This window comes from Methylobacterium aquaticum, assembly GCF_016804325.1.
GTDB classification, from domain to species: domain Bacteria; phylum Pseudomonadota; class Alphaproteobacteria; order Rhizobiales; family Beijerinckiaceae; genus Methylobacterium; species Methylobacterium aquaticum_C.
Genome location: NZ_CP043627.1, coordinates 1795273 through 2024975, shown reverse-complemented (window position 1 = coordinate 2024975; position 229703 = coordinate 1795273). Strand labels below are relative to the sequence as shown.

At 70.6% G+C, this 229703-nt stretch carries 196 protein-coding genes and 9 pseudogenes (2 of these 205 only partly in view); 85 read left to right on the top strand and 120 right to left on the bottom strand.

The window, feature by feature from the left end; translation table 11 throughout:
* Together F1D61_RS08980 and F1D61_RS08975 are read left to right on the top strand one after the other, a co-directional pair.
* Positions 1–26: the 3' end of an SDR family NAD(P)-dependent oxidoreductase gene (locus F1D61_RS08980; RefSeq protein WP_203157563.1), read on the top strand. It extends 757 nt beyond the left edge of the window; 26 of the gene's 783 nt are visible here — the last part of the coding sequence; its start codon lies beyond the left edge, outside the window; the stop codon is at positions 24–26.
* Between the two features lie 23 nt (positions 27–49).
* The gene (locus F1D61_RS08975) at positions 50–838 is read left to right on the top strand and encodes an SDR family NAD(P)-dependent oxidoreductase (protein ID WP_203157562.1); all 789 of its coding nucleotides are present in this window, start codon (positions 50–52) and stop codon (positions 836–838) included.
* 10 nt (positions 839–848) lie between these two features.
* Here the strand turns inward: F1D61_RS08975 and F1D61_RS08970 are convergent, their stop codons facing one another.
* Complete coding sequence (locus tag F1D61_RS08970) at positions 849–1646, bottom strand: transporter substrate-binding domain-containing protein (protein WP_246775946.1); 798 nt, start codon at positions 1644–1646, stop codon at positions 849–851.
* A gap of 169 nt (positions 1647–1815) precedes the next feature.
* Between F1D61_RS08970 and F1D61_RS08965 the strand changes: the two genes are divergently transcribed.
* Positions 1816–3660: a glycosyltransferase gene (locus F1D61_RS08965; RefSeq protein WP_246775795.1), complete on the top strand. Its 1845-nt coding sequence runs from the start codon at positions 1816–1818 to the stop codon at positions 3658–3660.
* A 3-nt stretch (positions 3661–3663) separates the two neighbouring features.
* Here F1D61_RS08965 and F1D61_RS34010 read toward each other — a convergent pair whose 3' ends face one another.
* Positions 3664–4260 (bottom strand): SCO family protein, encoded by a 597-nt coding sequence (locus tag F1D61_RS34010; protein WP_246775794.1) that lies wholly within the window; start codon positions 4258–4260, stop codon positions 3664–3666.
* A gap of 511 nt (positions 4261–4771) precedes the next feature.
* Between F1D61_RS34010 and serA the strand changes: the two genes are divergently transcribed.
* Positions 4772–6019, top strand: a complete 1248-nt coding sequence (gene serA / locus F1D61_RS08960) for a phosphoglycerate dehydrogenase (protein WP_203157560.1) — start codon at positions 4772–4774, stop codon at positions 6017–6019.
* Between the two features lie 117 nt (positions 6020–6136).
* Here serA and F1D61_RS08955 read toward each other — a convergent pair whose 3' ends face one another.
* Entirely contained in the window at positions 6137–6550 is a 414-nt protein-coding gene (locus F1D61_RS08955) for a hypothetical protein (RefSeq protein WP_203157559.1), read from the bottom strand.
* A 97-nt stretch (positions 6551–6647) separates the two neighbouring features.
* Positions 6648–7538, bottom strand: a complete 891-nt coding sequence (locus F1D61_RS08950) for a hypothetical protein (protein WP_203157558.1) — start codon at positions 7536–7538, stop codon at positions 6648–6650.
* 429 nt (positions 7539–7967) lie between these two features.
* Between F1D61_RS08950 and F1D61_RS08945 the strand changes: the two genes are divergently transcribed.
* Both F1D61_RS08945 and amaB read left to right on the top strand, forming a co-directional pair.
* The gene (locus tag F1D61_RS08945; RefSeq protein ID WP_048429215.1) at positions 7968–9002 is read left to right on the top strand and encodes an aspartate-semialdehyde dehydrogenase; all 1035 of its coding nucleotides are present in this window, start codon (positions 7968–7970) and stop codon (positions 9000–9002) included.
* Between the two features lie 110 nt (positions 9003–9112).
* A complete protein-coding gene (gene amaB, locus F1D61_RS08940; protein WP_203157557.1) occupies positions 9113–10642 on the top strand; it encodes an L-piperidine-6-carboxylate dehydrogenase in 1530 nt (509 codons plus the stop codon).
* Between the two features lie 169 nt (positions 10643–10811).
* On the opposite strand, the gene F1D61_RS08935 is transcribed toward amaB, so the two are convergent.
* Positions 10812–11981 carry a M20 aminoacylase family protein gene (locus F1D61_RS08935; protein WP_203157556.1) on the bottom strand — a complete coding sequence of 390 codons (1170 nt, stop codon included), beginning with the start codon at positions 11979–11981 and terminating at the stop codon, positions 10812–10814.
* A 292-nt stretch (positions 11982–12273) separates the two neighbouring features.
* Between F1D61_RS08935 and F1D61_RS08930 the strand changes: the two genes are divergently transcribed.
* The 5 genes from F1D61_RS08930 (at position 12274) to F1D61_RS08910 (ending at position 18097) form a co-directional block, all read left to right on the top strand.
* The gene (locus F1D61_RS08930; protein ID WP_203157555.1) at positions 12274–13884 is read left to right on the top strand and encodes an ABC transporter substrate-binding protein; all 1611 of its coding nucleotides are present in this window, start codon (positions 12274–12276) and stop codon (positions 13882–13884) included.
* A gap of 239 nt (positions 13885–14123) precedes the next feature.
* Positions 14124–15104, top strand: a complete 981-nt coding sequence (locus F1D61_RS08925) for an ABC transporter permease (RefSeq protein WP_203157554.1) — start codon at positions 14124–14126, stop codon at positions 15102–15104.
* Between the two features lie 16 nt (positions 15105–15120).
* Entirely contained in the window at positions 15121–16065 is a 945-nt protein-coding gene (locus F1D61_RS08920) for an ABC transporter permease (RefSeq protein WP_203157553.1), read from the top strand.
* A gap of 5 nt (positions 16066–16070) precedes the next feature.
* Positions 16071–17054, top strand: a complete 984-nt coding sequence (locus F1D61_RS08915) for an ABC transporter ATP-binding protein (protein ID WP_203157552.1) — start codon at positions 16071–16073, stop codon at positions 17052–17054.
* Positions 17051–18097: an ABC transporter ATP-binding protein gene (locus tag F1D61_RS08910; protein WP_203157551.1), complete on the top strand. Its 1047-nt coding sequence runs from the start codon at positions 17051–17053 to the stop codon at positions 18095–18097. The genes F1D61_RS08915 and F1D61_RS08910 overlap by 4 nt, the downstream gene beginning before the upstream one ends.
* A 189-nt stretch (positions 18098–18286) precedes the next feature.
* Here the strand turns inward: F1D61_RS08910 and F1D61_RS08905 are convergent, their stop codons facing one another.
* The 5 genes from F1D61_RS08905 to F1D61_RS08885 form a co-directional block, all read right to left on the bottom strand.
* Positions 18287–19204: a HEPN domain-containing protein gene (locus F1D61_RS08905; protein ID WP_203157550.1), complete on the bottom strand. Its 918-nt coding sequence runs from the start codon at positions 19202–19204 to the stop codon at positions 18287–18289.
* The gene (locus F1D61_RS08900; RefSeq protein WP_203157549.1) at positions 19197–20252 is read right to left on the bottom strand and encodes a DUF262 domain-containing protein; all 1056 of its coding nucleotides are present in this window, start codon (positions 20250–20252) and stop codon (positions 19197–19199) included. Before F1D61_RS08900 ends, F1D61_RS08905 begins: the two co-directional genes overlap by 8 nt.
* 306 nt (positions 20253–20558) lie before the next feature.
* A complete protein-coding gene (locus tag F1D61_RS08895) occupies positions 20559–21464 on the bottom strand; it encodes a carbohydrate ABC transporter permease (RefSeq protein WP_246775793.1) in 906 nt (301 codons plus the stop codon).
* Positions 21461–22330 carry a carbohydrate ABC transporter permease gene (locus F1D61_RS08890; protein ID WP_203157548.1) on the bottom strand — a complete coding sequence of 290 codons (870 nt, stop codon included), beginning with the start codon at positions 22328–22330 and terminating at the stop codon, positions 21461–21463. Before F1D61_RS08890 ends, F1D61_RS08895 begins: the two co-directional genes overlap by 4 nt.
* A 318-nt stretch (positions 22331–22648) precedes the next feature.
* Complete coding sequence (locus F1D61_RS08885) at positions 22649–24028, bottom strand: ABC transporter substrate-binding protein (protein ID WP_203157547.1); 1380 nt, start codon at positions 24026–24028, stop codon at positions 22649–22651.
* A 317-nt stretch (positions 24029–24345) separates the two neighbouring features.
* Here F1D61_RS08885 and F1D61_RS08880 point away from each other — a divergent pair, with 317 nt between their 5' ends.
* Positions 24346–25434 (top strand): mandelate racemase/muconate lactonizing enzyme family protein, encoded by a 1089-nt coding sequence (locus F1D61_RS08880; protein WP_203157546.1) that lies wholly within the window; start codon positions 24346–24348, stop codon positions 25432–25434.
* A 7-nt stretch (positions 25435–25441) separates the two neighbouring features.
* Here F1D61_RS08880 and F1D61_RS08875 read toward each other — a convergent pair whose 3' ends face one another.
* Complete coding sequence (locus F1D61_RS08875; protein ID WP_246775792.1) at positions 25442–26710, bottom strand: GGDEF domain-containing protein; 1269 nt, start codon at positions 26708–26710, stop codon at positions 25442–25444.
* Positions 26711–26954: 244 nt separating this feature from the next.
* Positions 26955–29379: pseudogene (locus tag F1D61_RS08870) on the bottom strand (heavy metal translocating P-type ATPase).
* 136 nt (positions 29380–29515) lie between these two features.
* Between F1D61_RS08870 and F1D61_RS08865 the strand changes: the two are divergent.
* The gene (locus tag F1D61_RS08865; RefSeq protein WP_203157544.1) at positions 29516–30154 is read left to right on the top strand and encodes a DUF1007 family protein; all 639 of its coding nucleotides are present in this window, start codon (positions 29516–29518) and stop codon (positions 30152–30154) included.
* Between the two features lie 99 nt (positions 30155–30253).
* Here the strand turns inward: F1D61_RS08865 and F1D61_RS08860 are convergent, their stop codons facing one another.
* The 11 genes from F1D61_RS08860 to F1D61_RS08810 all read right to left on the bottom strand — a co-directional run bounded on the left by F1D61_RS08860 (position 30254) and on the right by F1D61_RS08810 (position 42816).
* On the bottom strand, positions 30254–31489 hold the full coding sequence (locus F1D61_RS08860) for an ATP-binding protein (protein WP_203157543.1): 1236 nt from the start codon (positions 31487–31489) through the stop codon (positions 30254–30256).
* A 96-nt stretch (positions 31490–31585) separates the two neighbouring features.
* Positions 31586–32728, bottom strand: a complete 1143-nt coding sequence (locus tag F1D61_RS08855) for a lysylphosphatidylglycerol synthase domain-containing protein (protein ID WP_203157542.1) — start codon at positions 32726–32728, stop codon at positions 31586–31588.
* Positions 32729–32897: 169 nt separating this feature from the next.
* A complete protein-coding gene (locus F1D61_RS08850) occupies positions 32898–33521 on the bottom strand; it encodes a uracil-DNA glycosylase (protein ID WP_203157541.1) in 624 nt (207 codons plus the stop codon).
* Positions 33518–34267: a PIG-L deacetylase family protein gene (locus F1D61_RS08845; protein WP_203157540.1), complete on the bottom strand. Its 750-nt coding sequence runs from the start codon at positions 34265–34267 to the stop codon at positions 33518–33520. The genes F1D61_RS08850 and F1D61_RS08845 overlap by 4 nt, the downstream gene beginning before the upstream one ends.
* Before the next feature lie 265 nt (positions 34268–34532).
* Complete coding sequence (locus tag F1D61_RS08840) at positions 34533–35768, bottom strand: glycosyltransferase family 4 protein (RefSeq protein ID WP_203157539.1); 1236 nt, start codon at positions 35766–35768, stop codon at positions 34533–34535.
* A complete protein-coding gene (locus F1D61_RS08835; RefSeq protein WP_203157538.1) occupies positions 35765–36589 on the bottom strand; it encodes a sugar phosphate isomerase/epimerase family protein in 825 nt (274 codons plus the stop codon). Before F1D61_RS08835 ends, F1D61_RS08840 begins: the two co-directional genes overlap by 4 nt.
* Positions 36586–38142, bottom strand: a complete 1557-nt coding sequence (locus F1D61_RS08830; protein ID WP_246775791.1) for a YcaO-like family protein — start codon at positions 38140–38142, stop codon at positions 36586–36588. Before F1D61_RS08830 ends, F1D61_RS08835 begins: the two co-directional genes overlap by 4 nt.
* Before the next feature lie 238 nt (positions 38143–38380).
* Entirely contained in the window at positions 38381–39415 is a 1035-nt protein-coding gene (locus F1D61_RS08825; protein WP_203157537.1) for a Gfo/Idh/MocA family protein, read from the bottom strand.
* Complete coding sequence (locus F1D61_RS08820; protein WP_203157536.1) at positions 39415–40587, bottom strand: class I SAM-dependent methyltransferase; 1173 nt, start codon at positions 40585–40587, stop codon at positions 39415–39417. Before F1D61_RS08820 ends, F1D61_RS08825 begins: the two co-directional genes overlap by 1 nt.
* A gap of 109 nt (positions 40588–40696) precedes the next feature.
* The gene (locus tag F1D61_RS08815) at positions 40697–41623 is read right to left on the bottom strand and encodes a hypothetical protein (protein WP_203157535.1); all 927 of its coding nucleotides are present in this window, start codon (positions 41621–41623) and stop codon (positions 40697–40699) included.
* Positions 41624–41625: 2 nt separating this feature from the next.
* On the bottom strand, positions 41626–42816 hold the full coding sequence (locus F1D61_RS08810) for an inositol-3-phosphate synthase (protein ID WP_203157534.1): 1191 nt from the start codon (positions 42814–42816) through the stop codon (positions 41626–41628).
* 344 nt (positions 42817–43160) lie between these two features.
* Between F1D61_RS08810 and F1D61_RS35035 the strand changes: the two genes are divergently transcribed.
* Positions 43161–44459, top strand: a complete 1299-nt coding sequence (locus F1D61_RS35035; RefSeq protein WP_348649437.1) for a transglycosylase SLT domain-containing protein — start codon at positions 43161–43163, stop codon at positions 44457–44459.
* Positions 44460–44612: 153 nt separating this feature from the next.
* Here F1D61_RS35035 and F1D61_RS08800 read toward each other — a convergent pair.
* Together F1D61_RS08800 and F1D61_RS08795 are read right to left on the bottom strand one after the other, a co-directional pair.
* Positions 44613–46142 (bottom strand): annotated as a pseudogene (locus tag F1D61_RS08800) (DHA2 family efflux MFS transporter permease subunit); the annotation flags it as partial.
* A gap of 70 nt (positions 46143–46212) precedes the next feature.
* Positions 46213–47495 (bottom strand): annotated as a pseudogene (locus F1D61_RS08795) (HlyD family secretion protein).
* Here F1D61_RS08795 and F1D61_RS08790 point away from each other — a divergent pair.
* Both F1D61_RS08790 and F1D61_RS08785 read left to right on the top strand, forming a co-directional pair.
* The gene (locus F1D61_RS08790) at positions 47487–47624 is read left to right on the top strand and encodes a hypothetical protein (protein ID WP_203157533.1); all 138 of its coding nucleotides are present in this window, start codon (positions 47487–47489) and stop codon (positions 47622–47624) included. The pseudogene F1D61_RS08795 and the gene F1D61_RS08790 sit on opposite strands and share 9 nt — an antisense overlap.
* 203 nt (positions 47625–47827) lie before the next feature.
* Positions 47828–48448: an HdeD family acid-resistance protein gene (locus F1D61_RS08785; RefSeq protein ID WP_203157532.1), complete on the top strand. Its 621-nt coding sequence runs from the start codon at positions 47828–47830 to the stop codon at positions 48446–48448.
* Positions 48449–48698: 250 nt separating this feature from the next.
* Here the strand turns inward: F1D61_RS08785 and F1D61_RS08780 are convergent.
* The 6 genes and pseudogenes from F1D61_RS08780 to argE all read right to left on the bottom strand — a co-directional run bounded on the left by F1D61_RS08780 (position 48699) and on the right by argE (position 56668).
* Positions 48699–50209, bottom strand: a pseudogene (locus F1D61_RS08780) (fumarate hydratase).
* Positions 50210–50448: 239 nt separating this feature from the next.
* Positions 50449–51603 (bottom strand): CaiB/BaiF CoA transferase family protein, encoded by a 1155-nt coding sequence (locus tag F1D61_RS08775; RefSeq protein WP_203157531.1) that lies wholly within the window; start codon positions 51601–51603, stop codon positions 50449–50451.
* Between the two features lie 5 nt (positions 51604–51608).
* The gene (locus F1D61_RS08770; protein ID WP_203157530.1) at positions 51609–53045 is read right to left on the bottom strand and encodes an aldehyde dehydrogenase family protein; all 1437 of its coding nucleotides are present in this window, start codon (positions 53043–53045) and stop codon (positions 51609–51611) included.
* A 137-nt stretch (positions 53046–53182) separates the two neighbouring features.
* Positions 53183–55009 carry a hypothetical protein gene (locus F1D61_RS08765; protein WP_203157529.1) on the bottom strand — a complete coding sequence of 609 codons (1827 nt, stop codon included), beginning with the start codon at positions 55007–55009 and terminating at the stop codon, positions 53183–53185.
* 136 nt (positions 55010–55145) lie between these two features.
* Positions 55146–55448 carry a hypothetical protein gene (locus F1D61_RS08760; RefSeq protein WP_203157528.1) on the bottom strand — a complete coding sequence of 101 codons (303 nt, stop codon included), beginning with the start codon at positions 55446–55448 and terminating at the stop codon, positions 55146–55148.
* Positions 55449–55522: 74 nt separating this feature from the next.
* Positions 55523–56668 carry an acetylornithine deacetylase gene (argE, locus tag F1D61_RS08755; RefSeq protein ID WP_203157527.1) on the bottom strand — a complete coding sequence of 382 codons (1146 nt, stop codon included), beginning with the start codon at positions 56666–56668 and terminating at the stop codon, positions 55523–55525.
* A 304-nt stretch (positions 56669–56972) separates the two neighbouring features.
* On the opposite strand from argE, the gene F1D61_RS08750 reads away from it, so the two are divergent.
* From F1D61_RS08750 to F1D61_RS08740, 3 genes are all read left to right on the top strand, one after another.
* Complete coding sequence (locus F1D61_RS08750) at positions 56973–58352, top strand: aspartate aminotransferase family protein (RefSeq protein ID WP_203157526.1); 1380 nt, start codon at positions 56973–56975, stop codon at positions 58350–58352.
* 14 nt (positions 58353–58366) lie between these two features.
* Entirely contained in the window at positions 58367–59452 is a 1086-nt protein-coding gene (locus F1D61_RS08745) for a tartrate dehydrogenase (RefSeq protein ID WP_203157525.1), read from the top strand.
* Positions 59453–59596: 144 nt separating this feature from the next.
* Entirely contained in the window at positions 59597–59872 is a 276-nt protein-coding gene (locus F1D61_RS08740) for a type II toxin-antitoxin system ParD family antitoxin (RefSeq protein ID WP_203157524.1), read from the top strand.
* Positions 59873–60258: 386 nt separating this feature from the next.
* Here the strand turns inward: F1D61_RS08740 and F1D61_RS08735 are convergent, their stop codons facing one another.
* The gene (locus F1D61_RS08735) at positions 60259–62739 is read right to left on the bottom strand and encodes a PAS domain S-box protein (RefSeq protein ID WP_203157523.1); all 2481 of its coding nucleotides are present in this window, start codon (positions 62737–62739) and stop codon (positions 60259–60261) included.
* Between the two features lie 206 nt (positions 62740–62945).
* On the opposite strand from F1D61_RS08735, the gene F1D61_RS08730 reads away from it, so the two are divergent.
* Positions 62946–63425 carry a MarR family winged helix-turn-helix transcriptional regulator gene (locus tag F1D61_RS08730; protein WP_246775790.1) on the top strand — a complete coding sequence of 160 codons (480 nt, stop codon included), beginning with the start codon at positions 62946–62948 and terminating at the stop codon, positions 63423–63425.
* Between the two features lie 335 nt (positions 63426–63760).
* Here the strand turns inward: F1D61_RS08730 and F1D61_RS08725 are convergent, their stop codons facing one another.
* Entirely contained in the window at positions 63761–64690 is a 930-nt protein-coding gene (locus F1D61_RS08725) for a LysR family transcriptional regulator (RefSeq protein WP_203157522.1), read from the bottom strand.
* Here F1D61_RS08725 and F1D61_RS08720 point away from each other — a divergent pair.
* Genes F1D61_RS08720 through F1D61_RS08710 form a run of 3 tightly spaced genes read left to right on the top strand, consistent with a single transcriptional unit; the run spans position 64689 to position 68688 of the window.
* Positions 64689–65708 carry an NAD(P)-dependent oxidoreductase gene (locus tag F1D61_RS08720; protein ID WP_281437050.1) on the top strand — a complete coding sequence of 340 codons (1020 nt, stop codon included), beginning with the start codon at positions 64689–64691 and terminating at the stop codon, positions 65706–65708. The two genes, F1D61_RS08725 and F1D61_RS08720, sit on opposite strands and share 2 nt — an antisense overlap.
* Before the next feature lie 17 nt (positions 65709–65725).
* Positions 65726–67255, top strand: a complete 1530-nt coding sequence (locus F1D61_RS08715; RefSeq protein ID WP_203157520.1) for an aldehyde dehydrogenase family protein — start codon at positions 65726–65728, stop codon at positions 67253–67255.
* A 59-nt stretch (positions 67256–67314) separates the two neighbouring features.
* The gene (locus F1D61_RS08710) at positions 67315–68688 is read left to right on the top strand and encodes a DUF3100 domain-containing protein (RefSeq protein ID WP_203157519.1); all 1374 of its coding nucleotides are present in this window, start codon (positions 67315–67317) and stop codon (positions 68686–68688) included.
* Positions 68689–68979: 291 nt separating this feature from the next.
* On the opposite strand, the gene F1D61_RS08705 is transcribed toward F1D61_RS08710, so the two are convergent.
* The 3 genes from F1D61_RS08705 to F1D61_RS08695 all read right to left on the bottom strand — a co-directional run bounded on the left by F1D61_RS08705 (position 68980) and on the right by F1D61_RS08695 (position 73805).
* On the bottom strand, positions 68980–69624 hold the full coding sequence (locus tag F1D61_RS08705; RefSeq protein ID WP_203157518.1) for a L,D-transpeptidase: 645 nt from the start codon (positions 69622–69624) through the stop codon (positions 68980–68982).
* Positions 69625–69729: 105 nt separating this feature from the next.
* Positions 69730–72117, bottom strand: coding sequence for a putative bifunctional diguanylate cyclase/phosphodiesterase (locus F1D61_RS08700; protein WP_203157517.1), 2388 nt, complete (start codon positions 72115–72117; stop codon positions 69730–69732).
* Between the two features lie 137 nt (positions 72118–72254).
* On the bottom strand, positions 72255–73805 hold the full coding sequence (locus F1D61_RS08695) for an acetolactate synthase large subunit (RefSeq protein ID WP_203157516.1): 1551 nt from the start codon (positions 73803–73805) through the stop codon (positions 72255–72257).
* 305 nt (positions 73806–74110) lie between these two features.
* On the opposite strand from F1D61_RS08695, the gene F1D61_RS08690 reads away from it, so the two are divergent.
* The 3 genes from F1D61_RS08690 to F1D61_RS08680 all read left to right on the top strand — a co-directional run bounded on the left by F1D61_RS08690 (position 74111) and on the right by F1D61_RS08680 (position 77776).
* On the top strand, positions 74111–75172 hold the full coding sequence (locus tag F1D61_RS08690; protein WP_203157515.1) for a zinc-binding metallopeptidase family protein: 1062 nt from the start codon (positions 74111–74113) through the stop codon (positions 75170–75172).
* A 125-nt stretch (positions 75173–75297) separates the two neighbouring features.
* Positions 75298–76296 (top strand): fumarylacetoacetate hydrolase family protein, encoded by a 999-nt coding sequence (locus F1D61_RS08685; RefSeq protein ID WP_203157514.1) that lies wholly within the window; start codon positions 75298–75300, stop codon positions 76294–76296.
* 226 nt (positions 76297–76522) lie between these two features.
* Entirely contained in the window at positions 76523–77776 is a 1254-nt protein-coding gene (locus tag F1D61_RS08680; protein ID WP_203157513.1) for a pilus assembly protein TadG-related protein, read from the top strand.
* A 275-nt stretch (positions 77777–78051) separates the two neighbouring features.
* Here F1D61_RS08680 and F1D61_RS08675 read toward each other — a convergent pair whose 3' ends face one another.
* Positions 78052–79386, bottom strand: coding sequence for a PLP-dependent aminotransferase family protein (locus F1D61_RS08675; RefSeq protein ID WP_203157512.1), 1335 nt, complete (start codon positions 79384–79386; stop codon positions 78052–78054).
* Positions 79387–79490: 104 nt separating this feature from the next.
* On the opposite strand from F1D61_RS08675, the gene F1D61_RS08670 reads away from it, so the two are divergent.
* Both F1D61_RS08670 and F1D61_RS08665 read left to right on the top strand, forming a co-directional pair.
* Positions 79491–79691, top strand: coding sequence for a DUF1127 domain-containing protein (locus F1D61_RS08670; RefSeq protein WP_203157511.1), 201 nt, complete (start codon positions 79491–79493; stop codon positions 79689–79691).
* A 94-nt stretch (positions 79692–79785) separates the two neighbouring features.
* On the top strand, positions 79786–80229 hold the full coding sequence (locus tag F1D61_RS08665; protein ID WP_203157510.1) for a VOC family protein: 444 nt from the start codon (positions 79786–79788) through the stop codon (positions 80227–80229).
* 99 nt (positions 80230–80328) lie between these two features.
* Here F1D61_RS08665 and F1D61_RS08660 read toward each other — a convergent pair whose 3' ends face one another.
* Positions 80329–81108 (bottom strand): FCD domain-containing protein, encoded by a 780-nt coding sequence (locus tag F1D61_RS08660; RefSeq protein WP_203157509.1) that lies wholly within the window; start codon positions 81106–81108, stop codon positions 80329–80331.
* 258 nt (positions 81109–81366) lie between these two features.
* Here F1D61_RS08660 and F1D61_RS08655 point away from each other — a divergent pair, with 258 nt between their 5' ends.
* Positions 81367–83034 carry an L-lactate permease gene (locus F1D61_RS08655; protein ID WP_203157508.1) on the top strand — a complete coding sequence of 556 codons (1668 nt, stop codon included), beginning with the start codon at positions 81367–81369 and terminating at the stop codon, positions 83032–83034.
* 87 nt (positions 83035–83121) lie between these two features.
* Positions 83122–84267 carry an alpha-hydroxy acid oxidase gene (locus F1D61_RS08650; protein ID WP_203157507.1) on the top strand — a complete coding sequence of 382 codons (1146 nt, stop codon included), beginning with the start codon at positions 83122–83124 and terminating at the stop codon, positions 84265–84267.
* A gap of 320 nt (positions 84268–84587) precedes the next feature.
* Here the strand turns inward: F1D61_RS08650 and F1D61_RS08645 are convergent, their stop codons facing one another.
* The 4 genes from F1D61_RS08645 to F1D61_RS08630 all read right to left on the bottom strand — a co-directional run bounded on the left by F1D61_RS08645 (position 84588) and on the right by F1D61_RS08630 (position 89189).
* A complete protein-coding gene (locus F1D61_RS08645; RefSeq protein WP_203157506.1) occupies positions 84588–85349 on the bottom strand; it encodes an SDR family NAD(P)-dependent oxidoreductase in 762 nt (253 codons plus the stop codon).
* 64 nt (positions 85350–85413) lie between these two features.
* Positions 85414–85860: a Crp/Fnr family transcriptional regulator gene (locus F1D61_RS08640; RefSeq protein ID WP_203157505.1), complete on the bottom strand. Its 447-nt coding sequence runs from the start codon at positions 85858–85860 to the stop codon at positions 85414–85416.
* Entirely contained in the window at positions 85857–88862 is a 3006-nt protein-coding gene (locus F1D61_RS08635; protein ID WP_203157504.1) for an ABC transporter ATP-binding protein/permease, read from the bottom strand. Before F1D61_RS08635 ends, F1D61_RS08640 begins: the two co-directional genes overlap by 4 nt.
* Positions 88863–88970: 108 nt before the next feature.
* The gene (locus tag F1D61_RS08630; protein WP_203159402.1) at positions 88971–89189 is read right to left on the bottom strand and encodes a hypothetical protein; all 219 of its coding nucleotides are present in this window, start codon (positions 89187–89189) and stop codon (positions 88971–88973) included.
* Between the two features lie 305 nt (positions 89190–89494).
* On the opposite strand from F1D61_RS08630, the gene F1D61_RS08625 reads away from it, so the two are divergent.
* Positions 89495–89689, top strand: a complete 195-nt coding sequence (locus F1D61_RS08625; RefSeq protein ID WP_048429096.1) for a general stress protein — start codon at positions 89495–89497, stop codon at positions 89687–89689.
* A 255-nt stretch (positions 89690–89944) separates the two neighbouring features.
* Here F1D61_RS08625 and F1D61_RS08620 read toward each other — a convergent pair whose 3' ends face one another.
* From F1D61_RS08620 to F1D61_RS08605, 3 genes are all read right to left on the bottom strand, one after another.
* Positions 89945–90151 carry a hypothetical protein gene (locus tag F1D61_RS08620; RefSeq protein ID WP_203157503.1) on the bottom strand — a complete coding sequence of 69 codons (207 nt, stop codon included), beginning with the start codon at positions 90149–90151 and terminating at the stop codon, positions 89945–89947.
* Positions 90152–90188: 37 nt separating this feature from the next.
* Positions 90189–90707, bottom strand: coding sequence for a hypothetical protein (locus tag F1D61_RS08615; protein ID WP_246775789.1), 519 nt, complete (start codon positions 90705–90707; stop codon positions 90189–90191).
* Positions 90708–91389: 682 nt separating this feature from the next.
* The gene (locus F1D61_RS08605; protein ID WP_203157500.1) at positions 91390–92193 is read right to left on the bottom strand and encodes a response regulator; all 804 of its coding nucleotides are present in this window, start codon (positions 92191–92193) and stop codon (positions 91390–91392) included.
* A gap of 190 nt (positions 92194–92383) precedes the next feature.
* Between F1D61_RS08605 and F1D61_RS08600 the strand changes: the two genes are divergently transcribed.
* Positions 92384–92623 (top strand): NepR family anti-sigma factor, encoded by a 240-nt coding sequence (locus tag F1D61_RS08600; protein ID WP_203157499.1) that lies wholly within the window; start codon positions 92384–92386, stop codon positions 92621–92623.
* A gap of 88 nt (positions 92624–92711) precedes the next feature.
* Here the strand turns inward: F1D61_RS08600 and F1D61_RS08595 are convergent, their stop codons facing one another.
* Positions 92712–92888, bottom strand: a complete 177-nt coding sequence (locus F1D61_RS08595) for a DUF1328 domain-containing protein (protein ID WP_048429091.1) — start codon at positions 92886–92888, stop codon at positions 92712–92714.
* 198 nt (positions 92889–93086) lie between these two features.
* On the opposite strand from F1D61_RS08595, the gene F1D61_RS08590 reads away from it, so the two are divergent.
* Positions 93087–93290, top strand: a complete 204-nt coding sequence (locus tag F1D61_RS08590) for a hypothetical protein (protein ID WP_203157498.1) — start codon at positions 93087–93089, stop codon at positions 93288–93290.
* Between the two features lie 151 nt (positions 93291–93441).
* Here F1D61_RS08590 and F1D61_RS08585 read toward each other — a convergent pair whose 3' ends face one another.
* From F1D61_RS08585 to murB, 8 genes and pseudogenes are all read right to left on the bottom strand, one after another.
* Positions 93442–93633, bottom strand: a complete 192-nt coding sequence (locus tag F1D61_RS08585) for a hypothetical protein (RefSeq protein ID WP_246775788.1) — start codon at positions 93631–93633, stop codon at positions 93442–93444.
* 225 nt (positions 93634–93858) lie between these two features.
* A complete protein-coding gene (recN, locus tag F1D61_RS08580; RefSeq protein ID WP_203157496.1) occupies positions 93859–95532 on the bottom strand; it encodes a DNA repair protein RecN in 1674 nt (557 codons plus the stop codon).
* A 111-nt stretch (positions 95533–95643) separates the two neighbouring features.
* Positions 95644–96546 carry an outer membrane protein assembly factor BamD gene (locus tag F1D61_RS08575; RefSeq protein WP_203157495.1) on the bottom strand — a complete coding sequence of 301 codons (903 nt, stop codon included), beginning with the start codon at positions 96544–96546 and terminating at the stop codon, positions 95644–95646.
* A gap of 256 nt (positions 96547–96802) precedes the next feature.
* Positions 96803–97750, bottom strand: coding sequence for a UDP-3-O-acyl-N-acetylglucosamine deacetylase (lpxC, locus tag F1D61_RS08570; RefSeq protein ID WP_203157494.1), 948 nt, complete (start codon positions 97748–97750; stop codon positions 96803–96805).
* A 388-nt stretch (positions 97751–98138) separates the two neighbouring features.
* Positions 98139–99988, bottom strand: a pseudogene (gene ftsZ, locus F1D61_RS08565) (cell division protein FtsZ).
* A 116-nt stretch (positions 99989–100104) separates the two neighbouring features.
* The gene (gene ftsA, locus F1D61_RS08560; protein WP_203157493.1) at positions 100105–101430 is read right to left on the bottom strand and encodes a cell division protein FtsA; all 1326 of its coding nucleotides are present in this window, start codon (positions 101428–101430) and stop codon (positions 100105–100107) included.
* Positions 101431–101515: 85 nt separating this feature from the next.
* Positions 101516–102535, bottom strand: coding sequence for a cell division protein FtsQ/DivIB (locus tag F1D61_RS08555; RefSeq protein WP_203157492.1), 1020 nt, complete (start codon positions 102533–102535; stop codon positions 101516–101518).
* A gap of 502 nt (positions 102536–103037) precedes the next feature.
* Positions 103038–103954, bottom strand: a pseudogene (murB, locus tag F1D61_RS08550) (UDP-N-acetylmuramate dehydrogenase).
* 74 nt (positions 103955–104028) lie between these two features.
* Between murB and F1D61_RS08545 the strand changes: the two are divergent.
* Positions 104029–104283, top strand: a complete 255-nt coding sequence (locus F1D61_RS08545; RefSeq protein ID WP_203157491.1) for a type II toxin-antitoxin system RelE family toxin — start codon at positions 104029–104031, stop codon at positions 104281–104283.
* A gap of 10 nt (positions 104284–104293) precedes the next feature.
* Positions 104294–104677, top strand: coding sequence for a helix-turn-helix transcriptional regulator (locus F1D61_RS08540; protein WP_203157490.1), 384 nt, complete (start codon positions 104294–104296; stop codon positions 104675–104677).
* Between the two features lie 10 nt (positions 104678–104687).
* Here F1D61_RS08540 and murC read toward each other — a convergent pair whose 3' ends face one another.
* From murC to F1D61_RS08505, 7 genes are all read right to left on the bottom strand, one after another.
* A complete protein-coding gene (gene murC / locus F1D61_RS08535) occupies positions 104688–106103 on the bottom strand; it encodes a UDP-N-acetylmuramate--L-alanine ligase (RefSeq protein WP_203157489.1) in 1416 nt (471 codons plus the stop codon).
* A gap of 70 nt (positions 106104–106173) precedes the next feature.
* Positions 106174–107289, bottom strand: coding sequence for a UDP-N-acetylglucosamine--N-acetylmuramyl-(pentapeptide) pyrophosphoryl-undecaprenol N-acetylglucosamine transferase (locus tag F1D61_RS08530; protein WP_203157488.1), 1116 nt, complete (start codon positions 107287–107289; stop codon positions 106174–106176).
* Between the two features lie 166 nt (positions 107290–107455).
* Complete coding sequence (locus F1D61_RS08525; RefSeq protein ID WP_203157487.1) at positions 107456–108595, bottom strand: FtsW/RodA/SpoVE family cell cycle protein; 1140 nt, start codon at positions 108593–108595, stop codon at positions 107456–107458.
* A gap of 128 nt (positions 108596–108723) precedes the next feature.
* Complete coding sequence (locus F1D61_RS08520; RefSeq protein WP_203157486.1) at positions 108724–108966, bottom strand: hypothetical protein; 243 nt, start codon at positions 108964–108966, stop codon at positions 108724–108726.
* A 129-nt stretch (positions 108967–109095) separates the two neighbouring features.
* Positions 109096–109425, bottom strand: coding sequence for a DUF6883 domain-containing protein (locus F1D61_RS08515; RefSeq protein WP_203157485.1), 330 nt, complete (start codon positions 109423–109425; stop codon positions 109096–109098).
* Positions 109426–109432: 7 nt separating this feature from the next.
* The gene (locus tag F1D61_RS08510; protein ID WP_203157484.1) at positions 109433–109684 is read right to left on the bottom strand and encodes a DUF4926 domain-containing protein; all 252 of its coding nucleotides are present in this window, start codon (positions 109682–109684) and stop codon (positions 109433–109435) included.
* A 115-nt stretch (positions 109685–109799) separates the two neighbouring features.
* Positions 109800–110417, bottom strand: coding sequence for a ParB-like protein (locus F1D61_RS08505; RefSeq protein ID WP_203158979.1), 618 nt, complete (start codon positions 110415–110417; stop codon positions 109800–109802).
* 538 nt (positions 110418–110955) lie between these two features.
* Here F1D61_RS08505 and F1D61_RS08500 point away from each other — a divergent pair.
* The 5 genes from F1D61_RS08500 (at position 110956) to F1D61_RS08485 (ending at position 118295) form a co-directional block, all read left to right on the top strand.
* A complete protein-coding gene (locus tag F1D61_RS08500; protein WP_203157483.1) occupies positions 110956–112260 on the top strand; it encodes an efflux RND transporter periplasmic adaptor subunit in 1305 nt (434 codons plus the stop codon).
* Between the two features lie 70 nt (positions 112261–112330).
* Entirely contained in the window at positions 112331–115465 is a 3135-nt protein-coding gene (locus F1D61_RS08495) for an efflux RND transporter permease subunit (RefSeq protein ID WP_203157482.1), read from the top strand.
* A 5-nt stretch (positions 115466–115470) separates the two neighbouring features.
* The gene (locus tag F1D61_RS34005) at positions 115471–116316 is read left to right on the top strand and encodes a TolC family protein (protein WP_246775787.1); all 846 of its coding nucleotides are present in this window, start codon (positions 115471–115473) and stop codon (positions 116314–116316) included.
* Complete coding sequence (locus tag F1D61_RS34000) at positions 116313–117185, top strand: efflux transporter outer membrane subunit (protein WP_246775786.1); 873 nt, start codon at positions 116313–116315, stop codon at positions 117183–117185. Before F1D61_RS34005 ends, F1D61_RS34000 begins: the two co-directional genes overlap by 4 nt.
* Before the next feature lie 102 nt (positions 117186–117287).
* Positions 117288–118295: a DUF808 domain-containing protein gene (locus tag F1D61_RS08485; RefSeq protein WP_203157481.1), complete on the top strand. Its 1008-nt coding sequence runs from the start codon at positions 117288–117290 to the stop codon at positions 118293–118295.
* Between the two features lie 101 nt (positions 118296–118396).
* Here F1D61_RS08485 and F1D61_RS08480 read toward each other — a convergent pair whose 3' ends face one another.
* Together F1D61_RS08480 and F1D61_RS08475 are read right to left on the bottom strand one after the other, a co-directional pair.
* Positions 118397–119932 (bottom strand): DUF1598 domain-containing protein, encoded by a 1536-nt coding sequence (locus tag F1D61_RS08480; RefSeq protein WP_203157480.1) that lies wholly within the window; start codon positions 119930–119932, stop codon positions 118397–118399.
* 27 nt (positions 119933–119959) lie between these two features.
* Positions 119960–120823 carry a hypothetical protein gene (locus tag F1D61_RS08475; RefSeq protein WP_203157479.1) on the bottom strand — a complete coding sequence of 288 codons (864 nt, stop codon included), beginning with the start codon at positions 120821–120823 and terminating at the stop codon, positions 119960–119962.
* Positions 120824–121279: 456 nt separating this feature from the next.
* Here F1D61_RS08475 and pbpC point away from each other — a divergent pair, with 456 nt between their 5' ends.
* From pbpC to F1D61_RS08455, 4 genes are all read left to right on the top strand, one after another.
* Positions 121280–123313, top strand: coding sequence for a penicillin-binding protein 1C (pbpC, locus tag F1D61_RS08470; protein ID WP_246775785.1), 2034 nt, complete (start codon positions 121280–121282; stop codon positions 123311–123313).
* 126 nt (positions 123314–123439) lie between these two features.
* Positions 123440–125488 carry an AI-2E family transporter gene (locus F1D61_RS08465; protein ID WP_203157477.1) on the top strand — a complete coding sequence of 683 codons (2049 nt, stop codon included), beginning with the start codon at positions 123440–123442 and terminating at the stop codon, positions 125486–125488.
* Between the two features lie 92 nt (positions 125489–125580).
* A complete protein-coding gene (gene hisN / locus F1D61_RS08460; protein WP_203157476.1) occupies positions 125581–126372 on the top strand; it encodes a histidinol-phosphatase in 792 nt (263 codons plus the stop codon).
* Positions 126373–126504: 132 nt separating this feature from the next.
* Positions 126505–128019, top strand: a complete 1515-nt coding sequence (locus F1D61_RS08455) for a glycoside hydrolase domain-containing protein (protein WP_203157475.1) — start codon at positions 126505–126507, stop codon at positions 128017–128019.
* 205 nt (positions 128020–128224) lie between these two features.
* On the opposite strand, the gene F1D61_RS08450 is transcribed toward F1D61_RS08455, so the two are convergent.
* On the bottom strand, positions 128225–129208 hold the full coding sequence (locus F1D61_RS08450) for an alpha/beta hydrolase (RefSeq protein WP_203157474.1): 984 nt from the start codon (positions 129206–129208) through the stop codon (positions 128225–128227).
* A 258-nt stretch (positions 129209–129466) separates the two neighbouring features.
* On the opposite strand from F1D61_RS08450, the gene F1D61_RS08445 reads away from it, so the two are divergent.
* Complete coding sequence (locus tag F1D61_RS08445) at positions 129467–129931, top strand: Hsp20 family protein (protein WP_203157473.1); 465 nt, start codon at positions 129467–129469, stop codon at positions 129929–129931.
* 68 nt (positions 129932–129999) lie between these two features.
* Here the strand turns inward: F1D61_RS08445 and F1D61_RS08440 are convergent, their stop codons facing one another.
* Together F1D61_RS08440 and F1D61_RS08435 are read right to left on the bottom strand one after the other, a co-directional pair.
* A complete protein-coding gene (locus tag F1D61_RS08440; RefSeq protein ID WP_246775784.1) occupies positions 130000–130314 on the bottom strand; it encodes a carboxymuconolactone decarboxylase family protein in 315 nt (104 codons plus the stop codon).
* 128 nt (positions 130315–130442) lie between these two features.
* On the bottom strand, positions 130443–130922 hold the full coding sequence (locus F1D61_RS08435; protein WP_203157472.1) for an RNA polymerase subunit sigma-70: 480 nt from the start codon (positions 130920–130922) through the stop codon (positions 130443–130445).
* 213 nt (positions 130923–131135) lie between these two features.
* Between F1D61_RS08435 and F1D61_RS08430 the strand changes: the two genes are divergently transcribed.
* A complete protein-coding gene (locus F1D61_RS08430; protein WP_203157471.1) occupies positions 131136–131435 on the top strand; it encodes an antibiotic biosynthesis monooxygenase family protein in 300 nt (99 codons plus the stop codon).
* A gap of 85 nt (positions 131436–131520) precedes the next feature.
* The gene (hemC, locus tag F1D61_RS08425) at positions 131521–132456 is read left to right on the top strand and encodes a hydroxymethylbilane synthase (RefSeq protein ID WP_203157470.1); all 936 of its coding nucleotides are present in this window, start codon (positions 131521–131523) and stop codon (positions 132454–132456) included.
* 13 nt (positions 132457–132469) lie between these two features.
* On the opposite strand, the gene F1D61_RS08420 is transcribed toward hemC, so the two are convergent.
* The 3 genes from F1D61_RS08420 to F1D61_RS08410 all read right to left on the bottom strand — a co-directional run bounded on the left by F1D61_RS08420 (position 132470) and on the right by F1D61_RS08410 (position 135696).
* Positions 132470–133588 carry a GGDEF domain-containing protein gene (locus F1D61_RS08420; RefSeq protein ID WP_203157469.1) on the bottom strand — a complete coding sequence of 373 codons (1119 nt, stop codon included), beginning with the start codon at positions 133586–133588 and terminating at the stop codon, positions 132470–132472.
* A 136-nt stretch (positions 133589–133724) separates the two neighbouring features.
* On the bottom strand, positions 133725–135017 hold the full coding sequence (gene pncB, locus F1D61_RS08415) for a nicotinate phosphoribosyltransferase (RefSeq protein WP_203157468.1): 1293 nt from the start codon (positions 135015–135017) through the stop codon (positions 133725–133727).
* A gap of 169 nt (positions 135018–135186) precedes the next feature.
* Positions 135187–135696: a pyridoxamine 5'-phosphate oxidase family protein gene (locus tag F1D61_RS08410; RefSeq protein ID WP_203157467.1), complete on the bottom strand. Its 510-nt coding sequence runs from the start codon at positions 135694–135696 to the stop codon at positions 135187–135189.
* 219 nt (positions 135697–135915) lie between these two features.
* On the opposite strand from F1D61_RS08410, the gene F1D61_RS08405 reads away from it, so the two are divergent.
* The 6 genes from F1D61_RS08405 to mobA all read left to right on the top strand — a co-directional run bounded on the left by F1D61_RS08405 (position 135916) and on the right by mobA (position 141097).
* A complete protein-coding gene (locus F1D61_RS08405) occupies positions 135916–136125 on the top strand; it encodes a TOBE domain-containing protein (protein WP_048427261.1) in 210 nt (69 codons plus the stop codon).
* 240 nt (positions 136126–136365) lie between these two features.
* Positions 136366–137388, top strand: a complete 1023-nt coding sequence (locus F1D61_RS08400) for an iron ABC transporter substrate-binding protein (RefSeq protein WP_203157466.1) — start codon at positions 136366–136368, stop codon at positions 137386–137388.
* Positions 137385–138422: a FecCD family ABC transporter permease gene (locus F1D61_RS08395; protein ID WP_203157465.1), complete on the top strand. Its 1038-nt coding sequence runs from the start codon at positions 137385–137387 to the stop codon at positions 138420–138422. Before F1D61_RS08400 ends, F1D61_RS08395 begins: the two co-directional genes overlap by 4 nt.
* A complete protein-coding gene (locus F1D61_RS08390) occupies positions 138419–139192 on the top strand; it encodes an ABC transporter ATP-binding protein (protein ID WP_203157464.1) in 774 nt (257 codons plus the stop codon). Before F1D61_RS08395 ends, F1D61_RS08390 begins: the two co-directional genes overlap by 4 nt.
* Positions 139193–139322: 130 nt before the next feature.
* A complete protein-coding gene (locus tag F1D61_RS08385; RefSeq protein ID WP_203157463.1) occupies positions 139323–140462 on the top strand; it encodes an Mrp/NBP35 family ATP-binding protein in 1140 nt (379 codons plus the stop codon).
* Complete coding sequence (gene mobA / locus F1D61_RS08380; RefSeq protein WP_203157462.1) at positions 140459–141097, top strand: molybdenum cofactor guanylyltransferase MobA; 639 nt, start codon at positions 140459–140461, stop codon at positions 141095–141097. Before F1D61_RS08385 ends, mobA begins: the two co-directional genes overlap by 4 nt.
* Positions 141098–141289: 192 nt before the next feature.
* Here mobA and F1D61_RS08375 read toward each other — a convergent pair whose 3' ends face one another.
* From F1D61_RS08375 to F1D61_RS08355, 5 genes are read right to left on the bottom strand one after another with little or no spacing between them, the layout of a single operon-like run.
* Positions 141290–141745, bottom strand: a complete 456-nt coding sequence (locus tag F1D61_RS08375) for a peptidylprolyl isomerase (protein ID WP_203157461.1) — start codon at positions 141743–141745, stop codon at positions 141290–141292.
* A complete protein-coding gene (locus F1D61_RS08370) occupies positions 141742–142305 on the bottom strand; it encodes a hypothetical protein (RefSeq protein WP_246775783.1) in 564 nt (187 codons plus the stop codon). Before F1D61_RS08370 ends, F1D61_RS08375 begins: the two co-directional genes overlap by 4 nt.
* Positions 142306–142308: 3 nt before the next feature.
* On the bottom strand, positions 142309–142857 hold the full coding sequence (locus tag F1D61_RS08365; RefSeq protein ID WP_203157460.1) for a peptidylprolyl isomerase: 549 nt from the start codon (positions 142855–142857) through the stop codon (positions 142309–142311).
* Positions 142858–142887: 30 nt separating this feature from the next.
* Positions 142888–143391, bottom strand: coding sequence for a pantetheine-phosphate adenylyltransferase (coaD, locus tag F1D61_RS08360; protein ID WP_203157459.1), 504 nt, complete (start codon positions 143389–143391; stop codon positions 142888–142890).
* Positions 143392–143434: 43 nt separating this feature from the next.
* Positions 143435–144217, bottom strand: a complete 783-nt coding sequence (locus tag F1D61_RS08355; protein WP_203157458.1) for a phosphodiester glycosidase family protein — start codon at positions 144215–144217, stop codon at positions 143435–143437.
* A gap of 148 nt (positions 144218–144365) precedes the next feature.
* Between F1D61_RS08355 and F1D61_RS08350 the strand changes: the two genes are divergently transcribed.
* The gene (locus F1D61_RS08350) at positions 144366–144926 is read left to right on the top strand and encodes a hypothetical protein (protein WP_203157457.1); all 561 of its coding nucleotides are present in this window, start codon (positions 144366–144368) and stop codon (positions 144924–144926) included.
* Positions 144927–144992: 66 nt separating this feature from the next.
* On the opposite strand, the gene F1D61_RS08345 is transcribed toward F1D61_RS08350, so the two are convergent.
* The gene (locus F1D61_RS08345) at positions 144993–145397 is read right to left on the bottom strand and encodes a DUF4174 domain-containing protein (RefSeq protein ID WP_203157456.1); all 405 of its coding nucleotides are present in this window, start codon (positions 145395–145397) and stop codon (positions 144993–144995) included.
* A 187-nt stretch (positions 145398–145584) separates the two neighbouring features.
* Between F1D61_RS08345 and F1D61_RS08340 the strand changes: the two genes are divergently transcribed.
* Positions 145585–146598, top strand: a complete 1014-nt coding sequence (locus F1D61_RS08340; RefSeq protein WP_203157455.1) for an NADP-dependent oxidoreductase — start codon at positions 145585–145587, stop codon at positions 146596–146598.
* 4 nt (positions 146599–146602) lie between these two features.
* Here the strand turns inward: F1D61_RS08340 and F1D61_RS08335 are convergent, their stop codons facing one another.
* Positions 146603–147346, bottom strand: coding sequence for an RNA methyltransferase (locus F1D61_RS08335; RefSeq protein ID WP_203157454.1), 744 nt, complete (start codon positions 147344–147346; stop codon positions 146603–146605).
* Positions 147347–147650: 304 nt separating this feature from the next.
* On the opposite strand from F1D61_RS08335, the gene F1D61_RS08330 reads away from it, so the two are divergent.
* The gene (locus F1D61_RS08330) at positions 147651–148865 is read left to right on the top strand and encodes an NADP-dependent isocitrate dehydrogenase (protein WP_203157453.1); all 1215 of its coding nucleotides are present in this window, start codon (positions 147651–147653) and stop codon (positions 148863–148865) included.
* Between the two features lie 100 nt (positions 148866–148965).
* On the opposite strand, the gene F1D61_RS08325 is transcribed toward F1D61_RS08330, so the two are convergent.
* The 5 genes from F1D61_RS08325 to glgX form a co-directional block, all read right to left on the bottom strand.
* Positions 148966–149598, bottom strand: a complete 633-nt coding sequence (locus F1D61_RS08325; RefSeq protein ID WP_203157452.1) for an intradiol ring-cleavage dioxygenase — start codon at positions 149596–149598, stop codon at positions 148966–148968.
* 36 nt (positions 149599–149634) lie between these two features.
* Positions 149635–151251 carry a hybrid sensor histidine kinase/response regulator gene (locus tag F1D61_RS08320; protein WP_203157451.1) on the bottom strand — a complete coding sequence of 539 codons (1617 nt, stop codon included), beginning with the start codon at positions 151249–151251 and terminating at the stop codon, positions 149635–149637.
* A 442-nt stretch (positions 151252–151693) separates the two neighbouring features.
* Entirely contained in the window at positions 151694–153610 is a 1917-nt protein-coding gene (locus F1D61_RS08315; protein ID WP_203157450.1) for an AI-2E family transporter, read from the bottom strand.
* Between the two features lie 356 nt (positions 153611–153966).
* Positions 153967–154344 carry a response regulator gene (locus tag F1D61_RS08310; RefSeq protein ID WP_099898866.1) on the bottom strand — a complete coding sequence of 126 codons (378 nt, stop codon included), beginning with the start codon at positions 154342–154344 and terminating at the stop codon, positions 153967–153969.
* A 160-nt stretch (positions 154345–154504) separates the two neighbouring features.
* Positions 154505–156784 (bottom strand): glycogen debranching protein GlgX, encoded by a 2280-nt coding sequence (glgX, locus tag F1D61_RS08305; RefSeq protein WP_203158976.1) that lies wholly within the window; start codon positions 156782–156784, stop codon positions 154505–154507.
* Between the two features lie 193 nt (positions 156785–156977).
* On the opposite strand from glgX, the gene F1D61_RS08300 reads away from it, so the two are divergent.
* On the top strand, positions 156978–157406 hold the full coding sequence (locus F1D61_RS08300) for a CBS domain-containing protein (RefSeq protein WP_203157449.1): 429 nt from the start codon (positions 156978–156980) through the stop codon (positions 157404–157406).
* Positions 157407–157409: 3 nt separating this feature from the next.
* On the opposite strand, the gene F1D61_RS08295 is transcribed toward F1D61_RS08300, so the two are convergent.
* From F1D61_RS08295 to cobD, 3 genes are all read right to left on the bottom strand, one after another.
* Positions 157410–157688, bottom strand: coding sequence for a hypothetical protein (locus F1D61_RS08295; protein WP_203157448.1), 279 nt, complete (start codon positions 157686–157688; stop codon positions 157410–157412).
* Between the two features lie 100 nt (positions 157689–157788).
* Positions 157789–159084 (bottom strand): capsule biosynthesis protein, encoded by a 1296-nt coding sequence (locus tag F1D61_RS08290; RefSeq protein WP_203157447.1) that lies wholly within the window; start codon positions 159082–159084, stop codon positions 157789–157791.
* A 174-nt stretch (positions 159085–159258) separates the two neighbouring features.
* Positions 159259–160308, bottom strand: coding sequence for a threonine-phosphate decarboxylase CobD (cobD, locus tag F1D61_RS08285; protein ID WP_203157446.1), 1050 nt, complete (start codon positions 160306–160308; stop codon positions 159259–159261).
* Between cobD and cbiB the strand changes: the two genes are divergently transcribed.
* Positions 160307–161302: an adenosylcobinamide-phosphate synthase CbiB gene (cbiB, locus tag F1D61_RS08280; protein ID WP_203157445.1), complete on the top strand. Its 996-nt coding sequence runs from the start codon at positions 160307–160309 to the stop codon at positions 161300–161302. The two genes, cobD and cbiB, sit on opposite strands and share 2 nt — an antisense overlap.
* A 105-nt stretch (positions 161303–161407) precedes the next feature.
* On the opposite strand, the gene moaA is transcribed toward cbiB, so the two are convergent.
* On the bottom strand, positions 161408–162457 hold the full coding sequence (gene moaA, locus F1D61_RS08275; RefSeq protein ID WP_203157444.1) for a GTP 3',8-cyclase MoaA: 1050 nt from the start codon (positions 162455–162457) through the stop codon (positions 161408–161410).
* A gap of 111 nt (positions 162458–162568) precedes the next feature.
* On the opposite strand from moaA, the gene F1D61_RS08270 reads away from it, so the two are divergent.
* Positions 162569–162946: a gamma-butyrobetaine hydroxylase-like domain-containing protein gene (locus F1D61_RS08270; protein ID WP_203157443.1), complete on the top strand. Its 378-nt coding sequence runs from the start codon at positions 162569–162571 to the stop codon at positions 162944–162946.
* A 127-nt stretch (positions 162947–163073) separates the two neighbouring features.
* Here the strand turns inward: F1D61_RS08270 and F1D61_RS08265 are convergent, their stop codons facing one another.
* The 5 genes from F1D61_RS08265 to F1D61_RS08245 all read right to left on the bottom strand — a co-directional run bounded on the left by F1D61_RS08265 (position 163074) and on the right by F1D61_RS08245 (position 168521).
* Positions 163074–164288: an MFS transporter gene (locus tag F1D61_RS08265; RefSeq protein WP_203157442.1), complete on the bottom strand. Its 1215-nt coding sequence runs from the start codon at positions 164286–164288 to the stop codon at positions 163074–163076.
* Between the two features lie 9 nt (positions 164289–164297).
* Complete coding sequence (locus F1D61_RS08260) at positions 164298–165617, bottom strand: tetratricopeptide repeat protein (protein WP_203157441.1); 1320 nt, start codon at positions 165615–165617, stop codon at positions 164298–164300.
* Between the two features lie 483 nt (positions 165618–166100).
* Positions 166101–166733 (bottom strand): L,D-transpeptidase, encoded by a 633-nt coding sequence (locus F1D61_RS08255; RefSeq protein WP_203157440.1) that lies wholly within the window; start codon positions 166731–166733, stop codon positions 166101–166103.
* A gap of 207 nt (positions 166734–166940) precedes the next feature.
* Positions 166941–167585: a bifunctional 4-hydroxy-2-oxoglutarate aldolase/2-dehydro-3-deoxy-phosphogluconate aldolase gene (gene eda / locus F1D61_RS08250; RefSeq protein WP_203157439.1), complete on the bottom strand. Its 645-nt coding sequence runs from the start codon at positions 167583–167585 to the stop codon at positions 166941–166943.
* A 15-nt stretch (positions 167586–167600) separates the two neighbouring features.
* Positions 167601–168521 carry a sugar kinase gene (locus tag F1D61_RS08245; protein ID WP_203157438.1) on the bottom strand — a complete coding sequence of 307 codons (921 nt, stop codon included), beginning with the start codon at positions 168519–168521 and terminating at the stop codon, positions 167601–167603.
* Between the two features lie 387 nt (positions 168522–168908).
* On the opposite strand from F1D61_RS08245, the gene F1D61_RS08240 reads away from it, so the two are divergent.
* The 6 genes and pseudogenes from F1D61_RS08240 to F1D61_RS08215 all read left to right on the top strand — a co-directional run bounded on the left by F1D61_RS08240 (position 168909) and on the right by F1D61_RS08215 (position 173486).
* The gene (locus F1D61_RS08240) at positions 168909–169142 is read left to right on the top strand and encodes a hypothetical protein (RefSeq protein WP_203157437.1); all 234 of its coding nucleotides are present in this window, start codon (positions 168909–168911) and stop codon (positions 169140–169142) included.
* A gap of 126 nt (positions 169143–169268) precedes the next feature.
* On the top strand, positions 169269–169637 hold the full coding sequence (locus F1D61_RS08235) for a hypothetical protein (RefSeq protein WP_246775781.1): 369 nt from the start codon (positions 169269–169271) through the stop codon (positions 169635–169637).
* A gap of 155 nt (positions 169638–169792) precedes the next feature.
* Positions 169793–170260, top strand: a complete 468-nt coding sequence (locus F1D61_RS08230; RefSeq protein WP_203157436.1) for a MarR family winged helix-turn-helix transcriptional regulator — start codon at positions 169793–169795, stop codon at positions 170258–170260.
* A pseudogene (locus F1D61_RS35320) lies at positions 170260–171995 on the top strand (FUSC family protein); the annotation flags it as partial. The gene F1D61_RS08230 and the pseudogene F1D61_RS35320, both read left to right, overlap by 1 nt.
* A gap of 307 nt (positions 171996–172302) precedes the next feature.
* Positions 172303–172506 (top strand): DUF1656 domain-containing protein, encoded by a 204-nt coding sequence (locus F1D61_RS08220; RefSeq protein ID WP_203157435.1) that lies wholly within the window; start codon positions 172303–172305, stop codon positions 172504–172506.
* An 11-nt stretch (positions 172507–172517) separates the two neighbouring features.
* On the top strand, positions 172518–173486 hold the full coding sequence (locus F1D61_RS08215) for an efflux RND transporter periplasmic adaptor subunit (RefSeq protein WP_203157434.1): 969 nt from the start codon (positions 172518–172520) through the stop codon (positions 173484–173486).
* Between the two features lie 114 nt (positions 173487–173600).
* Here the strand turns inward: F1D61_RS08215 and F1D61_RS08210 are convergent, their stop codons facing one another.
* Positions 173601–175328 (bottom strand): methyl-accepting chemotaxis protein, encoded by a 1728-nt coding sequence (locus F1D61_RS08210; RefSeq protein WP_203157433.1) that lies wholly within the window; start codon positions 175326–175328, stop codon positions 173601–173603.
* 175 nt (positions 175329–175503) lie between these two features.
* On the opposite strand from F1D61_RS08210, the gene F1D61_RS08205 reads away from it, so the two are divergent.
* The gene (locus F1D61_RS08205) at positions 175504–176280 is read left to right on the top strand and encodes a transporter substrate-binding domain-containing protein (RefSeq protein WP_203157432.1); all 777 of its coding nucleotides are present in this window, start codon (positions 175504–175506) and stop codon (positions 176278–176280) included.
* A 95-nt stretch (positions 176281–176375) separates the two neighbouring features.
* Positions 176376–177242 (top strand): NAD(P)-dependent oxidoreductase, encoded by an 867-nt coding sequence (locus F1D61_RS08200; RefSeq protein ID WP_203157431.1) that lies wholly within the window; start codon positions 176376–176378, stop codon positions 177240–177242.
* A gap of 211 nt (positions 177243–177453) precedes the next feature.
* On the opposite strand, the gene glpK is transcribed toward F1D61_RS08200, so the two are convergent.
* The 11 genes from glpK to F1D61_RS08145 form a co-directional block, all read right to left on the bottom strand.
* Positions 177454–178947, bottom strand: coding sequence for a glycerol kinase GlpK (gene glpK / locus F1D61_RS08195; protein ID WP_203157430.1), 1494 nt, complete (start codon positions 178945–178947; stop codon positions 177454–177456).
* Between the two features lie 22 nt (positions 178948–178969).
* The gene (locus F1D61_RS08190; RefSeq protein WP_203157429.1) at positions 178970–179404 is read right to left on the bottom strand and encodes a type II toxin-antitoxin system VapC family toxin; all 435 of its coding nucleotides are present in this window, start codon (positions 179402–179404) and stop codon (positions 178970–178972) included.
* Positions 179401–179640 carry a type II toxin-antitoxin system Phd/YefM family antitoxin gene (locus tag F1D61_RS08185; protein ID WP_203157428.1) on the bottom strand — a complete coding sequence of 80 codons (240 nt, stop codon included), beginning with the start codon at positions 179638–179640 and terminating at the stop codon, positions 179401–179403. The genes F1D61_RS08190 and F1D61_RS08185 overlap by 4 nt, the downstream gene beginning before the upstream one ends.
* Positions 179641–179735: 95 nt before the next feature.
* Positions 179736–181481 carry an ABC transporter substrate-binding protein gene (locus F1D61_RS08180; RefSeq protein ID WP_203157427.1) on the bottom strand — a complete coding sequence of 582 codons (1746 nt, stop codon included), beginning with the start codon at positions 181479–181481 and terminating at the stop codon, positions 179736–179738.
* A 76-nt stretch (positions 181482–181557) separates the two neighbouring features.
* Positions 181558–181839, bottom strand: coding sequence for a DUF2160 domain-containing protein (locus tag F1D61_RS08175; protein WP_203157426.1), 282 nt, complete (start codon positions 181837–181839; stop codon positions 181558–181560).
* Between the two features lie 15 nt (positions 181840–181854).
* A complete protein-coding gene (locus F1D61_RS08170; protein ID WP_099906658.1) occupies positions 181855–182652 on the bottom strand; it encodes a carbohydrate ABC transporter permease in 798 nt (265 codons plus the stop codon).
* On the bottom strand, positions 182652–183623 hold the full coding sequence (locus F1D61_RS08165) for a carbohydrate ABC transporter permease (RefSeq protein ID WP_203157425.1): 972 nt from the start codon (positions 183621–183623) through the stop codon (positions 182652–182654). Before F1D61_RS08165 ends, F1D61_RS08170 begins: the two co-directional genes overlap by 1 nt.
* On the bottom strand, positions 183620–184705 hold the full coding sequence (locus F1D61_RS08160; protein WP_203157424.1) for an ABC transporter ATP-binding protein: 1086 nt from the start codon (positions 184703–184705) through the stop codon (positions 183620–183622). Before F1D61_RS08160 ends, F1D61_RS08165 begins: the two co-directional genes overlap by 4 nt.
* 16 nt (positions 184706–184721) lie before the next feature.
* Positions 184722–185807, bottom strand: coding sequence for an ABC transporter ATP-binding protein (locus tag F1D61_RS08155; protein WP_203157423.1), 1086 nt, complete (start codon positions 185805–185807; stop codon positions 184722–184724).
* A 26-nt stretch (positions 185808–185833) separates the two neighbouring features.
* The gene (gene glpD, locus F1D61_RS08150) at positions 185834–187378 is read right to left on the bottom strand and encodes a glycerol-3-phosphate dehydrogenase (protein ID WP_432443226.1); all 1545 of its coding nucleotides are present in this window, start codon (positions 187376–187378) and stop codon (positions 185834–185836) included.
* A 149-nt stretch (positions 187379–187527) separates the two neighbouring features.
* Positions 187528–188325, bottom strand: a complete 798-nt coding sequence (locus F1D61_RS08145) for a DeoR/GlpR family DNA-binding transcription regulator (protein WP_281437049.1) — start codon at positions 188323–188325, stop codon at positions 187528–187530.
* 176 nt (positions 188326–188501) lie between these two features.
* On the opposite strand from F1D61_RS08145, the gene F1D61_RS08140 reads away from it, so the two are divergent.
* Positions 188502–188735 (top strand): type II toxin-antitoxin system ParD family antitoxin, encoded by a 234-nt coding sequence (locus tag F1D61_RS08140; RefSeq protein ID WP_246775779.1) that lies wholly within the window; start codon positions 188502–188504, stop codon positions 188733–188735.
* Between the two features lie 118 nt (positions 188736–188853).
* Here F1D61_RS08140 and F1D61_RS08135 read toward each other — a convergent pair whose 3' ends face one another.
* A complete protein-coding gene (locus F1D61_RS08135) occupies positions 188854–189936 on the bottom strand; it encodes an RHE_PE00001 family protein (protein ID WP_203157420.1) in 1083 nt (360 codons plus the stop codon).
* Between the two features lie 124 nt (positions 189937–190060).
* Here F1D61_RS08135 and F1D61_RS08130 point away from each other — a divergent pair, with 124 nt between their 5' ends.
* From F1D61_RS08130 to F1D61_RS08105, 7 genes are all read left to right on the top strand, one after another.
* Positions 190061–191101: a glycosyltransferase family 2 protein gene (locus tag F1D61_RS08130; RefSeq protein ID WP_246775778.1), complete on the top strand. Its 1041-nt coding sequence runs from the start codon at positions 190061–190063 to the stop codon at positions 191099–191101.
* Positions 191098–191439, top strand: coding sequence for a glycosyltransferase family 2 protein (locus F1D61_RS35015; protein WP_348649435.1), 342 nt, complete (start codon positions 191098–191100; stop codon positions 191437–191439). The genes F1D61_RS08130 and F1D61_RS35015 overlap by 4 nt, the downstream gene beginning before the upstream one ends.
* On the top strand, positions 191337–192047 hold the full coding sequence (locus F1D61_RS35010; RefSeq protein ID WP_432443295.1) for a glycosyltransferase family 2 protein: 711 nt from the start codon (positions 191337–191339) through the stop codon (positions 192045–192047). Before F1D61_RS35015 ends, F1D61_RS35010 begins: the two co-directional genes overlap by 103 nt.
* 200 nt (positions 192048–192247) lie before the next feature.
* Positions 192248–193048, top strand: coding sequence for a glycosyltransferase family 2 protein (locus F1D61_RS08120; protein WP_203157419.1), 801 nt, complete (start codon positions 192248–192250; stop codon positions 193046–193048).
* On the top strand, positions 193048–193734 hold the full coding sequence (locus F1D61_RS08115; RefSeq protein WP_203157418.1) for a VTT domain-containing protein: 687 nt from the start codon (positions 193048–193050) through the stop codon (positions 193732–193734). The genes F1D61_RS08120 and F1D61_RS08115 overlap by 1 nt, the downstream gene beginning before the upstream one ends.
* Complete coding sequence (locus F1D61_RS08110) at positions 193731–195137, top strand: DUF2142 domain-containing protein (RefSeq protein WP_203157417.1); 1407 nt, start codon at positions 193731–193733, stop codon at positions 195135–195137. The genes F1D61_RS08115 and F1D61_RS08110 overlap by 4 nt, the downstream gene beginning before the upstream one ends.
* Positions 195138–195287: 150 nt before the next feature.
* Positions 195288–197045, top strand: coding sequence for an ABC transporter ATP-binding protein (locus tag F1D61_RS08105; RefSeq protein ID WP_203157416.1), 1758 nt, complete (start codon positions 195288–195290; stop codon positions 197043–197045).
* A gap of 238 nt (positions 197046–197283) precedes the next feature.
* Here the strand turns inward: F1D61_RS08105 and F1D61_RS08100 are convergent, their stop codons facing one another.
* Positions 197284–198252, bottom strand: coding sequence for a C45 family autoproteolytic acyltransferase/hydolase (locus F1D61_RS08100; RefSeq protein WP_203157415.1), 969 nt, complete (start codon positions 198250–198252; stop codon positions 197284–197286).
* 352 nt (positions 198253–198604) lie between these two features.
* On the opposite strand from F1D61_RS08100, the gene F1D61_RS33995 reads away from it, so the two are divergent.
* Positions 198605–200644, top strand: a complete 2040-nt coding sequence (locus tag F1D61_RS33995) for a methyl-accepting chemotaxis protein (RefSeq protein ID WP_246775777.1) — start codon at positions 198605–198607, stop codon at positions 200642–200644.
* A gap of 35 nt (positions 200645–200679) precedes the next feature.
* On the opposite strand, the gene F1D61_RS08090 is transcribed toward F1D61_RS33995, so the two are convergent.
* Complete coding sequence (locus F1D61_RS08090; RefSeq protein ID WP_203157414.1) at positions 200680–201300, bottom strand: pyridoxamine 5'-phosphate oxidase family protein; 621 nt, start codon at positions 201298–201300, stop codon at positions 200680–200682.
* A 243-nt stretch (positions 201301–201543) separates the two neighbouring features.
* On the opposite strand from F1D61_RS08090, the gene repA reads away from it, so the two are divergent.
* The 6 genes and pseudogenes from repA to F1D61_RS08060 all read left to right on the top strand — a co-directional run bounded on the left by repA (position 201544) and on the right by F1D61_RS08060 (position 212808).
* Positions 201544–202764, top strand: coding sequence for a plasmid partitioning protein RepA (gene repA, locus F1D61_RS08085; protein ID WP_203157413.1), 1221 nt, complete (start codon positions 201544–201546; stop codon positions 202762–202764).
* Positions 202761–203804, top strand: coding sequence for a plasmid partitioning protein RepB (gene repB, locus F1D61_RS08080; RefSeq protein WP_203157412.1), 1044 nt, complete (start codon positions 202761–202763; stop codon positions 203802–203804). Before repA ends, repB begins: the two co-directional genes overlap by 4 nt.
* Before the next feature lie 198 nt (positions 203805–204002).
* On the top strand, positions 204003–205136 hold the full coding sequence (locus F1D61_RS08075) for a replication protein RepA (protein WP_203158971.1): 1134 nt from the start codon (positions 204003–204005) through the stop codon (positions 205134–205136).
* Positions 205137–207189: 2053 nt separating this feature from the next.
* Positions 207190–207930: an ImuA family protein gene (locus tag F1D61_RS08070; RefSeq protein ID WP_203157411.1), complete on the top strand. Its 741-nt coding sequence runs from the start codon at positions 207190–207192 to the stop codon at positions 207928–207930.
* Positions 207848–209350, top strand: coding sequence for a DUF6504 family protein (locus F1D61_RS08065; RefSeq protein WP_203157410.1), 1503 nt, complete (start codon positions 207848–207850; stop codon positions 209348–209350). Before F1D61_RS08070 ends, F1D61_RS08065 begins: the two co-directional genes overlap by 83 nt.
* A gap of 237 nt (positions 209351–209587) precedes the next feature.
* Positions 209588–212808: pseudogene (locus F1D61_RS08060) on the top strand (error-prone DNA polymerase).
* 48 nt (positions 212809–212856) lie between these two features.
* On the opposite strand, the gene ssuD reads toward F1D61_RS08060, so the two are convergent.
* From ssuD to F1D61_RS08030, 6 genes and pseudogenes are all read right to left on the bottom strand, one after another.
* The gene (gene ssuD, locus F1D61_RS08055; RefSeq protein WP_203157409.1) at positions 212857–214020 is read right to left on the bottom strand and encodes an FMNH2-dependent alkanesulfonate monooxygenase; all 1164 of its coding nucleotides are present in this window, start codon (positions 214018–214020) and stop codon (positions 212857–212859) included.
* A 234-nt stretch (positions 214021–214254) separates the two neighbouring features.
* Entirely contained in the window at positions 214255–215094 is an 840-nt protein-coding gene (locus F1D61_RS08050) for an ATP-binding cassette domain-containing protein (RefSeq protein WP_203157408.1), read from the bottom strand.
* A gap of 31 nt (positions 215095–215125) precedes the next feature.
* The gene (ssuC, locus tag F1D61_RS08045; RefSeq protein ID WP_203157407.1) at positions 215126–215911 is read right to left on the bottom strand and encodes an aliphatic sulfonate ABC transporter permease SsuC; all 786 of its coding nucleotides are present in this window, start codon (positions 215909–215911) and stop codon (positions 215126–215128) included.
* Positions 215912–215917: 6 nt separating this feature from the next.
* Positions 215918–216873: pseudogene (locus tag F1D61_RS08040) on the bottom strand (aliphatic sulfonate ABC transporter substrate-binding protein).
* A complete protein-coding gene (gene msuE / locus F1D61_RS08035) occupies positions 216870–217454 on the bottom strand; it encodes an FMN reductase (protein ID WP_203157406.1) in 585 nt (194 codons plus the stop codon). Before msuE ends, F1D61_RS08040 begins: the two are co-directional and overlap by 4 nt.
* A 335-nt stretch (positions 217455–217789) precedes the next feature.
* Positions 217790–217969, bottom strand: a complete 180-nt coding sequence (locus tag F1D61_RS08030; protein WP_203157405.1) for a hypothetical protein — start codon at positions 217967–217969, stop codon at positions 217790–217792.
* Between the two features lie 29 nt (positions 217970–217998).
* Between F1D61_RS08030 and F1D61_RS08025 the strand changes: the two genes are divergently transcribed.
* Positions 217999–218409, top strand: coding sequence for a TerB family tellurite resistance protein (locus F1D61_RS08025; protein ID WP_246775776.1), 411 nt, complete (start codon positions 217999–218001; stop codon positions 218407–218409).
* A gap of 231 nt (positions 218410–218640) precedes the next feature.
* Entirely contained in the window at positions 218641–219633 is a 993-nt protein-coding gene (locus tag F1D61_RS08020) for a catalase family peroxidase (protein ID WP_203157403.1), read from the top strand.
* On the opposite strand, the gene F1D61_RS08015 is transcribed toward F1D61_RS08020, so the two are convergent.
* The 4 genes from F1D61_RS08015 to F1D61_RS08000 are packed head-to-tail and all read right to left on the bottom strand — an operon-like array spanning position 219600 to position 223359.
* Complete coding sequence (locus F1D61_RS08015; protein WP_203157402.1) at positions 219600–220241, bottom strand: class I SAM-dependent DNA methyltransferase; 642 nt, start codon at positions 220239–220241, stop codon at positions 219600–219602. The genes F1D61_RS08020 and F1D61_RS08015 overlap by 34 nt on opposite strands.
* A gap of 10 nt (positions 220242–220251) precedes the next feature.
* Positions 220252–220989, bottom strand: coding sequence for a PIG-L deacetylase family protein (locus F1D61_RS08010; RefSeq protein WP_203157401.1), 738 nt, complete (start codon positions 220987–220989; stop codon positions 220252–220254).
* A complete protein-coding gene (locus F1D61_RS08005) occupies positions 220989–222125 on the bottom strand; it encodes an acyl-CoA dehydrogenase family protein (RefSeq protein ID WP_203157400.1) in 1137 nt (378 codons plus the stop codon). The genes F1D61_RS08010 and F1D61_RS08005 overlap by 1 nt, the downstream gene beginning before the upstream one ends.
* A complete protein-coding gene (locus tag F1D61_RS08000; protein ID WP_246775775.1) occupies positions 222118–223359 on the bottom strand; it encodes a glycosyltransferase in 1242 nt (413 codons plus the stop codon). The genes F1D61_RS08005 and F1D61_RS08000 overlap by 8 nt, the downstream gene beginning before the upstream one ends.
* Positions 223360–223588: 229 nt before the next feature.
* Here F1D61_RS08000 and F1D61_RS07995 point away from each other — a divergent pair, with 229 nt between their 5' ends.
* A complete protein-coding gene (locus F1D61_RS07995) occupies positions 223589–224230 on the top strand; it encodes an outer membrane protein (protein ID WP_203157398.1) in 642 nt (213 codons plus the stop codon).
* Between the two features lie 126 nt (positions 224231–224356).
* On the opposite strand, the gene F1D61_RS07990 is transcribed toward F1D61_RS07995, so the two are convergent.
* The 5 genes from F1D61_RS07990 to F1D61_RS07970 form a co-directional block, all read right to left on the bottom strand.
* Positions 224357–225124, bottom strand: coding sequence for an ABC transporter ATP-binding protein (locus F1D61_RS07990; protein ID WP_203157397.1), 768 nt, complete (start codon positions 225122–225124; stop codon positions 224357–224359).
* A complete protein-coding gene (locus F1D61_RS07985; RefSeq protein ID WP_203157396.1) occupies positions 225105–226910 on the bottom strand; it encodes a branched-chain amino acid ABC transporter ATP-binding protein/permease in 1806 nt (601 codons plus the stop codon). The genes F1D61_RS07990 and F1D61_RS07985 overlap by 20 nt, the downstream gene beginning before the upstream one ends.
* A 283-nt stretch (positions 226911–227193) precedes the next feature.
* Positions 227194–228054: a branched-chain amino acid ABC transporter permease gene (locus F1D61_RS07980; RefSeq protein WP_203157395.1), complete on the bottom strand. Its 861-nt coding sequence runs from the start codon at positions 228052–228054 to the stop codon at positions 227194–227196.
* A gap of 24 nt (positions 228055–228078) precedes the next feature.
* Positions 228079–229083, bottom strand: coding sequence for an ABC transporter substrate-binding protein (locus F1D61_RS07975; protein ID WP_246775944.1), 1005 nt, complete (start codon positions 229081–229083; stop codon positions 228079–228081).
* A gap of 231 nt (positions 229084–229314) precedes the next feature.
* Positions 229315–229703 carry the end of a mandelate racemase/muconate lactonizing enzyme family protein gene (locus tag F1D61_RS07970; RefSeq protein WP_203157394.1) on the bottom strand. Its footprint extends 700 nt past the window's final position, so the window shows 389 of its 1089 coding nt (coding positions 701–1089); its start codon lies off the right edge, out of view; the stop codon is at positions 229315–229317.

Genomic DNA, 229703 nt, shown 5'->3' with positions numbered 1-229703 from the left:
TCGACGGCGGCTACACGGTAGCCTGAGACGACTTGCGCGTGAGGGCATCATGGCACGATTCACCGACAAGGCCGTCCTCGTCACCGGCGCCGGCAGCGGCATCGGCCGCGCCTCCGCCCTGCTCTTCTCCCGCGAGGGCGCGGCGGTCGCGGTGGTCGACCGCGACGCCGCCGGCGCGGAGGAGACCGCGGCGCTCATCGCGGCGGAGGGCGGCCGGGCCCTGGCGCTGACCGCGGATGCCGGCCGCGAGGCCGACGTGACCGGCGTCCTCGCCGCCGCCGAGCGGGAATTCGGCCGGCTCGACGCGATCCACGCCAATGCGGGCATCGGCGGCGGCACCGTACCGTTCACCGAGCAGAGCGTGGACCTCTGGGAGGAGGTGCTGCGGGTCAACCTGATCGGCGCCTTCCTGGCGATCAAGCACGGCGGCCCGCTGCTCCTGCGCCATGGCGGCGGCGCGATCGTCTGCACCGCTTCGGTGGCGGGGTTGCGCGCCAACGCGGCGGGGGCGGCCTACAGCGCCAGCAAGGCCGGGGTGATCAGCCTCGTCCAGACCGCCGCCGACGCCTTTGCGGGGTCGGGCCTGCGGATCAACGCCGTCTGCCCCGGCCTGATCGAGACCGGCATGACCGCGGGCCTGTTCGCCGCGGCCCGCGCCAGGGGCAAGGAGGACCGCATCGGCCAGCTCAACCCGCAGCGCCGGGCGGGGCTGCCGGAAGAGATCGCGGCAGCGGCCGTGTTCCTGGCGAGCGAGGATGCGTCCTACGTCAATGGCCAGGCGCTCAGCGTGGATGGCGGGTTGTCGAGCACGCATCCGTTCGTGCCGCGGCGGGCCTGACGGCACCCGCTCAGAACGGGCTCACCGGAAAGAACCGCAGGTACAGCTCCGCATACTTCCCCTCGTCCCACAGGCGCTGGAGCGCGTCGTCGAGGGCGCGGGCCAGGACCTCGTCCTCCTTGCGGGTGACGAAGCCGATGCCCTCGCCGAAATAGCGGTTCTCCAGGTAGTCGCCGCCCGAGAAGGCGCAGCACCCCGCCGCCTCGGTGCCGCCGATCCACAGGGCGAGCGCCAGCCCGTCGCCGAACAGGTACTCGATCTCGCCCCGGCGCAGGGCCGCCTCGGCGGTGCCGAGATCGGGATAGGTCTTCGGGGTCGCGTGGAAGAAGGTGCGCAGATACGCCTCGTGCGCGGTGCCCGAGACCACGCCGGTCGGGTGCTCGGACAAGACCTTCGCGTCGGGCGCCGGCAGGCTCTTGTCGCCCCGCACCGCGAAGCGGGCCGGCCAGCGGAAATACGGCCGGGTCGCCTGATGATTGGCCCTGAGCGTCGCGGTGAGCGGGAGCGCCGCGGCCACCACGTCGCCCTGGTTGGCCTGGAGCGCGTCGAGCAGCGTGTCGAAGCGGCGCACCTGCACGGTGCAGGTCAGGCCGAGCTTTTCGCAAGCCGCCCGGGCCAGCTCCACCGCGAAGCCGGTCGGGTTGCCGTCCGGCCCGGCGAAGTGCAGCGGCGGGTACTCGTCGTCGGTGAGGAAGCGGATCGGCCGCGTGGTCTGCGGCGGTTCGGGCCGCTCCAGCCGGGCGCGGGGATTCCAGAAATTCGGGATCGTCACCGGCTCGGCGGCGGCGGCCGGAACCGCCGCGAGCATCAGCGCGGCGGCAAGCAGGCCTTGTATCTGACGCTGCGGCACTCGCGCCACATGCGCAAGGAATTCGCGGGCGGAGAAGCGCGACGCTGTCGCGGAGACGGGAGGGGCCATAGGCTCTCCTACCACGAACCTCCGCCGGTGGGAGCCGGCCTCGTCGAGGGCCTGTGCGATGTTCGTCGAGGTCCGGTCTCCGGAGGGTGCGGCCCTCGTCCTGCCCGGCGAACTCGCCTTCCTGCTCGGCCAGGGCGTCGATCTCGGCCTCGTCCGCGATGCCACCCTCCTGGCGCGCCGGGAGGGCACCGAGCCGGCCGCCGCCCTGCTGCGATCCGGCCTGATGAGCGAGGCGGAATATTACGCCGCCCTCGCCCGGGCGCTCGGCCGGCCGTTCCGCGGTGCCGGCCTCGTCCTGCATCCCGGGGCGCGGTTTCCCGACGACATCCATCTCGGCGCCGCCGTCGGGGCCGCGGGAGAGGTCTTCCTCGCCCCGCCGCCCGGGGCGGTGGCGGCTTTGCTGGCCGCCGGGGCACCGTTCGGCGCCGTCCTCACCACGCCGGCGGCGCTCGCGGGCGCCGTGCTCGCCACCGCCGGGCCCCGCGCCGCGGCCCGGGCCGCCGAGGCGCTGGAGGTGCGGGCCCCCGACTGGGCCTATCGCCCGGGACTGCATCCGGCCCAGGTTCTCGTCCTGGTGCTCGGGGTGGCGGCCGCGCTTCTGCTCCTCGAAGCCTCGCCCTGGCTGCAACTCGCCCTCCTGGTGCTCCTCAACCTCACGGTCCTGGCGGTGATCGTCTTCCGCCTCGCCGCCCCGCTGCTGCGGCCGGCAGCCCTACCGAACGTCCCTCCCCTGCCGGATGCGGACCTGCCGGCCTACACCGTGCTGGTGGCGCTCTACCGCGAGACGAAGGTGGTGCCGCGCCTGGTGCGCGCGCTCGCCCGCCTCGACTACCCGGCCTCCAAGCTCGACCTGAAATTCGTGATCGAGGCCGACGACACGGCCACCGCGGCGGCGCTGGCCGCCCTGCCGCTGCCGGCTCGGTTCGAGGTGGTGACGGCCCCGCCGGGCCTGCCCCGCACCAAGCCGCGGGCCCTCAACGTCGCCCTGCCGCTCGCCCGCGGCGAGCACCTGGTGGTCTACGACGCCGAGGACGTGCCGGATCCGGGACAGCTCAAGGCGGCGGCCGCCCTGTTCCGCGCCGGCTCGGACCGGCTCGCCTGCCTGCAGGGCCGGCTGGTGATCGACAACACCGAGGATTCCTGGCTCACCCGCTGCTTCACCCTCGAATACGCGGCCTTGTTCGACGTGCTGCTGCCGCTGCTGACGGCGGCGCACCTGCCGGTGCCGCTCGGGGGGACGACGACGCATTTCCGCACGCAGGTCTTGCGCGAGCTGCACGGCTGGGACGCCTGGAACGTCACCGAGGATGCCGATCTGGGCCTGCGCCTGTCGCTCGCCGGCTACAGGGTCGGCGACCTGCCGCTCGCGACCCTGGAGGAGGCGCCGGCCCGCGTCCGGCCCTGGCTGCGCCAGCGCACCCGCTGGATGAAGGGCTTCGTCCAGACCACCATCACCCACAGCCGGCACCCCGTCCGGGCCTGGCGCCGCCTCGGGCCGCTCGGACTGCTCTGCGCGGTGGCGATGGTGCCCGGCACGGTCGTCTCGGCCCTGGCCTATCCGTTCGGGATCGGGCTGGCGGCCTGGCACCTCGCCGCCGATCCGCTGGCGACCGGCCCCGGCCTTCTCGCCAGCCTGGTGACGGCAACGGGACTGACCGTGTTCGCCGCCGGCCTCGGTGCGATGTGGCTGCCGGCCCTCGTCGGCGGCCTGCGGCGGGGCTGGTGGAGCCTCGTCCCGTGGGTGCTGGTGATGCCGGTCTATTACGGCCTCGTCAGCGTCGCCGCCTGGCTCGGCCTCGTCGAGTTGCTGCTGGCGCCCCATCGCTGGAACAAGACCGAGCACGGCCTCTCCGCCACCTCGCGCACCGGGGCGATGACCCGGGCGGTGCGGCGGAGACCGTGAGCATCAGAGCTGGCGCGCCACCTCGTCGGCGGCGTCCTTGGCCGGACGCATCAGGTTGAGCGAGCCGACGAAGTGGCCGCGTCCGTCCATGATGTAGACGAGCGCCGTGTGCTCCATCGTGTAGTCGCCCTCCTTCAGCGGCACCTTGCGGCTGTAGGCCCGGTAGGCCTTCACCGTGGCGGCGACCGCCTCGGGCGAGCCGGTGAGCCCGACGATGCGGGGATCGAAGCTAGACAGGTATTCCTTCAGCGCCTTCGGATCGTCGCGCTCGGGATCGACGGTGATGAACAGCGCCTTCACGTCGTTCCCCTTCGGTCCCAGAGCCGCCAGCACGTCGGAGATCTGCTGCAGGGTGGTCGGGCAGATGTCCGGGCAATGGGTGAAGCCGAAGAACACGAGGTGCGGCTTGCCGGAGAAGTCCCGGTCGGTGACCGTGCGGCCGTCCTGGTTCACTAGGGTGAACGGCCCGCCGACCGCGCTGACGCCGGTGGCGACGGGCCGGCCGAGCATCAGGCTGGCGGTAAAGCCCAGCACCGCGAGGCCGAGGACGAAGACGAGGAGCGGGATCGCGGCGCGGCGCATCCGGGGCGTGAGGGGCATCGGCGGTGTCTTCCTGGTTTCCCGTGAGAGGGCAGGGCTGCTCGGGGCAAAACCCTTTGAAGATCGAGCGCGGGATCCCCTCTCCCGAGTGGGAGAGGGGTAGGGGTGAGGGTGGAGACGGTTCCGCGTGAAGCCGAGAGCGTCGAGCTGCGCAGCTCGACGGTTCGAGGTCATTGCGGAACCCGAGCCACCCTCACCCCCGGCCCCTCTCCCACTCGGGAGAGGGGGGACCCGCGCTCTTTCTTTCCCCCGGGGCGGTCCTGAATGAAGGGCAGAGGCCGGTGGAGCACCGCCCGCGTCGTCCTGCAAGGGGGCACGGGGTCGCCCTGCCGGTCGAAAAGGAATGCCCGCGCAGCAGGCGCAGCACTGCCCTGCGCGTGAGCAGGCGCACGGCCTCGCCCGCCATGTTGCGTTGCGTCGCACGCTCTCCTATCGCTCGCCGCGACCGGTTCCCGCGCCCCCAGCGGTCTCCGCCTCCCGTTTCCAAGAAGACCTGCAAGAAGACCCGCCCATGGCCGACAAGCTCTCACTGCCCAAGGACAAGATTCGCGTCCTGCTGCTCGAAGGCATCAACGACAGCGCGGTGGCGCTGCTCGAGGCGTCCGGCTACGTCACCGTCACGCGGCTGGCCAAGGCGCTCGATCCGGCCGACCTGCACCAGGCGCTGAAGGGCGTCCACATCGTCGGCATCCGCTCGCGCACCCAGCTCGACGAGGCCGCCTTCGAGGCCGCCGACCGGCTGATGGCCGTCGGGTGCTTCTCGGTCGGAACCAACCAGGTCGACCTCGAGGCGGCGCGCCGGCGCGGCATCCCGGTCTTCAACGCGCCGTTCTCCAACACCCGCTCGGTGGCCGAGCTGGTCATCGGCGAAATCGTGATGCTGCTGCGCCGCATCGTGCCGCGCTCGGTCTCGGCCCATGTCGGCGGCTGGGACAAGTCGGCCAACGGCTCGTTCGAGGTCCGCGGCAAGACGCTCGGCATCGTCGGCTACGGCAATATCGGCTCGCAGCTCTCGAACCTCGCCGAGGCGATGGGCATGAAGGTGATCTTCCACGATCTCACCGACCGCCTGCGCCACGGCAACACCGAGCCGGTCGAGAGCCTGAACGCGCTCTTAAGCCAGAGCGACGTGGTCTCGCTGCACGTGCCCGAGACCGCCTCGACGAACAACATGATCGGCGAGGCCGAGATCCGGGCGATGAAGCCCGGCTCGTACCTCATCAACAATTCCCGCGGCACGGTGGTCGATCTCGACGCCCTGGCGGCGGCCCTGAAGGACGGCCACCTGCGGGGAGCCGCCGTCGACGTGTTTCCGGTCGAGCCGAAATCGAACCAGGAGCGCTTCAACTCGCCGCTCCAGGGGCTCGAGAACGTCATCCTCACGCCCCATGTCGGCGGCTCGACCGAGGAGGCGCAGGAACGCATCGGCGCCGAGGTGGCCCGCAAGCTCGTCGACTACTCGGATATCGGCTCGACGGTCGGCGCGGTGAACTTCCCGCAGGTGCAGCTGCCGGCCCGGCCGACCGGCCTGCGCTTCATCCACGTGCAGCGCAACCTGCCGGGCATGCTCGGGCGCCTCAACGAGACCTTCGCCCGCAAGCACATCAACATCGCGGCGCAGTTCTACCAGACCGACGGCGAGGTCGGTTACGTGGTGGTCGAGACCGACACGACCGACGTCGATCCGGAGGCCCTGCTCGAGGAGCTGCGCGCCATCGACGGCACGATCCGGGCGCGGCTGCTTTACGAGCGCCGCTGACACCGGCGCCGGGGACGGGAGACGGTCCCCGGCAGCCCATGGAACGATCGACCGGACCATGAACGCAAACGGGCCCCTCTCGGGGCCCGTCGCACGTCCGGTTGATGGTTGGCTGCGTCAGTAGCCGTAGCGCGCCCGCGACAGCGGCGAGGTCGGATCGAGATAGTCGATCGCCGACAGGTCGACGGTGACGGCGCTGCGGCGGGCGCCGATGAACGGGCCGTTGGTGATCGGGTCGGGCAGGATGCCGGCGCCGCCGAACCGCTCGCGGTTGGCGATGTAGGGCGGCGAGTTCAGGTAGGACGCGGTGATGAAGTGCGGGTTGGTGGCCGGGTTGCCGGTCGCGCCCGAATTGGCCTCCACCACGTTGCCGGCATCGAGCCAGCTGCGCGGCCGCACGCGGATCGCGAGGCCCTGCCCGTCCTTGTAGCTGCGGATGACGTAGCTGTCCTGCGCCTGCGAGGAGGCGGTGCCGGCGCCCAGGGCCGCGAGGGAGAGAAGCCCGGTCAGGGCGAGAGTCTGGAAGCGCATGCCGCACCTTTGCTGATCGTCGCCAGGGTAGCGTCGCACTCGTTAAGAAACGACGCCTTTGGAAAAAGAGACGTGCGAACGCGGCCGAGGTTCCCCTTCACGGTGGGCCCGGTCGCGAATGCCGCACTCTCGCCGCATTCCTTCGGACCGCCTTGCGCGGCACCGGCAAGGCCGCGGTGGTGGCCGGCTCCTCCGGCGGACAGGACGCCGTGCGGGGCGCCGCCAGCATCGCGGCGATAGCCGGTGACACTTGAGCCCCCGGCCGCGGGTTCAGGCGCTCGACCGTACAGGCCACGGCCTGCGGCTCGGGCAGTTGCCCGAGGGGAGCACAGAGCCAGCCGTCGAGCCGCAGGGCCGCGTTGAGACGGAACGCCGTGCAGGCGCGCTTCCCCTCCGCATCGGCGAGCGTCGCGTCGACGGTGTCGAGCACCCCGAACCGCGTCGCGAGCTGGCCGCGCTCCCCGGTGCGCGTGACCGCGAGACCGCCGGCCTCCGCGGCCCGGCGGGCGAGCGTCACGAACAGGCTCCCCTCCCCGTCCGCCTCGGCCGTCTCGGTGGCGACGAGGCGCAGGAACGGCGCCTCGTGCACCCCGAAGGTGCCGGCGGTCAGCGTGTCCTCCCGCAATCCCGCCTGGATCCGGGCGCTGCCGGCCGCCTCACCCAGCCGGTAGCGGTCGGCCGCCACCTCGCCCCAGACCGGCGGAGCCACTGCCGGCGCGGCGTAGCGCGGCACGAAGGCCGCCGCCCGGGTCGCCGGCGGATCGAGTTGAGGATCGGCCTGCCGCCGCTCGCTCGCGAGCACGCTGAGCAGCGCGATCACCGAAGCGGCCCCGATCGTCCGCCCGGCGGCGCGCCGGCGCCAGGAGCGCGTCGGAACGGCACGGGGCAAATGCCGCGGCAGCATCGGCTCGACCGGGCCGATGTCCCGCGCAAGAGCGTGGCCCGCCCGTGCCAGGGCGGCATCGTCGAAGTCCGGCCTCTGCCGCACGGGATCGCTCCTTTACGGTTGCGCGTGGTCGCCAACCCAGGATCCCTGTGCATTTTAGCGATTTCGTTGACCGGCCCCGACTTGTCCCCGGCCGAGCGACCGCAGAGTTACCGAAACCCTAACAGGTGACGGCAGGCGGAATCTGTCGCCGTCACGCGATCACGACGCTTGACAGGCCGAGGCGTTCGGGCTGTTGCTTCCCGCGCTCGCGCACCCCATCTCGGGTGTCGCCATTTCCGAGGACTGACCGCGCCATGCGGCCTGTGTCGACCACGACGAAACGCAAAGCCACGACGGCGATTACCGCCGCCGGCTGAAGCCTCGCGTCGTCCTCGGATCCCTCCCCGTCCGTGGCGGACGGAGGCCGGGCTCCTTCGAGCCCGCCTGAGATCGTCCGGGGAGGGTCAAGTCCGAACTGGAGCGATTGAGATGGGTTACAAGGTTGCCGTCGTCGGAGCCACCGGCAATGTGGGCCGCGAGATGCTCGACATCCTGGCCGAGCGCGCCTTCCCGGCCGATACCGTGGTGGCGCTCGCCTCCCGCCGCAGCCTGGGCCAGGAGGTCTCCTTCGGCGACAAAACCCTGAAGGTCCAGGCCCTCGACCAGTACGACTTCTCCGACACCGACATCTGCCTGATGTCGGCCGGCGGCGAGACCTCGAAGGAGTGGTCGCCCCGCATCGGCCAGCAGGGTTGCGTCGTCATCGATAACTCGTCGGCCTTCCGCTACGATTCCGACGTGCCCTTGATCGTGCCGGAGGTGAATGCCGACGCCGTGGTGGGCTTCACCAAGAAGAACATCATCGCCAACCCGAACTGCTCGACCGCGCAGCTCGTCGTGGCCCTCAAGCCCCTGCACGAGGCCGCCACCATCAAGCGCGTCGTCGTCGCGACCTACCAGTCGGTCTCCGGCGCCGGCAAGGAAGGGATGGACGAGCTGTTCAACCAGACCCGCGCGGTGTTCACCGCCGGCGAGGTCAAGATGCAGAAGTTCACCAAGCGCATCGCCTTCAACGTCATCCCGCACATCGACGTCTTCATGGAGGACGGCTCCACCAAGGAAGAGTGGAAGATGGTGGCCGAGACGAAGAAGATGCTCGATCCCAAGATCAAGCTGACGGCGACCTGCGTGCGCGTGCCGGTGTTCATCGGCCACTCCGAGGCGGTGAACGTCGAGTTCGAGCGCCCGCTCTCGGCCGAGGAGGCGACCCAGATCCTGCGCTCGGCGCCCGGCATCCTGGTCGACGACAAGCGCGAGCCCGGCGGCTACATCACCCCCCACGAGGCGGCGGGCGAGGACGCGACCTACATCTCGCGCATCCGCGAGGACATCACGGTCGAGAACGGCCTGTCGTTCTGGTGCGTGTCGGACAACCTGCGCAAGGGCGCGGCCCTGAACACGGTCCAGATCGCCGAGGTGCTGATCAACCGCAAGCTGATCTCCCCGAAGCAGAAGGCCGCGTGACGCGCCGTCCCGCTGCGAATCGGGACGGAATCCCGTAGAGTTGCGAACCCGACCCGGCCCGCCTTCCGCAAGGAGGCGGGCCGTCTTTCGTCGAAAGGGAGAATGCCCGCATGGCCCCCACCATCCTGTCCGTCCGCGACGACACCCTGGCGGTCCTGGAGCGCCTCGGCGTCCCGGCCTCGTCCTTCGCGGAAGAGGGACTCCCGGCCCGCTCGCCGGTCGATGGCGGCGTGGTGGCGACGGTGCGCCAGACCACGTCCGACGAGGCCGAGGCGGTGGTGGCGAATGCGGCGCAGGCCTTCCTCGCCTGGCGCCGGGTGCCCGGCCCGCGCCGCGGCGAGCTGGTGCGGCTGCTGGCGGAGGAGCTGCGTGCGCACAAGGACGATCTCGGCCGCCTCGTGACCCTGGAGGCCGGCAAGATCCTCTCGGAGGGCCTCGGCGAGGTCCAGGAGATGATCGACATCTGCGACTTCGCCGTCGGCCTGTCGCGGCAATTGCACGGGCTGACCATCGCCACCGAGCGGCCGGATCACCGCATGATGGAGGTCTGGCACCCGCTTGGTGTCTGCGGCGTGATCACGGCGTTCAACTTCCCCGTGGCGGTGTGGTCGTGGAACGCCGCCTTGGCGCTGGTCTGCGGCGATCCGGTGATCTGGAAGCCGTCGGAGAAGACCCCGCTCACCGCGCTCGCCGTCCACGCGCTCGCCACGAAGGCGGTGAAGCGCTTCGGTGCGGAAGCGCCCGACGGCCTGCTCGGGCTGCTGGTCGGCGGGCGGGAGCTGGGCGAGCGGCTGGTCGAGGACGAGCGCGTGGCGCTCGTGTCGGCCACCGGCTCGACCGCGATGGGCCGGCAGGTGGCGCCGAAGCTCGCCGCCCGCTTCGCCCGGGCGATCCTGGAACTCGGCGGCAACAACGCCGCCATCGTGGCTCCGTCCGCCGATCTCGACCTCGCCTTGCGCGCCATCGCCTTCGCGGCGATGGGCACCGCCGGCCAGCGCTGCACCACCCTGCGGCGCCTCTTCGTGCACGACTCGGTCTACGATGCCCTCGTGCCGCGCCTGAAGGCGGCCTACGGCTCGGTGCGGATCGGCGATCCGCGCGACCCCGCCACCCTGATCGGCCCGCTGATCGACGTCGCGGCCGCCGACGCCATGGCGCGTGCCCTCGACGAGGCCCGGGCCATCGGCGGCACGGTGCATGGCGGCGAGCGCCTGCGCGATATCCGCGGCGAGGCGGCGGCTTATGTCCGCCCGGCTCTCGTCGAGATGCCCGAGCAGACCGGCCCGATGCGCCGCGAGACCTTCGCGCCGATCCTCTACGTGACCCGCTACACCGCGCTGGAGGAGGCGATCCAGGCCCAGAACGCGGTGGCGGCCGGCCTGTCCTCGTCGATCTTCACGAAGGACCTGTCGGAGGCCGAGATCTTCCTGTCGGCCTCGGGGTCCGATTGCGGCATCGCCAACGTCAATATCGGGCCGTCGGGCGCCGAGATCGGCGGCGCCTTCGGCGGCGAGAAGGAGACGGGCGGCGGCCGCGAGGCGGGCTCGGATTCCTGGAAGGCCTATATGCGGCGGGCCACCAACACCATCAATTACGGCAAGACCCTGCCGCTGGCGCAGGGCGTGACGTTCGAGGTGTAATACCAACGGTCGTTGGAAACGACCTTTGGTTCCGTTCTCGAATTTTCGTCAAGCCTCTGGCTTGGCGTAGACAATTCGAGATGGCTCAATGGCCCGATGCGTCAGCATCTTGGGCCATTGGTAGAAGGGATGACGGCCCGGCGCCGCCGAAGCGCCGGGCCGTTCCGCCTCACGCCGCCGGCATCGCCCGCTCGATCATCCGGGCGAACAGCGACACGCCGTAGGGCGCGGCCTGATCGTTGAAGTCGTAGGCCGGGTGGTGCAGCCCGGCGCCGGGGCCGGTGCCGAGGAAGATGTAGGCGCCCGGCCGGGCGTTCAGCATGTAGGAGAAATCCTCCGCGCCCATCATCGGCTGCACCGCGCGCTCCACCGCGCCCTCGCCCGAGACCTCCGCCGCGACGTCGGCCATGAAGCTCGCCCGCCCCGGATCGTTGGCGGTCACCGGATAGCCGCGGCCGTAATCGGCGGTGGCGGTCGCACCGAAGGCGGCGGCGACGTTCGAGGCCACCTGGGCGATGCGCGCCTCGCACAGGTCGCGGACACTCTCCGAGAGGGTGCGCACCGTGCCGTTGAGGATCGCGAATTCCGGGATCACGTTGAAGGCGTCGCCGGCCTTCACCTGGGTGATCGAGATCACCGCCGACTCGATCGGATCGATCGTGCGCGAGGTGATCGATTGGAGCGCGGTGACGATGTGCGAGGCGACCAGCACCGGATCGATGCAGTTGTGCGGGGCCGCCGCGTGGCCGCCCTTGCCGTTGACCGTGATGGTGATCCGGTCGGCCGCCGCCATGATCGCGCCGGGGCGGATCGCGAAGCTGCCCAGCGGCAAGCCCGGCATGTTGTGCAGGCCGTAGACCTCCTGGATGCCGAAGCGCTCCATCAGGCCGTCCTTCAGCATCACGTCGGCGCCGCCGCCGCCCTCCTCCGCCGGCTGGAAGATCATGACGGCCGTGCCGTCGAAGTTGCGGGTCTCGGCCAGGTACTTGGCGGCGCCGAGCAGCATCGCGGTGTGCCCGTCATGGCCGCAGGCGTGCATCGTGCCAGGCACCGTCGAGCGGTGGGGGACGCCGCTCGTCTCCTCGATCGGCAGGGCGTCCATGTCGGCGCGAAGGCCGATCACCTTGCCCGAGCCGGTATCGCGGCCGCGAATGACGGCGACGACGCCGGTCTTGCCCAATCCCGTCACCACCTCGTCGCAGCCGAAGGCGCGCAGCCGCTCGGCCACGAGACCCGAGGTGCGGTCGAGGGCGAACAGCAGCTCGGGATGCTGGTGGAAGTCGCGGCGCCAGGCCGTGATCTCGTCGGAGAGGGCGGCGACGCGGTTGATGACGGGCATGTGACAATACGCTCGTGTGGGGGCGGAAAACGGACGGGCAGGATGCAACAGGCAGAGTGGCGCGCGGTCAACTCCCTCCGGCCGTTCGCGAACGGCGCGGGCCCGGCGCCCGGCGCATGGCCCCGGCCGGTTGGCCCGGGACTTGTTAGGGCTGCGCGATCGTTCCTGTCCCGTGCACCATCCGGCGAGAAGGGCCGGGACGATGCATCATTTTTCATCATTCTGGCGTCGCGCGCGGCGCCGGAAGGCTCTAGTAAGAGCCTCAGCGTCCCCCCGCGGAGTGTACCCGTCGATGTCGTTCGTGAAGTCCCGTCCGCTGCTGGCCTGCCTGGCCGCCGCCACCGCCCTCATGGCGGTTGCCGGTGCCGCGCCGGCCTCGGCCGCCAACACCTTCCGGTTCGCCTTCCAGGGCGACCTCAAGTCCCTCGACCCGTACACCCTGAAAGAGACGTTCACGATCGCCGCGCACGGCGCGGTCTACGAGTCGCTCGTCACCCGCGACAAGGACCTGAAGCTGGTCCCGGGCCTCGCCGAATCCTGGGAGACGCCGGAGCCGACCCGCTACCGCTTCAAGCTCCGCAAGAACGTCAAGTTCCACGACGGCTCGCCCTTCACCGCCGACGACGTGATCTTCTCTGCCGAGCGCGTGCGGGCGCCGGGCTCCAACTTCCAGACCAACGTTCCGGCGGACGCCACCTTCGTGAAGGTGGACGACCACACCGTCGACATGGTGCTGAAGAACCCCAACCCGATCGCCCTGTACCAGTTCGGCAACTGGTACATCATGTCGAAGACCTGGGCCGAGAAGCACGACGCCCTCAAGCCCACCCCGGTCGCCGCCACGGCCCCGAGCTACGCGGCCCTGCATGAGAACGGCACCGGCCCGTTCGTGATCACCGAGCACCAGCCCGGCGTGCGCACGGTGTTCAAGAAGTTCGACGGCTACTGGGGCAAGGTCGAGTCGAACCTCGACGAGGCGATCTTCACCACCATCAGCAACGACGCCACCCGCGTCGCCGCGCTGATCTCGGGCGAGGTCGACTGGATCGACCCGGTCCCGCTCCAGGACCAGAGCCGGGTCAGCTCCAGCCCCAACGCCGTGGTGGTGAACGCGCCCGAATTGCGCACGATCTATCTCGGCATGGACCAGACCAGCGACGAGCTGCGCGGCTCCAACGTCAAGGGCAAGAACCCGTTCAAGGACGTGCGGGTGCGCGAGGCGTTCTTCCGCGCGATCGACGAGGACGCGATCGTCAAGCGCGTGATGCGCGGGCAGGCCACCCCGGCGGCCCTGCTGATCGCCCCGCCGCTCTTCCCGCTCGCCGGCGAGTTCAAGCGCCCGGCCTACGACCCGAACAAGGCGAAGGCCCTGCTGGCGGAAGCCGGCTATCCCAACGGCTTCGAGGTGCCGCTGGACTGCCCGAACGACCGCTACGTCAACGACGAGGCGATCTGCCAGGCCGTGACCTCGATGCTCGCCCGCGTCGGCGTCAAGGTGAACCTGATCGCCCAGCCCAAGGCGAAGTACTTCGCCAAGATCCTGAAGCCCGCCTTCGACACCTCGTTCTACATGCTGGGGTGGACGCCGTCGTCGATGGACTCGCACAACATCCTGTACGAGATCGCCGGCTGCCGGACCGACAAGTCCTCGCCGCGCGGCACCACCAACCTCGGGAATTACTGCAATCCGAAGGTGGATGCGCTCGCCGACAAGATCGAGCGCGAGACCGACCAGGCGGCCCGCAACCAGATGATCAAGCAGGCCTACGAGATCGTCATGGGCGACTGGGGCTACATCCCGCTCCACCAGCAGGCGCTGGCCTGGGGCGTGTCGAAGAAGGTCAAGCTGGTGCCCCGCGCCGACAACCAGATGATGCTGTACTGGGTGTCGAAGGAGCAATAAGGCGCCTCCCCCACTATTCCGAGTGAAAGGAAAGGCGCGGGTCTCCCCTCTCCCGGGTGGGAGAGGGGCCGGGGGTGAGGGTGACAGGCTTCAGTGTGAACCGCTGAGCGTGGTGCTGGCAGCTCAACGGTCAGAGCCAGACTCAAAACCGTGTCACCCTCACCCCTACCCCTCTCCCACACGGGAGAGGGGATCCCGCGCTTCACGCATCATAATCAGAGAACCCAAGAAACCCCCTCATGCTCGCCTTCATTCTCCGCCGCCTGCTGCAATCCGTCGGGGTGCTGCTGGCGGTCGGGCTGATCGCCTTCGCGATGTTCCGCTTCGCCGGCGATCCGGTGAACCAGCTCGTGGCACCCGATACGCCCTATGCCGAGCGGTTGCAGATCCGCCAGAGCCTCGGCCTCGACGATCCGGTGCTGGTGCAGTTCGCCCGCTATGCCGGCAACGCCGTGCGCGGCCAGTTCGGCAACTCGTACCAGTTCCGCCAGCCGGTCTCGACACTGCTCGCCGAGCGGATGCCCGCGACGCTTGAACTGGCCTTCTGCGCTACCCTGTTCGCGCTCACCGCCGGCATCCTGATGGGGGTCTATTCGGCGCTCCGCCGCGACAGCGTCGGCGCCAAGCTCGTCCAGGCGATCTCGCTCGTCGGCGTCTCGCTGCCGACCTTCCTGATCGGCATCCTGCTGATCTTCCTGTTCTCGGTCACGCTCGGATGGCTGCCCTCCTACGGTCGCGGCGACACGGTGCGGATCGGCTGGTGGACCACCGGCTTCCTGACGACATCGGGCCTGAAGGCCCTGATCCTGCCCTCGATCACGCTGGGCCTGTTCCAGATGACGCTGATCATGCGCCTCGTCCGGGCCGAGATGCTGGAGGTGCTGCGCACCGACTACATCCGCTTCGCGCGCGCCCGCGGCCTCACCACCCGCTCGATCCATTTCGGCCACGCGCTGAAGAACACGCTGGTCCCGGTCATCACCGTGGCCGGCCTCCAGCTCGGCTCGATCATCGCCTTCTCGATCATCACCGAGACGGTGTTCCAGTGGCCCGGCATGGGCCTGCTCTTCGTGCAGGCGGTGCAGAACGTCGACGTGCCGATCATGGCCGCCTACCTGCTGCTGGTCGCCCTCATCTTCGTGACGATCAACCTCGTGGTCGATCTCCTCTACACCATCGTCGATCCGCGCCTGCGCCTCTCGGTGCGACGGGCGACGTGAGGATAGTTTGAAGCCCATGTCCTCCCCCGCCCTCCCCGCCGCGGCGCCGCCGTCGCGCCTCGCGCGCTTCCTCGATTCCGATCTCTTCGCCAGCTTCAAGCGCTCGAAGCTGGCAATGGCGGCGTTCGTCGCCACGGTGCTGTTCGTGGCGCTCGCGCTGCTCGCCCCCATCATCTCGCCGCAGAACCCCTACGACCCGGCGCAGCTCGAGCTGATGAATGCCAGCCTGCCGCCGATCTGGTACGCCGACGGCCAGGCGCCGTTCCTGATCGGCACCGACGACCAGGGCCGCGACGTGCTCTCGGCGGTGTTCTACGGCATGCGCCTGTCGCTCCTCGTCGGCGTGCTCGGCGTGCTGCTGTCGGGCTTCATCGGCATCGGCCTGGGGCTGATCGCCGGCTATGCCGGCGGCTTCGTCGACACGATCATCATGCGCGTCGCCGACGTGCAGCTGACCTTCCCGGCGATCCTGATCGCGCTCATCGTCGACGGCGTCGCCAAGGCGGTGGCCGGCGGCCACATGGAGGCGGATGCGCAGATCGCGCTGATCGTCGTGGCGATCGGCCTGTCGTTCTGGGTGCAGTATGCCCGCACCGTGCGCGGCTCGGTGATGGTCGAGAAGAACAAGGACTACGTCCAGGCCGGCCGGCTCATCGGCCTGTCGGCGCCGGTGATCCTCACCCGCCACATCCTGCCGAACGTCACCGGCCCGGTCTTCGTCATCGCCACCATCAACCTGGCGCTCGCCATCATCACCGAGGCGACGCTCTCCTTCCTCGGCACCGGCCTGCCGGAGACGATGCCGTCGCTCGGCACGCTGATCCGCACCGGCAACCGCTTCCTGTTCTCGGGCGAGTGGTGGATCGTCGCCTTTCCGGGCCTGGCGCTGGCCGGCCTCGTGCTCGCGATCAACCTGCTGGGCGACTGGCTGCGCGACGCCCTGAACCCCAAGCTGCAATGACCGACATGACCCAACCCGTCCTCTCGGTGCGCGACCTGCGGGTCGAGTTCGCCACCCGCCGCGGCGTGCTGACCGCCCTCGACGGCGTCTCCTTCGAGATCAACCGCGGCGAGGTGCTCGGCGTCGTCGGCGAGTCCGGCGCCGGCAAGTCGGTGACCGGCTCGGCGGTGATCGGCCTGATCGACCCGCCCGGCCGCATCGCCGGCGGCGAGATCCGCCTCGCCGGCGAGCGCATCGACAACCTCTCGCCCGACGCGATGCGGAAGGTCCGCGGCAAGCGCATCGGCATGATCTTCCAGGACCCGCTGACCAGCCTCAACCCGCTCTACCGGGTTGGCCGGCAGATCGAGGAGACGATCCGCACCCACACCGACCTCTCGGCCAAGGCCGCCCGCCAGCGGGCGATCGACCTGCTCGCCGAGGTCGGCATTCCGGCGCCGGAGCGGCGCATCGACGGCTTCCCGCACGAATTCTCCGGCGGCATGAGGCAGCGCGTCGTGATCGCGCTCGCGCTCGCCGCCGAGCCGGAGCTGATCATCGCGGATGAGCCGACGACGGCGCTCGACGTCTCGGTCCAGGCCCAGATCATCACGCTGCTGAAGCGCCTCGGGCGCGACCACGGCACCGCCGTGATGCTGATCACCCACGACATGGGGGTGATCGCCGAGGCCGCCGACCGCGTCGCGGTGATGTATGCCGGCCGCGTCGCCGAGATCGGCCCGGTGGCGGCGGTGGTGGGCGATCCGCTCCACCCCTACGCCAAGGGCCTGATGGGGGCGATCCCGTCCCTGTCGCACGAGGCCGACCGCCTGGCCCAGATCCCCGGCGCGATGCCGCGGCTCTCGGCGATCCCGCCCGGCTGCGCCTTCAACCCGCGCTGCCCGAAGGTCTTTGCCCGCTGCACGGTCGACCGGCCCGAGCCCCTGGTCGTCGGCTCCCACCGGGTCGCCTGCCACCTCTACGACGCGACCGGACAGGCCGCCGCATGAAGCCCCACATCGCCTTGAAGCCCGTGATCGCTCCCCAGCCCGACTACGTGCAGGTCCGCGACCTGCGCCGCCTGTTCGACGTCTCGCGCCCCTGGCTCAACCGGGTGATCGAGCGCCAGCCGCGCCAGTACCTCCGCGCCGTCGACCACGTCTCGTTCTCGGTCGCCAAGGGCGAGACCCTGGCGATCGTCGGCGAATCCGGCTCCGGCAAGTCGACGGTCGCCCGCATGGTGGTCGGCCTGATGCCGCCCTCCGACGGCGAGGTCTCGATCGCCGGCATCTCGATGACCGACCCGCGCCAGGCCGCCGAGCGCCGGGCCCTGCGGCGGCGCATCCAGATGATCTTCCAGGACCCCTACGCCTCGATGAACCCGCGCTGGCGGGTCGACCGGATCATCTCCGAGCCGATCCGCGCCTTCGGGATTCTGTCGGGCGAGCGCGAGATCCAGGCCCGCGTCGGCGAGTTGCTGACCCTGGTCGGCCTGCACCCCGACGACGGCAAGCGCTACCCCCACGCCTTCTCGGGCGGCCAGCGCCAGCGCATCGCCATCGCGCGGGCGCTCGCCTCCGAGGCCGAGTTCCTGGTCGCCGACGAGCCGACCTCGGCCCTCGACGTCTCGGTCCAGGCCCAGATCCTGAACCTGATGCGCGACCTCCAGGACCGGCTCGGCCTGACCTACCTGTTCATCAGCCACAACCTCGCCGTGGTGCGCCACATGGCGAACCGCATCGGCGTGATGTATCTCGGCCGCATCGTCGAGATCGGCGGCGGCCGCGAGCTCTTCACCGCCCCGAAGCACCCCTACACGCGCATGCTCCTCGATGCGGTTCCTGATCTTGCGCATGTCGGACGGCAGCGGGTGCCGGTGCAGGGTGAGATCCCGAACCCGATCAACCCGCCGTCAGGGTGTACCTTTCACCCGCGCTGCCCGTTCGCGAATGACCGGTGCAAGGCGGAGGTGCCGGTGTTCCGGGATGGGGTGGCGTGTCATGCGGTGGAGGAAGGGCGGTTGATGCCGGGGGGTCTGACGTTTGTTGCTTGATTACAAGTAATCAATTTGTGCTTTGCAGTGCGCTATTTGTAGTCGATCGCACTGCAAAGCCTATTCCCATGAATTAGCGCGCCATCCTAATTGATCTGTGCAGAATAAATTAAATATAGATTTGTACTATATACATAGCAATTTTTATGTTGATAAAATGTTCCTTATCTGTTAGCCAGCGACAGAATATCAAATCAAAAAAACAGGGCGTAGACTCAAATCTTTGGCAACTAAATGCGTATTTTGTTGACGACTACGAGTCGCTGCCCCTCTTTTTGCATTTTCAAAATCTGGATATATTTTTATTATTCTCGCATTTCCTGTGCCATATTCAGCCCATCGACCGTCTCCACGTTCTACTAAAAATTTGTATTTTGGTCGATTCGTTGAAATATGCTGCATGGCTAGTGCGTGCGTGTGTGATCTGCACAACCACTCAATTGCGTTAGAGATAGAAATATCTGACGATATACCGACAAGCAACGCCGTCTCAATATGAGTGTCCAGATCCAGTGAAGCAATATTCGATCCGATATCATGAGCGCCAGCATTCCTAGCTTTTTTAAAATTTTCGAAATCATTACTTAGCGCCAATCTCGATGCTCCAATTTCACTACAAACAGTCTGAAGTTGAAACCAGCCGTTTTTGACACCAAATAACTTTGGAAGATCTCTAACATCTTCTGATTTAATATTTGATCCATTGGGACTGAAGCCAAATTTGTTATACGAACTTGGATTTGATAATATCCTTGCGATTGATGATATATTCTGTTCAGCATATATTAATTTGTCATTTTTATCTAAAAATTTTAACCGATTGGCGAGTCCTTGCACCGCTTGCACTGTGAAGAAATTTCTAAATTCATCAGGAAAACTGCTATATGGTATAGCCGAACTTGACAAGCTAGCCACAGCTTCTTCCAATCGATCTTCTAAATAAGTTTCAAGTAAAGAGAAGGCGGAAACAACCAATCCGTTGCGCAAAATACGCGCTTTTATGTTGTGATCTGAAGGCGCTATGCCCTGATCAATGAACGAGGCGTCTGATTGCAGCGATCGCATAAGAGCAATCGTTTTATAAAAATTGTCTCTTGCATTACTCACGAGCGATCGCCATCAGCATGTTGTAAACAGCATCGACACGATAACGTATGCGCTGTGGGGTGTTAGTACCCGTCCGAACGGACTCCTCGAATCTATCATCTTGAAATAAATTTCGAGTCACTTCAAGCACACGATCTTGCCTACCTGAAATTATATGCAGCACATTGTTTTCAAGCCTTGCCACTGCCAGCATTTGCGCATCGTACATTCCAGCTAAAAATTGCGATCTCCATCTATCTCCCTCTGGCCGCTTAAACGCGTTTTCTCCCCAAAAAGTCTCGCATCTCGCAAGAGACTTAATAAAAAGATTTTTGTATCGCTGTATGACCTCTTCGTCTTGGTCAGAATATTTTTTCATAAAATCGTCCATCGCCTTAGATAGACGTCCACTGAAAGCTTCGAGATCCGACGATAGCGTCATAAATCGCAATACATATTCCGCGTCTTCCATGTTGCGATATGGGGCAGATTTTGCGTTTTCGATTTTTAATTGTTGTTTTAAAAAATTATATCCGGCTAATTCGTATATTGCGTCATTCAAGACTCCCCTGAAAGCCACGTTTCTAATTTCTTGGTCGTTTAATGACTCACCCCCTCGATTAAGGCGAAGAAATACCTCATATTTTAAATCGGTGTGGGTCTGCCGCAGCAAGGTCACAACCCTCATTGAAGGTCGAAGCATAAGTGAGTTTTGTATTGGTATAGGCAAATTCTCAAATTTAATCCCATTTGCCTCCTGCAATCTCTCTGGGTCTTTAAGTGCAATTCTATTATGGATAAATTCATTAATTGCATGCAATCTTTGCTTTCCATCGATAGCCGTGTAAGTACCATCGAATTCTTCAGATAAATAAATTGGGGGCACCGGCACATTCAAAAGAAATGACTCGATGAGCGCAGTTTGCTTTTCTATCTTCCATCGCTCGCGCCTTTGAAAGGCTGGCTGTAAATTTATACCTCCCGACTCTACCATTTGTGCAAGCGTGCCGAGTGGTACATCAGCTGTCTGAGTTACAAGCTGTGTTTGCGCCTCGTTGAAACGCGTCAACAAATTACTCACTAAGCGCTCCGCATGTCACTTTCAAGCTACAGATTATACGATTCAACAACTTCGCCCTATGTAAGGTAGTTGCTCAGACGTATCAATAGCCGATTTTGCCCGCCGACGCAGACACAGTCCCTGAAACATTACATGGATCATATTTGGCGTCGAGATATTCGGTGATGAGAAAATATTTTTGTCCGCAACAAGAGGCTTAATTTATTAAATTCCTGCGCTTCACTGAATCAAGAATGGCCGCAAACGTATCGTTCGCGGCCGCTTCCACATGTCATATTTCGTTGTCTCTAAGTTTCAGCTCTTCACCGCCCCCGCCGTCAACCCACCCACCATATACCGTTTGAACACATAATAGATCGCGGCAGGCGGCAGGGCGTAGATCAACCCCGTGGTCATCAGCAGCTCCCACGGCGAGTCATCCGCCGCCAGGAAACTCCCCAAGGCCACCGGCAGGGTCACGTCGGTGTCGCGGGAGAGGAGCAGGAAGGCGAACAGGTACTCGTTCCAGGCGAGCAGCAGCGCGTAGACGCCGATCGCGACCAGGGACGGGACCATCAGCGGCAGGTAGACGAAGCGGAAGAGCTGGGGCGGCGAGGCGCCGTCCATGATCGCGGCTTCGTCCAGCTCCACCGGCAGCTTGTCGGAGGCCTGCTTCAGCACCCAGATCGCGTAGGGGCTGGCGATCGTCACCATCGCGAGGATCAGCGCCCACTTGCTGTTGAGCAGCCCGTACGCTCCCATCGTCTTGTACATCGGCACGGCCAGGAACGCGGCCGGGATGAAGTAGGTGAAGAGCGCCATGTTCATCACGGTCCGGCCGCCCTTCACCTTCAGGCGGCTGATCGCGAAGGCCGCCGCGGTGGCGACGAACAGCGTCAGCACGCCGGTCGCGAAGGCGATGACCGCCGAGTTCCAGAATTGCTGCCAGAAGTTCGATAGGAAGTAGTGCTGCTGCCCGAACACGATTCTAAAGTTCTGCAGCGTCGGGTGGGCCGGGAACAAAGCCCCCGACATCGCGTCCTGCTTCGGCGAGATCGCGAACAGGACGAGGTGGTAGATCGGGATCACGGTCCAGAGCAGGACCGGGATGCCGATGAGGAGGAGCTTGGCCTCCGTGCCGGCCGCGCGCAGCCAGTTGGTGCGGGCGGCGGCGCGCTCCTCGGCGGACGGCGTCGCGCGGGCTGTCAGGGTCGTGCTCATTTCGAGAGCCTCTTCATCAGCACGTAGACCAGCGGCAGCACGAAGGGCATCGCGCAGACCACCGCCGCCATCGAGGCGTCGACCTGATCGAGGCGAAGATACCGGATGCCGAGGGTCGCCAGCACGTGGGTGAGGTCGGCGGGACCGCCGCCGGTGAGCAGGTAGACCGAGTTGAAGTCGCCCAGCGTCCAGATCATCGACAGGATGGTGCAGGTCACGTAGAGCGTCCGCATCGACGGCCAGGTGACGTGCAAAAACTTCTGCCACTTGGTGGCACCGTCGACGGAGGCCGCCTCGTAGAGGTCGGCCGAGATGGCGAGCCGCCCGGCGAGCAGGATCAGCGTCCAGAAAGGCAGCGACTTCCAGATATGGACGCCGATGGCGAGCGTGAGCGCGAGGCTCGGGTCGTTGAGCCAGTTCGGGCCGTCATCGCCGGTCAGCCGGAAGATCAGCGAGTTCACGATGCCCCATTCGGGGTTGAGCATGAACCGCACCGACAGGATGGTGGGGATCGACGGCACCGCCCAAGGCAGGATGAACAGCACCGACAGCCAGCGGATCCACTTCCGCTCGTTGGTGAAGAAGCCCGACAGCACGAGCGCGATCGCCATCTTCACGTTGATGCCGACGATCAGGAAGATCAGCGTGTTGACGACGGCGCGGGCGAAGATCGGGTCTTCCGCCAGATGCACGTAGCTCGCGGGGCTGCGCGCCAGCCACAGGCCGTAGCCGATCGGGTAGATGACGAAGAACAGGAAGATCAGCAGGTAGGGCGCGATCAGGATCAGCCCCCAGGCCTGCCACGAGGTCAGGCGGAAGGGCTGGGCCGCGGCGACCGGCGCTGCCTCAGCGACCGTTGCGGACATGGTCGGTCTCCTCGATGAGGCCGGGATGGGGGGTACGCGAAAACCGAGAGCGGGCCCCGAGCGCTAAGCGATCGGACCCCGCTCTGGATGGTGTGGGTGGAGGCACGGGTGCCTCTCCTCTTGTTCCGCGGGTCTAGGCGGGACTGTCCTTCAAAGGATCGAGCGCCCTCCCCTCCCCCTTGTGGGGAGGGGTCAGGGGGTGGGGGTGGTGCCGCGTCAAGCGCGAGGCTTCTCCGGCACCACCCCCACCCCTAGCCCCTCCCCACAAGGGGGAGGGGAAGCGCGCGCCCATCAAAGGGGAGAGCGCTCGGATCGAAGTTACTGCCCGGCGATCTGCTTGATGCGGGTCAGCATCTCGTCGGCGGCCTTCTCGACCGGGACCTTCTCGCTCACCACCCGGTTCATCGCCTTGGCGAACACGTTCTCGTTGTTGACCAGCGTGAACTTGTAGTTCTTCACGTAGTCGAACGGCTCGGTGCCGGACTTGAACTGGTTGTAGACCGCCTTGCGGTGCTTGTCGGCCTGCCAGAACGGGCTCTCGATCGAGGCGGTGGTGACCGGGAACCAGCGGCCGATCGCGCCCTCGACGTAGGGACGGAGGTTGTCCTCCTCCATGATGAACTTCACGAACTCCTTGGCCGCCGCCTTGTTCTTGGCGCCCGAGAAGACCACGCCCTGCTTGACGTCGGCACGGTAGGTCATCGGCTTGCCGTCCGGCCGGTTCGGGAACGGCGCGGTGATGATGGTCTCCTCGTAGGCCTTCTTCGAGGCCTCGCGCTGCTCAGGGGTGTTGTTCGGGTTGACGCTGTCCTCGTACCACTTCGCGGCGATCGAGATGGTGAAGTTGTGCGTCATCACCGTGGTGCGGTTGTGGAAGGCGACGTTGTTGTCGGGATCCTTCCAGGTCGTCGCCGAGGGCGGCACGCAGCCCTTGACGTAGGGGTCGGTGTAGTCCTTCAGCGCCTTGACCACGCCCTCGCGGGTCTTCGGGTCGTCGACGGTCAGCTTGCCGTCGCTGTCGACGAGCTTGGCGTCGTAGGCGTCCATGAAGGCGTAGAAGGACTGGAAGCTGTCGGTCGATTCCACGCCCATCGGCGCGCCGATGCCGTAGGTGCGGGTGCCGGACGCCTTGCGGTAGGCCGGCTGGACCTTGTCGCACCAGAACGCCCAGTAATCCGACCATTTCTGCGGGATGTCGGCCTGCTTGAAGCCGGCCTTCTCCAGCATGTCGCCCCAGATCTCGGTGTGGAGGGTCTGGCGCTTGAGCGGGAAGCCGTAATAGGCCTTCTTGCCGGTCTGGCCGTTCATGAGCAGCACGTGCTCGACGGTCTGGGCTGCGAAGCGCGGCATCATCGGCTGGAGGACGTCGGTCAGGTCCTCGAGCTTGCCCTCATAGGCCCACTTGCCGGCGGCCTGGTTGTTGTAGGTGTCGGAATAGCCGACATCGGGCGGCGAGCCGGAATCCAGCGCCGCCACGGTCTTGGGGATCATGTCCTGGATCGCGTATTGCGACAGCTCGACCTTGATCCCGGTCTTCTGCTCGAACTTCTTGATCGTCGCCCAGAGCGACTCGTCCTCGGACCGGTAGAAGCCCTTGCTGAACCAGACGGTGAGCGTCTTGTTGTCCTGCGCGACGGCCGGCAGCGCTGCCATAACCAGCGCGCCCATCGACAACGCCCCCGCGATCACTCGCTTCATCGATCCGTTCCTCCCATCCGCCCCGTTGGTCGGGCGGCTTATCCCGCATATCAGCACGGGACGGAGCGGGGCGCAATTCGGCGACAGTCAACACAAGGTATAAGCCCGGCGCGATTGTATTGCGCGCCACGGGGTCAAACCCGCGCGACGCCCATGCAGATCGGGACATTCCACTCGCAATAACGGTCCGGCGGCCGTGAACAAGATCTGACAATCCCGTCTTGACGACCCCGCCGCCCGATCCGATACGCTCCCCGCAACACGACATTCATCTGTCGATAAGCGGCCGACGAGCCGCATAGGAAGGGAGGAGCGCCATGCCCCGCATCGTCTCGCTGGAGGCCGGGTATTACCGCGTCGCGCTCCCGGTCCCCCTCAGCGACAGCATGCACGGCGACATGCCGGCCTTCGAGCTCAACACCGTCCGCCTGCGCGACGCCGACGGGGCGGAGGGCACCGGCTACACCTATACCTGCGGCCGCAACGGCGGCGCCATCGACGCGATCCTGCGGCGCGACATCCCCGACCAGATCATCGGCCAGGACGCCGACCGGATCGCGCATCTGTGGCAGCGGATCTGGTGGGGCCAGCATTACGGCGGCCGCGGCGGGCCGGCGGTGCTCGCGCAATCGGCCCTCGACATGGCGCTGTGGGACCTGAAGGCGAAGCGCCTCGGCCAGCCGCTCTGGCTGCTTCTCGGCGGGAACGATCCCAAGGTGCCGTGCTACGCCGGCGGCATCGACCTGCACCTGCCGCTCGACCTTTTGCTGCGGCAGACCGACGACAACCTGAAGAAGGGGTTTCGCGCGATCAAGATGAAGGTCGGGCGCGACAGGCTCTCGCAGGATGTCGAGCGGGTGCGGGCGATGCGCGCGCATCTCGGCGACGGATTCCCCCTGATGGTGGACGCCAACATGCGCTGGAGCGCCGACGAGGCGATCCGCGCGGCGCGAGCCCTGCAACCGTTCGCGCCGTTCTGGCTCGAGGAGCCGGTGATCCCCGACGACGTCGCCGGGCAGGCCCGGGTGGTCCGCGAGGGTGGATTGCCGATCGCCGCGGGCGAGAACCTGCGCTCGCTGTGGGAGTTCAAGCAGCTGATCACGGCCGGCGGCGTCACCTACCCGGAGCCGGACGTGACGAATTGCGGCGGCGTCACGCCGTTCATGAAGATCGCGCACTTGGCCGAGGCCTTCAACCTGCCGGTCACGTCGCACGGCGCGCACGACGTCACCGTGCATCTGCTCGCCGCCTGCCCGAACCGCTCGTACCTGGAGGCGCACGGCTTCGGGCTGGACGCCTACATCGCCGAGCCGCTGGCGATCGAGGACGGCTTCGCAGTGGCGCCGGACCGTCCGGGCCACGGCATCGCCTTCGACTGGAAGGGGCTCGCGGCGATCCGGGCCTGACCGGCGGTCACGCGGGCCGCGCCGCGCCGTCGACGGCGGCGTCCGCCACCCGGAACTGCCCCCGCCCCTGCGCCTTCGCGGCGTAGAGCGCCGTATCCGCCGCCACGAACAGGTCGGCGGAGGACCGGCCATCGGCGCGGGCGATCCCGATCGACGCGCCGACCGTGAAGGTGCGGCCGGTCCAGGTCATCGGCCGGCTCAAGGCGGCGATGAGGCGGGCCGCCACCTCCTCGGCGATGCCGGGTGCCGTGGTGGCGAGCAGGATCGCGAACTCGTCGCCGCCGATCCGGGCGACGACGTCGCCGTCGCGGCACGAGTGGCGCAGCCGCGCCGCCACCTCGACCAGGCAGGCATCGCCCGCGGCATGCCCGAACGTGTCGTTGACCGGCTTGAACCCGTCGAGATCGATCAGCAGCAGGGCGCCGAACGGGGAGCGTCCGGGCGGGTCCCGGTCGAGGGCGGCGAACCGGGCCTCGAAAGTCGCCCGGTTGGCGAGCCCGGTCATGGCATCGAATTCCGCGAGGTAGCGGGTCCGGTCGGCGAGCAGCTTCTCCTCGGTGATGTCCTGCTTCATCCCGAAGATCCGCACCGGGACCGCGCCCTCGCACTCGACCGAGGCGGTGATGCGGATCCAGCGGCGGCGGCCGGCGAGCGTCACGATCTCGGCGTCGAGGGCGAAGCCGCCGCGCTCGGCGATGGCGCGGCTGCGGGCGGCGGTCAGCGCCTCGCGGGATTTGGGCGTGTAGCAGGCGACGATCCGGCTCCTGTCGAGGGGTGCCTCCCGCGGCAGGTCGAACATCGCGTAGACCTGATCGGTCCAGGTCAGGGCCTCGTCCGGCAGGGCGCATTCCCAGACGCCGATCCGCGCGGCGGCCGAGGCGCGATCGAAGATCTTGCGGCTATGGGCGAGCGCCCGCGTCTGATGGGCGAAGGCCTCGCGAAAGTCCGTCGTCGCCCGGGCGAGGCAATCGGCGGCGGCGGCGAAATCGGCCAGGCGGCGGCTTTCCGCGGCCCTCGGCCGGCGCGGCTCGCGATCGACGAGGGCGAGGATGCCCGATCCCGGCTCGATGGTGCAGGTCGCCAGGAACCGGCATTCCGCCGCGCCGGGATGGGTGCGCCAGCGGGCGGCGGCGAGATCGGCGACGAGGCGGATCACGCTCCCCGGCCGGCGGCTCGCCACGGCCCGGCACAGGTCGGCGACGGTGGCGGGCAGGTCGGCGCCGGCCGTCGCCAGGGGCGGCCCCTCATCGGGGCCGAGCAGCAGAACGGCATCCACGGCGAAAGCCCCCCGGACGCGTTCGAGGAACGCCGCCAAAGCCTCCGCCCCGGGAGCCGGGGGCGAACAAAGATCAGTTGCACATCGCAACTTCGTGCTCGCTTGCATTGCAGGCGCAAATCACGTTCCGTCCGTCTGTGATCAGACTAACGACAGGAACTTAAGCCAAGATTGATCGCCGGGTCATTCACCGTTTCCGCCAAGGACAAGGCTCTCTTACGTCGCATCGACGGGAGAGCGTCGCTCACGCCCGCCTGAGCCGCAGGGCATTGCCGACCACGAACACGCTCGACAACGCCATCGCCCCCGCGGCCAGAACCGGCGACAGGGACGGCCCGCCGGCCGCCCGCAACACGCCCGCCGCCACCGGGATCAGCGCCGCGTTGTAGGCGAAGGCCCAGAACAGGTTCTGGCGGATGTTGCGCATCACCGCCCGCGACAGCCGCAGCGCCTCGGCGACGGTGGCGGGATCGCCGGCCATCAGCACCACGTCGGCGCTCTCCACCGCCACGTCGGTGCCGGTGCGAGCGCCAGGCCCGTATCGGCCTCGGCCAAAGCCGGGGCGTCGTTGATGCCGTCGCCCACGAAGGCGACCGGGCCGTATTGCTCGCGCAAGTGCCGGACGGCGTCGCGTTTGCCGGCGGGCAGCACCTCGGCGAGGACCGTCGTGATGCCGAGGCTCCGGGTGACGCCCTCGGCGGCGCCCCTCGCATCGCCGGTGACGAGGGCGACCGCGAGGCCCCGGTCGGCCAGCGCCCGCACGGCCGCCGCGGCGCCGGGCTTGACCGGATCGGCCACCGCCAGGAGCGCCGCCGGCACGCCGTCGAGGGCGAGGTAGAGGGGTGAGCGTCCCTCCCTCGCCAGGCGCTCGGCCTCGGGCGCGAAGCCCGAGAGGTCGAGGCCGGCGAGGTGGCGGGCGGCGCCGATTGCGACCGCGCGGTCCCCGGCCCGGCCGGTGACGCCGTGGCCCGGCACGGCCGCGAACGCGCTCACCGGCGGCAGGTCCAGGCCCTTCTCGGCGGCGGCCGCCACGATGGCGCGGGCGATCGGGTGCTCGGAGCGGGCCTCGAGGGCGGCGGCGGCGGCCAGCACGGCGTCGGCGTCGAAGCCGGGGGCCGGGATCAGGTCGGTGAGGGTCGGGCGGCCCTCGGTCAGGGTGCCGGTCTTGTCGAAGGCGACGACGCGCACCTCCTCCAGGGCCTGCAGGCCGGCACCGCTGCGAAACAGGATGCCGCGCTCCGCCGCCCGGCCGGTGCCGACCATGATCGAGGTCGGGGTGGCGAGCCCCATGGCGCAGGGGCAGGCGATGATCAGCACCGCCACCGCATGGACCAGAGCGAGGCCGAGGGAGGGGGCGGCGCGAGGACGAGCCAGGCCAGGAAGGTGAGGAGGGCGAGAGCCAGCACCGCCGGCACGAACCGGGCGGTGACCCGGTCGGCCAGCGCCTGGATCGGGAGCTTGGCGCCTTGCGCCGCCTCGACCATGCGGACGATCTGGGCGAGCGCCGTGTCGGCGCCGACCCGCTCGACCGCGACCGTGAGCGCCCCGGTGCCGTTGACGGTGCCGCCGGTGACGGGATCGCCCGGCGCCTTCGCCACGGGCACCGGCTCGCCGGTCAGCATGCTCTCGTCGATGCGGGAGGCGCCCTCGACCACCCGGCCATCCGCCGGCAGGCGCTCGCCGGGGCGGACGCGGACCCGGTCGCCGACCGCGAGGTCGGCCACCGGGACCTCGGTCTCGAGGCCGTCCCTCACCGCGAGGGCGGTCTTCGGCGCGAGGCCGACGAGGCGCGCCACCGCCGCTCCCGTGCGGCCGCGGGCCCGCGCCTCCAGGCTGCGCCCGAGCAGGATCAGGGTGACGATGAGGACCGAGGCCTCGAAATAGACGTGGGCCGCGCCGTCCGGGAGCCAGCCCGGCCCCAGGGTCGCGACCAGCGAGAACAGGTAGGCGGCGCCGGCACCGAGCGCCACCAGGGCGTTCATGTCCGGGTGGCCGCGCACCAGACCGGGCAGGCCGCGGGAAAAGAAGCGCCGCCCGGGCCCGGCGAGGACCAGGGTGGCGAACACGGCCTGGATCCCGGCGCTCCAGGCCCCGGGCAGGAGGCCGTGGCCGGCGAGGTGGCCGCCCAGGAGGTGACCACCCATGTCGAGCACCACGACGGGGAGCGACAGGAGGGCGGCGAGGATCAGGTTGCGGGTCAGCGTCTCCGGCTCGCGCGGGGGAGCGTCGGCCTCCGGCTCCGTCGCCACGGGACGGGGCTCGTAGCCGGCCTCCCGTATGGCGGATTCGAGGGCGTCGAGGCTCACGAGCCCGGCGGGGTGGCGCACGCTCACCCGGCCGGTGGCGAGGTTGGCGCTCGCCTCGCGCACGCCGGGCACTGCCTTCAGCACCCGCTCGACCCGGCCGGTGCAGGAGGCGCAGGTCATGCCGTCCACGATCAGTTCGCTCACCGCCTCCGGCACCGCATAGCCGGCATCCTCGACCGCCGCGGCGAGCGCCGTCGGGTCGTTGTCGGGAGTGAGGTCCAGGGTGGCGCGCCCGGTGGCGAGGTTGACGGCGACCGCCTGCACGCCGGGGACCCGCTTCAGCACCCGTTCGACCCGGCCGGTGCAGGACGCGCAGGTCATGCCCTCGACGGGCAGGGTGAGGCGGCGGGCGGGTGCGGTCATGGTGCGGTCTCCCGCCGGGGAATGTGGGGCGCGGGGTCGCTCTCCGGTACGGTAGGGATCGACGTCGTGCCCTGCTTTGCGAACATGGTTTCGCCGCGCTCGCGCTCCAGAGCGCGGGGCGGAGCGGGAGCGGGCGATGATCGGGCGGGTATTGGCGGCTGTGGCGATGGTCTGCGGCGGGGCGGGGGCGGCCTTGGCGCATCCCCATGTCTGGGTGCAGGCCCGGGCCGAACTGGTGCTCGACCAGAAGCGCAACCTGGTGGCGATCCGCGAATCCTGGACCTTCGATCCGGAATATTCCGCCTTCTCGGTGCTGAACCTCGATTCCAAGCGCGACGGCGTGCCGGACCAAAAGAAGCTCGACGAGCTCGCCGTCGAGCGCCTGGGGGCGATGGCCGAGACGGCGTTCTTCACCTCGGGCAAGCTCAACGGGCGCCCGCTCGCCCTCAAGGCCGGCCCCGACCCGAAGGCGAGCTTCTCGCAGGGGCGCCTGACCCTCGATTTCACCCTGGTGCCGCAAGGCCCCGCCGGCCCGGTGCGCAACCTGGTGGTGAGCTTCGACGATCCGGATTTCTACGTCGCCTTCGGGTTGCCGCCGGGTGAGCCGGTCAAGCTGTCGGGCACCACGGATTGCGTGCTGAAGCTCAACCGGCCGAACCGGCAGGCCCAGGAGGGCGAGCAGCTGATCCCCGACGACGAGGCCACCGGCACGCCGGGCGCCGCCGCCGCGGCGGCCTCCGACTATATCGGGCGGCTGCTCGTCGCCTGCCCCTGAACAGATTTCGCCGCAATGGTCGCCGGTCCGGCGGGGAAAATCTGCGATAGAACAAGAACCTAAGCGGACGACGCGTCGGCCTGCCGACGCTTCGTCCGCTTAGGCCTTCTTCGGGTCGCCATGGGCCGGGATCAGGGCCCGGAAGGTCGCCCCCGCCCCCGGAGCACTCTCGATCACCAGCCGGCCGCGATGGCGGTTGAGGATGTGCTTGACGATGGCGAGGCCGAGACCGGTGCCGCCCTGCTGGCGGCTCGAGGCGGCATCGACCCGATAGAACCGCTCGGTCAGGCGCGGCAGGTGCTCGGGGGCGATGCCCGGGCCCTCGTCGCGCACCGCGATCTCGACCTGCGGCGGCCGGCTCTCCTCCGCCGGCTGGGTGTCCAGCGAGACCGCGACCCGGCCGCCCTCGCCGCCGTATTTCACGGCGTTCTCGACCAGGTTCTCGATCACCCGCAGGATCTCGTCGCGGTCCCCGAGGATCCGGTGCGGCCCCGGCGCGGCGTCGAGGGTGATCGTCACCCCGCGCTCGCCGGCGATCGGCCCGAGGGCGTCGGCGATCTGGCGGGCGAGCGGCACGACATCCACGACTTGCGTCGGCGGCACGTGGGCGCGCAATTCGATGCGGGAGAGCGACAGCAGGTCGTCGATCAGCCGCGTCATCCGCAGGGCCTGCACCCGCATGATGCCGAGGAAGCGCTCCCGCGCCTTGGCGTCGTCCCGGGCCGGGCCCTGCAGGGTCTCGATGAAGCCGAGCAGCGAGGCGAGCGGGGTGCGCAGCTCGTGGCTGGCATTGGCGACGAAATCGACCCGCATCGTCTCCAGGCGCTGGGCCGAGGTGAGGTCGCGCAGGAACAGCACGACGTTGGGGCCGGCCCGCCCGGTCTCGCCGCCCTGCATGGCGCCGATCTGGACCTCGAAGGTGCGCTCGGTCGGGATGCGCGGGGAATACAGCGTCTTCAGGGGCTCGCCGGTGCGCAGCACGGTCTCGATGCCGTCGAGCACGTCGGGGTCGCGCAACGCGAAGGAGAGCGGGTGGCGCGGCCGCAGGGAGGGCAGGAGCGCGCGGGCGGCGGCGTTCGACTCGATCACCAGGGAGCGGCGGTCGATCAGGATGACGGGGTCGGGGATGTTGGCGAGCAGCGCCTCGGCGAGGCCGTGGCGGCCCCGGCCGGCCTGCACCTCGGAGCGCGGCACCGGCTCGCCCCGGCGCGGCGCGGCGGCGAGGCCGCCGGCGAGGAGCGCGAGGAGCCCCAGGAGCCCGGTGCCGAGATCGATCCCGTGCAGCCAGGCATGCCCGGCGAGGAACGCCACCACGGCCCCGAGCGCCCCCGCCACGCCGCCCGGCGGGCGGCCGAGAGGGTGCCGGCGGCACTCGGCAGGAAGGGCGGCGGCGCGGCGTCGGCGGGCCTGCCCTCCGGCGGGTCGCCGGATTCAGGGCTTTGCGTCGCTCTCGGCGGCATCATCGTCGGGCGCCTCCCGCGGGGTGAGGCGCGCCCGCTTGGCGATCTCATAGGCGCCGAGTGCGGCGAGCGCCACCACGAACGGGATCAGGTAGTAGCAGACCCGGAACAGCAGCAGCGCACCGAGGACCGATTCCCGCGGCAGGCCGGACAGCGCCAGCAGCACGGTCGCCTCGAACACCCCGAGCCCGCCCGGCGCGTGGCTGGCGATGCCGAGCATCGCGGCGAGCACGTAGATCGCCACGAAGGTCTCGAAGCTGAGGCCGTGGCCGGCCGGCAGCAGCACGTAGAGCACGCCGGCCGCCGCGCAGACGTCGCCGGCGCCGACGAGCATCTGGCTCAAGGAGAGCTTGAGGCCCGGCAGTTCCAGGCGCCAGCCCCGCACCTTGACGCTGCGGCGCTTGACGGTGACCCAGGCGAGATAGGCCAGCACCGCCGCGAGCGTCGCGAAGCCGAGACCCTGGTTGAAGAGGACGCTGGTATAGGTGAGGTGCGAGAGCGGCTCGGCCTCGCGGATCAGGCTGATGCCGAGCACCGCTCCCATGCCGAGCCAGAAGGTGAAGCCGGCGACGATGGTGAGCGCGGCGATGCGCCCGGGGCTGAGACCCTGGCCCGAATAGATCCAGTAGCGCACCGTGCCGGCGGTGAGCAGCGGGAAGCCGAGGTTGAAGCTCACCGCGTAGCTGGTGAAGGAGGCGAGCGCGGTGGTGCGGTAGGGCACCTTCAGGTTGAGCTGGCGGAGCGCCAGCGCGTCGTAGCAGGTGAGGAACAGGTAGCTCACCACCACGAGGCCGATGGCGAGCCCGACCTGTTCCGGCGTCGCCGCCAGGAAGGCGGTGCGCAGGTCGGCCCAGGTGACGGTGGAGACGAGCTTGCCCAGCACCCCCAGCGAGATGAGGAACAGCACGACGCTGGCGACCGTACCGATCCAGGCATAGCGGCGCTTGTGGCGGGCATGACGGTCGGCCGGGGCGCGCGGGTCGGAACCCGGATCGAGTCCCGGATCCTGCCCGGCCGGATCCTCGTCGCGCGGCGGCTCGGTGCCGGCGTCTCGCACGGGATCGCGCAAGGGTCTGGCCTGCGCGATGTTCTTGTCATGGCTGGCGAAATTCATCGCGTCGGCGTCCGACCCCGCTTGTCGCGGGCACGAGCGCGCGGCCGGCCGCGGCCAGGCTCGCGCACACAGGTGCCCGGCGGCACTCCGACCGAGCCCCGCTCGCATGAGGGGCCATGTAGGCCCTCTGCCGGCGAATGACCAGCCGGACCATGCGGCAGGGGGCGAATCACCCGGGGAGCCCGAGATGCCGCGCCGCCTCGGAAAGGCCGGCGGCGATGCGGGCCGGCACCGCCGGGCTGGTGCAGACATAGGTCGGGCTCGGATGCGGGATCGCCACCACCGGCAGGTCCGGCCGCGCCTCCGCGAGGACGGGGCCCAAGCCTTGCGCGACCCGGCCGGACAGGACCGCGACGGCGAGGTCCGGCATCAGCGCGACGAGCGGCATCAGGTAGGCCCGGGCCGCCCGGATCTCGCCCGTGCGCGGCGCCCGGTTGCGGGCGCCGGGGGCGTGGATCACCCAGGGCACGGCGTTCCAGATCAGGGTGTCGGTGCGCGGGATGCCGGCATCGGCGAGGAAGCGGAACAGGTTGGCGGCGGTGCCGGTCGGGTTGTCGCGGGAGACGAAGGCGGTGCGGCCGGTGGCCGGGCCGGGGGTCTCGAGGAGGAGGAGCAGGCGGGCCGAAACCCCGCCGTCGAGGGGATCGGCCTCGGGCACCGGCCGGCCCCGCTCGGTCCGGATGCGCTCGGCGAGGCGGCGCAGCGGGTCAAGGCGGGGGCTGGCCTCGGCGAGGGCATGGCGCGCCGCGACGGCACCGGGATCGGCCAGGCTTTTCGGCGCGTCCGGGTTCACGCCAGGGTCAGCCCGTCCGGCAGGGAGCCGGCGAGGCGGAAATGCTCGCGCGCCTCCTCGGCGCTCAGGCGCACGGCGAGGCCGGCGGGGCCGCCGAACTGGAAGCCGATCTGGCTCGCATAGGCCGCGCAGGCCGCGTGCTTGGCGGCTTCCTCCTGCGGGGACAGGCGCACGGTGACGGGAGCCAGATCCGCGAAGGCCTCGCGGAACGGCTCCTTCGGGTCGGGATGGCGCACGGTATAGGGGAAGTCGCGCCACCACAGGATCGGGCAGGCCGGGGCGAGCGCGGTCAGGGCGCGGACCAGCTGGACGTGATCGACATGGCCGCCGACGCCTTGAGGCGCCAGCAGCAGGTCGGGCGCCGCCTCCTCCATCAGGCGGGCGAGCACGGGGCCGAGATCGTCGGCGAGCGGGTCGTCGGGCCGTGTCCCGGCGAAGAGCTCGGGCGCCGAGGCGTAGCCGCGATGCGGCGCCTCGGTCAGCGCGACGTGGACCGGCGGGGTCAGCCCGAGCAACGCCGCCGCCGCCCGGTCCTCGTCGCGGCGCAACGCCATGTAGTCGATCTCGGGCCCGAGCCCCTTGTCGAGCTGGCAGGCCAGCGCGAAGCCGGTCGGGTCGGGCACGCTGGCGGTGAGCAGCGTCACCATCACCACCCGCCACCCCCCTTGAGCGAGCTGCGCCAGGGTGCCGCCGCAGGAGAAGGCGGCATCGTCGAGATGGGGCGAGAGGGCGAGGGCTGTGGGCATCGACTCACTTATCTAGAGACAACCAGGAGAGCGCGGGTCTTCCCCTCCCCCCTCTGCGGGGGAGGGTGGCGAACGCAGTGAGCCGGGAGAGGGGCAGCGCGACGCTGATCCAGGGGGCGCCCGTCAGCACGGTCGCGACCTTTCCGGGAGCGGCGTCCCCTCTCCCGGCCTGCTTCGCAGGCCACCCTCCCCCGCAGAGGGGGGAGGGGGAGACCCGCGCCATCGCTTTCCGCGAACAGCACTGCACCATCCACGGGAGTGCATCTCACAACAGATGCGGCTCGGCCCGGAAGCGGCAGCTCGGATCGTGCGGCAGATCCGGGTCGAAGGCCGGGTCCGGCCGCTCGCCCCGCACCGACGCATAGACCTCCATGATCTGCCGCCCCACCGCCTGCCAGGAATAGACCCGCCGGCATTCCTCCAGGGCCGCCGCCGCGAGGCGGGCGCGCAACTGGCGGTCGGTGATGATCTTGTGCAGAGCCTCGGCGAGCGCCGTCACGTCGCCAGGCTGGACCATCAACCCGTTCTCCCCGTCGCGCAGGCAATCGGAGACGCCGACGGAGTGGGTCGAGACCACCGCCTGCCCCGCGGCCATCGCCTCCAGGATGGTGTTGGAGAACCCCTCCGCGTAGGTCGGCGAGACGAACACGTCGCCCATCGCGTAGAGGCCCGGCACGGCGTCGTAATCGGCGTAGCCGGTGAAGCGCACCTCGGCCTCGGAGAAGCCGAGATCGGCGGCCAGTGCTCGCGCCGGCTCCACGTCGGGGCCGATGCCGGAGATGATCGCCGCAAACGGCGTGCCGCGCAGGCGCAGCAGGCTCAAGGCGTCGAGGAAGTCGAGCACGCCTTTCCGGCGGTCGACCCGGCCGTGATAGAACAGCCGCACCGGGTCCGCGGCATCGCCCGGCTGCCAGCCGTCCGGCGGGCGGAAACGCGCGGTGTCGACGGCGCCCGGCACGATGGTGAAGCGGTCGGGATCGCTGCCGAGCCGGTCGCAGACCTCGGCCACGAAGGAGCGGCCGCCGATCAGCAGCGCGTTGGCGTGGGCCAGCACCCGCACCATGGCCAGCCGATGGGTCTCGCAGCACGAGCCGACCCAGTGGCCGTCGCCGCCCTGGATCGAGACCACGTTCGGCACGCCCAACCGTTGCGAGGCGATCAGCGTGGCAAAGCCCGTCGGGTAGCCGTACTGCGCGTGGAGCATGTCGAAGGGCTTCTTCTCGTGCTCGGCCGCGATCGTCTCGACCATCGTGGCGATGTCGCGCTCGAAGTCGCCGCTCTCCTGCTCGCCGCTTTGTTCGAGGCCGATCACCCGCACGCCCGGGACCGGCGGCGGCGGGCCGCCGCCGTAGACCTTGGTGCCGAAGGCGTCGCCCCGGTACTGGCTCACCATCGTCACGTCGTGGCCGGCGCCGACCAGCTCGCGCAGGAGGTTCTGCGCGTAGACGCTCATGCCGGAAATCGCCGGGAAGTAGCGCCGGCTGACGAAACAAATTCTCATCGGCGGCACTCCCGCAGGTAGCGGAGCGAATCCGGGATCATCCGGTCGGCCCGGTGGCTCTCGCGGGACAGCTCGACGCAGACCAGCCTGTCGAAGCCGATGCTCTCCAGGGCGTCGAGCACGCCGGGCACGTCCATGTCGCCCTCGCCGAAGGGCAGGTGGATGTGGGTGCCCCGCGCCATGTCCTCGATCGCCACGGTGCCGAGCCGGTCGGCGAATTCACGCACCGCCGCCGCGGGCTCGCGCTCCTGCGTCACCAGGCAATGGCCGGTATCGAGCGCCAAGCTCAGGCCCGGGATGGCGAGCGCCGCGTAATCGTCCAGGGTCTCGACCAGCATGCCGGGCTCGGGTTCGAGCGCGGCCACGACCCGGCGCTCGGCGGCATAGGCCACCACCTCTTCGAGACCCGCCCGCAGCCAGCCCCGCGCCGCCTCAGGATCGACGCCGGGCTTCGGCACGCCGGCCCAGAACGACACCGCCTCCGACCCCAGGATCGCCGCGATGTCGACGGCCCGTTGCAGGAAGGCGACCCGGCGGGCGCGGCCTGCCGGATCGGCGGTCACCAGGGTCGGCTCGTGCTTGGCCCGCGGATCGAGGAGGAAGCGGGCGCCGGTCTCGATCACCGAGCCGAGGTTCAAGCCGTAGAGCCGGCCGCGCACCCGCTCGGCATCCTGCGCCCAGGTCTCGGCGAAGGGGTCGAGGTGGTGGATGTCGAGGGTGAGCGCGACGCCATCGTAGCCGGCATCGGCGATCAGGCCGAGCGCGTCGTCGAGGCGGTGATTGGCCGCCCCATTGGTGTTGTAGGCGAAGCGCAGGCTCATGCCGCCCTCCCCCGGCGCTCGAGCCGGAACGGCGCATGGTGCGATTCCGGCTCGCGGTAGAGCGGATAGAGCGGGCCGACGATCTTTTCCGCCAACGCGACATCGAAGAGCGGCTGGCCTCCGAAGCGCTCCAGCGCCTCCGGGGTCAGGCGCACCGGGCGTAAAGACTCGCTCGACTCCCCGAAACGGATCAGCGGGTGGTCGCGCTCGATGAGCTTCCGGGTGTTGCGCTCGCCGATGCGGTAATAGCTCATGGTCTCGACTTCGAGACCCGGCACGATCGCCTTGACGATGCCGACACCGCCGCCCGGCGGCGAGGCGTCGACGTAGAGCACGTCGAAGCCTTCCGCCTCCAGCCGCTCGCGGGCGATGCGGGCGCGGTCCTGGCCGGTGGGGGCGGGTTGCGTCGGCAGGTCGGTGAAGCGCTTCGTCGCACGCTCGGAATAGACGCTGTCTGCGAGGTAGTCGCGCAGGGTCTCGGCCGGCTTATCGATCCAGTCGAGCATCGCGGACAGCGCCCTCCCCTCCTCGAGGTCGAGGCTGGGCAGCGCCTTCTCGATGAAGGCGTCGACGTAGCCGGGCGGGGTGATGGAGCGGGCGAGCGCCAGGGGCCCGTGCCCGAAGGTCTTGCGCACCCGCGCGGCCTGGAATTCCAGGATCGCCTTGCGCAGGGCCCGCTCGCGATCGGGATCGCAGGCCTCGCCGCAGGCCGACAGCGCGATCGGTGCCGGCGTGCGCGACGCGTCGACGTCGTAGCCGACGCAGTAGACGTTGGTGAAGCCGAACTGGTCGGTGGCGAATTTCGGCATCGCGCGGATGCCGAGAGTCTCCAGCCGGTCGAGCATCGCGCGCGTCTCCGGCCCCAGACCCTCGGAGGTGTCGAGCATCACGCCCTGGTCGAGGGCGCGGAACAACAGGCCGTTGCCGTCGCGCTGGAGCAGTTCGAGGAGCCCGTGACCGAGGGCGAACTCCACGTCCGGCCCGGCGCCGAGCCCGTTGGTGATGAGGTTGGTGAAGGGCGTGTACCCTTCCGACAGCTCGAAGTAATCGGTTGCCGCGAGGTCGAGGGGCATCAGCACGGTTTCGCCGGTCCGGGCCCGCACCGTGCCGGTCCATTCGAGCACGGTGTCGCGATCGACCGGGCTGCCCGCCGGCAGGCCGAGGGTCAGGGGATCGGCGACCGAGCCGGCGCCGAAGACCCGCACGAGGTCGTGGTAGCTGCCGCGCTCCTTCTTGCGTGGGAGCAGCGCCAGGCTCGGCATCAGGTTCTCGGCGATCTCCGCCACCGAGCCGATGATCGCCTCGTCGTCGGTGGCGCCGTAGCCGATGCCGCTCGGCATCGCGCCGACGAAATACGGATCGTCGAGGAACAGCGACACGAACCAGCACGGCACCCCGGTCCGGTCGAGGGGCGCGAGGGGAAAGCCGACGATCCTTCCCGGCGGCAGCACGTCGAGATAGGCGCGGACCGCGTCGGGCAGGCGCTCGGGCAAGCCCTCGATGATCCGCTTCTGACCGTAGGTGTAGGGACGGGGGGCGGTGGGTCTGTCCACGATGCGAAAACTCCTCCGCGAGCATCAGAGCTGGCTTGAGCGCGATCTTCTACTGATGACTTGCGTTAGTTAGGGATATCCCACCCACTCACCTCATCCTGAGGTGCGAGCATCGCGAGCCTCGAAGGAGAGCTCCAGGTATCCCCGCGATCTCTGGAGGCCTCCTTCGAGGTCAGTCGATCTTCGATCGATCGACACCTCAGGATGAGGTGAGAGGATGGGAGATTTCATGTTGCTCTCAACATTCCGGAGATACGGCAGTACGATGCGAGGGGGATGCCGCGTAGGCGCGGGCCAGCAGCCGCATGGTGTGGAGGTCGCGCTCTGCCGACCAGGCGCCGCGCCCGGAGGAATCGCGCAACGCGCGCCCGAAGGCCCGGACCTGCTCCAGGAACGGCGAGGCCTGGGTGTCGAAGGAGAGCGGGGTCGTCTCGCCCGTGGCCCCGTCCGTGAAGGTCACGCTCCCGCCCGCCTCCTGCCCCATCGTGTTGGTGGCGACGAGCAGGCCCCTGGTGCCGGCGATCTCCAGGCGGCGGCGTGGCAGCGCGTTGGGACAATTGTAGGCGACGTGCAGGCTCGCCAGCACGCCGGAGCCGGTCCGGCCGATCAGCAGCGCCCCGTCATCGACGGCGTAATCCTGCGCCCTCGCCTGGGTCAGCGCCGTGATGTCGAGGATCGGCTCGTCGAGGAGGAAATCGGTCAGGTCGAGGCCGTGCGGGGCGAGGTCCATCAGCGCGCCGCCGCCGGCCTGGGCCTGGTCGATGCGCCAGTTGGATTGCCCGGGAATCGCCGTCCAGCCCCTGTCGAGCCAGCAGGCATAGACGATCCGGACCGCCGTGACGGTGCCGACCCGGCCGGCGCGGATCGCGTCGCGCAACAGGCGATGGGCCGGGTGGTGGCGCTGGTCGAAGGCGGTGCCGTAGAGCACGCCGGTCCGGGCGACAGCCGCCGCCATCGCCTCGGCGTCGGGCAGTGCCGCCGCCATCGGCTTCTCGCACAGGATCGCCTTGCCGGATGAGGCCAGGGCCTCGACGGCGCCGCGATGGAGATGGTTGGGCGTCGCGACGTAGACCGCCTCGACCTCCGGCTCGGCGATGAGACCGGCGAGATCGGCGTGCCCCCGGGCACCGAGATCGGCGGCGGCCGCCCGCGCCTCCGCGCCCGGATCGCAGACGGCGACGAGGCGGTGCCCGGCCTCCCGGATCGCCGGCGCCATGAAGTCCCGGGCGACCCAGCCGAACCCGACGATGCCCCAGCCGATCGAATCCCCCATCACCAGCGCTCCGGCAGGTCGACGAACTCGCGGGTGCGGGCGCGCTCGAGGGTGTCCGGCGTCATCTCCAGGGTCTCGGGCCCCTCGGAGCGCAGCGGATAGGTGGCGCGGGCGGCATATTCGTCGCGGTAGCGCTCGGAGGGCCAGGCGATGGCATGGCCCCCCGCCGGATCGGGCGCGTAGAGCGGGTTGAGGCGCAACGTGGCCCCTTCCTGCGGCAGGGTCAGCCCATCGACCAAGGGGCGGGGCGCCGGGCGCATGCCGGGCCCGCAGACCACCGAGAAGGCCTCGACGTGGTCGAGGGCGGCCGGCTCCGCCGGAACCGGGGCGCGGGCCTCGACCAGCGCCCGGGTCAGTTCGTCGTCGTCGTAGACGAGCCCGTCGGGGAACAGCTCCCCGATCTCGGTCGCCGAGACCGCGTGGCCGGCGGAGAAGCCGGGCCGGGCGCTGTTATGGACGTGGCTCAGCGCCAGCCATCCCTCCTCGCCGGCGGTCTTGCGCAACGCTTCGAGGATGCGGGCCTTCTCGGGGAGAAAGTAGAACGCGTCGTGGCACATCACGAGATCGACCGGCGCCTGGTCGATCGGCCAGTGCGGCGAGGCGGCGTCGAAGCAGACGAGTTGCGGCCGTTGCCCGGCGACCCAGTGGCGGGCGACCCAGAGCTTGGAGAAGACCACGTCCCCGCCCGACACCCGCACGCCCCGCCCCTGCAGCTCGCGCAGGTAATGGCCGATGCCGCAGGCCAGCTCGAAGGCGCAGAGCGGCTTGTTCCAGTGCGCCTCCAGCAGGGCGAGGCCGGCGAGATAGGTCGGGTCGCTCCAGCGGTTGACGAAGTAGTCGCCGACCCGGCCCCAGCCGAGGCGGGCGCAAGCCTCGCGCAACGAGACGTACTTCATCTCGCGGACGAGATCGCGCAAGGTCGCGGGATCGGCCTTGGGCCCGGTCCACCAATCGTCCTGGTCGGCGAGGAGGAGTTCGAGGGCATGGCCGGGAGCCCCCTTGTCGAGATGGCCCAGCACCTCCCCGATCACATCGTCGCGGCCGATCCGCAGGTAGGGAATGCCGTCGACCACCGGCCAGCGCGGGCCGCGCCTGCCCTCGCGCAGGGAGTGGGGCGTATCGTGGTGCAGCGCCTCGCCGGTGACCGGCGAGAGGAGCCCGAACGGGATCACGAATGCGTTTCCTCGCGGCGCCCGCCCTGCGGCAGGCTCTGACGGGAGATAGGGCGCGGGCGCGAACGCCCAAGGACATGCGGACTCCGGTGGGCGTCCGCTGTCCTCGTCACGGGAGCCGCATGTCGGCGAGCACCCGGTCGTGAAAGCCCTTCACCGGACCCTCGTGCACCAGCGCCATCTCGCCGAGCACCGTATCCATGGTGAGCGAGGCCGCCCGCAGGTGCTGGGCGATCTGCAGGACCCGGTCGATCACGTCGGCGGCGTGGAAGGCGCGTCCCTCCGCCGTGCGGTCATCCGCCAGGATCCTTCGCGATGAGGCGACCAGGCCCCGCAACGGCGCGTCGAGTTCCGACAGGGCCCGCTCGCTCAAGGCGGCGATGACCGCATCGAGATGGTCGCCCAGCAGGATCTCGCCGGTGAAGCCGGCATCCGGCATCAGGGCGTTGTGCAGGTGATGGGCGAGGGCGGCGACGAACACTGTGGTCGGGTCGGCACCGTAGAACGGGCTCAGCGCGACGCCGTAGGCCGCCACCACGAGGCAATGCTCGGCGTGGTTCTCCGGCGGTTCGAGCAGGATGCGCGGCTTGCCCGGGCAAGTCACGCCGGCCCGTGGCTGGTCGGCCTGGAGCAGGGCGAACTGGGGCACGGGGCCCGCCTCCCACTCCCGCGGCTCCGCCAGGCAGGCGCGCAGGCGCCCCGCAAGGACCGGATCGAGCGAGCCCGCCACCTCGTCGAAGCCCCGCACCAGCACGGCGGAGGCCTGGGCCCGCGAGAGGCCGGCGACGCCCAGGAACGCCGCGTCGAGGTCGCCGAGGCGGGAGGCGGCGAGCGCCTTGGCGGTGATGTCGAGGGCGAGCGCCGCCGGGTCGGCCCCGCCGGTCAGCGCCGCCCAGGCCTGGAGGAACAACCGCTCGGCGATCGAACCGTCGCGCCCGGCGGACCGGACGCGCTTGATGTCGTTGAGCTCCACGAGAAGCTCGCGGAGAGGGAGCGGGGCCTGAGCCCCGCCCGCCGAGTTCAGGCTTTCAGCCATCCCTAGTGGACGCCGAGCCAGTCGAGCAGCATGCGCTCCTGCGCGCCGAAGGCGTGCTCGGGGCTGTTGCCGTTCTTGACCATCGGCGCCTTGAAGAACAGCGACAGCTGCTCCTGCACGCCGCCGTCGCCGCGCTTCTTGGCGAGGTCGAGGACGCGGGCGATCTCGATCACCAGGGGGGCGGCCAGGATCGAGTCCTTGCAGAGGAAGTTGACCTTGATCTGCATCCGCTGGCCGAGGAAGCCGGTGACGTCGATGTTGTCCCAGGCCTCCTTGTCGTCGCCGCGCGGCCGGTAATAGTGGATGTGGACCAGGTGATCCTCGACCGGATAGCCGAGGATCGAGTCCAGCACCGTGCCTTTGGTGTTGAGCTTGGACTGGAGCGAGTCCTTGTCGTTGAGCGCGAGGCCGTCGCGGTTGCCGAGGATGTTGGTGGAGAACCAGCCGTCGACGTGGAGCGCCCGCGACTTGAGCGCCGGGGCCAGCACCGTCTTCATCATGGTCTGGCCGGTCTTGCCGTCCTTGCCGGCGACCGGGACGTTCATCTGCCGGGCGAGATCGACGAGCGCCGGCACGTCGGCGGCGACCGACGGGGTGAAGTTGGCATACGGAATGCCGTTCTTGATCGCCGCATAGGCGTAGAGCATCGCCGGGCTGATCGCCTCGTCGCTCGCATCCAGGCCGCGCTCGAAGGCGGCGGCCGAATTCAGCGTCGGGTCGTCGAGGTCGGGCCAGCGCTCGGTCGAGGCGAGGTTGACGACCACCACGTCGTCGACGCCGGATTCCTCGCGGAAGCGCTTGAGGTCGTCGGCGATGCAATCCACCGCCCCGCGGTGGTCCTTGGCGACGATGCGGTTGCCGCCGTCGATGTTCTTGCAGAACTTGGCGCTGCCGACCGCCGGCCATGGCTTCATGCCGTTGAGCACCTGGGCGCCGTTCTCGATGTCCTGCTTCGTCAGCACGCCGTGGCCGGTCGCCGCGGCGCCGAGGTCGTCGCCGTTGAGGTCCCAGCCACCGAAGACGAGATCCTTGTAACCGACCATCCCGGCCACCGCGTGGCCCGCAAGGGGCAGACCGTCGAGACGATTCGAGCCGGACTTGATCATCTCGATGCCGGCGATGGCGGTGGTGGCGACAGCACCCCCCATCCCGACGAAAGCGACGCCGACGCGCCGACCGGGCTGCATGCTCATCGGTAGGGACTGTCCTCTTCTGGGCCGCGGACCCCGGACGGGGCGGTGGAGCAATCGTTCGCTCGCTCCGCGTGGCGAGTAGGAATGCTCGGGGGAGTATTAGGTTCCGTAGCGCGCACGATTTTTTCGTGCCCTCGCGACCCCCGGGACACCCCGTTTACCGTCTCGTTAACCATCCCGAGAGAAACGGCGCCGCAAAATGGCCTCACGGCCCGCCCCGGCCTCGTCCCATTCTGGACACACCGGGCGGCCAGAGGTGCCGACGAGCGAAGCACGAAACACACGGCGTGGCCCCTCGGGGCCGGACACGCGCCCAGGACAAACGGCAAGGACAAAGGTTGGAGATGGGGGTTTACCCGGAGCCGGCGCCCCGCGCCGACGACGCAGGCCGACTCGTGCCCGAGACGGGCACCGACACCATCCGCTGGCTCGATGCCCGCGAAGGCCACCATTCCGGAGCGCATAGCCGGACCCGGTCCGTCGCCGCCGCGCTGAGCCGCAAGGCCGTAGCAGTGCTGGCCGTCGGCGTCGCCTTCGCGGCCTGCCTGCCGCAGGATGCCGTGGCCCCGGCGGCGGAAGCGCATGACCGGATCGACCTCGCGGCTCCCCGTCTTCCGCTCGAGGCCCGCGGCCTGTCGCCGGACTGGCGCGGCCCGGCCCTGATCGAACAAACCCCGAGCACCACGGCACTGATCCGCGACGACCTCGAGCGCCTGCATCGCGAGATGCAGGGCGAGGCCGGCCGCGACGAGACGGTGTCGCCCGGCGAGACGACCGTCCTCGGCGACGATGCGCCCGGCGCCGGAACCGCGCCGCTACGGGACGCCTCGCTGGCCCGGGAGATCGTGCTGCCGCAGGAGACGGCCCCCGCCGAGGACATCTCCCTACCCGAGGTGATGGCCCTGCCCGAGGTGACCCCGGACGGGCTGGTGATCTTCGGCGACAAGAAGGTGCCGCGGGTCCTGGTCGAGACCATCGTGCGCGCCGCCCGCGAGACCGAGACCGATCCGGTCTACCTGATGGCGCTGGCCGACAAGGAATCGAGCTTCCAGCCGAGCGTACGCGCGGCGACCTCGACGGCGGAGGGGCTGTTCCAGTTCCTCACCGGCACCTGGCTCGAACTGGTGCGCAGCTTCGGCGCCAAGCACGGCTATGCGGCGGAGGCCGATCTGATCGAGAAGCGCGGCGGCACGCTGGTGGTGCTGAAGGAGGCCGACCGGCGCCGGGTGCTGGCCCTGCGGCGCGACCCCTATGCCGCGAGCCTGATGGCCGGCGAGATGATGAAGCGCGACCGCAATCGCGTCGAGCAGCGCCTCGGCCGCGACCTGAAGCCGACGGAATGCTACTTCGCCCACTTCCTGGGGGCGGCGAGCGCCGGCAAGTTCATGGAACTGACGGCCGAGAACCCGCACCAGCCGGCCCAGGCCTCGTTCCGGGCCGCCGCACGGGCGAACAAGAGCCTTTTTTTTCGTCGCGAAGGCCGGAAGACGCGCAGCCTGACGGTCGCCGAGGTGTATGACCGCCTCGACGGCATGATCGATCAGCGCCTCGACCTCTATCAGCCGGTCACGGCGATCGCCGAGCAGATCGACACCCGCAGGCCGAGCGACGCGCCGCCCGCGGCCTTGAGCCAGCTGCCCTGATCCGGGTCCTTCGTTCCTCGGCCTCTGTTTGAGCGAAGCGGCCGGGAGATGCGGCACACGGGGCAGGACGGTCCGCGCACCGGAGACACTGCAACAACCCGGGATACGCCGCCCGGTTCCGGCCCGTTCAGGATTTTTTAACCGGCCCTCAATGCCCCCGACCGGGGCGTCGCCGCCGCGCTTCACGTTCTTGAGGATCATCGCCAGCGGCACCGCGCAGGCCGAGACGATGGCGAGCGCCCAGAACACGTCGATATAGGCCAGGAACGCCGACTGGGTCCGGACCTGCTGGCCGATCCAGGCGATGGCCTGGTTCTGCGCATCGACCGTGCTGGCGCCGCGGGTGGCGAAGAACTGGGTCGCGGCCCTCAGGGTCTCCTTGTAGGCGGGTTCCGACGGCACGACGTGCTCGACCAGCCGGCTGGTGTGGAATTGCTGGCGGTAGGCCAGGATGTTCTGCGCCAGCGACACGCCCATCGAGCCGCCGACGTTGCGGGCGACGTTGATCAGCGCCGAGGCCTGGTCGGTCTGGTCCTTGGCGATCCCCTCGTAGGAGGCGGAGGTGATCGACAGGAAGATCATCGGCAGGCCGATGCCGATATAGATCCGCGACCAGACGAAGAAGCCGAAATTCAGATCGCCGTAGAGGTTAGTGAGGTCATACATCGCGAAGGCGATGATGGTGGCCCCCGTCGCGATCAGGTATTTCGGCTGGATGAAGCCCGAGAGGCGGCCGACCACGAACATCATCATCGCGGTGACGATGCCGCCGGGGGACAAGGCCAGGCCGGCCCAGGTCGCGGTGTAGCCGAAGTAATCCTGGAGCAGCTGCGGCAGGAACTGCGTCGTGGCGATCAGGATGGCGCCGGTGGCGAGCATCACCAGGAAGCACGAGCCGAACTGGCGCTGGCCCAGCAGGCGCAGGTCGATGACCGGGTTCTTGTGGTTCAGCTCCCAGGGAATCATCGCGACGAACGACGCCACCATCAGGCAGGCGAAGACCACGATCAGGTTCGAGCCGAACCAGTCCTTGCGCTGGCCCTCGTCGAGGACGACCTCGAGCGAGCCGAGGAAGGTCGCCACCAGGATGAAGCCGACAATGTCGAAGCGCACGCCCTCGCGGCGCAGGCGCTTCCGCTCCTCGACCGCCGATTTCGGGTCCTGGACCATCCACCAGACCAGGAACAGGGCGATCACGCCGACGGGTGCGTTGATGAGGAAGCACCAGTGCCAGGAATACTGGTCGGAGAGCCAGCCACCGAGGGTCGGGCCGACGACGGGCGCGACCACGATCGCGACGCCGTAGAGGGCGAAGGCCTGGCCGCGCTTCTCCGGCGGGAAGGAATCCGCCAGGATCGACTGCGCCAGCGGCGCCATGCCGCCGCCGCCGAGCCCCTGGAGGATCCGGAAGAACAGCAGCGATTCGAGGCTCCAGGCGAGGCCGCACAGCACCGACGAGACGGTGAACAGCGCGATCGCCGCCATGAAGAAGGCCTTGCGCCCGTAGCGCTTGGCGAGGAAGCTCGACGCGGTGAGCACGATCGCGTTGGCGACGAGGTAGCTCGTCACCACCCAGGCCGCCTCGTCGGGACCGACCGCCAGCCCGCCGGCGATGTAGCGCAGGGCGACGTTGGCGATGGTGGTGTCGAGCACCTCCATGAAGGTGGCGAGCGCCACCACCATGGCGATGATCCAGGGATTGTGGTCGCCGGCGGCGCTGTCGGCAGGGTTCTGACCGCTCACGGCAAACCCCTCAGCGGACCCGCACCGTCGGCACGATCGACATGCCGGGCCGATCGAGACGTCCTTCGGCCAGTCCTCGACCGTGATCTTCACGGGCACGCGCTGCACCACCTTGACGTAGTTGCCGGTGGCGTTCTCCGCCGGCAGCAGGCTGAAGGCGGTGCCGGAGCCCGGCTGCACCGAGGCGACTTTTCCAGTGATTTTGCGCTCCGGATAGGCATCGATCTCGATGTCGACATTCTGGCCGGGCCGCATGTCGGTGATCTGGGTCTCCTTGAAGTTCGCCGTGACCCAGATGTCGTCCGGCACGAACATGCCGAGCGCCTGTCCCGCTTGCGCGAACTGCCCGACGGCGCCGGTGAGCCGCACCACCCGGCCGGATTGGGCGGTGGTGATCGTCGTGTAGGCGAGGTTGAGCCTGGCCTGCGCCACCTGCGCCCGGGCCTGCGCCAGGCTCGCCTCGGCGCCGGCCTTCTGCGCCTGGAGCGAGCCGATCTGGCGCTGCGCCACCGTGACGGCAGCGTTGGCGCGATCGAAACTCGCCTGCTGCTGCTGCAGGTTCGAGGTCGATTGCTGCGATTGCTGAACCGAGCCCGCGCCGCGCTGGGCGAGGTCCTGGTAGCGGGCGGCATCCTGCTTGGCGAATTGCAAGGCCGCCTTGGCTTGCTCGACCTGGGCCTTGGCCTCCTGGATGCTGCCCTGTTGCGCCTGGATCTGCGCCTCGAAGCCCTGGATCTGGGCCTGCGCCGCCTGGACCTGGGCCTGGGCCTGCTGGAGCGCCACGTCGTAGTCGCGCTTGTCGATCTGGAACAGCACCGCGCCGGGCTCGACATGCTGGTTGTCGGTCACGGGTACGGCGGTGATGTAACCCGAGACCTTCGGCGCCACCGCGAACTGACGCGCATCGACGAAGGCGTCGTCGGTGCTCTCGTAGGGATGCACGGAGGTCAGCCAGTACCAGTAACCGGCCGCACCCGCGACGAGGAGCAGCACGGCACCGAGCACGAACCAGAGCGGGTGGCGGCGGATGATGCTCGGCTTCTTCTTGTCCGGATCCTTGCCTGAGTTCTTGCCCGAGTCCTTGCCCGAACCCTCGCCTTCCTCGTCGCCCCGCCCGGTCCCGTCGGACTTGTCGTCGGCGGCCTCGTCCTGCGGCATGTGCTCGCGCAGGGCACGGGTGTTGTCGCGCAGGGCGCGCGTGTTCTCGGCCTGCGCCTCGTCGCCCCGCGCCGCAGCGGGCACCGACGCGGCCCGTTCCGCGGGAGCCTCCGCCCCGGACTGATCGTGCAACATGTGGTGATTTCCACGCGCGGGATCGAAAACCCGGCGAACCTGCAAGGCGCCCGCCTCGGCATGGAAGACGCCGCCGCGAACGCGTCGGTTCCGCAGCGCGGCAAAAAAGCAGGGCAGGCGCCGGGATGATCCGGGCTCGCAGGCCGTGGGGCGCGAGAACCGGCCCGAAGCAGGGCGAGGCAGGCAAGCCGGATTTGCAGAAACGTAAGGTTACCAAAAGCTAACGGAACGGCCGCGATTCATCCACGTTCACTCCGTGCAAGGCCGGACCTTGGCGGCCCTCGTGACCGGAGGATGATCGCATGAGTACCGCTTCACCCCTTCCGAACAGGATGCCTGACGGCGCCTCCCCTTACGGCAGCACGATCGATCCGCTCGCCCGGCTGAACGCGATGAGCGCGGTGCTCGCCCGCAACTGGTGGCTGATCGCCCTGCGCGGCGCCTTCGCGATCCTGTTCGGGATCATCGCGCTCATCGCGCCCGGCGCTACCCTGCTGACCCTGGTGATCTTCTTCTCGGCCTACATGCTGGTCGACGGCATCACCGAGATCGTGGCCGCGGTCCGGGCGGCGGAAAGGCACGAGCGCTGGGGCTATCTCCTGGCGGCCGGCCTGCTCAACATCCTGGTCGGCGTGATCGCCTTCCTGATGCCGGGCAGTGCGCTCGTCGCCTTCGTCTACCTCATCGCCGCCTGGGCGCTGGTGACCGGCGCGCTGATGATCGCCGCGGCCTTCCGGCTCCACCTCGACCACGGCCGCTGGTGGCTGGGGATCGGCGGCGCGCTCTCGGTCCTGTTCGCGATCGCGCTGATCGCCAGCCCGGCCCTGTCGCTCCTCGTCCTGACCTACTGGATGGGCGGCTACGCCATCGCCTTCGGGGCCTTCATGCTGGTCCTCGCCTTCCGGCTGCGCAGCCGGCATGTCGGGACGGGTGGGGCGATGCGGCGGGCGTGAGCGACCGGTGACCGGTATCGCGGGTTTCCCCTCCCCCCTCCGCGGGGGAGGGTGGCCTGCGGAGCAGGCCGGGAGAGGGGCGGCGCGACGCTGATCCAGAGAGCGCCCTTCAGAACGGCTCAGTGTTTACCGGAAGCGTGGTTCCCCTCTCCCACCCGGCTCCGCCGGGCACCTTCCCCCGCAGAGGGGGGAGGGGGAACCCGCGCCATTCCTTTTCTTGGAAAGCCCTGCACTTTCGAGAACAAGCGTCTCAGGCCGGCGCCATCTCCCGCACCGGGCGGCGCCAGCGGGCCGGGCCGTCGCGATGCACCGAGGTGCCGGCGGCGTCCACCGCGACCGTGACCGGCATGTCCTCGACGATGAATTCGTGGATCGCCTCCATGCCGAGATCGTCGAAGGCGAGCACCCGCGCCGACTTGATCGCCTTCGAGACGAGGTAGGCGGCGCCCCCGACCGCGATCAGGTAGGCCGCGCCGTGGCGAGCGATGGTCCCGACGGCGGCGGGACCGCGCTCGGCCTTGCCGACCATCACCAGGAGGCCGGTCTGCGACAGGATCGGCTCCAGGAACTTGTCCATCCGGGTCGCGGTGGTCGGGCCGGCCGGCCCCACCGCCTCGTCGCCGACCGCATCGACCGGGCCGACATAATAGATCGCCCGGTCGCGCAGATCGACCGGCAGGGCCTCGCCCGCCGCCAGCATCCGGGTCAGGCGCAGGTGCGCCGCATCGCGCCCGGTGAGCAGGCGGCCCGAGAGCAGCAGGGTCTCGCCGGCGCGCCAGGTCGCGACCTCCTCGCGGGTCAGCTGGTCGAGATCGACCCGCCGCCCCGCGGCCGTGGCCACGCTGATGTCCTGGGGCCAGAGATCGAGGGAGGGCGGGGTGAAGACCGCGGGCCCGCTGCCGTCGAGGGTGAAATGGGCGTGCCGGTCGGCGGCGCATTGCGGGATCAGGCCGACGGGGAGCGAGGCGGCGTGGACCGGGAAGGTCTTGAGCTTCACATCCAGCACGGTGGTGAGCCCGCCGAGCCCCTGCGCGCCGATACCCAGCGCATTGACCCGCTCGAAGATCTCGAGGCGCAGCTCTTCCTCCTTCGAGGACGGCCCGCGGGCGCGGATCTGCGGCAGGTCGATCGGATCGAGGAGCGAGAGCTTGGCGAGCGTCATCGCCTTCTCGGGCGAGCCGCCGACGCCGATGCCGAGCATGCCGGGCGGGCACCAGCCGGCCCCAGCGTCTCGACGGTGCGCACCACCCAGTCGGCGACGGAATCGCTCGGGTTGAGGGCGGCGAACTTCGCCTTGTTCTCCGACCCGCCGCCCTTCGCGGCGACGTGGACCTCGACATGCTCGCCGGCCACCATCTCGACATGGAGCATGGCCGGTGCGTTGTCGCCGGTGTTGCGGCGGCCGAAGAGGGGTTCGGAGACCACCGAGGCCCGCAGCGGGTTGCGCTCCTCGCGCCAGGCGCGGCGCACGCCCTCGTCGACGATCTCCTGGAGCGAGCGGTTCGACACGATGCGGGCGCCGAGCCCGACCTTCATGAAGATCTGCGCCGTGCCGGTATCCTGGCAGATCGGCCGCCGGCCGAAGGCGGCCATGCGGGAATTGACCAGGATCTGCGCCATCGCATCCCGCGCCGCCGGGCTCTCCTCGCGCCGCCAGGCCTCGGCGAGGTTCTGGATGTAGTCCGCCGGGTGATAGTACGAGATGAATTGCAGGGCGTCGGCGATGGAGGCGACCAGGTCGTCTTCGCGGATGGTGGCCATGGTGGTCCTCCCGAAATGGTTACAGGATTTACCGCACCTTTTATTTGCAGAGCGCGGGATCCCCTCTCCCGTGTGGGAGAGGGGTAGGGGTGAGGGTGATACGCTTCAGGATGAGACGCTGAGCGTCGTGCTGGTAGCTTCACGGTCGAGATCAATTCTGAACCGTAGCACCCTCACCCCCAGCCCCTCTCCCACACGGGAGAGGGGTGAGTGCTCCACTAGTCAACGTGAGAGCGAAGCTACGCCGCAAACTCCCGCCGGATCGCCTCGCTGTGCTCGCCGATCCCCGGCACCCGGCCGAGCACCGGCGCCTGCCCGTTCCGCAAGGCCGGCGGCGCGACGATCGAGGCCGGGCCGGCATGGGTCTCCACCGTCACCCGCCTGAGTGCCGGATGCGAGACGAGGTCGGAGAGCCCGTTGACGAAGCCGAAGGCGGTGCCGGCCGCGCGCAACCGATCCGCCGCCTCGTCGCGGCTCAACGCGGCGAAGGCCTGCGCCACCACCGCGTCGACCGCGGGCCGGTTCGCCACCCGGGCGTTGTTGCTCTCGAAGCCCGCCCGCGCGGGAAGGTCGGGCTGGCGCAGGAACGACGTGCAGAACTTCGCCCATTCGCGCTCGTTCTGGATCGAGATCAGCACCAGGGCCCCGTCCCGGGTCGGGAAGGCGCCGTAGGGGCAGATCGACGGGTGGGCCAGGCCCACCCGCTGCGGCGCCCGGCCGGTGCCCTCGAAGTAGAGCAGCGGCACGTTCATCCAGTCGGCCATGCCGTCGAACAGGCTGACCTCGAGCTTGGTCCCCTCGCCGGTGATGCCGCGGGCGATCAAGGCTTCCAGCACCGCGGCGTGGGCCGCCATGCCGCAGGCGATGTCGCAGACCGACACCCCGACCCGGCCGGGACCGGCGGGATGGCCGGTGATCTCGGCAAGCCCGCTCTCGGCCTGGACCAGCAGGTCGTAGGCCTTCATGTCCGAGTAGGAATGCCCCGCGCCATAGCCGGTCACGTCCACGGTGATGAGCCGGGGGTAGCGGGCGCGCAGCTCGTCCGAGCCGAAACCCGCCCGGGCGGCGGCGCCCGGCGCGAGGTTCTGGATGAACACGTCGGCCTTTTCCAGCACCGCGTGCAGGAGCCTGGCGTCGCCCGGGTCCTTGATGTCGGCGACCAGGCTCTCCTTGCCGCGGTTGAGCCAGACGAAGTAGCTCGCCAAGCCGTTCACCGACGCGTCGTAGCCGCGGGCGAAATCGCCCTCGGGCCGCTCGATCTTGATGACGCGGGCGCCCGCATCGGCCAGGCGCGAAGAGCAGTAGGGTGCCGCCACCGCCTGCTCGAGCGCCACCACGGTGAGGCCCTCGAGCGGCCTCACCCCACTCCCCGCCGCCGAAGTCCCCGCAGCCATGATCGTCAGACCCCGTGCTTGATCGCGATCATCTTCATCGAGCCGAAGCCGTACAGGGCCTCGAAGCCCTTCTCGCGGCCGTGGCCCGAGCCCTTCACGCCGCCGAAGGGCAGTTCGACGCCGCCGCCCGCGCCGTAATTGTTGACGAAGACCTGGCCCGACTTGATGCCCTTCGACAGGCGCAGGGCCTTGCCGAGATCCTGGGTCCAGATGCCGGCGGCGAGCCCGTACTCGGTGCCGTTGGCCACCTTCAGCGCCTCGGCCTCGTCGCGCACCCGGATCGCCACCAGGACCGGCCCGAAGATCTCTTCCTGCGCCAGGCGGTGGTCCGGCGGCACGTCGCCGATCAGGGTCGGGCGGACGTAGTAGCCCTCCCCCGGCACGTTGGTGCCGAGTTCGCCCTCGGCCAGGATGGTCAGGCCGTCGCGGCGGGCCAGATCGATGTAGCCCTGCACCCGCTCGCACTGCTTGGCATTGACCACGGGGCCGAGATCGAGGTCCTGCTCGCCCGAGCCGACCCGCAGGTCCTTGAAGCGCTTGGCGAGGTCGGCGGTGAAGCTGTCGTAGATCGTGTCCTCGATCACCACGCGCGAGCCCGCCGAGCAGGTCTGGCCGGCATTCTGGGTGATCGCCTTGACGATGACGGTGCCGGCCTCCGACAGGTCGGCATCGGCGAAGACGACCTGGGGCGACTTGCCGCCGAGCTCGAGCGTCACCGGAATCGTGTTCTTGGCGGCCGCCGTCTGGATCAGGGTGCCGACCTCGCGCGAGCCGGTGAAGCTGATGTGGTGGATGCCCTTGTGCGAGGCGAGAGCCGCGCCCGCCTCCTCGCCGAGGCCGGTGACCACGTTGAGGCTGCCGGCCGGGAAGCCGGCCTCGGCGGCGAGCTTCGCCAGGTGCAGCGCCGAGAGCGAGGTGTCCTCGGCGGGCTTGAGCACCACAGCGTTGCCCATGGCGAGCGCCGGGGCGACCGAGCGGCCGGTCATCTGGAGCGGATAGTTCCACGGCACGATCACGCCGACGACGCCGTGCGGCTCGTAGACGGTCATCACGGTGAAGCCGTTCTGGAACGGGATCGTGTCGCCGTGCACCTTGTCGGCGGCGCCGCCGTAATACTCGAAGTAGCGGGCGCAGACCTGGGCGTCGTTGCGGGCGAGCGTCATCGGCTTGCCGACATCCTCGCTCTCCATCTTCGCCAGGATCTCGGCGTCGCGGCGGATCAGCTCGGCGAGCTTCAGCATCAGCCGGCCGCGGGAGGCGGCGTCGAGCCGGCCCCACTCGCCGTCCATGGCGGCGTGGCCGGCCTTGACGGCGTCGTCGATCTCCTTGGCGCCGCCGCGGGCGATGCGGGCCATCTCCTGGCCGTGCGACGGGTTGAGCACCGGCAGGCTCGCCTCGCTGCCGATCCAGGCGCCGCCGATGAAGTGCTGGTGGGCGTTCATGCGTCTTCCTCCCGTGGCGGCCGGCCGCCATTCGGGGCGGCCGGCCAACTCTTGGGCGCGGTGTTACCGCGCCGTGAGGAGGGATTCCAATACGATCGACGGGCGCGCGCGATAGGAAAGGGATATGGCGCGCACCGTCACCAGTGCCGCTGCGCCGACAGGGTCTGCCGGGCGATCTCGGCGGCGAGCGGGATGTCCTCGATCGGCGTCTCGTCCAGGAACGCCCGGGCGACGAGGGCGAGATCGATCCAGGCCTCGGAGGCCGGCAGCTTGCGCCGGCTGCGCCCGACCATGGTCCCGCCGTCCGCCCCACCCCGTTCCGCTCCACCCTTGACCGCCTTGGCGATCCAGGCGAGCTGCTCGCCCCAATGCGACCGCCGCGGACCGACGATCCGGGTGAGCACCGCGCCCTGCTTCTTGCGGCCGGCGGTGAGCGTCGTGGCGACGATCGTCGCCATGTCGGTCTCGAACCAGCTGGCCGGGAAGTGATAGGCCTTCGCCCAGGTCGCCGAGGCGGCGAGTGCCGCCTTGGTCGCCGCCTCCGAGCGGCGCTCCTCCGGCAGCCCGTCGAGGAGCTGCGCCACGATCGCGCCGGCCTCCAGCCGCGCCGGGGCGATCGGCGGCAGGCCGACGGCGTCGAGAAATCGCAGCAATTCGAAGGGCGGCGGCTCGCCCCCCGCCAGGCCGGTGGCGAGGCCATGGGCGATCAGGTCGCGGACGAAATCCGGCGAGGTATCGACACAGTCGATGGTCCGCGCGACCTCGCCGAGGAACTGGGCCGCGCCCTGGCGACCGAGATCGTCCTGCAGCATCGCCTCGCGCAGGCCATGGCCGTGCTTCATCAGAAGAGCGGCGAAGACGTGCCGGTCGGTCTCGTCCACCAGTGCGAAGACGCTCTGTGCCCCACCGCCGTCGCAGCCGGTGGCAATGAAGCGTACGACGCGCGCCGGCGCGGAGCCTTCGGCCGGCCGCAAGGTCCCGCCCCGCTCGCGGCAGGCCGCGATCGCGGCACCGACGGGCTCCTGGAGCTCATCCGGCAGCCAGGGGCGCATCGCGGCGAGCCGGCCGGCGCTCACCGCCGAGACCTGCCCCTTCCGTGCGGCCGCGACGAGGCGCTCCGCCACGGCCCGGGCGATCTCCCGGTCCGGATCGAGGAGCCAGCCCAGTGCCGCCTCACGCATCGCCGGCACGTCCGAGTCGATCATGATGCCGACCGACACGATGCGGACCGCGTCGGGGAAGACCGCGAACTGCTCGGCGAACTGCCCGTGGATCAGGAACGGGTCGTGATCCATCGCCTCGGCGGCCTGCGCGAAATCGGCCGCCATCTCCTCCGGGGTTGGCGGCTCCGCGCCCTCCACCGAGTCCAGGGCAGCCCCGGCGATCAGATCGCGCATCGATTCGGGCAGGGGCAGCCGGGCCGCGACGAATTGATGGGCGATGCCGAGGAGGAGGTCGGGCGGCAGCGTGCCGGTCTCGGCGGCCTCTTCCAGGCGCTCGAACAGCGTCAGGAGGGTTACCGCGGCCGCGCCTCCCGGCTCCGCCTCGACGGCCATCCGGGCCTCGCCGAGGGCGCTGCCGAGCAGCATCAGAAGGGCCGTGCAGCGGTCGTCGTCGCGCCGCTTCCTGCGGCCCTGCTCCATCAGGAGATCGAACAGGGCCTCCGGGGCGCCGTCGAGGGAGACGAACTCGGCCATCATGCCCGGGACGGGCGCGGCGGGCGCGCCGGACCGCACGGCCTCGGCGAGCTGGTCGGCGAGGACGGTCAGGAGCGTGCGGGACATCGCATCCCCGTCCGCGGCGATCGCTTCGGCGGATCGCCCGGGCGAGACCTGCCGGCCGGGCGCCCTCTTGGTAGCGGCCTTCTTGGCTGCCGTCTTCCCGGTGGGAGCAGCCTTGCCGGTGGGAGCAGCCTTGTTGCCGGCGGCCTTCTTGCCGGCAGATGTCGTGACGGTCCTGGCCATGGAACAACCTCGGCAGCAGCGGGAGCCGACCCGGACTGCTCCGGGGATTTCTTCCCTCAAACTGCCGAGGCCACGACCGGTTGCCAAGAGGCGGACGGAGCGCAGCGCGCTCCAACCGCGCCTCGCGGCGGTCGGATTACCGGCCGGAGCCGCTATTGCCGCTGCCCTGCGGCACCGCCCGGGACGGCTGGCCGGCATTGCCGCCGGCGGCCGAGTTGCCGGTGATGGTCGAGGCGCCGTTCGGCCCGGGCGCGATCACGCCGCCGGCGGTGCCGCCGGTGTTGTTCGGCATCGGCGCGACGGTGCCGGCGGCGGCGGGCCCGGTCTGCATGGTGCCGTTGCCCATCGGGCCCGGCGCGGTGGTCGGGGCGGCGGTCTGGGCCGAGGCCGCGCCGGCGACGAGAAGCCCGGCGGCGAGTCCGGCGAGAATCGAACGCATGCTGCTCTCCTGTCGGATCCTGGATTCGGTTGATCCTGGACCCGACAACGTGCGCGAACTGGTCCGGTTCGACATTATTTGACTTGATGAGCGATGACGCGGCGCAGCATCGCGCAGCATTCGTCCAGATCGGACAGGCCGATCGACTCGTCGGGCCGGTGCGCCTCGGCGATGCGGCCGGGTCCGCAGATGATCGACGGGATGCCGGCGGCCTGGAACAGGCCGGCCTCGGTGCCGTAGCTCACCGCTCCCAGCGCCGGCCTGCCCGACCAGACCTCGGCGAGACCGCGCAAGGGCGCGTCGTCGGGCAGATCGAGGGCCGGGTAGAGCGACAGGATCTCGCCTTCGACCGCGACCACGCGGCCGGCCGCCCGGAGCGGCGCCACGAGACCGTCGATACCGGCCTGGAACGCATCGTGGATCGTCATCGGATCGACTCCCGGCACCGCGCGGGCCTCCCACTCGACCCGGCAGGTGTCGGGCACGACGTTGACTCCGGTGCCGCCGTGGATCACCCCGACCTGGAGCGTCGAGGAGGCCGGCTCGAACAGCGGGTGGAACGGCCCCTGGCGTCCGAACCCCTCGTGCAGGCTGCGCACCAGCCCGATGACGTCCGCGGCGAGATGCACGGCGTTGTCGGCGAGGTCCGGCCGCGAGGAATGGCCGGCCCGGCCGCGGACCGTGAGGCGCCCCGCCACCTTGCCCTTGTGGCGCAGGACCGGCTGCATCTCCGAGGGCTCGCCGACGATGCAGCCTTCGGGCGCCGCGCAGAGTTCGGGCAGCCGGGCGATCATGTGGCGGACGCCGACGCAGCCGACCTCCTCGTCGTAGGAGAGAGCCAGGTGGATCGGCCGGGTGAGCCCGGCCCGCACCATCTCGGGCACGAGCGCGAGCATGCAGGCGACGAAGCCCTTCATGTCGACGGCGCCCCGCCCGACCAGGCGGTCGCCGATCCGGCGCAAGGAGAACGGGTCGCCGGTCCAGCCCTCGCCGGCCGGCACCACGTCGAGATGGCCCGACAGGATGATCCCCGGCATGTCGCGCGGGCCGATCGTGGCGAACAGGTTGGCGCGGTCGCCCTCCGGCCCCGGCAGCACGGTCGCCTCGACGCCGTGGCGGGCGAGATGGTCGCGCACGAGGTCCACGATCGTGCCGTTCGGCGTGCGGCAGACGGAGGGGATCGCGACGAGATCGGAGAGGAGGGCGGCGGCGTCGGTCATCGGGGCTCTCGCTGGCTGTGCCGACATCATAGCCCCGGGGCTCCGGCAGGCTCCGGCGGAAAGCCGTCCCCCGCGGCAGAACCTGCGGCAGGCGATGGCCGACGCGGCAGGAACGGACCGTCCCCCGCGGGCGGGGCTCCGAGCGAGTTGCCAGGTGACAATTCCAGGCGGCCACCCACCATCATTTCTGCCGCCCACCCCCGCCAAACCCGCACCCCGCGCGGCGCCGCGGGGCCAGATCGGCGGAAAATCCCGCGACTCCCGCTTAGTCTCCCGGGCATCGCCGCCCCGGAGCCCTTGAGCCATGCGCCCCAATTCCCTGATCGAGCTCGACCGCGATCACCTCATCCACCCGGTGATCTCGTGGAAGGGGCACGAGGCGCGCGGCGCCACGGTGCTGCAATCGGCCAAGGGCGCGACGCTCACCGACGCTGAGGGCCACACCCTGCTCGACGGTTTCTCGGGCCTGTGGTGCGTGAACGTCGGCTACGGCCACGACTCGATCGTGGAAGTCGCGGCCGAGCAGATGCGCCGGCTGCCCTACGCCACCGGCTACTTCCATTTCTCCAGCGAGCCGGCGATCCGGCTCGCCGCCCGCCTCGCCGAACTGGCGCCGGGCGACCTCAACCACGTCTACTTCACGCTCGGCGGCTCGGACGCGGTCGATTCGGCGGTGCGGTTCATCCGCTACTACTACAACGTCACCGGCCGGCCGACGAAGAAGCACATGATCGCCCTGGAGCGGGGCTATCACGGCTCCTCGACCATCGGCGCCGGGCTGACCGCCATTCAGTCCTTCCACGACAACTTCGACGCGCCGACCACCCTCCAGCACCACATTCCCTCGCCCTATCCCTACCGCAACCCGGCCGGCGACGACGACGCGACGGTGATCGCCGCCTCCGTGGCAGCGCTCAAGGCCAAGGTCGAGGAACTGGGTCAGGACAACGTCGCGGCGTTCTTCGCCGAGCCGATCCAGGGCTCGGGCGGCGTGATCGTGCCGCCGGACGGCTGGCTGAAGGCGATGCGCGAGGCGGCGCGCGACCTCGACATCCTGTTCGTCGCCGACGAGGTCATCACCGGCTTCGGCCGCACCGGCCCGCTCTTCGGCTGCGAGCATGACGGCGTGGTGCCGGACCTGATGACCACCGCCAAGGGCCTGACCTCGGGCTACAGCCCGATGGGCGCGGTGCTGATGTCGGACCGGATCTACCGCGCCATCGCCGACCACGCGCCGGCCGGCAAGCCGATCGGCCACGGCTTCACCTACTCGGCCCACCCGGTCAGCGCCGCGGTCGGCCTCGAAGTGCTGCGGCTCTACACCGAGGGCGGCATCTTGGAGAACGGGCGGCGCGCCGGCGAGCGCTTCACCGCCGGCCTCAAGCGCCTCGCCGACCATCCCCTCGTCGGCGACGTGCGGGTGCGCGGCCTGCTCGCGGGCGTCGAACTCGTCACCGACAAGGCGAAGCGCACGAAGCCGTCGCCGGATCTCGGCATCTCCGGCCACCTCGCCCGGCTCGGCTACAGGAACGGCGTGATCTTCCGCGCCTTCGCCGACGACATCGTCGGCTTCGCGCCGCCGCTCTGCTGCACGGACGAGGACATCGACACCCTGCTCGCCCGCTTCGAGCAGACGCTGGACGACGTCCTCGCCGTCGCCGACGTGCGCGCCGCGCTGGCGTGAGAAGGTTTTCCACCATGAGCGATCAGAACCGTCACTACCGCATCGCGGTCATCCCCGGCGACGGCATCGGCAAGGAGGTGGTGCCGGAGGGCGTCCGCATCCTGGAGACCGCCGCCGAAAAGTTCGGGTTCCGCCTCGATCTCGAGCACCACGCCTTCGGCTCGTGCGACTACTACGCCGAGCACGGCACGATGCTGCCGGCGAACTGGAAGGAGCTCCTGACGCCGACCGACGCGATCTTCTTCGGCGCCGTCGGCTGGCCGGCCACCGTGCCGGACCACATCTCGCTCTGGGGCTCGCTGCTCCAGTTCCGGCGCGAGTTCGACCAGTACGTCAACCTGCGCCCGGTCCGGCTGATGCCGGGCGTGCCCTGCCCGCTCGCCGGCCGCGAGCCCGGCGACATCGACTTCTACGTCGTGCGCGAGAACACCGAGGGCGAGTATTCGTCGGTCGGCGGCACGATGTATCCGGGCACCGAGCGGGAGATCGTGATCCAGGAGACGGTGATGAGCCGTCACGGCGTCGACCGGATCCTGAAATTCGCCTTCGACCTCGCGCAGTCCCGGCCGAAGAAGCACCTGACCTCGGCCACCAAGTCGAACGGCATCGCCATCACGATGCCGTACTGGGACCAGCGGGTCGAGGCGATGGGCGAGCGCTACCCGGAGGTTCGCCGCGACAAGTACCACATCGACATCCTGACGGCCCACTTCGTGCTGAATCCGGACCGCTTCGACGTGGTGGTGGGCTCGAACCTCTTCGGCGACATCCTGTCGGATCTCGGCCCCGCCTGCACCGGCACGATCGGCATCGCGCCGTCCGCCAACATCAACCCGGAGGGACGCTTCCCCTCGCTGTTCGAGCCCGTCCACGGCTCGGCGCCGGACATCGCGGGTCAGGGCATCGCCAACCCGGTCGGCCAGATCTGGACCGCCGCGATGATGCTGGAACACCTCGGCGAGGTGGACGCCGCCCACGCCATCGTGGCGGCGATCGAGACGGCCCTGCGCGATCCGGCGTCGCGCACCCGCGACCTCAAGGGCACGGCCTCGACCCGCGAGGCGGCCGAGGCGGTGCTGCGGGCTTTCGCGGCGGCGTGAGAACCGAGGTTGGGCCGGATGGTCCGCCGTCCCGCCCAACCTCACTTGCCGGATCTGCTCGCTTGGCGGATCTGCTCGCTTGGCGGATCTGTATGACATCGTCATGCAGCGTGATCCGATGAGGCGCGGAACGGAGGCGCCTCGATGAGAAGCAGCAAGCCAATCACCGTCACCCTGGGCGAGATGCAGGAGAAGGTGGAGGCGCGTGTCCGACCGGGTGCCTACGCGTCCGTCAGCGAGGTCGTGCGGGCAGGTCTACGCGCCCTCGATCGGGAAGAGGCGGCCCTCGAAGCCGTGCTCCGCCAGAATGTGCAAGAGGCTCTGAACGATCCGAGCCTTCCCATTCCCGCCGATCGGGTGTTCGAGGAATTGTGCGCGTATCATGCGGAACACCTGAAGACCACCGGCCGTGATGCGTAAGATCACCTACTCAAATTTTGAGACATTTGCAGTTATCCTACCGGCTACATCATCCCGAGAGACTGTCTGAGCGGTTGCGTCAATCGATCTACACACATCGACATCTCTCCTCGTCATCCTGGGGCTCGTCGAAGACGAGAACCCGGGATCCATAAGCGCTGACGGCGCCGAACGAGACGGTCAGCGTTCCGCCTCATCCTGAAAGGCCAACGGTTATGGATCCCGGGTTCCGCTACGCGGCCCCGGGATGACACCGAGGGTTTCAGTCCGGTCGGCCAATTCGAACAGGCTCTCCGGCCGTGGTGATCGAGGCTCTACGATCCTGACATGGACTCGCGGTATGACCCGGGTGCCGGCGGCTGGGATGCGGTGCGGCACGGGCTCTCTCACCCCGCCGAGGTGGTATGGCTCCGCCGCTGCCCGATGGCACTCGCCAGCATGCGCGAGAGCTGCTCGGCCGAGTACGGCTTGTGCAGGAGCGGAAAGCCGTGGGAGCCCTCCTGCGCCAGGACGTGGCTGTAGCCGGAGGTGAGCAGCACCGGCAGGCCGGGATGGCGCCGGCGCAGGGCCTTGGCGAGTTCGATGCCGCCCATGCCGGGCATCACCACGTCGGAGAACACGGCGTCGTAAGCCGCATCCTGGCCCAGCACGTCGAGGGCCGCCTCGGCGCTGGTGACCCAGGTGGCGACGTAGCCGAGATCGCCGAGGATCTGCGCGGCGAAGCGGCCGACCCCGACATTGTCCTCGACGAGGAGCACCCGCTGGCCGGCCCGGGCCGGCGCCAGGCCCTCGTCCACCGGCGGCGCCTCGGCTCCCTCGGCGGGCGCCGCCACCTCGGGCAGGTAGAGGATGAAGGTCGAGCCCTCGCCCGGGGCACTCGTCACGTCGACGTCGCCGCCGGATTGCTTGGCGAAGCCGAAGACCTGGCTGAGCCCCAGGCCCGTGCCCTTGCCGACCTCCTTGGTGGTGAAGAACGGCTCGAAGATCTTTTCCATCACCGCCGGGCTCATGCCGGTGCCGGTGTCGGTCAGCGAGATCGCCGCGAAGGGCCCCCTTGCGGCGGCGTGGCCGCGGATCTCGGGCTTGGCCGCCCCGCAGGCCACGGCCAGCGTCAGCGTCCCCTCCCCCTCCATCGCGTCGCGGGCATTGACCGCCATGTTGATGAGCGCGGTCTCGAACTGGCTCTGATCGGCGCGCACGAAGCACGGCCGGTCGGGGGCTTTCGTCACCACGCGGATGCGCGCGCCGGTGACCGTGTCGAGCATGTCGGCCACACCCTGGAGGCGGGCGACGACGTCGAACACCTCGGGGGCGAGCGCCTGGCGGCGGGCGAAGGCGAGGAGCTGGCCGGTGAGCTTGGCGGCCCGGTCCACCGTGTCGGAGACCGCGTCGAGGTAGCGGCGCTTGCGCGCCTCCGGCAGTTCGGGCCGGCGCAGGAAGTCCACCGACGAGCGGATGATCGTGAGCAGGTTGTTGAAGTCGTGGGCGACGCCGCCGGTCAGTTGCCCCACCGCCTCCATCTTCTGCGACTGGCGAAGTGCCTCCTCGGCCTGGACGAGGCGCTGGGCGCGATCGCGCTGCTCGGTGACGTCGCGGGCGACGCAGTACAGGCTGCCCTCGAACGGCACCGCCCGCCACGACAGGGTGCGGTAGCCGCCGTCCCGGGTGCGGAACCGGTTCTCGAACGACAGGGTCGGCTCGCCGGAGCCGAGGCGCCGGATCTCGGTCCGGGTGCGGTCGAGGTCGTCCGGGTGTTCGAGCCAGGCGGAGGTCTGCCCCACCACCTCGTCGGGCCGCCAGCCGAGCGTCGCCGTCCAGGCCGGGTTGACGCTGAGCCAGACCCCGTCGGCATCGGCCACCCCCAGCATGTCCCGGCTCACCTGCCAGATCCGGTCGCGCTCGGCGGTGCGGGCCGCGACCTGACGCTCCAGGGTCTCGTTGAGGCCGCGCAGGGCCTCCTCCAGCCGGCGCTGGGCGGTGATGTCGTTGAACAGGATCGCGACGTGCCGGTCCTCCGGCGCGTCGACCCGGAAGGCATGGACCTCGTACCAGCGCTCGCCCAGCGCCCGGGCCGGCTGGACGAAGCGGATCGGCTCGCCGGTCAGCGCCACCCGGCCGTAGAGGTCGAACCAGTGCGGCTCGTGGTCCGGAGCGATCTCGCGCATCCAGCGCCCGGCCGCGTCCGCGATGCCGGTCTGGCGGGCGAACGCCGGGTTCACCTCCAGGAAGCGGTAATCCTCGGCCCGGCCCTCGGGATCGAAGCGCAGGGCGACGACGCAGAAGCCGGCATCGATCGCCTCGAACAGGGTGCGGTAGCGCGTCTCGCTGCGCCGCAGGGCCTCCTCGGCCCGGCGCCGGCCGGTGATGTCGATGATGAACTCGAAGCCGCTGCCGTCGTCGAGGCGGGTCGCCGCGCACAAGGCCCAGAACCGCGAGCCGTCCTTGCGCAGGTATTCGCGCTCGGTCGAGGCCGAGCGGCCCCGCGCCTGGAGCTCGGCGATGACGCCCCGGGAGACGGCCTGCCATTCCGGCGGTACCAGGATGCGGCCCGAGAGCAGGCCGCGCTCCAGGTCGTCCCGGTCGTAGCCGCTCATCGCCAGGAAGGCGTCGTTGGCCTCGATCACCCGGCCGGCCATGTCGAACACGATCGCCCCGACGGTCTCGATGTCGAGGGCGGCGCGCAGGCGCGGATCGACGAGGAAGCCGCCGCTCCGGACCGGACCCCGTCCGTCCGCCATCGCCCGCTCGCTCCGGGCGGCGGAGGCCTCCGCCTCGGCCTCTTCCCGCGCCCGCTCGGAGGCCGCCAGGGCGGCGCGCAACCGCGCATTCTCCGCGACGAGGTCCGGGACGTGTCCGGGATCCGTCATTCCTCTCCCACCCGCAGCGGCGCCGCGCGGCCCGTCCGCGCCCATCGCCTCATCCCCGGGTCCCATATAGAGGAGGCGGGCCGCCCGTCTCCACCCGTCCGCCCCGCGACCATCGACGCAGGCGGGGGGTCGCGCCCGCATTGCGGCGGGGCGGGCAAGGCCGCATATCTGGGCGCGGCCCCGCCGTGGCGGGGCGGGAGGCGCGCGTGACGATCCAACCGACCCGTTGCAGCAACGCGGCCCTGCGCCGGGCGACGCGCAGCGTCGGGCAGCTCTACGACGACGCCCTGGCGCCGAGCGGCCTGCGCACGACGCAATACGGCCTGCTCGGGATGATCCGCCGCCTCGGCACCCCGACCATGGGCGAACTGGCCGAGGCGATGGTGATGGACCTCTCGGGCCTCGCCCACACCCTCAAGCCCCTGACCCGCGACGGCTATCTCAGCGTGGTGCCCGACCCCCGGGACCGCCGGGCGCGGCGCATCGCCCTGACGACGTCCGGCGCCGCCAAGCTCGCGGAGGCGACACCTTTGTGGCGGGCGGCCCAGGACCGGTTCGACGCCGCCTTCGGGCCGGAGCGGGCGGCTCTGCTGCGCGACCTGCTGCACGAGCTGGCGCTGCCGGAGTTCCGGACGACGTTCGGGGAGAGGCACGAGGCCGCGTCGGAACCCGATCGAGCAAGCTGACGCCTCATCTCGTCCAGGCATATCTCGGAGTCTATTTGACTTAAGAGAAGGGGATCGCGATAATTTTTCTATTCTACCCGCGACCTCATCCCGAGAGCCTGCTTGAGTGGGATCGTCTTTCATAACGCCGTAAATTGCAGGATATATCCTATCCATGACCTCATCCTGAGGTGCGACTGAAAGGAGCCTCGAAGGAGGACTCCAGGAATCGCAGCATCTTCTGGAGGCCTCCTTCGAGGTCAGTCGATTTTCAATCGACTAACACCTCAGGATGAGGTCATAGGTGGGATGAAGGTCTGCGATCGGGCAAACCGACTCTTACTGTCAAGAATACCTCACGCTCTCGCACGCCCCCGCTCCTCCCCCGCCATCCCCCGGGCGAGATGCTGGAGCAGCTTGGCCGCCGCGGGCGAGAGCTGGCGGCCCAGCCGCGTGACGATCCGCGCCTCGACGCCGTCGAGACCGGGATCGGCCAGCGGCAGGGCCACCAGAACACCGTCGGCGATCTCCTGCGCGGCGCAGAAGGCCGGCAGCAGGGTCACGCCGGTGCCGGAGGCGGCGAATTGCTTGAGCACGCCGATCGAGCCGGTGATCAGCGCCGGATCGAGCCGCACGCCCTCCGCACGCTCGGCCGCCGCGATGATCTGCCGGATGCCGTAGGCCGGGTGCATCGTGCCGAGGCGGTGGCCGGCGAGGTCGGCGAGCCGCACCGGACCCGGATGGGCGGCCAGCGGGTGGTCGGTCCGCACCAGCACCCGAATCGGGTGCGGCATCGCCAGATGGGTGCGTAGGCGCGGCTCCGGCGGCGGGTTGTAGACGAGGCCGAGATGCGCCTCGTCCTCGACAACCCGGCGCACCACGTCGTTGGTCGCCGCGAGGTCGAGGGTCATGGTCAGGTCGGGGTGGCGGGCCCAGAAGCCCTGGAGCAGGCCCGACATCAGGTCGCCGATGAAGCCCTCGCCGAGCACGACATCGATGTGCCCGCGGCGCAGACCCTTGAGCTCGGTGAGCTTGGCCAGGATGTCCTCCCGGTCGGAGGTCTGGCGCCGGTAATAGTCGAGGAGGAGCGAGCCGGCAGGCGTCGCCCGCACCCCGCGGCGGTGTCGCTCGATCAGGGAGGTGCCGAGCTGCCCCTCCATCTGGACGATCTGGCGGCTCACCGCCGAGGCGTTGACGTCGAGTTTGTCGGCCGCGGCGCGGACCGAGCCGCAACCGACGGCTTCCGCGAGATAGCGCAGGCAGCGCTCGTCGAGGCTGTGATGCATCGGATCCTCCCACCCGCTCACCGGGTGCGTTGCCGGCAAGTCAACGCAAAATACCGGCCAACCTCATTCCGCTCAACGCCGATCGGCCCCAGTCTCCGGTTCCCAGAGGGGCGCCGCATCATGGCGGCGCCGGTTCCGGGAGACAGCGGACATGCGGACGATCGGCGTCATCGGGCTCGGCAACATGGGCCGGGGCATGGCCCTCTCGCTGCGGCGGCGCGGCTTCACCGTGATGGGCTACGACCCCGCCCCCGCCGCCCGGGAGGCCTCGGCGGCGGACGGGATCGTCATCGCCGAGGGACCGTCCGCCCTCTGGCGGGATTGCGAGGCGGTGGTCCTGTCGCTGCCGAATCCCGAGGTGGTGGACGCGGTGCTGCTCGGGCCCGACGGGCCGCTCCACGGAGCGAAGTCCGGCCTCCTGATCGTCGACACCTCGACCTCGGACCCGGCGGTCACCCGGCGCATCGCGGCGGCGCTGGAGCCGGCTGGCATCGACCTGATCGACGCGCCGGTGAGCGGCGGCCCGAAGGGCGCGCATGCCGCGACCCTCACCATGGTGATCGGCGGCAGCGACCGGGCGGTGGCCCTGGCCGAGCCGGTGCTCGCGGCGATGAGCGCGACCCGGGTCCATGTCGGCGGCGTCGGCGCCGGCCACGTCACCAAGCTCGCCAACAACCTGCTCTGCGCCGCCCATCTCATCACGGCCGCGGAAGCCGTGCGGATGGCAAAGGACGCGGGCGTCGATCCCGAGCGCCTGCTCGCCGGGATCAATGCCGGCTCGGGCCGCAGCGGCGTCACGCAGGTCAACTTCCCGACCTGGGTGCTCAACGGCGCCTTCGATTCCGGCTTCACCATGAAGCTGATGCGCAAGGACGTGCGCCTCGCCGAGAGCCTGATCGGCGCCCTCGACCTCGACCTGCCGCTCTCGGCCCAGGTCGGCCGGCTGTGGCGCGACAGCGTCGAGGTCGCCCCCGACGACGCCGACTTCAACGCCATCGTCAAGCTCCAGCTCGCCTGAACCCGGGAGATCCCCCCATGACCGAGACCCGCCCGCAGGCGCTCGCCGCCCTCCTGCGCCCGTTCTTCCCCGAGACGACCCAGATCGGATCCTGGGTGAACGGCCGCATCGTCCCCGGCACCGGCGAGCCGGTGCGCCTCGTCGATCCCTCGACCGGCCTGACGCTCGCCGAGTACCCCGATGCGGGGCCCGACGTGGTCGCCGAGGCCGCCCGCGCGGCGAAAGCCGGCCAGGCCCGCTGGGCGGCGCTGACCGGTGCGGCCCGCGGCCGGGTGATGCAGGAGATCGCCCGCACCATCCGCGGCGAGATCGAGGGGCTCGCCCGCCTCGAGGCGCTGAATGCCGGCAAGCCGATCCGCGATTGCCGGGGCGAGGCGACCAAGGTCGCCGAGATGTTCGAGTATTACGCCGGCTGGGCCGACAAGCTCCACGGCGAGGTGATCCCGGTCCCGACCAGCCACCTCAACTACACCCGCCGCGAACCCCTCGGCGTCGTGCTCCAGATCACGCCCTGGAACGCCCCGGTCTTCACCTGCGGCTGGCAGCTCGCCCCGGCGCTCGCCGCCGGCAACGCAGTGCTGCTCAAGCCCTCGGAGCTCACCCCCCTGACCTCGCTCGCGGTGGCGGCTTTGGCCGAGCGGGCCGGGCTGCCGGCGGGCGTCGTCAACGTGCTTTCCGGCTACGGCCACACCTCCGGCCAGGCGGCCCTCGCCGAGAAGGTCGTGACGAAGGTGGTCTTCGTCGGCTCGCCGGCCACCGGCGCCAAGATCGCGGAGAGCGCCGCGCGGCACCTGAAGCCCTGCGTGCTCGAACTCGGCGGCAAGTCGGCCAACATCGTCTTCGCCGATGCCGACCTGGAGCGGGCCTGCCTCGGGGCGCAGGCCGCGATCTTCGCCGGGGCCGGCCAGTCCTGCGTCGCCGGCTCGCGGCTCCTCGTCGAGCGCCCGGTCTACGAGCGCTTCGTCGCCATGCTGGCGGCGGGCGCCGAGCGCATCCGCGTCGGCGATCCGCTCGATCCCGAGACCGAGGTCGGGCCGATCAACAACGCCACCCAGTACCGGCACGTCCTCGCGATGATCCGCGGCGGGATCGATCAGGGCGCCACGCTCGCCGCCGGCAGCGACGGCACCCCGACCGAGGGCGGCTTCTACGTGCGCCCGACGATCCTCGCCCAGGCCGACAATGCCATGGATTGCGCCCGCACCGAGATCTTCGGGCCCGTCGTGACGGTGATCCCGTTCGACACGGAAGAGGAGGCGGTCGCCATCGCCAACGATTCCGAGTTCGCGCTCGCCGGCGCGGTCTGGACCCGCGACGTCGGCCGCGCCCACCGGGTCGCGGCCCTGGTCCGTGCCGGCACCTTCTGGATCAACGCCTACAAGACCATCCACGTCTCCTCGCCCTTCGGCGGCTCGGGACGCAGCGGCTACGGGCGCTCCAGCGGCCTCGAGGCCCTGCACGAATACACCCAGGTCAAGAGCGTCTGGGTCGAGACCGCCGCCGCCCCCGCCGCCTCCTTCGGCTACGCCCCGGGCGTCGGCGCCTGATCCTCTCCCGGTCCGGGGGCGGCCCCTCCGGACCGTTCCCCGCACCGGAGATTGTTTCGATGACGAGCGCCACCCTGGCGACCGGCAGCCCCGCCGTCGCGCCCGCAACCCCACCCGTCGCCCATGCCGGCCGCACCGGCATCCTGGTCCTGTTCCTCCTCGCCCTCGTGGTGGTGACGATCGCGGAGGCGATCGGCAACGTCGCCATCCCGCTCGGCCACGGCAAGATCATCCTGCTGCCGCTGCTCTGGGCCCTCTTGATGGGCGGCGGCCTCGGCCTTGCCGCGCCGCGCCTGCCCCGCGCCCTGCGGCTCCCCGTCTCGCTCCAGCACGCCGCGGGCGCGATCCTCCAGCCGGCGCTGCTGCTCTTCGTCGCCAAGCTCGGGCTCCTCGTCGGCGGCTCGCTGCCGAAGATCCTGGGCGCCGGCTGGGCCCTCGCCTTCCAGGAATTCGGCCACTTCTTCGGCACGATGGTGTTCGGCCTGCCCGTGGCGCTCCTCCTCGGGCTGAAGCGCGAGGCGATCGGCGCCACCTTCTCGGTCGGGCGCGAGCCCAGCCTCGCCATCATCGGCGAGCGCTTCGGCATGGATTCGCCGGAAGGGCGCGGCGTGCTCGCCGAGTACCTGACCGGCACGGTGTTCGGGGCGGTGTTCATCGCGGTGCTGGCCGGGCTGATCGCCAGCCTCGGCATCTTCAACCCGCTGGCGCTCGCGATGGGGGCCGGCGTCGGGTCGGGCAGCATGATGGCGGCGGCGGCCGGCGCCATCGCGGCGCAGCAGACGCCCGAGATGGCCAAGGAGGTCGCCACCTTCGCGGCAGCGAGCAACCTCATCACCACCACCATCGGCACCTACTTCACCCTGTTCCTGTCGCTCCCGTTCACGATCTGGGCCTATGGCGTGCTGGAGCCGATCCTCGGCAGAGGCCGCGGACGGACCGAACCCGCGCCCGAGGCGGCGACGGCGGTGACGGCCCATGCCGCGCCGAGCTTCGGCCTGCCGGCGCTGGTCCTGATCTGGCTCGCCACGGCGGTATTCGGGCTCATCGGCAACCGGCTGACCTACGGCACGGCGATCGACGGGCAGGTGCTGGTCGGTGCCGCGATCATCGTCGCCGCGGTGGCGGTGGGCGAGGTGCTCTACCGCCTCGCCGGGCGTCGGCTGCCGGCGGTGGTGTGGGTCTCGCTGATCGGCATGGCGCTCACCTATCCGGGCACGCCGTTCTCCGCCGAGATCGCCGCGGCGACGGGCCGGATCAACTTCCTGGCGCTCGCCACCCCGATCCTCGCCTTCGCGGGCCTGTCGCTCGCCAAGGACTTCCCGGCCTTCCGGCGCCTCGGCTGGCGCATCGTGGTGGTGTCGTTCATGGCCAATGCCGGGACGTTCCTCGGCGCGGCGCTGATCGCCCAGTTCTGGATGCATCCGCCGGTGTGACGGAGCGCGGCCGATAACCCTCCTCCCTCTGCGGGGAAAATCTCTCTTAAAATCAAGCGCGGGATCCCCTCTCCCGTGTGGGAGAGGGGTAGGGGTGACACGCTTCAGTATGAAACGAAGAGCGTCGAGCTGTCAGCACGACGTTCAGAGCTTTACGCGGAAGCGTGTCACCCTCACCCCCGGCCCCTCTCCCACACGGGAGAGGGGAGGCGCGCCACAACTTTCCCCGGACAGCCCTGCCGCAGAGGGGGGAGGGTTCGGGCGTGAGCCCTCGACCCGGCGATCGTTCCCCTAAACCCGATACTTCCCGTTCCGCTTCACCATCACGGTCGTGCCCACCGGCACGCGATTGTAGAGATCGACCACGTCCTCGTTGAGCATGCGCACGCAGCCCGAGGACATCTGCTCGCCGATGCTCCAGGGCTCGTTGGTGCCGTGGATGCGGAACAGGATGTCGCGGCCGCCCTGGTAGAGGTAGAGGGCGCGGGCGCCGAGCGGGTTGTCGACGCCGCCCTTGCGCAGGCGCGGCAGGTCGGGGTTGAGGCTGACCATCTTGGCGGTGGGACCCCAATCGGGCCAGACGCCCTTGCGGCCGACCGTGGCGGTGCCCTTCCAGGAGAAGCCGAGCTTGCCGACGCCGACGCCGTAGCGCAGCGCCTGGCCCCCCTCCTGGACGAGGTAGAGGAAGCGCTCGTCGATATCGACCACGACGGTGCCGGGCTTCTCCAGGCCGGTATAGGCGACGGTCTGGCGCCGGTATTTCGGGTCCATCCGGCTGCGGTCGACCAGCGGCACGTCGTAGGGCTGGTCGGGCATGCTGCCGATGTACCAGGCCGCGTCCGGATCCACCGCCGCGACGGCCGCAGGCCCGCGGGATTGGCAGGCCGCGAGCGGCAGCCCGGCGAGGAGGGCGAGGGCGAGACGGCGCGGGAGCATGCGGGCGCAACCTTTCGGCAAGGAATCCAGCCCATGCCTAGCCGCTCCCGGACGATCAGGTTGTGTCCTCCCCGCCTCAACACCCGCGAAACCGGGTGGCGACACTCAGGCGGCCGCCATCCAGGGCATCGCCGCGGCGGCGAAGAGCCGGCGGATCTCGGCCGCCGGAACCGGGCGGCAGAACAGGAAGCCCTGGACCTCGCCGCAGCCGCTTCCGCGCAGGGCGGCGAGCTGCTCGGCGGTCTCGACCCCTTCCGCCAGCGTGGTGATGCCGAGGGTGGCGCCGAGCCCGATCACCGCCTGCACGATCGCCCCCGCCGTGGCCTCGCGGCCCAAAGCCGCGGTGAAGGAGCGGTCGATCTTGATCTTGTCGAACGGGAAGGCCCGCAGGTAGCTCAGCGAGGCGTAGCCGGTGCCGAAATCGTCGATGGCGATGCGCAGGCCCAGCGCGCGCAGCCGGTGCAGCACCGCCAGGTTGGCGGTCGTCTCCTCCAGCATCACCTGCTCGGTGATCTCGAGTTCGAGCCGGGCCGGGTCGAGGCCGGATTCGGCGAGCGCCCGGGCCACCATGCCGACGAGATCGGGGCTGCGGAACTGCGCGGGCGAGAGGTTGACGGCGACCCGGACGCCCGCCGGCCAGCCGGCCGCCTCGCGGCAGGCCCGCCCCAGCACCCACTCGCCCAAGGGTGCGATCAGCCCCGTCTCCTCGGCGACCGGGATGAACGCGCCCGGCGAGACGAAGCCCCGCTCCGGATGGCGCCAGCGCAGCAGCGCCTCGCAGCCCGTCACCGCGAGGCTCTGCGCATCGACGAGGGGCTGGTAATAGACCTCCATCGCCTCCGCGGCGATGGCGGCGCGCAGGTCGCATTCGAGGGCGCGGCGGTTCTGCAGGGCCGCATCCATGGCGGGCTCGAACAGGCGCCGGGTGCGCCGTCCGTCGGCCTTGGCGGCGTAGAGCGCGGTGTCGGCCTTGCGCAGGAGCCCGTCCGGGTCGTCGCCGTGCTCGGGCGCGAGCGCGATGCCGATGCTGACCCCGATCGTGACGTCCTGGCCATCGAGGGCGAAGGAGCGGCCGAGGGCGGCGATGATCCGGTCGGAGAGGCCGAGCAGGACGTCCCGCCGGGCGGGGCCGAGGATCGCGAACTCGTCGCCGCCGAGCCGCGCCACCAGCCCGCCGGGCCCGAGGCAGGCGCGCAGGCGCTCGGCGACCTCGCGCAGCAGCGCGTCGCCGGCCGGGTGGCCGAGGGTGTCGTTGACGAGCTTGAAATGGTCGAGATCGAGGCAGAGCAGGCCGAGGCCCGTGCCGGCCGCCACCGCCTCGGTCAGTCGTTCGTGGAACAGGACCCGGTTCGGCAGCCCGGTCAAGGCGTCGTGATGGGCCATGTGGGCGATGCGCTGCTCGGCCCGGCGCTGCTCGGTCACGTCGACGCAGGCCGTCAGGGTGGCGCGCCGGCCCTCGAACGGGATCGGGCCGGAGAACACCTCGACGTCGATCAGGCTGCCGTCGCCGCGGCGGTGGCGCTGCGAGGAGCCGGACGCGTCCGATGCGATCAGGTCGCCGGCCGACAATCCCAGGAAGGCGTCGCGGGAGACGCCGTAATGGCCGGTGGCGGCGTCGTTCACCGCCAGCACCGCCCCGTCCTCGCCCGAGAGCCACATCGGCACCGGGTTGTGCTCGAACAGCAGGCGGGCCGAGGCCTCCCGGGCCTTCAGGTCGCCGATATCGGTCAGGGTGATGCCGAGCAATTCGCCGATCGCCGCGATCTCGACGCGCAGGTGCAGCACGCTCCCGTCGGGCCGCGGATAGGAGCCCTCGAAGCCCCCTTGCGGGTCGTCGAGGGCCGCCACCAGATGGGCGAGGGCGGCCGAGCCCCGGAGATGGGGCATCAGGGTGGTCAGGCGCTGCCACTGCGCCGTCTCGACGGTGGCGCGCATCATCGCGGCCGCGGCGGCGTTGAGGGCGAGGATCCGGAAATCCTCCACCGCGCCGCCCGCGTCGCGCAGGGCCGCCACCGCCACCATGCCCTGCCTCGTCGAGCGGAACAGGGTCTTGAGGAGATTGGTCCGCGCGGATTCGCCCGCGAGGCACAGGAGCACCACGCGCTCGCCGGCCTTCGTCGCGAGCGGCAGGCCGAGCATCCCGGTGGTGTAGGCGACGCCTCCCGCCACCCGGGCGCAGGGACCGTGGACCGGCCCGGCCGCCGCGAGCGCATCGCCGACGACCTCGCGCAGGGACTGGGCGAGCCCGCCCGTGAGGTCGTCGAGGGCGACGCCCGCCCCCTCGCGGCCGAGCCAGCCCTCGAACGCCTCGCCGACCCAGAGCAGGCGGGGATGGGAGGCCGGCCCGCCCACCAGGGCGGCCCGGTTCGCCAGGCGGCCGAGATTGCCGAGGACAAGGTCCTCGTAGGCCGGCAGCCCCCGGGCGGCGGCCCGGGCGGCGCGCCAGCTCTGCAGCAGCCCCTCGGTGCCGTCGCCCTTCGCGTTCCCGCCCATCCGATCCGATCCGAAGCCGCCCATCCCGGCGATAGGCCTCGCGAGTCTTCCGGGAGGTTAAAGTCAGTCGGCTTTCGAACGGACCGGCGGAGGGCAGGGTGAAGATTCCGCAAAGGCGCGGCGTCGTCGGCCCGTCGCTACCCCAGGGCCACCTCGATCAGGAACGGCCCGCGCCGGGCAAGCGCGCTTTTCAGCGTGTCGACGAACTGCGCCAGGGTCTCGACCCGGCGGCCCTCGACGCCGTAGCCCCGCGCCAGGCTCACCCAGTCGATCGGCGGATCGTCGAGGGTCAGCATGTCGATCGCCTTGCGGCCGGGATTGGCCCCGACATTGGTCAGTTCGTGGCGCAGGATCGCGTAGGAGCGGTTGGCCCAGATCAGCGTCACCACGTCGAGGCGCTCGCGCGCCTGGGTCCACAGCGCCTGGGCGGTGTAGAGGGCGCTGCCGTCGGCCTGGAGCGAGATCACCTTGCGGTCCGGGCAGGCCACCGCGGCGCCGGTCGCCATCGGGATGCCGAGCCCGATCGACCCGCCGGTGAGCTGGAGCCAGGTATGGGGCGCCGCCGCATGGGTCGAGGCGAAGAAGTTGCGCCCCGTCGTCACCGACTCGTCGCAGACGATCGCACCCTCGGGGATCAGCGCGCCGAGCACCCGCCCGATCGCATCCTGGTCGAGGCGCCCGTCCCCCGGCAGGTCGGGGCGGGACAGCGGCGGCAGGGGCGCCTCGTCCGGCGCGCCGACCGCCTCGGCGAGGCGCATGAGCGCATCGATCTGGTCCTGCTCCGGCGTGGCGAGGGCGAAGACGTCGCAGGTCGGCGGGGCGAGCGCGCTCGGCTTGCCCGGATAGGCGAAGAACGCCACCGGCAGGGTCGCGCCGACCAGGATGACGTGCTTGTAGGGCGCCAGCACCTCGCGGGCCGGATCGACCGGATAGGGCAGGCGCTCGATCGGCACCGTGCCGGCACCGCGGTCGATGCGGGCATTCGACGTCATGGCCAGCAGCTTGGCGCCGGTCTTGTCCGCGATGCGGGCGGCGATGCGCCGTCCCTCGCCCCGCACCGCCCGGTCGCCGAGATGGAGGAGCACCGGCTCGCCGCTGCGCAAGGCCGCGACCGCGTGCGCGATGGCCTCGTCGCTCGCCCGCGACCGCTCCGGCATCGCCGGCAGGGGCGCGATGCCGGAGCCCTCCTCCCAGGCGGTGTCGGCCGGCAGGATCAGGGTGGCGACCCCGCCCGGCGCGGTGCGCGCGGCGACGATGGCGTCGGCCCCGTCCGCCGCCACCGCCTTGGCGCTCAATCCTGTGCGGACCCAGGCCGAGACCGGGCCGGCCAGACCCTCGATGTCGGAGGTCAGCGGCGCATCGAAGGCGCGGTGATAGGTGGCGTGCTCGCCCACGATGTTGACGAGGGGCGAGCGGGCGCGGCGGGCATTGTGCAGGTTGGCGATGCCGTTGCCGAGGCCGGGCCCGAGATGCAGCAGCGTCGAGGCCGGCTTGTCGGCCATGCGGGCATAGCCGTCGGCCGCGCCGGTCGCCCCACCCTCGAACAGGCACAGGACCGCCCGCATCCCGTCGACCCGGTCGAGGGCGGCGACGAAGTGCATCTCCGAGGTGCCCGGATTGGTGAAGCACACCTCCACGCCCCCCGCCACCAGGGTGCGCACCAGGCTCTCGGCCCCGTTCATCGCCATCGGCGTCTCCTCTCGCGCGGGCATCTGTCGGCCCGGTTCGGGTTTGCGGTATGGTGATAGGGGATTTTGCGGGCGGGGTGTGAGGGCGTGGGGGACATGGGTGGGCGCCGCGAGGTCCGGCCTCGCGTTGGCCTTCCGTGCGGGCGATGTCACGGGATTGATCGCGAATCTCGAGGCGATGGCGGGCGCCCTTCGACAGGCCGCATAGCCCGGAGGCTCCGGGCGAGACGGCACCGCAACCACCGCCCCCCTAGCACGTTCGTTGCACCGTGCGGCCGGTGCTCGGCGCCCGGTGGAGACTTCCAATGAAATTGTTCCAGTGCCAGTCCTGCGGCAACATCCTGTATTTCGAGAACCGGACCTGCCAGCGCTGCGGCCACCGCCTCGCCTACCTGCCGGAGACCCGCACGCTCTCGGCGCTGGAGCCGGCGGGCGGGGAGGACTGGACGCCGCTCGCCGCACCCGACCGGCCGAGCCGGTTCTGCGCCAACGCGGTGCACGACACATGCAACTGGCTGGTGCCGCCGGGCTCGGGCGACGCGTTCTGCCTCGCCTGCCGCCACAACGGCACCATCCCCGACGTGTCGAACCCGGAATACCTCGCCAAGTGGCGCGAGATGGAATTCGCCAAGCATCGGCTGATCTACACCCTGCTGCGCTGGAACCTGCCGCTGAAGACCCGGGCCGAGGACCCGGAGCACGGGCTGATCTTCCACTTCCTGGCCGATCCGCCGGAGAACCAGGGCCCGAAGGTGATGACCGGCCACGACAACGGCGTCATCACCATCGCGCTGGTGGAGGCCGACGATGCCGAGCGCGAGAAGCGGCGGCGCGAGATGGGCGAGCCCTACCGCACCCTGCTCGGGCATTTCCGTCACGAGGTCGGCCACCATTACTGGGACCTGCTGGTGCGCGATGCCGGCCGGCTGGACGCCTGCCGGGCGGTGTTCGGCGACGATTCGCAGGATTACGACGCGGCGCTCCAGCGCCATTACGAGCAGGGCACGCCGGCCGACTGGCAGGAGAACTTCGTCTCGGCCTACGCCACCACCCATCCGTGGGAGGATTTTGCCGAGACCTGGGCGCATTACCTGCACATCGTCGACACGCTGGAGATGGCGAGCGCCTTCGGCATGCAGGTCCACCCGCTCCTCGATGCCGGCGGCGAGCTCGCCGCGCGGATCGACTTCGATCCCTACGAGGCGCAGAGCATCGAGCAGATCATGAAGGCTTGGCTGCCCTTCGTGTTCGCGTTGAACAGCGTCAACCGGGCGATGGGCCAGGGCGACCTCTACCCCTTCGTGCTGGCGCCGCCGGTGATCGCCAAGCTCGGCTTCATCCACGGCCTCGTTCACGGCACCATCTGACGTAGAGGGACGCGTCCCGCCGTCCCGGCCGTAGCCTCCGCGGCCGGGGCGGTCCATGATGGGGCGACGTGCCCGACGAATCGGGCCGCCCCGCCCGCATCAGCGGGCCCCAGGAGGGACGCCGAATGAAGCTCGCCAGCCTGAAGCACGGCCGCGATGGCCGCCTCGTCGTGGTCTCGCGCGACCTGACCCGCGCCACCGACGCCTTCATCGTGGTACCGACCCTGCAACAGGCCCTCGACGACTGGGAGCGCTACGCCCCGGCGCTGGGCGCCCTGGCCGAGCAGCTCGAGCACGGCTCGGTGCCCTCGTTCCGCTTCCACGAGCACGATTGCGCCGCGCCCCTGCCGCGGGCCTATGCCCGCCGGCACGCCGCCGCCTGGCCGGGCTACCAGGCCCTGCTGCGCCAGGCCGCGGGCGCCGAGGCGCCGGCGGGCGAGGCAGGGGCCCTGGCGCCCGCCGCCTCCGACGGGTTCCTCGGGCCCCGCGACACCCTCACGCCCGACGATCCCTCGGCCTCCCTCGACCTCTCGGCGGGTCTCGCGGTGATCACCGGGGACCTGCCCCGGGGCGCCGACGCGACGGCCGCCGGGGACGCCGTCCGGCTGGTGACCCTGGTGGCGGAGGTGATCCGCCACGACCGCCTGCGGCCGGACGGGCTCGACCTCGACGGGGCCGAGGCGCCGGCGCTCGCCGCGAGCCTCGCGCCGGTGGTGGTGACCCCCGACGAGCTGGGGAATGCCTGGCGGGACGGCGCCCTGCACCGGCCGCTGCTGGTGAGCCGCAACGGCAAGGCGCTCGGCTGCCCGGAAGCCGGGGCCGATCTCGGCCGCAGCCTCGTCGCGCTCGTGGCCGAGGCGGCGCGCCACCGTGCCCTCGGCGCCGGCACGATCGTCAGCGCCGGCCCCGTCTCCAACCGCGGCATCGACGGCGGCCCGGGCCGCCCCGCCGCCGACGGCGGGGCCGGCTACGCCTGCCTCGCCGAGGCCCGCGCCGCCGAGGCCCTGACCGGCGGCTGGGTCCGCACGCCCTATCTCGCCGCCGGCGACCGCCTGCGGGTCGAGATGAAGGATGCCGGAGGGCACTCGATCTTCGGCGCGATCGAGCACGAGGTCGCCGGCTGACGCAGAGACGGACGGGCGCGGATCTCGCGATCCGCGCCGGTTGTACCAAGTGATTTCACAATCGTAACATGTAAGCTGCGGAGTGCCGGACCAATCGAGCGGTGGCGTTAGGCATTCTTTCGGACTTTGCCGGGAAAAGCGTTCGATACCGGTATCCTGGACGTCGGAACCCAACGTCTGATGGCAGGCGATCCGGTCACGGCCTGGATAGCCCACCGTCCGATCGATGCGACCCTGCCCGGCTCTCGCCCTCCGTCTCGACCGTTTCCGGCGCTGCCGGAGCGGGACGGTCATCGTCATCCTCAGCCTGCTGCTGCCGGTCCTGGCGCTCGGATCGGTCGGCGTCGCCGAGGTATCGGAAGTGATGATGGCGCGGTCGAAGCTCCAGAGCTACGTCGACGCGGCGGCGCTCCAGGGCGCGGGCGAGTTCGGTGTCGACCAGTCCTCGGCCACGGTGGAGCGGGCCCGCCTCGCGGCCGACGGGATGGCTGCGCCCCTGCGCCTGCGCTGGACGATCACATCGAGCGCGACGATCGACACCGCGTCGCGCGCGGTGACGGTGCTCCAGACGGGGCACCGTGCCTCGTTCTTCCGCAACGTGCTGCCGCCGGGCGGCTGGAACATCGAGGCCAAGGCGACGGCGATCCGCACCGCGCGCAAGCCGCTCTGCATGCTCGGCTCCGAGACGCCCAACCGCCTGGGCGCTCCGACGGCCGTCGCGCTGAACGACCGGTCCGCGATCACCGCCAATGACTGCCTCATCCAGAGCAACGCCAACCTTGCCGCGGGGACCGGCACGGCCCTGTGGGCGGGGGAGGTGCGGGCATCGGGCAGCGCCAGCGGCCCGGTCCGTCCGGCCCCGATCACCGACGCGCCGACGGTGTCGGATCCCTTCGCCAACATGCGCATCGACGTACCGCTCGCCTGCAACGACGTGCTCGGCATCACGATCGGGAGCGGCACCACCTATCTCAACCCGGGCGTGCATTGCGGACAGCTCTCGCTGCTGGGGACGATGACCATCGTCCTGCTGCCCGGCGATCATTACTTCGTCGGCCCGATCCTCAACCTCCTCGGGCAATCCACCATCACCGGCACGGACGTCGTGATGATCTTCAAGGGCCTGCTGTCGGCCCAGGTGACCGGCATGGCCAAGCTGGAGATCGAGGGCCGCAAGAGCGGCCCCTATGCGGGCTTCGCCATCATCACCGACCGCGACTATTTCGGCGATCTCGGCATCTCGACCAACAACGCCCGCAAGATCATCGGCACGATCTACCTGCCCAACGCGAGCCTGACCGTGAGCGGCACCGGCAACAAGATCGCCGACCAGTCGCCCTGGACCGTCGTGGTGGCGCGATCGATCCGCACCCTGGGCAGCGCCAACCTCGTGATCAACGCGAATTACAGTTCGTCGACCGTGCAGCCGCCGCCCGGCGTCGGCCCGGCAAAGGACCTGCCGGTCCGGCTGGCCCAGTAACGGGCTGACTGAGAGCCTGTTTGAGCAGGATTTCTACCCAATGTTTGAGGCAGACGGGATCATCCTACCCGCTAACCTCATCCTGAGGTGCGAACGAAGTGAGCCTCGAAGGAGGGCTCCAGGGATCGCAGAGGCTTCTGGAGCCCTCCTTCGAGGTCAGTCGATCTGCGATCGACTAACACCTCAGGATGAGGTGGAATTGTAGGATATCTCCTGATTTTTCTCAGTTTTTTTGTCAAATCACGCTACTCAAACAGGCTCTGAGGTGACGCTCCCTACTCGACCACCTGATCGTCCCCCGCCAGCGCCAGGCGGCGCAAGGCATCGAGCGCCCGCGCGAGATCGGCCCGCGACGGCGTCGCCAGGGCGAGCCGGACGGCGTTCGGGGCGTGGCCCGGGCTGACCGCGAAGGAGGAGGCCGGGATGAGCGCGATGCCCCGGCGCAGGGCCGCCGCCGCATAGGCCTCGGCCCGCCAGGTCTCCGGCAGGGTGAGCCAGAGGTGATAGGCCGCCGCGTCCCCGGTCACCGGCAGGCCGGCGAGGCAGTCCCGCGCGATCGCCTGCCGCTCGGCCGCGTCGATCCGCTTGGCGCGTTCGAGCCGGGCGGCGGAGCCGTCCTCCATCCAGCGCGTGCCGGCGGCGAGCGCGACCCCCATGGCGTTCCATCCGCCCTGGCGCACCGACACCGCGAGGCGTTCCGCCATCTCCGGCGGGCTCACGATCATCCCGACCGTCAGGCCCGGCATCACCCGCTTCGACAGGCTGTCGACCAGGATCGCCCGCTCGGGCGCGAGCGCGGCGAGCGGGGTCGCCTCGCGCAGGAAGCCGTAGACCGCATCCTCCACGGCGGTGAGCCCGGTCTGCGCCAGCAAAGCGGCGATCTCGGCCCGGCGCTCGGGGCCCATCGTCAGCCCGAGGGGGTTCTGCAGCGTCGGCTGCAGGTAGAGCCCGCTCAGCGGCGCGGCGCGGTGGGCCTGGAGGATGGCGTCGGGCCGGACGCCCTCGCCGTCGACGGGAATCGGCACCAGGGCGATGCCGAGGCGCGCCGCGATGCCCCGGATCACCGGATAGGTCAGCGGCTCGCAGCCGATGCGCTCCCCCGGCGGGGCGAGCGTCGCCAGGGCGGCGGCCAGCCCCTGGCGGCCGTTGCCGGTGAACAGGATCCCGTCCGGATCGGGGGCGAAGCCGTCGCGGGCGAGGAAGCGCGCGGCGACGGCCCGCGCCTGCGGCGTGCCGGCCGGTCCGTAGAGCGTCAGCGCCGCCTCGACGGCGTGGCGCCCCAGCCCCGCCAGGGTCTCGGCGAGCAACACCTCCTGCTCGGGCAGGCGCGACATGGTGCGCTGGAGATCCAGCGCGTGCGGCGGCGGCTCCGGCCGGATCGGCTGCGGTGCGCCGAGATCGGAGCGGATATAGGTGCCGCGCCCGACCTCGCCGAGGACGAGGCCGCGCCGGGCCAGCTCGGCATAGACCCGGCTCGCCGTCGAGACGGCGATGCCGCGGGCATAGGCGAAGTCGCGCTGCGGCGGCAGCCGCTCGCCCGGGCGCAGCCGCCCCTCGGCGATCTCCGCCGCCACCGCGTCGGCGATCCCCCGGTAATCCGATCCGGCCATCATTGCTCCGAGTGCAATGTTTCGATTGCTCCGAGGTTCGTATCGGTACAATCCTGGCGATGCAATCCCGGCCGGACTGCCTCCCCCCGCTCGGATCGACCGCCATGCCCGCCGTCTCGCTGCCCTTCTCCCCTTCCGCGTCCTCCAGCCCGCGGCCGCGCCGCCCGGCTGTCCTTCGCCTGTGGTGGCGCCGCGCCCGGGACCGCCGGATCCTGGCCGATCTCACGCCCGCGCAGATGCGGGATACCGGCCTCGATCCGGACGTGGTGCGCGCGGAGAGCGCGAAGCCGTTCTGGCAGGCGTGATCCCGCCGGTCGGCGAGACGCCCCATCCCGCCGGCCCCTGGTCACAGGCGCGGCGATGGCGCTAGGTTGGGGCTCCGCACGCCCGGAGCCCCCGATGCCGGACACCGAGACCCTTCCCGACCTCGTCGGCACCGTCCCGGAGACGGTCGTCCGCCCGGCGATCCATCTCGACCATTGCGTCATCCACGTCTCGGACTGGGAGCGCTCCACCGCCTTCTACCGCGACGTCCTCGGCGCGGAGGTCATCCCGGTCGGGCAGGGCTTCGCCTACCGCTTCGGCGGCGTGCAGCTGAACTGCCACGGCCCGGGCCAGATCGGCGAGCCCCGCGCCCGGATCCCGGTAGCCCCCGGCAACAGCGACCTGTGTTTCCGCTGGCACGGCCCGATCGAGGAGGCGATCGTCCATCTGGAGCGGCATGGGGTGCCGGTGGAGCTCGGCCCGGTGCCGCGGCATGGGGCCGTCGGCGAGGGCATCAGCGTCTACTTCCGGGATCCGGACGGGTCGCTGATGGAGTTCATCACCTATCCGGTGTCGTGAGCAGGCTCGTCACGCCGAGTCGCCTTGCCGAGCCCCTTTTGCCAAGTCCCTTTTGCCGAGCCCCTTGCCGAACCCGGACCGCAGGTCGCCGCCGCGCGGCTAGCGATCGGCCTTCCGCGTCGAGACCCGGCCGCCGTTCAGCCGGCGCAGGGAGACCTGCAGCCGGGCCTCCGAGGCCTTGATCTCGTTCAGGGCATGGTGGGTGTAGTGGATATGCGCCTCGGCGGCGTCGCCCGCCTCCTCGACCTTGCCCGCCATCACGCTCTCGTAGATCGCCCGGTGCTGGGCGCGGAGCTGGTCGCGGGTTTCCGGGCGTGAGAACAGGAGCTCGCGGTTCTCGATCACGCCCTGGCGGAGCATGCCGGACAGGGCGCGCATCGTGTGCAGCACGACGAGGTTGTGGCTCGCCTCGTAGACCGCGATGTGCAGGTCGACATCCGCATCGGCCTCCTGGCGCTGCACGCCGCCCTCGTGGGCGCGGTCGATGCGCTCCATGCAGGCGGTGAGCCGCTCGCGGTCGACGTCGTTCGCGCGCTCGGCGGCGAGGCGCGCCGCCATGCGCTCGGTCGTCGCCCGGAATTCCAGGTAGTCGTCCACGACCTCCGCGTGGGAGGCGATGAGCGCGATCAGCGGATCGGTGATCTCGCGGCCGAGGGAGGCGACCGAGCGGCCGGCCGGCGTCGAGACGATGAGACCCTCGTCCTCCAGGATCTTGATGCCCTGGCGCAGGGTCGGGCGCGACACGTTGAGTTGCACCGCCAGATCGCGCTCCGGCAGCAGGAGGTCGCCCGGGCTGAGGGCGCCTTCGAGGATCAGATCCTTGAGGTGGCGGGCCGTGCTCTCGGCGACGCTCCCACCCTTGATCGGCTCCGGCTCCATCCCCTGCTCCCACTCGCCGGCTCCAACGCGCCGCCGGCCTCCGGACTGTAACGCGGGCAAGCGCCATGTCCAGTTGACGTGCATGGTAAAATCATTTTACCAATGCCTCGCCATCGGCTCATAGGACAAGCCAAGGCTTCGACGCGGATCGGTGAGAGCGGCCTCCGGCCCCTGCGCGTACGCCACGCGCACAGGGGTGACGATGGAGGCTGCCCGGTCGCCGCGCGGATTGAAAACCTGCAACGGGAGGACGACGTCGTGAGCTGGAACCAAGTCTACGATCCGCTGGGGAGCGCGCTCTGGTCGACGGCGCTCGCCGCCCTGCCGATCGTCGTGCTGCTCGGCGGCATCGGCCTCCTGCACCTGAAGGCGCATGTCGCGGCGCTCCTCGGCCTCGTCGTGGCGCTCTGCGTGGCGGTGATCGGCTTCGGGATGCCGGCCCCGATGGCGGGCGCCACGGCGGTCTACGGCGCGGCCTTCGGCCTCCTGCCGATCGGCTGGATCATCCTGAACGTGATCTTCCTCTACCGGCTGACGGAGAAGACCGGGCAGTTCGACATCCTGCGGGACTCGATCGCCGGCATCACCCCGGACAAGCGGCTCCAGCTCCTGTTCATCGCCTTCTCGTTCGGCGCCTTCTTCGAGGGCGCGGCGGGCTTCGGCACGCCGGTGGCGGTGACGGCGGCGATGCTGATGGGCCTTGGCTTCACGCCGCTGGCGGCTGCCGGCCTCTCGCTCATCGCCAACACCGCGCCCGTTGCCTACGGTGCGCTCGGCGCCCCCGTCATCGCGCTCTCGGCCGTCACGGGCCTCGACCTGATCGAGCTCTCGGCGATGATCGGGCGGCAATTGCCGTTCTTCTCGCTCCTCGTGCCGTTCTGGCTGATCTGGGCGTTCGCCGGCCGCAAGGGCATGATCGAGGTGTGGCCGGCCCTGCTGGTGGCCGGCCTCTCCTTCGCGGTGCCGCAGTATCTCGTCTCCAACTTCCACGGCCCCTGGCTCGTGGACGTGGTCGCGGCGATCTGCTCGATGGCGGCGCTCGCGGGCTTCCTGCGGGTCTGGCGGCCCGCCCGCATCTGGACCGCGACCGACGTCGAGGCGCAGCCGGCCCAGGCGGTGGACCGCAAGACCCACCCCGCGGGCGCCGTGTTCCGCGCCTGGCTGCCCTGGCTCATCCTCTCGGTGTTCGTCTTCGCCTGGGGCACGCCGCAATTCCGCGCCTGGCTCGACTCGCTCTGGGTGTGGAAGATGCCGGTGCCCTACCTGCACAACCTCGTCGTCAAGATGCCGCCGGTCGTCGCCAAGGCCCATAGCGAGGCCGCGATCTACACCCTCAACCTGCTCTCGGCGACGGGCACCGGCATCCTGCTCTCGGCGATCGTCGGCGGCCTGATCCTCGGCTTCAACCCGGTGAGGCTGCTGCGGGAATACGGGCGCACCGCCTGGCTCGTGCGCTACTCGATGATCACCATCTCGGCGATGCTGGCGCTCGGCTACGTCACCAAGTACTCGGGCACCGACGCCACCCTCGGCCTCGCCTTCGCCCAGACGGGCTGGATCTACCCGTTCTTCGGGGCGATGCTGGGCTGGCTCGGCGTGGCGCTGACGGGATCGGACACCGCCTCGAACGTGCTGTTCGGCGGCCTCCAGAAGATCACCGCGGAGCAGCTCGGCCTGTCGCCGGTCCTGATGGCGGCCTCGAACTCCTCGGGCGGCGTCATGGGCAAGATGATCGACGCGCAGTCGATCGTGGTCGCCTCGACCGCGACGCAGTGGTATGGCGGCGAGGCGAAGATCCTGCGCTACGTCTTCTTCCACTCGATCGCGCTCGCCTGCCTCGTCGGCGTCCTGGTGATGCTGCAGGCCTACGTGCCGCCCTTCACCGCCATGGTGCCGCAGGCGGTGGGTCCGGCAATCGCCCATTGAGGACCATCGGGCCGGGGCGGCGATGATCCCCCCGGCCTTCTCCCCCGTTCGATTCCAGCGGCGCCGTGCGCCTGCGGAGCCCTCACGATGCGACTGACGAGCTGCCACAGCTTCCACGATTTCCGGCGCATGGCGAAGGCGCGCCTGCCCGGACCGATCTTCGACTACATCGACGGCGCCGCCGACGACGAGGTCACCTACCGGCGCAACACGACCGCCTTCGACCGCTGCGACCTGGTGCCGAACGTCCTGCGCGGCGTCGGCGAGATCGACATGTCCGTGACCGTGATGGGCCAGCGTCTCGCCATGCCGGTCTATTGCTCGCCGACCGCCCTGCAGCGGCTGTTCCACCACCAGGGCGAGCGCGCCGTCGCGGCGGCGGCCGGCAAGTACGGCACGATGTTCGGCGTGTCCTCGCTCGGGACCGTGAGCCTGGAGGAGGCCCGCCGGATCAGCGGCGGTCCCCAGGTCTACCAGTTCTACTTCCACAAGGACCGCGGCCTGAACCGCGCCATGATGGCCCGCGCCAAGGAGGCCGGCATCGAGGTGATGATGCTGACCGTCGACAGCATCACCGGCGGCAACCGCGAGCGCGACAAGCGGACCGGCTTCTCGATCCCGTTCCGGCTCACCCTCGGCGGCATGATGCAGTTCGCGCTCAAGCCCGCCTGGGGGATCAACTACGTCACCCACGAGAGCTTCAAGCTGCCCCAGCTCGACGGCCACGTCGACATGGGCGGCGGCGCGCTGTCGATCAGCCGCTACTTCACCGAGATGCTCGATCCCAGCCTGTCCTGGGACGACGTGGCGGCGATGGTGCGGGAATGGGGCGGCCAGTTCTGCCTGAAGGGCGTGATGTCGGTGGAGGATGCCAAGCGCGCGGTCGAGATCGGCTGCACCGGCATCATCCTGTCGAACCATGGCGGCCGTCAGCTCGACGGCTCGCGCACGGCCTTCGACCAGCTCGCCGAGATCGTCGATGCGGTGGGCGACCGGATCGACGTGATCATGGATGGCGGGGTGCAACGCGGCACGCACGTGCTCAAGGCGTTGTCGCTCGGCGCGAAGGCCGTCGGCCTCGGCCGCTACTACTTGTTCCCCCTCGCCGCGGCGGGCCAGGCCGGGGTCGAGCGGGCGCTCGGCCTGATGCGGACCGAAATCGAGCGGGACATGCGCCTGATGGGGTGTTCCTCCGTCGACCAGCTGACGCGGAGCAATTTGCGGTTTTCGTGAATGGGCAAACTGATCTCTTCGATCGTCGAGGAGAGCCTGCCCGATTTTGAGCGCGCGATCCCCTCTCCCGAGTGGGAGAGGGGTAGGGGTGAGGGTGTGACGCCTCCGTATGACGCTGAAACCGTTGAGCTGCGCAGCTCAACGTTCGGCGAATTATCCTGAACCCGCGCCACCCTCACCCCTGTCCCCTCTCCCACACGGGAGAGGGGGACCCGCGCCAGAACAAAAACCGCCATCGATATCTGCAAAAGGCCAATATAATTACCGCCTCGTTTCCGTTGAGGAACCGCGGAGACGGCAAAGGACTTCCGGAAGTCGTATCACAACCCCGACACCAGATGCCCGCCATCCACCGGCAGCGTCACCCCGGTCATCCACCCCGACGCGTCGCCGGCCAGCAGCAGGAACGCCCCGTCCAGGTCCTCCGGCCGGCCGAGACGCCGCATCGGGATGCGCTTGAGCATCGCCTGGCCGGGGGGCGTCTCGAAGAAGTCGCGGTTGATGTCGGTGCCGATATAGCCCGGCGCCAGCGCGTTGACCCGGATGCCGTAGCGGGCCCATTCGAGGCCGAGCGCCTGGGTCATCTGCACCACGCCGGCCTTCGACACCGTGTAGGGCCCGACCCCGCCGGCGACCCTGAGGCCCAGGATCGACGCGACGTTGACGATGACGCCGCCGCGGCCGGCCTCGCGCCAGGCCCGGGCCGCACTGGTGGAGACCGCCCAGACCCCGCGCAGGTTGGTGTCGATCACCCGGTCGAAGGTCGCGATGTCGACGTCGATCGCCGCCCCGCCCTCGGCGATGCCGGCATTGTTGACCACCACGTCCGGCAGGGCGTGCAGGCCGGCGAAGGCGGCCGTCACCGAATCCGGATCGGCGACGTCGAGGGCGACGGCGTGGGCCTCGGGGGCGCCGGCGGCCGCCAGATCGCGCACCAGCGCGTCGAGCTTCTCCTTGCGCCGGGCCGCCACCGTGACCGAGGCGCCGCAGGCCGCGCAGAGGCGGGCGAAGTGGTCGCCGAGGCCGCTCGACGCACCCGTGACGAGGACGTGGCGGCCCTTCAGGCCGGCGGCGAGATCCATGGCGTGTCCCCCGTGTCGTCGGGCGCGCCTCGTGTCGGGCCCGCCTCGTTGAATGATATGGGTGTCAGCCCGTCCGCATCCGGGCGAGCTGCTGGTTGGTCATCTCGAGGCGGTGGGCGAGCTCGCGCATCACCGCGATGGCGATCTGCGGGAACTGGCTCAGCAATTCGAGGAAGACCCGCCGGTCGATGCGGAGCGCCGTCGTCGGCACCGCCGCGGTCACGGTGGCGGAGCGGGGCTGGTCGGCCAGGATGCCCATCTCGCCGACCAGCGCGTTGGCGCCCAGCAGCGCCAGCTGGATCGGCCCCTGCGGCCCGTCGAGGGTCACGGCGGCCTCGCCCTCCAGGATGAGGTAGGCGGCATCCGCCGCGTCGCCCCGGTCGAAGAAGCGCTGGCCGTCGGCGAAATGCACCCGCTCGCTGGTGAAGGCGAGCAGCTTCAGGCGGGCCGGATCCACCTCGCGGAACATCGGCACTTGGCGCAGCGACTGCACCTCGGTCTCAAGCGTCATGCCTTCACATCCTGCTCGACGCGCGCCGGTTCCGGCCCCGTCTCGTCCTCGGCGCGACCCGAGACTGCCGCAGCCGGCGCCGCAGCGCCAGCCCCCGCCGTCGTCTCTTCGGGGGACGCTTCGCCGCCCTGAGGAATCTCCGGTGCTTTGTCCGGCGCTTTGTCGGGTCCCTGGATCTGCGTGCCGGCGGCCCGCAGCACCCATTCGAACCGGTCGGCGACGCGGTCGTTCGGCAGCACCACCACGAGGCTGTTCTCGCGGCCGAACCGTTCCAGCAGCAGGCCCAGCACCGTGCGGGCGCGGTTCTCGCCCATCGGCGACAGTGCGCCGTCGAGGACGAGCAGGTCCGGCCGGCGGATCAGGGCCCGCACCAGGCTCACCACCGCGCGCTGGACGCTCGACAGGAAGCGCCCCTCCGGTCCGACCTGGTGGTCGAGCCCGACCCGGGTGATGGCGGGAGCAAGCTGCATCTCCTGGATGAGGGCGGTACCGGTCTTCGTCACGGTCTCGACGGCGTCGGCGACGGACTGGTTGACGCGGCCGAACAGGAGGTTGTCGCGCAACGGCGCCGCCGGGCAGACCCGGTCGGGATCGTAGAAATCGACGCCCCCCATCTCGGCCTCGTCGAGGGCGGTGCGCAACTCGGCCCGCGCCTCCACCAGCCGCTCGCGAAACGCGTCGTCGACGAGGCCGAGGCGGTGGCGGGGCTCGATATAGGCGAGCGGCAGGGCCATGAGCCGGGTCGCGTCGGCCGAGCCGTAGCGGCCGAGCCCGATCCAGCGCCGCCGGATCCGGTTGAGCGCGCCGCCGCCATGGCGCTCGGCGGAGGCTTCCGTGGCGGTGCGGCGGGCGAGGATCGCCTCGTATTCCGGCAGTTCGTCGGCGGAGAGGAACGAGAACTGCTCGAAGAGCGGATGCCCGCTCGGCAGGCCGCGGAAGATCTCCAGCATGGTCGCGGCGATGCGCTCGCCCATGGTGACGAGGTCGTCGGCGAGCCCGGTCCGGTCGAGGACGAGGCGCACCACCGCATGCTCGGCCAGCGCCCGGCCGGTCAGCGCCGTGGTGGTCGGCACGCCGAACAGCAGGTTCTCGGCCACCGTCGCCTGGCGGTTGTAGCGGACGGGGTCGAACGGCTCGACGAGGTGGGCGTGTCCTTCCGCCGCCAGGCGCTCGCGGAAGGCGATCCGGGCCTCGATCAGCCGGGCGGCGAGATCCGGGTGGCGCTCGGGATCGACCTGGCCGAGGAGGCCGAAGCGGTAGACCTCCTCGCCCATGCCGATGCGGGTGAGCCAGTCGAGGATCAGGGCGTCGAGGGCGGCGGCATCCGCGACGCCGGCCTGCCCGTAATCGGTCCAGTCGGCCGGGAACGGCTCGACCGGGTTGCCGGTGCGGCGGGCCTCGGCCAGCGCCTTCGCATCCATGGCGGCGGCCTCGGGCGGGCGCCGGTTGAGCCCGTAGACGATGTTGTCGCGCAACGAGCCCGGAAACAGGATCGGGTCGACACCGGCATAGGCGATGCGCCGGGTGAGCGCCGCGCCGGACCAGTCGGCGAGGTCGCGGTCGTTCAGGGTGAGGCGTCCCGCGGTCGGCACCGTGCGCCGCGCCAGCACCCGCGCGAAGGTCGAGGCCGCGGGGCCGCCGTCGCTGACGATGCCGACGATCGCCGGCAGGGACAGGGACAGGGAGACGGTGGCGAGAACCGGCCCGTGCGGCTCCTGGACGCCGACGCCCTCGGCGGCGAGGCGCCCGCACAGGGTCTCGTCGCGGCCGGGCGCGTCGAGCCCGAGGAGGCGCTCGGGCAGGAATTGCTGCAGGACCTGCTCGTACTTCACCTGCACGTCGAGGCGCTGCTGGTCCCAGTCGATCAGTTCTTTCAGCGGCGGCGGCAGGTCGCGGTAGGCGGCGATCACCGCCACCAGCTGGCCGATGCTGAGCTGGCCCTTGAGCGCGAAGTAGCCGCCGATGCAGTAGAACAGGAACGGCGTCATCTGGGCGAGCAGGTTGTTCAGGAACTTGACCATGAACTTGCGCCGGTAGATGCGCAGGCGCAGGTCGAACAACCCGCCGAGGCGGTGGCCGATCTCGGCCCGCTCCCAGGCCTCGGCGCCGTTGGAATGCACCGCCGCGATGCCGTCCACCACCTCGCCGACCCGGCCGGCGAGGCGGCGCGAGGCGAGCTGGCGCTGCCGCCCGAGGCGCAGCAGCTCGCGCCGCAGGCGCGGGATCACCACGAACTGCACCCCCACCACCCCGGCGGCCATCAGCCCGAGCCAGACGTTCTGGAGCAGGATGAACGCCATCGCGGTGGCGGCCTGGGTGCCGAGGAAGGCCGGCAGGATGTAGGCGTCGCCGATGAAGCCGCCGATCGGCTCGACCTCGTCGCGGATGATGGTGGCGACCTCGGAGGCCTTGGTGTGGCGCAGGGCCTCCGGCGAGAAGCGCATGATCAGCGAAAACAGCTGGTAGCGCAGGCGCCGCAGCATCCGCTCGCCGAGCGCCCCCTTGGCCACGTTGATCCAGTACTTGAAGGCGCCGTTGATCAGCACCAGCAGCAGGAACATCGAGGAGAGGCCGAACAGCAGCTCGAACCGGTCGACGTCGAAGCCGTCGAACAGCGCGACGTCGTGGCCGAACCAGTCCGGCATCTGCAGGCGCAGCACCAGGAACTTGGCGGTCTCGTTGCCCTTCTCGAAGGCGTGGCCCTGGATCGCCTCGTTGACGATGCGTCGCGGCAGGTCGAGGGAGGCGAAGTAGAGCGGCAGCGATGCCAGCACGACGGCGCAGATCAGGATCTGGTCGCGCTTCGAATGCCGCCAGATGTAGCGGAACAGGCTGCGGTCGAGGCCGCCCGAGGCATCGGAAGCCTCCGGATCGTTGCCGGAGCGGGCCGCCTCCGCCCTGTCCTCCCCGCGCGCGACATCCCCGCGCGCGACGGCCCGACCTTCACCCGCCGCCGGAGGCGCACCGCCCACCCGCTCCGCCGTTCCCGCCCCGCCGCTCATGGTGGTCCGCCGCCTCTAGAATCCCGCCCGGATCCCGTCCGCCTGTGTAGAGGGCGGGAGCGGGACTGGAAACCGCCGCCGGACCGGCACGCCCCGGCCGACTTCGTTTTAATCCCGGCGGGGATAGTCCTTGCGGGTGGTCAGGCCGCCGACCGGCTCGTCGCCGAACTGGCGGTTCGGCTGGGGCGAGTCGCCCGGCTCCTCGGTCGTGGTCGGGTGCGGGCTGCCCTCCTCGGCGGGCATCGGCGGCGGCGCGGCGCAGTTCGGGGCCGGCGCGGTCTCGGGATGCGCGGCGGCCTCCCGGCTCACCATGGTCTTGTTGGTCATCGTGTGCTCCGAGAACGAAGGTGCGGCAGGCGGCCGCAGGCCGCGCCGCTGCTGGGTTCGGGGCGAACGCCGCCCCTCCGGCCCGGTTCCACGGCGATCCGGCCGAGCGTCGGCGCGGCGAGAGCGTCGATCCAAGTCACCGACGCAAGTCACCAATCCAAGTCACCGGCGCGACGCGACGTCGCGACAGCCCAGCCTGTACTGCCCCGAATCGGGACCTTCAGTGAGCCGGCCCGCATGCGTGGCAGGAACCATCATTTGCGCTGAAGGTTGTCCGGACTGAGAACCCCGCCAAGGAGGCAAACATGGCAACCGGAAATTCGACCTCGAAGCGCGGCTTCGCGTCCATGGATCTGGAGCGGCAGCGCGAGATCGCCAGCAAGGGCGGCCGCAGCGTGCCGGCCGAGAAGCGCTCCTTCTCGCAGGATCGCGAACTGGCCTCGTCGGCCGGCCGCAAGGGCGGGCAGGCTTCGGGCAGCGGCCGCGCTACCGACGAGTGAAGGCGGATCCCGTTGGGCCGGACGTGACCGGCGGACGGACGAACGGCGTGAATGGGGCCGCCCCGCGGCTTCCCACTCCACGGACCGGTTGAGACCCGCGCTCATGCGCCGGAGGGAGCCCGCCTCACCTCCGGCGCATCAGCATGGGCCGTGACGAAGGTCCCGAACGATCCCGTGTCGAATGTCGCGATTTCGGACGCGACGAAGCACCCAGGGCGCCGCCGCGCCCGGGGTGCTTTCGTTCGAGCCCTCTCGTCAGGCCGCGAGGGGCCGCGCCGTGACCACCAGGTTGCGCCGCGCCAGGGCCGGGCAGACCACGTCGTCGACCGGCCGCATGGCGATGACGCCGGCGAGCAGGCTGGCGAGCCGATCGATGTCGGGCTCGACCTGACCGTCGCAATGCACCCGCTCCGGGGCCGGGGGCTGAGGCGTGGGCACCTCGTCGTCGCGCAGATCGATCATGGCGGGGATCCGGTTGCTGTCGTGACGGGCGCGGCGCTCAGAGCGTCGCGACGGCGGCCGCGGGGAGGCCCGCCGGCAGGACGTCGCCGGCATCGGCGAGGCAGCGGCTCGGCAGCAGGCGTCGGGCCTCGTGGCCGGCGAGCCCGCTGATCGCGCCCTCGCAGCCCTCCGGCATCCGCCGCACGGCCTGGCCGGCAGGGGCCGGATCGCGCTGCGCCACCGGGGTGCCGGTGCGCTCGCGCACGGTGACGTGGGGGATCGCGGTGTCGCGGGCGACCAGGGTCGTGTTGCGGGTGGCGTCGGCCTGGTAGACGATGTCTCCGGCGGCGTTGCGCAGGGTGACCTTGGCGGCGCCGAGCCCAGTGATCTCGACCGCCACCGGAACCTGCGCCGTCGCGGCCGGCCGCACCGGCGCGAGACGATCGCCCTTGATCGCCGCCTGCTCGACGGCCGGACGGGCGACCGCCCCGACGGAATGCTCGATCAGCGGCTGTCCGACCAGGGCGAGGACAGCGGCCGGAACCGTAACACCGAAGAAGAAGTGCGGGCGGAGCATACGCGTGGCCCTCGGGGCGAAGCTTGAGAATGCTTCCTTAACGCGGGGCCGCCGCAAGTAGTTCCCGCAGGCGTGCCTGGACGGGACAGTTCATGGTGCGAATGCGATGGACCCCTTCAACCGATCGTTAACCGGGCGGGGCGCGGGGGCCACGGCAGGCGAGCGCAGCAATTTCGCCACAGGCAATAAAAAAGCAGCGCCGATGGCGGCCCTCGGAACCTTTTCGAGGGGATTCCCGTTGATATGGCAACCCGGCCACCTGGTCCTCCCCGCATTCCCCTTGTGCATTGGCCGGAAACTTTTCCAACGGGCCGGATCCTGATCCGGCCCGTTCTTTCGTATTGGGGATGGATTTTTCGGGGCGGCCAAGTCTAGGCAAAGCATGGGCGGCGCGCGTCCGGTGTCGCCGTCCACCCCTGTGTGCGGTGATGCCGCCCCTGCCTTCGAGCGTGCGGCCCTCGCCTGTCGGCCAAGGAGCCAATCGGGGGAGGACGCGGCAAAGACCTCTCCCGCCCTTGCGGGGGGAAAAGGAAATCCGCGCGTTCCTTTCCCCGGATAGCCCCGAGGGAAAGAGTCCGAAACGCCCCGGCCGAGCCCTCAGAACGACGAAGCCCCGGCACCCGCCTGCCGGCGGGCCCAGGGCTTCGTTCCGGATCGCGCGAGGTGCGATCCGTAAGGCGCGTCAGGCGCTCGCGCGGGCCTCGCGGCGGCGGGCGCTCTGCTGGAAGAACAGCGCCTGGCTGATCACCGCCGAGACGTTGGCGGGCTGGAACGGCTTGGCGATGAGGAAGGCCGGCTCGGGCCGCTCGCCGGTGAGGAAGCGCTCCGGATAGGCGGTGATGAAGATCACCGGCACCTCGAACGACTTCAGGAGGTCGTTCACCGCGTCGAGGCCCGACGAGCCGTCGGCGAGCTGGATGTCGGCGAGGATCAGGCCGGGGCGCTTGCTGGAGGCGAGCTTGACCGCCTCGGTCCGCGTCCGGGCGACGCCGGTGACGTTGTGGCCCAGGCCCTCCACCAGGGCCTCGAGATCCATGGCGATCAGCGGCTCGTCCTCGATGATGAGGATCTCGGTCGCCATGTCGGCGGCGAGCTCGCGGCCGGCCTCGTCGACGAGGTCGCGGACCTCGGAGACGTCGACGCCCAGGATGGTGGCGGCATCCTCCTCGGAGAAACCTTCGAGGCAGGAGAGCAGGAAGGCCTGGCGCGGCAGCGGGGTGATCTGGCCGAGCCGCACCTCGGCCGGCAGGTCGTGCTGGGCCTGCTCGGTCTGGCCGTTGACGGAGAGCGAGTTCCAGATCCGGGTGAAGACGCGGAACAGGTCGGCCTTGACGTTCGTGCTGCGCCCGAGGGTCTCGGGCTCGTTCACCAGCGTCTCGAGCGTCGCGGCCACGTAGGCATCGCCGGCCACCTGGCTGCCCGTGAGGGCGCGCGCATAGCGGCGCAGGTAGGGCAGGTGCTGCACCACGAGTTGTGCTGTCGACATTCAGGTCCCCTTGGGTGTTGCCGTTTGACGCGCATTGGCCCTCACGCCTCAACGCCGTGAGGCCGCATTCGTTCCGGAGAGCTGCGGAACTGATTCCTCCGGCGCGCGTTGTCGCCGCAGCGCGACCCGGCATACCGGGCGCCATGGCATCGCCCTGTCCACGTGTCCAGGACGGGCGAAGGGGAATGGCATGATCGAAGGCAAGGGGATGCAGGGCCCGCGGACGCCCCATGAGGATGATCCTGCGGCAGGGCCCGAGCAGCCCGCCCTCGACCGCAACGTGCAGGGGCGCATCGGCTCGCACCTGCGTGCCATGTATGACGAACTGATGCAGCAGCCTATTCCCGACCGCTTCATCGACCTCATCGCCGAACTCGAGCGCAGTTCCGGTCAGCCCAACCCGCCGGACACGCCGCCCTCGGAGTCGTGATCGTTCCGCTGCTGCGATCCGTCCTCTGGAAGCAAGAACGCCGCCCCTCGCGAGGAGGGACGGCGCGGAGCGTCACCGGTCGGGCGCGTCAGAGCGTCGGCGAGCGGCCCCGCATCAGGCCGACCACGGCCGAGATGGCGAAGAGCACGACGGCGACGAAGAAGATGAGCTTGGCGGCCTCGACCGCGGTCCCGGCGATGCCGCCGAATCCGAACAGCGCGGCCACCAGGGCGACGACCAGGAATGTGACAGCCCAACCCAGCATGGCGAGACCCTCTCTTGTCTGATTCTCTCGGCCCGCGGCCGATCATGGGCAGACAACGTCAAGCATGACCTTGGGTTCCGCTTTGTCGCAGGTAGCGCAAACGAACGCGACACCCCACATTGGAGGAGGTCGGGGGACGGACGGGCGGAACTCCGGTTTCGCGCCATACGTTCTCACTGGCGTCTGGATGGAGGCTTGATGATGATCCGTTCCAATGCCCTGCGTGCCGGCTTCGCGCTGCTCGCCCTGCTGGTGGCGGGTCTTCTGACGGCCTCGCCGATGGTGGTGACAGGAATTCTCACGGCGATCGGGCTCGCGGGCGCCATCGCGCTTGCCGGAGCGCGGGCGCAGCAGGCACCGGCCCTGGTGCCGGTGCGGGTGCGCGACCGCCGGCGGCGCTGAGCCGCCCTCCCCTGCCGGTCCCGTCCGGGACCGGACCTTTTCGCGCGGGCCCGGATCGAGCCCGCTCATCGTCGATCGCGAACAGCCCGTGTTCCGCTCTCCAGCGGAACGCGGGCTGTTCGCATATCCGATGTCCGAGGCTCTTTACGCCTCAGCGCTGCCGCTGCAATTCGCGCTCCCGGTGCCGCAGGCGCAGCAGCAGGTCGACCTGGTCGAGGGGGATGGGCTCACCGTCCACCGTACGCTCGTAGAGCGAGCGCAACGTCTGCCCGAGCCGATGCTGCGCCTCGACGCAGATGGCCGGCAGGATCTGGTCCTGAACGGTCTCCCGGGACGCACTCACTTCCTGATTCATGGACCACTGGCCCCGCACCGTCGCACGGGTCCGAGGGAAAGGACGACCCGTGCCGAGACGAAACACTCTCGCGGGATATGGTAAAGAAAACGTTAAATTTTTTCTTTGTTCACCATGTCGGGCGGACTGACGGCCGGCGCGCGAATCATCCCTGTAGCTTAACCGTACAGCAACATCCGTCGAGGGCGGTTACGCCTTGGGGTGCCGCCGCGCTCAGGCTTCCGCCGCCTGGAGCAGCCGGGCCGCGGCGGCCCGGGCCTCCTCGGTCACCGTGGCGCCGGCGAGCATGCGGGCGATCTCCTCCTGGCGCGGCATCGCCGCCAGCGGCTTCACCCGGGTGGCGACCCGGTCCGAGCCCTTCACCGCCTCCTTGGCGATGAGGAAATGCGTGGAAGCGCGGGCGGCGACCTGCGGCGCATGGGTGACCGCCACGGTCTGGACCCGGGCCGAGAGCCGGGCGAGGCGGGCGCCGATCGCATCCGCCACCGCGCCGCCGACGCCGGTATCGATCTCGTCGAAGATCAGCGTCGGGGCCGAGCCCTTGTCGGCCAGCACCACCTTGAGGGCGAGCATGAAGCGCGACAACTCGCCGCCGGACGCCACCTTCATCATCGGGCCGGGCCGGGTGCCCGGATTGGTCTGGGCCCAGAACTCGACCCGGTCGAGGCCGGCCGGATCGCGGGCCTCCGGATCGGTGGCGATCTCGGTGATGAAGCGGGCACGCTCCAGCTTCAGCGGCGGCAGCTCGGCCTGCACCGCCTTGTCGAGGGCGGAGGCCGCCTTGCGCCGGCCCTTGCTCAAGGAGTCCGCCTTCTCGAGATAGACCGCGTCGGCGCTCGCGAGATCGGCCTCGAGCCGGCCGAGCGCCTCCTCGCCGGCATCGATCACCGCGACGTCGCCCTCGTAGCGCTCGCGCAAAGCCGCGAGGTCGTCGACGGCGACGTTGTACTTTCGGGCAGCGGCCCGCAGGCCGAACAGGCGCTCCTCGACCCGCTCCAGTTCGCGCGGGTCGAACTCCGCCGCCTGGAGCGCATCCTCCAGGCTGGTGCGGACCTCGTCGAGAGCGACGAGTGCGTTGTCGAGGGCGGCGATGCTCGGCTCGACCAGGCCCGGCGCCAGGGCCGCCCGCCGTTCGAGCTTGCGGAGCGCCGCCGAGAGATGGGCGGTGGGCGAGCCCTGGCCGGCGACGGCGTCGAGGGCCTCGTTCAGTTCGCGGGCGACCTTCTCGCCCTGCTGCATCGCGGTGCGGCGCTCGGCGAGTTCGGTCTCCTCGCCGGCTTTGGGATCGAGGGCGGCGAGTTCCTCGACGGCGTGGCGCAGGAAGTCGACCTCCTTGCGGGCGGCCTCGACCCGGGCGCGGTGCTCGCCGAGCGCGGTGCGGGCCTTGCGCACCCGGCGCGCGGCCTCGGCCACCGCGGCCTGGCGGCTCCCCAGCCCCCCGAAGGCGTCGAGGATCGCCCGGTGGGTGGTGGAATCCGACAGGGCCCGGTCGTCGTGCTGGCCGTGGATCTCGACCAGCGCCGCCCCGATGGCCCGCAGCACCTGCACGCCGACCGGCTGGTCGTTGACGAAGGCGCGGGTGCGCCCGTCCGCGACCTGGACCCGGCGCAGGATCAGGTCGCCCTCGGTATCGATGTCGGAGGAGGCCGCGAGCACGCGGGCCGGATGGTCGGCGGGCACGTCGAACACCGCCGTGACCTGGCCTTGCGCCTCGCCCTGGCGCACCAGGCGGCCGTCGCCGCGGCCGCCGAGCGCCAGCGTGAAGGCATCGAGGAGGATCGACTTGCCGGCGCCGGTCTCCCCGGTCAGGACGCTCAGGCCTTCGCGAAAGTTCAGCTCGAGCTTATCGATCAGGACGATGTCGCGGATCGCGAGCTGAACCAGCATGCCACCCTTGCCGGGACGTGGTGAGGGAAATCGGGCGGGTATCTACAGCCGAACGGGCCGCGGCGCGAGTGCGCGCCACGGCCGCATGTCCGGGTTTGCGCCGCGAGGCTCTTACTGCGCCTCGGCGGTGCGCGTGTCCATCCCGATCACGCCGCGGAAGGCCTTGCTGATCCAGGAACCCTTCTCCTCGCGCGGCTGGAGGCCGCCGCTCTGGAGCAGGTTGTAGGCGTCCTTGTACCAGGGCGAGTCGGGGAAGTTGTGGCCGAGCACCGCCGCGGCGGTCTGCGCCTCGCCGGTGATGCCGAGCGCCATGTAGGCCTCGGCCAGGCGCTCCAGGGCCTCCTCGACGTGGCGGGTCGTCTGGTACTTGCTCACCACGTCGCGGAAGCGGTTGATCGCCGCCGGGAAGTTGCGCCGCTCCAGGTAGTAGCGGCCGATATCCATCTCCTTGCCGGCGAGCTGGTCGCGGGTGATCTGGATCTTGGCCTTGGCGTCGGCGGAATATTCCGAGGTCGGGTACTTCTGCACCAGCTCGGTGAGCGCCACGAGGGCCTTCTCGGAGCGGTCCTGGTCGCGGGTGACGTCCGGGATCTGCTTGTAGTGCGACATCGCCAGCAGGTACTGGGCGTAGGCCGCGTCCTTCGAGCCCGGGTGGCGCTGCAGGTAGCGCTTCGAGGCGGTGATCGCGTCCTCGTAGCGGCCGCCCTCGTAGTTCGAGTAGGCGGTCATCAGCACCGCCTTCCGCGACCAGTCGGAATAGGCGTATTGCTTGTCGAGGTCGTCGAACTTCTTCGTCGCGCCCTCGTAGTCGCGGTCCTCGAGCTTGGCGAGGCCCTGGCTGTAGAGCTTGTTCGGCGGGACGTCGGGGACGACCTCGGTCTTGTACTTCTCGTTCGCGAACGGGTTGATCGAGTCGATCGCGTCGCAACCGGCAAGCCCCAGGCCGCACGCCGCGAGCAGCACGGTCCGCAGAACGGTCACCTTCGCGTCGCGAAGCGGGTGGGCGAACGGCATTTGGGTCCTTCCCCAAGCAGGCGGCGTTTGTGCGGCCGCTGATCCACGAGCCCCTTAGCCCAGGCCGGCGCACCGCGCCAAGCCCGTCACGGCCACCGCGCGGGAGCGGGGGACCGTCGGTCAGGAACCTCTTAACCCTGTGGGGCGAATGGGGCGCCAAGACGGCGCGCGGTGGTCGAGGTTCCGTGACTCGCCGCGGCGCGGCGACGAAATCGACAGGATGTGGCCCCGCCGCAACGCGGGGCGGGTCACGCCCTCAGAGTTCCGGGGCGTAGACGGCGGCGCCGAGGCCGACGCCGAACTCGGCGAAGACCGGCTCGCGGCGGGCGGGCGCCCCCTCGACGATGGCGTAGTTGGCCCGGTCGGCGAAGAGCTCGCCGAGGACCGCCACGTTGAGGCCGTGGCCGCCGCAGAACGACTGGTAGGCGCCGAGGATCGGCAGGCCGGCCAGCGCCAGGTCGCCGACCGCGTCGAGGATCTTGTGGCGGACGAACTCGTCCGGGTAACGCAGGCCTTCCGGGTTGACCACGCCGCCGTCGCCGACCGCGACGGTGTTCTCCAGCGAGGCGCCGAGGGCGAAGCCGGCCTTCCAGTAGCGCTCGACGTCGCGCATCATCCCGAAGGTACGGGCGCGGGCGATCTCGCGGCGGTAGGCGGCGGGGGTGAGGGTCAGCGCCTTGCGGCTGCGGCCGATCACCGGGCTCTCGAAGTCGATCTCGACGTCGAGGTGGAAGCCGCGCTCGAACGGGCGCAGCTCGGAATAGGCGCGGCCCTTCTCGGTCCGGACGGTCTTGAGCACCTTGATGAAGCGGCGGGGCGTGCCGCAGGAGGTGGTGCCGACCGCCTCGATCGCCGCCACGAAGGGGGCGGCGCTGCCGTCGAGGATCGGCATCTCGGGCCCGTCGATCTCGACGAGGCAATTGTCGATGCCGAGCCCGTAGAGGGCCGACATCAGGTGCTCGATGGTGGCGACCGCACCGGCCTCGCGGTTGCCGATGACGGTGCAGAGCTCGGTGGCGCTGACCTGGGCGAACTGGGCCTGGATCAGGCGGTCGCGGCCATTCGCGAGGCCGGTGCGCAGGAAGGCGATGCCGTGATTCGCCTCCGCGGGATGGAGCGTGATCGAGACGGGGTTCCCGGAGTGTACGCCGATGCCCGAAAGGCCTGCGGCGGAGCGTAGGGTCGTTTGCTGACTTGTTTTCATTACCTCAGCCCTCGGCCGCGACTCACCATCGTGTCCTGTTGCCAGGCTCACGTTTCGAGGCGATCCGTCCGTTGCTTGAAGCCCCTGTGGGTGTCGGTGCCGGCGGTTCCGCTCGGCCTTCGCCCTTGTGCGTAGGACAGCTATAGTCGCGCTCGAAAGCACGGCCAAATCACGGATTCTTACGATCTGTAACAGTCCGGCGGACCTGCTCCGGCCGCGAAAAACCGTGCTGCATCAAAAGCTTGAAGAACGCGTAAACCCCGAGGCCGGGGGGCCTCGGGGTGTGTCTTTTGGGCGGCACCGAGCGCCTTGCGTGGCGGGATCGTGGCATACGCCACCATCCCGCCGTCTCCGCCCAAAGGCGAAGGCGGCGAGCGGGGCTCCCGGCTCAGTTCGCCTGGCGGCGCAGGAAGGCCGGGATCTCGAGCTGGTCGTCGTCCATGCGGTTGCCGGCCGGCACCGTCCGGCCCTGCGGGTCGAGGTTGCCCTGCGCCGGGCGGTAGCCCTGGGGCTGCGCCTGGTAGCCGCCCTGCGGGGCGTATTGCGGCGCGGGGCGCGGGGCGGGCTGGTGCTGCGCCGGAGCCTGATGCACCGGGGCCTGCGGCATCGGCCGCGGCGCGGGCTGCGGGGCGTGCATCATCGGGGCCTGGGCCGACGGCGCCTGAACCGGAGCCGGGTGGGCGGCCTCGTCCTCGCGCCGGCCGCCGAAGCCGACGGTGGCGAGGCGGCGCAGCAGCGAGGTGCGCTTGGCGTCCGGGGTCACCTGCTGCACCGGCTCCTCGCCGCGGCTGGCGCGGATCTGGTTCTGGGCCGGCATCGGCAGGTCCTGGACCCGGGGCATGCGCGGCGCGCGCACCACCGCCGGGGACGGCGGGATGAACGGGCCGGAGGCCATCGGCATCTGCGGCTCGGGGGCCGGCGCCGGGGCCGGCTCGTAGACGGGCGCCTGGCGCGGCTGGGCCGGGGTGATCTGGACCTCGTCGCGCAGCAGGCTGGCGGCCTGGTGGGCGGCGGACAGGTCCATCCGGGCCGGCTCGGGGGCGACGGTCTGGGTGTGCATCGGAGCATGCATCATCGGGGCGTGCGCCACCGGCTCCGGTGCCGGGGCCCGCGCTACCGGGGCCTCGGCGGGACGAAAGGAGGCGGTGGAGGGGGGCGCCGCCGGGGCGGCGGCCCGGCCCGGGCCTCGGCGCGCAGGCGCTCGGCGACCTCGGCGATGCGCTGCTCGGTCTGGGCGATCTCCGGCGAGCCGATCGCGTTGGCGTTGATCAGCGCCGGCTCGATGCCGGTGGCGACGACCGAGACCCGGATGATGCCGTCGAGGCTCTCGTCGAAGGTGGCGCCCAGGATGATGTTGGCGTCGGAATCGACCTCCTCGCGGATGCGGGTGGCGGCCTCGTCGAGCTCGTAGAGGGTCAGGTCGTTGCCGCCGGTGATCGAGATCAGCAGGCCGCGGGCGCCCTTCATCGAGACGTCGTCGAGGAGCGGGTTGGCGATCGCGGCCTCCGCGGCGCGGTTGGCGCGCTTCTCGCCGGACGCCTCGCCGGTGCCCATCATCGCCTTGCCCATGCCGCGCATGATCGCCCGCACGTCGGCGAAGTCGAGGTTGATGAGACCCTCCTTCACCATCAGGTCGGTGATGCAGGCGACGCCCGAATAGAGCACCTGGTCGGCCATCGCGAAGGCGTCGGCGAAGGTGGTCTTCTCGTTGGCGACCCGGAACAGGTTCTGGTTCGGGATCACGATCAGGGTGTCGACGGCCTGCTGCAGCTCGTTGATGCCCGACTCGGCGGTGCGCATGCGGCGCACGCCCTCGAACTGGAACGGCTTGGTGACGACGCCGACCGTCAGGATGCCCATGTCGCGGGCGGTGCGGGCGATGACCGGAGCCGCGCCGGTGCCGGTGCCGCCGCCCATGCCGGCGGTGATGAAGCACATGTGGGCGCCCGAGAGCTGATCGCGGATCTCGTCGATCACCTCCTCGGCGGCGGCGCGGCCGACATCGGGCTGCGAGCCGGCGCCGAGCCCCTGCGTCACCCCGATGCCCATCTGGATCACGCGCTCGGCCTTCGAGGAGGTCAGCGCCTGAGCGTCGGTGTTGGCGACCACGAACTCGCAGCCGAGGAGGCCCGACTCGATCATGTTGTTGACGGCGTTGCCGCCGGCGCCGCCGACGCCGAACACGGTGATGCGGGGCTTCAGTTCGCGGATGTCCGGAGCTTGCAGGGAGATGGCCATGATGCGCGAGCCTCTGATGATCGTTACGTTTCTGGTGGCGCCTTGGACGGCGCCGTTTGCCGTCCCGCCTCTCCGGCCCGGCCCGTTTCCGGGGCCCGCGCCGGGAGGCGATCCCGTTAGAAGCTCTCCGCGAACCAGCGTCCGAACTTGGAGAGGTAGCTGTTGGAGACGAGGCCGGTGCGGCCGGACTGGCCGCGCGGCTCGAAATGCTCGACGTGGGAGACCTGGGGATAGACCAGGAGCCCCACGGCGGCCGAGAAGGCCGGCCCCTTGGCGGCCTCGGGCAGCCCCTTGATCCCGAGCGGCCGGCCGATCCGGACCTGGCCCTGCAGGATGCGGCGGGCGACCTCCGGCAGGCCGACGAGCTGGCTCGCGCCCCCCGTCAGCACCACCCGGCGCCCGGCCTGGGCGGCGAAGCCCGCGTTGCGCAGGCGGTCGCGCACCAGTTCCAGCACCTCCTCGACCCGCGGGCGGATGATCCGCACGAGGTGCGACTTGGGGATGTGGTGCGGCAGGTCGCGCTCGTCCTCGTCGACGCCGTGGACCGCGATCATGTCGCGCTCGTCGGACGCCGTCGCCATGGCGGCGCCGTAGAGGGTCTTGAGCCGCTCGGCCGCCGCCACCCGGGTCGAGAGGCCGCGGGCGATGTCCATGGTGACGTGGTGGCCGCCCACCGCCAGCGCGTCGCAATGGACGAGGTGGCCGCCGGAGAAGACCCCGACGCTCGTCGTGCCGCCGCCCATGTCGACGACCGCCACGCCCATCTCGGCCTCGTCGTCGACCAGCGCCGAGAGGCCCGAGGCGTAGGGGGTGGCGATCACCGCCTCGACCCGCAGGTGGGTGTTCTCCACCGCCAGCATCAGGTTGCGGGCGGCGGCGATCTCGGCGGTGACGACGTGCAGGTCGACGCCGAGGCGCTCGCCGAGCATGCCCGACGGATCGACCACCGCGCTCTGCTGGTCGAGGGAGTAGCCGGTCGGCAGGGCGTGCAGCACCGCGCGCCCCGGGCTGATGCTGTGGGTGCTCGCCGCCTCCAGCACCCGCTGCACGTCCGCGCCGGTGACGGCGCCGGTGCGCACCGGGACCTTGGCGTCGAAATGCTGTGAGCCGAGGCGACCGCCCGACAGGCTGACGATGACCGACTGCACCTCGACCCGGGCCATCCGCTCGGCAGCGTGGACCGCCTGGCGGATCGCGGTCTCGGCCGCCTCGAGATCGACGACGGCGCCGCCCTTGAGGCCGCCGGAGCGCTGGTGGCCGATGCCGATGATGCGGGCGAGATGGGTACGGCCGCGTAAGGTGGACAGCGTCTCGACCGGCTGCAGCTCGGCGACGAGGCAGACGACCTTGCTGGTGCCGATGTCGAGCACCGACAGGGTCGCGCTGCGGCGCGCCGAGAGCGGCTTTAAGCGCGGCGTGAGACCGTGCTGGAGGAGACTCATGACGCGACGCTCACCGGGGAGGACAAGGGGATCGGGGGGCTTGAGGAGCCGGGGTAACCGGCGGGCGTCACGTCTCGCGCGCGGGTCATGTCTCGGTTCCCTTCGGTTTCTTGGACTTCTTCTGGGCCTCCAGGCGCGCCGCCGCGCCCTCCTCGGTCAGCCGCACCACCACCCGGTCGGGTAGCCGCAGGTCGACCGCGATGATGTCCTTCTCGAGCAGGCTCGACTCGGCCTCGAGTTTGACGAGGCGGGCCACCGCGTCGCGGGCGCCGGCCTCGGGCAGGCGGATGTCGATGCCGTCGAGCTTGAGGGTCCAGCGCCGGCCGGACACCAGGGTGCCGGCCCGGATGCGGTCCTTGAGCGGGCCCGCCGCCTCGAGGAGCGCCAGGTATTCCTTGGTGCGGGTGTTCGCCTCGTCGCCCACCACCAGCGGCAGGTTGGCGAAGCGGCCGTCGCGCATCTGGTCGATCACCGTGCCGTCGGCGGCAATCACGGCGATCTCGCCGTTGCGCTGCCACAGGGCGCTCGGCTCGCGCTCGGTCAGCGTGATCAGGAGCTCGCGCGGGTAGATCTTGCGGACCGACACCGCGCCGATCAGCGGCACGCTCGACAGGCGGTCGCGCACGTCGACCACGCTGAGGAAGGGCAGCGAGTTGCGCTGGTCGATGCCGGCGGCCTTCAGGATCTCGGCCGAGTGCAGCTGCACCAGCCCCGAGATCGTGACCTTGTCGAGGCCGAAGCCGAGCGCGCGGGCGGCCATGTCGAAGGGGGTGCCGTAGCGGGCCGAGACCTCGGCATAGCCGCCGCCGGACACGAAGCCCGCCCCCGCGACGAGGCCGAAGAACCCGAAGGCCAGGCCCATCCCGAGATGGCGCGGCATCCGCCGCTCGATCGGCACCGCCACCGAGGCGCGGCGCGGGCGCAGGAACCGCGGCAGGACGCGGGCCAGCAGCGATTCGCCGAGGCGCGGGTCACCGACGCGCGCATCGCGCGAGGGAGCGCTCCAGGCCGGCGCCGCCCCGGGAGGGGGAGCGGGCATGCCGGCCTCCGCGCCGGCATAGCCGGCGGCGGTCAGCGGCTCAGGGAAGCGTCCACCACCATCCATGGGGCGAGTTCACCGAAAACGATACCCGACACGGGCTGCGATCTCCGGCGCGGGGGCGCTTGGGTGGTCCGGGGTTCGCGTACCGGCCCGCCGCACCACCGTCATACCGGGCATCGGAGCCGGCATGGCGTCGTCGCGAGGGGTCGGCACGGCTTACGCCCGGCATCCAAGTGCTTGATGCGCCGTTAACCCCGACTGTCGAACTCGCTGGTAAATATCCGGTAAAATTTTCGGCTCCCGCACAGGGATCGTTGACGCTCAGTGGCCCCCGTCGCCGGCGTGCCACGCCCCGGCGGCGGGTCGGAGGCGGGCCTGTCCGGCCCCGGGCCTGAACCGGGAAACGCTGCTCCTCCAGTGACTTACAGGTCGGGGCGCGGGATGTTCGCGCCAGTCGGAGAGCGGTCCGGCCGGGGGTGGAGCGCCCCCGGCCGCGGGCGACTGGGACGGCGCGAATGGTTACCGCCCCAACCTCGCGAGGGCCTCACCCCCCGTGATTCGCGAATCAGCGCGCGGCGACGCCGATGCGCTTGATCTCCCAGTGCAGGTCGATGCCGGAGGTCTCGCGGACCCGCGCCCGCACCTCCTCGCCCAGGCCCTCGATGTCGGCGGCGGTGGCGCCGCCGCGGTTGATCAGGAAGTTGCAGTGCATCTCCGAGACCTGCGCGCCGCCCCGGGTCAGGCCGCGGCAGCCGGCCGCATCGACGAGCTGCCAGGCCTTGCCCCCGTCCGGGTTCTTGAAGGTCGAGCCGCCGGTGCGCTCGCGGATCGGCTGCGCCGCCTCGCGGGCCGCCGTGACCCGATCCATCTCGGCCTCGATGGCCGCCCGGTCGCCGGGCCTTCCGCGATAGGTCGCCTGGGTGAAGATCAGGTCGGCGGGCGCCGAGCAGTGGCGGTAGGCGAAGCCCATCTCGGCGTGGGAGAGGACGTGCAGGGTGCCCGAGCGGTCGACGGCCCGGGCCTCGACCAGCACGTCGGTGGTCTCGCCGCCATGCGCGCCGGCATTCATCCTGAGCGCGCCGCCGATCGAGCCCGGGATGCCGCGATAGAAGGCGAGCCCGTCGAGCCCGGCCTCGGCCGCCGCGCGGGCGAGCTTCATGTCGGGGACCGCCGTGCCGGCCCGGATCGTCTCGCCCTCGATCGCAATCGACCCGAAGGCCTTGCCGCCGAGGCGGATGACCAGCCCCGGCACGCCGCCGTCGCGCACGATCAGGTTCGAGCCGAGCCCGATCACCGTCACGGGCACGTCGGCCGGCAGGGCCGAGAGGGCGGCGGCGAGGTCGTCCTCGTCGGCGGGGTGAACAGCACGTCGGCCGGCCCCCCGACCCGGAACCAGGTCAGGTCGGCGAGCGGATGATCGGGCAGGAGGCGGCCGCGTAAAGAGGCGGGCTCCAGGGCGGCGAGGATGGCGGCGGTGGTCATGATTCGGTTCCGGCTCGACGCTGAGGGGCGGAGCGCTCTAGAGTTGACGCAAGGGCACAGGAAGGCCGGCGCAGTTGGCCAGGATCGTCGTCTACACCCGCAAGGCGGCCCGGGCGCTGGCCCGGATGCCGCCCGACACCGAGGCGCTGATCCGGGGAAAGCTCGATCAGGTCGCCCGGGATCCGGCGTCGCTCGCCAACAACATCCGGGCGATGAGGGGCGTACAGGGCTACCGGCTTCGGGTCGGGGACTGGCGCGCCCTCTTCACGAGCGAGGACGAGCGGATCATTGTGCATGATGTCGGGCCGCGCGGCTCGATCTACGAGTAGGGTACCGGGCATGACCATCGTCCGCACCAGGACGCCCTCCGGCGAGGCGATCGTGATCCTGCCGGAGGCCGAGTTCGAGCGGCTGCGCGACCTTGCCGAGGAGGCCGCGGATGCACGCAGCCTCTCAAGCTCCCTCGCGCGCCTGACGGCCGGCGAAGAGGAGCTTCTGAGCGCGGACGACCTCGCTTCTCTACGCGCCGCCCCGACCCCCCTCGCCTTCTGGCGCGGCAAGCGGGGCGTGAGCGCGACGGACCTTGCCCGGCAGGCGGGTGTACCGGCGGAACACCTGGGCGCGGTCGAGCGCGGGGAGAGCATCGGCGACGTCCAGCTCTACCGGCGTCTCGCCCGGGCGCTCGGGGTCGAGATCGAGGATCTCGTCCCGGACGCGCCCTGAGGGCGGAGGCTCACGCCGCCTTCTCGCCGCCCGAGGCGAGTTCGCCCGGGAGCGCGTAGGCCCATTGGGTGATGTTGCCGGCGCCCAAGCACACCACGTAGTCGCCCGGATGCGCGAGGCCGCCGACGATGCCGGCCAGGTCCTCGGTGCGCTCGAGCGCGATGGCGTTGCGGTGGCCACGGGAGGTCAGGCCCGCCACCAGGGTGTCGCGGTCGATGCCCTCGATCGGCGCCTCGCCGGCGGCGTAGACCGGGGCGACGATCACCGTGTCGGCGTCGTTGAAGCAGGTGCAGAAATCGTCGAACAGCGAGGCGAGACGCGAATAGCGGTGGGGCTGCACCACCGCGATCACGCCGCCGTCGGTCGAGGCGCGGGCGGCCTTGAGCACCGCCCGGATCTCGACCGGGTGGTGGCCGTAATCATCGAAGATCTGGACGCCGTTCCACTCGCCGGTGCGGGTGAAGCGCCGCTTGACGCCGCCGAAATTCGCCAGCGCCTTGCGGATCGCCTCGGGCGACACGCCGAGCTCGTGGGCGACAGCGAGCGCCGCGGTGGCGTTGAGCGCGTTGTGCTTGCCCGGCATCGGCAGGACCAGGTCCTCCATCTCCAGGCGGAAGCCGGGGCGGCGGTCGCGGATCATCACCCGGAACCGGCTCTGGCCGCCCTTCAGGTCGACATCGAGCAGGCGCACGTCGGCCTGCGGGTTCTCGCCGTAGGTGACGATGCGCCGGTCCTCGATGCGCCCGACGAGGTCCTGCACCGTCGGGTGGTCGATGCACATCACGGCGAAGCCGTAGAACGGGATGTTGTCGATGAAGGCGCGGAAGGCGTCCTTGATCGCGTCGAACGAGCCGAAATGGTCGAGATGCTCGGGATCGATGTTGGTGACGATGGCGATGTCGGCCGGCAGCTTCAGGAAGGTGCCGTCGGATTCGTCGGCCTCGACCACCATCCAGTCGCCCTCGCCCATGCGGGCGTTGGTGCCGTAGGCGTTGATGATGCCGCCGTTGATGACGGTGGGATCGAGCTCGCCGGCGTCGAGCAGGGTGGCGACGAGGGAGGTGGTGGTGGTCTTGCCGTGGGTGCCGGCCACCGCCACGCAGGACTTGAAGCGCATCAGCTCGGCCAGCATCTCGGCCCGGCGCACCACCGGCAGGCGGCGCTCGCGGGCGGAGACGAGTTCCGGGTTGTCGCGGCGGATCGCGGTCGAGACTACCACGAGGGCGGCGTCGGCGAGGTTCTCGGCCCGGTGGCCCACGAAGGTGCGGATGCCCTTCTCGTTCAGCCGGCGCACGTTGGCGTTGTCGGAGGCGTCCGAGCCCTGCACCGTGTAGCCGAGATTGTGCATCACCTCGGCGATGCCGGACATGCCGATGCCGCCGATGCCGATGAAGTGGATGGGTCCGAGCTTGTTCGGCAGCTTCATGGAGTCGGGGTCCTTACGTCTTCTTGTTCGAGATGGCCGTTAGCGGGCCGACAATGTCTGTGGGCGGCCGCTAGGCGACCGCGCGGGCGGTCTCGACCACCAGGGCGGCGAGGCGCTCGGCGGCATCCGGCAGGCCGGCCCCCTTGGCGGCGGCTGCCGCCTTGGCGAGCCGGTCGGGATCGCCGAGCAGCGCGCCGAGATCGGCGGCCAGCCGCTCAGGGGTGAAGTCCGTTTGTGGTCTGGGAAAGGCAGCGCCGATTTGCCCCAGCACCGCGGCATTGGCCGCCTGGTCCTGGTCGAGGGCGCCGGGCAGCGGCACCAGGATCGAGGGCCGGCCGATCACCGCCAGTTCCGCCACCGTCGAGGCGCCGGAGCGCGCCACCACGAGGTGGGACGAGGCCATCTTGGCCGGCAAGTCCTTGAAGAACGGCGCCGCCGTGAAGGCGGCAAGCCCCGCGCCCTCGTAGAGCCCCTGCACCCGGGCCAGATCCTCGGCCCTGGCCTGCTGGATCACGGTCAGGCGGGCGCGCAATTCGGGGCTCAGGCGCAGGACGGCGTCCGGCACCACGTCGCTCATCACCCGGGCGCCCTGGCTGCCGCCGAAGGCGAGGAGCTGGAGCGGGGCATCCGGCCCGACGGCCGGATAGGGCATCGCGGCCGCCGCCAGCACCGCGGGGCGGACCGGGTTGCCGGTATGGACCCGGCGCGCGCGCGCCTTCACGGGCACGCCCCGCACCTCGGGGAATCCCGTGGCGATGACCGTGGCGCCGCGGGCGAGAAAGCCGTTGGCGCGGCCCATCACGGCGTTCTGCTCGTGCAGCAGGGTCGGCACCCGGAGCATCTGGGCGGCGAGAAGCGGCGGCACGGTCGGATAGCCGCCGAAGCCCACCACCACCGCCGGGTTGAGGCGTCGCACCTCCCGCACGGCCGCCGCGAAGCCGCGCCCGAGGGTCGCGAAGGCGGCGACGCGGCGCAGGGGCGAGCGCCCGCTCGACGGGGTGGCGGAGGGCACCGCCACGATCTCGGAGGCCGGGAACTCGCCCGACAGGGCCGCGACCCGGCTGTCGGTGGCGAGCACGACCCGGATGCCGCGCTCGCGCAGGCGCAACGCCAGAGCCTCGGCCGGGAAGAGGTGGCCGCCGGTGCCGCCGGCGGCGAGCAGGACGAGGGGCTGGGCGACGGTCATCGGGCGGCCGGTGTGCGGGGGATGGGCATGCGGTCTCCGGTCGAGTTCGGCTTCGTGTCTTGCGCCGGCATTCCCATCCGTCGTCGCCGACGGGCGGGACTGCCTGCGAGAGACATCCGGGGGCCACCGTGTGTCACGGCAGGCCCCCGCGGTCACCCCTGGGTCCTCACCGCGCCGCGTTCTCGTCGCGGTTGAGGAGCGTGGTGCGCGGCCGGCGCCGGGTCAGCGCCACGAGGAAGCCCATCCCGAGGGCGAGCGAGATCAGCGACGAGCCGCCATAGGAGATGAACGGCAGGGTCATGCCCTTGGCCGGCATCATCCGGGTGTTCACCGCCATGTTGATGCAGGCCTGGAGGCCGAACAGGGCGGTGAGCCCGGTGATGGCGAGCCGGCAGAAGATGTCGTCGCTGCGCCGCGCCAGCATCAGGCCGCGCATCACGATGAAGGCGAACAGCAGGACGATGGCGATGCAGACGATGACGCCGAATTCCTCGCCCGCCACCGAGAAGATGAAGTCGGTATGCGCGTCGGGCAGGTGGCGCTTGGCGACGCCCTCGCCCGGGCCGGTGCCGAACCAGCCGCCGGAATTGAACGATTCCTGCGACCAGAAGGTCTGGAAGTTGTCGCCGGATTCCTTGTCCATGAAGCGCTGGATGCGGGCGCGCACGTGGGGCAGGAACTGGTAGGCCGCCGCCACGCCGAGGAGGCCGGCCCCGCCGAGGCCGCCGACCCACAGCCAGTGCAAACCGGCCACGAACACCATCGAGCACCACACCATGGTGACCAGCATGGTCTGGCCGAAATCCGGCTGGAGGATCAGCGGCACGATGGTCATCGGCAGGAGCAGCACGGCCAGCGTGCCGCCCGGCATGTCGCGCCGGCGCGACCCCTCGGCGAAGGCCCAGGCGGCCAGGATCACGAAGGCGGGCTTGACGAACTCGGAGGGCTGAACGCCGATCGGTCCGAACTGGATCCAGCGATGGGCGCCCTTGATCTCCGGCCCGTACTTGGTGGCCGCAATGCACAGCACGATGCCGAGGCTGTAGGTGACCAGGGCCATGCGCCGGATGTGGCGCAGCGACAGGAACGACACCGCCAGGATCAGCGCGATGGTCGGCAGCAGGTACATCACCTGCCGGTTGAGGAAGTGGAAGGTCGGCAGGCCGAGGCGCTCGGCCACCGGCGGACCGCCGGCCATCAGGAAGACCAGCCCGGCCGTCATCAGCACGCCGAGGCCGGCGAGCAATGCCCGGTCGACGGTCCACCACCAGTCGCCGAGATGCGAGCGTTCCGCACGGGACATCATGGCTTGAAAGGCCCCTCGTTCACCAGCCGCGACCATCGGACGGAATGGTAAACCGAGTGTTGCCGTGCCGCCGCAGCGAAGCGGATCGTCGTGGCGCAGCAGCGGGCTCGCGCGGAAAGCCTCGTCCTTCAGCCCTGGAACATGCCGTGCGGCGCCAGCTCGAAATGCCGGGCGTACTCCTCTTCGAGCGTCTCCCAGGGCATCAGCATCACGCCGTGCAGCGGCGCCGCACCGGCCGTCAGCGCCCCGAAGCGCCGCAGGATCAGGGCCAGCTCGTAGGCCGTGATGTCGGGCTTCGGCACGAACTTGTAGAAATGGGTCTCGTTGTCGACCGGATCGGCGCCGATGCTCTTCATGAGCGTCTCGAACATGACGAACCCTCCGTTCCGGCGCGACCCGCCTCGCGCCGGAGGGAAGGCTAGGCCGGGTGGAGGCATGCGGCAAATAAACTTGCCGGGAGGGGGAGCGCTCCTGAAGCGCGGGGGCGCACTCTGCGCCCGCTATCGCGTCAACGGGATGGCGCTGACGAAATGCATCTCGAAAGGCGCTCGCAGTTTCCACACCGTCCGCAGGGGCATGTCGCGACCGTCCGGCGCGATGACCGTTCCTTCGAATACGATCTTTGGCTCTCCCTTCGGAGGCAGAATCTCTACGCCAGGCGAATTCGTTCTTGCGTGCTCGACGAGCGCATTCGCCAGGATATCAGGCTCTTCAGGCGTGAAGCCGAAGCGCATGAGGTATTTTGCCTTCGGCCCACCATAAGGATGTGCGAGATCCAGGAGGTAATCCGAGATCTTCCGGTTGTCGATCAGCCAGGTTGTGGGCGCCATGGCGCTGTCAGCGGCCGGCGTTTCCGGACAGTCGGATTTCGTGCGGCTCGACTGTCGCGAACGCTCCCTCCGGCTCGGCGAACTCCACGACGTACATCTCGCCCGACTCATCGACGGACACGATCGTCCCCTCGGTGCCGGCTGGAATCGAGGCGCCGTCGTCGCTGACGACCGGGGCCGTCAAGACGACGATGTCGAGGTCGCGGAAACCCGACCTCGGCACCTCCTCACGAAATCGATAGGCGAATTCGAGCGACATGTGAGGAAGGTCGGCCCCGCGAGAGGCTTTGTCAACGCCGTCTCGACCGGCTGGGCGCGGCGCTGACCGAGGTCGGAATGTCCTTCCGGGATCGGCCCCGCTTCGAACCGGGCGCTCAGCCCTCGTGCGGCCCGCACCAGCCCGGCAGGTACACCGCGTGCTTGGAGCGGGCGAGCGACAGGGCCTCTTCCAGGGCCTCGGAAAAATCCTGCTTCACGTCCTTGCGCTTGATGTTCCGGCGCAGGAAGTCGGCCCACAGGAACTCGCTGAACGGCGTGGTGTCCTTGGCGAAGCCCCCGGCCCGGCGCAATTCGCCGGCGAGGCTGCGGAAGGGGTCGTCCGCCAGGTCCTCGATGCGCTTGGGCAGGTCGGCGGCGTCCCGGCGCACGCCGTCGGCGTCGTAGGGGTGGACCCAGGCGCGGTGGTCGGCCACGATCCAGAAGGCGTCCTTCTCCAGGTGGTGCAGGTCGGCCACCACGGTGGTGAGCACGTTCTCGACTCCCTCCTCCTGGAGGGCGCGGGCGAGGTGGTGGTGGTCGATCACGTAGCGGCGCTTCTTCGGCCCGAGCAGGACCGGGATCATGTGCGAGGCGAGGAACGCCTCGCGGTCCTTGTCGTCGATCTCGCGCCAGCGCCGGCGCTTGGCCGCCACCTCGCGGTAGCCAACCGTCATCTGGGTCGGGCGCAGCTCGGCGATCGGGACGCTGTGGAGGATCGGGTCGCGGACGGACATTCGGATCATCGCATCTCTGCGCGCGGTGTCTCCGCGCCGGGCTGTCGAGATTCGGCCACACCCTCCCCAGGGTCAAGGCGAGGGACCGAAGCCTCACGAGCTAACAAGCACGCCCGCTCTCGGCCGAACGGCCTAATCCGATCGGCGATCGTCAATGTTTCCACTTCGTAAAGCCCTTTTCGACAAAGGCATTTCCTCCGTCTATTGACCCGGGCGACAGCATCCCGGTCGATGCCTGCGCGGTGAAAGGCGCCACCCCCGGCCATCCTTGACTTGGCTTGGTTTTGCTCGCCAAGAGACGGCCACGGGATGCCGGCCGCGAGGTACGACGCCCCGGCCCGGATTCTGCTTCGTCATCCGTTCCTGTCATGGATCTGACGCAGGGACAGGGCAGGACACCCGGGAGATCCCGGACTCGAGGCACAGACAGGGCCGGTCGGCCGGCCCGGGACCGCTCGGACGCCACCCCGTCGCGGGGCGGCCCGCCCGGGGGTCCCGAGGATCCGGCCGCACCGCCCCGGCGAATGGTCGGCGCGCGATGGACATCAACAACCCCCTGACCACGGAGCCCGCGACCTCCCGGGCGCCGGCGCGCCGCCGCGGCTGGATCGTCGCGATCCTGCTGCTGGCGGGCGCCGCCGCCGCGATCGGGTTCGTGCCGGCCCTCGCCCCGGTTCGCGAGCGGCTCGAAGGCCTCCTGGCGCAGCGCCAGGGGGTGGAAGGCCAAGGGCCGGAGACCGGCGAGACGCAGGCCGCGCCGACCTTCCGGCCGACCAAGCAGCAGCTCGCGAGCTTCGGCATCCAGACCGTGGAGGCGAAGGCGTTCCGGCCCGAGGGCTTCGCGGAGGGGCGGATCGGCGTCAACGAGGACGACAACGTCCCGGTCTATTCTCCTTACGCGGGCCGGGTGACCAAGGTGATGGTCCGGGCCGGCGACCGGGTGAAGGCCAACCAGGTGCTGTTCACCCTGGAGGCCGCCGACATGGTCTCGGCCCTCAACGACTACCAGGCGGCGACGAACGCGCTCGCCAAGAACTCGGCCCTGCTCAAGCTCAACCAGACGGTGGCGGCCCGGCTCCAGGAGCTGTTCCAGGCCAAGGCGGTGGCGCTGAAGGACTGGCAGCAGGCGCAGAACGACGTCATTGCGGCGCAGAGCGACCAGCGCTCGGCGGAATCCACCCTCCAGGCGGTGCGCAACCGCCTGCGCATCCTCGGCAAGTCGGATGCGGAGATCGACGCCTTCGCGCGGAGCGGGGTGATGAGCCCGGAAACCGAGATCCGGGCGCCGATCGCCGGCACCATCGTGCAGCGCAAGGTGGGTCTCGGCCAGTATCTCGCCGCGGGTAGCGACCCGGCCTTCGTCATCGGCGACCTCTCGACGGTGTGGCTCGTCGCCAACGTGCGCGAGACCGAGGTGCCGCGGATCAAGCTCGGCCAGGAGCTCGAGGCGACCGTGATCGGCTTCCCCGACCGGGTGTTCAAGGCGCGCATCAACTACATGGCCGCCGCCCTCGATCCGGCGACCCGCCGCCTGCCGGTGCGGGCCGAGATCGACAATGCCGAGGGCCTGCTCAAGCCCGAGATGTTCGCGACCTTCACGATCCTCACCGGCCGCGACGAGAGCGCCCCGGCGATCCCGGCCTCGGCGATCGTCTACGAGGGCGCCCGCGCCCGGGTCTGGATCGAGCGGCCGGACGGCACCATCGCGTCGCGCAAGGTCACGCTGGGCCTCACCGGCGGCGGCCTCGTCCAGGTCGTGGACGGGCTGAAGGTCGGCGAGCGCGTGGTGACCCGCGGCAGCCTGTTCATCGACCGCGCCGCCTCCGGCGACAAGGCGTCGTGATGGCCGCCCCCATGGTCGCCCCCTTGCCCGCCACCGCCTCGACCCCCGGCCTCCCGACTCCGAGCCGCGCATGAACAGCCTGATCGACTTCGCCCTGCGCCAGCGGGTGCTGGTGCTGCTCCTGTTCCTGGCGATGCTCGCGATCGGCTATGCCAGCTTCCAGCAGCTCAACATCGAGGCCTATCCGGACCCGGTGCCGCCGCTCGTCGACGTGATCACCCAGAATCCGGGCCAGTCGGCCGAGGAGATCGAGCGCTACATCACCATCCCGCTCGAGGTGCAGCTCGCCGGCATCCCCAACGCGACGGTGACGCGGACGATCTCGCTGTTCGGCCTCTCGGACGTGAAGATCCAGTTCACCTACGACTTCACCTACCAGGAGGCGCTGCAGCGGGTGCTCAACCGGCTGTCGCAGCTGCCGCCGCTGCCGAACAACGCCCAGCCGCAGATCTCGCCGACGAGCCCGATCGGCGAGATCATGCGCTACCAGGTGATGGGGCCGCCGGGCTTCTCCTCGACCGACCTGAAGACCCTGCAGGACTGGGTGCTGCAGCGCCGCTTCAAGGCGATCCCCGGCGTCGTCGACGTCTCGGCCTTCGGCGGCAAGACCAAGGAGTTCGAGGTCGCGGTCGACCTGCACAAGCTCCAGGCGCAGGGCCTGACCCTGGTCCAGGTCGTCTCGGCGCTCAACAATTCCAGCACCAATGTCGGCGGCCAGACGCTCAATGTCGGCGAGCAATCGGCCGTGGTGCGCGGCGTCGGCCTGATCCGCGACGTGGACGACGTCCGCGACACCATGATCTCGCAGATCAACGGCGTGCCGGTGCTGGTGCGCGACGTGGCCGAGGTCCAGGTCAGCAACGCGCCGCGCCTCGGCATCGTCGGCCACGAGAACAACGGCGACATCGTCGAGGGCATCGTGCTGCTCAGCCGCGGCGGCAAGAGCCTGCCGACGATCCAGCGGGTCGAGGCCGAGATCGAGAAGATCAACGCGTCCGGCATCCTGCCGCCGGGCGTGAAGGTGGTGCCGCTCTACGACCGCAGCGCGCTCATCCACACCACCACCCACACGGTGATGCACAACCTCGTCTTCGGCGTGGTGCTGGTGTTCCTGGTGCAGTGGCTGTTCCTCGGCAGCCTGAAGAGCGCGATCATCGTCGCGGCGACGATTCCCTTCGCGCTGGGATTTGCCATCGCCATCATGGTGGCGCGGGGCGAATCGGCCAACCTGCTGTCGCTCGGCGCGATCGATTTCGGCCTCATCGTCGACGCGACGGTGATCATGGTGGAGAACATCTTTCGCCACCTCGCCGAGCACAAGGGGCCGGCGCGAGCCGGCAGCGGGCTCAAGCTCGGGCTGATCGCCTCGGCGGCGCGCGAGGTGAACCGGGCGATCTTCTTCTCCGCCTCGATCATCATCGTGGGCTTCCTGCCGCTCTTCACGCTCACCGGCGTCGAGGGCCACATCTTCGGGCCGATGGCGAAGACCTACGCCTACGCGCTCGTCGGCGGGCTGATCGCCACCTACACGGTGTCGCCGGCGCTCTCGGCGCTGATCCTGCCGAACCACGTCGAGGAGCGCGACACCATCGTGGTCAAGGTGTTGCGCGCCCTGTTCCGGCCGCTCCAGGGCTTCACCCTCCACAACCGGGTCCTCACCATCCTGGTGACGGTGGCGATGCTCGGCTGCACCGGGCTCGCCATGCGCACGCTCGGCCTCGAATTCCTGCCGACGCTCGAGGAGGGCAACCTCTACATCCGCGGCACGATGCCGGCCTCGATTTCGCTCGAGGCGGGCAACCCGTATGTCGAGCGGATGCGCAAGCTGATCGGCTCCTACCCGGAGGTGACCACGGTCGTCTCGCACCAGGGAAGGCCCGACGACGGCACCGACGCGACCGGCTTCTTCAACGTCGAGATCTTCGCGCCCCTGAAGCCCGCGGACCAGTGGCGCCCCGGCCTGACCAAGGACAAGCTGATCGAGGACATCTCGGGGCGGTTGCGCGAGGAGCTGCCCGGCATCGAGTTCAACTTCTCGCAATACATCCAGGACAACGTCCAGGAGGCGGCCTCGGGGGTGAAGGGCGAGAACTCGGTCAAGGTCTACGGCACCGACCTCGAACAGATCACCCGCACCGCCAACGAGGTGAAGGCGGCGCTCGCCAGCGTACCGGGGGTGACCGACCTCGCGGTGTTTACCTCGCTCGGCCAGCCGACGGTGCGGATCGACATCGACCGGGCGCGGGCCGCCCGCTACGGCCTGGCTCCCGGCGACATCGCCACCACGATCTCGGCGGCGATCGGCGGCCAGACCGCGGGCGACCTCTACGAGTACGGCAGCGACCGCCACTTCCCGATGCGGGTGCGGCTGGCGCCGGAATACCGCCGCTCGCTCGAGACGATCCGCAACATCACGGTCGGCGTGAGCGCGCCGAACGGCGTGGTCCAGGTGCCGCTCTCGGAGATCGCCCAGGTCCAGCTCGTCTCGGGCGCCGCCTTCATCTACCGCGAGAACCAGGAGCGCTACATCCCGGTCAAGTTCAGCGTGCGCGGGCGCGACCTCGGCGGCGCGGTGATCGAGGCGCAACGGCGCGTCGCCGAGCAGGTCGAGCTGCCCGCCGGCTACCACCTCGAATGGGTCGGCGAGTTCACCAACCTGCAAGGGGCGATCGCCCGGCTGAAGCTGGTGGTGCCGGTGACGATCGGGCTGATCGCGCTCCTGCTCTACGTCAACTTCGCTTCCCTCACCGACACGCTGCTGACCCTGAGCGTGATCCCGATGGCGCTGATCGGCGGCATCTTCGCCCTGGTCCTCACGGCGACCCCGTTCTCGGTCTCGGCGGCGATCGGCTTCATCGCGCTGTTCGGCATCTCGACCATGGAGGGCGTGATCCTGCTCTCCTACTGCAACCAGCTGATGGACGAGGGCTGGGAGCGGGCGCAGGCCATCCACCACGCCGCCGACGTGCGGATGCGCCCGGTGATGATGACCTGCGTGGCGGCCTGCGTCGGCCTCCTGCCCGCGGCGATCTCGACCGGCATCGGCTCGCAGGTGCAGAAGCCTCTCGCCCTGGTGGTGGTGGGCGGCATCCTGCTCGCGCCGATCCTGATCCTGGTGGTGCTGCCGGTGCTGATCGCGGCCTTCTCCCGCCATCGCCCGCGGGCACCTGTCGCCCCGGCGCGACAGCCCGAGCCGGCGGAGTGAGCTAGATGCAGGCCCGACCCGACGCACTCGCCCCCGACAGCATGCCCTCTTCCATGCGCGCCATCCTGCGCCTCCCGATCGTGATCCCGGCCCGGCGCGACGCCGCGCCCGCCGCCGCGCCGCCCGGCTCGGGGGACAAGGATGCACGCGACGGGGATGCGGCGGGCGACCCCGATGCGCGTGACGAGGCCCGAGGGGGCCGCCCGGCCCCGCGGAGTGCGGCCCGCATCCTGGCGGCGGCGCTCGCGGCCGCGTCGGCCTCGGCCTGCATGGTCGGGCCCGATTTCCAGGGCGCGACGCCGCCGCCGGTGAGCCGCTACACCAAGGAGGGCTTGCGCGATCCGCAGGTCAGCCGCGAGGACCGACAGGGCGGTGCGCTCGGCCAGAGCTTCGCGCAGGGCCGCGACGTGCCGGGCGAGTGGTGGACGCTGTTTCGCTCCAAGGCGCTGAACAGCCTGGTGGCGGAGGCGCTCGCCCGCAACCCGAGCCTGGAGGCCGCCCAGGCGTCGCTTCGGGCGGCGCGGGCGACCACGGAAGCACAGCGCGGCGCGCTGTTCCCGCAGGTCGGGTTCGGCGCCCAATCCTCCTACAACAAGGCCCCGGGCGGCGACCTGCAATCGCCGCTCAACAACAATTCACTGCTCTACAGCCTCGTCACCCCGCAGGTGACGGTGAGCTTTTCCCCCGACGTGTTCGGCGGCACCCGCCGGGCCGTCGAATCGCAGGCGGCGCAGGCCGAGGGCCAGCTCTGGCAGCTCGAGGCGGCCTACCTGACCCTGACCTCGAACGTCGTCGCGGCGGCGATCCAGGAGGCGTCGCTCCGGCCCAGATCGCCGCGACCGAGAAGGTGATCCAGGCCCAGACCGACCTCCTGAACCTGATCACCAAGCAGCAGAATGCCGGCCAGGTGGCGGGCGCCGACGTGGTGCAGCAGACAGCCCTGCTGGCCCAGTCGCAGCAATTGCTGCCGCCGTTGCAGCGGGCGCTGGCGCAGCAGCGCAACCTGCTCACCGCGCTCGCCGGCCGCTTCCCGAGCGAGGAGGTGAGCCAGACCTTCACGCTGGCCTCGCTGCACCTGCCCCGGACCCTGCCGGTGAGCCTGCCCTCGCGGCTGATCGAGCAGCGCCCTGACGTGAAGGCGGCGGAGGCCGCGGTCCACGCGGCGAGCGCCCAGGTCGGCGTCGCGGTAGCCAACCGCCTGCCGCAATTCACCATCTCGGGCGCGACCGGGGCCAGCGCCACCAACTTCGCCGCGCTCCTCAACCCGGCCGCCAGCCTCTGGACCATCGCCGGCGCGGTGGCCCAGCCGCTCTTCGACGCCGGCACCCTGTTCCGGCGCCAGCAGGCGGCGGAGGAGAATCTGGTCCAGGCCCAGGCGCAGTACCGCGCCACCGTCATCGGCGCCTACCAGAACGTAGCGGATGCGCTCCGCGCCCTCCAGGCCGACGGCCGCGCGGTGGCCGCCTCCAATGCCGCGGTCCGGGCGAGCCAGCAGAGCGTGGAGCTGGTGCGCAAGCAATTCGGCCTCGGCGCGGTCAGCAGCGCCTCGCTCCTCATCACCCAGTCGGCCTATCTCCAGTCCGTGGTGACCCAGGCCCAGGCGCAGGCCAACCAGTATGCCGACACCGCGGCCCTGTTCCAGGCGCTCGGCGGCGGCTGGTGGAACCGCCGCGACGTGAAGCCGATGCGCGACCCGAAGGACCCGGCGCCGTTCCTGTAGCGGACGACCGGGGGCAGACGCCGCCGGGACGGTCGCGGCACGGAGCCGAATCTGTTCTGGTCCGTTTCCAGCAAAGCTGTGATGGGCTCGGGGGGATCGGCCGTGAGCGTCGGATTGTTGGCTCTGCTGGACGACGTCGCGTTCATGGTCCGGTCGGCGGCCGCCTCCCTCGACGACGTCGCGGCGCAGGCCGCGCGCGCCGGCACGAAGGCCGCGGGCGTCGTCATCGACGATGCGGCGGTGACGCCGCGCTACGTCGTGGGCTTCGCGGCCGAGCGCGAACTGCCGATCGTCGGCAAGATCGCGCTGGGCTCGCTGCGCAACAAGCTCCTGTTCCTGCTCCCCGGTGCCCTGGCGCTCAGCGCCTTCGCGCCGTGGGCGATCACCCCGCTCCTGATGCTGGGCGGCGCCTATCTCTGCTACGAGGGCGCCGAGAAGGTCTACGAGGCCGTAGTCCCGCACCACGCCCATGGCGACGCGGAAGAGGCCGCGGCCGGGGCCGGAGGCGACCCGGCGCTGGAAGAGCGCCGCGTGGCGGGCGCCATCAAGACCGACTTCATCCTGTCGGCCGAGATCATGGCGATCACGCTCGCCGCCCTGCCGGAGGGCAGCATCTGGATGAAGGCGGTCGTGCTCGCGATCGTCGGTATCGGCATCACCGTGGCGGTCTACGGCGCCGTCGCCCTGATCGTGAAGGCGGACGATGCCGGCCTCGTCCTCGCCCGCAGCACCGCGCAGCCGCCCTTCGGCAGCTTCCTCCGGGGGATCGGCCGGGGCGTGGTCAAGGGCATGCCGGTGCTGCTGAAGCTCCTCTCGATCGTCGGCACCGCCGCGATGGTCTGGGTCGGCGGCGGCATCCTGCTGCACGGGCTCGAAGGCTACGGCCTGTCGGCTCCGGCGCATTGGGCCCATGAGGCGGCCACGAGGCTGGGAGCGCTCGTCCCCTCGATCCGGGGCGTCGTCGAATGGGTGGTGACGGCAGCCGCCTCGGGCCTCGTCGGCCTCCTCGTCGGCGGGGCGCTGATTCCGGTGGCGAGCGCGGTGTCGGGCCTGCTGGGCCGTCGCGGTAAGACATCCGCCGGGAAACACCAGGCACGAATCGGGGCGTGACTCCCGGCGTGGTGGCCCAAGCCGCTCCTGGACACCAGCACAGTGTTCGGGCGCCAGCAGCGGGCCGGCCGGGCCGCGGTTCCCCGGCACACGCGCGCGAACTACGTATTCTTCTCTTTCATCAACAGATTCGCGGCACAGGCAACGCCTATCACGCCGATAGGAATGATATAGATGAGACTTCCAAAATTATAACCTTCGCTCTTGGACGGTGCCGGCGCCGGCGGATCGTCACGCTTGACCGCTTGAGCCTCGACCTGACCCGAAGAAGCACCGCTCTTGGAGTCGGCGGATTTCGGCGGCTCTGCATCCGGTGCCAACACGGCCCAACTGATGGCGCCGGGAGAGGGTCTCGATTGCTCGATCCTGACGAAGGGGCGCGGCCCTTGGAGGAGGTTGGATTCGACCTTGCGCAAATTGCGTCCGAACTCCATGGACACGCCACCGCAGACACTGCTCGTCAAATGTCTTCTCTGGCCTTTCACGTTCCCGGTGAACTCCTCCCAGCGAGACAATCCCGGCAAAGTCTCCGGCACGTCGACATCCCAATGCACAAACTCGTCGATCAACTTATGAAGATGTTTTTTATAAAAACCATTGTGATCATGTTGTTGCGCGTAGATACGTCCGATTGCGAAATGCCTGTAGACGTTGTTAAGATCCTTCCAAATCGGTTCCGCCGCCTCGATCTCTGCCATTCGCGCGGTCCATGAACATGCGAAAGCCTGAGCGTCCGGGTTCACGCGGCCGGTTCCTGCATCAGAAACAGTGACGTGATCTTCGGTGCTCAAGACCACATTGGATTTTTCGAGGAAGATCGCGTTGCCAGATCCATGGTATGAAAAATCTCCAGCGTGAAACCAGAACCTCGACGTCACGCTTCCAGAATTGCCTCCCGTCTGCTTGTGACGTTTCCATGTTTCATCGAATGTCCCGGGCAGGCCCGGCTTGATGGGCAGAGTCGCTCGGCTCAGGCCAACCATTTTCATACGGTAATCGGCGTCGACGAGGACTTTGACCGCACGTGAGCGGCGCAGCATCCCCTCCACCCTGACGTTTTGCGCACCGGAGCAGATGTCGACATACTTCTTTTTGGTGCCGGCCTCCCTGACGCGCGCCATCGTGTCCTTGACCGGATCGATGGAGATCAAAACGCCCGTGCGACTGAATCCGGAGGAGTAGTAACTGAGCTGGCTTCCGATATTTGGCTGCGATGCCCCCGCATATTTGTCGGGCGACAAGGCGAGCTGTAATCCTAGGATGAAGTCCGTCAAGTATAATTCCGGCTGACCGGGCTCCGAGACCCCCCAGACGATGATGTCTCTATCGGTTTCGATGAAACCATCCATCCGGGTGAGCCCCGGAATGCGAGCCTCCGGCGACGGCTTACTTTCCAGCAGGCGAAGGATGGAGACGCCTCGCTCGGGGTTCGGGACGTCGGATCCGGCTTGCGGGCGAGAACATGCCGTTTGCGTCGGCGCGTCCATCGCCTCGGACGGCATCATCATGCGATCTGCGGGATAAAGATCCTCGCCCAAAGCTTGGGCCGCGGCCGGTCCGAGCAGCACCCCTGCCGCCGCCCCGGAGCCCATCTTGAGCAAAGCCCGGCGGGATATGGACACATCAGACTTATTCATGACAATTACCCCCATCAAATATTTAAACTAATTTGTCATTTGTAGATTTAAGAGTTTTTGCTTCAAATCAGGCGACATTTCCTGCACTTTTACGGGCTCCGGATTGACGATGACACCGTTCGCCTTGCTCGATTGCGGGACTTGTGGGCCGAGCCTCACGGCCGTCGCCGGCGGCATCGACGAACGCGCCGGCACATTGGCATTCTGGTCGACGGGGTGGTTCACGGGCACGGACTGCTGCCCCCCTCGTGAGCCTCCCCCCAAGCCGGAAATACCGCTGGGACGGCGCTGCGCATCCCGGAGGACATCGGGATATTGCGACGAGGGATGGGACGGACCACCGGAGTTGATGCGTGAATTTCCGGGATCGATCTTCATCGGGCGGACGGGATAGACGATGGCGGCTTGCGCCGCGATGGCGATCCCATAGGCGAGGACCTCGTTGAGGTAAGGATCGATGACGGGACCGCGCCTGCCGCCCGGCGGGGGCTGCCGATCCCGCTCCGATTGCGGGACGTCGCGCCGTTGCGAGTAGCGCGGGATCTTCACGCCGGTCCGTTTCGAGAGATCGGCGAGCTCGTTCGCGCAGTCGTACTGCAGAAGAGCGAAACGCTGCGCGGATGGCCTCTTTCCGAGCCTCGAATCTTCAGTGAATTTCTTGATGTCCTTCGCGCATTTTTCTTCCCGCGTCAGTTGTTGAGCGACGCAGCACCATGCGACGCCGGTCGTCGGATGATTTCCGCGGATGCCGCCCTCACTCGCGCGGCTCTCGCAGGCGGGCCCTTCGAGACGAACGGGATAGACTGGGCCGCAGGCCTGAAACCAGGACTCTTCAGCTTGAGCTGCACAGCCGGAAAGGCCGAGAATGACAACTGCATATTTGATATACACTGCTATATCCGAATCGTTTTCATGACGATATGCCGTCGACTGGGTTCGACGGCCCGGATCCAGTTTCTCCAGCCCTCGACAGTAAAATGTAACTGTCTGTAACAGATATTGTCAATCGATCGTCGGTGCGACGCGACAACGACGCCAATCACATCAAGATCGCGCCAGAGAAATACATCGCCACATGATGCGATACAATAATTATAAAAACCGTATTAATCTAGAACTATGGCACGGAAATTGTTATAATATATAGCAATATAATAGCCGCTAACTATCTATTACGAACCGGCGATCAATGAAGAAACTTCGATCACTGCATGGCACGATGCGGGATCGGGCGGCGGCGCCTCGCCCGATCCCGCGGAAGGGATTGCCGTGAGAACGGCGCCGGAGCACAATCGCACCGGGACCAGATTCCGCATGGCAGCGCGCAACAGACCGGCGACTCGACGGATGGCGTGGGGCTTGGCCGGCCTCGCGGCGGGCCTCACCCTCGCCGCCGCTTGGCTCTGGCCCGACCTCCCACCCCTCGACCTCACCGCGGCGAACGCCCGCTCGACCATCGTCCTCGACCGCGCCGGCACGCTTTTGCGCCCCTTCGCCACCCAGGACGGCCGCTGGCGGCTGCCGCTCGAGCCGGGCGCCGTCGATCCCCGCTTCCTCGCCATGCTGACCGCCTACGAGGATCGGCGCTTCCGCGACCATCCCGGCGTCGATGCGCGGGCGCTGCTCCGCGCCGCCGGGCAGTGGCTCGCGGCGGGGCGGATCGTGTCGGGGGCCTCGACCCTGTCGATGCAGGTGGCGCGCCTCGTCGAGCCGCGGGGCGAGCGCTCGCTGAAAGCCAAGCTGCGCCAGATCGCCCGGGCGATCGAGCTGGAGCGGCGCCTCGGCAAGGACGAGGTGCTGCGGCTCTATCTCGCGCTCGCCCCCTATGGCGGGCCGGTCGAGGGCTTGCGGGCGGCCAGCCTCGCCTATTTCGGGCGCGAGCCGGCACGCCTCACGCTCGCCGAGGCCGCCCTGCTGGTGGCTCTCCCCCAGGCGCCGGAGGGGCGGCGGCCCGACCGGTTCCCGGAGGCCGCCCGCCGGGCCCGCGACCGGGTGCTCGACCTCGCGGCCGCCCGTGGCGTGGTTCCGGCGGCGGAAGCTTTCGCCGCCAAGGCCGAGCCGGTGCCGCACGGGCGAAGACCGTTCCCGATGCTGGCCGCCCACGCCGCCGAGGCGGCTTCGGCGCAGGAGCCGGCCTTGGCCGTGCATCGGCTCACCCTCGACGCGCGGCTGCAAGCCCGGCTCGAACCACTGGTGGCCGAACGGGCGGCGGCGATCGCGCCCGGCCTGTCGGCGGCGCTTCTCGTCATCGACAACGCCACCGGCGAGGTGCGGGCTCAAGTGGGCAGCGCCGGCTATCTCGATGCGACGCGGTCGGGCGCCATCGACATGACCGGCGCGGTCCGCTCGCCGGGCTCGGCGCTCAAGCCCTTCGTCTACGCCATGGCGTTCGAATCGGGGCTCGCCCATCCCGAGACCCTGATCGAGGACCGCCCGTCCCGGTTCGGCGCCTCCTATGCGCCCGAAAACTTCGACCTCACCTTCCAGGGCACGGTGACGGCGAGGCGCGCGCTCCAGCTCTCCCTCAACGTCCCGGCGGTGGAGCTGATGGAGGCGGTGGGGCCGGCCCGCTTCATCGCCCGCCTGCGCTCCGCCGGCGCCGCCATCGCCCTGCCCAGGGACGCCGCACCGGGCCTGCCGGTGGCGCTCGGGGGCCTCGGCATCACGCTCGCCGACCTCGCCCGGCTCTATGCCGGGCTCGCCCGCGGCGGCGCGGTGCCGGTGCTGAAGCGCCGCCTCGACACGCCGACGACGGACGCGGTCCTGCCGCGCATCGCCGAGCCGGTCGCCTCCTGGTACGTCGCCGACGTGTTGCGCGGCACGCCGCCGCCCGAGAGCGCCCTGCCGAACCGCCTCGCCTACAAGACCGGCACGTCCTACGGCTATCGCGACGCCTGGGCGGTGGGGTTCGACCGCCGCTACACGATCGCGGTCTGGCTCGGGCGGCCGGATGGGGCCGGGGTGCCGGGCCTCGTCGGGCGGATCGCCGCCGCGCCGCTGCTGTTCGACGCCTTCGCCCGCCTCGGCGGCGACCCGGAGCCCATGGCGCGCCCCCGCGACGCCCTGGTGGCGACGACCTCGGCCCTGCCGCCTCCTTTACGCACGTTGCGCCGGGACGGCGGCCCCACCGACCGCCTGCGCATCGCCTATCCGCCGGACGGGGCGCGAATCGATCTCGGGGCGCAGGAAGGGGTTCCCGCCGGCCTCGCCCTCAAGGCGCTCGGCGGCACCCTGCCGCTGACCTGGCTCGTCGGCGGCCTGCCGGTGACCGAATCCGACCGGCGCCAGGCCGAGTGGCAGCCCGACGGCGCCGGCTTCGTGCGCATCTCGGTGCTCGACGCCGCAGGTGCGAGCGACAGCGTGCTGGTGCGGATCGAGTAAGCGCAAACACGATTTCGCGAGCATGGCCCTGGGTCAACGGCGGATCGTTTCGCCGCCCACCCCGTTCCTCCCCGGTGGAAGCGTGGCGAGACGGCGAGCGCCGCGCGCGTGGGAGTTGAGCGTCGCATGGCGGATGGGCGAGACGATCGCAGGGGCCTCCTGCCGATGAAGCCGGCCCGGGTCCAGGCCGCCGAGACCCCCGGCGACGGCCTCGCGGCGCCGCTGGTGATCGCCGCGGTGATCGTGGCGGCGCTGTATTTCGGCCGCGAGATCCTGATCCCGATCGCCATCGCGGTGCTGCTCAGCTTCGTCATCGGGCCGCTGGTGGCGCTTTTGCGCAAGCTGCGGCTCGGGCGGATTCCATCCGTCGGCGTCGCGGTGCTGCTGCTGCTCACCGTGGTGGCGGGTTTGGGCGGCCTCATCGGCATGCAGGTCGCCGACCTCTCGACCGGCCTGCCGCGCTACCAGCGCACCATCGCCCAGAAGGCCGAGAACCTGAAGGCCGGGCCGCTCGGCGACCTCGCCGGGTATCTGCGCAGCATCAACCACACGATCCAGCAGGCCGGGGCACCGGAGCAGAAGCCGGAGGAAAAACCCGCCGAGAAGCCTCCGTCGGGCAAGCCCGCCCCGCCGCCCTCGGTGCAGAATCCCGACAAGCCGGTCCTGGTCGAGGTCCGCGACCGCGATCCGAGCCCGGTCGAGCTCGCCGAGAAGGTCCTGTCGCCGGTCCTCTCGCCGCTCGCCACCCTCGGCATCGTCTTCGTGGTGCTGATCTTCATCCTGGTCCAGCGCGAGGACCTGCGCGACCGGATGATCCGCCTCGTCGGCTCCAGCGACCTGCACCGCACCACCGTGGCGATGGACGACGCGGCGCGGCGCCTGAGCCGGTTCTTCCTGGTCCAGCTCGCCCTCAATGCCGGGTTCGGCCTCGTCATCGGCACCGGCCTGTGGCTGATCGGGGTGCCGAATCCGATCCTGTGGGGCATCTTCTCCGCGCTGATGCGCTTCGTGCCCTATATCGGCGCCTTCCTGTCGGCCCTGCTGCCGCTGGCGCTCGCCGCCGCGGTCGATCCGGGCTGGAACATGGTGCTGGCGACCGCCGCCCTGTTCATCGTGCTGGAGCCGCTGGTCGGCCAGTTCATCGAGCCGTTGCTCTACGGCCATTCCACCGGGCTGTCGCCCTTCGCGGTCCTGGTCTCGGCCCTGTTCTGGACCTGGCTGTGGGGACCGGTCGGGCTCCTGCTCTCGACGCCGCTCACCGTCTGCCTCGTCGTGCTCGGCCGCCACGTCGACAAGCTCGAATTCCTCGACGTGCTGTTCGGCGACCGCCCGGCGCTCACTCCGGTCGAGAACTTCTACCAGCGCATGCTGGCCGACGACCCGGACGAGGCGCAGGAACTGGCCGAGGTCATCCTCGCCCAGTGCTCGCTCTCCTCCTATTACGACGAGGTGGCGCTGAAAGGCCTCCAGCTCGCCGCCACCGACGCCCGCCGCGGCGTGCTGACCGAGAGCCAGCTCGAGCGCATCCGCGTCGGCATCGCGCAGCTGATCGAGGACCTCGCCGACCGGGACGACGCCGCGCCGGAGGCCAAGTCCAGCCTCGCCGGGCGGCTGCTGTCGGGCCGCCAGGACGAGGACGTGCCGTGCGAGGCCGCCCCCGCCGTGCCGGACGCCCCCGCCCCTGACCAGCTGCCGGAAGCCTGGCGGCGCGACGGCGCGGTGCTCTGCGTCGCCGGCCGCGGGCCGCTCGACGAGGCCGCCTCGATGATGCTGGCCCAGCTCCTCCACAAGCACGGCTTCGGCACCCGGGTGGTGCCGTTCGAGGCGGTGTCGCGGGCCGAGATCGGGTCGCTCGACGCCTCGGCGGCGCGGATGGTCTGCATCTCCTATCTCGAGATCAGCGGCACGCCGGCCCATCTGCGCTACCTCGTCCAGCGGGTGCGGCGGCGGGCGCCCGAGGCGCAGGTGCTGGTCGGCCTGTGGCCGGCGGACGACGCGGTGCTGAGCGATCCCGGCGCCCGGACATCGCTCGGCGCCGACCATTACGCGGTCTCGCTGCGCGAGGGCGTCGAGGCCTGCCTGGAGGCCGTGCGCGACGTGCCGGCCGCCGCCCCCGCCCCGGCGCGAGGGGCGGACGATGCGGTCGAGCCCGTGCCCGAGCGGGCCGACGCCTGAGACCTCGGGGCTTGACGCCGGGCCCGCGCCGCCCTTTCGATCCGGCGGAAGCGGGCCGCGGGCCCGCGGATCGAGCGGGAAGCGGGGACAGCATGAGCGTGGTCGATTTCGCACGGTTCGTGGACGAGCTCGCCACCCAATCGGGCCAGGCCATCCTGCCCTTCTTCCGCGCCTCCTTCGCCACCGAGGACAAGGCCGCGGGCCTCGCCGCCTTCGATCCGGTGACCGAGGCCGACCGGGCGGGCGAAGCGGTGATGCGCCAGCTCATCAAGCGCAGCTTTCCCGATCACGGCATCCTCGGCGAGGAATTCGGCACCGAGAATCCGGACGCGGACTACGTCTGGGTGCTCGACCCGATCGACGGCACCCGCGGCTTCATCGCCGGCCTGCCGATCTGGGGCACCCTGATCGGGCTCACCCGCGGCGGCGTGCCCTGCTACGGCCTGATGAACCAGCCCTTCACCGGCGAGCGCTTCTTCGGCGACGGCGAAGCTGCCCATTACCAGGGCCCGCACGGGCACCGCCGCCTGCGCACCCGCCGGAAAGGCGACCTCGCCGACGCGATCCTGCACACCACCGATCCGCGCCTGTTCGGCGACGGCACCTCCGACCGGCAGGCCTACGAGCGCGTCGAAAAGGCCGTGCGCCTCGCCCGCTACGGCGCCGATTGCTACGCCTACGCCATGCTCGCCGCCGGCCATATCGATCTCGTGGTCGAGGCCGAACTGAAGCCCTACGACATCGTGGCGATGATCCCGGTGATCGAGGGCGCGGGCGGCGTCGTGACGACCTGGGAAGGGGAGTCCGCCGCCAAGGGCGGGCGGATCGTGGCGGCCGGGGACAAGCGGCTGCACGAGGCGGCTCTGGCGCTGCTGAACGGGTGAAGCCGCTCGGGTCCGTGCCGGACCCGACCTGCGCAGACACAATCTTGCCGCTTCGTATCGCGCAGCCCTTGGATAAAGTAAAAAATCAGTTAAAGTTCCTCCTGGTCCGACCCCGGACTGGGAGGCGATGTCATGTCACTGCACGCAGTTGATACCGCATCGAAAGTTTCCGCGAACGACGCGAAAAAACTCAGCGCAGCGGGAATCAAGGCCATCGGCCGATACTATTCCGATCCCAACAACAAGTGGAAGATTATAACTCGGAAGGAAGCCGAGCATATATCGGCCGCGGAGATCGAAATTTGGACTGTCTATCAAAATTCTCATAGGCACGATGCCGACTTCAGCGCATCGATCGGAACGGCTGAAGCCAAGGAAGCTCTCGCCTACGCACAAAATACAATAGGACAGCCCAAAGGATCGGCGATCTATTTTTCGGCGGACTACGACGCGAGTGAGGAGGCGGTCAAGGGACCGATCGCGGCGCATTTTCAGGCAATCCGAGCCGTGTTTGAAGCGGCCGGGAACCCCTACCGGATCGGTATCTACGGGAGCGGGCGCACATGCTCGCACCTGCTGAACGCCGGCCTCGCGGACCTGGCCTGGCTGAGCATGTCGACCGGGCATGCCGGGCACAGCGCGTTCTATGCCTCCAAGCGATGGTCGATCGCCCAAGGCAAAGCGGGGAGGGTCGCGGACGTGGGCATCGATACCAACGAGACGCAGGGTGCGGATTTCGGCCAGTTCCGGCTCGATGCCGCGGTCAGGCCCGCCGTTGCCGCGGCCGATGCCGTGCCGACCAGCGCGGGCGCCCCGGCACCGGTCCTTGCCAGCGGCATGGCCGGCTCGGAGGGGAATGTCGTCCCGCGCTATCCCGGCCGGATCATCAAGCGTGGGGAGTTCGATTCGGAGACCGTCGCCGCCATCCAGCAGCGACTCACCGAGATCGGGATCACGAAGCTGGTCGTGGATCGCGATTTCGGGGAAGCGACCGAGGATGCGGTCTCGCTCTTCCAGGCGCGACACACCGATCCGCTCGGTCGCGAACTGGAAGTGGACGGCGAAATCGGCCCCAATACCTGGGCTGCGCTGTTCGGCGCGGAAGCTCTGTCGGAGTCTCTTCCTCTGCCAGCCGGAGCGAGCGCCCGAGATCTCGTCGTCCAGATCGCGGCATCCCAAGTCGGTGTGCGGGAAGAGCCCCGGTACTCCAATCGCGGGCCGCAGGTCGACGAGTATATCCGTGCCGCCGGCCTGAACCCCCGGGCGGACAGCTACGCCTGGTGCATCTGCTTCATCCAATGGGTGTTCAAGGAGGCTGCCAGGACGGATGCCTCGGGCCTTTCGACGCTGCCGCGCACGGCGGGTGTCCATGCGTTGTGGAAGCTCCGCACGAATGGTGCGACGAACGTGGTCGCGGCCCGGCAGGCGGAGCCGGCGCTGATCAAACCCGGCATGGTGTTCCTCTTCGATACCGGGGGAGGCAAAGGCCATGGCGGTATCGTGGAGAGCGTGGCTGGGGATCGCCTCGTCACCATCGAGGGGAACACCAACAATGGCGGCTCTCGTGACGGGTACGGTGTCTTCCGCCGCAAAACCAGGCTCGTGAAGATGCCACGCCTCCTGGGATACATCGATTTCATCAAGTAATACCAAAGGTCGTTGAAAACGACCTTTGGTTCCGTTCTCGAATTTTCGCCAAGCCTTTGGCTTCGTGTCGAAAATTCGAGATGGGTCTACGGCCCGATGCGTCAGCATCTGGGGCCGTTGATATAACCGACCGCATTGCGCGGCCTGGACATCGCGATGTGCCCGGGTCGACCAACAGCGTGGCAGCGGCCGCGTCCGGCCCCGTTCACGCCACCTCGGCCCGCGCCTCCCCGGCCACCGGCAGGGCCGTCCCCGGCACGAACGCGTCGAACGCCGCCCAGAACTGCTCGCGGATCGCGTCGCGCTCCATCAGGATCTCGTGGCGGGCGCCGCGCAGCGTGATGGTGTGGCCGGCCGCCAGCCGGGCGGCGAAGCGCTCCACCGCCGGGGTGCTGCAGACGGGATCGGCGCCGGCGGCCACCACCAGGACCGGCACGCGGATGCCGAGCGGGTAGCGCGGATCCTCGAAACGGCGCATCGCCCGGAAGGCGGCGGCGAGCCAGCCGATGGTGGGATCGCCGATGGCGCCGGCCCCGACCGCGAGCGCCGCGGCGGCGTTGCGGGCGTAGCGCACGGGATCGGCGGTGAGGCGGTTGTTCGGGAACGGCTTGGTGGCGATCGAGACCGCCGAGCCCCCCGGCACGTAGCGGCGGCCGAACCTCAAGGCCCGCAGCACGGTGGCGAGGCGCATCGCGGCCTTCGGCCGGCGGATCATGCAGATCGCCACCATGGGGGCGAGGGCGACGAGGCGCTCGAAGGGCAGCCAGCCCTCCCGGGCCGCGGTCAGGCAGATCGCGCCGCCCATCGAATGGGCGAGGCCGAAGAAGGGGCGCGGCATCCGCGCCTCCATCACCTGGGTCTCCACCGCCGCGAGATCGAGCTTGTACTCGGAGAAATCGTCGACATGGCCCTTGTGCGGGTCCTCGACGGTACGGTCGGAGCCGCCCTGGCCGCGCCAGTCGAAGGCGACGACGTGGAAGCCGCGGCCGCGCAGCTCGGTCACGGTCTCGAAGTACTTCTCGATGAACTCCGCCCGGCCCTGGACCAGGCAGACCGTGCCGTGGACGGCCCGCGCCGTCGGCGCCCAGGTGGCGACCCGCAGGGACAGGCCGTCGGCGGTCCGGACCGTCAGCAGCGTGGCCCCCGGCGGGATCGGGTTGTCGGGCGTGGCGAGCAGCGGCACGGTCACGAGAAGGCCTCCGAGGCTGTCTACCGCCGCATCCTCGCACGGCACCCCCTAACAAGTGGGGCGCGAGCCCGAACTGTCCCGCCCCCGCGCCGGCCGCTCGAAAAAAATTCGCATCGCCCCGCTTGCCGTGGCCTTGATCAGTCTAGGGACCACTCCAATATGCGAGGGGCGCCGGCCGATACGGCGGCGCGCAAGACCGGGACCGGCCCCAGCGGCGGTCCTCCAAGACTACATATTGCTTCAGACGGAGAATATGTCATGCGTCAGTTCGATCTCGCCCCCCTGTACCGTTCGACCGTCGGCTTCGACCGCCTGTTTTCCGCGCTCGACCAGTTCGTGACCTCGGATGCGGCGCCGACCTACCCGCCCTACAACATCGAGCGCACGGCCGAAAACGCGTACCGGATCACCCTCGCGGTGGCCGGCTTCACGGATCAGGATCTGTCGATCGAGACCCGTGAGAACGCGCTCACCGTGAAGGGCGAGCGCAAGGGCGACGCCAAGCAGACGGAGTTCCTGCACCAGGGCATCGCGGCCCGCGGCTTCGAGCGGCGCTTCCAGCTTGCCGACCACGTCCAGGTGACGGGGGCGGCGCTGGAGAACGGCCTGCTCCACGTCGATCTCGTCCGCGAGATCCCGGAGGCCAAGAAGCCGCGCCAGATCCAGATCGCATCGGGCGCACGCGCCCAGTCGATCGAGGGCAGCGTCCAGAAGGCCGCGTAAGCGCCAAAAGACCTTCTCGAAGCGTTCAGGGGAGCGCCCCGGCCACCCGGCCGGGGCGCTTCGTCGCGTCAGGGAAGGAGATGCGTGCCGTGGGTGAGCGCCGCGCCGGCCCGCAGGGCCACCGCCACGAAGACGGTCTCGGCCAGTTCCTGCTCGGTGGCACCGGCCTTCTTCGCCGCCTCGCGGTGGACTTCGAGGCAGTAGGGGCATTGCGTGGTGAGGGCGACGGCGAGCGCCATCAGCTCCTTGTACTTGCGCGGGATCGCGCCGTCGGCGAGCGCAGCCTTGTCGAGGGCCTCGAAGGCCGCCATCGCCTCGGGGGCGAGGGTCTTCAGGGCGGGCAGCTTCGTCAGGTTGGCGGAATCGTAGAGCGCGTGGGACATGGCGTGATCCTCCCGGGTTGGCCGGTGTCGTGACCGGCCGCCCGTCGATCGGGGCGGCTCGGCCTTTCGACTGTTAGAGGATCACGGGCCGCCGCCCAATGCGGCTTTGGGCCCGTCCAGCGCCTTCCTCAGAGATCCCCGAAGGCGAGCTGCGCCGTCGCCGGGGCCTTCGGCGGCTTGCCGGCCTTGTCCTTGGTGGCGCCGGTCTTGCCGCCCTTGGCGCTGCCCTTGCCACCATTCTTGGCGGACGCGTTGCGCGGCCGCTTCGGCTCGGCGCCCTGGATGCGCGCCTTGCCCTTGTCGCGGGCCACGGCCTCGGGCGCGGTCTGGTCGCCCGAGAGCCACTTGCCGCGCTTGATCACCTCGTTCACCCGGCCCTGGTTGACGCCGAGCTTGAAGGCGATCTCCTGCTGGGTCATCTCCGTCGAGCCGTGCAGTTCCAGGATCTCGCGGGCGAGTTCCGGGGTCATCTTCTTGCCGACGATGCGGCGACCGGGCTTCACCACCCGGGTGGCGCGGTCACGCTCGCGCAGGCGCTCGAGAATCGCCAGCGCCATCTGCATGCCGTTCTCGCGCAGGGCTTCCTCGAATTCCTTCAGCGTCGCCATCGGGACCGAACTCCGCTGTCACGTTCCGGCAGGGAAACGGCCGCCGGTCGGCGCCGGTTGCCTCCGTGCACAGGTCATCCACGGTTTGTGCGCGTCCCGTTCCGGCTTGGCAACCGGCCGCCGGGGGCCATCCACTGCTGTTGCCGCCGCCCGCGCGGTTGGACAAGGCGAGCGGCTTCGCGCATGGCTTCCTCCACCAAACAGGAGGCCGGCATGGTTCTGGAAATCGCGCAGATCGAGGTGAAGCCCGGGCACGAGAGCGCCTTCGAGGCCGGGGTCGGCCAGGCGGCGGAGCTGTTTCGCCGTGCCAAGGGCTGCCGCGGCATGGAGCTGCAGCGCTCGGTCGAGGTCCCGACCCGCTACCGGCTGATGGTGCGCTGGGAGACCCTGGAGAACCACACGGTCGACTTCCGCGAATCGGCGGATTTCCCGGCCTGGCGCGCCCTGGTCTCGGAGCATTTCGCCGCCCCGCCGCAGGTCGAGCACACGGTGCTGGCGGTCCAGGGCTTCTGAGCCTCGCGGAGCAGCCGCAGCGTGACATGAGGCCCCCGACCCGCTACTCGCGAGTCAAGGTTCCTCGATCTCACGGCACCCGACCATGGCCCGACGTCCCCTGCGCATCGGCACCCGCGGCAGCCCGATGGCGCTCGCCCAGACCGGGATGGTGCGCGACCGCATCGCGGCCGCCCATCCCGACCTCGCCGAGCCCGGCGCGATGGAGCTCGTCGTCGTCACCACGGTGGCCGACAAGGTGCTCGACCGGCCGCTCTCCGAGATCGGCGGCAAGGGGCTGTTCACCAAGGAGCTGGAGCAGGCGCTGCTGACCGATCAGGTCGACATCGCCGTCCACTCGATGAAGGACGTCGAGACCTGGCTGCCGGACGGGCTCGTCATCGCCTGCATCCTGGAGCGGGACGACCCGCGCGACGCCTTCCTGTCGCCGCGGGCAAACAGCCTCGCCACCCTGGCGCCGGGCAGCCGGGTCGGCACCTCTTCCTTACGGCGCGGCGCGCAGGTGCTGATGCACCGGCCCGACTTGACGATCGTGCCCTTGCGCGGCAACGCCAACACCCGGATGAAGCGGCTCGAGGAGGGTGCCTGCGACGCCACCCTGCTCGCCATCGCGGGGCTGGAGCGCCTCGGCCTCGCCGACCGCGCGCAGGAGATCCTGCCGGTGAGCGCGATGCTGCCGGCGGTGGCGCAAGGCGCGCTCGGCATCGAGTGCCGGGCCGGCGACACCGAGGTGATCGCCCGGCTCCAGGCCGTCGCCTGCCCCACGACCACGATCGCGGTGGGAGCCGAGCGGGCGCTGCTGGAAGAACTCGACGGCTCGTGCCGCACCCCGATCGCGGCGCTCGCCCAGATCGACGGCGACCGCCTGACCCTCGACGGAATCCTGTTCCTGCCCGACGGCAGCACCCATTGGTCGACGCACCGCACCGGCCGGGTCGCCGACGCCCTGGCGATCGGGCGCGAGGCGGGGGCCGAGCTGAAGGCGAAAGCCGGCGAGACCTACCGGGCGAAGCTGCAGTAGCGAGCCGCGCCCCTCAAGGGAGAGCGGATTCGGCGACCGGGCCCTCCTCGCTCGCGGCGACGCCGCCACCGCGCCGCTTCACCGCGTAGGAGGCGGCATCCGCCTTCCGGATCAGGTCGTCGAGATCCGCCACGCATGACGGCGCGCAGGCAAAGCCCAGGCTCAGGCCGACGCTGACGGTCTCCCCGGCGAGGTCGTAGGGCGCGCCGAGGGCGTGGACGATGCGGCGCGCCAGGATTTCCGCCTCGCGCCGGTGCCGCATGCCGGGCTGGAGCACCACGAACTCGTCGCCGCCAATCCGGGCCGCCAGGGCGGGCGCGGCGACGAGCCGGTTCAGCCGCGCACCGAGTTCCTGCAGCAGGGCGTCGCCGGCCGCGTGGCCGTAGCGGTCGTTGACGGGCTTGAAGCCGTCGAGGTCGAAGCAGTGGACCGCCACGCTGTCGTCCCCGGTTCCCGGCAGGCCGGCGAAGGCCCGTCGCAGCCCGAGCCGGTTGGCGAGCCCGGTCAGGGCGTCGCTCCGGGCGAGCGCCGCCATGTCGAGGCGCAGGCGGATCTGCCGGATGGCGGTCCGGTGGGCGGACACGACGCTGTGGAGCGCCCCGACGAGGAAGAGGCCGAACATCGCCGCCAGGATGTCGTGGGACATGTCACCGGCCCGGGCCGCCGACGCGATCGCCGGCAGGGCCGCCAGCAGCAGCGCGCCGGACGCCAGCACGGGCCGGACGGAGAGGTGGGTGACGACGCCGGAGCAATAGCCGAACAGCATGCCGGTCGCGAGCATCTGGAGCTCGATCCGGGGCTGCGCGAAGACCGTGCCGACGATCGTGCCGATGGAGGAGGCGACGCCGGCGGTGCTCAGGATCTGGCCCCATTCCCACGCGCGGGCCTCCGCGCGCGTGAGCCGTCCGCAGGCCAGCCGGCGACGATGCCGGTGGACGATCACGAGCTTGCAGATGGAAGCCAGGCCCCCGGCGGCCACCGCCGCGAACAGGATGCCGCTGTCCAGGGCCTGCGCGGCGAACAGGCCCACCCCGACCAGCGTGACGGCCATGATGACGGTCGACAGGCCGATCCGCGAGAGCTCGCCGACCAGGGCAACGTAGATGTCGTCCGTTTCAAGCCTTGGGAGCATCCGCCACGCATCCGCCTCGGGTCAGGCCAAGACGGAAGCACGGAACCTATGACGAATCAGACAATGCGACCGGCAGGCCCGGGTCGTGGCTCGCATCCCTCTGCGTCAGATGGCCCGCCTCCGAGATACCCATACTCTATACGAGCACCGGCAAGACCTGCTGCGCCCCGACGCCGAAGACCCGCTTGTAGCGCTCGACCTCCTCGTCCGGCCCGAGGGCCTTGGTGGGGTTGTCGGAGAGCTTCACGGTCGGATGGCCGTTGGCGGAGATCACCTTGCAGACGATCGAGATCGGGTCGAGGCGCCGGTCCGGCGCCAGGCCGCGGAAATCGTTGGTGAGCAGCGTGCCCCAGCCGTAGCCGATGCGCAGGCGGCCGTGGAAATGGCGGTGGATCCGCTCGATCACGTCGACGTCGAGCCCGTCCGAGAAGATCGCCAGCTTCTCCCGCGGGTTGCGGCCGTGCTTGGCCCACCAGCGGATCGCCTCCTCGCCGCCCTCGATCGGATCCTTCGAATCGATGCGGATGCCGGTCCAATCGGCCATCCAGGCCGGGCCGCGCTCCAGGAAGCCGGTGGTGCCGTAGGTGTCGGGCAGGATCACCAGGAGGTTGCCGGCATAGTCCCGCTGCCAGTCGGCGAGCACCAGGTAGGGCGCGCGGGCCAGGTCCTCGTCGCCCTCGGCCAGGGCGGAATAGACCATCGGCAGTTCGTGCGCGTTGGTGCCGACCGCCTCGATGTCGTGGCGCAGCGCGATCAGGCAGTTCGAGGTGCCGAGGAAGCTGTTGCCCAGCCCCTCGATCATCGCCTCGACGCACCAGTCCTGCCACAGGAAGCCGTGGCGGCGCCGGGTCCCGAAATCGGCGATCGACAGGCCCGGCAGGGCTTTCAGCCGCTCGATCTTCTCCCAGATCCGCGTCATCGCGCGGGCATAGAGCACCTGGAGCTCGAACTTGCCCATGCCCTTGAGCACGCCCCGCGAGCGCAGCTCGTTGAGGATGGCGAGTGCGGGCACCTCCCACATCGTGGTCTCGATCCACGGGCCGTGGAAGGTGAGCACGTATTGCCCGTCCTGCTTCTCCAGGAGATAGTCGGGGAAGCGGAAATTCTCGAGCCAGTCCATGAAGTCCGGCGAGAACATCTGGCGCCGGCCGTAGAAGGTGTTGCCGCGCAGCCAGGTCGATTCGCCCCGCGTCAGCCGCAGCGACCGGCAATGGTCGAGCTGCTCGCGCAATTCGCCGGGATCGATGAGGTCGGCGAGCCGGACCCGGCTGGTGCGGTTCTGGATGCCGAAGGTGACCGAGACGTCCCGGTGGCGCCGGAAGATCGTCTGCGCCATCAGGAGCTTGTAGAAATCCGTGTCGAGCACGGAGCGGATGATCGGGTCGATCTTCCAGGTGTGGTTGTAGACCCTGGTCGCGAGATCGAGCATCGCCCGTGCCTGCCTGCCTCGGGCCGCCTCCTGCGGGCGGCCGGGCCGTCGCCCCTCGGGCGGGGCGACGGCGGGTGCGAAGCCCGCACGGTTCGGGCCGCAGAGTCAAGCGCGCGAGCCGGGCGCCGGCTCAGCTTGCGCCGCAATCCTCAGCGATCCGAGCCTCGTCTCAACGGGCGCCGAGGTCGACCGCCTTCTTCTCGGTCTTCGGCGACTCGCCGGTCACCGCGGCCTTCACGTAGCCGTAGAGGTGCAGCATCGTCGAGTTCGGGCTGTCCCAGTACTCGCCCTTCTCGGGGTGGACGCGGATCAGCGCGATCGACGGGTCGTCCTTGCCGCCCGGGAACCAGGTCTTCAGGCTCTCGCTCCACTTGGCGTCGATATGGGCCTTGTCGCGCACGATCTCGGCCTTGCCCGACACGGACACGTAGTTCTGGTTCGACGGGTCGGAATAGGACAGGTTGACCTGGTTGTCGCGGCCGATCTCGTTGGTGACGGGCGCGTCCTGCTTGACGAAGAACCACAGGTCGCCGGCCTCGTCCGCGTCCTGGTTCCACATCGGGCGGCTGCGCAGCTGCCCGTCGGAATCGGCTGTGGTCATCATCGCGATCTTCACGTCCTTGATCATCGCGAAGAGCTTCTTTGCGCCCTCGTGGTCGCGGTGGCTGCCCTGGTGCATCCGTCGTTCTCCCTCGAAACCAAGTCGCGAGCGGTCGCCGCCGCTCGAAGCTGCACGACAACGGACGATGCCGGCTTTGGTTTCGGTTGCCCGCCACCGAAACTCGGCCGTACTTTCGGGGAAGCGGCTCGCCGAACGCGGCTCGGGCGCCTATCTGTGCGGGAGCGGCGACCGCAGGGCGGGACGCCGACGGATCGGATACGAAGACACGGGCTCGCGATGAAGATCAGCGCACGCAACCAGCTCGACGGCAAGGTCGTCGAGGTCAAGAAGGGCGCCACCACCGCCCATGTCCGGGTCGAGCTCGCCGGCGGGCAGGTCGTCACCGCGGCGATCACCAACGAATCCGCCGACGAGCTGGGCCTGGCGCCCGGCAAGACCGTGAAGGCGGTGATCAAGTCCAGCGACGTGATGATCGCGACGGATTGAGACTTCGCTCCCCTGGTTCGAACGGCTCCACGGATGCCCCGTTCATCCGACCTGCGACCTCATCCTGAGGTGCCGGAGCGAAGCGGAGGCCTCGAAGGAGGGCTCCAGGTGCCTCGGCGATCTCTGGAGCCCTCCTTCGAGGTCAGTCGATCACAGATCGACTGACACCTCAGGATGAGGTGGATCGGGTGGGATGACGGTCGGCATTCCAGTCGAGCACGCGCTCCGAGTGCTTTCGCCATGCAACCCGACCGGCGCTCCCTGCTCCTCGGCTCCGCAGCCTTCGCGCTGGCGACCACGGCCCGCGCCGCCGATCCCCTGCGGGACGATGCCGGCCGGGCGCTCGACACCCTGAAGCGTCCCGTCGCCCGGGTGTTCCCCGCCGGGCCCCCGGCGGCGATCCTGCTCTACACCCTGGCGCCCGACCTGCTGCTCGGCTGGCCGCGGGCGATCCGCCCGGCGGAAAGGCCCTACCTGCTGCCGCAGGCCGCCGACCTGCCTGAGGTCGGGCGGCTCACCGGGCGCGGCAACACCGCCAACCTCGAAACGGTGCTGGCGCTCAAGCCCGACCTGATCCTCGATGTCGGCTCCACGGCCGAGACCTACCGTTCGCTGGCCGACCGGGTGCAGGGCCAGACCGGCATTCCCTACGCCCTCCTCGACGGGCGCCTCGCCTCGACGCCCGCCACCTATCGCAGCCTCGGCCGCCTGATCGGGCGCGACGCCGAGCCTCTGGCCACGCTCGCCGAGGGCATCCTGGCGACGATGCGCGAGCGCGTCGCAACGGTGCCGGAGGGCAAGCGCCCCCGGGTCTACCTCGCCCGCGGCCCCCGCGGCCTTGAGACGGCGCGGGCGGGCGCGATCAACGTCGAGGCGCTAACGCTGATGGGCGCCGTCGACGTGGCGGGCCCCGGCGGCGGCCTGGCGCAGGTCTCGCCGGAAGACGTGGTCGCCTGGGCGCCCGAGGTGATCGTCGCCCTCGATCCCGCCTTCGCGGCCGCGGCGCGCCAGGACCCGCTCTGGCAGGCGACGCCGGCCCTTCGCGCCAACCGCCTGCATGTGAGCCCGTCGCTGCCCTTCGGCTGGGTCGATTTCCCGCCCTCGGTCAACCGCCTGATCGGCCTGTGGTGGCTCGGCAAGGTCCTGTATCCTGCGCTCTTCCCGGAGGACATCCGCGGCATCGCCCGCGACCTCTACCGCCGGCTCTACCACGTGACGCCGGATGATCCCGCCCTCGACCGCGTGCTGGCGGGAGCCTCGTGAGCGGCCTCGCGCTGACAGGCGCCCGGGCGATCCGGCTCGGCGGACCCTGGCTCGCGCTCCTCGCCCTGGGGCTCGCCGCGTCCCTCGCCTTCGGGGTCGGGCGCTATCCGGTCTCGCTCCTCGACGTCGCCCGGGTGCTCCTCGGCCGCCTCACCGGCCACGCCTCGGACGTGGCACCGGCCGTCGAGGCGGTGGTGCTGCAGATCCGCGGGCCCCGCATCGCCGCCGCGATCCTGATCGGTGCCGCCCTCTCGGTCGCCGGCACCGCCTTCCAGGGCCTCTTCCGCAATCCCCTGGTCTCGCCCGACATCCTCGGCGCCTCCTCGGGCGCGGCGCTCGGCGCGGTCGTCGGCATCTGGCTCTCGCTCGGCGTGCTGGCGATCGAGGGTCTGGCCTTCGCGGGCGGGCTGATCGCGGTCGCCTGCGTCTACGCGCTCGGCGCCGCCCTGTCGGGGCGCGATCCGGTCCTGGTGCTGGTGCTGGCCGGCGTCGTCATCGGCTCGCTCCTCGGGGCCGGCGTCGGGCTGATCAAGTACCTGGCGGACCCCTACAACCAGCTCCCGGCGATGACCTTCTGGCTCTTGGGCAGCCTGTCGGGCACGCATCCCTCCGATCTCCTGTCGCTCGCCGGTCCGGTGGTTCTCGGCACCGGGCTCCTCCTCGCCTTGCGCTGGCGCCTCGACGTCTTGTCCCTGCCGGACGAGGAGGCGCGCTCGCTCGGTCTCGCCACCGGCCCCCTGCGGGTCGCGGTGGTGGCCGCCGCCACCCTGGTCACGGCGGCGAGCGTGGCGACGGCGGGCATCGTCGGCTGGGTCGGGCTGGTGGTGCCGCATCTCGCCCGCTTCCTCGTCGGCCCCGGCTTCGGCCGGCTGATCCCGACCGCGGCCCTGCTGGGCGCCGGCACGCTGCTGACCATCGACACGCTGGCCCGCACCGTGGCGCCGGTCGAGGTGCCGCTCGGCATCCTCACCGCCGTCGTGGGCACGCCGGTCTTCCTGTGGCTGCTCGCCCGGGCGGAGCGCGACTGGTCGTGACCCTGCTTCAGGCCGACGCCCTCGCCTTCGGCTATCCCGGCCGGGAGATCGGCCGCGACCTCTCGGTGCGGTTGTCCGCCGGCGAGGCCCTGGCGCTGCTCGGCCCCAATGGCGGCGGCAAGACCACCTTGCTCAAGACCCTGCTCGGCCTACTCCCTTCGTTGAGCGGCACCATCCGGATCGATGGCCGCCCGCTCGGCAGCCTCTCGGCCCGGGAGCGGGCGCAGGCGATGGCCTACGTGCCGCAGGCCGCGGCAAGCGCCTTCGCGTTCACGGCCCGCGCCGTGGTGCTGATGGGACGGACCAGCCGCACCGGGCTCCTCTCCGCCCCCTCCCGGGCCGACCACGCGGCGGCGGACGCGGCGCTCGCCCGGATGGGCATCGCCCATCTCGCCGAGCGGCCGGTGACGCGGCTGTCGGGGGGCGAGCGGCAACTGGTGCTGGTCGCCCGGGCGCTGGCGCAAGAACCCCGGATCGTGGTCCTCGACGAGCCGACCGCCAGCCTCGATTTCAGCAACCAGGGCCGGGTGATGGCCGAGATTCTGCGCCTGCGCGCCGACGGGCTCGGCCTCGTCTTCACCACCCACGATCCCAACCAGGCCGCCCGCTACGCCGACCGGGCGCTGCTCCTGCGCGGCGGCGCGGCCCTCGCCGCCGGCCCGGTGACGGAGGTGCTGGATGCCGCGGCCTTGAGCCGGCTCTACGGCGCGCCGGTCGAGGAGGTGCGGGACAGGGAGAGCGGCGCGCGGGCCTTCCTGCCGGGCAGGTGAGGACGCCGTCCCGAGACCTGCGCCCCACGCTCCCCCCACCGATGACCATCCTCGCTGCGCTGGCGTTTCCCGGCGCAGGGGTTACATGACGCGGAACCAGACGGACTGCGAAATTCAGGAGCGAGACGACGTGGCGATCACCCGGGACGACGTGCTGAAGGCGCTCGCGGGCGTGACGGTCGATGCGGCGGGGACCAGCCTGCCGGCCTCCGGCCGCCTGTCGGAGATCGTCATCGACCCCTCCGGCCGGGTCGTCTTCTCGATCGGCATCGCGCCGCCGGAGGCCAAGGCCTTCGAGCCGGTGCGCCAGGCGGCCGAGATCGCGGTGCTCAAGGTTCCCGGCGTCAAGGCGGCCCTGGCGAGCCTCACCGCCGAGCGCGGGCCCGGTGCCGGTCCCACCCCACGCCCTGCCGCGCCCGGGCCCCAAGGCGGTGCCCAGGGCGGCCCCCGTCCCGGCCCGGCCCTGCCGGGGGTGCGCCACATCGTGGCGGTGGCCTCGGGCAAGGGCGGCGTCGGCAAGTCGACCACCGCCTGCAACCTCGCCCTGGCGTTACGGGCGCAGGGGCTGAAGGTCGGCCTGCTCGATGCCGACATCTACGGCCCCTCGGTGCCGAAGCTGTTCGGCCTCGACCGCAAGCCGGAGACGATCAACACGCCGCAAGGGCAGCGCATCGTGCCGCTCAACGGCTACGGCCTTCCGGTGATGTCGATCGGCTTCCTGATCTCCGCCGACACGGCGATGATCTGGCGAGGCCCGATGGTGCAATCGGCCCTGACCCAGCTCCTGCGCGAGGTCGCCTGGGGCGAGCTCGACGTCTTGATCGTCGACATGCCCCCGGGCACCGGCGACGCGCAGCTAACGCTGGCGCAAGCCACGCCGCTCGCCGGCGCGGTGATCGTCTCGACGCCGCAGGACCTGGCGCTGATCGACGCGCGCCGCGCGGTCACGATGTTCCGCCGGGTCGAGGTGCCGATCCTCGGCGTGGTCGAGAACATGGCGACCTTCGTCTGCCCGCATTGCGGCGGCACCTCGCACATCTTCGGCCATGGCGGCGCCCGCCACGAGGCCGAGACGATGGGCGTGCCGTTCCTCGGCGAGGTCCCGCTCAACATGACGATCCGCGAATCGTCCGACGCCGGCCGCCCGGTCGTGGCGGTCGATCCCGACGGGCCGCAGGCCGCCGCCTACCGGGCGATCGCCTCGGCGCTGTGGGCGAATCTGAGCGGCGGCGCCGGCCCGCGCCCGGCGCCGCGGATCGTGATCGAGTGAGTATTCCTCCGACCCTCGGGGTGATTCTGGCCGGCGGGCTCTCCCGCCGGATGGGCGGCGGCGACAAGCCGCTGCTGCGGCTCGGCGACCGGACCCTGCTCGAACGGGTGGCGGAGCGCTTGCGCCCGCAATGCTCCGCCGGGCTGATCCTCAACGCCAACGGCGATGCCGGCCGCTTCCGCGCCTTCACGGGCTTCGTGGTGCCGGATTCGCTGCCCGATGCGCCGGGGCCCCTCGCCGGCGTGCTCGCCGCCCTCGATTTCTGCGCGAGCCACCATCCTGACGTTCCTTACGTCGCGAGCGTGGCCGGCGACACGCCGTTCCTGCCGCACGACTTCGTCGCCCGGCTCCACGCGGCGCGGGCTCGCGACGGCGTCGAGATGGCGGTCGCGGCCTCGGGCGGGCAGCTGCATTTCGTGAACGGGCTCTGGGCGGTGGGCTTGCGCCACGACCTGCGGGCGGCCCTCGTCGAGCGGGGCTTAAGGCGGGTGGGGATGTGGATCGCCCGGCACAACGCGGCGGAGGCGGCGTGGGAGACGGAGCCGGTGGACCCGTTCCTGAACCTCAATACGCCGGAGGATGTGTTCGCGGCGGAGCGGCTGCTGGCGGACGAGGGCCGCACGCTTCTTCATTGAGGCTCAGGCTAACCCTCCCCCTCTGCGGGGGAGGGTGCCCGGCGGAGCCGGGCGGGAGAGGGGACGCCGCTTCCGGAGAGGTCGCGACCATTCTGACGAGCGCCATACCCGGCATCGTCGCGCTGCCCCTCTCCCGGCTCACTGTGTTCGCCACCCTCCCCCGCAGAGGGGGGAGGGTCAAAAAGCGCAGGCTTAGGCCTCGAGACGCATCGACTTGATGGTGTCGGGATCGCGCACGGGCTCGCCGCGCTTGATCTGGTCGATCACGTCCATGCCTTCGACCACCTTGCCCCACACGGTGTACTGCTTGTCGAGGAAGCGGGCGTCGGAGAAGCAGATGAAGAACTGCGAGTTGGCCGAGTGCGGGAAGTTGGTGCGGGCCATCGAGCAGGTGCCGCGCACGTGCGGCTCGGCATTGAACTCGGCCTTCAGGTCGGGCAGCTCGGAACCGCCGGTGCCGGTGCCGGTCGGGTCGCCGGTCTGGGCCATGAAGCCGTCGATCACGCGGTGGAACGGCACGCCGTCGTAGAAGCCCTGCTCCGAGAGGGTCGTGATCCGCTCGACGTGGTTGGGGGCGAGGTCGGGGCGCAGCTGGATGACCACGCGGCCCTTGCTGGTCTCCATCACGAGTCGGTTGCTGTCGGTCATGGTCGGTCTCCTTGAATCGGACCAGGGTAGACGAAACGCAGGGCGATGGGACGCCCCGCGACGGCGCCGCCGAGCCCCGCCGTCAGCTGCGCCGGGGTGCAGCGGGCGAGCGACGCCAGGGTTTCGGCGATGAGCGCGTTCCGCCGCCTAGAGCACTTCACGATCGCGCTGCAATCGTGAAGTGCTCTAGATCTTTGATTTTGCCGCATTTTCTTCGACGAACCGGCATCCACTTCGTCGGAAAATGCTCTGGGCGAAACGCGCGAAAACGTGATCCGCGGGTTGCCCTGGAGGCTCCCGTCCCGCCGCAAGGCGAAGCGCGCGGTGATCGCGGCGGCCCCGAGATCGGCCGGCGGTCGCCAGCAGCCGGCGAGCCGGGGGTAGAGCTCGGCCAGCGTGTCGGCGGGGCCCTCCGGCCTCGTCACCGGCACCCGCACGGTCGCCCGCAGGGTGGTCGGCAGCGAGAGCACCGAAGGGTTGTCGTACACGTCGAACTGCGCGGCGGCGGGCGAACCCGAGAGAGCCAGCGCGAGGCCGGCGATCAGCAACCCGCCGCGCAAGGCTTACTGGCCGTCCTGCGCCAGGCTCATCCGGACGATCTTGTCCGGGCTCTGCACGGTGCCGTTCTGGGCCGAGGAGCCCTTCTTGATCTTGTCGACCACGTCCATGCCCGAGGTCACCTCGCCCACCACCGTGTACTGGTTGTTGAGGAACGAGGCGTCGCCGAAGCAGATGAAGAACTGGGAATTGGCCGAGTTCGGGTCCTGCGAGCGGGCCATGCCGACGGTGCCGCGCTTGAACGGGGCCTTGGAGAACTCCGCCGGGATGTTCGGCAGGTCGGACTTGCCCATGCCGGTGCCGGTCGGGTCGCCGGTCTGGGCCATGAAGCCGTCGATGACGCGGTGGAACACGATGCCGTTGTAGAAGCCGCGCTTCGTCAGCGTCTTGATCTGCTGGACGTGCTTGGGCGCGAGGTCGGGACGCAGCTGGATGGTGATCCGGCCGTCCTTGGTATCGAGATAGACGGTGTTCTGGTCGGGCGCGGCGCTCGCCGGCGCGGCGAAACCGAGGGCGGCGACGGACAGCACCAGGGCTGCGAGCCAGCGGATCATGGGGGAACTCCTGAGTGGAAGAAGGCCGCGTCAGGCGGACGGAGCGAAGCGGGCGCCGAGGCGGTCGGCCACCGCCGCGGGCACGAAGGGCCGCACGTCGCCGCCCATGGCGGCGATCTGGCGGACCAGGGTGGCGGTGATCGGCCGCACGCCGGTCGAGGCCGGCAGGAACACGGTCTGCACCTCCGGCGCCATGGCGCCGTTCATGCCGGCGAGCTGCATCTCGTAATCGAGATCGGTGCCGTCGCGCAAACCGCGGATGAACAGGCTGGCGCCGTGCCGGCGCGCCGCCGCCACCGCGAGATCGGCGAAGGTGACGACCTCGAGGCTCGTCCCGGTCTCGGCGGCGAGCGGCCCGCAGGTGACCCGGATCAGCTCCGCCCGCTCCTCGGCGGAGAAGAGCGGCGTCTTGCCCGGATGCACGCCGATCGCCACGACCAGGCGGCCGACCAGGCGGCAGGCCTGGCGCACCACGTCGAGATGGCCGTTGGTCACCGGATCGAAGGAGCCGGCATAGAGCGCGGTGCGGTTCATCGTGGTCCCCCTAGAGCATTTTCCGGCCCGACGGAACCGCCCGTCATTTCGTCACGGCCCCGACCAGCGGCCCGAGCGGCCGGCTCAGGTCCTGGCGGCCCAGGGACGGGGCGTAGAGGCTCGACACGCTGCCGTCGAGGAACAGCGCGTTGGGGCAGCCGAGGTCGTCGCGAAACAGCCGCGCGAAGGCTCCGAAGCTCACCGGCGCCTCCGAGATCGCGAACACCGCCGTGTGCCCGTCCGGCCGCACGCCGACGCCGTTGCGGATCTTTTGCGATGGCCCGTCCTCGGAGATCTTGGGATGGATGCGGTTGTTGATCACCAGCATCGGGCCGGATTGGGTCGCGAACTCGGCGCGCGGACGGGCCTTCAGGTAGCGCCCGGTCTCGAGCACCCCGGCGCGATCGCCCGCGACGTAGAACACGCCGTTGGGCTTCAGGTGGAAGTTGCCCGGGCCGTTGGCGGTGTTGGCGGCCTTCAATTCGCGCCCGTCCTCGACGTAGAGGCCAACGGGGCCGAGGCCGGTGTCGTACATGCCGGCATTCATCGCGAAGGCGAGCTTGTCGCCCTGCTGGCCGGCGAGCCGCGACAGCGAGCCGTAGGGCAGGCCGTCGGGCCCGCGCCAGAACAGCTTCACCCGGGCGCGCCGCAGGTCGACGGTGCAGACGGCGTAGGCCTGGCCCTCGTGGGTCTGCGCCCGGCAGGACGCCGCCGCAGGAGCGGGGCCGGGCGCCGCAGGGGCAGGACCGGCGGACAGCCACGAGAGACCCGCTCCGAGCAGCAACGCCCCGCTCCGTCTCGCCCATCCCGCCGTCGTTGCCGCCATCGGTCTCTCCGTTCTTCGTCCGCGCGCCCGGTTTTCGGGGTACCGGTATAGAGCGATCGTGACGTTTTGCAGCACGAACCAACCTTCGCATTCCGACGTTCTGAGGGCCTGGGGGTTCACGTTACTCTCTCGATCAGGAGATCGGATCATGAAAGGCATGTTGGCGGCGTCGGCGGCCCTCGCGGGCGCGCTGCTGGTTGTGCCGGCCACCGCAGAGGCGCGGGGCTTCGGCGGCGGCGGCTTCCATGGTGGCGGCTTCCACGGTGGCGGCTTTGGCGGCGGCGGGTTCCGGGGCGGCTTCGGCGGCGGGGGCTTCCGCGGCGGCTTCGGCGGATATCGCGGAGTCGGCTTCGGCGGCGGCTACCGGGGCGGCTTCGGCGGCTGGCGCGGCGGTTACGGCGGCTACCGGGGCGTGGGCTTCGGTGGCGGCTACCGGGGCGGCTATGGCGGCTGGCGCGGCGGCTACGGCTATCGCCGCGGCTACGGCTGGGGCGCGGCGGGCCTCGGGCTCGGCGTCGGGCTCGGCCTCGCGGCGGCCACGGCCTACCCGTATTACGGCGGCTACGGCTATGGCTACGGCGGCGGCTACGCCCCGGTCGGCTATTACGGCGGCTACGATGTCGGCTATGGCGGCGGCTGCTACGAGGTGCCCCGCGTGCGCTGGACGCCCTACGGCTACCGCCGCGTCCTCGTGACCCGCTGCTACTGAGCGGCGGACCGATCACGAATCGAAAGGGGGCCGCCCGCGCGAGGGCGGCCCTTTTTCGTGAAGCCGTCAGTTCCGCCGCCCCGTCTCCTCCTGCCGCATCGGCATGGCATCGATGGTGGAGAAGAGCCGCTCGGCCGGGATCGGCTCCTCGGCGGTGAGCTTCGCCCCGCCATCCTTGCCGACCAGCACCGCCCGGAATCCCGTCGCCGGCAGGCCGAGGCGGCGGCGCAACGAAGCGGCCTCCCTCCCCTCCCCGATCGCCCGCACCACCACGAGGTCGCGCTCGCGCATCCCGGACGCGGCCGCCTCGGCGATGCGGCCCTGCGCGGCGGCCCGGGGGTCGTCGGCGGCGGCCGCGATCACCAGCACCCGGGACTTCCAGCGGTAGCGGTCGAGGTCGGAGCCGGCGGCGGCGACCGGGACGGTCGCGGCCAACAGGAGCGCGCCGGCGAGGAGCGAGACGGGAAGCATGCCGAACCCTTTCGCGGTGAGGCCGGGCTCGAGCCGGCGCCTCCTCCGCAGGTAAAGCTCTGACACTCTCCGGCCAGCGCGGCGTTGACGCGCGGGCCCGGGCGTCCCAGTTGCGACGGGATCCGCCTGCGAGCGTGGCCGGGAGGCCCGCCCGCACCCCGAACAATCCCCGACGGGAGGTCCCCGCATGTCCGACGTGAACCGCCGCATCGTCCTGGCGTCCCGGCCCCACGGCGAGCCGACCCCGGCCCATTTCCGCGTCGAGCGCGGAACGGTGCCGGTGGCCAAGGAGGGCGAGGTACTGCTGCGCAACCGCTACCTCTCTCTCGATCCCTACATGCGCGGCCGGATGAGCGCCGCGAAATCCTACGCCAAGCCGGTCGAGATCAACGACGTGATGGTCGGCGGCACGGTGTCGGAGGTGGTGGCCTCGCATCATCCGGACTTCTCGGTCGGCGACACGGTGTCGGCCTATGGCGGCTGGCAGGATTTCGCCGTGTCGAACGGCCAGGGCCTGCGCAAGCTCGACCCCGCCGCCGCCCCCGTCACCACGGCGCTCGGCGTCCTCGGCATGCCCGGCATGACCGCCTATACCGGCCTCCTCACCATCGGCGCGCCGAAAGCCGGCGAGACCGTGGTGGTCGCCGCCGCCACCGGCCCGGTCGGCTCGCTGGTCGGCCAGATCGCCAAGCTGAAGGGGGCCCGCACCGTCGGCATCGCCGGCGGGCCCGACAAGTGCCGCCACCTCACCGAGGAGCTGGGCTTCGACGCCGCGGTCGACCACCGCTCCGGCGACCTGCCCGCGGCGCTGGCCGCGGCCTGCCCGGACGGCATCGACGTGTATTTCGAGAATGTCGGCGGCGCGGTGTTCGACGCGGTGCTGCCGCTCCTCAACGATTTCGCCCGCATCCCGGTCTGCGGCCTCGTCGCCAACTACAACATGACCGAGCTGCCCCCCGGGCCCGACCGGGTGCCGGCGCTGATGCGCGCGGTGCTGAGCAAGCGGCTCACTTTCCGCGGCTTCATCGTCTCCGATTTCGCCGACCAGGGCCCGGCCTTCCACGAGGAGGTCGGCCAGTGGCTGCGCGAGGGCAGGATCCGCTACCGCGAGGACGTGGTCGAGGGTCTGGAGAACGCGCCGGAGGCCTTCATCGGCCTGCTCAAGGGCCGCAACTTCGGCAAGCTGATCGTGAAGCTGTAGAGCGTCACTCGTCCGGGGGGCGCCGCGCCAGCGCCCGCAACGCCCCCCGGAAGCTCTTCACGTCCTGCTCGGTCATCGCCATGCGGTGGAACATGTCGCGCATGTTGCGGATCATCCCGTCGCGTTTCGCCGGCGGGTAGTAGCCGGCGGCGTCGAGTTCCGCCTCCAGGTTCTCGAACAGCGAGATCAGGGCCCCCCGCGGCGCCGGCCCCGAGCGCATCTCCCCTGAGAACGGCAGCACCGCCCGCCCCGCCGCCCGCCGCCACTCGTAGCCCATGAGGAGCACGCTCTGGGCGAGGTTGAGCGAGGAATGCTCCGGATCGACCGGGAAGGTGACGATGGCATCCGCCAGGGAGACCTCGTCGTTCGACAGCCCGACCCGCTCGCGCCCGAACAGGATGCCGACCTTTTCTCCTGCGGCAAGGCGCCCGGCCGCCTCCGCCATCCCGTCGTCGGGCCCGAAGACCCGCTTCATCTGGCCCCGTTCCCGCGCCGTGGTGGCGAGCACGTAATGCAGGTCGCCCAATGCCTCGGGAACCGTGGGAAAGACGGTCGTGCCGTCGAGGACGTGGGTGGCGCTCGACGCCGTCTCGCGCACGCCCTTCATCGGCCAGCCGCCCTTCGGGTTGACGATGCGCAGGGTGTCGAGCCCGAAATTCCCCATCGCGCGGGCGGTCATGCCGATATTCTCGGCGAGTTGCGGCTCGACCAGGATGATGACGGGGCGGGGCGGTGTGGGATCGGTCATGGGGAGCGGTGTCGAACGGGACGGATCGCCGGCACATAAGGCTTGGCGCCCGGATCGCGAAGGGGCATCGCGCCGGCTCGGGAACCGGCTCGGGAACTCATGGCCCCCGATCCGTGTTGGTAGGGCGGACCTCCTTGCAGCCCCGGTGCCCCGCGCCGGGGCTTTTTTCGTGACAGCCTCGAAAATCCATTCCCTCCCGGCGCTTCCCCCTGTTTGTGCAGCGCGCTATGACCGCGCCACGGCCGGCCGCTTAGCCAACGCAGGCATGGGGACGGCTCCCGGATCACGGAAGGCTGGATCAGACATGGCGAAGATCAAGGTGGCGAACCCCGTCGTCGAGCTCGACGGCGACGAGATGACCCGGATCATCTGGCAGTCCATCAAGGACAAGCTGATCCATCCCTACCTCGACGTTCCGCTGGAATACTACGATCTCGGAGTCGAGCACCGCGACGCCACCAACGACAAGGTGACGATCGAGGCCGCCGAGGCGATCAAGAAGCACGGCGTCGGCGTCAAGTGCGCCACCATCACCCCGGACGAGGCCCGGGTGAAGGAGTTCAACCTCAAGGAGATGTGGAAGTCGCCGAACGGCACGATCCGCAACATCCTCGGGGGCGTGATCTTCCGCGAGCCGATCATCTGCAAGAACGTGCCGCGCCTGGTGCCGGGCTGGACCCAGCCGATCGTGGTCGGCCGCCACGCCTATGGCGACCAGTACCGCGCCACCGACTTCAAGGTGCCGGGCAAGGGCCGCATGACGGTCAGGTTCGAGGGCGACGACGGCACCGTCATCGAGCGCGAGGTGTTCAAGTTCCCGGGCGCCGGCGTCGCCCTGTCGATGTACAACCTCGACGAATCGATCCGCGACTTCGCCCGCGCCTCGATGAACTATGGCCTCGCCCGCAAGTTCCCGGTCTACCTCTCGACCAAGAACACCATCCTCAAGGCCTATGACGGCCGGTTCAAGGACATCTTCGAGGAGGTGTACGAGGCCGAGTTCAAGTCGCGGTTCCAGTCGGCCGGCATCACCTACGAGCACCGCCTGATCGACGACATGGTCGCCTCGGCCCTGAAGTGGTCCGGCGGCTACGTCTGGGCGTGCAAGAACTACGATGGCGACGTGCAGTCGGACACCGTGGCGCAGGGCTTCGGCTCGCTCGGCCTGATGACCTCGGTGCTGCTCACCCCCGACGGCCAGACCGTCGAGGCCGAGGCCGCCCACGGCACGGTGACCCGCCACTACCGCGAGCACCAGAAGGGCAAGGAGACCTCGACCAACTCGATCGCGTCGATCTTCGCCTGGACCCGCGGCCTGTCGCACCGCGCCAAGCTCGACTCGAATGCCGACCTCGCCAAGTTCGCCGAGACCCTGGAGAAGGTCTGCGTCGACACCGTCGAGGCCGGCTTCATGACCAAGGACCTCGCGCTCCTCGTCGGCCCCGACCAGAAGTGGCTCTCGACCACCGGCTTCCTCGACAAGATCGACGAGAACCTGAAGACCGCGATGAAGGCGTGAGGCCAGGGGCGGCCGAATTCCGGCCGCCCTTCAGCCTGCCGATCCGGTTCCCCGCGGCCGCGACGCCGCGGGGTTCCTCACGCCCCCTTCACCACCAGCGTCAGCGCCGCCTCGTAGCCCCCGCCCAGCCGGCGCACCTCCGCGATGCCCGGCCCTCGGGATCGTCCTGGCGCAGGAGGAGGTCGCGGGCATTGCCGATCCGGCCGCGCTGGGGACGGCCCGCATAGGCGGACGCCGCATAGATCGCCTCGCTCACCGCGTCGGGGAAGTAGATCTGACCGGTGAGCGCCGTCCGGCCGCCCAGGATCACCTTCACGTGCAGGTGGGGCGTGCGGCCCGGATACCAGCCCGGATAGATCGTCCGGAACGCCACCCGACCGGTCGCGTCGGCGACCTGGGTGCCGCGCAGGAAGGTCCGGCCGATGGTGGACGCGGCGCGATCGCCCTGGCCGGCATAGCCTGAATAACGCCCCTGCGCGTCCGCATGCCAGAGATCGACGCGGGCCGCCGGCAGGGCGACGCAATCGCGCAAGGTCACGACCTGCAAGGCGACCCCGAGGGGCGTGCCGTCCCGGTCCTCCCGGATGTCCGATCGGAGCAGGCGGGGATCGAGGTAGAACGGGCCCTCGACCGCCTGCGGGGTCAGGAGGCAGGTCGCCTGCACGGGCCTGGGCGCCAGGAGGCCGGCCGCGAGGGTGCCGAGCATCACGCGGCGTGTCGGGCGATGCGGCATCGGCGTCCTCCTCCCGTCCGTCGGTGCCGGCGCGCCTCAGGTCACCCCGGTCGGCCCATCCAGCACCGCCCGCACCCGGCGCGCCAGCTCCATCCGGCGATAGGGCTTGTTGATGATCTCGAACTCGCTGCCGCCGGCATCGGTGCGCTCGATCGAGGCCTCGGCGTAGCCGGTGGTGAGCAGCACCTTGAGGCGGGGCTGGCGGCGGCGCGCCTCGCGGGCCAGCATCACGCCGTTCATGCCGCCGGGCATGATCAGGTCGGAGAACAGGAGATCGACCCGGTCGCCGCCGTCGAGCAGTTCGAGGGCCTGGCGCCCATCGGTGGCGAGCAGCGTCGTGTAGCCGAAATCGCGCAGGATCGCCCGGGCGAGTTCCGCGACGTCGCGGCGGTCGTCGACGATCAGGATCGTCTCGGTGCCCTCGCGGTGAAGCGCGCGATGGCCCGGGCCCGGGGCCGGGCGCTCCTCGCTGTCGCTCATCGGGAAGTAGAGCCGGACGGTGGTGCCGTGGCCGGCCCGCGATTCGATCACCACCGTGCCGCCGGATTGCTTGGCAAAGCCGTACACCATGGCGAGGCCGAGCCCCGTGCCGCGTCCCTCCTCCTTGGTGGTGAAGAACGGCTCCATCACCCGGGCCAGGATCTCCGGCGGCATGCCGAGCCCGGTATCCGTCACCGAGACCGAGACGTAGCGGCCGGTCTGGGCCAGGCCGGAGGGCAGTTCGTCGATATCGAAGACGTGGTTCTCGGTCCGGATCGTCACGGTGCCGCCGTCCGGCATCGCGTCGCGGGCGTTGATCAGGATGTTGAGCAGCGCGACCTCGGTCTGGGTCGGGTCGATCCGGGCGTTCCACAGGCCGTCCGGCAGCTCGGTCCGGACCGCGACCCCGTCGCCGAGGGTGCGGCCGGACAGGTCGCGCATGCCCTCGACCAGGTTGTTGAGGTTCACCGCCCGCCCGTCGAGATGCTGCTTGCGGGCGAAGGCCAGGAGCTGCTGGGTCAGGGTCGTGGCGCGCTCGGCGGCGTTGCGGATGTTGTCGACCGCCCGGGTCATCCGGCGCGGATCGGTCGCCGGGTCCTCGAGCCCCGATTGCAGGATGTCGACGTAGCCGACCACCACCTGGAGCAGGTTGTTGAAGTCGTGGGCGATGCCGCCGGTGAGTTGCCCCAAGGCCTCCATCTTCTGCGACTGGCGCAGGGCTTCCTCGGCGTCGCGGCGGCGCGACACGTCGAGCTGCGAGCCGAAGAAATAGACCAGTTCGCCCTTCGGGTCGTAGACCGGCGAGATGAACAGCGCGTTCCAGAAGGTCGAGCCGTTCTTGCGGTAGTTCAGGATCTCGGTCGCGATCTCCTCGCGCGCGGCGATGGCCCGGCGCACCTCCGCCACCGTCTCGCGGTCGGTCTCCGGTCCTTGCAGGAAGCGGCAGTTGCGGCCGACCAGCTCCTCGGGCGCATAACCGGTCATCGCCCGGAAGGCCTGGTTGGCGAAGATGATCGGGTTGTCCGGCTGGCGCGGATCGGTGACGATCATCGGCATCCGCGTCATCTCGACGGCGGCGAAGAAGATGTCGCTGTGGTGGTCCGACACGTCGGTGGGGACGTCCGCCACGGTCGGCCGGGTCCCGAGTTCGGTCGGCGTTCGCTTCACACTCATCGTCGCTCCGGTGACCGGCCGGTCGAAGCCCGCCCAGCCCATGGGATCCTACATCCAGCGTTCCTGCACAACGGCCGATGCCGCCAGGGGCAGCCGCGACCGTGCGTCGCTCCGTGACTTTGACAGACTGACCTGGACTTTGACAGGCTGACTTGGACTTGGACAGCCCGACCCGGGCCAGCCGGCCGACGCAGCGTTGCAACCACGCTCACCGGCAATCGAGGGTCGAACCGGTCCCGGAAGCGGTCACGACGACTTGGCCCGATCGCCGCGGCCGCCCGGATGGACTTCCCGGGCCAAGCCGACAACCCAGGATCGGGACATATCCGCCGGGATGAGCTCTTACACGCGCGGCCGAACCGGACTCTCTGCTTCGCGTCCCGACATGCCGTCCGGAGAGGTCCGGCGGACCTCACGGTAAAAGGGCGGCTCGTCGGACCGGTCAGGCCGCCTTGCGCGGCACCTGCCGGGTCTCGCCGGCGCCCGAGAGCTTCAGGGCGGCGTCGAGGGCATCGCTGATCGTGGTGACCAGGATGTCGGCGGAGGTCGCCCGGCGCAGGCGGTCGCGGCCGCCGGTGTCACGTTCGCGCCAGATCGCCACCATCACCCGCACGCCGGGAATCGCCCGGCGGGCGAGGCGGGCGGCGAGCCGGATGTGGGAGGTGCTGATCGGCTCGATATAGGACAGGCAGACCAGGGCGACGCCCTCGGTCTCCGGCCGCTCGCCCTTGTTCAGGGCATCCTGGCTGGTGGTGCGGGCGTTCAACCCGTGGCGGCCGAGCACCTGGGCCAGCATGCCGGCGGCCGCCGCATCGAACGGCCCGCGGGCCGCCACCACCAGGACCGGGGCGGGGCCGCGCCAGGCCGGCGCCAGGTCTTCCGGGCGGCGCACGATCGCGGTCGCGGCCCGGTCCGGCCCCAGAGCCGCCACTGCCGCCTCGGTCTCGGCGCTGCGCACGGCGGCCGCCCCTTTTCGGACCGGCAGGGTGCCGAGCGTCGTCACCACGCTCTCGATCGCCTGCCCCACCGCCTGCTGGCGGTCGGCAGCGAGCGCCCCGCTCGCCCGGTCGTTCTGGGCGAGCCGCAGGCCGCCGAGCGCGATCTCGTCGTAGTAGGTGGCGAGCGCGCGCTCCTTCAGCACCTGGCGCGCCTTGTCGATCGCCTCCAGGGGGTCGCCCGCCAGCATGCGCTGGTAGAAGATCTCGGAGGGTGCCAGCGCCGGCCGGTCGCCCAGCATCACGTCGAGGAAGGCCAGGCGCTCGACGTGGCGGCCCAGCACCACCAGGCAGACGGTGATCGGGGTCGCGAGCACGAGGCCGACCGGCCCCCACAGGAAGGTCCAGACCGTCGCGGCCAAGATCACCGCGACCGGCGAGAGCCCGGTCGAGTGGCCGTAGAGCAGCGGCTCGACGACGTGGCCGGCGATCGGCTCGACCACCGCGAACAGCACCACCGTGGCGATCAGCATCGACCAGCCCGGATCGACCGCCGCCGCCAGCAGGAGCGGAAAGGCCATGCCGATCACCGCCCCGATATAGGGGACGAAGCGCAGGATCGCCGCGAGCACGCCCCAGAGGATCGGGCTCGGCACGCCGATGACCCACAGGCCGATCGCGATCACCACCCCGAAGGCGAGATTGAGGCCGGCCTGGGCGAGGAAGAAGCGCGAGAGGCGGGCCACCGCATCGTCCATCGCCGCCGTGGTGGCGCGCAGGTCGCCCGAGCCGGCGAGCCGGATGGCGCGGTTGCGCAGGTCCTCGCGCTGGGCGAGGAAGAACAGGGTGAAGAGCAGGATCAGGCCGACCGTGGCGAGCGGGTGCAGCACCGGCGCGACCACGCTGCCGAGGGTGGAGAGGAGCCCGGCCTTCGGCTCGCGCACCTCGACCAGCATCGGCTTCTCGGGATCCGCCGGGCCCCTGGCCTTGGCGGGCTCGGGCGGCTGCAATTCCTGGCTCAGGTCCTGCACCGACTGGAACAGGCGCTCCAGGGTGGCGCCGCCGCCGGCCTGAGAGCGCAGGGCGCCGATCTTCTCGCGCATCGTCACGGTGTAGCGCGGCAGGTCCGAGGCGAGCTGCGACGCCTCGTTGGCGATCAGGAGCCCCAGGCCCCCGATTCCCGCGAAGGTCGCCAGCACGACGACGAGCACGGCGAGCGACCGCGGCAGGCGCCGGCGCTGCAGGCCCCGCACCGCAGGCGCCAGCACGAAGCTGAGGAGCACCGCCAGGGTGATCGGCATCAAGACGTCCCGCCCGAGGGACAGGATCGCGCCGATCGCCAGCACCAGCAGGCAGGTCGCCAGCGCCGTGAACACCGGCATCGCGTCGCGCAGGCGGCGCGCCGTCACGGGATCGTCGATCATCGGGTTCTCGAAACCTGTTCTTCAGGCAAGGGTGGCGTGAGAGGCATCTATTTTCCTGTTCGCGACCTTCAGAGCCTGGGTGATTTTCTCGACAGCTTTGACACCCTCGGTGTCATTCCGGGGCCGCGAGAGCGGAGCCCGGAATCCAGAACCGCCAAACGTCCAGAAAAGGGCGGATCGCGTTCCGCTTCATCCTTTCAAACCTGCGTTTCTGGATTCCGGGCTCCGCTTTCGCGGCCCCGGAATGACGCACTGGGTTCGAGATCTGTCGAGGCCGATCAAACAGACTCTGAATGTCGGACTGCCTTCGCATCGATCGCCGCGAGGGCGATCGGCACGGGTGCCCGTCCGCGCCGTCAGGACGCCGGCGGCGTGCCGAGGGCGGCGCCGATCTGGGTCAGGAGCTTCGAGAAGTCGACCGGCTTCGGGTGGTAATCGTCGCAGCCGGCCTGGATCACCTTCTCGCGGTCGCCCGACATGGCGTGGGCGGTGAGCGCGATGATCGGGATCCGGGCGGTCTCGGCATCGGACTTGAGCGCGCGGGCCGCCGACCAGCCGTCGAGCACCGGCAGGTTCATGTCGAGCAGGATGATGTCCGGCCGGCTGGTGCGGGCCTTCATCACGCCTTCCTCGCCGTCATGGGCGAGCACCACCTCGTAGCCCCGCCGCTTGAGCCGCCGGGACAGGAAGTCCCAGATTTCCTCATGGTCCTCGACGAGAAGGATCTTTGCCACCGCCCCCACTCCACGCTCGCACCCGATGCCGGGGGGCCGGACCGGCCGCCCCCTCATCGCGCATCATCGAAAGATCACGGTCCGCGCCCGTCCACCGCCGACGCGGTGGACGGGCGAGGTATCCCGGATCCGACTCAAAGTGGGCAGGTCCGCCCGGATGTCACCCCTCCGGCGTCAGACCGAACGCCACGCTCTCGGATTCCGCCCGCTCGAAGGCCTGGATCACGTGCTGGTAGGAGCGCCAGGTCTCGCTCGCATGGTCCAGGTCGGTCGGGCGCAGCACGAACATCAGCATCGAGCGGCCGGTGACCGCGTAGGTGTCGCCGACGGCGAACCGGGCGAGATCCTGGGTGTCGGGCAGGTTGGTGTCGAGCACCCGCATCCAGGCATCGCCTCCCACCACCTCCGGCAGGGTGAACTCCACCATGTCGTGGTAGGCGTTGAAGAGCAGCATCAGGGTCGCCTCGCCCCCGCGCCGGTGGATGCCGCTCGTCTGCGCCCGGCCGTCGAGGACGACCGCGAGCGAGCGGGCGCCGCCGTCGTTCCAGTTCTCCGGGGTCATCTCGGTGCCCGACGGCGTGAGCCAGCTCACGTCCTTGACGCCGAGATCGGCGTCGAAGGCGCCGGTGAGGAAGCGCCCGCGGCTCAGCATCGGCAGCGACTTGCGCAGGATCAGCAGGCGCTGGGTGAACTCGGCGAGGTCCCGCTCCTCCTCGCCGATCGCCGCCCAGTCGATCCAGGAGATCTCGTTGTCCTGGCAATAGGCGTTGTTGTTGCCCTTCTGCGTGCGGGCGAACTCGTCGCCGGCGAGCAGCATCGGGGTTCCGCGCGACAGGAGCAGCGTCGCGAGCAGGTTGCGCATCTGGCGCATCCGCACGGCGCGGATCTCGGGATCGTCGGTCGGCCCTTCCGCGCCGTAATTGTAGGACAGGTTGTGTGAGTGGCCGTCCCGGTTGTCCTCGCCGTTCGCGGAATTGTGCTTCTCGTTGTACGAGACGGTGTCGGCGAGGGTGAAGCCGTCATGGGCGGTGATGAAGTTCACCGAGGCCCAGGGGCGCCGGCCGCGCTTGTTGAACTTGTCGGCCGAGCCGGTGAGGCGGGAGGCGAGCGCAGGAAGCAGGCCCTCGTCGCCCTTCCAGTAGCCGCGCACCTCGTCCCGGAACCGGTCGTTCCACTCGGCCCAGCCGGGCGGGAAGCCGCCGACCTGGTAGCCGCCCGGGCCGCAATCCCACGGCTCGGCGATCAGCTTGACCGAGGAGAGTACCGGGTCCTGGCGGCAGGAATCGAGGAAGCCGCCGCCCTCGTCGAAGCCGTAGGGCTCGCGGCCGAGGATCGTCGCGAGGTCGAAGCGGAAGCCGTCGACCCGCATCTCGGTCGCCCAGTAGCGCAACGAGTCCGTCACCATCTGGAGCACCCGCGGGTGCGAGAGGTTGACGGTGTTCCCCGTGCCGGTGTCGTTGATGTAGTAGCGCTTCTGGTCCGGCAGCAGGCGGTAGTACGAGGCGTTGTCGATGCCCTTGAAGGAGAGCGTCGGGCCCTTCTCGTTGCCCTCGGCGGTGTGGTTGTAGACCACGTCGAGGATCACCTCGAGGCCGGCCCCGTGCATGCGGGCGACCATCTCCTTGAACTCGGAGAAGGCGAAATCCGGCACCGCGGCGTAGCGGCGGGCGGGGGCGAAGAACGAGAGGGTGTTGTACCCCCAGTAGTTCACCAGGTCCTTCTCGAGCAGGTAGCTGTCGTTGACGAAGGAATGGATCGGCAGCAGCTCGACCGAGGTGACGCCCAGGCTGCGGATATAGGCCAGCACCTCAGGGGTGCCGAGACCCGCATAGGTGCCGCGCAGGCGCTCGGGCACGGCCGGATGCAGCTTGGTGAAGCCCTTGACGTGGGTCTCGTAGAAGACCGTCTTGTCCCAGGGCACGTTCGGCTTCTGGTCGCGGCCCCAGGTGAAGGCGGGGTCGATCACCCGGCACTTGCGGGTGAAGGGCGCGCTGTCGCGGGTGTCGAAGGTGGTGTCGTCGCCGCTCTCCATCACGTAGCCGAAGAGCGCCGGGTTCCAGGTGACGGAACCGACCAGCGCCTTGGCGTAGGGGTCGAGGAGCAGCTTGTTGGGATTGAAGCGGTGGCCGGCCTCCGGCTCGTAGGGGCCGTGGACGCGGTAGCCGTAGATGGTGCCGGGGCGGGCATCCGGCAGATAACCGTGCCAGACCTCGTCGGTGTATTCGGGCAGCTCGATCCGCTCGATCTCGGTCTCGCCCGAATCGTCGAACAGGCACAGCTCGACCTTGGTGGCGTGGGCGGAGAACAGCGCGAAGTTGACGCCGAGGCCGTCCCAGGTGGCCCCCAGCGGGAAGGGCTGGCCTTCGCTGATGCGCGTGACGCGCCGGGCGAGAGGCGAGGCCGCCGGGGCATCCGGGGCGGGCTTGGACGGGAGTTCCATGTTCATGGGGGCGTTCGACGATCCCGAAGGCGAGAAGCCTGACTGTGGGCTGAACGCGCCGGCCCTCGCCCAAGCTCCCGTCGCGTCGCCAAAATTTCATGGGTGCGGTTCCGGCGTGGGAATCGTGTCACGGTCCGGAGCCGCGGGCGCCGCCGCGGGTTGCCGGAGTCACGAGGCGTGACGAGGACATTCGATGGGCGCGACGGTCGCGGACGTGATGAGCAGGGACGTGGAGTTCATTCCCGGCGACGCCCCGGTGCAGGAAGCCGCGGTGCTGATGGGCGAGCTCGATGTCGGCGCCCTGCCGGTCGGCACGCCGGACGCCCTCGACGGCGTGGTCACCGACCGGGACATCCTCTACCGGGTCGTCGCCCAGGGGCTCGATCCGCGGGAGACGCGGGTGAGCGCGGTGCTGTCGCGCCCGGTCGTGTCCTGCGCCGAGACCGACCCCTTGCGCACCGCCCTCGACCTGATGGCCGCCCACCATGTCCGCCGCCTGCCGGTGCGGGATGCCGGCGGGCGCGTCACCGGCTGGGTCACCCTGGCGGACCTGTCGCGGGCGCTGCTGCTCGGCGGCGACGCGCTCCAGACCTCGCTCAAGCGGCTGACCGAGGAGGCGTGAGGGTCAGGCGTCGGAGGCGGCGGCGTTGGCCGCCGCGTTGGCGCGCTCGGCTTCCAGGATGGTCTGGCGGGCGAGGTAGCGGGTGACCAGCGCCTCGACGTCGCGGATCGTCTCCTCGACGAGGTGCTCCTGGAGCCGGGCCCGGGGATCGTCGGGCTGCAGGTTCTCGCGCTCCTGGAGCCGGCGCATCGCCTGCTTGACCACCTGGTAGACCGCCTCGCGCTCCTCGCGGGTCATCGCCGGCGAGACGGCCCGGGCGACCAGGTCCGTGAAATCGGACATCGTGGTGCTGCTCGTCCTTCACGTCAGTGGGCGCCCCTGCGCCCCGGCGCGCTTCATGCACGCCCCGCGCCGGAACCGGAAGCCCCGGCCGGCGCCGGCGTCACATGTTGTGGTCCTTGACGCCGGCGATGAGCAGGCTCGAGCAGCCCCAGAGCACCAGGAAGGCGAAGAAGGCCACGAACAGGGCGTGTCCGCGCATCGGCACGGTGGAGAGCTCGGGCCGGGTCGGCGGCACGAAGACCGAGAGGTAGACGTGCTGGCGGTTCGCCGCCACCCGGGCGCGGTCGAGCATCGTGGTGGCGGAATCGTTCAGCTTCTCGGCGATGGTGCGCTCGACCATCAGCCCCTCGTATTCCAGGATCGCGTCCGAGACGTGCCGGCCGCCGACCGCCAGCCCGTCGCTGGTCAGCGACTCCTCGAGCTGCTTGATCTGCTGGTTGGTGGCGTTGACGCTCGCCACGATGGTCTGGATCGAGCGCGACTTCTCGTCGAGGCCGGAGCTCCGCAGCACCTGGAGGTCGTTCTCCGACTTGATCTTGTCCTTGCGCAACGAGACCAGGCTGGTCATCGTCGCCTCGGCCGACTTGGCCGGGTCGATGATGCCCCAGCGGTTGCGGAACTCGCGCAGGGCGAGGTGGGCCTTGCGCATCCGCTCCTCGCTCGCCGCCAGGTCGTTCTGGCTGTGCTTGAGCATGTCCTGCTGCGCGCGGGACGAGATCGCGTTGATCAGCGCCTCGGCACGAGCCACGACGTGGCGGCTGATCGCCAGGGCGTCGTCGGGCGTGAAGGCCTGCACCGTCAGGGTGATCACGCCCGAGACGAGATCGATATGGACCTGGACGTGCTTGCGCCAGTATTTCAGCAGCTGCTCGATCGGCTTGTCGCCGGAATAGCGCGTCCAGAAATCGGCCTCGTCGCGGGTGAACATCCGGACGACGTCGAGCTCCTTCTGGGCGCTCTCGAGCATCGGCTGGCTCTCGATGTAGTCCTTGACGATGTAGCTGTCCTGGCTGTTGTTCTTCTGGATCAGCGAGGAGTACTCGCCGAGCGAGACGTTGCCCATCGGCTCGACCTCGCCGCGGACGGCGAAGCGGGCCTCGACCACGTACTGGTCGGCGGCGAAGACGAACAGGTAGATCCCGATCACCGCCGTCGGCAGCAGCACGAAGAGGACGACGTTGCGCACGAGCCGGGCCAGGACCCGGTTCTGGGTGCCCTCGTGGGGCAGGAACGGCAGGCGGGTCCAGCGCAGCGGGTTGAGCAGGGCCGGCAGCCGGCGCTCGGGAGAGACCGGCTCGACCGTCTCGGCGTTGCGGCGCAGATCGGGCACGGTGCGCCGCGCGAACGCGATCATGCTGCCGAGCCTGTCGCGCCGTTTGACCTCGTCCGCGTCCATTCTGCCTGATTCCCCGCGCGGCGCCCGCCGCCCTCGCGACCCCGATCGGGGGCCCGGCTGTGTCGGTTTTTTCGATGCTTCGGTTTTCGGCCTTTTTAATGGCGCCTCACCGGTCGCCCGGAGCATTCTCCGCGACGGGTCGGGCCCCGGCTCGTCGCGGAAAATGCGGCAAGATCAAAGACCTGGAGCAGCGTCCGACGGCGCCGCGATCGGGTGGTGCTCCAGGGCCGCGGCGAGGCGGATCCAGGCCGCCTCGTCGGGGGGCAGGCCGAAGCGCAGGCGGGCGGGCGCCGCCTCGAACCGGCGCACAAAGATCCCGGCGCGGCCGAGACGCCCGAACAGAGCCGGACCGTCGGAGAAGTCGGCGGTGCGAAACAGGCTCGTCCCGCCGACGATCCGGCCGCCGGCGGAGCCGAGCAGGCCGTCGAGCCGGGCCGCGTCGCGGGCCCGCGCGGCGACCGCCTCCCGTCGCCAGGCGGTGTCCGCCAGCGCCCGGCGGCCGATCGCGATCGCCGGGCCCGACACCGCCCAGGGCCCGATGGCGCGGCGCAAGCGGCCGATCAGGGGGTCTTCCGCCACCGCGAAGCCGAGGCGCAGGCCCGCGAGCCCGTAAGTCTTGCCGAAGGAACGCAGCACCAGGCAGCCCGCGGGCGGCGCCCCGCACAGGCTCTCGACGGGTTCGAGATCGACGAAGGCCTCGTCGACGACGAGGAGGCCGCCACGCCCGGCGAGCCGCGCCGCCGCCGCCGCGAGATCGCGGGCCGGCACCACCCGCCCGTCCGGGTTGTTCGGGTTGACGACCACGACCACGTCGGCCGGTGCGTCGAGGTCCGCCGCCTCGGACACGGCGTGCCCGGCCCGGGCCCAGGACGCGGCGTGCTCGGCATAGGTGGGACCGACGACGGCGACGCGGCCGGGCGGCCGCAGACGCGGGATCAGGTCGATCAGGGCCTGCGTGCCGGGCGCGGCGACGACGTGGCTGCGCCGCGCGCCGTAGGCCTGCGCCGCCGCCGCCTCGAGGGCGGCGAGGTCGGCAGGCGCCGGCAGCCGCGTGAAGGCGCTGGCCTCGAGCGCCGGCCACGGATAGGGGATCGGGTTGATCCCCGTCGACAGGTCGATCCAGGGTTCGGGGGCCTGCGGAAACAGCCGGCCGGCCTCGCCGAGGTCGCCCCCGTGCCGGATCGGGCCTTCACCCGCCTCCCCTGCCTCCGTCTCACGTGTCATGGCCGCCCTGCTGCACCCGCCCGACAGCCTCCCGGTTCTCGCCCTCGCCCTGGCGATCGAGGCCGCCCTCGGCTATCCGGACCGCCTCTACAGGCTGGCCGGCCACCCTGTCACCTGGATCGGCGCCCTGATCGCCGTCCTCGACCGGCGCCTCAACCGGGAGGCCGAATCCGACCGGCGCCGGCGCGCCGCCGGGGTGCTGGCCCTGCTGCTCGTCCTGGCGGCGACCGGGCTGACCGCCGCCGGCCTCGCCCTCGCCTGCGGGGCGCTGGGGCTCGTTCCGGGCGCCGTCCTGTGCGCGGTGCTCGCCGCGAGCCTGCCGGCGCAACGCAGCCTGCACGACCACGTCGCCCGGGTGGCGCAGGACCTCGACCGCGACGGCCTCTCCGGCGGGCGCCGGGCGGTCGCGATGATCGTCGGGCGCAACCCCGAGACCCTCGACGAGGCCGCGCTCTGCCGCGCCGCCATCGAGAGCCTGGCCGAGAACTTTTCCGACGGCATCGTGGCGCCGGCCGTCTGGCTCGGCGCCGGCGGCCTCGTCGGGGGGGCGCTCTACAAGGCGATCAACACCGCCGACAGCATGATCGGCCACCGCACGCCCCGCCACGAGGCCTTCGGCTGGGCCTCGGCCCGCCTCGACGACCTCGTCAACCTGCCGGCCTCGCGCCTCACCGCCGGTCTCGTCGTCGCGGCCGCGGCCCTGACCCCGGGGGCCGACGCAAGGGGGGCGCTTCGCGCCGTGCGGCGCGATGCCGGCCGCCACCGCTCGCCCAATGCCGGCTGGCCCGAAGCCGCGATGGCCGGCGCGCTCGGCCTGCGCCTTGCCGGCCCGCGGGTCTACGGCGCGACCCGGGTCGAGGATGCCTGGATGGGGTCGGGCCGGGCGGAGGCGACGGGCGCCGACATCGTCCGCGCGCTGGTGCTGTACCGGCGGGCCTGCCTGCTGCTGTGGGGGCTGGCCGCGGGGCTGTCGTGCCTCGTGCTGGCGAGATGACAGGCCGTCCGGACGGCTCTTCCGGACGGCGTTCCCTGCGCAATCCCGACGTGATCTTCCGGATTTCGCGTCACCGCGTCGCGAGGAGCCGCGCGACGTGGAGCGTCAGCCCCCCGTCGTGCTCATGTGCCGCGGCACCGCGGGCTTGGCCGCGCGAGCGATGACGAAGTCGTGGCCCTTCGGCTTGCGGGTGATCGCCTCCCGGATCGCCTCGGCCACCACGGCGTCGTCGGGGGAGGCGCGGAGCGCCGCCCGCAGGTCGGCGGCGTCCTCCTGGCCGAGGCACAGGTAGAGCTGGCCGGTGCAGGTCAGGCGCACCCGGTTGCAGCTCTCGCAGAAATTGTGGGTGAGCGGCGTGATGAAGCCGAGCCGCCCGCCGGTCTCCTCCACCCGCACGTAGCGGGCGGGCCCCCCGGTGCGGTCGGGGAGCGGGGTGAGGGTGAGGCGCTCGGACAGGCGCTCGCGCACCACCGAGAGCGGCAGGAACTGGTCGACGCGGTCGGGCTCGATGTCGCCGAGCGGCATCACCTCGATCAGCGTCATCTCCATGCCGAGCCCGTGGGCCCAGGCGAGCATCGCCGGGATCTCGTCCTCGTTGACGCCCTTGAGGGCCACGGCGTTGATCTTGACCTTCAGGCCGGCCTCGCGCGCCGCCGCGATGCCGTCGAGCACCGTGTCGAGGTCGCCGCGCCGCGTGATCGCCCGAAACTTGTCGGGGTCGAGGGTGTCCAGCGAGACGTTGATCCGGCGCATGCCGAGGGCCGCCAGTTCCGCGGCGTGCTGGCGCAGGCGGGTGCCGTTGGTGGTCAGCGTCATCTCCTCCAGCGCCCCGGATTCGAGATGGCGCGAGAGGTTGCGGAACAGCCGCATGATGTCCCGGCGCACCAGCGGCTCGCCGCCGGTGATGCGCAGCTTCCTCACGCCGCGCTCCACGAAGACCGAGCAGACCCGGTCCAGCTCCTCGAGGGTGAGCAGGTCGCGCTTGGGCAGGAACGCCATGTCCTCGGACATGCAGTAGACGCAGCGCAGGTCGCAGCGGTCGGTCACCGAGACGCGCAGGTAGGTGATCGCGCGCTGGAACGGGTCGATCAGCGGTGCCGGCCGGGCCGGCACGGGCACGGCCGGCATCGGATCGTCGGTACGGGGACCCCACATGCGCTTCAACTTCCTCGGGACTTAAGGCTCTGGCGGCCGGGTGTCAGCCTGCATATGAGCGCTCGTGAGACCGCGGGCAAGTTGTGCCTGAGGCGCAGGGAGAGGCAAGCCATGACTGATGAGGCGGATTGGCCGACCGAGATCCGGCTGTCGCGCGACAAGCGCACGCTCCACGTCGCGTATGCCGGCGGCGCGGCCTATGCCCTGCCGGCGGAGTACCTGCGGGTCGAGAGCCCCTCGGCCGAGGTGCAGGGCCACGCGCCCTCCGAGCGCCAGTGGATTCCCGGCAAGCGCGAGGTCCAGATCCTGGCGGTGGCCCCCGTCGGCAACTACGCCGTCAAGCTCAGCTTCGACGACATGCACGATACCGGCATCTACGCCTTCGATTTCCTGCGCCGCCTCGGCGAGGAGCAGGCGACGCGGTTTGCCCGCTACGAGGAGGAGCTGGCGGCCCGCTCCTTAAGCCGGGAGCCGGCGCGGCGGCGGTGATTCATGCCAACGGTCGTTGGAAACGACCTTTGGTTCCGTTCTCGAATTTTCATCAAGCCTCTGGCTTGGCATGGACAATTCGAGATGGCCCGATGGCCCGATGCGTCAGCATCTTGGGCCATTGGCATCACACGGAAGCCGGGGCCGGCCGCGACGACGCCGCGAGGCAAAGCGCCGCGACCGCCACCGCCAGCGGCCCGAACGAGACCCACAGGACCACGTCCCAGCCGTAATGGGCGAGCAGCCCGCCGGAGGAGAACGAGCCGAAAGCCATCGTGCCGAACACCACGAAGTCGTTGAGCGACTGGACCCGGGTCCGCTCCTCCGGCCGGTGGCAGTCGAGCACCATGGCGGAGGCGCCGACGAAGCCGAAATTCCAGCCGAGGCCGAGCAGGACCAGGAAGGCCCAGAAATGGGCCAGATCCAGGCCCGACAGCCCGACGATCGCTGCGGTCGCGGTCAGCGCCAGCCCCGCCGCGACGACGACGGGGGCACCGAACCGGGCGATCAGCCGCCCGGTGAAGAAGCTCGGCGCGTACATGGCGATCACGTGCCATTGCAGGCCGAGATTGGCGTCGGCCTGCGTGAACCCGCACAGGTGCATCGCCAGGGGTGCTGCGGTCATCAGGAAGTTCATCAGGAGGTAGGACACCACCCCGCACAGCACCGCGGTGACGAAGCGCGGCTGGCGGGCGATCTCGGCCAGCGGGCGCCCGCCGGAGCGGTCGGCTTGCGTCGGTCCCGGCAGCCGCACGCCCATCAGCACCACGGCCGACAGCGCCGCCACCGCCGCTTGGGCGAGGAACGTGGCGGCAAAGACGTGGGCGGGCCACAGGTCCATCGTGTGGCTGACGAGCTGCGGCCCGATGATCCCGGCGAACACGCCGCCGGCCATGACGGCCGAGAGCGCCCGCGGCCGGCGGTCCGGCGCGACGCAATCGGCGGCGGCGAAGCGGAACGACAGCACCACCGCCGCGTAGGCGCCGCCGAAGAAGGTCGCCAGGCAGAAGAGCCAGAACGACGACAGCACCACGGCGAGCGCCGACAGCAGCCCGACGAGCACGCCGCACCCGGTGCCGGCCAGGAACGCCGCGCGGCGGCCGTGAGACCGGGCGATGCGCCCGGCCGGCAGGGTGCAGGCGGCCATGCCGACGACGAAGATCGAGATCGGCAGGGTGGCGAGCGCCGGATCCGGCGCCAGCCGGCTGCCGATCACGGCGCCGGTGGCGTAGACCACGACCGAGTTGGCGCCGGCGAGCGCCTGGGCGAGGGCGAGGCGCAGCACGTTGCCGGTGCCGGTCGCGGTGGGGAGCCCGGCGAGCGGGGCGGCGGGGTTCGACATCGGTGGCTCTCAGGCGGTGATCCGGGCCCGCCAGCGCGCGTCGCGCGGCGAGGGGCGGCGGTGCAGGCGGGTATCGAGGAGCGCGCGGGCCTTGCTCGTTTCGCCGGCGCGCATCAGGGCGACGAGGAGCGTGTCCTCGATCACCTCGCGCTGCGCCCCGCTGCCGCCGATGCGCACGACCTCACCCGCGACGGGTTCGAGGATCCGCACGCAGAGCGCGTCGTCCCCGTCGGCGAAGGCCAAGGCGGCGCGGCAGATCGCCGGCACCACCTCGCCCGCCGCCAGGGTGCCCGCCTCGACGAGGCCGGTCAGCGCGTCGATCCGGGCTTCGGCTGCGGCGCGGTCCCCGGTCGCGGCGGCGAGCAGGCCCATATGCGCGTCGGCGAAGCCGAAGCCGGCCTTGGTGAAGTACGGGGCGGCGTAGGCCCGGACCTCGTCCCACAGGCCGGCCGGGACCGCGTGCCCATAGGCGTTCAGGCGCCAGAGCAGCGACACCGTGTCGGTGATCACGTTGAGCGACAGGCCTGCCGTCACCGTGGGCCGGACGTGCTCGGCATGGAGGGCCAGCGCGCCTTCCGGGTCGCCGCGCTCCAGGGCCGCCAGGGCCGCGTGCCAGGCGATGTGGCCGTGCAGGATGCCGGCGCGGTCGTAACCCGGCAGCCAGCCGGCGATCAGCGCCTCGGCCTCGGTCCCGGCCCCGTCCTCGAACAGGGCGTGCGACAGGGCATGCGCCCCGTTGGCGTTCTCGCGCCGCAACGAGAAACCGTGCTCGGTGAGCGCCCGTCCGCGGGCCACCGCACCGTTCTCGGTATGGGCCCAGCCGCGGGACACGCCGAACCACCAGTCGTCGGCCTCGTAGGCGTGGGCGTGGCGCTCGCAGAGATCGACCCGGGCCTGGTCGTGGTCGGGCCGGCCCGAGAAGGCGAGGAGCCCGAAGGCGCCGAGCGGCAGCGAAAGGATCAGGGCGTCCCGCGGCCACGAATCGAGATGGGCGAGCGCCCGCGCCAAGGCCGGCTCCGACCGGCCGTCGATCGCCAGCGACAAGACCGCGACATGGCTGCGCTCGCGCTCGGTGCCGGTCTGCGCCACGCACTCCGCCGCCCTGGTGATGCTCGCCCGCGCCGCCGCCGATTCGGAGCGCATCGCGTGCAGGCGGGCCCGGGCGGCATGGGCCAGGGCGAAGGTCGGATCGGCCGCGATCGCCGCGTTGAGCGCCTCCCCGGCGCCCGGCCAGGCGGCGAGCAGGAGGTCGATGCCCGCGCGATAATGCTCGGCGGCGCGGTCGGAGCGGGTCGAGACCGGAAGGCCGCGGCGATCATGGTGGGCCATGAGGGTCTTCTTCTCCGATTCCCGCCCGATGCAGCAAGAGTCTTCTCTGCATAGCGCAAGACCGGCCGGCCGTATTTCGACGGGGCGCCGCTTCGGACGGAATTCCCGCCGGAGTGGGGCGTCGGCAGGCAGGGGGAGACGCCGCACGGTGCAGGACCGCCGCAACCGCTCACGGCTGTCGGGCCGCACGCTTGTGAGGAGGCCGGTGGAGCTGGGGCGGTGAGGGGAGTCTAAGCCGTTCGGAAGGCTGGCGCTTTCACCCCTCCCCCCTCTGCGGGGACTGTCCCGGTACAGGAGTGGCGCGCCTCCCCTCTCCCACACGGGAGAGGGGATCCCGCGCTTTGATTTTTAATGAAATTGTCCCCGGACAGCCCTGCGCAGCAGGGAAACCCGCGCCATACAATCGAGACTATCAGACACATGACCATGAAAAAGGCCGGCACAGGGCCGGCCTTTTTCATCGAGGTGAACCCTGCGCTTCGATCAGCGCTGCACGATCACCTTCGTGCCCACCTTGGCGCGGGTGTACAGGTCCATCACGTCGTCGTTGGTCATCCGGATGCAGCCGGAGGAGACGGCGGTGCCGATGGTCTCGGGCTCGTTGGAGCCGTGGATGCGGTAGAGCGAGCCGCCGAGATACATCGCGCGGGCGCCGAGCGGGTTCTCCGGGCCGCCCTTCATGTAGCGCGGCAGGTCGGGCCGGCGGCGGATCATCTGGGCCGGCGGGCGCCAATCGGGCCACTCGCGCTTCATCGAGATGGTCTGCACGCCGTTCCAGGTGAAGCCCGGGCGGCCGACGCCGACGCCGTAGCGCAGGGCCTGGCCGTTGCCGAGCACGTAGTACAGGCGGCGCTCGGCGGTGGAGACCACGATGGTGCCGGCGCCGTAGGGGCCGGAATAGGCCACCGTCTCGCGCGGGATCGGGCTCAGCTTCGGCACCGAGGCGTCGAGGGGATCGACGGCCGCGGCCGCCGGGGCGGCGGAGCGCACCGTGACGGCGAGCGGCTGGTCGAGGGGCTGGCGGGTGAGCGGGTCGATCTCGTAGGCGGCGGCGGGCGCCGCCCAGGCGGTGACGGCGCAGACCAGCCCGGCCAGGGCGGGAACGAAGCGGCGCATGAAAGCCTCTTGGCTAAGGACAGCTTGGACGGGGACGCGCGGAGCGAAGACGGTGCGAACGCGACCAGCACCGTACGGCGGAACCAATAGCCAAGCCGTAAACGCCCACGGTCCAAAGCCAAGCTTAAATCCGGCCAAGCTTCGCGGTTGCGAAGGCGGCGTTGTGCCCGCGCCACACCGTGGCGGGGCGGGCACGTTTCCGGTCTGTTACCGAAGCGCCGCGAGGGTGCGGCGGGCCCGCTCGGTAATGGCGGAGAAATTGCCGGCGCGGATCTCGGCTTCCGGCGCCAGCCACGAGCCGCCCACCGCCGCGACGTTCGGGAGCGCCAGCCAGGCCTTGGCGTCGGCCTCGCCGATCCCGCCGGTCGGGCAGAACCGGGCCTGCGGGAAGGGTCCGCCGAGCGCCTTGAGCGCCGCCATGCCGCCCGCCGGCACCGCCGGGAAGAACTTCGCCACCGTGAAGCCGGCGGCGAGCACCTGCATCAGGTCGGAGGGCGTGGCGATGCCGGGCATGAACACCATGTCGCTGGCGGCCGCCGCCCGCAGGAGGTCCGGCGTCGCCCCGGGGCTGAGCGCGAAGCGGGCGCCGAGCGCGTGGGCGGTCTCGAGGTCGGCCGGCGTGAGCACCGTGCCGAGGCCCACCACCGCCTCGGGCACCTCCGCCATGATCGCCTTCGCGGCGTCCCGCGCCACCGGGGTGCGCAGGGTGATCTCCAGCGTGGTGATGCCGCCGGCCACCAGGGCGCGGGCCAGCGGCACCGCATGGGCGAGTTCCGGCACGGTGATGACCGGGATCACCGGGGAGGCGGCGAGCAGCGCGTCGAGGCGCTGGCTGCGGGATTCGGTGGTCATGAGGGCGTCCCTTTTTTAAGCGAGGGGCAGATCGGGCATCGCCGACCGGGGGATCACGGCGCCGCGATGGCCGATCACGGTTCCGGCGAGGCGGTGGCCGTGAGACGCGGCCTCGGCGGGCGGGCGGCCGGCAAGCCGCGCCGCCATGTAGGCCGCCGCGAAGCTGTCGCCCGCCGCGGTGGTGTCGACGATCGCGTCCACGGCCGGGGCCGGCACCGTGACGTCCTCGGTCCCGGCGAGCACCCGCACGCTCGGCGGCGAGCCGCCGCCCTTCAGCACGATCTCGCAGCGGCCGCGATGGCGCAAAACCTCCTCCTCGCCGTCCGGCCCGTACAGCCAGTCGAGGTCTTCCGTGGAGGCGAAGATCAGGTCGGCCGCCGCCATCGCGTCGCGGAAGGCGGCTTGCGCCTTCGCCTTGTCGGGCCAGCCGCGGGGCCGGTAATTGGTGTCGAAGGCGACCCGCCCGCCCTTCGCCTGGACGGCCCGGCAGGTCTCGGCCAAAGCCGCCCGCCCGGTCTCGCCGTAGAGCGACAGGCTGATCCCCGACGCGTAGACCAGGTCGTAGCCGGCCAGGGCGGCGCGGGTCTCGGCGGCGCCGGGGCCGGAAAACAGGTCGCGGGCGGCGGCGCTGTCGCGCCAGTAATGGAAGCTGCGCTCGCCGTTTTCGTCGGTGCGGATGATGTAGAGCCCCGGCATCCGCCCGGGCAGGCGCCGGACCCGGCCGGTGCCGATTCCCTCGGCGGCCCAGGCCGCCAGCATCTCCTCGCTCCACGGATCGTCGCCGAGCGCCGTCACGTAATCGACCGCGACGCCGAGCCGGGCGAGGTAGAGGGCGGTGTTCAGCGTATCGCCGCCGTAGCCGCGCAGCAGGCTGCCGTCGGGCCGCTCCGACAGCTCCATCATGCACTCGCCGATGCAGGCGACCCTGGTTGCCATCGTGTCCGTTCTCCCCCGCGTGCCGGCGGATCGACGCGTCGTCCCGAGATCGAGGCCGCGACGATGCAGGCACTGTCCCCTCCCCTTTGGCGAGGAGAGGAGGCCTGTCAACGGCCGCCCCGATCGCGCGACGCGCTGCCCTAAGGGGACATATTTGGGAGTCAACTCTTGAACGGTCCCGGATTCCGGATAGAAGGGGTTACCCAACGTCGCCTCCGGGCGAACGCAGCGACAAGCCCGCGGGTCTTCGAACCCGCCGCAGCCGAGACCCCGATGCATCCGGCCGGGATGGGTCGGGAGGACCGGTTCGACACTAAAAGGCAGCCGCCGATCACCCCAGACATCCGGGATCGCCAGATCCCCGCCGTCTTCCGGAGTTCGCTCGCCATGCCCGTCTACCGCCTGCTCTCCATCTCCCGCGACCGCAACGAGACCCAGTCGCCTCACGGCTTGCCGATCGAGGCGCCGAGCGTGCGCCACGCCGCCGCCCGCGTGCTCGGACGGGCCGACGAAATCTTCTGCGACCGGACCGGAGAGGCCTGGCTCGTCGCCGAGAACGGCGCCCGGGTCTGGAGCCTGAGCCTCGATACCGCGGAGGCCGAGGGCGCGGCCCTGGTCTGAGCCCGCCATCGTGCCGGCCCTTCGCCTCGTTGGCCTCTGCGCCTCGTTGACCTCTGCGCCTTGCTGACGCCGTAAAGCGCCGCGCATCGGGACGGCCCCGAGGCCCGTTCCGAGATCCCCGATTCGATGAGACTCCCGCTTCAGAGCGCCGCGGTCCTGAAGGTTGCGGCCTTCGGCGCCGCGACCGGGCTCGCCCTGGCCGCCACCCCGGCCGCCGCCGATTGGCGCTACTGCCTCGCCCGCGGCCCCTCCCGCACGGTCTACCTGTCGGCTCCGTTCTCGACCGTCGCGGCCATGCCGGCGCTCGACGCCGCCTTCGGGAGCATGCTCGACCGGACCCACCGCGCCCACGACCCCGTCCAATGCCCCCGGGCCGAGGATGCCGCGGCCCTGCGGGCGATGCGCCACACCGCCCTGCGCTACAACCGCCAGGACGGCGTGACCGTGGTCGAGATCGACTGGACCCCCGACCGCGACGCGGCCGCCAAGCGGTAGCCACGCCAACCTCACCGGCCCCGCATCGTCGCGTGCAGCGGAGTTCGCATCGTCCGGCGCATGACCGCCCCGCGCCTCCCACGCTTCCGCCCCGATCGTTAGCATCCTATCTATGAGGCCGATCAATCATCGGCTCTTGCCGAAGCGCGACGGCGATGCGACGCGACCTGCTGCAATCCCTCACCCTCACCCTGCTCCAGGCCGGGCGCGTCTGGCGCCGGGCCGCCGACGAGGTCGTGACCGCCTACGGGCTGACCGAGGCGACCGCCCTGCCGCTCCTGCTGATCGGGCGGCGCGGCGGCGACCTGCGCCAGACGACCCTGGCCGACGCGCTCGGCGTCGAGGGGCCGAGCCTGGTACGCGTCCTCGACCAGCTCTGCGAGGCCGGCCTCGTCACCCGCCGGGAGGACCCGACCGACCGCCGCGCCAAGGTCCTGCACCTGACGGACGAGGGCCGGGCCCGGGCCGCCGCCATCGAGGCGCGGTTCGACGCTCTCCGGGACGCCGTCTTCGCCGATGTCGGCGACGGCGACCTGCTCGCGACCTCGAAGGTCCTGCGCGCGCTCCAGGCCGCGGGAGCGCGCGGCGCGGGCCTTACCGGCGGCGCCGGAGAATCCCCGTGATGCTGCCCGGCTGGCGCCAATGGCTGTTCGCCCTCAAGATCAGCGGCGCGGCGCTGCTGGCCCTCGGCATCGCCCTGTGGATCGACCTGCCGCGGCCGTACTGGGCGATGGCGACCGTCTACATCACCATGCAGCCGCTGTCGGGCGCCACGCGCTCGAAGGCCCTGTACCGGGTGGTCGGCACGCTGATCGGCGTCACGGCCGCGGTCGTGATGGTCCCGCCGCTCGTCAACGCCCCGGAGGTGCTGACCCTGGCGCTCGCGCTCTGGACCGCCGGCTGCCTCTACCTCTCGCTCCTCGACCGCACGCCGCGGGCCTACCTGTTCATGCTCGCCGGCTACACCGCGGCGCTGATCGGCTTCCCGGCGGTGACGGCGCCGCAGACCATCTTCGACACCGCGGTGTCGCGGGCCGAGGAGATCACCCTCGGCATCCTCTGCGCCTCCCTGGTGGCGAGCCTCGTTCTCCCCGAGCCGGTCGGGCCGGTCGTCGCGGCGCGGATCGACGCCTGGCTCAGCGAGGCCGGCCGCTGGACCGGCGACGTGCTCTCGGGCGGCGGCGAGGCGCCGTCCCTCCGGGCCCGGCGCCTGCGGCTGGCCGCCGAGGCCGCCGAGATCGACGCCCTCTCGACCCATCTCGCCTACGACACCTCGGCCCAGAGCCGGGCGGTGCCGCTCGTCCAGCTCCTGCGCGGCCGGATGCTGATGCTGCTTCCGGTCCTCTCCTCCCTGGCCGACCGGATCGCGGCGCTCGACGGCCTGTCGGCCTCACGCCGGAGCTGCGCGGCCTCCTCGCCGATGTCGAGGCGTGGTCGGCGAAAGGCGCGCCGGCCACCGAGGCCGACGCGCTCCTGGCCCGCATCGAGGCCGCCGACCGCCCGCTCCCCGCCCGCCCCTCGTCTCGGGAATCCTGGATCGCCCTGGTCCGTGCGAGCCTGATCGACCGCCTGCGCGAATTGGTGGCGATCGGCCGGGATTGCCGGGCGCTCCAGGACGGCATCGCCCGCGGCGACGGGTCCTTGCGCGGGCCGCTGGCCTTCGCCGGCGAATTCGGCGGCCGGGCGCCGCGCCACCGCGACCACGCCATGGCGTTGCGCTCCGCCCTCGGGGTGTTCCTGGGCATCGTCGCCTGCGTGGCGGTGTGGATCGCCACCGCCTGGCCCGACGGCGCCACCGCGGCGATGATGGGCGCGGTGTTGTGCTGCCTGTTCGCGACCCAGGACGATCCGGCCCCGGCGATCCTGAGCTTCGCCACCTGGACCGGCATCGCCGCGGTCGCGATCGGCGGGCTCCTGTTCGGCGTGATGCCGCTGGTCCACGATTTCGTCAGCCTCGCCCTGGTGCTGGCCCCGGCGCTGATCCTGTGCGGCCTGCTGATGACCAGCCCCAGAACCCTGCCGGTGGGGCTGGCGCTCGGCGTCAACGGCAACGCGCTCCTGGCGATCCAGGACCGCTACACCTCGGAATTCGGGGCCTACGTCAATTCGGGCATCGCTCTCGTCGGCGGCATCTGGCTCGCCGCCCTGGTGACCCGGCTGGTGCGCTCGGTCGGGGCCGAGCACGGCGCCCGCCGGCTGGTGGCGGCGAGCCGGACCGACCTCGCCCGGGCGGCGCGCCGGCGCGGGCGCGGCGACCGCACCGCCTTCGCCCACCTGATGCTCGACCGCCTCGGCCTCCTGGTGCCGCGGCTCGCGGCCGCCGGACCCGACAGCGACCTCGCCCGGATCGACACCCTGGCGGCCTTACGAATCGGGATGAACCTCGTCGCGCTGCGGCGCGCCCGCCACGGCCTGGCCCCCGGGCGGTCGCCACCCTCGACGACGCCCTCGATGCGGTGGCGGCCCATTACGAGGGGCCCCGCGGCCCGGCCTCCGACCCCCTGCGCGACCGCATCGACGCGGCGCTGGCCCGGATCGAGGCGGAACCAGCGGACGACCGTGACGCCCGGCGCGACGCGCTCCTCGGCCTCGTGGGCCTGCGCCGGGCATTGTTTCCCGAAGCGCCGCCCCCCGGCGGCGTCCTGCTTGCGAGGGAGGCCGCCTGATGGCCGATATCGACCTCTACGGCGTCTTCGTGCCGGCCCTGCTGCTCTGGGCGCTCGTCGCCGTCCTGATCAGCCTCGTCCTGCGCCGTCTGATCGAGGCGCTGGGGCTCTACCGGCTGGTCTGGCACCGGCCGCTCTTCGACCTCTGCCTGACCCTCGTGTGCCTCGGCGGCGTCGTGTCGCTCGCCGGCCGCCTGACCTGAAGAACCGAGACATGACCCGCGCGCTCGCCTTCCTCGGCCGCTTCGCCGTCACCGCCGCCATGCTGGCGCTCGCCATCGTGGTCGGGACGGCGCTCTGGGACTACTACCTCGAAGCCCCCTGGACCCGCGACGGGCGGGTGCGGGCGGAGGTCGTCGGCGTCGCTCCCGACGTCTCGGGGCTCGTGCGCGACGTCGAGGTGCGCGACAACCAGCGGGTCAAGCGCGGCGACGTGCTGTTCCGCATCGATCCGGACCGCTTCGCCCTGGCGCTCCGGCAGGCCGAGGCCGTGGTGGCGGGCCGCAAGGCGAACCTGGTCCAGGCCGAGGCCGACCTCGCCCGCTACCGCCAGCTCAGCGACAACGTCGTGTCGCAGCAGAAGCTCGAGGCGACGCTCGCCGCCGAGCAGAGCGCCCGGGCCGTCTACGACCAGGCGGTCGCCGACCGCGACCTCGCCAAGCTCAATCTCGCCCGCTCCGAGGTGCGCGCCTCCGTCAACGGCCGCATCAGCAACCTCGACCTGCGCCCCGGCGCCTATGTCGGAACCGGCAAGGCCGTGATGGCGCTCGTCGACGGCGACACCCTGCACGTCCAGGGGTATTTCGAGGAGACGAAGCTCGACCGCATCCATCCCGGCGACCCGGTCACCGTGCGGCTGATGGGCGAGGACCACGACGTGACCGGCACGGTCGAGAGCATCGCCGCCGGCATCGAGGACCGCGAGCGCAGCGCCGGCTCGTCGCTCCTCGCCAACGTCAACCCGACCTTCGCCTGGGTGCGCCTCGCCCAGCGCGTGCCGGTGCGGATCGCGCTCGATCCCGCCATCGACCGCGACCGCCTCACCGTCGGGCGCACCGCCACCGTGGTGGTGCATCCGGGCGGCGAGCGGCCGGCGGTCCGGCCCTTCGAGGGACTGCGTCATCTGGGGCTACGCGACGGCTGGGAGGCGCTGAAGGCCAGGCTGCCGGCCACCAGGGGCTGATCCGACGTCCGGGCGGTCCGTTCGGATTTCGCCCGGCACGAGGCTGCGGGCCCGATCCCCGCTCACCCCCGATCGGGGTTGGATCGAGGCGAGGCGACACGGCGCGCGGATCGGTCAGATCCGGAACCCCATCCTGAGCGCCCCCCAATGCCGGCCATGGATCCGGATCGGGCTCGCGACCTCGCGCAGGGGCTGGCGGCCGGCCTCGTCCTGCGGGCAGGCCTGGACCAGGAAGGGCCGCGTCGAGCGGGCGGCGGAGAGGCCGGTGCGGTCGTCGTAGAGCCGGCGCTGGCGGGCGTGGAGCGCGTTCCAGGCCGGGTCGCCGGCCCGCGGCGCTTGCGACTGGGCGCGGTTGTGCACCGGGGCGTAGCCGTTGCGGTCGACCGCGATGCAGAAGGCGGTGCGCGGATCGGCCAGCAGCAGCGGCTCGAGGATCGGCGGCAGAAGATCTTCCAGGGCCGGCACCGCGGCGGTGAGGTAATGCGGCGGCTCGATGCCGGCGACCGGGCGGTAGGTGGTGTCGAACAGGGCGTGCGCCGCGAGCCGGCCCGCGGCCAGAGCCTGCTCCAGCACCGCGGCGACCGACGCGGCACCGCCTTGCGCGGCGGCGATCAGGGGCCGGTTCTCCTCCTCGATCGCCACCAGGGCGTCGCGCAGCCGCGCCTCGGACGCGGCCCCGGTGACGGCACAGTGCAGGCCGCGCGGGCTTGCCCCCACCACCTGCACCTGCAACCGGCCGATGCCGCGCGGATCGAGGGAGAGCCGGGCGCCGACCGCGCCGCCGCAGCCCTCCGGCGGGACCAGGAGCAGCCCGCCCCGGCTCAGGTCGAGCACCCGCCCGAGGCCCCAATTGCCGACCCGCACCGCGAGATCGACCGGATAGCGGTCATGCACCCGCCGGTCGCCGATCTCCGCCTGGCGCAAGGCCGCGACGGCCCGCCCGGCGAGCCCTCCGGCGAGGCCGGCGAGACCGGCCCCGGCGGCGCGGGCGGCCTCCATGCGCCGTGCCGCCTCGTCGGCGGCGGTAGCCGCGGCCGCGGCGTCCCCGACGAGGTCGCCGGTGGATTCGGCGAGATCCTGCGCCGCGTCGGAGAGGCGCCAGGCGGACGCCGCCTGCGCCTCGGCCGCCGCCGCGGTGGTGGCGAAGGCCGGGCGCAGGCAGGCGAGCGAGGTCGCCAATCCTCCCATCGCCACCGCCCCGGGCCCGGAGAGGCGGCGGCTCAGGGACCGCACCTCCTCCACCGCCCGGGCGGCATCGGCCGCCAGAAACTTGAATTCCTCCGCCGCCTGCCAGAACGGCGCGCCGCCGATCCCGGCGCGGGCGGCCTCGACCGTGGCGTTGAGGGCGAGGCGGTTGGCCTGCCGCGCCAGGGTCGCCACCGCCTCGACGACGCGGGCGGAATCCTGCGCGGCGCCCATCATCTCGGCCTGGAGCACGCGGCTCTCGGCATCGGTGCGCTCGAGGTGGCGGCCGGCCTGGACCAGCACCCCGGCGAGCCCCTCGGTCTCGGCCGCCAGGGTCTCGGCGGAGGCGCCGAGCGCCCGGCCGCGCGTGCCGGCCTCGTCGGCCCGGATGCCCAGATCGTCGAGCGCGCGGGCGAGGGCGAGGGCGTCGGCCGCCGCCGCCCCGGTCTCGGCGCAGCCGTCCCGGGCGGCGACCCCGACGGCGCGGGCCGCCCGGACCAGCTCGGCCTCGACCCGGTCGACGGCGTCGCGCCCGGCCCGGCCCGCCATGCGCTCCGGCCCGTCGACCGCCGGCGCCGGTGCGGCGAGCGGCGGCAGGATCTCGACCGCGTCGGCGCGGTCGCGGGTCGGGTGGGGCGGGCGGAAGCTCAAACGCATGGCCGAGATCACAGCGCATCGCACTTAAAGGCCGGTTAACCCTGACGAAGCGTCACCGCGACCGTCGCGGATCGGGGCCCCTCCCCCGACGCGCGAGTTGCGCCGGCAGGCGTGGCCGTGGCAGGGTCCGCCGCCTTCGGGCCTTCGGGCCCCTTTCATGAGAGAACGCCGCCGGATGAGCCGCCTGCTCTCCCGCCTCCTGCTCCTGACGCTGCTGGCCGCCCCGCCGGCCCTCGCCGAGGACGCCCCCCTGCCCTCGCCGGTGCGGATCGCCACCGAGGGCGGCCGCCCGCCGTTCAACTACGTCGAGGACGGCAAGCCGGCGGGGTTCGAGGTCGCCCTGGCCCAGGCCCTGTGCGCGGAGGCCAAGCTCACCTGCACGATCGTGCTCCACCAGTGGGACGGCATCATCAAGGGCCTGGAGGCGGGCGAGTACGACGCCATCATGGCGGCGATGGCGATCACCCCGAAGCGGGCCGCCCGCATCGCCTTCACCAGGCCCTACATGCGGATTCCCTTCGCCTACGTGGCGCGGCGGGACACCTCGCTGCCGAACCCGGGTCCCGCGACCCTGCGGGGCCGCACGATCGGCGTGGCGGCGCACGGGCCGCAGGTCGCCTATCTGGAGCAGCGGGTGCCGGGCGCCGAGATCCGCACCTTCGACACCCTCGCCGACGCGACCCTCGACCTGCGGGCCGGCCGGGTCGACCTCGTGCTGGGCGACAAGCTCGAACTCGCCAATTTCCTCGCGCGGCCCGAGGGCGAGGCCTGCTGCCGGTTCGTCGGCGAGGTCCCGGCGGGCGAGCCGCTGCTCGGCGAGGGCGCCGGAATCGGCCTGCGCAAGGGCGACACCGCCCTGCGCGAGACCTTCGAGCGGGCGCTCGCCGCGCTGGTCGCGGACGGGCGCTACGACCGCCTCCGGGCGACGTACATCCCGTTCGATACCAAGTGACGACAGACCGGTGACGCCACCCGTTTGACGGGCGCAGGGGCGGCTCACTACACCGGGGACCGATCGCCGGGACAACGGCGTGGGAGGATGGACGCATGGCAAAGGTCGCGTTTCTGGGTCTCGGCGTGATGGGGGGGCCGATGGCCCGTCACCTCGCCGCCAAGGGCCATGACGTCACGGTCTACAACCGCACCAGGGCCAAGGCCGACGACTGGGTGAGCGCCCATGGCGGCAAGGCCGCGGCGACGCCGCGCGAGGCGGCCGAGGGCCAGGAGATCGTCTTCGCCTGCGTCGGCAACGACGACGACCTGCGCCAGGTCACGACCGGGCCGGACGGCGCCTTCGCGGCGATGGGCAAGGGTGCGGTCTTCGTCGACCACACCACCGCCTCGGCGGAGGTGGCCCGCGAGCTGTCCGAGGCGGCGGGCAAGGCCGGGTTCGGCTTCATCGACGCACCCGTGTCCGGCGGCCAGGCCGGCGCCGAGAACGGCGTGCTCACGGTGATGTGCGGCGGCGAGCCTGCCACCTTCGCCCGGGTCGAGCCGGTGATCGGGTCGTATGCCCGCGCCTGCCGGCTGCTGGGGCCGGTCGGCGCCGGCCAGCTCGCCAAGATGATGAACCAGATCTGCATCGCCGGCCTCGTCCAGGGCCTGTCGGAGGCGGTGCATTTCGGCAAGCAGGCCGGGCTCGACATCGAGGCGGTGCTCGACGTGATCTCCAAGGGCGCCGCCGGCTCCTGGCAGATGGAGAACCGCGGCAAGACCATGAACGAGGGTAAGTTCGATTTCGGCTTCGCCGTCGACTGGATGCGCAAGGATCTGTCGATCGTGCTCGCCGAGGCCCGCCGCAACAAGGCGAAGCTCCCGGTGACGGCCCTCGTCGACCAGTTCTACGCCGAGGTGCAGAGCCTGGGCGGCGGGCGCTGGGATACGTCGAGCCTGATCGCGCGGCTGGAGAAGTAAAGGCGCGCCAACCGCCTTTCGTCTCACCCTCCGGGTCATTCCGGGGCCGCGCAGCGGAGCCCGGAATCCAGAATCGCAGGTCGTTCAGGATAGAGCGGAACGCATCTCGCTTGTTTCTGCACCCTCCGGGGTTCTGGATCCCGGGCTCTCGCCTTCGGCGAGCCCCGGGATGACCCTGCGAGGGGGAAATCTAGCGCGAAAAAGCGCGCCTCTACTTCCCCACCAGGCAGCTCACCGCCCTGCGCCATCCCGCCAGCCGGCGCTCGCGCAAGCTCGGCTCCATCGCCGGGGTGAAGCGGCGCTCCAGGCGCCAATGGTCGGCGAAGTGCTCGGGCTCCGGGTAGAGGCCGCAGGCGAGGCCGGCGAGATAGGCCGCGCCCAACGCCGTCGTCTCCTTCACCTCGGGCCGGTCGACGGGGGCGGCCAGCAGGTCGGCGAGGCGCTGCATCGTCCAGTCGGAGGCGACCATGCCGCCATCGACCCGCAGCACCGTGGCGCTCCCCTCCCCGTCCGACCAGTCGGCCCGCATCGCGGCCAGGAGATCGGCGGTCTGGTAGCAGACGCTCTCGAGCGCGGCGCGGGCGAGCTCGGCCGGGCCGGTGCCGCGGGTGAGGCCGAACAGGGCGCCCCGCGCGTCGGGCTCCCAGTGCGGCGCGCCGAGGCCGACGAAGGCCGGCACCAGGTAGACGTCTTGCGCCGGATCGGCCCGCTCGGCGAGCGCTCCGGTCTCGGCGGCCGATTCGATGATCCCGAGCCCGTCGCGCAGCCACTGCACCGCGGCGCCGGCGACGAAGATCGAGCCTTCGAGCGCGTAGGTGCGTTTCCCGTCGAGCTGATAGGCGATGGTGGTCAGGAGCTTGTTCTTCGACGCCACCGGCTGCGACCCGGTGTTGAGGAGGGCAAAGCACCCGGTGCCGTAGGTCGACTTGACCATGCCGGGCCGGAAGCAGGCCTGCCCCACCGTCGCCGCCTGCTGGTCGCCGGCCACGCCCCGGATCGGGATCGCGGTGCCGAACAGCTCCGGGTCGGTCTCGCCGAAATCTCCCGACGAATCGCGCACCTCCGGCAGCATCGAGGCCGGGACGCCCAAGAGCGCCATCAGCTCGTCGTCCCAGGCGCCGCGATGGATGTCGAAGAGCAGGGTGCGCGAGGCGTTGGTGGCGTCGGTGACGTGGAGCCGGCCGCCGGTGAGGCGCCAGAGGAGATACGAATCGACGGTGCCGAAGGCGAGCTCGCCGGCCTCGGCCCGGGCGCGGACGCCGGGCACGTTGTCGAGGATCCAGGCGATCTTGGTGCCGGAGAAATAGGGATCGAGGATCAGGCCGGTCTTCGCCGTCACCGCGGGCTCGTGGCCCGCCTCCTTCAGGCGGGCGCAGATCCCGGCCGAGCGCCGATCCTGCCAGACGATGGCGCGATGCACCGCCTCGCCGGTGCGCTTGTCCCAGACCAGCGTCGTCTCGCGCTGGTTGGTGATGCCGACCGCCGCCACGTCCCGGGCCGTCACCCCGGCCTGCCTCATCGCCGCCCGGCAGGTCTCGAGGGTGGTGCGCCAGAGGTCCTCCGGCTCGTGCTCGACCCAGCCCGAGGCCGGGAAATGCTGCGGGAACTCGGCCTGGGCGAGGCCGGCGATCGAGGTGTCGGGCCGGAACAGCAGGGCGCGCGAGGAGGTGGTGCCCTGGTCGATGGCGAGGATGAGGGAGGACATCGTAAGGCTCTTGCGCGGTGCGTTAGAGGGGCGGCGGCTCCAGCGTGGCGAGGCCGATCGTGTCGGCCGCCCGGCGAAGCCGCGCGTCGAAGGTGGCGAAGGGCAGGCCGGTGACCTGGAGCAGCGCGAGGTGCAGGGCATCGGGACCGCGCACGCCGAGGGTGGCATCCTCGACGATGGTGCGGGCGAGGGCGAACATCTGGCGGGTGATGGTCAGCGGGCGGCCACGGACCTCGCGCCAAGACGTGAACAGTCCAACGACCTCGCGGGCTTCCTCGGCTTTCGCTTTGCGCTCACGCACCAACCGGGAGAGTGTCGCTGAGAATTCCAGAACGACGAGATCGGAGAAGACAGGTTGGACCGCCGGATCGAGCAGCCATGCCTCGATTCTTGAGCTTTCGGCCTCCTTGACGAAAGCTGGAAGCAGGACGTTAGTATCGCAGTAGATACGGATCACAGCCCCTCGTCCCGCATCTGACGGACAACGGCAGTGATATCGACTGGCTTGGAAAGAGTTACCCGCCGTTCGCGAAGCCGATCCATCTCCTCCTTCGTTACCGGCCGCGGCTCAGTCGGAATGAGCTGAATCAAATCCTCGTCCAGACGTGTGATGATCACCTCCTCACCCGCACTCGCCTTGGCGAGGAGTTCGGGCAAGCGGGTGATGGCGTCTTCCATCCTGTAATAGGCCATGACAACCTCCGTGGCGGCATCGGCCGCCAGGATAGCGGAAGCCGGCCCTCCGCGGGAAGGAGAGCCGGGGCTCGCGCGCCCCGGCTCCCTCATCCTCAACCGCGCTTCGGCGGCGAGGCCGGCCAGCTCTTGATCAGGGTGTCGTAGTCGATCGTCTCACCCTTCGGCTTCTCGTCGGCGAGCTTGCGCTGGGGGGCCAGCGTGCCGTCCTTCTTGGCCTGCTCGTACCAGTGCTCGGCCGAGGTCTTGGGGTTCAGCTTCGGACCGCACTCGCCCTGGACCTTGGAGCGCTCGAGGCGCGCCATCACGTCGTCCTGGGCGTTGGCGAGCGCGTCCATCGCCGCCTGCGGGGTCTTGGCGCCCGAGGAGGCGTCGCCGATGTTCTGCCACCACAGCTGGGCGAGCTTGGGATAGTCCGGCACGTTCACGCCGGTCGGGGTCCACTGCGTGCGGGCCGGCGAGCGGTAGAACTCGACCAGGCCGCCGAGCTTCGGCGCCCGCTCGGTGAAGGACTTGTCCCAGATGTCGCTCTCACGGATGAAGGTGAGGCCGACATGGCTCTTCTTCAGGCTGACCGTCTTCGAGACGATGAACTGCTGGTAGAGCCAGGCCGCCTTGCGGCGATCGAGGGGGGTGGACTTCAGCAGGGTGAGCGAGCCGGCATCCTGGTAGCCGAGCTTCATGCCCTCCTTCCAGTACGGGCCCTTCGGCGAGGGCGCCATGCGCCACTTCGGGGTGCCGTCCTGGTTCATCACCGGCAGACCGGGCTTGACCATGTCGGCGGTGAAGGCGGTGTACCAGAACATCTGCTGGGCGACGTTGCCCTGCGACGGGACCGGTCCCGATTCCGAGAAGGTCATGCCGGCGGCCTGCGGCGGGGCGTACTTCTTCAGCCACTCGACGTACTTCGTCACCGAGTAGACCGCGGCCGGACCGTTGGTGTCGCCGCCGCGCTCGATCGAGGAGCCGACCGGACGGCAGCCCTCCATGCGGATGCCCCACTCGTCGACCGGCTTGCCGTTCGGGAGGCCCCTGTCGCCGTTGCCGGCCATCGACAGCCAGGCATCGGTGAAGCGCCAGCCCAGGCTGGGATCCTTCTTGCCGTAGTCCATGTGGCCATAGACCTTGACGCCGTCGATCTCCTTCACGTCGTTGGTGAAGAATTCGGCGATGTCCTCGTAGGCCGACCAGTTGACCGGCACGCCGAGCTCGTAGCCGTATTTGGCCTTGAACTTCTGCTTGAGGTCGGCGCGGGTGAACCAGTCGTAGCGGAACCAGTACAGGTTGGCGAATTGCTGGTCGGGCAGCTGGTAGAGCTTGCCGTCCGGGCCGGTGCCGAAGGACTTGCCGATGAAGTCGTCGAGGTCGAGGGTCGGCGAGGTGACATCCTTGGCCTCATTCTTCATGAAGTCCGACAAGGCGACGGTCTGGCCGTAGCGGAAATGGGTGCCGACGAGGTCGGAATCGTTGATCCAACCGTCGTAGATGTTCTTGCCCGACTGCATCTGGGTCTGGATCTTCTCGACCACGTCGCCCTCCTGCAGGAGGTCGTGGCGGAGCTTGATCCCGGTGATCTCGGAGAAGGCCTTGGCGAGGGTGCGGGCCTCGTATTCGTGGGTGGTGATCGTCTCGGAGACGAAGTTGATCTCCATGCCGGCGAAGGGCTTCGCCGCATCGACGAACCACTGCATCTCCTTGAGCTGCTCCTCCTTCGACAGGGTCGAGGGCTGGAACTCGGTGTCGACCCAGCGCTTGGCCTCTTCCATGCCGGCAAAGGCATGGCCTGCGGCGAGGCTGAGCGCGAGCGCGCTCGCGGCCGTCAAAAGACGATGGCGTTTCATCTTGGTCATCCTCCCTCTGGTGGTTCTCGGCCCGCCTGATGCCGGCTGGCTGCCGGACGTAAGCGACGGGGTCTTCTTACGCGAAGCGGAACATCACCGCCCCGTAGACGAGCGAGAGCGCGAGCGCCCATTCCAGGCTCGGGCCGACGAGGCCGAGCCAGGCGAGATTGATGAAGGCGGTCCCGACCAGCGTCAGGAACAGCCGGTCGCCGCGGGTCGTCGGGATCCGCAGGATCCCGACCTGTTCGGTCTCCGGGCGCCACACGGCGAGCGCGGTCATCAGGGCGAGCAGGCCGGCGATGACCGCAAAGAAGATCGCGGTCTGCCAGGTCCAGGCCATCCAGGCGAAATCAGGCATCGGACGAACTCCCGGTCAGACGCGGCCGAGGGCGAAGCCCTTGGCGATGTAGTTGCGCACGAACCAGATCACGAGGGCGCCCGGCACGATGGTGAGCACGCCGGCCGCAGCCAAGAGGCCCCAATCCATGCCGGCGGCCGAGACCGTGCGGGTCATGGTGGCGGCGATGGGCTTGGCGTCGACCGAGGTGAGCGTCCGGGCGAGCAGCAGCTCGACCCAGGAGAACATGAAGCAGAAGAACGCGGCGACGCCGATGCCCGACGCGATCAGCGGCATGAAGATCTTGATGAAGAAGCGCGGGAAGGAATAGCCGTCGATCGCCGCGGTCTCGTCGATCTCGCGCGGCACGCCGGACATGAAGCCTTCGAGAATCCATACCGCCAGCGGCACGTTGAACAGGCAATGGGCCAACGCCACCGCCCAGGGCGTGTCGAACAGGCCGACCGCCGAGTAGAGGTTGAAGAACGGCAGCGCGAACACCGCCGGCGGCGCCATCCGGTTCGAGAGCAGCCAGAAGAACAGGTGCTTGTCGCCGATGAAGCTGTAGCGCGAGAAGGCGTAGGCCGCGGGCAGAGCCAGCCCGATCGACAGCACCGTGTTGATCGCCACGTAGGACAGCGAGTTCAGGTAGCCGCCGTACCAGCTCGGATCGGTGAAGATCCGGATGTAGTTGTCGAACGTGATCGCATGCGGCCAGAGCGTCATGCCGGAATTGATTTCCTGGTTGGTCTTCAGGCTCATGTTCACGAGCCAGTAGATCGGGACCATCAGGAACAGCAGGTAGAGCGTCATCACGACGTGGCGCGGGCGCATCAGGCGGCCCTCCGGTCGAGCGGGATGGTGGTGGCTTGGGGTAGGCTGCCGGCGGCAGCCGCATCCGACGGATCGTCGGCCAGCACCGTGCGGTTGCCGGCATCGACGTTGGTCATCACGGTGTAGAACACCCAGCAGACGCTCAGGATGATGAGGTTGTAGACCAGCGACATCGCCGCCGCCCGGCCGAGATCGAACTGACCCAAAGCCAGCTTGACGAGGTCGATCGACAGGAAGGTCGTGGCGTTGCCGGGCCCGCCGCCGGTGAGCACGAAGGGCTCGGTGTAGATCATGAACGAATCCATGAAGCGCAGCAGCACGGCGATCAGCAGGACGCGGCGCATCTTCGGCAGCTGGATGGTGCGGAAGATCGCCCACTGGCTCGCCCCGTCGATGCGGGCGGCCTGATAATAGGCGTCGGGGATCGACTTGAGACCCGCGTAGCAGAGCAGTGCGACGAGGCTGGTCCAGTGCCAGACGTCCATGGTCACGATCGTGACCCAGGCGGCGAGCGCCGAGCCGGCGTAGTTGTAGTCGATGCCGAGGCTGTTGAGGGTCGCGCCCAAGAGCCCGATATCGGTGCGGGCGAAGACCTGCCAGATCGTGCCGACGACGTTCCACGGGATCAGCAGCGGCAGGGCCATCAGCACGAGGCAGAAGGCGACCGAGCGGCCCTCGCGTGGCATCGAGAGCGCCACCGCGATGCCGAGCGGCACCTCGATCGCCAGGATGATCGCGGAGAAGAGCAGGTTGCGCCACAGCGAATCGAAGAAGCGCTCGCCGAACTGGGTCGAGGGGTCGAGCAGTTCCTGGAACCAGCCGAGGCCGTTCCAGAAGAACTGGTTGTTCCCGAACGTATCCTGGAACGAGTAGTTGACCACGGTCATCAGCGGCAGCACCGCCGAGAAGGCGACGACGGCGAAGACCGGCAGGACGAGGAGCCAGGCCTTCTGGTTGACGGTCTTGGTCATGCGGCCTCCCCGGGCACCAGGGCGCCGTCGGCGTAGATGTGGATCTGGCGCGGATCGAGGGTCAGCGCCGCCTCATTCCCGTCGAGGCTCTGGCCCTCCGCCACCGTCGCGACGAGGGCCCGGCCGCCGAGTTCGACCCGGGCGAGGCGCTGGCGGCCGATATCGTCGATGCGCTTGACCTGTACGGGCAGCCCTAGCCCCTTCGGCGCCAGGTGCACGTATTCGGGTCGGACACCCAGCTCGATGCGCTTGCCCTTGGGCAGTGCCGGATAGTGCCGGGCGAGCGGGATGGCGTGGCCCTCGATCGTCGCGGTCGCGCCCTGCACCTCGGCGGGAAGCAGGTTCATGCCCGGCGAGCCGATGAAGTGGCCGACGAAGGTGTGGGCCGGGCGCTCGAAGAGCTCATCCGGCGTGCCGGTCTGCACCACGGCGCCGTCATGCATCACCACCACCGTGTCGGCGAAGGTCAGCGCCTCGGTCTGGTCGTGGGTGACGTAGATCATCGTCAGGTCGAGCTTGCGATGCAGCTCCTTGAGGGTCGAGCGCAGCTGCCATTTCAGGTGCGGGTCGATGACGGTGAGCGGCTCGTCGAACAGGATCGCCGCCACGTCCGGGCGCACGAGGCCCCGGCCGAGCGAGATCTTCTGCTTCATATCCGCCGTCAGGTTGTTGGCGCGGCGGTCGAGCACCCGGGTGAGGTCGAGGAGACCTGCGATCTCCTCCACCCGCGACCGGATGGTGGCCGGCGCGACGCGCCGATTCTTCAACGGGAAGGCCAGGTTCTCCCGCACCGTCATGGTGTCGTAGACGACCGGGAACTGGAACACCTGGGCGATGTTGCGCCCTTCCGTCGGCACCGTGGTCACGTCGCGGTCGTCGAACAGGATGCGGCCGCGGGTCGGGACCACGAGCCCCGAGATGATGTTCAGCAACGTGGACTTGCCGCAGCCTGACGGCCCGAGCAGCGCATAGGCACCGCCCTGGCGCCAGACGTGGTCGATCTCCTTGAGAGCGTAATCCTGCGGGCCTTGCGGGTTCGGCCCGTAGGCATGGGCGAGATGGTCGAGGGTGATGCGGGCCATGGATCTCCCCTCCGGATCAGGCGGCCGCCGGCAGGTCGAGGGCGGCCGTCCGGCCGTTGTCGTCGAACACCAGGACGTGGCGGGGATCGAGATGGACGGTGACCGCCGTGCCGGGTTCGAGCCGGCGCACGCCCGGGACGAGGGCGATCAGGCGGCTCTCGCCGGCATCGACGTGGACGTAACTCTCCGAGCCGGTGATCTCGGCGACCGAGACGGTGGCCGGCAGCGCGATCCCCTCCCCCGGCAGGGGATCGAGGGCGAGGTGATGGGCGCGAAAGCCGATCGTGTAGGCGCCGTCCGGCACGCCCGCGAGCGGCCCGGTCGCCCGGACCTGGCCGCCGGTCGGCAGGGTGATCCGGCCGCCGGCCTTCACGACGCCGAGCGTATTGAGCGGCGGGTCGGAGAAGACCTTTGCCGTGATGAGGTCGTCGGGCCGGCGGTAGACGTCCGGCGTCGGGCCGACCTGCGTGACGCGGCCCTGGTGCAGGGTGGCGGTGCGCCCGCCGAGCATCAGGGCCTCGGCCGGCTCGGTGGTGGCGTAGACGAAGATCGCGCCTGTGGCGGCGAAGATGCGCGGCAGTTCCTCGCGCAGTTCCTCGCGCAGCTTGTAGTCGAGGTTGGCCAGCGGCTCGTCCATCAGCACGAGGTCGGCGCGCTTGCACAAGGCCCGGGCGATGGCGGTACGCTGCTGCTGGCCGCCCGAGAGTTCGAGGGGCTTTCGCTTCAGGTAGGGGGTGAGCCGCAGCAACCCCGCCGCCTCCTGCACCCGCGCCTCGATCTCGGCCTTCGCCACACCGGCGACCCGCATCGGCGAGGCGATGTTCTCGTAGACCGTGAGCGAGGGGTAGTTGATGAATTGCTGGTAGACCATCGCGACGTTGCGGCGCTGCACCGGCAGCCCGGTCACGTCCTTGCCGTCGGCGATGATCCGTCCCTCGCTCGGCGCCTCGAGCCCGGCCATCAGGCGCATCAGGGTGGTCTTGCCGGCGAGCGTCTGGCCGAGCAGCACGTTGAGCGAACCCTTGGGCAGGGCGAGGCTCACGTCGCGGATATGCGTCTCGGGGCCGACCCGCTTGGTGACGCTCTCCAGGATCAGGGTCATGGCGCCCTCCCGTCTCTTCTTGAAAGTCAGGCCGCGTCGGAGGCGGCGGCGGCGCGGCGCATGAACGCGTCGAGGGCCTCGGCCTCGGCGGGGGTGACCCTAAGGCCGAGCTTCGAGCGGCGCCAGAGCACGTCCTCGGCGCTCACCGCCCATTCGCGGCGCATCAGGTGGCGCACCTCGCGCTCGGTGAGGTCGGCGCCGAAGTGCCGGCCGAGATCGTCCATGGAGCGGGCGCCGCTCAGGATTTCCCGGGCGTCGGTGCCGTAGGCCCGCACCAGCCGGGCGACGAGCGTCTCGGGCAAGCCCGGATGCTGGCGTGCGAGCCCCGCCACGACGTCGTCGTAGCTCTCCTTCGGGAAGTTGCCACCTGGCAAGACCGCGCCGGACGTCCAGGGCGCCTTGGCCGCCGCCGGCAGGTGGTCCTTCAGCCGGTCGAGCGCCGATTCGGCCAGCCGCCGGTAGGTGGTGATCTTGCCGCCGAAGACCGAGAGCATGGCCGGCTGGCCCTCCGGCGCGTCGAGGGTCAGCACGTAGTCGCGGGTGGCTTCCTGGGCCTTCGAGGCGCCGTCGTCGTAGAGCGGGCGCACGCCGGAATAGGTCCACACCACCTCGTCGCGGGTGACCGGATCGCGGAAATACTCGCTGGCGGCGGCGCAGAGATAGGCGATCTCCTCCTCGCTCGCCTTCACGTCGGCGGGATCGCCCGTGTAGTCGCGGTCGGTGGTGCCGATCAGGGTGAAGTCGCGCTCGTAGGGGATCGCGAAGATGATGCGCTGGTCGGCATTCTGGAAGATGTAGGCGCGGTCGTGCTGAAATAAGCGTCGCACCACGATGTGGCTGCCCTGGACCAGGCGCACGCCCTCGGAAGAATTCGCCCGCGCTACGCCGGTGAGCACGTTCGCCACCCAGGGGCCGGCGGCGTTGACGAGGGTGCGGGCCCGCACGGTGTCGCGGGCTCCGGTCTGGCGGTCCTCGACCGTCAGTTCCCACACACCCGCGGCGCGGGCGACGGTGACGACCCGGGTGCGGGTGCGGATCACCGCGCCGCGCTCGGCGGCGTCGCGGGCGTTCAGCACGACGAGGCGCGAATCCTCGACCCAGCAATCCGAATATTCGAAAGCGCGGCGAAAGCCGGCTTTGAGCGGCTGGCCGGCGGGATCGCGGGTGAGATCGAGGGTGCGGGTGCCGGGCAGGCGCTTGCGGCCGCCGAGGTTGTCGTAGAGCAGCAGGCCGAGGCGCAGGAGCCAGCCGGGCCTGAGACCCGAATGGTGCGGCAGCACGAAGCGCAGGGGCCAGACGATGTGGGGCGCCATGCCCCACAGCACCTCGCGCTCCATCAGGGCCTCGCGGACCAGGCGGAACTCGTAATGCTCCAGGTAGCGCAGGCCGCCATGGATCAGCTTGGTCGAGGTCGAGGAGGTGCCGCTCGCCAGGTCGTTCTGCTCGAACAGCACCACCGAGGCGCCGCGGCCGACCGCGTCGCGGGCGATGCCGCAGCCATTGATGCCGCCGCCGATCACCGCGAGGTCGAACACCCCGCGCTCGTCGCCGGGCTGCTGCCTGGGGGCCAAAGCCACCTCCCTGTCGGAGCCGTTCGGCTCTTTCGTTTGCATCCTGGCGCGAATCTAGCCGCAGCCAGGACCTGGCGCAAGCAAAACCGAAAGGCTGGAGGTGCGAACGAAAGTCTGATGCTTTCGGTTCGGGTGCCTTGCGGTTTCGGCTATTCCGCGGCGTCGGAGGTCTCGTGGGCGCTCAAACCCGCCTCGACCAGATCGACGCGGTGCGCGGCGCACATCTCCCTCAAGGCCGCGGAGGGCAGCGCGTCGGTGACGAAATAGTCGAGCTCGCGCAGGTGGCCGACCCGGATCGGCGCCGAGCGCTCGAGCTTCAGCTTGTCGGCGACCAGGATCACCCGGCGGGCATTCTCGATGATGGCGCGGGCGACCCGGACCTCGCGGTAGTCGAAATCGAGGAGCGTGCCGTCCTCCTCGATCGCCGAGACGCCGATCACCGCGTAGTCGACCTTGAACTGGTTGATGAAATCGACCGCCGCCGAGCCGATGACCGCCCCGTCGGCCCGCCGCACCGGACCGCCGGCGACGATCAGGCTCATCTTCGGATGGCGGTAGAGCAGGGTCGCGACGTTGAGGTTGTTGGTGATGACGAGCAGGTCCTCGTGGTCGCCGAGCGCGCGCGCCACCTCCTCGGTGGTGGTGCCGATATTGATGAACAGCGAGGCGTTGTTGGGGATGAGCCGTGCCGCCGCCTCGCCGATCGCCCGCTTCTCGCCATGGGCGACGAGGCGGCGGGCCTCGTAGGAGACGTTCTCGACGCCCGAGGCCACCACGGCGCCGCCATGGATGCGCGACAGGAGCCGGCTGTCGCACAATTCGTTCAGGTCCTTGCGGATCGTCTGCGGCGTCACCTCGAACCGGGCCGCCAGGTCTTCCACGCTGACCCGCCCGTGCAGGCGGGCGAGGGCGAGGATGTCCTGCTGGCGCTGGGAAACCTGGTCGATCACGACGCGCATGCCTTGTTGTTGGCCGGGGGCCTTCTTGCCCGCAAGGGACGCGGGGGCGGGCATTGTCGGGGCAAGCGGTGGCGGGCGCAATCGGGCGGGAGGGATCGTCCGGGGTTCGGACCGCCACGGTCGCCTGCTATGATAGGCGCGGGAGATGGATCATGACTCGGACCATGACGATCACGCTCGACGATGATCTGGTTGCGTTCATCGACCGTCAGGTCGCGGATGCCCGCTATGCCTCCGCCAACGAGGTGGTCGTGGCGGGCTTGCGCTTGCTCGAAACGCGCGAAACCGCGCGCGATGGGCTGGCGGCAGCGCTGATCGAGGGAGAGGCAGGTGACGAGTTCGAGGACTTCGATACCGACGCGTTCCTGGCATCGATGCGACGGCCAGCGATATCATAGATCCTGCCTGACTTGCTTTCACAGGCTTGACATCCACCGCTTCATTCCGGGGCCGCGAAAGCGGAGCCCGGAATGACGCGGTGGGTTTCAGGTCTTCAGATGCAAACGGTAAACCCCCTCAAACGATCCCCCACGCCCGATACCGCCGCCGCTCCGTCAATTCCCGCGGCCGCGCCGATCCCAGTTCCGCCAGCATCGCCTCCACCGCCTGCGGCGTGACCGACAGCGCCCGGGCGGCGCTCGCCACCGTGACGAGGGGCGAGCCGACGAACAGGTCGACGAGGTGCGGCAGGCGCGAGGTCCGGCGCCTTCCGGTACAGGCGCGCAGCATCACCTCGCGGGCGAGCGCCAGGCGGTCGAGGTCGCGCCCCATGAGGCGGCCGGAGGCCTCGACCGCGCCGAGCAGCACGGCCAGGCGCTCGGTGAGGGGCAGCGCCCGCGACCAGCGCGCCCGGCCGTCGCGCAGGCCGAGCGCCAGGGCCGGCAGGTGGGCGACGGCCTTGCCCCGGGCCCGCAGCAGGGCGGCCGCGGCGAGCGGGCCGCGATGGCCCGCGCGCGGGGCCGGATCGAGCACCAGCCAGGCATCGAGGGCGATCGCCGCCGACAGCACGGCCGGTAGGTCGGAGGCTTCGTCGAGGACCGTTCGCCAGGCGGCACCGGGATCGTCGGTCGCGGGGCGCGGAACCGGTGCGCCCACCTCGCAATCCGCGAGGGTCCGGCGCGTGCGGGCGAGCAGCCGGTCGATGGCGGCGTAAGGTACATCCTCCGTCTGCGCCGGATCGGTCTCCTTGCCCGAGTCCTCTTCGTCCCACTTCGCGTCGTCCTCCTCGGCGTCGGGTTCCGGTCCGGCCGTGAGCGTCCAGCCGGCGCCCGAGAAGGCCCGGCCCGGGGCCGCGGCGGCGAGGCGGCGGCGCTCGGCCAGGACCGCGACGGCACGCCCGAGGGCGAGGGTCGGACGGCGCACATCCATCGCCGCCTCGTGCAGCACCAGGTCTTCGAGCGCGACGAGCTCGCCATCGAGATGCAATGCGGCCTGTGCGTCGAGCAGGTGCGCCCGGGCACGGGCGCCGTCGGCCAGCACGGGCTCGGCCCGGGCGAGACGCTCGTCGACCCGCACCAGCGCGTCGGAAGCCGCCTCCAGGGGACCGGTCAGGCGTCGCCACGCGGCGGGACGGTGTATGGTGTCGAGATCGTAAACCATTGCGGCGGCACCATAAGGAATCGTATACCCAACGGAAACCGCCCTTCGGTTGGTTGACCGTGGATGGTCCGGGAGGCTTCCGTCGCGATCCGCTCGGCGTGTGTGGTTTTCCCATGGACGCGGGGTGAGCGCCGCGCCCGCCGCGATGTCGCTGCGGCGGCGTCTTGACCCGTCCGACCCGGCAGCCCTACGGCGACACGGTCACCGCCGATCCACCCCGACGCCGCGCAGGCTGCCCTGCGGGCGCCAGCCCCGCCCCGAGACGACCCTGCCCTCCGCCCCCTCGCCCGTCGCCATCGGCGTCACTGTCTTCCGGCCGGATGCGGCGCAGGTCGCGGCCCTGCTCGCCCGGGTCGAGGCGGAGACGCGCCCGACCATCGTGTTCGACAATGGCGGCCTGCCGGCTTCCGCCGCCGCCGACCTCGTGGAACGCGGCGCCCGGGTGCTGTCGGCGGGCGGGAACATCGGAATCGGCGGCGCCCTCGACGCCATCGCCCGGGCGGCGATTAAGGCCGGCGCCGCGCAGGTGCTGCTTCTCGACCAGGACGCGGCGTTCGCGCCCGAGCAGGTCACGGAACTCGAAGCCGCGCTGGCGCGGCTGCGAACCGTGAGCCCGCCGCCGGCCGTGGTCGGCCCGCGCCCCGAGGCGGCGCCCGGCCGCAAGGCGCCGGCCTATCCGCGCCGGCCGGGATTTTCGGAGGACGGCTCCCTGGTGCCGGTCGAGTTCCTGGCCACCTCCGGCTCGCTCGTCGACCTCGCGGCCTATGCGCGGATCGGGCCGTTCCGGAGTGACTTCTTCATCGACGGCGTCGATCTCGAATGGTGCTTTCGCGCCTGGAGCCTCGGCTACGGCTGCTGGATGGAGACGGCGACCGCCCTCCCCCACCGGGTCGGCGCCGGGGTGATCCGGTCCCGGCTGCTGGGCATCGAGATGCCGCGCCAGCCGCTGTTCCGGATGGGGGCCTACCTGCGCAACAGCGTCTATGCCTGGCGGCTGCCGCACGTGCCCCGGCGCTGGAGAGTGCGGCAGGCCGCCTACCTGCCGCTCCAGGCCCTGCTCTACTGGGCCGATTCCGGCTACCGCCCGGGCGTGCTCGCCCATCTCTCCGGTGCAGTGCTCGACGGCCTGCGCGGCCGGCTCGGGCGGCCGAAAGGATTGCCATGACCGTCGATCCGACCCCGACCCTCGACGTGGTGATCGTCAACTGGAACGGCGGCGCCCTGCTGCGGGCCTGCCTCGCCAGCCTGGCGGCGGCGGAGGCACAGCTCGGCGGCGCGCTCTCGTTACGGGTCGTCGTGGTCGACAACGCCTCGCGCGACGGCTCGCTCGAGGACCTGCCGGCCCTGCGCCACGGCCCCGCGGTGATCGCCAATCCCGACAACCAGGGCTTCGGCCGGGCCTGCAATGCCGGCGCGGCGCGGGGGACGCGCCAGCGATCCTGTTCCTCAACCCCGATGCCCGGGTCACGGGCGAGAGCCTCGCCGGGGCCCGCGCGGCCCTGATGGCGGAGCCCGGCACCGGCATCGTCGGCGCGCAGCTCCTCGACGAGGCGGGCCGCGTGCAGCTTTCCTGCGCGAGGCGGCCGAGCGCCGCCTCGCTGGTCGGCCAGGCGCTCCTCCTCGACCGGGCGCGGCTCGTCCCCTCCCACTTCATGACCGAATGGGACCACCAAGAGGACCGGGCGGTCGACCAGGTGATGGGCGCCTTCCTGATGATCCGCCGCTCGCTGTTCTCGGCGCTCGGCGGCTTCGACGCGCGGTTCTTCGTCTATTACGAGGATGTCGATCTCTGCGCCCGGGCCTGGGATGCGGGGTTCGCGGTGCGCCACCTCGCCGGCATCCATGTGCGGCACGAGGGCCAGGGCACCACCCGGGCGGCCAAGGCCCATCGGCTGGCCTGCTTCCTCGAGAGCCAGATCCGCTACGCCGCCAAGCATCACGGCCGGGCGACGGCGCTGGCATTGGTGGCGACGGCCTTCGGCGCGCAGGTGCCCCTGCGCCTCGTCCAGGCGCTGGCCCGGCGCTCCGCCGTGGAAGCCGGCGAGACCTTGCGCGGGGCGGGCCTGCTCGCCCGGGCCCTGCCCGGCCTGATGCGGGCGATCGCCCGGTGAGCCCCTGCCCTACGGTTTTCCGGCAACAGCCCGCGGAGAATCGCGCGCCGGACCAGTCCTCGCTCTGGCAACCCGGCGCAGGACTGCCTAACGCATCGGGCGATGGCGTGAAAACCGTCTCGCCGGAGACGAAGCGGTAACGATGATCTGAGACCATCCCTCGCCCGGGTGCGGCTCTCGCGGCAAGTTCGGACCTGTCCATGCTTCACGGTAAGAAGATCGCCGTCGTCCTGCCGGCCTACAATGCCGCGGCGACGCTGCGGCGCACCTATGCCGAGATCCCCCTCGACATCGTCGACGACGTCATCCTGGTCGACGACGCCAGCCGCGACGACACCGTGGCGGTGGCGGACGAACTCGGCCTGACCATCGTGCGCCACGCGCAGAATTGCGGCTACGGCGGCAACCAGAAGACCTGCTACCGCACGGCGCTCGACCGCGGCGCCGACATCGTGGTGATGCTCCACCCCGATTACCAGTACGCCCCGCGCCTCGTCACCGCGATGGCCTCGATGATCGTCTCGGGTGAGTACGACGCGGTCCTGGCCTCGCGCATCCTCGGCAAGGGGGCGCTCGTCGGCGGCATGCCGCTCTACAAGTACGTCGCCAATCGCGGCCTCACCTTCGTGCAGAACATCCTGATGGGGCAGAAGCTGTCCGAGTACCACAGCGGCTACCGCGCCTGGAGCCGCCCGGTGCTGGAGAGCCTGCCCCTCGACCGCTGCTCGGACGATTTCGTGTTCGACAACCAGATGCTGGCCCTGGCGATGGACGCCGACTTCCGCATCGGCGAGATCTCCTGCCCGACGCGCTACTTCGCCGAGGCGTCCTCGATCAACTTCCGCCGCAGCGTCGTCTACGGCCTCGGCGTGCTGAAGACCTCGCTGGTCTACCGGCTGCACCGCTGGGGCCTCAGGGCCGACCCGCTCTTCGAGGCGCCCAAGGTTGCCTCCAAGGATGCCTCCAAGGACGCTCCCAAGCCCGTGCCGGCGCGGCCGTGATGCGCCGCGCCATGGCCTCCGGGGGGATGCTGGCGGGCCTCGCCGCCCTCGCGCTCCTGCCCTTCGGGCTCGGCCTGGCGGCGCCGGGCACCCCGGGGGACGTGATCGCCTGGCTCTCGGCCCTGTGCGAGCGCCAGGGCGCCGCCGGGCCGATCGTGCTGGTCGCGGCCCAGACCCTGATCGCGGCGAGCGGCGTGCTGCCGGCCTCCCTGCTCGGCATCGCCGCCGGTACGCTGCTCGGCCTCGGCGCGGGCTTCGCGACGGCGGCCGCCGGCACGATGGCTGGGGCTCTCCTGAGCTTCTGGATCGGCCGGGGGCTGCTGCGCGGGCGCCGGCCCGGCTTCCTCGCCGGCGGGCGCTGGGTCGCCGCCCTCGACCGCACGGTGGCGGCGGAGGGCTGGCGCCTCGTCTGCCTGATGCGGCTCTCGCCGGTGATGCCGTTCGCGCCGACGAGCTACGCGCTCAGCCTCAGCAGCGTGCGCCTCGCCGACTACCTGCTGGGCACCCTGGCTGCCCTGCCGGCGCTCCTCGCCTACGTGATGCTGGGGGCGCTCGGGCGCACGGCGCTGGCCGGCGAGGCGGAGTGGCTGCGCGGCGCCGTCCTTGTCCTGGGCGTGGGCGCGACGGTGCTGCTGGTGCGCAAGCTCAAGCGCCTCGCCGGGCGGCTCGCGAGCGAACGGCCGTGACGGGCCGCCTCGACGGGGCGGGCGGGCGGCTCTGGTGCGCGGCCTTCGCCCTCCTCGGCCTGCCGCTCTGCCTGCTGCTCGCCGTCCTCGTGCCGCTGGGCGAGGTGGCGGACGAATCCGCCCACCTGCTGCGGGCGGTGGCCCTCCTCGACGGCCAGGTCGTCGGCCACCGGGAGACCGTGACCTATTCCGACGGCATCGCGCGCCCGGCCGCCGGCGTCACCGCCGATCCGGTGTGGGAAGTCCTGAGCCGCGCCCGGCCGCTCGCGCCCGACAAGGTTCCGGTGCCCGAGCCGATGCCCGCGCCCGGCCACCCGGCCTTCCTGCCGCTCTACACCATCGGCACCTATTTCCCGGCCTTCTACATCCCGGGCGCCCTCGGGATCGGCCTCGGGCAGGCGCTCGGGCTCACCCCCGCGAAGGCGGCCCTCCTCGGGCGCCTCGCCAACACGGCGGCCTACGGCGCGCTCGGGCTCGCGGCCCTGGCGCTGGCCCGGCGCGGCCGGACGCTCCTCTTCGGGGTTCTGGTCGTGCCGATGAGCCTGTCGCTCGCGGCCTCCTTCAACCAGGACGCCCTGATGATCGCCGCCTGCGCGCTGGCCGCCGCGCTGCTGACCGGCGACGATCCGTGGCGCCGGCGCCTCGCCGCCGTCGTGATCGCCCTGGTGGTCCTGGCCAAGCCCCCCTATGCGGCGATCGCCGCGATGCTGCTGGTGCCGCTGCCGGAGCGCTTCTGGGTCAGCCGGCTGTTCTGGTGCCGGGTCGGAATCGCCGTGCTGGCGGTGCTGCCGGGCGTCGCCTGGATCGTCTTCGCCACGATCCACGTCGCGACGCCGGTGCCGCGCCTCGCCTACGAGGCCGGCCCGCTCTGGAGCGGGCCGCGCCCCGCGCCGTTCCTCGGCACCGATACGGGGGCGCAGGTCCGGATCCTCCTCGAGCATCCCGGCCTGATCCTCACCCTGCCGGCGCAAGGCCTGCTCGCCTTCAAGCGCGTCCTGGTGCTTGCCACCGGGGCGATCGGGGTGTTCGGCTGGCTCGACAGGCTGCTGCCGGCCATCGTCTACACCACCTGGATCGCGGCGCTCGTCGGGCTCGCGATCCTGTGCGGGCGGAGCGTCCGGCTGCGCTGGATCGATCTGGCGCTCCTCGTGACCGCGGCTCTGCTCACCGCCTGGCTCGTCGCCCTGTCGCAATACCTGTCCTGGACCCATGTCGGCGAGGCGCGGATCGACGGGCCGCAGGGGCGCTACTTCCTGCCGCTGCTCCCGATGCTCGTCCTCGCCCTCGTGCCGCGACCCGCCGCGGTGCTCGCACCCGGGTTGCGCTGGGGCCTCGTCATCGGTACCGCGGTGGCGGCCCTCGACCTCGTCGTGGTGCCGCTCGCCACCGCGTGGATGTTCTGAAGGCGGGGCGGGCCGTCGGAATTCACGCGCCGGATCGTGCGGGCTTTCCTCTCCCCGCCCGCGGGGAGAGGAAAGCCCGCGCCAGCTGGATACGAGCGGCGCACGACAGGACCGCATGCCCCCCTCCCCTCCCCTCCCGAATCCCGCCCCATGCGCGCGCTGATCGACCTCCTCCGCGCCATGACCCTGCGCGAGCGCCGCCGCGCCGGGCTGATTGGGGCCGGGCTCGCCCTCGCGGCCCTGCTCGAAGTGGTCGGCGTCGCCTCGGTGGTACCGTTCCTGACGCTGGTCGGCGATCCCGGCGCGGCGTCGCGGGTTCCGGCGCTCGGCGCCATCCGCGACGGGCTCGGGCTGACCGACGACCGCACCTTCCTGATCGTGGTCGGGCTGGCGGCACTCGTCGCCATCCTCACCACCTCCTGCGTCAATGCCGGGCTCACCTACGCCCAGCTCCGCTTCAGCCACAGCGTCGGCTACGGCTTCGCCCGCCGGCTGCTGTTCCGCACCATCGACCGCGAGCGGCTGTTCTTCACCACCGCCAACAGCGCCGAGCTCGCCAAGACGATCCTGAGCGAGACCGACCGCCTCGTCGTCGGCGTGCTGACGCCCGCCACCGTCATCGCCTCGCGGGCGACCTCGGCGCTCGCCGTCATCGCGTTCCTGCTCGTCGTCTCGCCGCGCCTGGCGCTGATCCTCGGCGCCGGCTTCGGCGGGCTCTATGTCGGCATCTTCCTGGTGGTGCGGGCGCGGCTCGCCCGCATCGGCGCCCGGGCCGTCGCCGGCAATGCCGGCCGGTTCCAGGTGGTGCACGAGACCCTGGGCGGCCTCACCGAATTGAAGCTCTACGGCCGGGCGCAAGCCTTCGCGCGCCGGTTCGAGGCCCCCGCCCGCACCTACGCCCAGGCCAGCGCCGAGAGCCTGCTCACCGGGCAGTTGCCGCGATTCGTCATCGAGGCCCTGGCCTTCGGCGGCGTGATCGTGGTGGTGCTGTTCGCCCTCTCGCAGGGGCTCGACACCGCCGGCATCCTGCCGCTCCTCGGCCTGTTCGCCTTCGCCGGCTACCGGATGCTGCCGGCGTTCCAGAACGTGTTCAACGCACTCGCCCTCCTGCGCTTCACCCTGCCGGCGGTGCGGCTCGTCGTCGACGGGCTCGAGGGCGAGCGCCCCGCCCTCCCCCGTACCCGCGAGCGCCTGCCGTTCCGGGAGGCGATCCGCCTGGAGGGCGTCGGGTTCGACTACGAGGCCGGCCGCCCGGCGCTCGCAGGCGTCACCCTGACGATTCCGGCCCACACCACGGTCGGCCTCGTCGGCCGCACCGGCTCGGGCAAGTCGACGCTGATCGGGCTGATCCTCGGCTTCCTGCATCCGACGGCCGGGCGCATCGCGGTCGACGGCACGACGCTCGATCCCGCCACCCTGCCGGCCTGGCAGAACCGCATCGGCTACGTGCCCCAGGACATCTTCCTGATCGACGGCACCATCGCGGAGAACATCGCCTTCGGCCTCGACACGATCGACGCGGCGGCGGTGGAGCGGGCGGCGCGTCTCGCCGGCGCGCACGACTTCGTCGCCGCCCTGCCGGAGGCCTACGCCACCCGCGTCGGCGAGCGCGGCGCCCGGCTCTCCGGCGGCCAGCGCCAGCGCATCGGCATCGCCCGGGCGCTCTACCACGATCCCGACGTGATCGTGTTCGACGAGGCGACCTCCGCCCTCGATTCCGAGACGGAGGCCGTGGTGATGCGGGCGGTGCAGGGGCTGTCCGGCACCCGCACCCTCATCATGATCGCCCACCGCCTCACCAGCCTCGCCGGCGCCGATACGGTGCATGTGCTGGAGGGCGGCCGGATCGTCGCCTCGGGCCCGCCGGAGCAGGTGCTGCCGCAGGCGGGGGAGCAGGGTCGGGCGTGATCCGGCCTGGACGGTCGTTGCTGCCTCGACCGGTGGGCCACACTCAGCGTCATTCCGGGGCCGCGCAGCGGAGCCCGGAATCCAGACACTCGGGTGTGGAAGAACAAAGCGGAGCGCGATCCGCCTTTTTCTAGACCATCCGCGGTTCTGGATTCCGGGCTCCGCTTTCGCGGCCCCGGAATGACCCGGTGGGTGTTCGAATTCGTCGACGCATACCGGGATCCGGCGTCCCGCCCGCTCACCCCGGCTCCAGCACCCCGTAATCGTGGGTATAGGCCCCCTCCTCGAACCGGTCGAAGCCCAGGCTCCAGCGGTAGCCGGGCCAGAGGTAGTCGACGCGGCCGGCGTCGGGCCGGTACAAGGCGGTATAGGCCGTGGGGAAGCTGAGCTTGCGCGAATGGAGCGGCGGCTCGGCGAAGCGCGCCGCCAGCGCCGCGAGGGTGGTCGCGGGATCGTCCAGGGCCTCCTCCAGCACCCGCTGACGTAGCGCCGAGCGGGAGGCGGACGAGACCCGCTCCTGGTGGTTGGTGCAGGTGCGCTGGCGCGTCACCGCCGGCTCGCGCCGGGGACCGAGGAACACCGTGGCGTGATCGCCGCTGCGGTCGAGGAGCGTGACGTTGTGGAGCTGCACCGCCGGAAGGCGGGAGAGCGCGGCCACCCCCTCGCGGACCGAGCCGCAGGTCTCCAGCACGTAGCGCAGCATCTGGATGATGGCGAAGCCCTCGCCCCGCCGGGCGATGCCGCCGAGGGTACAGCTGGCCACCAGCCCGTCCTCGTTCATCCCGTCGAGGCAGCCGCCCCAGGGCCGCTGCACCATCCCGATCACCCGGCGGCCCGACCACGCCGTCATCTCGATGCGGCCGGTGATGGCGGAGAGCGGATAATCGTAGTTGCGGATCAGGGCCGGGCCGCCCTCGCCGAGCCAGACCGCCTGGCTGCATCCCTGCCGGTGCGGGGCCGGCCGGTAATGGCTGAGGATGCGGTGAGCGAGTTCGTCGTCGCCGACCATCCCGCACAGGTCGTCGTAGGCCGGGACGAGTTCGGGCATGTGGCGCAGGAGCGCCGCGCGGCATTCGGCGGCCGACGGCCGCTCGGGCGCCCCCTCCCCGAGATACCACCGCGCCGCCTCGTCCCGCCCCTGGCGGAACCGGGCGAGCCACCCGGGGCCGGGGCGGTCCTCGACATGGGCAGTGAAGGTTTTTTGCATCCTGACCTTGTCCTCTGGACCGATCGCCGCGTCGGAGCGGAGTCCGTTCCGTGTCTTTGTGCCCTCGCACGCGCGACCGTCCCCGACGGCGAGCCGGTCGTCGCGTAACCCTGAAATCCGCGGGCGCCCTGCCCTACCGTTCCGGACGCGTCACGGCCCTGCGCCAGATGAGACCGGGCCGGCTCGTCTGCATCGGATTGGCCGAGGGTGGAATGAATTCCTCCGACAGTTTTGCGAACTGCGAAGCGTTTCGCGGATCGTCTGAATTTCTATCATTTCTCTCGCAAAGATAAACTTTTTGTTCACCATCTGGCGGGAAAGCTGCAGTTGGAGCAGTACCAGGTTGTTGTCGATGACGATCAAGAAGAGTTTATCCGGCAGGCTGATGGTGATCGCCGGATCGGCGATTGGCCTGACCCTCGTCGGCTTCGTCGGCATCTCCGGATGGGTGGCCGCGGAACGGACCAACGACCAGATCCTGCAACTCGCCGCCGAGAAGGCCGCCGTCGCGACGGCGCAGACCTCGGTCAGGATCGTCGATGCCGTCTCGGCCGGCACCGCCCTGACGGGCACGCTGTCGGGACTCATGGGCAGCGGCACCGTCCGCAAGGCCGATACCGTCGCAACGCTCGAATCGCTGCTGCGGCACTATCCCGACCTGTTCGGCGCCTGGATGTCCGACACCACGGACAAGCGCGCTGCGCCTTACTTCAGCGGAACCGGCTTCGAGAACGCCGCCGGCCTCTTCACGCCCTACTGGACGAAGAAGGACGACGGCACCCTCGCCTTCTCGACCTTCCCCGTCGATCCGGCGCAGGCCTGGTACCGCGAACCGATCGCGTCCGGCAAAAGTCTCCTCGTCGAGCCCTACGTGACCAGCCAGGGGCAGCTCGTCACCTCGGTCTCGGCGCCGCTCAAGGTCGGGACCCAGGTGGTGGGCGTCGGCGGCGTCGACATCCGGCTGAGCTGGCTCGCGGAGGCCTTCGCGGCGATGCGCCCGTTCGACGGCGGGCGCGTCCTGATGCTGTCGAATGCCGGCAAGTGGATCGTTCCCCCGCAGCCCGACCTCCTGATGAAGGACTACGACGGCGTCGGCGCAGCCGACATCAGGGCCGCCCTGGCCGACAGGCGGCCGCGCATCCTGCGCGGCAGCCCGGACGGCTCGGTCCGCCTCGTCTACCCGTTCACGCAGCCCGGCATGAACACGACCTGGTCGCTGGTCATGGACGTGCCGGCCGCCGCCTTCTCGCACCCGATCACCCTGCGCGTCGCCGAGACGGCGGCGGCCGGGTTCATCGTCCTCCTCGTCCTCCTCGGCGTCCTGTTCCTGGCGGCGCGCCGCCTGATCCGCCGCCCCCTGGAACGCTGCCTGACGACGATCGAGGCCCTGATCGAGCGCCGCTACGACGTGGCGATCACCGACACCCAGCGCGGCGACGAGATCGGCCGGGTCAACCAGGCGCTCGAGGTGTTCCGCGACAAGGCGCACCAGGCCGACCTCCTGATGAGCGAGAGCGAGAGCGAACAACGCCGCCGCCTGGAGCGGGCGGCCCGGGTCGACCGGCTCGTCCGCGACTTCCAGGACGGCATCGCCGGGGCGCTCGGCATCGTCACCTCCGCGGCGACGGAACTCGACGCCACCGCCCGGGCGATGACCCAGGTGGCGGATTCCACCAACGGCCAGGCCCTGGCCTCGAGCGCGGCGGCCGAGGAGACGGCGGTCAACGTCCAGACCGTCGCGGCGGCGGCCGAGGAGATGGTCTCCTCCCTCCAGGAGATCGAGCGGCAGGTCCTGCGCTCCAACGACGTGGCGTCCCATGCGGCCCGGGACGCCGAGGCGACCGGGGCCACGATGGCGGGCCTGAGTCACGCAGCCGAGCAGATTGGCGCCGCCGTCACCACCATCGCGTCGATCGCCAGCCAGACCAACCTGCTGGCGCTGAACGCCACGATCGAGGCGGCCCGCGCCGGCGAGGCGGGCCGCGGCTTCGCGGTGGTCGCGGCCGAGGTCAAGGAACTGGCCAGCCAGACGTCACGGGCCACCGACGAGATCAGCGGCCAGATCGCGGCGATCCAGGGCGCCACCGGCCAGGCGGCGGAGGCGATCCGGCAGGTCAACCGCACCATCGCCGGGATGAGCGAGATCAGCGCGGCCATCGCCGCGACGGTCACCGAGCAGACTGCCGCCACCAGCGAGATTTCGCGCAATGCCGGCGAGGCGGCGCACGGCACGCGGGACGTGTCGGAGAACGTCGCCCGGGTCCTGGCCTCGGCCGGGGAGACCGGCAGCGCCGCCTCCCAGGTGCTGACCGCCGCGGCGGAGCTGGCCAGCCAGTCGCTCCAGGTCAAGCGGCAGGTCGACGACTTCCTGCGCGACATCCAGGCGGCGTGACGCCCTTCCCCGCCGCTCCGCGGCGGGGTGCTTCCTCACCACATCGTCTGCTTCGCCCGCTCGGCCCAGGCCGCGTCGTAGCTCTCGCCGCCGACGCGGCCTTCGCTCATCTCGGCCAGGATCTGGCCGGGCGTCGGCAGCGTCTTCGGATCGACCCGGGCCTCGTCCCGCCACAGGCCCGAGCGGATCAGCGCCCGGGCGCACTGGAAATAGACCTCGCCGACCCGGATCACCATCACGGTGCGCGGCGCCTTGCCGTCGACGGCGAAGGACGCGCAGAGATCCGCATCGTCGTCGATCGCCGCCCGCCCGTTGACCCGCAGCGCGTTGCCGATGCCGGGGATCAGGAACATCAGCCCGACCCGCGGGTCTCGGATCACGTTACGCAGGCTGTCGATCCGGTTGTTGCCGCGACGGTCGGGGAGCAGCAGCGTGCGCGGATCGGCGACCCGCACGAAGCCCGGGCGGTCGCCGCGGGGCGAGCAATCGAGCCCCTCCGGGCCGCTCGTCGCCAGCGCCGCGAACGGCGCGACCTCGATGAAGCGCCGGTAATGCGGCGTGATGTGATCGGCGACCTTCGCGGTCGAGGCCTCGCCGACCGCGCCGAACGCGCCGTAGACCCGCTCCAGCTCCGCCACCGTTTCCAGGATCGCCATCGGCCCGTCTCCTCCGTGAGGCTCATGGCTCGGTTAAGCGATCCCCGGGCGCGTGACCATGGAGACGATCGCACCCTCGCGTGAGCGCCCTTCACCGAAGCTCCTGGCAACCCGGTTGCCAGCTGGCAACTCGCCGTCCGACGAGCCATGGTTAATCGATCTTAACCAAAAACCGATTGCGTCCCTACGGCCACGCTGGCATCGTTTTACGGAGTTTTTCCGCAATTCGCTCAGGAACCGTAAATGCCCGACCAGCCGCAGGAGCAGGCACGAGCCGCGATCTCCGACCGCCCCTCGATCACCCGGATCATCGCCGACGATGGCGGCGCGCTCTCGAACGAGTTGAACGCCCTGCGGCGCACCCTCTTCCCGCCGGCCTCGCACAAGCTGCTGCGGTCGTTCTCCTCCGGCGAGGCGGCGAAGCTGATCGGGGTGGCGGACGGCTACCTGCGCCAGCTCTCGCTGGCGAGCAAGGGACCGCAGCCGGAGATCGGTCCCGGCGGCCGGCGCTCCTACACGCTCGACCAGATCAACGAGCTGCGCCAGCTCCTCGACGACGGCCCGAAGGCGAAGGGCTACGTGCCGCACCGCAGCGGCGACGAGCATTGCCAGGTGCTCGCGGTCGTGAACTTCAAGGGCGGGTCGGGCAAGACCACCACGGCGGCCCACCTCGCCCAGTACCTGGCGCTCCGCGGCTACCGGGTGCTCGCCGTCGACCTCGACCCGCAGGCCTCACTGACCGCGCTCCACGGCTACCAGCCGGAATTCGACGTCGGCCCCAACCAGACCCTCTATGCCGCGATCCGCCACGACGACGAGCAGAAGCCGCTCTCGGAGGTGGTGCGCAAGACCTACTTCCCCGGCCTCGACCTCGTGCCCGGCAACCTCGAACTGATGGAATTCGAGCACGACACCCCGCGGGTGCTGGCCGACCGCAACGCCGAGCCGTTCTTCGGCCGCATCGCCACGGCGCTCGGCAGCGTCGCCGACGATTACGACGTGATGATCCTCGACTGCCCGCCGCAGCTCGGCTTCCTGACGCTGGGCGCGCTCTGCGCCGCGACCGCGATGCTGGTGACGGTGCATCCGCAGATGCTCGACGTGATGTCGATGTGCCAGTTCCTGCTGATGGCCTCCGACCTGCTCGGGGTGGTGCAGGAGGCCGGCGCCGACCTCGATTACGACTTCCTGCGCTACGTCGTGACCCGCTACGAGCCGTCGGACGCACCGCAGACCCAGATGGTCGGCTTCATGCGCTCGCTGTTCCGCGAGCGGGTGCTGACCCACCTGATGCTCAAATCCACCGCCATCTCGGATGCCGGCCTGTCGAAGCAGACCCTCTACGAGATCGGCCGCGAGAGCTTCACCCGCGCCACCTACGACCGGGCGATCGAGGCGCTCGACGGGGTGAACGGCGAGATCGAGGCCCTGATGCACCGCGCCTGGGGACGCGTGCCGGCATGAAGCGCAAGGATGCCCTCCGCGCGGCGCTGAGCGCCCGCGCCCAGGAACCGCAACAAGAACCGCCGGCGGAGTTGCCAGTTGGCAACCCGGCCGAGGCGGTGGAAACACCACCCGAGGCGCCGCGTCCGCTGGTGCGCTCCGGCGCCGTCGGTGCCATGGGGCGCAGCCTCGGGCGCATCGCCAGCGCGGCGGCCGAGGCCCGCGCCATGGTCGCCTCCGGCGACCGGGTGGTCGAGATCGACCCAGGCCTGATCGACGGGTCGTTCGTGAAGGACCGCCTGACCGGCGATCCGCAGGAGCACGCGGAGTTCGTCGCCCTGATCCGCGAGCGCGGCCAGCAGGTGCCGATCCTGGTGCGGCCGCACCCGGCGGCGGAGGGCCGCTATCAGGTCGCCTACGGCCATCGCCGCCTGCGCGCGGCGGCCGAGCTCGGCCGGCCGGTGCGGGCGGTGGTCAAGGCGCTCACCGACGAGGATCTGGTCGTCGCGCAAGGCCAGGAGAACTCGGCCCGGGCCGATCTCAGCTATATCGAGCGGGCCCTGTTCGCGATCGCGCTCGAGGATCGCGGCTTCGACCGCGCCACCATCATGGCGGCGCTCGCCGTCGAGAAGACCCAGCTCTCGCGCCTGATCGGCATCGGCCGGGCGGTACCGGCGGAGGTCGTGGCGGCGGTCGGCCCAGCGCCGAAGGCCGGGCGGCCGCGCTGGACCGCGCTCGTCGAGGCTCTGACCCGCGAGGGAGCCGGGGAGGCGGTGTCCCGCATCCTGGCGGCGCCGGATTTCTCAGGTTTGTCCTCCGACGACCGCTTCGCCCGGCTGCTCGCCGGCCTCACCGCGCCGGCGCCGCGGCCGGCCCCGACCCCGGCGGTGTGGACCAATCTCGGCGGACGGCCGGTGGTGCGGATCGAGCGCGGCCGCCAGGGCACCCAGCTCACCGTCGATGACGCGGTCGAGCCGGACTTTGCCGCCTACCTGATCCAGAGTCTTCCCCAACTCTACGCGGCCTTCGCCGAGTCGAAGACGCGCGACGAGACCGATTAAGGATCGATCCCATAGGCAACCGGCGGGACGAAGACTCGCCGGTTAGACACAGAGATTCACAGGAATCTGGTGCTCTGCTTCGGGAATCGGCGGAGTTGGACTCTGCCGATTCGGGTTTCGCGCGTTACGACTCCGCCATGCAGAGTCACGATGCACGCCCTGGCGGCGCGCATCCCCGTGCGGAGCCCTTTGGTGGAGATGACGACCCCGCCGCAACCCGTCCTCGAACCGGTCGAGGGCGTGCGCGACCCCGACCTGATCGAGATCGTCGAGAAGGCGCGCGGCAGCGTCGCCTACAAGGCGACGCTCGCCTTCGTGCGCGCCAGCCAGGCCAAGCGCGACGCCGAGTCGGAAGCGCGCGACAAGCTGGTGGAGCTGAAGGCCGAGGCCGCGGCCGAGCGCGCCCGGCTGCCCCGCAACGCGCGCCGCCGCGACATGGTGCGCGAGGTGATCGAGAACGAGCCGGCGGCGCCCGAGAACATCCAGCACATCCACTCGGTCCTGGCGCTCTGCGGCCTGCCGTATCGCGAGCCGAAGGGCGTCACCAACGTCTCGCGGGAATACGGCCGCAACACGCTCGCCATCAATGCCGGCCGGCTCATCAACCCGTCGACCGGCGAGATGGAGATGCAGGGGCTGCCCTACGGCCCGAAGGCGCGGCTCCTGTTGCTGCATCTCTGCACCGAGGCGGTGCGCCAGCGCAGCCCCAAGGTCGAGGTGGCGCAGAGCATGTCGGGCTTCATCCGCGACATGGGATTTCCGGTCACCGGCGGCGAGCGCGGCACGCTCAAGCAGTTCAAGGAGCAGCTCAACCGGCTCGCCGCCTGCTCGATGCAGATCGGCCTGTGGGACGGCACCCGGGCCTCGACCCTCAACGTGCCGCCGTTCCGGCAGATGGACGTGTGGCTGCCGCTGCACAACCACCCGGACCAGGGCCTGCTCTGGTCCTCGACAATCACCTTCCACCGCGAGTTCTACGACAACCTGATCCAGCACGCCCTGCCGGTCGACATCCGCGCCGCCCGCGCCTTCGCCGGCTCGGCACGCAAGCTCGACCTCCTGTTCTGGGTCGGCTACCGGCTCTCGCGCCTGGAGCGGCCCCTGCGGCTCACCTGGGACAACCTCTACAAGCAGTTCGGCAGCGAGAACGGCTCGATCCGCTCGTTCCGCCAGGAATTCCGCAAGGATGTCGCCCATCTCACCGAGGTGTTTCCGCGCCTGCGCCTGACTCTCGACGATGGCGGGATGCAGTTGCTGCCCTCCGATCCGAAGGACCTGCTGGTGCCGCCCAAGGCGGCGCTCGCGAATAAGCGAGCCCGGGCAAGGGCTTGATTCCGCCGAGTTGCCTACGAGGGGAGGGGGGTCGAGGCGGCGGATGACGGTGCGCGTGTGAGCGCCGAGACGGCGTTGTGTTTGTCATGACTGTTGATAGGATTATTTTCTTTTCATCTCTGACGTTTTCACGCCCTGCACGACGATAACAAGAGTCTCCCTCCCACCACCTCATCCTGAGGTGTCAGTCCATCCTTGATGGACTGACCTCGAAGGAGGGCTCCAGAAGTCTCCGAGCTAACTGGAGCCCTCCTTCGAGGTCAGCCGATTTTCAATCGGCTAACACCTCAGGATGAGGTTAGAGGGTAGGATGATGCCACTTGCCTCGAGTCCCTAGCAGAAAATCCTGCTCAAACAGGCTCTCAGGATAAGGTCGAGGGTGGGACAGCTTCATGCCGGCAGCCTTCACGCCGCTGTCGTGTCCCGTGCCTCGACGTCATCCTGGGGCCGCGCAGCGGAACCCGGGATCCATAACCGCTGACGTTCAAAGATGAAGCGGCCCGCATGCCGTCTCGTTCGGCACCGTCGGCGTTTATGGATCCCGGGCTCTCGTCTTCGACGAGCCCCGGGATGACGTGGAGGGTCTGATATCTCTCGAATGGGAGACGCCTATCTTATATATTCATGCAATAAGCGAATGGATGTTATAAGATCAATCGGTATATTACAAATACGATGAATATTTATGACCATATTAGTCAGCATGATCACTAGCTATCTTACCCGACCACACCATTGCACCCGGCCACCCAACGCCGAGTTGCCTACGCCCCACCACTGCCGGGAGCAGATCCAACCACGCTGAATCGCCTACGCGCCCCATCGCCGGCGCGGCCTCCCGAATCTCCCGTTTCCCCATTGAGATTCCACGGTTTTCACCTGCCTGAGTCGACGCAGACCTGCCTACGGGACGTGAACGACTCCACGCCGAATTGCCTACGCTCTTGGACGACCGAGTAGCCTGTCGGTAACCCTGCGGTCCGCCGGCGCGATGAGTCATCGCAAAGTATTGCCGGACTCCGATCACACGCCCGGAGTCGAGACAGAGTCCCGGATCGGGACGGCGAATCATCGGCCAGCGTACAGGCGAGTCGGTTCCTGCGGTTCAAGCCTCGCCTCGACTCTTCCACGGGGAAACGAGTCCGGCTGATCTGGGCTTTGTCCGGCGAGGACTCATGCCGCCGAGTCCCCCGACTCTCGCCGCGACCACCCAAGACTCTGACCGGGCCTCCTGGCGAGAGGGGAGGGGGGCTTCGCCTCCGGTCCGGCCGAAGGCCTTCGGTGCCGCCTCCGCGCCGCTCACCCCGAAAAGCCCCTAACTCCTGATCTCGAAAAGCCTTTTTATGAGAGATTCTGAATCTAGATTCCGAATCTGAATCCGTAGAGCTATATGGGTATTATATGGGGTGGCGATTTTCCAAATCCCCACAAGGGGTTACCACCCGTTCGCGTAGGCTGGTCTGCGCATCCGCGTAGGCAACTCGGCGCATCCGCGTAGGCAGGTCTGCGCGGAATCGGGGGGTCGGCGAAGGCGACTCGGCGTGGGGGCGTAGGTTACTCGGCGTGGGCCCCCGATTAACAGCTTGGAAAGCTGTGTGAATCGCGGACGGCGTTCCGTAGGCGACTCGGCGTGCCGCGCGAGGCCTCGACGCACCCCCGCACGACCCCGGTTTGACGGCCCCGGATCCGGGGCGATGCCCGGCGAGCCGCAAATCCCGGATTCTCCGCCAGGAGGCCCGTGGAGGCCCGTCGCGCCCCAGAACAGTTGTACGGCACCTGCCGGCCTCGAATCCAGCTCAGCGGCGCTCCTGGCGGCTCTGAGCGGGTTGTCCAACGGCTGTGCCCGCCGGCAGCCCGCATCGCTGCCCCGCCCGATCCCCTTGCCCGGCAGGGCTTTCCGGGCGCCGCCGATCCCGTTGTCCCCGCTGCCGTCAACAGGGCCCCGGTCCGGGCAGGCTCTGACGGCCCTGTCGTCCACAGCCCCGATTGACACGTCCATGAAACCGAACAAAACAAGAACGAGTTGTTGCTTCGGTTCGGTGATGGGCATGAGATGCGGCAGGCCGAGCGGGAACGGCAGCTCGCGGCGTTGCGCGAGCGGATCGGCGGGCTGGCGCCCGAGGGGACGGACCGGCCGGTCCTGCCCTTCGGCGTCGCCGACCTCGACGCGCACCTGCCGGGCGGGGGCCTGCGCCTCGGTGCGGTCCACGAGGTGCTGGCGGCGGGACCGGTGGACGGGGAGGGGGCGCTCGCGGCCCTGTTCACCGCGGCGATCCTCGCCCGGCTCCCCGGCCCGGTCCTGTGGTGCCTGGCGAGCCGCGACCTGTTCGCCCCCGGCCTCGCCGCGGTCGGCCTCCATCCCGATCGGGTGCTCTACGCCGAGACCCGGCGCGAGGCCGAGGTGCTGCCCACCATGGAGGAGGGCCTGCGCCATCGCGGCCTCGCGGCGGTGGTCGGCGAGGTCGCCCGGCTCGGGCTCACCCCGTCGCGGCGGCTCCAGCTCGCCGCCGAGGGCAGCGGCGGCCTCGCCCTGGTGATCCGCCGCCGGGGCAGCGCCGTCCCGGAGCCCAACGCCGCCGCGACCCGCTGGGGCGTCACCGCGGCGCCCTCCGCCGCCCTTCCCGTGCCGGGCCTGTCGCGGGCCCGCTGGACCGTGGCGCTGCTGCGCGCCCGGGGCGCCGAGCCCCGCACCTGGCTCCTCGAGGCTCCCGATGCGAAGGGTCATCTGCGTGTTCCTGCCGACCTGGCCGACCGACCTGTGGCGGCGCCGGCACGGCGCGCCGCCGCCGGGTGAGCCGCTGGTGGCGGCGGCCCAGGACGGCCCGCGCCGGGTCGTCGGTGCCGTCGACCGCGCCGCCCATCGACTCGGCCTGCGCCCCGGTCTGGCGCTGGCGCAGGCGCAGGCGATGGTGCCGGGCCTCACGGTGATCCAAGCCGATCCGGAGGGCGATGCCGCGGCGCTCAGGCGCCTTGCGGCCTGGTGCCTGCGTTACGCCCCCCTCGTCGCCCCCGACCCGCCGGACGGGATCTGGATCGACGTGGCGGGCGCCGCCCACCTGCATGGCGGCGAGGCGGCACTGCTGGCAAGCTTGCGCCGCCGCCTCGGCCGGGCCGGCTACCGGGTCCGGGCGGCGCTCGCCGACACGCCCGGCGCCGCCTGGGCGGCCGCCCGCTGCCTCGGCCCCGAGATCGTGCTGCCGCCCGGCGGCCAGCGCGACGCGCTCCTCGCCCTGCCGCTCCGCGCCCTGCGCCTCGACCGCGACATCGTCTCGGGGCTCGCTCAGCTCGGCATCGCGCGGGTCGGCCAGCTCTTGGAGCAGCCGAGTGGCCCGTTGCGCCGGCGCTTCGGCGAGGCGCCCGCCCGCCGTCTCGCCGAAGCCCTCGGCCACGCCCCCGAACCGCTCGCCACCCTGGCCCCACCCGTCGAGCACAGCGTGCGCCTCGCCTTCGCGGAGCCGATCGGTGCGCCCGAGACGCTCGCCCGGGTCGCCGGGCGGCTGACCGGGATGCTGGCGGACGATCTCACCCGGCACGGGCTCGGCGTGCGCCGGCTCGACCTAGTGTTTCGCCGGGTCGACGGGCTCGACCAGGCGGTCAGCGTCGGCACCGCCCGGCCGAGCCGCGATCCTACCCACCTCGCCCGCCTGCTCTCCGAGCGGCTCGCCACCATCGATCCCGGCCACGGAATCGACGAGGCGCGGCTTGCCGCTCCACGGGTCGAGCGCCTGGAGGCGCGCCAGCTCGCCGCGGTGGGCGAGGAGCCGGACCCGGACACGATGGCCGAGCTGGTCGACCGGCTGGTTCTGCGCCTCGGGCCGGGCCGGGTGTTTCGCAAAAGTCCGGTCGAGAGCGAGTGGCCCGAGCGGGCGGTGCGCCGGGTCGCGGCCTTGAGCCCTGCCACCGGCGTGACCTGGCCCGCCGACCTGCCGCGCCCCGGCCGGCTGCTGCCGGCCCCGGAGCCGGTGGCGGTGCTGGCCGCTCTTCCCGATGCCCCGCCCTCCGCCTTCACCTGGCGCGGCACCCGCCGCCGGGTGGCCCGGGCCGACGGGCCGGAGCGGATCTTCGGCGAATGGTGGTTGTCCGACGACGAGGTCTCGGCCACCCGCGACTATTACCGGGTCGAGGACGAGACCGGCGCCCGCTACTGGCTGTTTCGCGATTCCCTGACGCGGGATGGCGCGCGCTGGTGGCTGCATGGGCTGGGGGAGGCGTGATGCGCCCGGTCCCTCGAAGCTTGCTGGCTTCGGCCGCTGGATTTCATCCCACCCGCGACCTCATCCTGAGGTGCGACCAGCGGGAGCCTCGAAGGAGGGCTCCAGAAGTCGCGGCGATCTCTGGAGCCCTCCTTCGAGGTCAGTCGATCTTCGATCGACTGACACCTCAGGATGAGGTGGAGTGTGGGATAGAGAAGATGCCCGAGATGCTGCCGTTGACGGTTGGATAAGCTCCCCATGACCGTCGAACTCCAGGTCACCACCCACTACTCGTTCCTGCGCGGCGCCTCCTCGCCGGAGGAGCTGTTCTCTGCCGCCGCCCTCCTCGGCATCCGGGCGCTCGCCGTCACCGACCGCAACTCGCTCGCCGGGATGGTGCGGGCGCATGCCGCCGCCCGCACCACCGGCTGCCGCCTGATCGTCGGCTGCCGGCTCGACCTCGCGGAAGGCTGGAGCCTGCTGGTCTATCCCACCGACCGGGAGGCCTATGGCCGGCTCTGCCGCCTCCTCACCCTCGGCCGCTCGCGCGAGCGGGCGCCCAAGGGCGGTTGCCACCTGACAACTGCCGACGTGGCGGAATGGGGCGAAGGCCTCCTGGCGGTGCTGCCCGCCGACCGGCCGGACGATGCCCTGACGGAGCGCCTGCGCCTCCTGAAGGCGGTGTTCGGACGGGACCTGTCCTGCGGCCTGTCGCGCCGCTTCGGCGTCAACGACCACCTGCGGCTGGAGGGAATCGCGAGCCTCGCCCGGGCCGCCCGGGTGCCCACGACCGTCCTCGGCGACGTGCTCTACCACGTGCCCGAGCGGCGGATGATGCAGGACGTGGTCACCTGTATCCGCCTGAAGACCACCATCGCGGCGGCGGGCTTTGCCCGCGAGCGCCATGCCGGGCGCCACCTGCACGATCCGGCCGAGACCGCGCGCCTGTTCGCCCGCCACCCCGAGGCCCTGGCCCAGGCCGCGGCGATCGCCGAATCCTGCCGCTTCTCCCTCGACGAGCTGACCTATACCTACCCGGACGAGGCCGGGGCGGATGGGCGCCCGGCGCAAGCACGGCTCGAAGCGATGACCTGGGAGGGGGCGGACAAGCGCTTCCCGGCCGGGGTGCCGGACGCCGTCCGCAAGCAGCTGAGTGACGAACTCGATCTCGTCGCGAAGAAGGCCTACGCGCCGTATTTCCTCACCGTCGAGGCGATCGTCCGTTACGCCCGGTCTCAGGGCATCCTGTGCCAGGGCCGCGGCTCGGCGGCGAATTCGGCGATCTGCTACTGCCTTCACATCACCGCCATCGATCCGGTGGAGCAGGGCCTGCTGTTTGCCCGCTTCATCAACGAGAGCCGCGACGAGCCGCCCGACATCGACGTCGATTTCGAGCACGAGCGCCGGGAGGAGGTGATCCAGTGGATCTACGCCACCTACGGCCGCGAGCGGGCGGCGCTGACCGCGACGGTGATCCGCTACGGCGCCCGCGGCGCGGTGCGGGAGGTCGGCAAGGTGCTGGGCGTGCCGGAGGACATCACCGGGGCGCTCGCCCGGCTGGTCTGGGGCTGGTCGCGCGACGGCGTCGGCGAGCGCGAGGCCAAGGCGCTCGGCCTCGATCTCTCCGAGCGTCGTCTGAGGCTGACGCTCGAGATCGGCCGGGCGCTGATCGGCACGCCGCGCCATTTCGGCCAGCATCCGGGCGGCTTCGTCCTGACCCTCGACCGGCTCGACCGGCTCTGCCCGGTGGTGCCCGCCCGGATGGAGAACCGCCAGATCATCGAGTGGGACAAGGACGACATCGAGGTCCTGCGGTTCATGAAGGTCGACGTGCTGGGCCTCGGCATGCTCGGCTGCCTGCGCCGGGCCTTCACGCTCTTGGCCGAGCACCGGCCCGAGACCAGCCCGCCGCGGGAGATCGCCGACATCCCTCAGAGGGACGAGCCCACCTACGCGATGATCCGGAAGGCCGACACGATCGGGGTGTTCCAGATCGAGAGTCGCGCGCAGATGGCGATGCTGCCGCGGATGCAGCCCAGAAACCTCTACGACCTCACCATCGAGGTCGCGATCGTGCGGCCGGGCCCGATCCAGGGCGACATGGTCCATCCCTACCTGCGCCGCCGCCGCGGGCTCGACGAAGTCACCTACCCGACCGAGGAACTGAAAGCGGTGCTGGGGCGGACCCTCGGCGTGCCGCTGTTCCAGGAACAGGCGATGCAGGTCGCGATCGTCGCCGCCGGCTTCACCCCGGAGCAAGCGGACGGTCTGCGCCGGGCCATGGGCACCTTCAAGGGCGACGGAACGATCAACCTCTACGAGGAGAAGCTGGTCGGCGGCATGATCGCCAACGGCTACGACCCGGATTTCGCCGCCCGCACCTACCGCCAGCTCGAAGGCTTCGGCTCCTACGGCTTTCCGGAGAGCCACGCCGCCTCCTTCGCCCTCATCGCCTACGCCTCGTCCTGGCTGAAGTGCCGGCATCCCGACGTGTTCTGTTGCGCCCTCCTCAACGCCCAGCCGATGGGCTTCTACGCCCCGGCCCAGATCGTGCGCGATGCCCGTGCCCACGGGGTCGAGGTCCGGCCGATCAGCGTCAACGCCTCGCGCTGGGACTGCACCCTGGAGCCGGCGGGGAGGGGAGGCTGGCGGTGCGCCTCGGGTTGAGGCTGGTGCGCGGGCTGCCGAACCAGGACGGCGCCCGGATCGCGACTTTGCGCGAGGCCGACCTTTTTCGCTCGGTCGAGGATCTGTGGCGCCGGGCCGGGCTGTCGCTGAAGGGCTTGCGGAGCCTCGCCGCGGCGGATGCCTTCGCGTGCCTCGGGCTCGGGCGGCGCGAGGCCCTGTGGGCGATCCGCGGCCTCGCCCCCGAGCCGCTGCCGCTCTTCGCGGCGGCCGACAGGCGCGAGACCGTCCCCCTGCCCGAACTCGACGAGCCGCCGGTGCGCCTCGCCCCCCTCGGGGAGGGGGCCGCCGTGGTGGCGGATTACCGGGCGTCGGGCCTGAGCCTCGGCCGCCATCCCCTCGCCTTCCTGCGAATGGGCCTGTCCCGCGACGGCGTCTCCACCTGCGCCGCCTTGCGCCGCCTGCGCGACGGCGCCCGGGTGACGGTGGCGGGTCTGGTGCTGGTGCGCCAGAAGCCGGGCTCGGCCAAGGGGGTGATGTTCATCACGCTGGAGGACGAAACCGAGACCGCCAACCTCGTCATCTGGCCCTCGCTGTTCGCCCGCCAGCGCACCCTGATCCTCCAGGCCGGCCTAATGGCCGCCCGCGGCCGGGTGCAGCGCGAGGGCGAGGTGATCCACCTCGTCGCCGAGCACCTGATCGACCGCTCGGACCTGCTGGGCCGGGTGGCGGAGGACGCGCCGGGGGAGCCGCTGGCGGTCGATGGCGGGCGGGGGGACGAGGCGCGGCGCGGCGGCGCGGATGCGCGCGGGGCGGCGCGGCCGTTGCGGGTGGGAAGCCGGGACTTTCGGTGATGCGGTGGCAAGCCGGTCGTGCCGGCTCGCCGAATACGACGCGAACGCTCAATGCGCCGCCACACCCCGCGTCGGCACGATGTCGTTGGCGATCACCTCGCCGAACGGGCCGTCGTTGCGCGCACCCGTCGCCGCCCGGCCGGTGGTTTTGCGCAAGGGGAGCTTGGGGAAGACCAATTCGGCGAAGCGGTAGGCCTCCTCCAGGTGCGGGTAGCCGGAGAGGATGAAGCGGTCGATGCCGAGATCGATGTACTCCTTCATCCGGTCGGCGACCTGGTCGGGGGAGCCGACGAGGGCGGTGCCGGCGCCACCCCGCACCAGGCCGACGCCGGCCCAGAGGTTCGGCGACACCACGAGCTTGTCGCGCCGGCCGCCATGGAGCTGCATCATCCGGCTCTGGCCGACGGAATCCTGGCGCGCCAGGGTTGCCTGCGCCTTGGCGATAGTGGCGTCGTCGAGGCGCGAGATCAGCGACTCCGCCGCCTCCCAGGCCGCGGATTCGGTCTCGCGCACGATGACGTGCAGGCGGATGCCGTACGAGAAGGTCTTGCCGCGCTTCTCGGCCGCCTCGCGGGCCCGGGCGATCTTCTCCGCCACCCCGGCCGGGGGCTCGCCCCAGGTCAGGTAGACGTCGCAATGCTCGGCCGCGACCTCGATCCCGGCCGGCGACGAGCCGCCGAAATAGAGCGGCGGATAGGGCTTCTGCACGGGTGGGAAGATCAGCCGACCGTCCTCCAGCCGCAGATGCTCGCCCTGGTAGGTCACGGTCTCGCCGGAGAGGAGCCCGCGCCAGACCCTGAGGAACTCGTCGGTCACCGCGTAGCGCTCGTCATGGCCGAGGAACACGCCGTCGCCGCGCAATTCGACCGGATCGCCGCCGGTGACCACGTTGATGAGGAGCCGCCCGTCCGAGATCCGGTCGAGGGTGGCGGCCATGCGGGCGGCGGTCGAGGGCAGTTGCAGGCCCGGCCGCACCGCCACCAGGAAGCGCAGGCGCTGGGTCAGCGGGACCAGCGCCGAGGCGACGACCCAGGAATCCTCGCAGGAGCGCCCGGTCGGCAGCAGCACGCCGAAATAGCCGAGCTCGTCCGCGGCCTGGGCGATCTGGCGCAGGTAGGGCAGGGTGACGGCGCGTGCGCCTTCCTGGGCGCCGAGATAGCGGCCGTCGCCGTGGGTGGGCAGGAACCAGAGGACGTCGGTCTGGCCGGTCATGGGGGACTCCGGGGGAGAGGGGGCGCCTGTTCGGCGACGGTGATCAGGTTCTCCCGCACGCGACCTCATCCTGAGGTGCGACCGCAGGGAGCCTCGAAGGAGGGCTCCAGAAGTCTCAGGGCTAGCGGGAGGCCTCCTTCGAGGTCCGTCGATCTGCGATCGACCGACACCTCAGGATGAGGTTGCGGGTGGGGCGAAGCGGGCGTTTCGTCCGATTGTTCTCCGAACGATCCGTCAGTTCCGCCCGTCCAGCAGGTGATCCAGGATCCGCCCCTCCAGGGCGGCCAGCTCCGGATCGCCGCGCCGGCGCGGGCGGGGCACCGTGACGGGTACGTCGAGCGCGATGCGGCCGGCCTCGACCACCAGGATGCGGTCGGCGAGCGCCACCGCCTCGGCGACGTCGTGGGTGACGAGGAGCGCGGTGAAGCCTTGCCCGCGCCAGATCCGCTCGATCATCGCCTGCATGTCGATGCGGGTCAGCGCGTCCAGCGCCCCCAGGGGCTCGTCGAGGGCGAGCAGACCCGGGTGGCTCACGAGGGCGCGCGCGAGCGCGACGCGCTGGCGCTGGCCGCCCGAGAGGGTGGCGGGCCACTGCCCGGCCTTCTCGGCGAGGCCGACCGCGTGAAGCGCCGCCGCGGCGCGCTCGCGCCGCCCGGCCGCCGATCCGTCGCGGGTGAGCCCGACCGCGACGTTGTCGAGCACCCGTGCCCAGGGCAGGAGCCGCGGCTCCTGGAACATGATCCGGCGCGGGGCCTCGGTCCCCTCGACGGTCACGCGCCCGGCGCTCGGGGTCTCGAGGCCGAGGATCAGCCGCAGCAGAGTGGACTTGCCGCAGCCCGAGCGCCCGACCACGGCGACGAACTGGCCGGCGGGGATGTGCAGGTCGAGCCCGTCGATGACCGGCTTGCCGCCGTCGAAGGACTTCGACAGGCCGCGCAGGGTGATGCCGAGGCCGGTGGCCGTGCGGTCGCGGGCGGTCTCCCGGGCGACCGGGCGGTCGACGACCTCGCGGCGCAGGCTCGGGCGGGAGACGGGGGCAAATCCCTCGAAGCGGCGGAGGGTACTGGCGATCATCAGTCAAGAACCCTGGATGCGAGAGTGGGGATCAGGCCGAGCGATAGGCCGGGTTCCAGGCGAGGCAGGCGCGTTCCAGCCGGCGGGTCAGGAGGTCGGCGACCTTGCCGAGCAGCGCGTAGATCAGGATCGCCAGCACCACGACGTCGACCAGCATGAACTCGCGGGCCTGCATCGCCATGTAGCCGAGGCCCGAGGAGGCCGAGATCGTCTCGGCGACGATGAGGGTCAGCCACATGATGCCGAGCGCGTAGCGCAGGCCGACGAAGATCGACGGCAGGGCGCCCGGCAGCACCACGCGCCAGAACAGCTCGGGCTTCGACATGCCGTAGATCCGGCCCATCTCGACCAGCTGCGGATCGACCGAGCGGATGCCGTGCAGGGTGTTGGCGTAGATCGGGAAGAACACGCCCAAAGCCACCAGGAAGAGCTTCGCTTCCTCGCCGATGCCGAACCACAGGATGACCAGCGGGATCAGCGACAGGTGGGGGATGTTGCGGATCATCTGCACGGTGGTGTCGGTGAGCCGGTCCGACAGGCGCGACAAGCCATTGGCGAGGCCTAAGCCGAAGCCGATGCCGCCGCCGATGAGGAAGCCGCTCGCCGCCCGCAGGAAGCTGACGCCGAGATTGGTCCACAATTCGCCGGTCTCGGCCAGGCGCCAGCCGGCGGCGGCGACGTCGAGGGGGGCGGGCATCAGCCGGGTCGAGACCAGCCCGGCCGAGCCGGCGACCTGCCAGCCGACGAGGATCGCGGCCGGCAGGAGCCAGGGGGCGAGGCGCTGCACCGCGGCGGCAGGGGAGGGGAGGGCGGGCATGGTCTTTTAGCCGTTCGGGGAGACGGGAGTGCGGAGCGCATCGGCGATCCGGATCGGCTGCGGGATCAGGCCGAGGGAATGGAAGCGGTCGGCGACGCGCTGCTGCTCGGCGATGGCGCTCGGCGTCATCGGGCCGATGACGTAGTCGGTGCGATCGACCGCCCGGCGGGTGGCGGCGAGCGGCACGCCGGTGCCCTTGGAGAGGAGCGCGGCCACCTCGCCCCTATTGGCCTCGCACCAGCGCGCCACGTGACCGAGCGCGTCGAGCGCCGCGTCCAGCACCGGGCCGCGCGCGGCCGCGAGGCTCCTGTGGGCGAGGAAGAAATTGTTGGGCTTGGCGATGTCGGTGGCGAGCGCCAGAACCCGGGTCGTCGGCTGCATCTCGGCGATGGCGAAGTAGGGGTCCCAGATCGTCCAGGCATCGACGCTGCGCGAGCGAAGGCCGCCGCGGCGTCGGCCGGCGCCAGGGTCACCGGCTCGATGTCGCGGTAGGTCAGCCCCGCCTTCTCCAGGGCCGCGATGGTGAGGTTGTGCGCGCTCGACGCCTTGGCGAAGGCCACGCGCCTGCCCTTCAGGTCCGCGAGGGAGCGGATCGGGGACTCCTTCGGCACCAGGATCGCCGCGCCCGAGCCCGCGGCCTCTTGCGCCGCCACGTAGGTGATCGGGCCGCCCGCCGCCTGCGCGAAGACCGGCGGCGCGTCCCCGGTCTGGCCGAGATCGATGGCCCCTAGGCTGATCGCCTCGAGGAGCGGCGGGCCGAACGAGAACTCGACCCAGGCGACGCCGACGCCGAGCGGCTTCAGCCTCGCCTCGATCGCGCCCTGCTGCTTGGCGACGACCAGGATGCCGTTCTTCTGGTAGCCGATGCGCAGGGTGTCGGGGCTGGCGGCCGAGACCGGCAGAGCTGCCGGAAGCGCCGCGCCCGCGAGGGCGGCGGCGAGGAGCGTGCGACGGTCGATCACCGGGCGCCCCCGGCGAGGCGGGCCAGCGGAGCGGGGGCTTGCGCCGCCCGGGCCCCGGCGAGGCCGGCGAGCTGGCTGCCGGCCTCCGCCACCCGCTGGCGGATCGCCGCGGAATCGAGGCCGCCGTCGCGGAAGTCGGGATCGGAGGCGTAGACGGCGGTCGGCACCGTCAGCGCGGTGAAGAAGCCGAAGAGCGGGCGCAAGGCGTGCTCGACCACCAGGGCGTGGCGCGCACCCCCGCCGGTCGCGGCGAGGGCCACCGGCTTGCCGGCGAGCGCCTCGGGCGAGACGAGGTCGAACAGGTGCTTGAACAGGCCGGTATAGGCGCCCTTGTAGACGGGGGTGCCGACCACGAGGGCGTCGGCCTCCTCCACCGCCTCAACGAGGCGCCGGGCCGGCAGGGAGAGCTGGTCGCGGCCGAGCGCACCGCCGAGGCCGGGGCCGGCATCGACGAGATCGAAGATCCGCACCTCGACCGGCAGCCGCACGGCCGCCTCGGCGGCGATGGCTTCCACCAGGGTGCGGGTCTTCGAGGGCCGCTGGATGTTCGCGGAGAAGCCGACGAGGCGCAGGCGCGTCATGGGGGTCGATCCGATCGTCAGGAGCGGGGCACCGACGGGGCGTCGCCGCCGCCGTGCTCGATGTCGCTTACGATGCGGCCGAGGCCGAGATCAGTCAATGAAACGAGATTTCAAATGAGCGTATAGCGGGAGTTGATCCTGCTACGGGAGCGGCACATGAGAGAAGATGCGACTTCCGTTCCGGTGTTGCCTGAGAAAGATCGTGGATCGAGCGTGGGCTATGCTGGTGCGTCGGCGGCGGCCGGCCTGCGAGCGCGATCGATGCCATCGCCCGGTCCTGCTCATCTGCGCCGGATCGGGCATCGAGCTTTCAAGCATTCATCCGGGGATTAAATTCAATATTCAAACGTAGGCAAGTCGATCGTTCCGCCATATGGGAATGTCGCCCGGCAAATGGAAGACGGTGCCAGGGAAAAATACTCGCGCTCCACCGGCGCGCGGATGATCGACACCGAAGCGCCGTTGCGGTAATCGAGCGCCTGCTGACGGATCGGTTCAGCCTTCCACCAGAGCACCTTGCCAGGGGCCCCCGACGATGTTCAACATGTTCAAGTCGCAGACCTCGCTCGACCTCACCCCGCGGACCTGCCTCGCAGTGTCGCTGATCTACTGCATGGGCGCCGACGGCGAGATCGACCCGGAGGAGATCGGCCACCTGATGTCGGTGCTCGGCCGCAACACGACCCGCCAGCAGCTCGAAGCCGCCGTCAAGTATGCCCGCTCGACCCAGCCGGCCCAGTTCCTGGCCGACGCCGCGCCGCGCCTGCGCCCGGACCAGCGGCTCTGCATCATCCTCAACATGATCGACAGCGCCATGGCCGACGGTGAGGCGGAACAGGGCGAGCAGCAATTGATCATGCAGTTCGCTCAGGCCTTCGGCCTGTCGGAGAACGACCTGAACCCGTATTTCCGGGCGCTCGTGGCGAAGAACGACCGCGCCGTGCTGGACCGGTGAGTGGGGGCCCCGGCGCGGTCCGAGCGGCCTGGAGACGCGCCGGGCCCTCGTCGCGGCGGCGCACGACACCGGCACCCGGCTCGTGGAGAAGGGGATGCGGCGCCTCGCCGGGGCGGTCGCGGCCGGCCCCCGTCACAGAGGGGACACGATCCCGATACGGATTAGAATCGGACTTGCTATAAAGTTGCGCGCAATTCAAAGTGTCCTCGAGACAATCGAGGAAGCGCTTCCATGATCCGGTCCTTCTCCCTCCTGGCCGGCGCCGCCGTGCTAGCCTCCACGATGCCGGCGCCGGCCCAGGAGGCCGATCCGGCCGCCATCGTCGCCCTGCAATTCGCCGTCAGCGGCGACCACAAGGGCGTGCGGGCGAGCGGCGCCAAGGGCGTCTGCCTGAAGGGCGACTTCACGCCCGCCGCCGACGCGGCGAGCCTGTCGAAGGCGCCGCAATTCGCCAAGACCGAGTCCGGCAAGACGGTGCCGGTCACCGCCCGCTTCTCGATGGGCGGCGGCAACCCGAAGATCTCGGACAAGACCAAGCCGACGACCCGCGGCTTCGCGATGCGGATGCAGGATCCCGCCGGCGACCTGACCTTCGTGATCATCTCCGCGCCGATCTTCTCGACGAAGACCCCGGCGCAGCTGCTCGAATTCCTCCAGGTCCGGGCGCCCGGGCCGGACGGCAAGCCGGACGCGGACAAGATCAAGGCCTTCGCGGCGAAGAACCCCGAGACCGGCCGCCAGGCGGCGTGGCTCAACGCGCGGCCGGTGCCGGCGAGCTTCGCGGGCACCGATTACTGGGCGGTGCACGCCTACACGCTGACCAACGCCAAGGGCGACAAGACGACGGCCAAGCTCAAGTTCGTGGCCGCCGACAAGGCGACCCTCTCGGATGACGAACTAAAGGCCAAGCCCGACGCGTTCTACGCCGACGAGCTGAAAGACCGGCTGGCGAAGGGCCCGGCGAAGTTCGACCTCGTGGCGATCCTGGCCGAGCCGGGCGACCCGACCACGGACGTCACCGCGACCTGGCCGGAGGACGAGCGCAAGCAGAAGACGCTCGGCACCCTGGCGATCACCGCAATCGCGCCCGACGCCACTTGCGACGCCGCGACCTTCGATCCCGTCGTCGACCTGCCCGAGGGCATCGCCGGCCCGGCCGACGACCCGATGTTCGCGATCCGCTCGCCGGCCTACGCGGTGTCGCTGTCGCGCCGGTCGAACTGAGGTTCGGGACGGCCGCCGTATGACCGGCCGTCCCGCAGCACGTCGAGCCGGTAGGCCCCTGTCCGGACCTGCCGGTCGACCGCGAGATGGCGTCCCGTCTCGCGAATGAACAGGTCGGCGGCCTCATCGCCGGACAGGGGATAGTGCGTCTCGCCGGTCCAGTGGACCAGGACGACGTCGCCGCCGGGAACCAGGCTCCCCCGGACACGGGCGGCGAGGCGGGCGACGTCGGCGGCGTCCAGGTAATAGACCACCTCCGACAGGAGGATCAGGTCGAAGGTGCCCTCCGGCCACTCGCCCGGCACCTGGGCCTTGAGCAGGCGCAGATGGGGCAGGTCGCGGCAGCGGGCGCGGGCCTGGTCCAGGGCGGCCTCGGCCACGTCGAGGGCCACCAGGGTGTCGCAACGGGGCACGAGCGCCGCCGTCAGCACCCCGATCGAGCAGCCGATCTCGAGGCCCGCCGCGTAATGCGGGCGGGGCAGGGCCGCCAGGGTCGCGGCGTACTTGTCGCGCTCGTAGGGGCTGGCGGCGAAGTTCCACGGATCGGGATCGGCGGCGTAGCGCGCGTCGAAATAGTCCGGCGGCAGCGTGGTCGTGTGGCGGGTCACGGTGCTGTCCTCACGGCGCGACCTCGAGGAAGATCTCGTGATCGCCGGCGAAGCGGGCGAGCATCGCCGGCTCCAGGCGGAAGCCTTCGGGATCGTCGGCGATGAGGTCGGTGGTCTGCGAGCGGTGGGCGGCGATGGCCGCCGCCTTGGCGGGGAGATGCCGGGTGACGTCCAGGCGCGCGCCCCGGGGCGCGGCACCGACCTCGCTCTCCGGCGGCAGCGTCCAGCCCCAGACCGGATAGGCGAAGAGGCGCACCTCTCCGAGGAGATCGCGGGCGCGGCGGGCGAGCGCGGCGCTCGCGGCGTGGTCGCAATGCGGGTCGTGCTCCCAGGTCACGAACAGGGCGCCCGCGCTGCAATCCCGGGCCGAGGCGGCGATCGCCCCGGCCGCCGCCTCGGCCTCAAGGCCGATGGACGGCACGAACCGGTCGGGCAGGCGCAGGAAGGCGACGTGATCGGGGGAAAGGCCCAGATGCGCCACCGCCGCCAGGGTCTCGGATTCGCGTAAAGAGCGCAGGCGCTCCGGCGGATGGCTCTTCGAGTTCGGATGCGAGCCGATTCCGTCGCTCACCACGACGAGACGCACCGGGATCCCCCGGGCGCGGGCCTCGGCGATGAGGCCGCCGCAGCCGAGGCTCTCGTCGTCGGGATGGGGCGCCACCACGACGATCCCGCCCGGGGGCAAGAGGTCGTCGAGCGCCCGCACGGGCAGCGCCTCGGCGGCGGCGAGGAAGGCGTCGGCCCGCATCAGCGCGGCTCCCACAGGGCGGCCATCGGCCCGTCGGCGGACAGAATCGTGGCGGCGGCGCCGGTGAGCGCCCGGTCGGGGGCGGGCTGGCGCAGATAGGTCGCGAGGTCGCGCGACAGCCGCTCCAGGGGGTGCCCGCGCAGGAAGCCCTGGAGGCCGACCGAGCGCTGGGCGAGGCCCAGCACCTCGAGCCCCGCCCGCTCGACCGCGATCCGGGTGAGATCGACGAAGGCGACGATGCGCTCCGCCGGCAGGGCCTCCTCGGCGACCAGACGAGCCGCCCGGCCGACGAAGAGCCGGGCGCCCTCGAGCGCGATCGCCCCCTCGCCGAGACGGGCGAGCTGATGGGGGTCGTCGCCCCGCCCGGTCCGGGCGAGATGGCCGCGCCAGGCCTCGAACACCGCCTCGATGCCACCGAGCTGCACCGCCGCGAAGCGCCAGGCGCCACCGGAGAAATGCGGCTGGCGGTGGTAGTCGCCGGGCCCGCCGAGAAGGGCGAGCGGCGTCAGGCCGGTGAGGTCGACGGTGCCGGTGGCCGAGGCGCGCATCCCTTGCGCGCGCCAGGCCGAGAGGTCGGCCCGCGTGCCGGGCTCGAGGGCGGCGACCAGCATCAGCGGCTCGGCCTCGCCGGGACGGCGCGCCGTCACCAGGGCGCGGGTGACGTGGCCGGCTCCCGAGGCGAAGGTCTTGACCCCGGTCAGGCGCCCATCCGGCCCGAGGACGAGGCCGTCCGCCGGCGGCTCGGTGTTCCAGACCCCGAACAGGTGGCCCGCGCGGGCATCCGCGAACAGGGCATGCCTGTCCGCCGGTGCGGCGTAGCGGGCGACGAGCTGGAGCGCGTTGACGTGGCCCTCGTAGAGCCGGCCGAGGGCCAGGCTACCGAGGCCGACGAGGCGCAGGACCGCGGCGAGGTCGGCCGCGCCCGGCTCCTGCCCGAGGCCGGCCCCGCCCTCCGCCGCCGGCACCGGGGCGGCGAGCAGGCCGGCTCGGGCGAGATCGGCCACGTCCTCGGCCGGGAAGCCGTCGTCGCGATCCTGCGCATCGGCCCGCCCGGCCGCCAGGGCCGCGACCCGGCGGGCGGCGGCGACGCTGTTGGGCGCCGTAGTCGGAAGGGCGTGGAGCGCGGCCTCACGCATTGCCGGCCTCCTCCGAGGCCCGGCCGAGGGCGGGACCGGGGCTCGCGGGATTCGGCCGGAGCGCGCCGAGGCGCCGGAACGCCGGCGCCCCGCGCTGCAACCCGGCGAGCACGAGGCGGGCCGCGCGGATCTGCCGGGGCAGCGCCCGGGGGCGCAACGGGCGGGCGGCCAGCAGCGGGCTTGCCGCCTCGATCGCCGCGAGGACCGCCCCGAGGGTGGAGAGGCCGGCGATGCGGCGCGCCTCCGCGCGCGGCACGCGCAGCCAGGGCGCCCAGAGCCCGGTCCGCCCGAGGCGCCCGGTCGCGTGGAGGCGCCGCAGCCGGCGCCCCCAGGCGAAGCGGACCAGGGCGCGGCCCAACGATTCCAGGCGCGGGTCGCAGGGGGCCTCCGGCACCGCGCAGCGCGCGCGCATCGTGTCGGCGGCCCCGCCCGGGGCGCGGCCGTCGAGCCGGCCGGAGGTGACGACGACGATGTCGGGGGTGTGGCGGACCCGGGCATCCGCCCGCAGGAGGGAGGCCACGAAGGCCCGGTCCTCGCCTAAGGGGAGCGCCGGCATGCCGCCGGCGGCGCGGTAGGCGGACAGCCGCACCGCGAGGCTCGCCCCGGAGCGGGTGGCGTGCCGCGGCCAGGGATCGTGCGCGACCGGGTCGATCGCGGATTCGAGAGCGATGAGCAGCGCCTCGTAGGCGCCCTCCAGCCGGCCGCGGGCATGGAGGGCGTCGGGCAGGCGCGCGGCCTCGGCCGCGTCGAGGGCGATCCGGCCGGCGACCGCGTCGGCGCCCTCCGCCAGGGCCGCGAGGTTGCGCGCGACCCAGTCCGGCGGCACGCGGCTGTCGGCGTCGGTGGTCAGGATCACGCCGTCCCGCGGCGCCTCCTGAAGCCATGCGGCGCGCGGCGCCGCTTCCTGAATCCAGGCGGCGGCGGCCTCCATCGCCTCGCGCCGGGCCCAGCCGGCCTGCGCCCCGGCGAAATCGCGGGCGATCACCCGCACCTGCACCGGCAGGCCGGGCAGAAGCGCCGCCACCGCCTCCGCCGTGCCGTCGGTGCAGTTGTTGAGAAAGAGGACGATTCCGAGTTCGTCCGCCCCGATCCCCACCTGCGCCGCCAGCGCGTGCAGGCAGGCGCCGATCCGGTCGACTTCGTTGCGGACCGGCACGGCGACGACGCAGAGCGGCACGGGCGGGCTGCCGGAATCCGGCCTCCGGGTCCGGCCCGGATTCTCTGTCTCTGTCACGCGCGGCGTCTCCGGGGCCTGGGTCGGTCGCCCCTGGACACACATAGGACATACTCCACCCCAGTCTCCGGGGTGCGACCAAGTCGACCGTCGCTCCATGCAAGAACCGTCGGCCGCGCGCGATCGGCCGACGGGCTTCGGCCCGGCCCGCATCGGCCGGAACATACGGATACAAACCTCCGCCGCCGCCCCCGGTGCGAAACGGCGCGGTCTCGGCTATCGTGGCCGTATGACCGGACGCGCCGCCTCCCGCTCCCGCCGCCGCCTCGCGGCCTGTCTCGCCACCGGCCTCGCCCTGGGCCCTGCCGCCCTCGGCCCGGCTCCCGCCGCCGCGCAGGGTTTCGCCGGCTTCGGGTTCCTGCCGGTCTTCGCCCGGCCGAAGAACCTCGAGGAGGGGCCCGGCGTGGATGGGCGCTGGTCCGGCTCCTATGCCCGGCTGTCGACCGGGTTCGCGGCGGTGTCGTCGCGCCATTTCGGCAGCTATGCCGGGCCGACCATCGGCTTCGAGGGCGGGCGGATGTGGCAGGAGGGCCGGTTCGTCTACGGCATCTCCGGCGGGTTCGACTACCTGGCGGCGACCTCCGGCGGCCTGACGCCGGGCTATGGCGGCCTGACCTACACCCGCGACTTCGCCGGCGCGGTGCAGGTGAAGGTCGGCACGCTGCTCACGCCCGACGTGCTGCTCTACGCCAGGGCCGGCGCGGCGGCGGTCCACGGCACGCTGCGAGCCGGGGCGACCCCGGTCTCGACCCCGTTCTCCCGCGACGACATCGCGGTCCTTCCCAACGCCCATGTCGGGGTCGAATGGGCGATCACCGACCGCCTGTCGCTCGCCGTCGAGGCGGGGGTGGTCGGCGGCGGGCTGCGCTGAGCCGCGAGGCACGGCAGGACGGCCCTCCTCGTATCCGGAGCCTCGTCCTGGCAGTCCGGTCGAGCCGGCCGAACGGCTCGACCCCCTCGATGCCGGCGTGCGAGCCGGATCGACCGACGCAACCGCTCAACCGAGCGCTCGGCCCTGCCCCACCCCCGCATCGCCGAAATACGCCCGCTCCAGCCGCTCCGGCAGGTCGGGCGCGCCGGCCGCCGATTCGAGCACGATCCGCCCCTGTGCCAGGGCGTAGACCCGGTCCGACACGGCGCGGGCCTTCTCGACCAGCTGCTCCACCAGGAGCACCGCGGTGCCCTGCCGGCGAAGCCGCGCGATCACCTCCAGCACCCGGTCGACCAGGACCGGCGAGAGGCCGGCAGAGGGCTCGTCGAGCATCAGGAGGCGCGGGCGCTGCACCAGGCCTTGGGCCACCGCCAGCATCTGCTGCTGGCCGCCGGAGAGCGAGGCGCCCTTGTCGTGGGCCTTCGCGGCGATCTCGGGGAAATGGGACAGGGCTTCCGCGATCCGCGCCTCGCGCTCGCCCCGCGGCAGGTCGTAGGCGGCGAGCAGCAGGTTGTCGCGCACGCTTTGCCCGGTGAAGACGCGGTGGCCCTCGATCACGTGCGAGAGGCCGGCCCGCACGGCAGCACGAGGTCCGGCGCCCGAGAGCAGGGTGTCCCCGAGCCAGACAGTCCCGGCCCCGACCGGCAGCAGGCCCGACAGCGCCCGCAGGAGGGTCGACTTGCCGGCGCCGTTGGGGCCGAGCAAGGTCACGACCTCGCCCGCCCGCACCGTCAGGTCGACGCCGTGGAGCACCCGGATCTTGCCGTAGCCGGCCTCCAGCCCCTCGACCCGCAGGAGCGGCGGGGTCTCGGGATCACCCGCCGAGATAGGCACTGACCACCTCCCTGTGGCTGCGGATCTCCGCGGGCGTACCGGCGGCGAGCACCCGGCCGAGATTGAGCACCGTGACCTCGTCGCAGATCGCAAAGATCAGGTCGGCATGGTGCTCGACGAGGAGCACGCCCACGCCCGCATCCGCCACCGCCCGGATCAGCCCGCCGAGGCGCTGGATCTCCCGCGCCGACAGGCCCGCCGCCGGCTCGTCGAGGAGCAGGAAGGCCGGGCGCAGCATCAAGGCGCGGGCGATCTCGAGGAAGCGCAATTCGCTGTGCTGGAGCCGCCCGGCCCGGACCTCGTCGAGGCCGTCGAGCCCGACCGCCTCGAGCGCGCGGCGGGCCTGGTCGCGCAAATGCCGCTCGTCCGCGCGGTGCCGCGGGAGCGCGAGGAGCGATTCCGCCAGGCTGGCGCGCCCCGCGACGCTGCCGCCGAGCATGACGTTCTCGATCACGCTCGCCTCGCCGACGATGCGCGGGGTCTGGAAGGTGCGGGCGATGCGCAGGAGCGCGCGGGCCTCCCGCGCCTCGGCGAGCAGCGAGCGGGCGCCCAGCCTCACCTGTCCCCCTTGCGGCCTGTAATAGCCGGAGATGACGTTGAGCGTCGTGGTCTTGCCCGAGCCGTTGGGGCCGATCAGCCCATGGACCCCGCCGGGCCGCAAGGTGAGGTCGAGCCCGTCGATCGCCTTCACGGCGCCGAAGCTCAGGCGCACGCCCGCCAGCGTGATCGGCTCCCGGACCGACGCGCTCGCGGCGAGGTCCTGGAGCGCGGCGACGCGCGGGGCGATGCTGCGCTCAGGGGGCAGCGGACGGCGCTTGCCGCGGTCGAGGAGGTCGGCGATGCCGCCGGGAAGCGCCACCACGATGACGAGGAGCAGCACCGCGTAGAGGAAGGTCGACCAGGCCGCGAGGGGGGCTGCCACCTCCGGCAGGACCGTGAGCAGGATCGTGCCGATCAGCGGCCCCAGCACGGAGCCGCGCCCGCCGATCAGCACCGCGATGAAGAACAGGAGCGAGAGGTCGAACGTGAAGGCGTCCGGCGTGATGTAGGTCTGGAGCGAGGCGAACAGCCCGCCGGCGATGCCCGCGACGCAGCCGGCGAACAGGAACACCGCGACGAGGAGGCGGGGCTTGGCGATGCCGACGGCCTCCGCCGCCACCTCCGCGTCGCGGACCGCCACCAGCGCCCGGCCCCAGCGGCTGCCCGCGACGTTGAGGGTCATCCAGGTGCAGAGAATCGCCCCGGCGAGGCACAGGCCGTAGAAGCCGAGGCGCGAGTCGAAGGGCGCCGGCATCTCCGGGCCGGTGATGCCGATGCCGCCGCCGGTCACGTCCTGCCAGGCCAGCGCCACCTGGGTGACGATGGTGGCAAAGCCGAGCGTCGTCATGGCGAAGTAGAAGGTGCGCAGGCGCAGCGCCGGCAGCCCGACCACCACCCCGACCACGGCCCCGACGATGCCCGCGCAGGCGAGCGCCGCGAAGGCCGGGAACGCCGGCAGGACGGTGCCGGCGGCGAGCACGCTGGTGGTGTAGGCGCCGACGAGCAGGAGCGCGACATAGCCGATGGCGAGCTGCCCGGCGAAGCCGACGACGAGGTTGAGGCCCGAGACCAGGATCCAGTAGATCGCCGCCCGCGTGGCGATCAGCGTCCAGTAATCGTTGCCGGCGAGCGGCACCGCGAGCGCCAGGCCGAGGATGAGGAGGAAGGGCGCGGCGGCGGCGAGGCGCGCGCCCAGTCCTGTGCGGGCGGGGGTGTCGGAGGCCGCGAGGGCGGATGGAAGACTCATGCGATGTCCACCAAATCCGTTCGCATCGAGACAGAGCGCGGGTTTCCCCCTCTCCCCGCGGGCGGGGAGAGGCTTTCGCCCCCCTTGCCGGGGGCGAAAGGAGCGTAGGCGTAGCCGGAGCGAGGGTGAGGGGGTCTCGACGCGTGAGGCTCCTCCGGAAACACCCCCTCACCCCCGCCCTTCGGGCTCCCTGAGCCCCTTCGGAGCTCAGGCCTCTCCCCGCCCGCGGGGAGAGGGGATCCCGCGCCGACTCCATATCGGACCACATCACGCGAAAACCGGATCATACGCGCCTCGCCTGGGCGGAGCCGAGCAGGCCCTGGGGGGCGGCCAGCAGCACGACGATGAAGAGCGTGAACACCGCCACCGAGGCGAAGATGCCGCCGACGACGAAGTTCGCGGCCTGCTGAAACAGCCCGAGGACGAGGCCGCCGATGAGCGCGCCGCGGTTGTTGCCCAGGCCCCCGAGGGCCACCGGGATGAAACCGTAGAAGTTCAGGTGCGGCCCGTTGGCGAAGAAGGCGAGCAGCAACTCGCCGCCGGCATAGCCCGCGAGCGCCCCGATGGCGCCGGCGAGCCCGTAGCTCATCACCCGCAGGCGCCGCTCGGGGAGGCCGAGGGCGCGGGCGGCGAAGTTGTCCTCCGCCACCGCCAGGAAGGCGTGGCCGAGAAGCGTGCGCCGGTAGAGCAGTTCGAGCCCGACCACGACGAGGAGGCAGGCCGCCACCGGCAGCCAGAACTTCTCGTCGAGGACGGTCTCGCCGAAGCCCCCGAGGAGGCGCGGGAAGGGCTGCGGCTCGGTGCTCCAGGTAATCGCCGTGACCTGCTGGATCATCAGGGCGAGCGCCAGCGTCGAGAGCACGTAGAGGTGCTGGTCGAGGCTCTTCAGGACCGGGCGCACCGCCACGAACTCGGTGACGACCCCGACCAGCGCCCCGCAGGCGAGCGTCGCGAGGAGCCCGAGCGGCCAGGGCAGGCCGAGGCGAAGGGTGAACAGCGAGCCGAGCACGCCGCCGAGCATCCCGAGCTGGCCGGCGGTGAAGCTCATCACCCGGGAGGTCGAGAACATCGTGTTGTAGGTGATGCCGATCAGCGCATAGATCGCGCCGACGGCGAGGCCCGAGGCCAGGATGGAGGCGAGCATGGCGGTGCTCCCCGGACCGCCGCCTCAAGAATAGCCCGGGGCGAGCCGGAAGCTGCCGTCGCGGCCGGAATTGGCCGCCGACATCACCACCTCGTCGGTCGGGTAGCCGTTATGCTGCGTCGGCGTATAGGTGTAGTTGCCGAAGACGCCCGGATATTGCGTCAGCCCGTTCCAGTGCTTGACGATCGCGTCGGGCGCGCTCGATCCGGTCTCCTCCACCGCCTTGGCGATCAGGTTCACCGCATCGTAGCCGGCCGCCACCCACCACAGCAGGGTGTCGGCGAGCGCGACCTTGCCCTTCAGCCTGGCGACGAACTCCTCGCTGCGGGCGTTGAGCTTGCCGTCCTCGCCGTAGGAGCAGCTGCGGTAGCCGATGGCGTAGACCTTGTCCCAGTTCTGCGGCTTCTCCAGCAATCCGCCGATCTCGCCCGAGGCCATCGAGGGATGGCCGATGAAGGGCACGTCCCAGCCCATCCGGGCACGGGTGTTAAACAGGCGGGCATCCATGCCGGTCGACACGCTCCAGACCACGATCGCCTCGGCCCCGGCATTGCGGGCGCGCAGGAGATCCGGGGTCATGTCGGGCTGGGTCGAATCGATGTTGCCGAGATAGACCACCTCGGCTCCGTCCTGCTTGAACGCGGCGGCGGAAGCCTTGGCGGCGGTGACGCCGTAGCCGGTCGTGTCGCCGATCACCGCGACGCGCTTCACCTTCAACACCTTGAGGCAGTAGCTCCGCACCGCGTCGTCCCACTGGGTGTTGGACGGGGCGATGCGGAAGGCGTTGGGGTATTTCGCCGGATCGATCAGGCTGTCGACCACGCAAGGATGGATGTTGGGCATCTTGGCCCGCGCCATGATCGGGGTGACGGCCAGCGACTCGCCCGAATTGGTCGGCCCCCAGATCGCGTGGACCTTGGCCTGGCTGATCATCTCCTGGGTCGCGTTGACCGCCTTGGTCGGGTCGCCCTGCGTGTCGCGGGTGACGAGTTCGACCTTGCGGCCCTTGACCCCGCCGGCGCCGTTGATCGCCTCGACGGCGAAGACGACGCCGCGGTTGAACCCGACCGTCGGGCCGAGCTCGGGCCGGTCATCGCGGCGAGCCAGCCGATGCGCAGGGGCTCGCCCTGCGCGAGCGCCGGCCGGGGAAACCCGAGGGCCGCCGCCCCCGCGAGGCCGGCAGCATTCATCACGAGCGCACGACGGTTCGTCGTCACCATGGCGTCCTCCTCCCGTATGTTCCCGGCCGGCGCGGTTGTTTTAGGCGCCTTGCCGCTCCAGGTGCCGGATCCGATCCTCGTCGAAGGTGAATCCGAAGCCTGGCCGCTCCGGTACGATGGCGGATCCGTCGGCGAAGTCCAGTCTTTCGCAGTAGAGTTCCGAGAACCACGGCATGTATTCGAGCGAATGCGCGTTCGCCAGCGCCCCGAGCACGCTCAGGCTCTGCTCCGGGAACAGGTGGCTCGAGACCGGCAGGTCGTGCGCCTCGGCGAGGTGGCCGACCCGCATGAACTCGGTGACGCCGCCGACCCGCTGCAGGTCCGGCATCAGGATGTCGGCCGAGCGCAGCTCGATCATCCGGCGGAAGCCGTAGCGGGTATAGTCGGTCTCGCCGCTGGCGATCGGCGTGTCGAGGGCGGCGGCGACCC

Coding starts and splice junctions, on each gene's coding strand:
- F1D61_RS08975 (WP_203157562.1), top strand. CDS start 50: ATGGCACGATTCACCGACAAGGCCGTCCTCGTCACCGGCGCCGGCAGC.
- F1D61_RS08970 (WP_246775946.1), bottom strand. CDS start 1,646: ATGCTCGCGGCGGTTCCGGCCGCCGCCGCCGAGCCGGTGACGATCCCG.
- F1D61_RS08965 (WP_246775795.1), top strand. CDS start 1,816: ATGTTCGTCGAGGTCCGGTCTCCGGAGGGTGCGGCCCTCGTCCTGCCC.
- F1D61_RS34010 (WP_246775794.1), bottom strand. CDS start 4,260: ATGCCCCTCACGCCCCGGATGCGCCGCGCCGCGATCCCGCTCCTCGTC.
- serA (WP_203157560.1), top strand. CDS start 4,772: ATGGCCGACAAGCTCTCACTGCCCAAGGACAAGATTCGCGTCCTGCTG.
- F1D61_RS08955 (WP_203157559.1), bottom strand. CDS start 6,550: ATGCGCTTCCAGACTCTCGCCCTGACCGGGCTTCTCTCCCTCGCGGCC.
- F1D61_RS08945 (WP_048429215.1), top strand. CDS start 7,968: ATGGGTTACAAGGTTGCCGTCGTCGGAGCCACCGGCAATGTGGGCCGC.
- amaB (WP_203157557.1), top strand. CDS start 9,113: ATGGCCCCCACCATCCTGTCCGTCCGCGACGACACCCTGGCGGTCCTG.
- F1D61_RS08935 (WP_203157556.1), bottom strand. CDS start 11,981: ATGCCCGTCATCAACCGCGTCGCCGCCCTCTCCGACGAGATCACGGCC.
- F1D61_RS08930 (WP_203157555.1), top strand. CDS start 12,274: ATGTCGTTCGTGAAGTCCCGTCCGCTGCTGGCCTGCCTGGCCGCCGCC.
- F1D61_RS08925 (WP_203157554.1), top strand. CDS start 14,124: ATGCTCGCCTTCATTCTCCGCCGCCTGCTGCAATCCGTCGGGGTGCTG.
- F1D61_RS08920 (WP_203157553.1), top strand. CDS start 15,121: ATGTCCTCCCCCGCCCTCCCCGCCGCGGCGCCGCCGTCGCGCCTCGCG.
- F1D61_RS08915 (WP_203157552.1), top strand. CDS start 16,071: ATGACCCAACCCGTCCTCTCGGTGCGCGACCTGCGGGTCGAGTTCGCC.
- F1D61_RS08910 (WP_203157551.1), top strand. CDS start 17,051: ATGAAGCCCCACATCGCCTTGAAGCCCGTGATCGCTCCCCAGCCCGAC.
- F1D61_RS08895 (WP_246775793.1), bottom strand. CDS start 21,464: ATGAGCACGACCCTGACAGCCCGCGCGACGCCGTCCGCCGAGGAGCGC.
- F1D61_RS08890 (WP_203157548.1), bottom strand. CDS start 22,330: ATGTCCGCAACGGTCGCTGAGGCAGCGCCGGTCGCCGCGGCCCAGCCC.
- F1D61_RS08885 (WP_203157547.1), bottom strand. CDS start 24,028: ATGAAGCGAGTGATCGCGGGGGCGTTGTCGATGGGCGCGCTGGTTATG.
- F1D61_RS08880 (WP_203157546.1), top strand. CDS start 24,346: ATGCCCCGCATCGTCTCGCTGGAGGCCGGGTATTACCGCGTCGCGCTC.
- F1D61_RS08865 (WP_203157544.1), top strand. CDS start 29,516: ATGATCGGGCGGGTATTGGCGGCTGTGGCGATGGTCTGCGGCGGGGCG.
- F1D61_RS08855 (WP_203157542.1), bottom strand. CDS start 32,728: ATGAATTTCGCCAGCCATGACAAGAACATCGCGCAGGCCAGACCCTTG.
- F1D61_RS08845 (WP_203157540.1), bottom strand. CDS start 34,267: ATGCCCACAGCCCTCGCCCTCTCGCCCCATCTCGACGATGCCGCCTTC.
- F1D61_RS08840 (WP_203157539.1), bottom strand. CDS start 35,768: ATGAGAATTTGTTTCGTCAGCCGGCGCTACTTCCCGGCGATTTCCGGC.
- F1D61_RS08835 (WP_203157538.1), bottom strand. CDS start 36,589: ATGAGCCTGCGCTTCGCCTACAACACCAATGGGGCGGCCAATCACCGC.
- F1D61_RS08825 (WP_203157537.1), bottom strand. CDS start 39,415: ATGGGGGATTCGATCGGCTGGGGCATCGTCGGGTTCGGCTGGGTCGCC.
- F1D61_RS08815 (WP_203157535.1), bottom strand. CDS start 41,623: ATGGCTGAAAGCCTGAACTCGGCGGGCGGGGCTCAGGCCCCGCTCCCT.
- F1D61_RS08810 (WP_203157534.1), bottom strand. CDS start 42,816: ATGAGCATGCAGCCCGGTCGGCGCGTCGGCGTCGCTTTCGTCGGGATG.
- F1D61_RS35035 (WP_348649437.1), top strand. CDS start 43,161: ATGGGGGTTTACCCGGAGCCGGCGCCCCGCGCCGACGACGCAGGCCGA.
- F1D61_RS08785 (WP_203157532.1), top strand. CDS start 47,828: ATGCCTGACGGCGCCTCCCCTTACGGCAGCACGATCGATCCGCTCGCC.
- F1D61_RS08775 (WP_203157531.1), bottom strand. CDS start 51,603: ATGGCTGCGGGGACTTCGGCGGCGGGGAGTGGGGTGAGGCCGCTCGAG.
- F1D61_RS08770 (WP_203157530.1), bottom strand. CDS start 53,045: ATGAACGCCCACCAGCACTTCATCGGCGGCGCCTGGATCGGCAGCGAG.
- F1D61_RS08765 (WP_203157529.1), bottom strand. CDS start 55,009: ATGGCCAGGACCGTCACGACATCTGCCGGCAAGAAGGCCGCCGGCAAC.
- F1D61_RS08760 (WP_203157528.1), bottom strand. CDS start 55,448: ATGCGTTCGATTCTCGCCGGACTCGCCGCCGGGCTTCTCGTCGCCGGC.
- argE (WP_203157527.1), bottom strand. CDS start 56,668: ATGACCGACGCCGCCGCCCTCCTCTCCGATCTCGTCGCGATCCCCTCC.
- F1D61_RS08750 (WP_203157526.1), top strand. CDS start 56,973: ATGCGCCCCAATTCCCTGATCGAGCTCGACCGCGATCACCTCATCCAC.
- F1D61_RS08745 (WP_203157525.1), top strand. CDS start 58,367: ATGAGCGATCAGAACCGTCACTACCGCATCGCGGTCATCCCCGGCGAC.
- F1D61_RS08740 (WP_203157524.1), top strand. CDS start 59,597: ATGAGAAGCAGCAAGCCAATCACCGTCACCCTGGGCGAGATGCAGGAG.
- F1D61_RS08735 (WP_203157523.1), bottom strand. CDS start 62,739: ATGACGGATCCCGGACACGTCCCGGACCTCGTCGCGGAGAATGCGCGG.
- F1D61_RS08725 (WP_203157522.1), bottom strand. CDS start 64,690: ATGCATCACAGCCTCGACGAGCGCTGCCTGCGCTATCTCGCGGAAGCC.
- F1D61_RS08715 (WP_203157520.1), top strand. CDS start 65,726: ATGACCGAGACCCGCCCGCAGGCGCTCGCCGCCCTCCTGCGCCCGTTC.
- F1D61_RS08710 (WP_203157519.1), top strand. CDS start 67,315: ATGACGAGCGCCACCCTGGCGACCGGCAGCCCCGCCGTCGCGCCCGCA.
- F1D61_RS08705 (WP_203157518.1), bottom strand. CDS start 69,624: ATGCTCCCGCGCCGTCTCGCCCTCGCCCTCCTCGCCGGGCTGCCGCTC.
- F1D61_RS08700 (WP_203157517.1), bottom strand. CDS start 72,117: ATGGGCGGGAACGCGAAGGGCGACGGCACCGAGGGGCTGCTGCAGAGC.
- F1D61_RS08695 (WP_203157516.1), bottom strand. CDS start 73,805: ATGGCGATGAACGGGGCCGAGAGCCTGGTGCGCACCCTGGTGGCGGGG.
- F1D61_RS08690 (WP_203157515.1), top strand. CDS start 74,111: ATGAAATTGTTCCAGTGCCAGTCCTGCGGCAACATCCTGTATTTCGAG.
- F1D61_RS08685 (WP_203157514.1), top strand. CDS start 75,298: ATGAAGCTCGCCAGCCTGAAGCACGGCCGCGATGGCCGCCTCGTCGTG.
- F1D61_RS08680 (WP_203157513.1), top strand. CDS start 76,523: ATGCGACCCTGCCCGGCTCTCGCCCTCCGTCTCGACCGTTTCCGGCGC.
- F1D61_RS08675 (WP_203157512.1), bottom strand. CDS start 79,386: ATGGCCGGATCGGATTACCGGGGGATCGCCGACGCGGTGGCGGCGGAG.
- F1D61_RS08670 (WP_203157511.1), top strand. CDS start 79,491: ATGCCCGCCGTCTCGCTGCCCTTCTCCCCTTCCGCGTCCTCCAGCCCG.
- F1D61_RS08665 (WP_203157510.1), top strand. CDS start 79,786: ATGCCGGACACCGAGACCCTTCCCGACCTCGTCGGCACCGTCCCGGAG.
- F1D61_RS08660 (WP_203157509.1), bottom strand. CDS start 81,108: ATGGAGCCGGAGCCGATCAAGGGTGGGAGCGTCGCCGAGAGCACGGCC.
- F1D61_RS08650 (WP_203157507.1), top strand. CDS start 83,122: ATGCGACTGACGAGCTGCCACAGCTTCCACGATTTCCGGCGCATGGCG.
- F1D61_RS08645 (WP_203157506.1), bottom strand. CDS start 85,349: ATGGATCTCGCCGCCGGCCTGAAGGGCCGCCACGTCCTCGTCACGGGT.
- F1D61_RS08640 (WP_203157505.1), bottom strand. CDS start 85,860: ATGACGCTTGAGACCGAGGTGCAGTCGCTGCGCCAAGTGCCGATGTTC.
- F1D61_RS08635 (WP_203157504.1), bottom strand. CDS start 88,862: ATGAGCGGCGGGGCGGGAACGGCGGAGCGGGTGGGCGGTGCGCCTCCG.
- F1D61_RS08630 (WP_203159402.1), bottom strand. CDS start 89,189: ATGACCAACAAGACCATGGTGAGCCGGGAGGCCGCCGCGCATCCCGAG.
- F1D61_RS08625 (WP_048429096.1), top strand. CDS start 89,495: ATGGCAACCGGAAATTCGACCTCGAAGCGCGGCTTCGCGTCCATGGAT.
- F1D61_RS08620 (WP_203157503.1), bottom strand. CDS start 90,151: ATGATCGATCTGCGCGACGACGAGGTGCCCACGCCTCAGCCCCCGGCC.
- F1D61_RS08615 (WP_246775789.1), bottom strand. CDS start 90,707: ATGCTCCGCCCGCACTTCTTCTTCGGTGTTACGGTTCCGGCCGCTGTC.
- F1D61_RS08605 (WP_203157500.1), bottom strand. CDS start 92,193: ATGTCGACAGCACAACTCGTGGTGCAGCACCTGCCCTACCTGCGCCGC.
- F1D61_RS08600 (WP_203157499.1), top strand. CDS start 92,384: ATGATCGAAGGCAAGGGGATGCAGGGCCCGCGGACGCCCCATGAGGAT.
- F1D61_RS08595 (WP_048429091.1), bottom strand. CDS start 92,888: ATGCTGGGTTGGGCTGTCACATTCCTGGTCGTCGCCCTGGTGGCCGCG.
- F1D61_RS08590 (WP_203157498.1), top strand. CDS start 93,087: ATGATGATCCGTTCCAATGCCCTGCGTGCCGGCTTCGCGCTGCTCGCC.
- recN (WP_203157496.1), bottom strand. CDS start 95,532: ATGCTGGTTCAGCTCGCGATCCGCGACATCGTCCTGATCGATAAGCTC.
- F1D61_RS08575 (WP_203157495.1), bottom strand. CDS start 96,546: ATGCCGTTCGCCCACCCGCTTCGCGACGCGAAGGTGACCGTTCTGCGG.
- lpxC (WP_203157494.1), bottom strand. CDS start 97,750: ATGAAAACAAGTCAGCAAACGACCCTACGCTCCGCCGCAGGCCTTTCG.
- ftsA (WP_203157493.1), bottom strand. CDS start 101,430: ATGAGTCTCCTCCAGCACGGTCTCACGCCGCGCTTAAAGCCGCTCTCG.
- F1D61_RS08555 (WP_203157492.1), bottom strand. CDS start 102,535: ATGGATGGTGGTGGACGCTTCCCTGAGCCGCTGACCGCCGCCGGCTAT.
- F1D61_RS08540 (WP_203157490.1), top strand. CDS start 104,294: ATGACCATCGTCCGCACCAGGACGCCCTCCGGCGAGGCGATCGTGATC.
- murC (WP_203157489.1), bottom strand. CDS start 106,103: ATGAAGCTGCCGAACAAGCTCGGACCCATCCACTTCATCGGCATCGGC.
- F1D61_RS08530 (WP_203157488.1), bottom strand. CDS start 107,289: ATGACCGTCGCCCAGCCCCTCGTCCTGCTCGCCGCCGGCGGCACCGGC.
- F1D61_RS08525 (WP_203157487.1), bottom strand. CDS start 108,595: ATGATGTCCCGTGCGGAACGCTCGCATCTCGGCGACTGGTGGTGGACC.
- F1D61_RS08520 (WP_203157486.1), bottom strand. CDS start 108,966: ATGTTCGAGACGCTCATGAAGAGCATCGGCGCCGATCCGGTCGACAAC.
- F1D61_RS08515 (WP_203157485.1), bottom strand. CDS start 109,425: ATGGCGCCCACAACCTGGCTGATCGACAACCGGAAGATCTCGGATTAC.
- F1D61_RS08510 (WP_203157484.1), bottom strand. CDS start 109,684: ATGTCGCTCGAATTCGCCTATCGATTTCGTGAGGAGGTGCCGAGGTCG.
- F1D61_RS08505 (WP_203158979.1), bottom strand. CDS start 110,417: ATGTCCGTCCGCGACCCGATCCTCCACAGCGTCCCGATCGCCGAGCTG.
- F1D61_RS08500 (WP_203157483.1), top strand. CDS start 110,956: ATGGACATCAACAACCCCCTGACCACGGAGCCCGCGACCTCCCGGGCG.
- F1D61_RS08495 (WP_203157482.1), top strand. CDS start 112,331: ATGAACAGCCTGATCGACTTCGCCCTGCGCCAGCGGGTGCTGGTGCTG.
- F1D61_RS34005 (WP_246775787.1), top strand. CDS start 115,471: ATGCAGGCCCGACCCGACGCACTCGCCCCCGACAGCATGCCCTCTTCC.
- F1D61_RS08480 (WP_203157480.1), bottom strand. CDS start 119,932: ATGAATAAGTCTGATGTGTCCATATCCCGCCGGGCTTTGCTCAAGATG.
- pbpC (WP_246775785.1), top strand. CDS start 121,280: ATGGCGTGGGGCTTGGCCGGCCTCGCGGCGGGCCTCACCCTCGCCGCC.
- F1D61_RS08465 (WP_203157477.1), top strand. CDS start 123,440: ATGGCGGATGGGCGAGACGATCGCAGGGGCCTCCTGCCGATGAAGCCG.
- hisN (WP_203157476.1), top strand. CDS start 125,581: ATGAGCGTGGTCGATTTCGCACGGTTCGTGGACGAGCTCGCCACCCAA.
- F1D61_RS08455 (WP_203157475.1), top strand. CDS start 126,505: ATGTCACTGCACGCAGTTGATACCGCATCGAAAGTTTCCGCGAACGAC.
- F1D61_RS08445 (WP_203157473.1), top strand. CDS start 129,467: ATGCGTCAGTTCGATCTCGCCCCCCTGTACCGTTCGACCGTCGGCTTC.
- F1D61_RS08440 (WP_246775784.1), bottom strand. CDS start 130,314: ATGTCCCACGCGCTCTACGATTCCGCCAACCTGACGAAGCTGCCCGCC.
- F1D61_RS08435 (WP_203157472.1), bottom strand. CDS start 130,922: ATGGCGACGCTGAAGGAATTCGAGGAAGCCCTGCGCGAGAACGGCATG.
- F1D61_RS08430 (WP_203157471.1), top strand. CDS start 131,136: ATGGTTCTGGAAATCGCGCAGATCGAGGTGAAGCCCGGGCACGAGAGC.
- hemC (WP_203157470.1), top strand. CDS start 131,521: ATGGCCCGACGTCCCCTGCGCATCGGCACCCGCGGCAGCCCGATGGCG.
- F1D61_RS08420 (WP_203157469.1), bottom strand. CDS start 133,588: ATGCTCCCAAGGCTTGAAACGGACGACATCTACGTTGCCCTGGTCGGC.
- pncB (WP_203157468.1), bottom strand. CDS start 135,017: ATGCTCGATCTCGCGACCAGGGTCTACAACCACACCTGGAAGATCGAC.
- F1D61_RS08410 (WP_203157467.1), bottom strand. CDS start 135,696: ATGCACCAGGGCAGCCACCGCGACCACGAGGGCGCAAAGAAGCTCTTC.
- F1D61_RS08405 (WP_048427261.1), top strand. CDS start 135,916: ATGAAGATCAGCGCACGCAACCAGCTCGACGGCAAGGTCGTCGAGGTC.
- F1D61_RS08400 (WP_203157466.1), top strand. CDS start 136,366: ATGCAACCCGACCGGCGCTCCCTGCTCCTCGGCTCCGCAGCCTTCGCG.
- F1D61_RS08375 (WP_203157461.1), bottom strand. CDS start 141,745: ATGACCGACAGCAACCGACTCGTGATGGAGACCAGCAAGGGCCGCGTG.
- F1D61_RS08365 (WP_203157460.1), bottom strand. CDS start 142,857: ATGATCCGCTGGCTCGCAGCCCTGGTGCTGTCCGTCGCCGCCCTCGGT.
- coaD (WP_203157459.1), bottom strand. CDS start 143,391: ATGAACCGCACCGCGCTCTATGCCGGCTCCTTCGATCCGGTGACCAAC.
- F1D61_RS08355 (WP_203157458.1), bottom strand. CDS start 144,217: ATGGCGGCAACGACGGCGGGATGGGCGAGACGGAGCGGGGCGTTGCTG.
- F1D61_RS08350 (WP_203157457.1), top strand. CDS start 144,366: ATGAAAGGCATGTTGGCGGCGTCGGCGGCCCTCGCGGGCGCGCTGCTG.
- F1D61_RS08345 (WP_203157456.1), bottom strand. CDS start 145,397: ATGCTTCCCGTCTCGCTCCTCGCCGGCGCGCTCCTGTTGGCCGCGACC.
- F1D61_RS08340 (WP_203157455.1), top strand. CDS start 145,585: ATGTCCGACGTGAACCGCCGCATCGTCCTGGCGTCCCGGCCCCACGGC.
- F1D61_RS08335 (WP_203157454.1), bottom strand. CDS start 147,346: ATGACCGATCCCACACCGCCCCGCCCCGTCATCATCCTGGTCGAGCCG.
- F1D61_RS08330 (WP_203157453.1), top strand. CDS start 147,651: ATGGCGAAGATCAAGGTGGCGAACCCCGTCGTCGAGCTCGACGGCGAC.
- F1D61_RS08325 (WP_203157452.1), bottom strand. CDS start 149,598: ATGCCGCATCGCCCGACACGCCGCGTGATGCTCGGCACCCTCGCGGCC.
- F1D61_RS08320 (WP_203157451.1), bottom strand. CDS start 151,251: ATGAGTGTGAAGCGAACGCCGACCGAACTCGGGACCCGGCCGACCGTG.
- F1D61_RS08315 (WP_203157450.1), bottom strand. CDS start 153,610: ATGATCGACGATCCCGTGACGGCGCGCCGCCTGCGCGACGCGATGCCG.
- glgX (WP_203158976.1), bottom strand. CDS start 156,784: ATGGAACTCCCGTCCAAGCCCGCCCCGGATGCCCCGGCGGCCTCGCCT.
- F1D61_RS08300 (WP_203157449.1), top strand. CDS start 156,978: ATGGGCGCGACGGTCGCGGACGTGATGAGCAGGGACGTGGAGTTCATT.
- F1D61_RS08295 (WP_203157448.1), bottom strand. CDS start 157,688: ATGTCCGATTTCACGGACCTGGTCGCCCGGGCCGTCTCGCCGGCGATG.
- F1D61_RS08290 (WP_203157447.1), bottom strand. CDS start 159,084: ATGGACGCGGACGAGGTCAAACGGCGCGACAGGCTCGGCAGCATGATC.
- cbiB (WP_203157445.1), top strand. CDS start 160,307: ATGGCCGCCCTGCTGCACCCGCCCGACAGCCTCCCGGTTCTCGCCCTC.
- cobD (WP_203157446.1), bottom strand. CDS start 160,308: ATGACACGTGAGACGGAGGCAGGGGAGGCGGGTGAAGGCCCGATCCGG.
- moaA (WP_203157444.1), bottom strand. CDS start 162,457: ATGTGGGGTCCCCGTACCGACGATCCGATGCCGGCCGTGCCCGTGCCG.
- F1D61_RS08270 (WP_203157443.1), top strand. CDS start 162,569: ATGACTGATGAGGCGGATTGGCCGACCGAGATCCGGCTGTCGCGCGAC.
- F1D61_RS08265 (WP_203157442.1), bottom strand. CDS start 164,288: ATGTCGAACCCCGCCGCCCCGCTCGCCGGGCTCCCCACCGCGACCGGC.
- F1D61_RS08260 (WP_203157441.1), bottom strand. CDS start 165,617: ATGGCCCACCATGATCGCCGCGGCCTTCCGGTCTCGACCCGCTCCGAC.
- F1D61_RS08255 (WP_203157440.1), bottom strand. CDS start 166,733: ATGCGCCGCTTCGTTCCCGCCCTGGCCGGGCTGGTCTGCGCCGTCACC.
- eda (WP_203157439.1), bottom strand. CDS start 167,585: ATGACCACCGAATCCCGCAGCCAGCGCCTCGACGCGCTGCTCGCCGCC.
- F1D61_RS08245 (WP_203157438.1), bottom strand. CDS start 168,521: ATGGCAACCAGGGTCGCCTGCATCGGCGAGTGCATGATGGAGCTGTCG.
- F1D61_RS08240 (WP_203157437.1), top strand. CDS start 168,909: ATGCCCGTCTACCGCCTGCTCTCCATCTCCCGCGACCGCAACGAGACC.
- F1D61_RS08235 (WP_246775781.1), top strand. CDS start 169,269: ATGAGACTCCCGCTTCAGAGCGCCGCGGTCCTGAAGGTTGCGGCCTTC.
- F1D61_RS08230 (WP_203157436.1), top strand. CDS start 169,793: ATGCGACGCGACCTGCTGCAATCCCTCACCCTCACCCTGCTCCAGGCC.
- F1D61_RS08220 (WP_203157435.1), top strand. CDS start 172,303: ATGGCCGATATCGACCTCTACGGCGTCTTCGTGCCGGCCCTGCTGCTC.
- F1D61_RS08215 (WP_203157434.1), top strand. CDS start 172,518: ATGACCCGCGCGCTCGCCTTCCTCGGCCGCTTCGCCGTCACCGCCGCC.
- F1D61_RS08210 (WP_203157433.1), bottom strand. CDS start 175,328: ATGCGTTTGAGCTTCCGCCCGCCCCACCCGACCCGCGACCGCGCCGAC.
- F1D61_RS08205 (WP_203157432.1), top strand. CDS start 175,504: ATGAGCCGCCTGCTCTCCCGCCTCCTGCTCCTGACGCTGCTGGCCGCC.
- F1D61_RS08200 (WP_203157431.1), top strand. CDS start 176,376: ATGGCAAAGGTCGCGTTTCTGGGTCTCGGCGTGATGGGGGGGCCGATG.
- glpK (WP_203157430.1), bottom strand. CDS start 178,947: ATGTCCTCCCTCATCCTCGCCATCGACCAGGGCACCACCTCCTCGCGC.
- F1D61_RS08185 (WP_203157428.1), bottom strand. CDS start 179,640: ATGGCCTATTACAGGATGGAAGACGCCATCACCCGCTTGCCCGAACTC.
- F1D61_RS08180 (WP_203157427.1), bottom strand. CDS start 181,481: ATGAAACGCCATCGTCTTTTGACGGCCGCGAGCGCGCTCGCGCTCAGC.
- F1D61_RS08175 (WP_203157426.1), bottom strand. CDS start 181,839: ATGCCTGATTTCGCCTGGATGGCCTGGACCTGGCAGACCGCGATCTTC.
- F1D61_RS08170 (WP_099906658.1), bottom strand. CDS start 182,652: ATGCGCCCGCGCCACGTCGTGATGACGCTCTACCTGCTGTTCCTGATG.
- F1D61_RS08165 (WP_203157425.1), bottom strand. CDS start 183,623: ATGACCAAGACCGTCAACCAGAAGGCCTGGCTCCTCGTCCTGCCGGTC.
- F1D61_RS08160 (WP_203157424.1), bottom strand. CDS start 184,705: ATGGCCCGCATCACCCTCGACCATCTCGCCCATGCCTACGGGCCGAAC.
- F1D61_RS08155 (WP_203157423.1), bottom strand. CDS start 185,807: ATGACCCTGATCCTGGAGAGCGTCACCAAGCGGGTCGGCCCCGAGACG.
- F1D61_RS08140 (WP_246775779.1), top strand. CDS start 188,502: ATGACGATCACGCTCGACGATGATCTGGTTGCGTTCATCGACCGTCAG.
- F1D61_RS08135 (WP_203157420.1), bottom strand. CDS start 189,936: ATGGTTTACGATCTCGACACCATACACCGTCCCGCCGCGTGGCGACGC.
- F1D61_RS35015 (WP_348649435.1), top strand. CDS start 191,098: ATGACCGTCGATCCGACCCCGACCCTCGACGTGGTGATCGTCAACTGG.
- F1D61_RS08120 (WP_203157419.1), top strand. CDS start 192,248: ATGCTTCACGGTAAGAAGATCGCCGTCGTCCTGCCGGCCTACAATGCC.
- F1D61_RS08115 (WP_203157418.1), top strand. CDS start 193,048: ATGCGCCGCGCCATGGCCTCCGGGGGGATGCTGGCGGGCCTCGCCGCC.
- F1D61_RS08105 (WP_203157416.1), top strand. CDS start 195,288: ATGCGCGCGCTGATCGACCTCCTCCGCGCCATGACCCTGCGCGAGCGC.
- F1D61_RS08100 (WP_203157415.1), bottom strand. CDS start 198,252: ATGCAAAAAACCTTCACTGCCCATGTCGAGGACCGCCCCGGCCCCGGG.
- F1D61_RS33995 (WP_246775777.1), top strand. CDS start 198,605: ATGACGATCAAGAAGAGTTTATCCGGCAGGCTGATGGTGATCGCCGGA.
- F1D61_RS08090 (WP_203157414.1), bottom strand. CDS start 201,300: ATGGCGATCCTGGAAACGGTGGCGGAGCTGGAGCGGGTCTACGGCGCG.
- repA (WP_203157413.1), top strand. CDS start 201,544: ATGCCCGACCAGCCGCAGGAGCAGGCACGAGCCGCGATCTCCGACCGC.
- repB (WP_203157412.1), top strand. CDS start 202,761: ATGAAGCGCAAGGATGCCCTCCGCGCGGCGCTGAGCGCCCGCGCCCAG.
- F1D61_RS08075 (WP_203158971.1), top strand. CDS start 204,003: ATGACGACCCCGCCGCAACCCGTCCTCGAACCGGTCGAGGGCGTGCGC.
- F1D61_RS08070 (WP_203157411.1), top strand. CDS start 207,190: ATGCGGCAGGCCGAGCGGGAACGGCAGCTCGCGGCGTTGCGCGAGCGG.
- F1D61_RS08065 (WP_203157410.1), top strand. CDS start 207,848: ATGCGAAGGGTCATCTGCGTGTTCCTGCCGACCTGGCCGACCGACCTG.
- ssuD (WP_203157409.1), bottom strand. CDS start 214,020: ATGACCGGCCAGACCGACGTCCTCTGGTTCCTGCCCACCCACGGCGAC.
- F1D61_RS08050 (WP_203157408.1), bottom strand. CDS start 215,094: ATGATCGCCAGTACCCTCCGCCGCTTCGAGGGATTTGCCCCCGTCTCC.
- ssuC (WP_203157407.1), bottom strand. CDS start 215,911: ATGCCCGCCCTCCCCTCCCCTGCCGCCGCGGTGCAGCGCCTCGCCCCC.
- msuE (WP_203157406.1), bottom strand. CDS start 217,454: ATGACGCGCCTGCGCCTCGTCGGCTTCTCCGCGAACATCCAGCGGCCC.
- F1D61_RS08025 (WP_246775776.1), top strand. CDS start 217,999: ATGTTCAAGTCGCAGACCTCGCTCGACCTCACCCCGCGGACCTGCCTC.
- F1D61_RS08020 (WP_203157403.1), top strand. CDS start 218,641: ATGATCCGGTCCTTCTCCCTCCTGGCCGGCGCCGCCGTGCTAGCCTCC.
- F1D61_RS08010 (WP_203157401.1), bottom strand. CDS start 220,989: ATGCGGGCCGACGCCTTCCTCGCCGCCGCCGAGGCGCTGCCCGTGCGG.
- F1D61_RS08005 (WP_203157400.1), bottom strand. CDS start 222,125: ATGCGTGAGGCCGCGCTCCACGCCCTTCCGACTACGGCGCCCAACAGC.
- F1D61_RS07995 (WP_203157398.1), top strand. CDS start 223,589: ATGACCGGACGCGCCGCCTCCCGCTCCCGCCGCCGCCTCGCGGCCTGT.
- F1D61_RS07985 (WP_203157396.1), bottom strand. CDS start 226,910: ATGAGTCTTCCATCCGCCCTCGCGGCCTCCGACACCCCCGCCCGCACA.
- F1D61_RS07980 (WP_203157395.1), bottom strand. CDS start 228,054: ATGCTCGCCTCCATCCTGGCCTCGGGCCTCGCCGTCGGCGCGATCTAT.